Origin of the sequence: Enterococcus sp. DIV1420a, from assembly GCF_051712165.1 — a bacterium.
GTDB lineage: Bacteria > Bacillota > Bacilli > Lactobacillales > Enterococcaceae > Enterococcus > Enterococcus faecalis.
Genome location: NZ_JBIOOI010000001.1, coordinates 1632058 through 1862743, shown reverse-complemented (window position 1 = coordinate 1862743; position 230686 = coordinate 1632058). Strand labels below are relative to the sequence as shown.

Annotated in this window: 221 protein-coding genes, 2 tRNA genes, 3 pseudogenes, 1 riboswitch and 2 other annotated features (1 of these 229 cut by a window edge); of the genes and pseudogenes, 50 read left to right on the top strand and 176 right to left on the bottom strand. The window is 37.4% G+C overall.

What is annotated here, in order from left to right:
• On the bottom strand, nucleotides 1-1134 hold the 5' portion of the coding sequence (locus IGI80_RS09330) for an amidase family protein (protein WP_438723272.1). It extends 1221 nt beyond the left edge of the window; only the first 1134 of its 2355 coding nucleotides appear in the window; its start codon is at nucleotides 1132-1134; its stop codon lies off the left edge, out of view.
• 161 nt (nucleotides 1135-1295) lie between these two features.
• Here IGI80_RS09330 and IGI80_RS09325 point away from each other — a divergent pair, with 161 nt between their 5' ends.
• Nucleotides 1296-3533, top strand: coding sequence for an ATP-binding cassette domain-containing protein (locus tag IGI80_RS09325; RefSeq protein ID WP_438723270.1), 2238 nt, complete (start codon nucleotides 1296-1298; stop codon nucleotides 3531-3533).
• A 48-nt stretch (nucleotides 3534-3581) separates the two neighbouring features.
• Here the strand turns inward: IGI80_RS09325 and IGI80_RS09320 are convergent, their stop codons facing one another.
• Both IGI80_RS09320 and IGI80_RS09315 read right to left on the bottom strand, forming a co-directional pair.
• Complete coding sequence (locus IGI80_RS09320; protein WP_438723268.1) at nucleotides 3582-4637, bottom strand: endonuclease; 1056 nt, start codon at nucleotides 4635-4637, stop codon at nucleotides 3582-3584.
• 22 nt (nucleotides 4638-4659) lie between these two features.
• Entirely contained in the window at nucleotides 4660-5244 is a 585-nt protein-coding gene (locus IGI80_RS09315) for a hypothetical protein (protein ID WP_010823532.1), read from the bottom strand.
• A 176-nt stretch (nucleotides 5245-5420) separates the two neighbouring features.
• On the opposite strand from IGI80_RS09315, the gene IGI80_RS09310 reads away from it, so the two are divergent.
• Both IGI80_RS09310 and mprF read left to right on the top strand, forming a co-directional pair.
• Nucleotides 5421-6155, top strand: a complete 735-nt coding sequence (locus IGI80_RS09310; RefSeq protein WP_002361424.1) for an alpha/beta fold hydrolase — start codon at nucleotides 5421-5423, stop codon at nucleotides 6153-6155.
• A complete protein-coding gene (gene mprF, locus IGI80_RS09305) occupies nucleotides 6152-8683 on the top strand; it encodes a bifunctional lysylphosphatidylglycerol flippase/synthetase MprF (protein ID WP_002358907.1) in 2532 nt (843 codons plus the stop codon). The genes IGI80_RS09310 and mprF overlap by 4 nt, the downstream gene beginning before the upstream one ends.
• Before the next feature lie 70 nt (nucleotides 8684-8753).
• Here mprF and IGI80_RS09300 read toward each other — a convergent pair whose 3' ends face one another.
• Both IGI80_RS09300 and IGI80_RS09295 read right to left on the bottom strand, forming a co-directional pair.
• A complete protein-coding gene (locus tag IGI80_RS09300; RefSeq protein ID WP_002355927.1) occupies nucleotides 8754-9566 on the bottom strand; it encodes a pyruvate, water dikinase regulatory protein in 813 nt (270 codons plus the stop codon).
• Nucleotides 9567-9578: 12 nt separating this feature from the next.
• Nucleotides 9579-10208 carry a helix-turn-helix transcriptional regulator gene (locus IGI80_RS09295; protein WP_002355926.1) on the bottom strand — a complete coding sequence of 210 codons (630 nt, stop codon included), beginning with the start codon at nucleotides 10206-10208 and terminating at the stop codon, nucleotides 9579-9581.
• Between the two features lie 169 nt (nucleotides 10209-10377).
• On the opposite strand from IGI80_RS09295, the gene ppdK reads away from it, so the two are divergent.
• Entirely contained in the window at nucleotides 10378-13023 is a 2646-nt protein-coding gene (ppdK, locus tag IGI80_RS09290; protein WP_438723266.1) for a pyruvate, phosphate dikinase, read from the top strand.
• A gap of 113 nt (nucleotides 13024-13136) precedes the next feature.
• Here ppdK and IGI80_RS09285 read toward each other — a convergent pair whose 3' ends face one another.
• The 16 genes from IGI80_RS09285 to sfsA form a co-directional block, all read right to left on the bottom strand.
• Complete coding sequence (locus tag IGI80_RS09285; RefSeq protein ID WP_002355924.1) at nucleotides 13137-13469, bottom strand: putative quinol monooxygenase; 333 nt, start codon at nucleotides 13467-13469, stop codon at nucleotides 13137-13139.
• Between the two features lie 193 nt (nucleotides 13470-13662).
• A tRNA-Arg gene (locus tag IGI80_RS09280) sits at nucleotides 13663-13736 on the bottom strand.
• Between the two features lie 320 nt (nucleotides 13737-14056).
• Nucleotides 14057-15250, bottom strand: coding sequence for a GNAT family N-acetyltransferase (locus IGI80_RS09275; RefSeq protein ID WP_033599029.1), 1194 nt, complete (start codon nucleotides 15248-15250; stop codon nucleotides 14057-14059).
• Between the two features lie 57 nt (nucleotides 15251-15307).
• Complete coding sequence (locus tag IGI80_RS09270; RefSeq protein WP_002355921.1) at nucleotides 15308-16702, bottom strand: glycoside hydrolase family 1 protein; 1395 nt, start codon at nucleotides 16700-16702, stop codon at nucleotides 15308-15310.
• Between the two features lie 83 nt (nucleotides 16703-16785).
• A complete protein-coding gene (locus tag IGI80_RS09265) occupies nucleotides 16786-18063 on the bottom strand; it encodes a PTS sugar transporter subunit IIC (protein ID WP_002355920.1) in 1278 nt (425 codons plus the stop codon).
• Between the two features lie 65 nt (nucleotides 18064-18128).
• Nucleotides 18129-18449, bottom strand: a complete 321-nt coding sequence (locus IGI80_RS09260) for a PTS lactose/cellobiose transporter subunit IIA (protein WP_002355919.1) — start codon at nucleotides 18447-18449, stop codon at nucleotides 18129-18131.
• Between the two features lie 22 nt (nucleotides 18450-18471).
• Nucleotides 18472-18798, bottom strand: coding sequence for a PTS sugar transporter subunit IIB (locus IGI80_RS09255; RefSeq protein ID WP_002355918.1), 327 nt, complete (start codon nucleotides 18796-18798; stop codon nucleotides 18472-18474).
• A 275-nt stretch (nucleotides 18799-19073) separates the two neighbouring features.
• Nucleotides 19074-19484: a DUF3284 domain-containing protein gene (locus tag IGI80_RS09250; protein WP_002355917.1), complete on the bottom strand. Its 411-nt coding sequence runs from the start codon at nucleotides 19482-19484 to the stop codon at nucleotides 19074-19076.
• Complete coding sequence (locus IGI80_RS09245) at nucleotides 19484-19684, bottom strand: DUF3188 domain-containing protein (RefSeq protein WP_002355916.1); 201 nt, start codon at nucleotides 19682-19684, stop codon at nucleotides 19484-19486. Before IGI80_RS09245 ends, IGI80_RS09250 begins: the two co-directional genes overlap by 1 nt.
• Nucleotides 19685-19697: 13 nt before the next feature.
• The gene (locus tag IGI80_RS09240; RefSeq protein WP_002355915.1) at nucleotides 19698-19916 is read right to left on the bottom strand and encodes a hypothetical protein; all 219 of its coding nucleotides are present in this window, start codon (nucleotides 19914-19916) and stop codon (nucleotides 19698-19700) included.
• 43 nt (nucleotides 19917-19959) lie between these two features.
• Nucleotides 19960-21423 (bottom strand): PTS sugar transporter subunit IIC, encoded by a 1464-nt coding sequence (locus tag IGI80_RS09235; protein ID WP_002364646.1) that lies wholly within the window; start codon nucleotides 21421-21423, stop codon nucleotides 19960-19962.
• 141 nt (nucleotides 21424-21564) lie between these two features.
• A complete protein-coding gene (locus tag IGI80_RS09230) occupies nucleotides 21565-21882 on the bottom strand; it encodes a PTS sugar transporter subunit IIB (RefSeq protein WP_002355913.1) in 318 nt (105 codons plus the stop codon).
• 228 nt (nucleotides 21883-22110) lie between these two features.
• On the bottom strand, nucleotides 22111-24816 hold the full coding sequence (locus tag IGI80_RS09225) for a sigma 54-interacting transcriptional regulator (protein WP_438723264.1): 2706 nt from the start codon (nucleotides 24814-24816) through the stop codon (nucleotides 22111-22113).
• A gap of 44 nt (nucleotides 24817-24860) precedes the next feature.
• On the bottom strand, nucleotides 24861-26162 hold the full coding sequence (locus IGI80_RS09220) for a DEAD/DEAH box helicase (protein WP_002409084.1): 1302 nt from the start codon (nucleotides 26160-26162) through the stop codon (nucleotides 24861-24863).
• A gap of 26 nt (nucleotides 26163-26188) precedes the next feature.
• On the bottom strand, nucleotides 26189-27187 hold the full coding sequence (locus tag IGI80_RS09215) for a Gfo/Idh/MocA family protein (RefSeq protein WP_002385098.1): 999 nt from the start codon (nucleotides 27185-27187) through the stop codon (nucleotides 26189-26191).
• A 105-nt stretch (nucleotides 27188-27292) separates the two neighbouring features.
• Nucleotides 27293-28024 carry a DNA/RNA nuclease SfsA gene (sfsA, locus tag IGI80_RS09210; RefSeq protein ID WP_010823484.1) on the bottom strand — a complete coding sequence of 244 codons (732 nt, stop codon included), beginning with the start codon at nucleotides 28022-28024 and terminating at the stop codon, nucleotides 27293-27295.
• A gap of 198 nt (nucleotides 28025-28222) precedes the next feature.
• Here sfsA and IGI80_RS09205 point away from each other — a divergent pair, with 198 nt between their 5' ends.
• The 3 genes from IGI80_RS09205 (at nucleotide 28223) to zwf (ending at nucleotide 30954) form a co-directional block, all read left to right on the top strand.
• Nucleotides 28223-28591, top strand: coding sequence for a DUF4828 domain-containing protein (locus tag IGI80_RS09205; protein ID WP_002355908.1), 369 nt, complete (start codon nucleotides 28223-28225; stop codon nucleotides 28589-28591).
• 171 nt (nucleotides 28592-28762) lie between these two features.
• Nucleotides 28763-29431, top strand: a complete 669-nt coding sequence (locus IGI80_RS09200; protein WP_002358896.1) for a metal-dependent transcriptional regulator — start codon at nucleotides 28763-28765, stop codon at nucleotides 29429-29431.
• Nucleotides 29431-30954 (top strand): glucose-6-phosphate dehydrogenase, encoded by a 1524-nt coding sequence (gene zwf / locus IGI80_RS09195; protein WP_002355906.1) that lies wholly within the window; start codon nucleotides 29431-29433, stop codon nucleotides 30952-30954. Before IGI80_RS09200 ends, zwf begins: the two co-directional genes overlap by 1 nt.
• A gap of 51 nt (nucleotides 30955-31005) precedes the next feature.
• Here the strand turns inward: zwf and ileS are convergent, their stop codons facing one another.
• The 17 genes from ileS to IGI80_RS09110 all read right to left on the bottom strand — a co-directional run bounded on the left by ileS (nucleotide 31006) and on the right by IGI80_RS09110 (nucleotide 49501).
• Nucleotides 31006-33786, bottom strand: coding sequence for an isoleucine--tRNA ligase (ileS, locus tag IGI80_RS09190; RefSeq protein WP_002387984.1), 2781 nt, complete (start codon nucleotides 33784-33786; stop codon nucleotides 31006-31008).
• A 325-nt stretch (nucleotides 33787-34111) separates the two neighbouring features.
• On the bottom strand, nucleotides 34112-34798 hold the full coding sequence (divIVA, locus tag IGI80_RS09185; RefSeq protein WP_438723263.1) for a cell division protein DivIVA: 687 nt from the start codon (nucleotides 34796-34798) through the stop codon (nucleotides 34112-34114).
• A 151-nt stretch (nucleotides 34799-34949) separates the two neighbouring features.
• Nucleotides 34950-35732: an RNA-binding protein gene (locus IGI80_RS09180; protein ID WP_002355903.1), complete on the bottom strand. Its 783-nt coding sequence runs from the start codon at nucleotides 35730-35732 to the stop codon at nucleotides 34950-34952.
• Nucleotides 35733-35758: 26 nt separating this feature from the next.
• The gene (locus tag IGI80_RS09175) at nucleotides 35759-36016 is read right to left on the bottom strand and encodes a YggT family protein (RefSeq protein WP_002355902.1); all 258 of its coding nucleotides are present in this window, start codon (nucleotides 36014-36016) and stop codon (nucleotides 35759-35761) included.
• Between the two features lie 28 nt (nucleotides 36017-36044).
• Nucleotides 36045-36689: a cell division protein SepF gene (locus tag IGI80_RS09170; protein ID WP_002358891.1), complete on the bottom strand. Its 645-nt coding sequence runs from the start codon at nucleotides 36687-36689 to the stop codon at nucleotides 36045-36047.
• Nucleotides 36690-36702: 13 nt separating this feature from the next.
• Nucleotides 36703-37380, bottom strand: a complete 678-nt coding sequence (locus IGI80_RS09165; protein ID WP_002358890.1) for a YggS family pyridoxal phosphate-dependent enzyme — start codon at nucleotides 37378-37380, stop codon at nucleotides 36703-36705.
• A gap of 16 nt (nucleotides 37381-37396) precedes the next feature.
• A complete protein-coding gene (ftsZ, locus tag IGI80_RS09160) occupies nucleotides 37397-38629 on the bottom strand; it encodes a cell division protein FtsZ (RefSeq protein WP_002355899.1) in 1233 nt (410 codons plus the stop codon).
• Nucleotides 38630-38655: 26 nt separating this feature from the next.
• On the bottom strand, nucleotides 38656-39978 hold the full coding sequence (gene ftsA, locus IGI80_RS09155; RefSeq protein WP_002355898.1) for a cell division protein FtsA: 1323 nt from the start codon (nucleotides 39976-39978) through the stop codon (nucleotides 38656-38658).
• Nucleotides 39979-40151: 173 nt separating this feature from the next.
• Nucleotides 40152-41276 (bottom strand): cell division protein FtsQ/DivIB, encoded by a 1125-nt coding sequence (locus tag IGI80_RS09150; RefSeq protein WP_438723261.1) that lies wholly within the window; start codon nucleotides 41274-41276, stop codon nucleotides 40152-40154.
• An 8-nt stretch (nucleotides 41277-41284) separates the two neighbouring features.
• Nucleotides 41285-42376: an undecaprenyldiphospho-muramoylpentapeptide beta-N-acetylglucosaminyltransferase gene (murG, locus tag IGI80_RS09145; RefSeq protein ID WP_002355896.1), complete on the bottom strand. Its 1092-nt coding sequence runs from the start codon at nucleotides 42374-42376 to the stop codon at nucleotides 41285-41287.
• Between the two features lie 4 nt (nucleotides 42377-42380).
• On the bottom strand, nucleotides 42381-43751 hold the full coding sequence (gene murD, locus IGI80_RS09140; protein ID WP_002396481.1) for a UDP-N-acetylmuramoyl-L-alanine--D-glutamate ligase: 1371 nt from the start codon (nucleotides 43749-43751) through the stop codon (nucleotides 42381-42383).
• 22 nt (nucleotides 43752-43773) lie between these two features.
• Complete coding sequence (gene mraY / locus IGI80_RS09135; RefSeq protein WP_002366386.1) at nucleotides 43774-44739, bottom strand: phospho-N-acetylmuramoyl-pentapeptide-transferase; 966 nt, start codon at nucleotides 44737-44739, stop codon at nucleotides 43774-43776.
• A gap of 27 nt (nucleotides 44740-44766) precedes the next feature.
• Entirely contained in the window at nucleotides 44767-46995 is a 2229-nt protein-coding gene (locus tag IGI80_RS09130) for a penicillin-binding protein (protein ID WP_002381310.1), read from the bottom strand.
• Nucleotides 46995-47402 (bottom strand): cell division protein FtsL, encoded by a 408-nt coding sequence (ftsL, locus tag IGI80_RS09125; protein WP_002358883.1) that lies wholly within the window; start codon nucleotides 47400-47402, stop codon nucleotides 46995-46997. Before ftsL ends, IGI80_RS09130 begins: the two co-directional genes overlap by 1 nt.
• Nucleotides 47403-47418: 16 nt before the next feature.
• Nucleotides 47419-48375, bottom strand: a complete 957-nt coding sequence (gene rsmH, locus IGI80_RS09120; protein WP_002355891.1) for a 16S rRNA (cytosine(1402)-N(4))-methyltransferase RsmH — start codon at nucleotides 48373-48375, stop codon at nucleotides 47419-47421.
• Between the two features lie 14 nt (nucleotides 48376-48389).
• Nucleotides 48390-48875 (bottom strand): division/cell wall cluster transcriptional repressor MraZ, encoded by a 486-nt coding sequence (mraZ, locus tag IGI80_RS09115; protein ID WP_002383402.1) that lies wholly within the window; start codon nucleotides 48873-48875, stop codon nucleotides 48390-48392.
• 233 nt (nucleotides 48876-49108) lie between these two features.
• Nucleotides 49109-49501, bottom strand: a complete 393-nt coding sequence (locus tag IGI80_RS09110) for a DUF3397 domain-containing protein (protein ID WP_002383401.1) — start codon at nucleotides 49499-49501, stop codon at nucleotides 49109-49111.
• A gap of 244 nt (nucleotides 49502-49745) precedes the next feature.
• Between IGI80_RS09110 and IGI80_RS09105 the strand changes: the two genes are divergently transcribed.
• Together IGI80_RS09105 and IGI80_RS09100 are read left to right on the top strand one after the other, a co-directional pair.
• A complete protein-coding gene (locus IGI80_RS09105) occupies nucleotides 49746-50711 on the top strand; it encodes a magnesium transporter CorA family protein (protein ID WP_002390178.1) in 966 nt (321 codons plus the stop codon).
• 67 nt (nucleotides 50712-50778) lie between these two features.
• On the top strand, nucleotides 50779-50889 hold the full coding sequence (locus IGI80_RS09100) for a DUF4044 domain-containing protein (RefSeq protein WP_002383399.1): 111 nt from the start codon (nucleotides 50779-50781) through the stop codon (nucleotides 50887-50889).
• A 91-nt stretch (nucleotides 50890-50980) separates the two neighbouring features.
• On the opposite strand, the gene recN is transcribed toward IGI80_RS09100, so the two are convergent.
• The 14 genes from recN to IGI80_RS09030 form a co-directional block, all read right to left on the bottom strand.
• Nucleotides 50981-52654, bottom strand: a complete 1674-nt coding sequence (gene recN, locus IGI80_RS09095; protein WP_141426386.1) for a DNA repair protein RecN — start codon at nucleotides 52652-52654, stop codon at nucleotides 50981-50983.
• Nucleotides 52655-52671: 17 nt separating this feature from the next.
• On the bottom strand, nucleotides 52672-53121 hold the full coding sequence (locus IGI80_RS09090; RefSeq protein ID WP_002358881.1) for an arginine repressor: 450 nt from the start codon (nucleotides 53119-53121) through the stop codon (nucleotides 52672-52674).
• A gap of 131 nt (nucleotides 53122-53252) precedes the next feature.
• On the bottom strand, nucleotides 53253-54113 hold the full coding sequence (locus tag IGI80_RS09085; RefSeq protein ID WP_438723259.1) for a hypothetical protein: 861 nt from the start codon (nucleotides 54111-54113) through the stop codon (nucleotides 53253-53255).
• A 4-nt stretch (nucleotides 54114-54117) separates the two neighbouring features.
• Entirely contained in the window at nucleotides 54118-54270 is a 153-nt protein-coding gene (locus IGI80_RS09080; protein WP_429975921.1) for a matrixin family metalloprotease, read from the bottom strand.
• Between the two features lie 209 nt (nucleotides 54271-54479).
• Nucleotides 54480-54674 (bottom strand): hypothetical protein, encoded by a 195-nt coding sequence (locus IGI80_RS09075; RefSeq protein WP_236691857.1) that lies wholly within the window; start codon nucleotides 54672-54674, stop codon nucleotides 54480-54482.
• A 364-nt stretch (nucleotides 54675-55038) separates the two neighbouring features.
• Nucleotides 55039-55854 carry a TlyA family RNA methyltransferase gene (locus tag IGI80_RS09070; protein WP_002355880.1) on the bottom strand — a complete coding sequence of 272 codons (816 nt, stop codon included), beginning with the start codon at nucleotides 55852-55854 and terminating at the stop codon, nucleotides 55039-55041.
• Between the two features lie 13 nt (nucleotides 55855-55867).
• On the bottom strand, nucleotides 55868-56749 hold the full coding sequence (locus tag IGI80_RS09065) for a polyprenyl synthetase family protein (protein WP_438723258.1): 882 nt from the start codon (nucleotides 56747-56749) through the stop codon (nucleotides 55868-55870).
• Entirely contained in the window at nucleotides 56749-56979 is a 231-nt protein-coding gene (locus IGI80_RS09060; RefSeq protein WP_002355878.1) for an exodeoxyribonuclease VII small subunit, read from the bottom strand. Before IGI80_RS09060 ends, IGI80_RS09065 begins: the two co-directional genes overlap by 1 nt.
• 1 nt (nucleotide 56980) lies before the next feature.
• Nucleotides 56981-58327 (bottom strand): exodeoxyribonuclease VII large subunit, encoded by a 1347-nt coding sequence (gene xseA / locus IGI80_RS09055; RefSeq protein ID WP_002355877.1) that lies wholly within the window; start codon nucleotides 58325-58327, stop codon nucleotides 56981-56983.
• Nucleotides 58328-58336: 9 nt separating this feature from the next.
• Complete coding sequence (locus IGI80_RS09050; RefSeq protein WP_002403785.1) at nucleotides 58337-59182, bottom strand: bifunctional methylenetetrahydrofolate dehydrogenase/methenyltetrahydrofolate cyclohydrolase; 846 nt, start codon at nucleotides 59180-59182, stop codon at nucleotides 58337-58339.
• Nucleotides 59183-59285: 103 nt separating this feature from the next.
• Entirely contained in the window at nucleotides 59286-59738 is a 453-nt protein-coding gene (gene nusB / locus IGI80_RS09045) for a transcription antitermination factor NusB (RefSeq protein ID WP_002355875.1), read from the bottom strand.
• Nucleotides 59731-60162: an Asp23/Gls24 family envelope stress response protein gene (locus IGI80_RS09040; RefSeq protein ID WP_002355874.1), complete on the bottom strand. Its 432-nt coding sequence runs from the start codon at nucleotides 60160-60162 to the stop codon at nucleotides 59731-59733. The genes nusB and IGI80_RS09040 overlap by 8 nt, the downstream gene beginning before the upstream one ends.
• 332 nt (nucleotides 60163-60494) lie before the next feature.
• Nucleotides 60495-60815, bottom strand: a complete 321-nt coding sequence (locus tag IGI80_RS09035; RefSeq protein WP_002355872.1) for a MazG nucleotide pyrophosphohydrolase domain-containing protein — start codon at nucleotides 60813-60815, stop codon at nucleotides 60495-60497.
• 13 nt (nucleotides 60816-60828) lie between these two features.
• Nucleotides 60829-61893 (bottom strand): M24 family metallopeptidase, encoded by a 1065-nt coding sequence (locus IGI80_RS09030; RefSeq protein WP_002391500.1) that lies wholly within the window; start codon nucleotides 61891-61893, stop codon nucleotides 60829-60831.
• Between the two features lie 171 nt (nucleotides 61894-62064).
• On the opposite strand from IGI80_RS09030, the gene IGI80_RS09025 reads away from it, so the two are divergent.
• A complete protein-coding gene (locus tag IGI80_RS09025; RefSeq protein ID WP_002363393.1) occupies nucleotides 62065-62880 on the top strand; it encodes a metallophosphoesterase in 816 nt (271 codons plus the stop codon).
• Nucleotides 62881-62950: 70 nt separating this feature from the next.
• Here IGI80_RS09025 and psiE read toward each other — a convergent pair whose 3' ends face one another.
• From psiE to rplU, 4 genes are all read right to left on the bottom strand, one after another.
• Nucleotides 62951-63403 carry a phosphate-starvation-inducible protein PsiE gene (gene psiE, locus IGI80_RS09020; protein ID WP_002355869.1) on the bottom strand — a complete coding sequence of 151 codons (453 nt, stop codon included), beginning with the start codon at nucleotides 63401-63403 and terminating at the stop codon, nucleotides 62951-62953.
• Between the two features lie 199 nt (nucleotides 63404-63602).
• Nucleotides 63603-63890 (bottom strand): 50S ribosomal protein L27, encoded by a 288-nt coding sequence (gene rpmA, locus IGI80_RS09015; RefSeq protein WP_002355868.1) that lies wholly within the window; start codon nucleotides 63888-63890, stop codon nucleotides 63603-63605.
• A 12-nt stretch (nucleotides 63891-63902) separates the two neighbouring features.
• Complete coding sequence (locus tag IGI80_RS09010) at nucleotides 63903-64247, bottom strand: ribosomal-processing cysteine protease Prp (protein ID WP_002355867.1); 345 nt, start codon at nucleotides 64245-64247, stop codon at nucleotides 63903-63905.
• 32 nt (nucleotides 64248-64279) lie between these two features.
• Nucleotides 64280-64588, bottom strand: a complete 309-nt coding sequence (gene rplU, locus IGI80_RS09005; RefSeq protein ID WP_002355866.1) for a 50S ribosomal protein L21 — start codon at nucleotides 64586-64588, stop codon at nucleotides 64280-64282.
• A gap of 19 nt (nucleotides 64589-64607) precedes the next feature.
• Nucleotides 64608-64683: a sequence feature (ribosomal protein L21 leader region), on the bottom strand.
• Nucleotides 64684-64855: 172 nt separating this feature from the next.
• Between rplU and IGI80_RS09000 the strand changes: the two genes are divergently transcribed.
• Nucleotides 64856-64929 (top strand) — tRNA-Arg (locus tag IGI80_RS09000).
• A gap of 48 nt (nucleotides 64930-64977) precedes the next feature.
• On the opposite strand, the gene IGI80_RS08995 is transcribed toward IGI80_RS09000, so the two are convergent.
• The 14 genes and pseudogenes from IGI80_RS08995 to IGI80_RS08930 all read right to left on the bottom strand — a co-directional run bounded on the left by IGI80_RS08995 (nucleotide 64978) and on the right by IGI80_RS08930 (nucleotide 72196).
• Nucleotides 64978-65283 carry a hypothetical protein gene (locus IGI80_RS08995; RefSeq protein WP_002409071.1) on the bottom strand — a complete coding sequence of 102 codons (306 nt, stop codon included), beginning with the start codon at nucleotides 65281-65283 and terminating at the stop codon, nucleotides 64978-64980.
• 7 nt (nucleotides 65284-65290) lie between these two features.
• Nucleotides 65291-65575 carry a hypothetical protein gene (locus IGI80_RS08990; protein ID WP_010824481.1) on the bottom strand — a complete coding sequence of 95 codons (285 nt, stop codon included), beginning with the start codon at nucleotides 65573-65575 and terminating at the stop codon, nucleotides 65291-65293.
• A 19-nt stretch (nucleotides 65576-65594) separates the two neighbouring features.
• A pseudogene (locus IGI80_RS08985) lies at nucleotides 65595-67150 on the bottom strand (cutinase family protein).
• Nucleotides 67143-67544: a hypothetical protein gene (locus IGI80_RS08980; protein ID WP_104845354.1), complete on the bottom strand. Its 402-nt coding sequence runs from the start codon at nucleotides 67542-67544 to the stop codon at nucleotides 67143-67145. The pseudogene IGI80_RS08985 and the gene IGI80_RS08980 overlap by 8 nt, the downstream one beginning before the upstream one ends.
• An 81-nt stretch (nucleotides 67545-67625) precedes the next feature.
• Nucleotides 67626-67907, bottom strand: a pseudogene (locus tag IGI80_RS08975) (hypothetical protein); the annotation flags it as partial.
• Between the two features lies 1 nt (nucleotide 67908).
• Entirely contained in the window at nucleotides 67909-68322 is a 414-nt protein-coding gene (locus IGI80_RS08970) for a hypothetical protein (RefSeq protein ID WP_438723256.1), read from the bottom strand.
• A gap of 116 nt (nucleotides 68323-68438) precedes the next feature.
• Nucleotides 68439-68678, bottom strand: a complete 240-nt coding sequence (locus IGI80_RS08965; RefSeq protein ID WP_438723454.1) for a hypothetical protein — start codon at nucleotides 68676-68678, stop codon at nucleotides 68439-68441.
• A complete protein-coding gene (locus tag IGI80_RS08960) occupies nucleotides 68671-69084 on the bottom strand; it encodes a hypothetical protein (RefSeq protein WP_438723254.1) in 414 nt (137 codons plus the stop codon). Before IGI80_RS08960 ends, IGI80_RS08965 begins: the two co-directional genes overlap by 8 nt.
• Nucleotides 69085-69151: 67 nt before the next feature.
• Nucleotides 69152-69364, bottom strand: a complete 213-nt coding sequence (locus tag IGI80_RS08955; RefSeq protein WP_002355859.1) for a hypothetical protein — start codon at nucleotides 69362-69364, stop codon at nucleotides 69152-69154.
• Nucleotides 69357-69761 (bottom strand): hypothetical protein, encoded by a 405-nt coding sequence (locus IGI80_RS08950; protein WP_438723252.1) that lies wholly within the window; start codon nucleotides 69759-69761, stop codon nucleotides 69357-69359. The genes IGI80_RS08955 and IGI80_RS08950 overlap by 8 nt, the downstream gene beginning before the upstream one ends.
• A gap of 306 nt (nucleotides 69762-70067) precedes the next feature.
• Nucleotides 70068-70499, bottom strand: coding sequence for a VOC family protein (locus tag IGI80_RS08945; protein WP_002355856.1), 432 nt, complete (start codon nucleotides 70497-70499; stop codon nucleotides 70068-70070).
• Between the two features lie 144 nt (nucleotides 70500-70643).
• Nucleotides 70644-70961 carry a nucleotide pyrophosphohydrolase gene (locus tag IGI80_RS08940; protein WP_002403727.1) on the bottom strand — a complete coding sequence of 106 codons (318 nt, stop codon included), beginning with the start codon at nucleotides 70959-70961 and terminating at the stop codon, nucleotides 70644-70646.
• Nucleotides 70954-71253 carry a hypothetical protein gene (locus IGI80_RS08935; protein ID WP_002358867.1) on the bottom strand — a complete coding sequence of 100 codons (300 nt, stop codon included), beginning with the start codon at nucleotides 71251-71253 and terminating at the stop codon, nucleotides 70954-70956. The genes IGI80_RS08940 and IGI80_RS08935 overlap by 8 nt, the downstream gene beginning before the upstream one ends.
• Complete coding sequence (locus tag IGI80_RS08930; RefSeq protein WP_425136331.1) at nucleotides 71234-72196, bottom strand: helix-turn-helix domain-containing protein; 963 nt, start codon at nucleotides 72194-72196, stop codon at nucleotides 71234-71236. Before IGI80_RS08930 ends, IGI80_RS08935 begins: the two co-directional genes overlap by 20 nt.
• 126 nt (nucleotides 72197-72322) lie before the next feature.
• On the opposite strand from IGI80_RS08930, the gene proC reads away from it, so the two are divergent.
• Nucleotides 72323-73138: a pyrroline-5-carboxylate reductase gene (gene proC / locus IGI80_RS08925; protein ID WP_002388904.1), complete on the top strand. Its 816-nt coding sequence runs from the start codon at nucleotides 72323-72325 to the stop codon at nucleotides 73136-73138.
• 59 nt (nucleotides 73139-73197) lie between these two features.
• Here proC and mapP read toward each other — a convergent pair whose 3' ends face one another.
• Together mapP and IGI80_RS08915 are read right to left on the bottom strand one after the other, a co-directional pair.
• Nucleotides 73198-74022, bottom strand: coding sequence for a maltose 6'-phosphate phosphatase (mapP, locus tag IGI80_RS08920; RefSeq protein ID WP_438723250.1), 825 nt, complete (start codon nucleotides 74020-74022; stop codon nucleotides 73198-73200).
• Between the two features lie 65 nt (nucleotides 74023-74087).
• Complete coding sequence (locus IGI80_RS08915; RefSeq protein ID WP_002361387.1) at nucleotides 74088-76256, bottom strand: PTS transporter subunit IIBC; 2169 nt, start codon at nucleotides 76254-76256, stop codon at nucleotides 74088-74090.
• 280 nt (nucleotides 76257-76536) lie between these two features.
• Between IGI80_RS08915 and IGI80_RS08910 the strand changes: the two genes are divergently transcribed.
• From IGI80_RS08910 to bopD, 4 genes are read left to right on the top strand one after another with little or no spacing between them, the layout of a single operon-like run.
• The gene (locus IGI80_RS08910) at nucleotides 76537-78831 is read left to right on the top strand and encodes a glycoside hydrolase family 65 protein (protein ID WP_002355845.1); all 2295 of its coding nucleotides are present in this window, start codon (nucleotides 76537-76539) and stop codon (nucleotides 78829-78831) included.
• On the top strand, nucleotides 78824-79492 hold the full coding sequence (gene pgmB / locus IGI80_RS08905) for a beta-phosphoglucomutase (RefSeq protein ID WP_342815873.1): 669 nt from the start codon (nucleotides 78824-78826) through the stop codon (nucleotides 79490-79492). Before IGI80_RS08910 ends, pgmB begins: the two co-directional genes overlap by 8 nt.
• The gene (locus IGI80_RS08900) at nucleotides 79482-80489 is read left to right on the top strand and encodes an aldose epimerase family protein (RefSeq protein WP_002378115.1); all 1008 of its coding nucleotides are present in this window, start codon (nucleotides 79482-79484) and stop codon (nucleotides 80487-80489) included. Before pgmB ends, IGI80_RS08900 begins: the two co-directional genes overlap by 11 nt.
• Before the next feature lie 23 nt (nucleotides 80490-80512).
• The gene (gene bopD, locus IGI80_RS08895) at nucleotides 80513-81523 is read left to right on the top strand and encodes a LacI family transcriptional regulator BopD (protein ID WP_002358859.1); all 1011 of its coding nucleotides are present in this window, start codon (nucleotides 80513-80515) and stop codon (nucleotides 81521-81523) included.
• Between the two features lie 73 nt (nucleotides 81524-81596).
• Here the strand turns inward: bopD and IGI80_RS08890 are convergent, their stop codons facing one another.
• The 5 genes from IGI80_RS08890 to IGI80_RS08870 form a co-directional block, all read right to left on the bottom strand.
• Nucleotides 81597-81806, bottom strand: coding sequence for a hypothetical protein (locus IGI80_RS08890; RefSeq protein WP_438723248.1), 210 nt, complete (start codon nucleotides 81804-81806; stop codon nucleotides 81597-81599).
• Between the two features lie 169 nt (nucleotides 81807-81975).
• Nucleotides 81976-82497 (bottom strand): GNAT family N-acetyltransferase, encoded by a 522-nt coding sequence (locus IGI80_RS08885; RefSeq protein ID WP_002388894.1) that lies wholly within the window; start codon nucleotides 82495-82497, stop codon nucleotides 81976-81978.
• The gene (gene tsaE / locus IGI80_RS08880; protein WP_002409305.1) at nucleotides 82490-82984 is read right to left on the bottom strand and encodes a tRNA (adenosine(37)-N6)-threonylcarbamoyltransferase complex ATPase subunit type 1 TsaE; all 495 of its coding nucleotides are present in this window, start codon (nucleotides 82982-82984) and stop codon (nucleotides 82490-82492) included. The genes IGI80_RS08885 and tsaE overlap by 8 nt, the downstream gene beginning before the upstream one ends.
• Before the next feature lie 141 nt (nucleotides 82985-83125).
• Nucleotides 83126-84109, bottom strand: a complete 984-nt coding sequence (gene pta / locus IGI80_RS08875) for a phosphate acetyltransferase (RefSeq protein WP_325815042.1) — start codon at nucleotides 84107-84109, stop codon at nucleotides 83126-83128.
• Nucleotides 84110-84264: 155 nt separating this feature from the next.
• On the bottom strand, nucleotides 84265-84945 hold the full coding sequence (locus tag IGI80_RS08870) for a uracil-DNA glycosylase (protein WP_002378112.1): 681 nt from the start codon (nucleotides 84943-84945) through the stop codon (nucleotides 84265-84267).
• A 133-nt stretch (nucleotides 84946-85078) separates the two neighbouring features.
• Here IGI80_RS08870 and IGI80_RS08865 point away from each other — a divergent pair, with 133 nt between their 5' ends.
• Both IGI80_RS08865 and IGI80_RS08860 read left to right on the top strand, forming a co-directional pair.
• Nucleotides 85079-85948, top strand: a complete 870-nt coding sequence (locus IGI80_RS08865) for a Cof-type HAD-IIB family hydrolase (protein ID WP_002383369.1) — start codon at nucleotides 85079-85081, stop codon at nucleotides 85946-85948.
• 51 nt (nucleotides 85949-85999) lie between these two features.
• The gene (locus tag IGI80_RS08860; protein ID WP_002355833.1) at nucleotides 86000-86524 is read left to right on the top strand and encodes an LURP-one-related/scramblase family protein; all 525 of its coding nucleotides are present in this window, start codon (nucleotides 86000-86002) and stop codon (nucleotides 86522-86524) included.
• Between the two features lie 45 nt (nucleotides 86525-86569).
• Here the strand turns inward: IGI80_RS08860 and IGI80_RS08855 are convergent, their stop codons facing one another.
• The 3 genes from IGI80_RS08855 to IGI80_RS08845 form a co-directional block, all read right to left on the bottom strand.
• Nucleotides 86570-87133, bottom strand: coding sequence for a GNAT family N-acetyltransferase (locus IGI80_RS08855; protein WP_002355832.1), 564 nt, complete (start codon nucleotides 87131-87133; stop codon nucleotides 86570-86572).
• A 96-nt stretch (nucleotides 87134-87229) separates the two neighbouring features.
• Nucleotides 87230-88450: a 3D domain-containing protein gene (locus IGI80_RS08850; protein WP_002385067.1), complete on the bottom strand. Its 1221-nt coding sequence runs from the start codon at nucleotides 88448-88450 to the stop codon at nucleotides 87230-87232.
• Nucleotides 88451-88698: 248 nt separating this feature from the next.
• On the bottom strand, nucleotides 88699-89466 hold the full coding sequence (locus IGI80_RS08845; RefSeq protein ID WP_438723245.1) for a putative ABC transporter permease: 768 nt from the start codon (nucleotides 89464-89466) through the stop codon (nucleotides 88699-88701).
• Between the two features lie 125 nt (nucleotides 89467-89591).
• On the opposite strand from IGI80_RS08845, the gene IGI80_RS08840 reads away from it, so the two are divergent.
• Both IGI80_RS08840 and IGI80_RS08835 read left to right on the top strand, forming a co-directional pair.
• The gene (locus tag IGI80_RS08840) at nucleotides 89592-91319 is read left to right on the top strand and encodes an ABC transporter ATP-binding protein (protein ID WP_002364705.1); all 1728 of its coding nucleotides are present in this window, start codon (nucleotides 89592-89594) and stop codon (nucleotides 91317-91319) included.
• Entirely contained in the window at nucleotides 91309-93075 is a 1767-nt protein-coding gene (locus IGI80_RS08835) for an ABC transporter ATP-binding protein (protein WP_002361379.1), read from the top strand. Before IGI80_RS08840 ends, IGI80_RS08835 begins: the two co-directional genes overlap by 11 nt.
• Nucleotides 93076-93126: 51 nt before the next feature.
• On the opposite strand, the gene IGI80_RS08830 is transcribed toward IGI80_RS08835, so the two are convergent.
• A complete protein-coding gene (locus IGI80_RS08830) occupies nucleotides 93127-93675 on the bottom strand; it encodes a folate family ECF transporter S component (protein ID WP_002385065.1) in 549 nt (182 codons plus the stop codon).
• 30 nt (nucleotides 93676-93705) lie between these two features.
• A riboswitch (THF riboswitch) is annotated at nucleotides 93706-93873 on the bottom strand.
• A gap of 66 nt (nucleotides 93874-93939) precedes the next feature.
• Complete coding sequence (gene mgsA / locus IGI80_RS08825) at nucleotides 93940-94362, bottom strand: methylglyoxal synthase (protein ID WP_002355823.1); 423 nt, start codon at nucleotides 94360-94362, stop codon at nucleotides 93940-93942.
• 185 nt (nucleotides 94363-94547) lie between these two features.
• On the opposite strand from mgsA, the gene IGI80_RS08820 reads away from it, so the two are divergent.
• Nucleotides 94548-95651 carry an ABC transporter ATP-binding protein gene (locus tag IGI80_RS08820; RefSeq protein WP_033626375.1) on the top strand — a complete coding sequence of 368 codons (1104 nt, stop codon included), beginning with the start codon at nucleotides 94548-94550 and terminating at the stop codon, nucleotides 95649-95651.
• 50 nt (nucleotides 95652-95701) lie between these two features.
• Here the strand turns inward: IGI80_RS08820 and IGI80_RS08815 are convergent, their stop codons facing one another.
• The 4 genes from IGI80_RS08815 to IGI80_RS08800 form a co-directional block, all read right to left on the bottom strand.
• Entirely contained in the window at nucleotides 95702-96319 is a 618-nt protein-coding gene (locus IGI80_RS08815) for a hypothetical protein (RefSeq protein WP_002355821.1), read from the bottom strand.
• A 127-nt stretch (nucleotides 96320-96446) separates the two neighbouring features.
• On the bottom strand, nucleotides 96447-97334 hold the full coding sequence (gene rsmA / locus IGI80_RS08810; protein WP_002358849.1) for a 16S rRNA (adenine(1518)-N(6)/adenine(1519)-N(6))-dimethyltransferase RsmA: 888 nt from the start codon (nucleotides 97332-97334) through the stop codon (nucleotides 96447-96449).
• Nucleotides 97335-97352: 18 nt separating this feature from the next.
• Nucleotides 97353-97937: a ribonuclease M5 gene (rnmV, locus tag IGI80_RS08805; RefSeq protein WP_438723243.1), complete on the bottom strand. Its 585-nt coding sequence runs from the start codon at nucleotides 97935-97937 to the stop codon at nucleotides 97353-97355.
• Nucleotides 97934-98704 carry a TatD family hydrolase gene (locus IGI80_RS08800; RefSeq protein WP_002358846.1) on the bottom strand — a complete coding sequence of 257 codons (771 nt, stop codon included), beginning with the start codon at nucleotides 98702-98704 and terminating at the stop codon, nucleotides 97934-97936. The genes rnmV and IGI80_RS08800 overlap by 4 nt, the downstream gene beginning before the upstream one ends.
• A gap of 134 nt (nucleotides 98705-98838) precedes the next feature.
• Between IGI80_RS08800 and IGI80_RS08795 the strand changes: the two genes are divergently transcribed.
• Nucleotides 98839-101061, top strand: a complete 2223-nt coding sequence (locus tag IGI80_RS08795) for a HelD family protein (RefSeq protein WP_016626196.1) — start codon at nucleotides 98839-98841, stop codon at nucleotides 101059-101061.
• 120 nt (nucleotides 101062-101181) lie between these two features.
• Nucleotides 101182-101787, top strand: a complete 606-nt coding sequence (locus IGI80_RS08790; protein ID WP_002391492.1) for a hypothetical protein — start codon at nucleotides 101182-101184, stop codon at nucleotides 101785-101787.
• Nucleotides 101788-101845: 58 nt separating this feature from the next.
• Here IGI80_RS08790 and IGI80_RS08785 read toward each other — a convergent pair whose 3' ends face one another.
• The 9 genes from IGI80_RS08785 to IGI80_RS08745 all read right to left on the bottom strand — a co-directional run bounded on the left by IGI80_RS08785 (nucleotide 101846) and on the right by IGI80_RS08745 (nucleotide 110928).
• Nucleotides 101846-102121 (bottom strand): hypothetical protein, encoded by a 276-nt coding sequence (locus IGI80_RS08785; RefSeq protein ID WP_002361374.1) that lies wholly within the window; start codon nucleotides 102119-102121, stop codon nucleotides 101846-101848.
• Nucleotides 102122-102220: 99 nt separating this feature from the next.
• Nucleotides 102221-104230 (bottom strand): methionine--tRNA ligase, encoded by a 2010-nt coding sequence (metG, locus tag IGI80_RS08780; RefSeq protein ID WP_438723241.1) that lies wholly within the window; start codon nucleotides 104228-104230, stop codon nucleotides 102221-102223.
• A 187-nt stretch (nucleotides 104231-104417) separates the two neighbouring features.
• Entirely contained in the window at nucleotides 104418-105809 is a 1392-nt protein-coding gene (locus IGI80_RS08775) for an amino acid permease (protein ID WP_438723240.1), read from the bottom strand.
• A 40-nt stretch (nucleotides 105810-105849) separates the two neighbouring features.
• Nucleotides 105850-106713 (bottom strand): GRP family sugar transporter, encoded by an 864-nt coding sequence (locus tag IGI80_RS08770; RefSeq protein WP_002355811.1) that lies wholly within the window; start codon nucleotides 106711-106713, stop codon nucleotides 105850-105852.
• A gap of 147 nt (nucleotides 106714-106860) precedes the next feature.
• A complete protein-coding gene (sapS, locus tag IGI80_RS08765; RefSeq protein WP_002361370.1) occupies nucleotides 106861-107886 on the bottom strand; it encodes a two-component system sensor histidine kinase SapS in 1026 nt (341 codons plus the stop codon).
• A gap of 13 nt (nucleotides 107887-107899) precedes the next feature.
• Entirely contained in the window at nucleotides 107900-108574 is a 675-nt protein-coding gene (sapR, locus tag IGI80_RS08760) for a two-component system response regulator SapR (RefSeq protein WP_002358841.1), read from the bottom strand.
• Nucleotides 108575-108662: 88 nt separating this feature from the next.
• Nucleotides 108663-108887, bottom strand: a complete 225-nt coding sequence (locus IGI80_RS08755) for a hypothetical protein (protein WP_002355808.1) — start codon at nucleotides 108885-108887, stop codon at nucleotides 108663-108665.
• Between the two features lie 273 nt (nucleotides 108888-109160).
• Nucleotides 109161-110033, bottom strand: a complete 873-nt coding sequence (locus IGI80_RS08750) for a VOC family protein (RefSeq protein ID WP_104845345.1) — start codon at nucleotides 110031-110033, stop codon at nucleotides 109161-109163.
• 64 nt (nucleotides 110034-110097) lie between these two features.
• A complete protein-coding gene (locus tag IGI80_RS08745; RefSeq protein WP_002358839.1) occupies nucleotides 110098-110928 on the bottom strand; it encodes a LysR family transcriptional regulator in 831 nt (276 codons plus the stop codon).
• Nucleotides 110929-111040: 112 nt separating this feature from the next.
• Here IGI80_RS08745 and IGI80_RS08740 point away from each other — a divergent pair, with 112 nt between their 5' ends.
• Complete coding sequence (locus tag IGI80_RS08740) at nucleotides 111041-112069, top strand: YeiH family protein (protein WP_142961155.1); 1029 nt, start codon at nucleotides 111041-111043, stop codon at nucleotides 112067-112069.
• A 229-nt stretch (nucleotides 112070-112298) separates the two neighbouring features.
• Complete coding sequence (locus IGI80_RS08735; protein WP_002378096.1) at nucleotides 112299-113474, top strand: SulP family inorganic anion transporter; 1176 nt, start codon at nucleotides 112299-112301, stop codon at nucleotides 113472-113474.
• A gap of 15 nt (nucleotides 113475-113489) precedes the next feature.
• Here IGI80_RS08735 and IGI80_RS08730 read toward each other — a convergent pair whose 3' ends face one another.
• The 3 genes and pseudogenes from IGI80_RS08730 to IGI80_RS08720 all read right to left on the bottom strand — a co-directional run bounded on the left by IGI80_RS08730 (nucleotide 113490) and on the right by IGI80_RS08720 (nucleotide 114943).
• A complete protein-coding gene (locus IGI80_RS08730) occupies nucleotides 113490-114005 on the bottom strand; it encodes a GrpB family protein (protein WP_002379186.1) in 516 nt (171 codons plus the stop codon).
• A 17-nt stretch (nucleotides 114006-114022) separates the two neighbouring features.
• Nucleotides 114023-114516, bottom strand: a pseudogene (locus IGI80_RS08725) (GNAT family N-acetyltransferase).
• Nucleotides 114517-114583: 67 nt separating this feature from the next.
• Nucleotides 114584-114943 carry a DUF1304 domain-containing protein gene (locus tag IGI80_RS08720; protein WP_142958546.1) on the bottom strand — a complete coding sequence of 120 codons (360 nt, stop codon included), beginning with the start codon at nucleotides 114941-114943 and terminating at the stop codon, nucleotides 114584-114586.
• Between the two features lie 67 nt (nucleotides 114944-115010).
• Here IGI80_RS08720 and IGI80_RS08715 point away from each other — a divergent pair, with 67 nt between their 5' ends.
• Nucleotides 115011-115391 carry an MmcQ/YjbR family DNA-binding protein gene (locus tag IGI80_RS08715; protein WP_438723237.1) on the top strand — a complete coding sequence of 127 codons (381 nt, stop codon included), beginning with the start codon at nucleotides 115011-115013 and terminating at the stop codon, nucleotides 115389-115391.
• Between the two features lie 45 nt (nucleotides 115392-115436).
• Here the strand turns inward: IGI80_RS08715 and rplT are convergent, their stop codons facing one another.
• The 8 genes from rplT to opp1B all read right to left on the bottom strand — a co-directional run bounded on the left by rplT (nucleotide 115437) and on the right by opp1B (nucleotide 122219).
• Complete coding sequence (gene rplT / locus IGI80_RS08710; RefSeq protein WP_002355799.1) at nucleotides 115437-115796, bottom strand: 50S ribosomal protein L20; 360 nt, start codon at nucleotides 115794-115796, stop codon at nucleotides 115437-115439.
• 60 nt (nucleotides 115797-115856) lie between these two features.
• Entirely contained in the window at nucleotides 115857-116057 is a 201-nt protein-coding gene (rpmI, locus tag IGI80_RS08705; protein WP_002355798.1) for a 50S ribosomal protein L35, read from the bottom strand.
• Nucleotides 116058-116170: 113 nt separating this feature from the next.
• Nucleotides 116171-116692: a translation initiation factor IF-3 gene (infC, locus tag IGI80_RS08700; protein ID WP_002355797.1), complete on the bottom strand. Its 522-nt coding sequence runs from the start codon at nucleotides 116690-116692 to the stop codon at nucleotides 116171-116173.
• Between the two features lie 54 nt (nucleotides 116693-116746).
• Nucleotides 116747-116878: a sequence feature (ribosomal protein L20 leader region), on the bottom strand.
• A gap of 212 nt (nucleotides 116879-117090) precedes the next feature.
• The gene (locus tag IGI80_RS08695; protein WP_002355796.1) at nucleotides 117091-118161 is read right to left on the bottom strand and encodes an RNA-guided endonuclease TnpB family protein; all 1071 of its coding nucleotides are present in this window, start codon (nucleotides 118159-118161) and stop codon (nucleotides 117091-117093) included.
• Nucleotides 118162-118201: 40 nt separating this feature from the next.
• Nucleotides 118202-119158: an oligopeptide ABC transporter ATP-binding protein Opp1F gene (gene opp1F / locus IGI80_RS08690; RefSeq protein WP_002361357.1), complete on the bottom strand. Its 957-nt coding sequence runs from the start codon at nucleotides 119156-119158 to the stop codon at nucleotides 118202-118204.
• Nucleotides 119158-120216: an oligopeptide ABC transporter ATP-binding protein Opp1D gene (opp1D, locus tag IGI80_RS08685; RefSeq protein WP_002355794.1), complete on the bottom strand. Its 1059-nt coding sequence runs from the start codon at nucleotides 120214-120216 to the stop codon at nucleotides 119158-119160. The genes opp1F and opp1D overlap by 1 nt, the downstream gene beginning before the upstream one ends.
• A gap of 9 nt (nucleotides 120217-120225) precedes the next feature.
• Nucleotides 120226-121278 (bottom strand): oligopeptide ABC transporter permease Opp1C, encoded by a 1053-nt coding sequence (gene opp1C / locus IGI80_RS08680; protein ID WP_002355787.1) that lies wholly within the window; start codon nucleotides 121276-121278, stop codon nucleotides 120226-120228.
• A complete protein-coding gene (opp1B, locus tag IGI80_RS08675; protein ID WP_002381304.1) occupies nucleotides 121278-122219 on the bottom strand; it encodes an oligopeptide ABC transporter permease Opp1B in 942 nt (313 codons plus the stop codon). Before opp1B ends, opp1C begins: the two co-directional genes overlap by 1 nt.
• A 90-nt stretch (nucleotides 122220-122309) precedes the next feature.
• Here opp1B and IGI80_RS08670 point away from each other — a divergent pair, with 90 nt between their 5' ends.
• The gene (locus IGI80_RS08670; protein WP_438723235.1) at nucleotides 122310-122660 is read left to right on the top strand and encodes a DUF3899 domain-containing protein; all 351 of its coding nucleotides are present in this window, start codon (nucleotides 122310-122312) and stop codon (nucleotides 122658-122660) included.
• Nucleotides 122661-122738: 78 nt separating this feature from the next.
• On the opposite strand, the gene opp1A is transcribed toward IGI80_RS08670, so the two are convergent.
• The gene (gene opp1A / locus IGI80_RS08665; RefSeq protein ID WP_002381303.1) at nucleotides 122739-124409 is read right to left on the bottom strand and encodes an oligopeptide ABC transporter substrate-binding protein Opp1A; all 1671 of its coding nucleotides are present in this window, start codon (nucleotides 124407-124409) and stop codon (nucleotides 122739-122741) included.
• Nucleotides 124410-124652: 243 nt separating this feature from the next.
• Between opp1A and IGI80_RS08660 the strand changes: the two genes are divergently transcribed.
• The 6 genes from IGI80_RS08660 (at nucleotide 124653) to fni (ending at nucleotide 130703) form a co-directional block, all read left to right on the top strand.
• Nucleotides 124653-125726, top strand: coding sequence for an FUSC family protein (locus IGI80_RS08660; protein WP_002355782.1), 1074 nt, complete (start codon nucleotides 124653-124655; stop codon nucleotides 125724-125726).
• On the top strand, nucleotides 125723-126358 hold the full coding sequence (locus tag IGI80_RS08655) for a pentapeptide repeat-containing protein (protein WP_002385045.1): 636 nt from the start codon (nucleotides 125723-125725) through the stop codon (nucleotides 126356-126358). The genes IGI80_RS08660 and IGI80_RS08655 overlap by 4 nt, the downstream gene beginning before the upstream one ends.
• A gap of 269 nt (nucleotides 126359-126627) precedes the next feature.
• On the top strand, nucleotides 126628-127572 hold the full coding sequence (gene mvk / locus IGI80_RS08650) for a mevalonate kinase (protein ID WP_002370727.1): 945 nt from the start codon (nucleotides 126628-126630) through the stop codon (nucleotides 127570-127572).
• Complete coding sequence (mvaD, locus tag IGI80_RS08645) at nucleotides 127572-128567, top strand: diphosphomevalonate decarboxylase (RefSeq protein ID WP_438723445.1); 996 nt, start codon at nucleotides 127572-127574, stop codon at nucleotides 128565-128567. Before mvk ends, mvaD begins: the two co-directional genes overlap by 1 nt.
• A 2-nt stretch (nucleotides 128568-128569) precedes the next feature.
• Nucleotides 128570-129676, top strand: coding sequence for a phosphomevalonate kinase (locus tag IGI80_RS08640; RefSeq protein WP_002355777.1), 1107 nt, complete (start codon nucleotides 128570-128572; stop codon nucleotides 129674-129676).
• Nucleotides 129660-130703, top strand: a complete 1044-nt coding sequence (gene fni / locus IGI80_RS08635; RefSeq protein ID WP_002403711.1) for a type 2 isopentenyl-diphosphate Delta-isomerase — start codon at nucleotides 129660-129662, stop codon at nucleotides 130701-130703. The genes IGI80_RS08640 and fni overlap by 17 nt, the downstream gene beginning before the upstream one ends.
• A gap of 44 nt (nucleotides 130704-130747) precedes the next feature.
• Here fni and adhE read toward each other — a convergent pair whose 3' ends face one another.
• The 5 genes from adhE to IGI80_RS08610 all read right to left on the bottom strand — a co-directional run bounded on the left by adhE (nucleotide 130748) and on the right by IGI80_RS08610 (nucleotide 136939).
• Nucleotides 130748-133345: a bifunctional acetaldehyde-CoA/alcohol dehydrogenase gene (gene adhE / locus IGI80_RS08630; protein ID WP_002388933.1), complete on the bottom strand. Its 2598-nt coding sequence runs from the start codon at nucleotides 133343-133345 to the stop codon at nucleotides 130748-130750.
• 157 nt (nucleotides 133346-133502) lie between these two features.
• A complete protein-coding gene (locus tag IGI80_RS08625) occupies nucleotides 133503-133808 on the bottom strand; it encodes a post-transcriptional regulator (RefSeq protein ID WP_002355774.1) in 306 nt (101 codons plus the stop codon).
• A gap of 261 nt (nucleotides 133809-134069) precedes the next feature.
• Nucleotides 134070-134468, bottom strand: a complete 399-nt coding sequence (yajC, locus tag IGI80_RS08620; protein WP_002383336.1) for a preprotein translocase subunit YajC — start codon at nucleotides 134466-134468, stop codon at nucleotides 134070-134072.
• 60 nt (nucleotides 134469-134528) lie between these two features.
• Complete coding sequence (gene tgt, locus IGI80_RS08615) at nucleotides 134529-135674, bottom strand: tRNA guanosine(34) transglycosylase Tgt (protein WP_002355772.1); 1146 nt, start codon at nucleotides 135672-135674, stop codon at nucleotides 134529-134531.
• Nucleotides 135675-135832: 158 nt separating this feature from the next.
• Nucleotides 135833-136939, bottom strand: a complete 1107-nt coding sequence (locus IGI80_RS08610; RefSeq protein WP_002358821.1) for an iron-containing alcohol dehydrogenase family protein — start codon at nucleotides 136937-136939, stop codon at nucleotides 135833-135835.
• Nucleotides 136940-137109: 170 nt separating this feature from the next.
• Here IGI80_RS08610 and IGI80_RS08605 point away from each other — a divergent pair, with 170 nt between their 5' ends.
• The 3 genes from IGI80_RS08605 to IGI80_RS08595 are packed head-to-tail and all read left to right on the top strand — an operon-like array spanning nucleotide 137110 to nucleotide 140458.
• Nucleotides 137110-138573, top strand: coding sequence for an ABC transporter substrate-binding protein/permease (locus tag IGI80_RS08605; RefSeq protein WP_002355770.1), 1464 nt, complete (start codon nucleotides 137110-137112; stop codon nucleotides 138571-138573).
• Nucleotides 138566-139288, top strand: a complete 723-nt coding sequence (locus IGI80_RS08600; RefSeq protein WP_002355769.1) for an amino acid ABC transporter ATP-binding protein — start codon at nucleotides 138566-138568, stop codon at nucleotides 139286-139288. Before IGI80_RS08605 ends, IGI80_RS08600 begins: the two co-directional genes overlap by 8 nt.
• 15 nt (nucleotides 139289-139303) lie before the next feature.
• Nucleotides 139304-140458: a pyridoxal phosphate-dependent aminotransferase gene (locus IGI80_RS08595; RefSeq protein ID WP_010828609.1), complete on the top strand. Its 1155-nt coding sequence runs from the start codon at nucleotides 139304-139306 to the stop codon at nucleotides 140456-140458.
• A gap of 47 nt (nucleotides 140459-140505) precedes the next feature.
• Here IGI80_RS08595 and IGI80_RS08590 read toward each other — a convergent pair whose 3' ends face one another.
• From IGI80_RS08590 to IGI80_RS08515, 16 genes are all read right to left on the bottom strand, one after another.
• Nucleotides 140506-140817 (bottom strand): hypothetical protein, encoded by a 312-nt coding sequence (locus tag IGI80_RS08590; RefSeq protein WP_002378091.1) that lies wholly within the window; start codon nucleotides 140815-140817, stop codon nucleotides 140506-140508.
• A 15-nt stretch (nucleotides 140818-140832) separates the two neighbouring features.
• Complete coding sequence (locus IGI80_RS08585) at nucleotides 140833-141693, bottom strand: hypothetical protein (protein ID WP_002385041.1); 861 nt, start codon at nucleotides 141691-141693, stop codon at nucleotides 140833-140835.
• Nucleotides 141683-143749: a cellulose biosynthesis cyclic di-GMP-binding regulatory protein BcsB gene (locus tag IGI80_RS08580; protein WP_438723233.1), complete on the bottom strand. Its 2067-nt coding sequence runs from the start codon at nucleotides 143747-143749 to the stop codon at nucleotides 141683-141685. Before IGI80_RS08580 ends, IGI80_RS08585 begins: the two co-directional genes overlap by 11 nt.
• Before the next feature lie 14 nt (nucleotides 143750-143763).
• Nucleotides 143764-145026 carry a glycosyltransferase gene (locus tag IGI80_RS08575; RefSeq protein WP_002355764.1) on the bottom strand — a complete coding sequence of 421 codons (1263 nt, stop codon included), beginning with the start codon at nucleotides 145024-145026 and terminating at the stop codon, nucleotides 143764-143766.
• Nucleotides 145023-146606: a hypothetical protein gene (locus IGI80_RS08570; RefSeq protein WP_002355763.1), complete on the bottom strand. Its 1584-nt coding sequence runs from the start codon at nucleotides 146604-146606 to the stop codon at nucleotides 145023-145025. The genes IGI80_RS08575 and IGI80_RS08570 overlap by 4 nt, the downstream gene beginning before the upstream one ends.
• Nucleotides 146596-148116, bottom strand: a complete 1521-nt coding sequence (wsfD, locus tag IGI80_RS08565) for a glycan biosynthesis hexose transferase WsfD (protein WP_002385037.1) — start codon at nucleotides 148114-148116, stop codon at nucleotides 146596-146598. The genes IGI80_RS08570 and wsfD overlap by 11 nt, the downstream gene beginning before the upstream one ends.
• A 13-nt stretch (nucleotides 148117-148129) precedes the next feature.
• Nucleotides 148130-149338, bottom strand: coding sequence for a hypothetical protein (locus tag IGI80_RS08560; RefSeq protein WP_438723232.1), 1209 nt, complete (start codon nucleotides 149336-149338; stop codon nucleotides 148130-148132).
• Nucleotides 149339-149419: 81 nt separating this feature from the next.
• A complete protein-coding gene (dnaI, locus tag IGI80_RS08555; protein ID WP_438723444.1) occupies nucleotides 149420-150349 on the bottom strand; it encodes a primosomal protein DnaI in 930 nt (309 codons plus the stop codon).
• On the bottom strand, nucleotides 150349-151758 hold the full coding sequence (locus IGI80_RS08550; RefSeq protein WP_002385033.1) for a replication initiation and membrane attachment family protein: 1410 nt from the start codon (nucleotides 151756-151758) through the stop codon (nucleotides 150349-150351). The genes dnaI and IGI80_RS08550 overlap by 1 nt, the downstream gene beginning before the upstream one ends.
• Before the next feature lie 15 nt (nucleotides 151759-151773).
• Nucleotides 151774-152256 carry a transcriptional regulator NrdR gene (gene nrdR / locus IGI80_RS08545; protein WP_002381296.1) on the bottom strand — a complete coding sequence of 161 codons (483 nt, stop codon included), beginning with the start codon at nucleotides 152254-152256 and terminating at the stop codon, nucleotides 151774-151776.
• A gap of 178 nt (nucleotides 152257-152434) precedes the next feature.
• Nucleotides 152435-153034, bottom strand: coding sequence for a dephospho-CoA kinase (gene coaE / locus IGI80_RS08540; protein ID WP_002364728.1), 600 nt, complete (start codon nucleotides 153032-153034; stop codon nucleotides 152435-152437).
• Nucleotides 153031-153873 carry a DNA-formamidopyrimidine glycosylase gene (gene mutM, locus IGI80_RS08535; RefSeq protein ID WP_002355756.1) on the bottom strand — a complete coding sequence of 281 codons (843 nt, stop codon included), beginning with the start codon at nucleotides 153871-153873 and terminating at the stop codon, nucleotides 153031-153033. Before mutM ends, coaE begins: the two co-directional genes overlap by 4 nt.
• Nucleotides 153874-153972: 99 nt before the next feature.
• Nucleotides 153973-156621: a DNA polymerase I gene (polA, locus tag IGI80_RS08530; protein WP_002355755.1), complete on the bottom strand. Its 2649-nt coding sequence runs from the start codon at nucleotides 156619-156621 to the stop codon at nucleotides 153973-153975.
• 187 nt (nucleotides 156622-156808) lie between these two features.
• Nucleotides 156809-157720 carry an aldo/keto reductase gene (locus tag IGI80_RS08525; protein ID WP_438723230.1) on the bottom strand — a complete coding sequence of 304 codons (912 nt, stop codon included), beginning with the start codon at nucleotides 157718-157720 and terminating at the stop codon, nucleotides 156809-156811.
• A 68-nt stretch (nucleotides 157721-157788) separates the two neighbouring features.
• Nucleotides 157789-159213: a helix-turn-helix domain-containing protein gene (locus IGI80_RS08520; protein WP_438723229.1), complete on the bottom strand. Its 1425-nt coding sequence runs from the start codon at nucleotides 159211-159213 to the stop codon at nucleotides 157789-157791.
• Nucleotides 159214-159336: 123 nt separating this feature from the next.
• Nucleotides 159337-161481, bottom strand: a complete 2145-nt coding sequence (locus IGI80_RS08515) for a heavy metal translocating P-type ATPase (protein ID WP_002355752.1) — start codon at nucleotides 161479-161481, stop codon at nucleotides 159337-159339.
• Between the two features lie 125 nt (nucleotides 161482-161606).
• Between IGI80_RS08515 and IGI80_RS08510 the strand changes: the two genes are divergently transcribed.
• On the top strand, nucleotides 161607-162305 hold the full coding sequence (locus IGI80_RS08510) for a helix-turn-helix domain-containing protein (RefSeq protein ID WP_002381295.1): 699 nt from the start codon (nucleotides 161607-161609) through the stop codon (nucleotides 162303-162305).
• A 69-nt stretch (nucleotides 162306-162374) separates the two neighbouring features.
• On the opposite strand, the gene IGI80_RS08505 is transcribed toward IGI80_RS08510, so the two are convergent.
• On the bottom strand, nucleotides 162375-164381 hold the full coding sequence (locus tag IGI80_RS08505) for a KUP/HAK/KT family potassium transporter (RefSeq protein ID WP_002381294.1): 2007 nt from the start codon (nucleotides 164379-164381) through the stop codon (nucleotides 162375-162377).
• A gap of 333 nt (nucleotides 164382-164714) precedes the next feature.
• Nucleotides 164715-167360 (bottom strand): calcium-translocating P-type ATPase, PMCA-type, encoded by a 2646-nt coding sequence (locus tag IGI80_RS08500; protein WP_002355749.1) that lies wholly within the window; start codon nucleotides 167358-167360, stop codon nucleotides 164715-164717.
• Nucleotides 167361-168182: 822 nt separating this feature from the next.
• Here IGI80_RS08500 and IGI80_RS08495 point away from each other — a divergent pair.
• The gene (locus IGI80_RS08495; protein ID WP_002355748.1) at nucleotides 168183-168488 is read left to right on the top strand and encodes a helix-turn-helix transcriptional regulator; all 306 of its coding nucleotides are present in this window, start codon (nucleotides 168183-168185) and stop codon (nucleotides 168486-168488) included.
• A 344-nt stretch (nucleotides 168489-168832) separates the two neighbouring features.
• Here the strand turns inward: IGI80_RS08495 and queA are convergent, their stop codons facing one another.
• Nucleotides 168833-169864 (bottom strand): tRNA preQ1(34) S-adenosylmethionine ribosyltransferase-isomerase QueA, encoded by a 1032-nt coding sequence (queA, locus tag IGI80_RS08490; protein ID WP_002355747.1) that lies wholly within the window; start codon nucleotides 169862-169864, stop codon nucleotides 168833-168835.
• 165 nt (nucleotides 169865-170029) lie between these two features.
• On the opposite strand from queA, the gene IGI80_RS08485 reads away from it, so the two are divergent.
• The 6 genes from IGI80_RS08485 (at nucleotide 170030) to IGI80_RS08460 (ending at nucleotide 175504) form a co-directional block, all read left to right on the top strand.
• The gene (locus IGI80_RS08485) at nucleotides 170030-170920 is read left to right on the top strand and encodes a ring-cleaving dioxygenase (protein ID WP_002355746.1); all 891 of its coding nucleotides are present in this window, start codon (nucleotides 170030-170032) and stop codon (nucleotides 170918-170920) included.
• A gap of 626 nt (nucleotides 170921-171546) precedes the next feature.
• The gene (locus IGI80_RS08480) at nucleotides 171547-172740 is read left to right on the top strand and encodes a betaine/proline/choline family ABC transporter ATP-binding protein (protein ID WP_002355745.1); all 1194 of its coding nucleotides are present in this window, start codon (nucleotides 171547-171549) and stop codon (nucleotides 172738-172740) included.
• A 3-nt stretch (nucleotides 172741-172743) separates the two neighbouring features.
• Nucleotides 172744-173379: an ABC transporter permease gene (locus IGI80_RS08475; RefSeq protein ID WP_002355744.1), complete on the top strand. Its 636-nt coding sequence runs from the start codon at nucleotides 172744-172746 to the stop codon at nucleotides 173377-173379.
• A 2-nt stretch (nucleotides 173380-173381) separates the two neighbouring features.
• On the top strand, nucleotides 173382-174302 hold the full coding sequence (locus IGI80_RS08470; protein WP_002355743.1) for an osmoprotectant ABC transporter substrate-binding protein: 921 nt from the start codon (nucleotides 173382-173384) through the stop codon (nucleotides 174300-174302).
• A gap of 3 nt (nucleotides 174303-174305) precedes the next feature.
• The gene (locus IGI80_RS08465) at nucleotides 174306-174968 is read left to right on the top strand and encodes an ABC transporter permease (protein WP_002363261.1); all 663 of its coding nucleotides are present in this window, start codon (nucleotides 174306-174308) and stop codon (nucleotides 174966-174968) included.
• Nucleotides 174969-175039: 71 nt separating this feature from the next.
• Complete coding sequence (locus tag IGI80_RS08460; protein ID WP_002355741.1) at nucleotides 175040-175504, top strand: GNAT family N-acetyltransferase; 465 nt, start codon at nucleotides 175040-175042, stop codon at nucleotides 175502-175504.
• 34 nt (nucleotides 175505-175538) lie between these two features.
• Here IGI80_RS08460 and IGI80_RS08455 read toward each other — a convergent pair whose 3' ends face one another.
• The 5 genes from IGI80_RS08455 to IGI80_RS08435 form a co-directional block, all read right to left on the bottom strand.
• Nucleotides 175539-177362: an APC family permease gene (locus IGI80_RS08455; protein WP_002379167.1), complete on the bottom strand. Its 1824-nt coding sequence runs from the start codon at nucleotides 177360-177362 to the stop codon at nucleotides 175539-175541.
• Between the two features lie 297 nt (nucleotides 177363-177659).
• Nucleotides 177660-178829 carry a cation diffusion facilitator family transporter gene (locus tag IGI80_RS08450; RefSeq protein WP_002386999.1) on the bottom strand — a complete coding sequence of 390 codons (1170 nt, stop codon included), beginning with the start codon at nucleotides 178827-178829 and terminating at the stop codon, nucleotides 177660-177662.
• A 220-nt stretch (nucleotides 178830-179049) separates the two neighbouring features.
• Complete coding sequence (locus IGI80_RS08445; protein WP_438723227.1) at nucleotides 179050-181716, bottom strand: YhgE/Pip family protein; 2667 nt, start codon at nucleotides 181714-181716, stop codon at nucleotides 179050-179052.
• A gap of 120 nt (nucleotides 181717-181836) precedes the next feature.
• A complete protein-coding gene (locus tag IGI80_RS08440; RefSeq protein ID WP_002355737.1) occupies nucleotides 181837-182067 on the bottom strand; it encodes a hypothetical protein in 231 nt (76 codons plus the stop codon).
• Nucleotides 182068-182145: 78 nt separating this feature from the next.
• Nucleotides 182146-182898, bottom strand: a complete 753-nt coding sequence (locus IGI80_RS08435) for a tyrosine-protein phosphatase (protein WP_438723225.1) — start codon at nucleotides 182896-182898, stop codon at nucleotides 182146-182148.
• 173 nt (nucleotides 182899-183071) lie between these two features.
• Between IGI80_RS08435 and IGI80_RS08430 the strand changes: the two genes are divergently transcribed.
• Nucleotides 183072-184550, top strand: coding sequence for a helix-turn-helix domain-containing protein (locus IGI80_RS08430; protein ID WP_002364739.1), 1479 nt, complete (start codon nucleotides 183072-183074; stop codon nucleotides 184548-184550).
• A gap of 91 nt (nucleotides 184551-184641) precedes the next feature.
• A protein-coding gene (locus IGI80_RS08425; protein ID WP_251846742.1) for an IS3 family transposase occupies nucleotides 184642-186035 on the top strand; the annotation gives its coding sequence in 2 pieces (ribosomal slippage) (nucleotides 184642-185182 and nucleotides 185182-186035; 1395 coding nt in all).
• Nucleotides 186036-186112: 77 nt separating this feature from the next.
• On the opposite strand, the gene lepB is transcribed toward IGI80_RS08425, so the two are convergent.
• The 28 genes from lepB to udk form a co-directional block, all read right to left on the bottom strand.
• A complete protein-coding gene (lepB, locus tag IGI80_RS08420; protein WP_002397969.1) occupies nucleotides 186113-186862 on the bottom strand; it encodes a signal peptidase I in 750 nt (249 codons plus the stop codon).
• A gap of 57 nt (nucleotides 186863-186919) precedes the next feature.
• Nucleotides 186920-187246 carry a hypothetical protein gene (locus tag IGI80_RS08415; RefSeq protein WP_016618064.1) on the bottom strand — a complete coding sequence of 109 codons (327 nt, stop codon included), beginning with the start codon at nucleotides 187244-187246 and terminating at the stop codon, nucleotides 186920-186922.
• Nucleotides 187227-188522 (bottom strand): hypothetical protein, encoded by a 1296-nt coding sequence (locus IGI80_RS08410; protein WP_438723224.1) that lies wholly within the window; start codon nucleotides 188520-188522, stop codon nucleotides 187227-187229. The genes IGI80_RS08415 and IGI80_RS08410 overlap by 20 nt, the downstream gene beginning before the upstream one ends.
• 24 nt (nucleotides 188523-188546) lie before the next feature.
• Nucleotides 188547-189242, bottom strand: a complete 696-nt coding sequence (locus tag IGI80_RS08405) for a hypothetical protein (RefSeq protein ID WP_438723223.1) — start codon at nucleotides 189240-189242, stop codon at nucleotides 188547-188549.
• A 319-nt stretch (nucleotides 189243-189561) separates the two neighbouring features.
• A complete protein-coding gene (locus IGI80_RS08400; RefSeq protein ID WP_002355729.1) occupies nucleotides 189562-189939 on the bottom strand; it encodes a type II toxin-antitoxin system PemK/MazF family toxin in 378 nt (125 codons plus the stop codon).
• 15 nt (nucleotides 189940-189954) lie between these two features.
• Nucleotides 189955-191070, bottom strand: coding sequence for an alanine racemase (gene alr / locus IGI80_RS08395; protein ID WP_010822593.1), 1116 nt, complete (start codon nucleotides 191068-191070; stop codon nucleotides 189955-189957).
• A gap of 29 nt (nucleotides 191071-191099) precedes the next feature.
• The gene (gene acpS / locus IGI80_RS08390; protein WP_002355727.1) at nucleotides 191100-191453 is read right to left on the bottom strand and encodes a holo-ACP synthase; all 354 of its coding nucleotides are present in this window, start codon (nucleotides 191451-191453) and stop codon (nucleotides 191100-191102) included.
• 631 nt (nucleotides 191454-192084) lie between these two features.
• Nucleotides 192085-193632, bottom strand: a complete 1548-nt coding sequence (gene cshA, locus IGI80_RS08385; RefSeq protein WP_438723222.1) for a degradosome RNA helicase CshA — start codon at nucleotides 193630-193632, stop codon at nucleotides 192085-192087.
• 302 nt (nucleotides 193633-193934) lie between these two features.
• Nucleotides 193935-195308: a UDP-N-acetylmuramoyl-tripeptide--D-alanyl-D-alanine ligase gene (locus tag IGI80_RS08380; protein ID WP_438723221.1), complete on the bottom strand. Its 1374-nt coding sequence runs from the start codon at nucleotides 195306-195308 to the stop codon at nucleotides 193935-193937.
• Between the two features lie 78 nt (nucleotides 195309-195386).
• A complete protein-coding gene (locus IGI80_RS08375; protein WP_002355721.1) occupies nucleotides 195387-196457 on the bottom strand; it encodes a D-alanine--D-alanine ligase in 1071 nt (356 codons plus the stop codon).
• Nucleotides 196458-196597: 140 nt separating this feature from the next.
• Entirely contained in the window at nucleotides 196598-197044 is a 447-nt protein-coding gene (locus IGI80_RS08370; RefSeq protein WP_002355720.1) for a YaiI/YqxD family protein, read from the bottom strand.
• The gene (locus tag IGI80_RS08365) at nucleotides 197041-198069 is read right to left on the bottom strand and encodes a hypothetical protein (RefSeq protein WP_002355719.1); all 1029 of its coding nucleotides are present in this window, start codon (nucleotides 198067-198069) and stop codon (nucleotides 197041-197043) included. Before IGI80_RS08365 ends, IGI80_RS08370 begins: the two co-directional genes overlap by 4 nt.
• 93 nt (nucleotides 198070-198162) lie before the next feature.
• Nucleotides 198163-199173, bottom strand: a complete 1011-nt coding sequence (locus IGI80_RS08360; protein WP_438723443.1) for a sugar kinase — start codon at nucleotides 199171-199173, stop codon at nucleotides 198163-198165.
• Between the two features lie 9 nt (nucleotides 199174-199182).
• Nucleotides 199183-199926, bottom strand: a complete 744-nt coding sequence (dagF, locus tag IGI80_RS08355) for a 2-dehydro-3-deoxy-phosphogluconate aldolase (RefSeq protein WP_002361094.1) — start codon at nucleotides 199924-199926, stop codon at nucleotides 199183-199185.
• Between the two features lie 3 nt (nucleotides 199927-199929).
• On the bottom strand, nucleotides 199930-201036 hold the full coding sequence (locus tag IGI80_RS08350) for a DgaE family pyridoxal phosphate-dependent ammonia lyase (protein WP_438723219.1): 1107 nt from the start codon (nucleotides 201034-201036) through the stop codon (nucleotides 199930-199932).
• A complete protein-coding gene (locus IGI80_RS08345; protein WP_438723218.1) occupies nucleotides 201026-202135 on the bottom strand; it encodes an amidohydrolase/deacetylase family metallohydrolase in 1110 nt (369 codons plus the stop codon). The genes IGI80_RS08350 and IGI80_RS08345 overlap by 11 nt, the downstream gene beginning before the upstream one ends.
• Nucleotides 202136-202143: 8 nt before the next feature.
• Nucleotides 202144-203232 (bottom strand): DUF871 domain-containing protein, encoded by a 1089-nt coding sequence (locus IGI80_RS08340; protein WP_002355714.1) that lies wholly within the window; start codon nucleotides 203230-203232, stop codon nucleotides 202144-202146.
• Nucleotides 203233-203240: 8 nt separating this feature from the next.
• Nucleotides 203241-203540, bottom strand: a complete 300-nt coding sequence (locus tag IGI80_RS08335) for a hypothetical protein (protein ID WP_438723217.1) — start codon at nucleotides 203538-203540, stop codon at nucleotides 203241-203243.
• Nucleotides 203541-203565: 25 nt separating this feature from the next.
• Nucleotides 203566-204879, bottom strand: coding sequence for a PTS sugar transporter subunit IIC (locus tag IGI80_RS08330; protein WP_002358780.1), 1314 nt, complete (start codon nucleotides 204877-204879; stop codon nucleotides 203566-203568).
• A gap of 130 nt (nucleotides 204880-205009) precedes the next feature.
• Complete coding sequence (locus IGI80_RS08325; RefSeq protein ID WP_002361314.1) at nucleotides 205010-205705, bottom strand: DUF4310 family protein; 696 nt, start codon at nucleotides 205703-205705, stop codon at nucleotides 205010-205012.
• A 19-nt stretch (nucleotides 205706-205724) separates the two neighbouring features.
• Nucleotides 205725-206504: a DUF4311 domain-containing protein gene (locus IGI80_RS08320; protein WP_002355709.1), complete on the bottom strand. Its 780-nt coding sequence runs from the start codon at nucleotides 206502-206504 to the stop codon at nucleotides 205725-205727.
• A gap of 15 nt (nucleotides 206505-206519) precedes the next feature.
• On the bottom strand, nucleotides 206520-206876 hold the full coding sequence (locus IGI80_RS08315) for a DUF4312 family protein (RefSeq protein WP_002355708.1): 357 nt from the start codon (nucleotides 206874-206876) through the stop codon (nucleotides 206520-206522).
• Nucleotides 206877-206906: 30 nt separating this feature from the next.
• Complete coding sequence (locus IGI80_RS08310) at nucleotides 206907-207263, bottom strand: glycine-rich SFCGS family protein (RefSeq protein WP_438723216.1); 357 nt, start codon at nucleotides 207261-207263, stop codon at nucleotides 206907-206909.
• Nucleotides 207264-207277: 14 nt separating this feature from the next.
• Nucleotides 207278-207601, bottom strand: a complete 324-nt coding sequence (locus IGI80_RS08305; RefSeq protein ID WP_002386165.1) for a PRD domain-containing protein — start codon at nucleotides 207599-207601, stop codon at nucleotides 207278-207280.
• On the bottom strand, nucleotides 207567-209486 hold the full coding sequence (locus IGI80_RS08300; RefSeq protein WP_002388793.1) for a BglG family transcription antiterminator: 1920 nt from the start codon (nucleotides 209484-209486) through the stop codon (nucleotides 207567-207569). Before IGI80_RS08300 ends, IGI80_RS08305 begins: the two co-directional genes overlap by 35 nt.
• A 369-nt stretch (nucleotides 209487-209855) precedes the next feature.
• Entirely contained in the window at nucleotides 209856-210821 is a 966-nt protein-coding gene (locus tag IGI80_RS08295) for a Gfo/Idh/MocA family protein (protein WP_438723214.1), read from the bottom strand.
• Between the two features lie 102 nt (nucleotides 210822-210923).
• Nucleotides 210924-211265, bottom strand: a complete 342-nt coding sequence (locus IGI80_RS08290) for a type II toxin-antitoxin system PemK/MazF family toxin (RefSeq protein WP_002355703.1) — start codon at nucleotides 211263-211265, stop codon at nucleotides 210924-210926.
• Nucleotides 211266-211433: 168 nt separating this feature from the next.
• Nucleotides 211434-212063 carry a uridine kinase gene (gene udk / locus IGI80_RS08285; RefSeq protein WP_002355702.1) on the bottom strand — a complete coding sequence of 210 codons (630 nt, stop codon included), beginning with the start codon at nucleotides 212061-212063 and terminating at the stop codon, nucleotides 211434-211436.
• Nucleotides 212064-212237: 174 nt separating this feature from the next.
• Between udk and IGI80_RS08280 the strand changes: the two genes are divergently transcribed.
• The gene (locus IGI80_RS08280; RefSeq protein WP_002366240.1) at nucleotides 212238-212693 is read left to right on the top strand and encodes a GNAT family N-acetyltransferase; all 456 of its coding nucleotides are present in this window, start codon (nucleotides 212238-212240) and stop codon (nucleotides 212691-212693) included.
• Between the two features lie 36 nt (nucleotides 212694-212729).
• On the opposite strand, the gene IGI80_RS08275 is transcribed toward IGI80_RS08280, so the two are convergent.
• Both IGI80_RS08275 and IGI80_RS08270 read right to left on the bottom strand, forming a co-directional pair.
• Entirely contained in the window at nucleotides 212730-213410 is a 681-nt protein-coding gene (locus IGI80_RS08275; RefSeq protein ID WP_002366238.1) for a YjjG family noncanonical pyrimidine nucleotidase, read from the bottom strand.
• Complete coding sequence (locus IGI80_RS08270) at nucleotides 213407-214189, bottom strand: 16S rRNA pseudouridine(516) synthase (protein ID WP_002358774.1); 783 nt, start codon at nucleotides 214187-214189, stop codon at nucleotides 213407-213409. Before IGI80_RS08270 ends, IGI80_RS08275 begins: the two co-directional genes overlap by 4 nt.
• Before the next feature lie 330 nt (nucleotides 214190-214519).
• Between IGI80_RS08270 and IGI80_RS08265 the strand changes: the two genes are divergently transcribed.
• Both IGI80_RS08265 and IGI80_RS08260 read left to right on the top strand, forming a co-directional pair.
• Complete coding sequence (locus tag IGI80_RS08265; protein WP_002358773.1) at nucleotides 214520-215128, top strand: 50S ribosomal protein L25/general stress protein Ctc; 609 nt, start codon at nucleotides 214520-214522, stop codon at nucleotides 215126-215128.
• 251 nt (nucleotides 215129-215379) lie between these two features.
• Entirely contained in the window at nucleotides 215380-215703 is a 324-nt protein-coding gene (locus IGI80_RS08260) for a DUF960 domain-containing protein (RefSeq protein WP_002355697.1), read from the top strand.
• Between the two features lie 68 nt (nucleotides 215704-215771).
• On the opposite strand, the gene IGI80_RS08255 is transcribed toward IGI80_RS08260, so the two are convergent.
• The 4 genes from IGI80_RS08255 to IGI80_RS08240 all read right to left on the bottom strand — a co-directional run bounded on the left by IGI80_RS08255 (nucleotide 215772) and on the right by IGI80_RS08240 (nucleotide 221427).
• Nucleotides 215772-218786, bottom strand: coding sequence for a polysaccharide lyase 8 family protein (locus IGI80_RS08255; RefSeq protein WP_289853721.1), 3015 nt, complete (start codon nucleotides 218784-218786; stop codon nucleotides 215772-215774).
• 114 nt (nucleotides 218787-218900) lie between these two features.
• On the bottom strand, nucleotides 218901-219701 hold the full coding sequence (locus IGI80_RS08250) for a PTS system mannose/fructose/sorbose family transporter subunit IID (RefSeq protein ID WP_002383066.1): 801 nt from the start codon (nucleotides 219699-219701) through the stop codon (nucleotides 218901-218903).
• On the bottom strand, nucleotides 219694-220485 hold the full coding sequence (locus tag IGI80_RS08245) for a PTS mannose/fructose/sorbose/N-acetylgalactosamine transporter subunit IIC (protein ID WP_002355692.1): 792 nt from the start codon (nucleotides 220483-220485) through the stop codon (nucleotides 219694-219696). The genes IGI80_RS08250 and IGI80_RS08245 overlap by 8 nt, the downstream gene beginning before the upstream one ends.
• Nucleotides 220486-220533: 48 nt before the next feature.
• The gene (locus tag IGI80_RS08240) at nucleotides 220534-221427 is read right to left on the bottom strand and encodes a PTS mannose/fructose/sorbose transporter subunit IIAB (protein WP_002383065.1); all 894 of its coding nucleotides are present in this window, start codon (nucleotides 221425-221427) and stop codon (nucleotides 220534-220536) included.
• A 260-nt stretch (nucleotides 221428-221687) separates the two neighbouring features.
• Here IGI80_RS08240 and IGI80_RS08235 point away from each other — a divergent pair, with 260 nt between their 5' ends.
• Nucleotides 221688-222395 (top strand): GntR family transcriptional regulator, encoded by a 708-nt coding sequence (locus IGI80_RS08235; protein ID WP_002366233.1) that lies wholly within the window; start codon nucleotides 221688-221690, stop codon nucleotides 222393-222395.
• A gap of 24 nt (nucleotides 222396-222419) precedes the next feature.
• Here the strand turns inward: IGI80_RS08235 and IGI80_RS08230 are convergent, their stop codons facing one another.
• The 6 genes from IGI80_RS08230 to IGI80_RS08205 form a co-directional block, all read right to left on the bottom strand.
• Nucleotides 222420-224198, bottom strand: a complete 1779-nt coding sequence (locus IGI80_RS08230; RefSeq protein WP_174120903.1) for a glycoside hydrolase family 35 protein — start codon at nucleotides 224196-224198, stop codon at nucleotides 222420-222422.
• Between the two features lie 12 nt (nucleotides 224199-224210).
• Entirely contained in the window at nucleotides 224211-225374 is a 1164-nt protein-coding gene (locus IGI80_RS08225; RefSeq protein ID WP_002390979.1) for a glycoside hydrolase family 88 protein, read from the bottom strand.
• A 271-nt stretch (nucleotides 225375-225645) separates the two neighbouring features.
• A complete protein-coding gene (locus IGI80_RS08220; protein WP_438723211.1) occupies nucleotides 225646-226473 on the bottom strand; it encodes a hypothetical protein in 828 nt (275 codons plus the stop codon).
• A gap of 3 nt (nucleotides 226474-226476) precedes the next feature.
• A complete protein-coding gene (locus IGI80_RS08215; protein ID WP_438723209.1) occupies nucleotides 226477-228216 on the bottom strand; it encodes a DUF2264 domain-containing protein in 1740 nt (579 codons plus the stop codon).
• A gap of 378 nt (nucleotides 228217-228594) precedes the next feature.
• Nucleotides 228595-228843, bottom strand: a complete 249-nt coding sequence (locus tag IGI80_RS08210) for a GlsB/YeaQ/YmgE family stress response membrane protein (protein ID WP_002355684.1) — start codon at nucleotides 228841-228843, stop codon at nucleotides 228595-228597.
• A gap of 106 nt (nucleotides 228844-228949) precedes the next feature.
• Nucleotides 228950-230581, bottom strand: coding sequence for a peptide ABC transporter substrate-binding protein (locus IGI80_RS08205; protein ID WP_002383058.1), 1632 nt, complete (start codon nucleotides 230579-230581; stop codon nucleotides 228950-228952).
• Between the last annotated feature and the right edge of the window lie 105 nt (nucleotides 230582-230686).

Sequence of the window (230686 nt, the reverse complement as noted above, 5' to 3'; positions counted from 1 at the left end):
TTTTAAAAAAGCAACAGCTTCAGCGACCGCCTCTTTTGCTTCGGCACTTACAGGCGTTCCGGCAGGAGATTCTGTTGTATAAGCAATGGGTTGCGCTTGACTTAAATGTCCCGCAGGAAGATCTTTTTTGGTTAATAAGGTTTCAAATAATGCATTTGTATCCGCCATGGTTCGACTTAAACCAAAGTGAACAGTTTGACCTTTTGCACTATTAGAATTGCCAATGATTACTCCTCTAGAAGGTTTCAAACCTACGGTGCCTGTCCAAGAAGCAGGGATGCGGATAGAGCCACCAGCATCACTTCCAGAAGCAATGGGAACAAATGCCGCGGCGACACTAGCACCCGCTCCGCCTGAAGAACCACCTGAATAATGGTTAGGATTCCATGGATTGACGGAAACGCCATATAACTTTGAATCTGAAATATTCTTCCAACCTAATTCTGGATAATTCGTTTGACCAATGATTATGAATCCGGCATTTTGTAGTGCTTTGACAAAGGTCGATGTCCCACCAGCTACTTGATCTCGGAGAAAACCAAAACCGTTCGTGTTGCTTTCACCTTTCAAGGATTGTCCTAACCCTTTTAGTAAGAGCGGCACACCTAGAAATGGTTGACCTGTATCTTGTAAAGCTTTTGCTTCTGTCAAAGCCGCTTCTTCTCGTAAAGTAATGACCGCATTTAATGTAGGATTTTCACGTTTAGTGATGGCCAACGCAATTTTTACTAATTCTTCGCTCGTCACCTTTTTTTCTCTTACTAAAGTTGCTAACTCCAGTGCAGTTGCTTGTTTATAATCTGCTTCTGAAAAAACATTCTCTTCAGAAACAGCTTTTCTATCTGTATCACTATTTTGTATCTCATTTGTGGTTTCAGTAGTTACTGCAACCACATTTCCGCTACTGCTTTCGGCGATTGCCGAAGAGGATTCTTTTTCCTGCATCACCGTTTGGCTAGTAGTTTCAGATTCCAAGTTAGCTACAGTCTGACTGGTTTCTGTTGTTACTGATTCCGTCTCTGTTTGAACGGTTGTTTCTAGTATACTTTCTTGTGCCAACATTGGTACCCCTACCAGTGTTTGGCTAATTAATAAAATAATCCCTAACTTTTTGAACAAAATCGACTTCTTCATAAGTCACATCCTTTATCTATTAATACAGATAAAAAATCTGTATTACTTATAGCATAAATGAAAGCGATTAAAAAGTAAAGTTCTCTTGAAAATTCCAATGTTCAACTTTTAGGCTAGGTTCTTTTTATATGCTAAAATAGAATAGAAACGGAGGTTTTTTAATGGAATGGATTGAAATTAAGCACGCAACACAAAATAATTTGAAGAATGTCTCTGTCAATATCCCTAAAAAGCAACTAACTGTTGTTACTGGACTTTCGGGTTCAGGAAAGTCCTCCTTAGTATTTGACACATTAGCCGCTGAATCACGTCGTGAACTAAATGATACATTTAGTTCGTTTGTTCAAAATTACTTACCCAAATATGGTCGTCCAGAAGTTGAAAAAATCGAGAATCTTCCTGTTGCAATTGTCATTGACCAGAAAAAAGTAGCAGGTAATTCTCGTTCGACAGTGGGAACGTACACAGATATTTATACGTTTTTACGTTTGCTGTTTTCACGAGCAGGTTCTCCATTTGTTGGTTATTCAGATACTTTTTCGTTTAATCATCCGGATGGAAAATGTCCAACATGCGATGGCTTAGGAAAGATTACCGAAATCAATCTTCATCAGCTAGTTGATTATGACAAATCATTAAACGAAGGGCCTATCGATTTCCCCACATTTACAGTTGGCAACTGGCGGTGGAAGCGTTATGCCCATAGTGGTCTATTTGATTTGGATAAAAAAATCAAGGACTATTCCCCTGAAGAGTTAGCATTATTTTTATATGCTCCACAACAAAAACTAGCTAATCCACCCAAAGAGTGGCCTCATACAGCTTTGTATGAAGGAATCGTCCCGCGCATGCAACGTAGCATATTGCATACAGACGAAGGCAAACGTCATCAAAAATACCTTAATCACTTTGTTACCGTAAAAAGATGTCCTGATTGTTTAGGAAGTAGAGTCAATGAACGTGTTCGTAGCTGCAAAATTAATCAGAAAAGTATTGCTGATGCTGTTGACATGCCACTCACTGAATTACATTCTTTTATTCGTTCAATGGACCTATCCTTAATAAAAACTATTCAAGAAGAGCTACTTGTACGTCTAGAAGCATTAATTAATATCGGTCTCTCCTACCTCACATTAGGACGAGCAACTGAAACACTTTCTGGTGGTGAAGCACAGCGGATTAAAATTGCTAAGTATGTAAACAGCGCCTTAAACGATATTATGTATATTTTAGATGAACCAAGTGCTGGCTTACATCCAAAGGACATCGAACGGATCAGTCGTGCATTGCTCAATTTAAAAAATAAAGGAAACACCGTGGTTCTGGTGGAACACAATCCACAATTAATTAGAGAAGCTGATTTTATCATCGATATCGGACCTTTCGCAGGCGAAAATGGTGGCCATGTCCAGTTTTCAGGAACGTATGACGCATTTTTAGTCTCCAAAACCTTGACTAGTCAAGCGCTTCAAGAGCCGCTCCCTTTAAACGACCAACCAAGAAAAGCAAGGAAGTCTTTATCAATCGAACATGCGACACTGCATAATTTAAACAATCTATCTGTCGAAGTTCCGTTAGGAGTTTTGACTGTTATTTGTGGGGTCGCTGGTTCAGGTAAATCATCATTAGCGGAAGAAATTTATCAAAAAGCCCAGGCTGATAACCAAGAAATTATTCATCTTTCACAAAAAAGCATTACCGCAAATTTACGATCCACACCTATGACCTATCTTAATATTTTTGATAAGGTCCGCAAACTGTTTGCGGAAGAAAATCATGTTAGTCCAGCTTTATTTAGCTATAATTCCAAAGGCGCCTGTCCTACTTGCAAGGGGAAAGGCATAATTGTCTCCGATATGTCTTTTATGGAGGATGTTACTAGTATTTGCGAAACCTGTCACGGAACGCGTTACAAAGAAGAGGTGCTTCATTATCTGTATAACGGAAAAAATATCGTTGAAGTACTAGCTTTAAGCGTTAAAGATGGCTATGATTTTTTCAAAGACCAGCCTTTTGCTCTTTCATTAAAAAATTTACTGGAAGTTGGCTTAGGCTACCTTAAACTCAATCAATCGCTCTCAACATTATCTGGTGGCGAATTGCAAAGGGTAAAATTAGCAGACACACTTCACCAAAAAAAAGCTATCTATTTAATGGATGAACCTACAGATGGTTTACACTTAATTGATATCCAACAAAGTCTTCAACTTTTCAATCGAATGGTAGAAGAAGGAAACAGCTTGATTTTATTAGAACATCACATTGATGTGATTAAAAGTGCCGACTGGTTGATTGAACTAGGTCCCGAAGGTGGAGAAAATGGCGGACAGCTTCTTTTTACAGGAACCCCAGCAAATATGCTAAATTCCACTCATTCTATTACTAAAGGCTATCTGTAAAATAAAAAGTACAAACGGTGCAAGCAACAAGCACCGTTTGTACTTTTTTTATTTCAACCCAACTTCCATCTTCACAGGTTGGTGATCTGTATATTTAAATTGTTCGTCCTTTGTTTTCACGCTATAAACAGCCACATTATCAGAAACAATAAAACCATCAATTACATACACTTGGGATGTTTCATAAGAGCCAGTGTAAGGCTTATTAAGCACCCGCACGGTCGGTTGTTGATCATCATAAGCAAGTGAAAAATGTTTAGGTAAGTCTGCAGGATCAATTTCTCCTGGTACCCAACCAGCTTCCCCTAAGTCAGGATATCGATGACTGCCTTTGAAAACTTGATTAAAGTCACCTCCAGCAATTACATAGTTTCCTTTAGCGTATTCTTGGGATAATACGTCAGCTAACTTTTTGCTTTGAGCAATCTTCCCTTCCCCATTGTCATAGGCTTCCAAATGTAAGTTAAAAACCACTAATTCTTTGTCTGTGCCTTTAATTGGAAAGCGCGTTTCTAGAAGCGCTCGTTTTAAGTTACTAATGCTAACGGGCCAACGAAAGGGATTGGGTAAAGCAATGCGTTTAGCCTCTGTTATTTTTTCATTTGATAATGTTAATAAACCACTTTCTACTCGTCCAATCGGCGGCCAAGGAATGGGCACATAATCTACCTTAAAATTATAAGCAAATGCGCTGTTCAGCTGTAGCTGTTTTTGTAATTCTTCCTCTTGATTGACTTCATAAGAACGTTGCGAGCGACGATCGACTTCTTGGAATAAGTAAATCATCGCTGGTAATTCTTTTAAAGTTCCTTCAATGCCTGTTAAATTCTGTTGGACCATTGCCTTATTAACTGGTTGGACAGTTTTGCCACCGTCCATAAAAAAATCTTCTGTTTGTCCTAGGCCAGCATAGCCTATGTTATACGTGACTAAAGAAATGGATTGCTGTTTTTCGATGGTTTGCTCTGAAAATTGTTTATTTATAGCAACTGGTTCAACCGCTCGTGGTCGAAACTCTCGGAAGGTTAAATATCCTATCAAAATTAAAGCTATGCTTAGAAGAAGGACCATCAAGCTACCGAGATATTTAAAAAACTTTTTCATTGATTCCGATGTTCCTTTCACATTATGTCAAACCAAAAGTAGCAATTATCTTCGTTGCTACTTCTTCTGGTGTCATGTTTGAATTATTTATTTTCGTTATTTTTACATTTGGAAATGTACTTTCTAGTTCACCTTCGTGGCTTACTAATCGATGTTCTTTAAAGGTATTGAGTAATTCTTTTCGAGAAAAATCAACATCGCGTTTTGAAGGTTTTGCCTCTAGCCGCTCTGGATGAACATTTCGTTCTAGGCGGATTGATGTTGAAGAGACGAGTTCGACGAAATAAACGGCCTCATGTTTATTAAGAAAAATTTCTGATATTTCTTCTAAAAATTGAAAATCCTGTTCTTGATCAAAAGCAATCACCACTGTAAAAATAATGTTTTTTGTTGTATTTGTGGCTGGATTTTCTACAAAGGCATGAAAAAGTTCCTTTCTAACGGAATCAGACAATTGAAATGCACGTTCCGTATACCCAAGATAGTTTGCAAATAAGTCAATGGTTTGATGATTAAATAGTAATTTAGCATCTAACTGCTTTTCTAAAGCCTTGCCAACGGTCATTTTCCCGACAGCTTGGGCACCAATTAAAACGATTAAAGACATCAACTTCCCCTCCTCTAGCCTAATTTTTAGGTGGCTATCTTCTACTATATCACACTATATTACAACACCTTACAAAACTGTTCGGAAAATTTTCTGTTTTTTATTACAAAAAAAAGACAAAAGACTCTATAATGAGAGAGGACTCGATTGATTATAGATGAGATAGGTGACGGAGAATGGCAATAGAAAAATATTTTCAAACAATAGATGGCAGTCAAATTTTTTATCAAATTTTTGGCAAAGAAACAAATTACCCCCTTGTGTTACTTCATGGTAATGGCAATGATCATACTTTTTTTAATTATCAAATTTCTTATTTCTCCAAGGAGTATCAAGTTATTGCGGTGGATACCCGCGGACATGGACGTTCCACCAATACACAAAGTCAATTAACTTTTCCGCTTTTGGCAGAAGATTTAGCTGGTATTATTCAACAAGAACACTTAACAAAAATTAATTTATTGGGCTTTAGTGACGGAGCAAATATTGCCATGGTTTTTACCCATTTATATCCTGATTTCGTCAACAAACTCGTCTTAAATTCTGGAAATGTCACCATGTCTGGTCTGAAAAAATATGTAACGATTGCCACTTATTTTCAATATTGGTTTTGTCGTATTGGCGCCTTTTTTTCAAAAAAATTGCGCGCACGGCTCCCTATCGTGGCTCTGTTATTTGAAGATACTGGACTGACAAAACAAGATTTAGAACACATCCCCTGTCCTACTCTTGTTATTACTGGCAGTCGAGATTTAATTGCGCTTTCCCATTCACGGGCGATTGCTGATGCCATTCCTGATGGTAAATTGGTCTTGGTAAATAAACAGGGTCATTTATTTGCCAAAAACTCACCAGATATTTTTAATAAAACAATCGAAAAATTCTTAAAGGAAATGAAGGTGTCTAAATGAAACAAATTATTCATTGGATCAAAACGCATACAGGATTACTAAAAACACTGTTTGTTATTGCGGTCTCAATTATTGTTGTTGCCCAACTTTTATCAATTGGTAAAACGATCTCATTTGAACAGTTAAAACAGATTTTTGATGAGATTCCGCTATGGAAATTGTTATTGATGATGGTTATCGGTTTAGTTTCCGTTACTCCGATGCTAAATTATGACTTAACATTAAATCGCATTTTAAACTTGAAAGTCTCAAAACGGGAACTCCTTGAATCTAGCTGGATTGTCAATACCATCAATAATATTGGTGGATTCGGTGGTTTGGTCAGCATGGGACTTCGTTCTGAATTTTATGGAAATAAAACAGAGGAAAAGAAAATTTTACCTGCGTTAACCCATATTTTACTTTTTGTGTTATCCGGTCTATCTATTTATAGTATTCTTTGCTTTTTCCTTGTTCAGTTTGATCCAAAGATGGCTTATTTACAGCAATATTGGATTTGGTTATTAGGTGGTGGTCTTTATTTCCCATTACTTTATCTTATTTTACATTTCCAAAAAAATAGTTCCTTTGGTAACCTCGATGCAAAAAATCGCTTATCTTTAGTTGTTTCTTCGTTTTTAGAATGGACAGGTGTTTTAATTACCTTTATTAGTATTGGTTACTTATTGGACGTGCCGATTCCTTTAATTGATATTGTTCCTTTATATGTAGCAGCTTCGATTATTGGGATTGCTTCGATGATTCCAGGGGCTTTAGGTAGTTTTGATGTCATGATGATTTTAGGACTAAGCAACTTAGGTGTCGATCGTGAAATTATTGTTTTGTGGTTATTGCTCTATCGTTTATTCTATTATATTATCCCTTTCTTAATTGGCTGTTTGTTCTTTACAAAACACTTAAGCCAAAAGTTGGATACTCACTATCGTCAATTGCTGAAACAAATTACTTTGGAAATTGCCCACAAGCTGGAAGTGGTTTTACTTTATTTTTCAGGAATCATGATGGTGCTCCTAGCCACTATTCCAGAAGCCTTCACTCAAGTGCATTGGTTAAGAGATATTAACCCCTTCCGTTCACATATTATTATTCAAATTCCGAGTATTGTTTTAGGCTTTGCATTATTAATTATGGGACGTGGGATTGCTGATCGTGTTAAAAGAGCCTATTATCCAACGATTATTTTATTAATTGGTGCTATCTTGTATTCATTTGTTGTTGACTTTAGTATGTTTTCCATTTTCTATTTAGCTATTTTATTATTTATCGTTATTTTTTCAAAATCAGAATTGTACCGTGAACAACTGGTTTACTCTTGGGAGTGGATGACGATTGATGGGTTTATCTTTGGCTTGTTGACTTTGTTATACCTGGTAATTGGTGTTTATAATTTACCGAACTTCCCACACCATCGTCATCATTTTGTGGAATTTTTCTTGTTCCCTTCCGAACGGATCTGGTTGTCAGGATTTATCGCTATCCTCTTAGTTATGAGTTTTAACTTTCTATTTGTTCGCTACCTTCAAGGGAAAAAACACCAAGTTGGTGAGTTTCCAGAAGATAGTATCTTGCATAATATCTTAACAACTTATGGCGGGAATATTGACAGTGAACTTGTCTTTCTTCATGATAAACAGGTTTTCTTATATCCCAAAGAAGAACCGACTGTCTTTTTACAATTCAACACCATTAATAATAAATGCGTTGTGATGGGCAACCCTTCTGGGAATAAAGAAGATTTTCCTGCGGCGATTGATGCATTTCTTAAAGAAACAGATCGTTTCGGCTATGTACCCGTCTTTTACGAAACCAATGAGGACAGCGTGATGTTACTACACGAATACGGCTACGAATTTATCAAAATGGGCGAAGAAGCCTTAGTTAATCTAGAAACATTTACGATGTCTGGGAAAAAATTCAAAGGTACCCGCGCAGTGTTTAATAAAATTACCAAAGCCGGCTATTCATTTGACGTACTCCAACCTCCTTTTAGTGCCGAACAAATGCACGAATTAAAAGCTATTTCGGATAGTTGGTTAGACAATCGAAAAGAAAAAGGCTTTTCACTAGGATTTTTCGATGAAGCGTATCTTCAAAGAAACCCAATTGCTGTTGTCCGAAATGCTGAAGGAGAAATGGTCTCTTTCGCTAATATCATTCCTAGTTACACAAATGAAGTTGGTACCATCGACTTGATGCGTCACCATAAAGAAAAAGCCCCTTCTGGAAGTATGGATTTCCTATTTATTCATTTATTTGAATATATGAAAACAGAAAATATTCATTATTTCAATTTAGGGATGGCTCCGTTAGCCAACGTTGGTCAATCAAGAAAAAGTTTTATTCAAGAACGGATTGCTGCGTTAATTTATGAATTTGGTTCAGAAATCTACTCCTTCCAAGGATTACGCGAATACAAGGAAAAATTTGCTAGCAAATGGCAACCACGCTATACACTTTATTCTAAAAGTAGCTGGATTGTCTACGTGATGATTGCTTTACTCATTGTCGATCAAAAAAATATTGACTAACAAAAAGAATCCCAATTAAGTATAAAAAGCTTGGCAACTTCACTGAAATTTAGTGAGGTTGCCAAGCTTTTTAATTTCTTTCATCTAGTTTTTCTTTAATTAAAAAGGCTGTTTCTTCGACAGATTTTGCGGTTACATCAATCACTGGGATGCCATACTTCGCAAAAATTTCTTCAGCATAAGCTAATTCTTGTTCAATCCGTTCAACATTGGTATAACTGGTCTCATTACCTAAACCTAAGGAAGCCAACCGACTACTACGAATCTGACCTAATGTTTCTGGCGAACAAACTAAACCAATCATTTTTTGTGGATCCATTTCTTCCAAAATTGGCGGCAATGGAACTTCTGGAATTAATGGTAAGTTAGAAACGCGGTAGCCTTGATTCGCTAAATACATACTGACTGGCGTTTTTGAGGTCCGCGAAACGCCTAACAACAATATATCAGAATCAAGAAACCCTTGAGGATTTTTGCCATCATCATATTTTACAGCAAATTCAATCGCTGAGATTTTATCAAAATAGGCACGATCTAGTTGGTGGCGTCGTCCAGGCTCTTCAATAGGATCTACTCCAGCTTTCGCTTGAATTAATTCAAAAAATGGCGCCATTAAATCTAAATATAACAACCCTGTTCGTTCACTAAATTCTTTCGCCGCTGTGATTAGTTGTTTACTGACTAATGTACTGACAACTAAGGCTTTATCTTTTAAGGCATCTTTTAAAATCTCCAATAATTCTTCTTCTGTTGTGACAAAAGAAAAATTGTATCGATTAAGAAAAGAAATATCTGGATATTGTGCGCTTGCTGCAGCTAACAATTTTTGTGATGTTTCTCCAAGTGAATCGGAAATAGTATAAACAATGATCTCTTTTTTCATAATTAAGCTCCCTTATCTATTTTGTGCGGCTTCTTTCGCTTGTTGCGTAATATAGGTTAAAATTTTCGTTTTCGTAATTTTTCCAATAACTTTTTTAGGATTTTCTTTTTCAACGACTGGCAAAGAATCCACTTCGTATTTTTGCAAAGTGTCAGCAGCTTCAAGAATAGTAAATTCTGGTGTGCAGGTTTTCACATGTGGCACTCTTGTCATACAAACAGCAACAGGTGTGCCATCAATATTTGTATTTAAAGAGGCCCGTAATAAATCTTTTCGTGACAAAACCCCTAATAATTCTTTTGCTTCATCCATGACATAAAGAGAACCGACATCATACATAAATAAGTTGGTAATCGCATCTCGAATTGAGGTGTCTTGGGCAACCATCAATGGTGGACTCATGATCTCCTGAACTTTTGTTTGAAAAACATCAAAAAAGAAAAAAGCCTCCATATTATCACTTTCGTAAGTATACCCAACTTTCGGACTTGCTTTTAAAATTCCTGAAAGTGTTAAAAAAGACAAATCAGAACGCAATGTCGCACGTGAAACGGCTAGTATGTCCGAAATGCGTTCACCACTAACTGGCTGATGCTCTTTTACAACAGCGATAATTTGCTCTTGTCGTTTACTTAATTTCATCATTTCCTCCTCAATTCCTCTTAAACAAATTGTGCATTCGCTTACAATTATACACATATTTATTGTTTTTTCAACATATTAACAAGAAACTTTTTCTATTGACAAACTTATTTCCGTCTATTATGATGTTTATTGAACATATAAGACACATATTAAACGGAGGTCACGCATGAAAAAGTTTATTTATTCTTTTAACGAAACACACAATGAAGGTAAAGAGACTCTTGGTGGTAAAGGGGCAAACTTGGCAGAAATGACACGCTTAGGTTTGCCGATTCCACAAGGATTCACGATTACAACCCGTTGCTGTATGGACTATTTGGCAGATGCTACTTTCTTTGAAGAACACTTACAATCAGAAATTTTGAAAGCGGTTAAAAATCTAGAAACTGAAACAGGCAAATCTTTTACCGCGGATAATGAGATTCTCTTAGTTTCTGTTCGCAGTGGTGCTGCCTTCTCGATGCCTGGTATGATGGATACTATTTTAAATTTGGGTTTAAATGATCAACGTGTGAAAAAATTTGCGACCTTAACCTCTCCTGGTTTTGCTTTTGACTGTTATCGCCGACTTATTCAAATGTTTGGAGACGTCGTCTATCACATTCCCAAAGAATTATTTGACCAACAAAAAGAGCGCTTGGAACAAGAGCTAAACAAAAAAATTACCGCTTTTCAAGAAGCAGATCATTTCGCCTTGATTGTCCGCTACCAAGAAGTTTTTGAACAACATCAGGTGGTCTTCCCGCAAGACCCTGTCGCACAACTTTTTGAAGCAATCAAAGCTGTTTTTGATTCATGGAATAATCAACGTGCGGTGGTTTATCGGAACTTACATCATATTGCACATGATTTAGGTACAGCTGTCAACATTCAAGAAATGGTTTTCGGCAATCGTGGACTAGACAGTGGCACTGGCGTTGTTTTCACTAGAAATCCGGTCACAGGGGAAAATCAACTGTTTGGAGAGTTTCTTTTGAACGCGCAAGGAGAAGATGTAGTGGCTGGTATTCGGACGCCAGAACCCATTCGTCGTTTACTTTTGACTATGCCAAAAGTTTATCAAGATTTTCGCCATTACGCAGAACTTTTAGAATATCATTATCGTGACATGCAAGATATTGAATTTACCATTGAAAATGAAAAATTATATATTTTACAAACAAGAAACGGGAAACGAACCGCCGCAGCTACGGTTAAAATTGCTTTAGACTTAGCCAAAGAAAATCGCATTACTAAACAAGAAGCACTGTTGCGTGTGACACCTGATACGATTGATCAATTAATTCATCCCGTGTTTGATCAAGAGAAACGACAACACATGGAACGTTTAGCTATGGGACTTCCTGCTAGTCCTGGTGCAGCAAGTGGCCAAATTGTTTTTACAGCAGAAAAAGCCAAAGAACTGACCAATCTAGGAAAGAAAGTCATTCTTGTTCGTCAAGAAACTTCACCAGAAGATATTGAAGGCATGGTTGTAAGCGAAGCAATTGTGACCAGTCGTGGCGGAATGACTTCTCATGCCGCTGTGGTCGCACGAGGAATGGGAACTTGCTGTGTGACTGGTTGTGAAAGTTTAACCGTCAATGAAGAAGCCAAACAACTACACTGCGGGCCACAGGTCATCTTAGAAGGAACAATCATTTCCGTCGATGGCTCAACGGGGGAAATTTATCTTGGCGAAATTCCTACAATTTCTGCTGATAATAACGATGACCTTCAAGAGCTCTTGTCTTGGGCAGATGCATATGCTGATTTAACTGTTCGTGCCAATGCAGAAACTACACAAGATTTAGAGACTGCTATCCGTTTTGGCGCAGCGGGGATTGGTTTAGCGCGAACAGAGCATATGTTTTTCGGTGAAGAGCGTGTCTTGGAAATGCGTCGCCTGATTTTAGCAGAGTCTGAAAAGGAAGCAACCTATGCGTTGGAGCAACTTCTTCATTTTCAACAGGAAGACTTTTATCAAATGCTGAAAGTAGTTCAAGACAAGCCCATGGTGGTCCGCTTGTTAGATCCGCCGATGCATGAGTTTTTGCCTCATGAAAAGAATGATATTCAATTATTGGCGAAGCAACTACAACGGTTCCCAGTGACCATCGCCAAACAAATTGAACGGTTACAAGAAACCAATCCAATGTTGGGCCATCGTGGTTGTCGCTTAGGTGTGACCCAACCACAAATATACAAAATGCAAGTTACAGCCTTATTTACTAGTGCCATTCGATTAGTCAAAGAAGGAATTACTGTTTATCCAGAAGTGATGATTCCTCTAATCGCCGAAAAAGAAGAACTTCTCTATCTCAAACGCATTTTAAAAGAAACGATTGACGGTCTCTTTGAAGAACATAAAATGACTCCTTTCCCTTACGAAATCGGGACAATGATTGAACTACCTAGAGCTTGTCTGATTGCGGATCAGTTAGCAGAAGAAGCAGACTTTTTCAGCTTTGGAACAAATGATTTAACACAAATGACCTATGGTTTTTCTCGTGATGATATCGGTAAATTCATTAATACGTATCGGGAAAAGAAAATCATTACCCAAGATCCGTTTCAATCACTAGATCAAACAGGTGTTGGTCAACTGATTCAATTAGCTGTAGAGAAAGCGCGTCGTACTAAACCAAACATGAGTATTGGCGTATGTGGAGAAGTCGGTGGTGATCCGCAATCCATCACGTTTTTCCAAACACTTGGCCTAAACTACATCTCTTGCTCACCTTATCGGGTACCTATTGCGAAACTCGCAGCTGCCCAAGCCAAAATTTTAACCGAACCGGCTGTGACTGAAGAACAAATGGTCCTTCTTTAATTTAACGTGTGTAACAAATGATTCATCCTTACAAGATAAAAAGTGCTAGGAACATCAGTCGAAACGGCTGATGTTCCTAGCACTAAATTTTAAGATCAATGATTGCACTCTGGTTATTTTCTTATAAACGCGGCATCTTTTGTCAAGGGGTCTGTTACATCTGATACATATCTTTCTACTTTCATATGCAAATCATATTTTTCTCTAAGTTCCGTAATACGGGTCATCATTGGAGAAGCGTGGTGTTTGTCTAATGCTTCCTGATCTGTCCAACTATCAATCAGCAGAACTGTTTCTTCATCGTCCATTGGAAAAAAGTATTCATAGCGACTATTCCCTTTTTCTGCACGAATCGCCTCTACAATTCCGCTGGCAATCATTTCTTTGGCAAATTCTCTTGCACCTCCATTTGTCCCACTATAATAAATATTTATAGTAATCGCCATCTGTCTTCCCCCTTAAATTTACTTGCCTTTTTACGTTCCCAACTAAGGTTATTCAGCATTTTACTGTGTTTTTCTGTGTTCGAAATCACTATAATATAGCAATTCTGTTTTGTAAAGAAAAATAGAATTCTAAAATTTTTGGCACAAATAAAACAAAACACCTATCAAATCAACATTTGAAAGGTGTTTTTTACGTTCCCGACTGGAATTGAACCAGCGACCTACCGCTTAGGAGGCGGTTGCTCTATCCTACTGAGCTACGAGAACAATCTGTTTTAATTTTAGAAGTCTTCACTACATCTGTCAATAGACAAAAAGAAAGTATCCCGCATAAACAATTATGCGAGATACTTTCTTTCAGTGAAACACGTCGTTCGTTTATCTATTATTTTTTTTGCCGCCGATCAAGAATCATTTTTCCTAAATAATAAAGTCCTGTCGCAATAGCTATATATTGCCCAATTTTATTATTGCGTGCAACTTTTTCTTGTTTCGTTTTCGCCATTGTCCCCATCACCTTTCTAAAATAATTCTTTTTACATTTTTATTATAGTAGGTTCTGTCATTTTTTGCGAATAAACACACTTTTAAAAATAATCTTCTAAAATTGGCATGCCTTTGACTAAACGTTGGCCTAAACGTTGAACTGTCGTTGCGTCTCCTTGCAAGCGTTCATAAAAAGATAACGTCTCTGCTGAACGATAGCCCAAGAATAGTTGCGTCCACGTTTGGATATCTGCTTTCAAAGCAGCAGTCCCTTCTTTTTCCGCAGCACCTTTAGTCACTGTTGCTTTTCCTTGTTCGTCAATTGTGATTGTCCAAATGCCTTCATTCCATGGCCCATAGGAATCTTCAATCTCTAAAGAATACGTTTCTTTTTCTCCTGATTGAAATGGATACTTTTCCAGAAATGTTTGTAACTCAACGATTCGTGCCATCATGTAAGGTAAAATTTTTACAGAAGCTGCTGGCGTTGGCATTAAATCATTTAAATCTTTTCCAGCAAAACCATTAATCCAATGGAACGATTGAACGGAACCACTATGTGAGCCAATAAACCCAGCTAAAGCTTTAAAAGCTGTATTAGTTAAATAGTTCCATTCTACGATTTCAAAGGTGCCAGCAGCTATCCGATAAATCACATAGCCTTCTGCTTTCCCTTCTGACGAATAATAAATCGCTTGATTATTTGGTTTACTTGCACGATTCAGCGTATAATCCAGCCACCAAGTTTCACGGATCACACCACCAGAGTGCGCTCTTTGATTTTCAAGGTATACGTCTTTAATGACTTCTTTACCGTCAGCCCAAGAAACTCGTTTAATGGTACCTGGAACTCGTTTAACACGTGGCCAATCTTCCGTTTTAATTGTATACTCTGCTTGTTCAAATGTTTGTTCATAGCCATATTGACGATAAAATGGATATGAAAACGGTGCTAAGTAAGAAAGGGCAACCTTTTGTTTCGCTAAATCAGCCAACATTTCTTTCATAATAGCAGAGATGCCGCCTTCACCACGATATTCTGGATAAGAAGCCACATAGCCAATTCCAGCCATGGGATAGCGGACACCATGGAAATTCACTTGAAAAGGTGTCGCCATCACTTGACTTGTTAATTGCTCATCAATTAGGAAGCCATAGCTTTGCGTATGTGACAACAATTTTTCAAAACGTTCTTGGCGTTCCACCGTGGGTTCCTGATTAAAAGCATAGATGACAAGATCAAACATCTCTTTCATTTCTTCTTTGCCCATTTTTTTGACTCTTTTAGTTGTCATTTTCTTTCCTCCTCGCACATTGTATCAATTCATTTTATCACAGAAACGGTTCTCTTTCTAAAAGCCGTTATTTGCTGTCATTTCTTTGAACCAACGACCGCTTTTCTTAATGGTCCGTTTCGCATCATCATCTAAATCCACAGCAATGAAGCCGTAACGATTTTTATAGGCATTAAGCCAAGACCAGTTATCCATACACGTCCACATATGATATCCTTGAACATTACTACCTTCTTGAATCGCTTGATGCACCCATTTCAAGTGATCCTGCACGAATTCAATCCGATAATCATCTTCAATGACTCCTTGTTCATTGACAAAGCGTTCTTCTCCTTCTACGCCCATGCCATTTTCTGAAATGTAGCAGCGAATGTTGCCATAATTTTCTTTTAAATTCATTAATGTATCATAAATACCTTTTTCGTAGATTTCCCAGCCACGGTAAGGATTCATTTTTTTGCCAGGCATATCGTAGACATCATAAAAATCTTCTGGAAGTAAGCCTTCTGGTCGTGTTTCAACAGGTGTTTCTTTTGCTTTGGCACGACGTGGTTGATAGTAGTTTACTCCTAATAAGTCCACAGTATTTTCAGCAATTATTGCTAAATCTTCTGGCGTTGTTTCTGGCAATAAGTCATTTGCTTTCGCCCAAGCAACCATATCTTCTGGAAAATGACCTTTAACAGCCGGGTCTAAAAACGAACGGTTAAAGAAACCATCGACAAATTTAGCCGCATTTACATCGGCTTCGTTGTGCTCATCACGAGGATAAGTCGGCGTTAAGTTTAAAATAATGCCAATTTCACCTGATAAGTTCATAGAGTGATAGACGGCAATCGCTTTGGCACTAGCTAAAGCTTCATGATAGAGTACTTGAATCCCTTCTTTTAGATTCACTTTATCAGGATAATGCCAGCCATAGAGATAACCACCTTCAACTGGTACAATTGGTTCATTGTGCGTAAACCATTTTTTCACGCGATCGCCAAACAATTCAAAACAGGTTTTGGCAAAGTCAACATACAAATCAACCACTTCACGGCTTTCCCAACCGCCTTTTTCTTGAAGTACCATCGGCATATCAAAATGATACAAGTTCATAAAGGGCTCAATCCCGTGTTCTAATAAATCATCAATGACTTGATTATAAAAATCAACTGCTGTTTGATTGACTTTTCCTGTTGTAGGATCTGGAATTAAACGGCTCCATTGAATGGATGTTCGAAAAGAGTTATGTCCCGTTTCTTTCATTAACTGAATATCTTCTTGGTATTTTTTATAAAATTGTGAGGTCTTATCTGGACCGACTTGTTGAAAAAATTTTTCTGGCGCTTCTTGATACCAAAAATCCCAAATATTTTGACCTTTACCATCACCTTCAAAAACGCCTTCTGTTTGAGGACCGCTGGCTGCAGAACCCCACCAAAAATTTTCTGGAAATTGATATTTCATGTTATTTGCTCCTTTACGATTTAATCATTAAAAAAAGGATTGAACCCTCCGTAAGAGTCCGGACGATTCAATCCTTCGATTTTTTACTCGGCTGCTTCTGCGGCTGCTTCTTGTTTCAAGTATTGATCTGTTGCTACTTTTACGAAAGGCATGTAGATCAAAATAGAAATCAATAAGTTAACAGCTGCTAAAACTCCGCCGGCGATACTCTTCGTTGCTAAAAATCCGCCAATAATTGGTGGTGTTACCCAAGGTGGCATAAAGGTTGCAGCTGGTACTAAACCAGTTGCTGTCGCCACATACGCAACAGTTACAAGAACCATTGGGACTAAAATGAATGGGATAAACATGATTGGGTTTAAAACAATTGGTAAACCGAACATGACTGGTTCATTAATATTAAATAGTCCTGGTGCTAAACTTAAGTTTGTAATGACTTTGTATGGTTTGTTACGACGACCTACGATAAAGATAGCAATTAACAGACCTAATGTTGCCCCTGTTCCACCTAAGTTTACAAATGAATCAAAGAAAGGTTTGTTTACAATATAAGGAATTGCTTTACCTGCTTCTAAAGCTTTAATGTTCGCATCAATCGCTGGTACGTTGATTGTTTGCATTAATGGGTCAACCATGTTGGCACCATGTAAACCAAAGAACCATAAGAATGGTGTAATGAAAGCTAACAATAATGCTGATGGGTAGCTGTTTGCAAGTCCCATAAATGGTTGTTGAACTGCTTCATAGAATGAAATAACGATATTGTCAATTCCTAAAGCAAATAGAATTGATGTAATTAAACTAAATAAACTGATTGTAATCATTGCTGGTAATAATGCCGCAAATGATTTTGCTACTGCTGGTGGTACACCATCAGGCATTTTGATAACTAATTTAGGATTGCCAGATAAACGTTGGAATAGTTCTCCTGAAATAAGTGCAATAATCAAAGCAATAAATAATCCAGTTGCGCCCATGCCTTCTAAGCCGCCAACTGCGAAGAATGAAGCTACAGAAACTGTACCGGCTGCAATGCCGTCTTTTCCATAAGATTTAACTAAATTGTGTGCTACTAAAAAGGCTACTAAAACGGCAAAGATTGCGAATGTACCGTTCCAAATGTTACCACCAAAGCTTTTCCAAATTGGTGCATCGTTATACATCATTGGGAAAATTTTGTTTAAAAAGTCCTCATATCCTGGAATTGGAATATTATTAATTAATACCGCCAAAGCCCCTAAAATCATTAATGGCATCGTTACGACAAACGCGTCACGAATTGCTACCAAGTGCCGTTGCGCTGCGATTACTGACGCTTTCGGCATAAAGTGTTTCTCCATCCATTGAACAAATCCGTCCATTGTTATTCCTCCTAATTAACGCTTTCTCAAGCGCTTTTTTCTTATAAGACGCATTGACAACGAGATTACTCGTTATCAATACGGCGATAAAGATCGATAATTTCTTTTGCTAAATCTGTAAATGCAATCGCAGTCATTAAATGATCTTGACTGTGCACTGTTAACAATGTTACTTGCATGTTATTGCCTTTTGCTTCTTCTGTTAACATTCCTGTTTGCGAATGATGTGCATGTACAAGTGATTCTTCTGCATCTGCAATTTTTTTGTCTGCTAATTCAAAATCCCCCGATTTTGCTGCGGCAATCGCTTCCATTGCATCGCTTTTAGCATTTCCGCCATACATGATTAAACCCATGATTGCTTCTAAGTTCTGTTGTCCGTCCATTACCTCTACCCCATTTTCTGCTCTAGTTTGATGATCCCATTAATGAAATTGCTTGATCTAAAACTTTTTCGCCATTCATCATGCCATAGTCCGCCATGTTAATGACATCTAAAGGAATCCCTTTTGGTTGTAATTTTTGTTCAAATTGCCCTTTCATGAAACGAACTTGTGGACCTAAAAGTAAAACATTCACCTCTTTATTTTCCAAGTTTGTATCTGCTTCAGAAGCCGATACTGCAAAGATGTCTGCTTCCATGCCACGATCTTCTGCTGCTTTTTGCATTTTTGTTACTAATAAACTTGTGCTCATTCCTGCGGAACAAACTAACATAATTGTTTTTTTTGCCATTTTCCTTCATCTCCTAAATTCTCTTTGTTTTGCTTTACACCTTTATATAAGCAAGAAGCGTGCCAAGTTTTAACACATTGAAAACCTTGATATGACAACGTTTTTCAACATGGAAAGCGTGTACACACTAAAAATAAAACGATTACACACAGCTTTTTTGTGTGCGTTTCCAAAATAATAGGGCAACAAAAAAAAGTGAGCGATAAGTCGAAACGACTCATCGCTCACTTTCTAAAGCTGAAGAGAATCAACTGGACAAAAGCCGCTTTTTCCCTTTAAGCAGTTTCCATCATTTTAAGCATTTTATAAAACTGTTTCTTTTTAAAATAACTTAAAAAGATACCTAATACTGCATCATTCAGTTTTTGTAACGCCCCATAAGAAACCATTGTTTCTGTATAACGCAGTTCACAGCTTTTTTCATCAATTGGCTGTAGCTCATACCGCACCGAGAAATCATTTTTAGTTGTGGATGTTCGAAATTGATAGGTCTTATTTTCTACAGCTTCTTCAATAACTATTTTCGCGCGACTATTTTTACTATATTCTTTGATATATTCAAACTTACGTAACTGCTTTCTTGTAAGAGTTTTGCCTGTTTGCTTACGGATATCAAAAATAACAGAATTCATTAATTGCGTGTAAAATTCATCTGCTGAAATAGTTAATGTTTTCGTAATTTCCATTACCGTTTCACCTCATCCTTTGTCGCCTCTTCTTCAGCAACTTTTTTTCCTTTAAAAAACAGGTAACCACCAAGTCCAATGAAAAAAATCCCCGTTGTCAGACTTAATAAATCATAGTTTAAGGAGCTGGGATTCAACGAATACAAAACAATCAAGAAGCCAATACTACATAAAAATAATCCATTTCTAATCATTTTCATCCATCCTATCTTTTTAGACTACCGTTGCTTGGAAATATAAAACGCCACCCCAAGGTTGTTCCTTAATCAGCTGTTTTGCAACTTGTGCAGCAGTTTCAGGGTCTCCTTCAACTTCAAAAAATAACTTAATACCATTCTTTTCTTTAAAAGTAAATGTTTCATTTTCCCCTTGATATGCCTCTAGTAAAGTAATAATTTCCTCTTGCTTCATTGCACTTGCAATCGAAATCATGCCGCTCGCTCCTTTCTATACAAGTAATTGCTGTTTTTATTGCCTATTGCTCACTTTCGCCTAATGCAGGATCCATTTTGTTAGCAGCGATAACAAACGGTGTCCAAATCAAGAAAGTGACTACCATACATACCAACGCTACGATTGGTGCGCGCCAGTCAGCACCTGTCGCTAAGAAAGATAATAGCAACGGCGGTGTCACCCATGCGACTTGTTGAGAAACTGGGGCGACTAGCCCAAGATACGTTGCAACCCAGCCAATTGTAGTAGCAACTAATGGCGCAATTACAAATGGAATAAACATAATTGGATTCAGAACAACTGGTAAACCAAACATAATCGGTTCATTGATATTAAAGATCCCAGGTCCTAATGATAATTTACCGACTGTTAAATAATCTGCTCGTTTGGAGAATAACAAGATTGCAATAATTAGGACAATTGTACCGCCTGAACCACCAAACCAAGCAAAAGCATCAAACGAACCACGGACCCACATGTAGGCTTTACCGTCGTCAATAGCGGCTAAAACCGCAGCTGTTCCTGTTTTTCCTTCATAACCTTTTTGGAAAATATCAATATTGATTAATTGTGCTTGTCCCCAAATTCCTTCAAGAACTGGTGCCAAAACGTTTGGCCCATGAATACCAAAGAACCAGAAAATTTGAACAAAAACTGTTACGATTAACACAGCGCCTAGTCCTTGTGATAACCCAAGGAACGGTTCCGCGATATATTTTTGAATTAAGTCAATTAATAATTGACCGCCTGAAAGTTTTGACACCGTAAAGTTAATAATTGCTACGACATACAATGCGATTGTTGCTGGTAAAATTGCCGCAAACGCTTTTGAAACTGCTGGTGGTACAGAATCAGGCATTTTTATTGTTAAATCCGCTTGCATTAATTTACAAAAAATAATGGTTGATAAAGCGCCCATAATCATCACCGTAAAGAAAGCGTTACCATTTAAATGGTTGAGATTTAACCAACCCCATGGATTGACAGTCAATTGATTATTAGCAATTGACGCACCAATTTCTGCCCCATTAATTGCGTTGGCAATCTTTTCTGGCACTTTCACAGCTAATTCAGCTGTGTTATTTGGTGCAAAAGCAACACCTGAAATTAAGGTAGCTAAACTGACAATCCCACCAGCTAGCTCATTCACATTGTATGCTTTCGCTAAGTTATAGCCCCAAGAAAAAGCGAAAATCAAACCAGCGATAGCCAATGTACCATTCCAAACAAAACCATTAATCCCAATGATGACATTCAATACTGCAAAAATACCTTTGTCTGCTTCCAAACTTGCCGCATAAGTTGAGACAAACTCTTGGGGAAGATCTCGAATAATTGCGTTAATCATTACGGCGACTGATCCAGCCATTGTCGCAGGTAATGTACCAATAAAAGCATCCCTTAGTGCCACCAGATGTTTCTGTGCACCAATTTTTGCGGCAGTTGGTAAGATATATTTTTCCATCCATGCCATTAATCCGTTCATTTTTATTCCTCCTGTATCCATTTATATTTATTAAAAAGGCAGTAGCCTCATTAAACGAATGAATCGAGCGTACAAAATAAAACCTTTGGTAACATGCACTATCCTTGTTTGCTATTCACTTTTCTTAAACGTTTTAATTCCTTATCCCATTAATGAGATTGCTTGATCTAAAACTTTTTCGCCATTCATCATGCCATAATCTGCCATGTTAATTACATCTAAAGGAATCCCTTTTGGTTGTAATTTTTGTTCAAATTGCCCTTTCATGAAACGAACTTGTGGACCTAAAAGTAAAACATTCACCTCTTTATTTTCCAAGTTTGTATCTGCTTCTGAAGCCGATACTGCAAAGATGTCTGCTTCCATGCCACGATCTTCTGCTGCTTTTTGCATTTTTGTTACTAATAAACTTGTGCTCATTCCCGCGGAACAAACTAACATAATTGTTTTTTTTGCCATTTTTTCTTCATCTCCTTAAAAGTTATGACGTTATACACTTTATTTATAGCAATAATTGTGCCAAGTTTTTTCCTCATTAAAATACTGATATAACAGCTTTTGTCATCGAAAAAAGCGTGCACACACTAAAAGAAAACGCTTACACACATGAAATTGTGTGTAACTTACAAAAAGAAAACATCAAGAAAAAAGAGAGCGTTTTCTCATTTCTTGATGTTTTTTTATTTATTATTGTTTACTTTTAATTTCATTTTCTAAAAACATTTGGGTAACATGCGCAACTTCTGCTTCCGGGATCGTCACACGATACGCCCGTTCAATTAACATAAAATTCGTGCGTACGACATCGATTTCTAAACGATGTGTTTTAACATATTCCGCTAAGTTTGGAAAAGTTCTTGCTTCTTCTCCTTTAATTAAAGCATCTACCAGAAAAGCCAAATGAATCATGATTCCGGCATCCACCCCTGGTTCAACAATAATATGCATGTCTGTTTGTATTTGATGAACTGTTTTTTGTAACATGAGAATTAATTTTTGTAAGGAGTCCACAGAAGTAATGACGCCACTTAGTGAATGAACAATTGTATCAATTGCCACTTCATCACTAGCAATCCGTTTCAATACATTTAATTTTTCATCATCAAAAATATCATAGACGGAAAAGAAGGGAATATTTTGATATTCAACATCCACAGTTCCCGCAATGGCCTTAATTTCATATTCTTCCATCAAGTTGTCGATATGCTTTTTAAACGTTTCTCGTTCAATAAATTGCATTTGAATCAGTTCCACTTTTGTTTCATCAATAACTGGTAAGATTCGTTGGTATAGTTTTGCGGCGACCCCTTCTCCTGTAAAGCACGTCACGATTACTGCTTTTTTTACGTTTTGACGTTTTTGCAGACTAGAGCGAAATTGTTCTCTCACAACGCTTTCAAAAGAAAGTTGAATATTTTGGTAAATGTCCTCTAAACTTCGTCCCACGCTTGCCATTCGAATAGCTTCTAAGACAATCATTGTGCTCGTCATTGTAATCGCCTTTGTTCGGATACCTGTTTCTTCAAACAACATATTTCCAAACGAATTTAATGAACCCATATCCGTCAGTAATAAAATCCCATTATTTAACGATTCTTTTTGCGTAATTACTTGGTTTCGTAATTGTTCATACATTGTTTGAACTTCCATCGTTAACGGCATATTCATCGCTGTTCCGATTGACGTTCCTAAAAGTTCTTGGGCGGTTTTCAACATACTTGAGGCAGTAGAATCCCCATGCATTAAGACGAACACACCAACATTATTTTCTGGAGTTCTTTCTTCTTTACCGACATTAATAGATAAAAACATACTAATAAAGCCAATTTCATCGAAAGGAATCTCTATGTTGTTCTCTTCTTCAATAATAGAAGATAAATCTAAGGCTACTTGAAATTCTTTTTTCATATTTTTACGGACATTATTTAAATCAGGATGGACAATCACATGACCTTCTTTGACACGTTCAATCGTACTTTGTAAATGAAGCGCAAAGGCAAAGCGCGCAGTTTCGTTGTACGTGTGTTCCAAACGCTCTTCTGCGATATCATAAAGACGATTCGTTAAGTCCCAAATAGCTTCTGGTAATAACTCCTTATGTAAAGAATGTTGGGTTAATTCTTCGACATAATTTTTAAAATACGCATTCATATCTTTAGAAATCAATTCTTCTAAATCAACATTTTCTAAGTCAGCTTCAGACAAGTCAGCGACTTTTTCTTCGATTTCATTGTAAACTTGCATGTCTCTAGCTGGATCTTGCGACCAAACAATTTTGTTGGTACCTGGCTGGAAAGATAAATAATTACTTTTACTATCGACAAATTGATCCAAGCGCTCAGGTACTTCTTTAATTTTTAATAATCCTTTTTGGACAGGTAACGACAAATCCCGTTTACGGATAACCAAATGTTCTAAATTGTGCGTCCGATAATAAAGAAATGACTTAGCACAAACTAATTTTAAGTCCCGCTTCACCTGACCAATATTTCCTTCTGCATCGTATAACATGAACGCCAAAACTGCTTCGCGTTCGATATCAATTTGTTGGCCCAAACGTGTTGCCTCTTGCTGAATAAATAACGAAATGATGGCATAACGCTCATCTAGCGTCCGTGCATCTAAAGATGGTAATGTAATCGACATCGGAATCCGCCGATTAAAAGTGGTTAAAAAGTTTTCTGAGGATTCCGTTGTCGCACCAATAATTTGAACAGAGGCTTCATAGGTTTGGCCACTTTCTCCTAATGGACGGTACACGCCTTTATCAATAAACGTAAAGAGCATTTCTTGACCTTCTGTCGGTAAACGATGAATTTCATCTAAAAAGAGAATCCCGCCATCTGCTTTTGCCATTAAGCCTGGACTATCTTCATTCGCACCAGTATAGGCGCCTTTTTTTACGCCAAAGATATGACCAAATAATAATTGTGGGTTTTGTGCATAATCAGCACAATTAAAAGAGACAAAAGGGGCATCTTCATCTAAGGTTTTTGAATCAATGGCAAAACGGTACATACATTCAGCAAAAAGAGATTTCCCTGTTCCTGTTTTCCCAAAAATAATCGTATGCAAACCTCTTGGTGGATATAAAATAGCCGCCTTGGCCTGCTGAATACTCACTTTTAAAGAATCATTGGCACCTACTAATGTGTCAAAACTAACAGAGGTAGACTCATCTACATGGACTTGTTCTCCTTCATTGATTGTTGGCACTGAATAGATAACAGGACGTCCAGTACTTCTAGTAATTTTCTTTTCTTTGAATAATTCATTTAAATAACGGCTGGCATTACTGCGATCAATCATTAACTGTTCTGCTACCGCTCCTGCCGTTAAGCCAGTTTCATTTTTTTGAAGTAACGCTAAGATTTCTTCCTTCCGAGATTTCATGGAATCCTCCTCGATACAACGTTCTGCTTGAAGCTCGTAAAGCGTTATTTCTTCGCTTTACGAGCTCCTTTGTTTTTCGTGTTTTTCTTTTTGTTTTTCTTCTTTTTGCGTGTTTCTTGTGGTTCTTTGACAACAGAATTTACTGTTTCTGGTTTTCTTTCTTTCGTACTCTTTTTTTCTGAATACGTATCTTTGGCTACGTTCTTTTTTTCTAGTTCATCTTTGGCTTTTGGCTGTTCATGAAGTGCACCATCATATAAAAAGATTTCCTGATAGGGAATGGCCAATTGTTTCATCAAACGTTGATAATCTCTTTTGGTTCCGTCGTTGATAAACGTAATCACTGCCCCTTGTGCACCCATCCGGCCAACGCGACCAGAACGATGAATATAGCTCTCTTCGGTTAAAGGAACATCTACGTTTACGACGTAAGGGACCCCTGTGAAATCTAAGCCCCGTGCCGCAATATCCGTGGTTAGTAACAACTTCACTCGTTCTGCTTTAAATTGATCGATCGCCAATTTACGCAACTGTTTACTTTGATCTGAAGCCAGACCAATAGCTGGCACATTCTCATAAACTAATTTTTCTTCTGCTGCACCTAAATCAGCAACTTGATTGAAAAAGACCATGCTTCTGAATGCTTCTGTATGGGCCAAACGACGTAAGTAATCAGCTTTTTTTCTTGGTGCTAATCGAATAAAGTAGTGGGCGACTTGACCTGCTGAAGTATCTTCTTCCGTCACATCAATCACCTGTAATTTTCGGCTTAAAGATTGCGCTTGATTCACGACACGATCAGCAGTCGCTGAATAAAAAACAAGTTGGTATTCGGTTGGTGTGTGTGTCAAAATTTGCTTGGTTAAACTTAGCTCTTCCTCTTGGAAAAGTTGATCAACTTCATCCATTACAATTGTTTTTAACAACTGAGCTTTGACTTTTTTATTCTTCATTAACTCTAAAATCCGACCTGGTGTTCCGATTAACACTTCAGGACGTTTTTTTAACTTGTCAATCTGGCGTGAAACATTTGCCCCGCCGATTAACGTTTGAACCGTTAATTGAAGTGGCTTAGCCCAAGTCCGAGCAACTTCAGCAATTTGCATAGCTAATTCTTGAGACGGAGCAATAATCAACAATTGATTTCCCTGTCCTTTTTCAACAGTTAAGAGTAAAGGCAGCATATAAGCAAGTGTTTTTCCAGTTCCTGTCGGCGAAATTCCTAAAACATTTTCTCCTTCGCGAAGGGGCGTAAAACTTTTTTCTTGAATTGTTGATGGTTCGTTAAAGCCAGAAGCTTGCCACTGTTCTTGCCAAGCCTCTGGAAGTTGTTCTAAAAATCTCATATTGTTCCTTTCCTATCGCTTAATTCTTATTTATCAGCATCAAAAATAATGCCGGCACTATGACGTAAATCAGTGACTACTTTATTGACATTTCGAGCAAGCTCAACCCATTCTTCATACTTGGTGCCCCAATACTTATCTGTTGGGTTATTTAAAACTGCTGCAAAATCACGGGCTTCTTCAATCATTGGATTATCAGCTACTTGAATATCTAAGACATCACGTTCTTCATGTGCGCGATCATGGTACTCAGCCGAAGAAATAGCATTGACACTATCTAAAATCAAGGTCCCGTTTTCAAAGTAAATTTCGGATGGCGCAAAAGAATCACTAATTTTCCCAGTGTTTAACGTCACGTCAAACTGATCATATCGTAAAATAATTGTTCCTAAGCCATCGACACCTGTCGCAATTTTACTAGCAAAATAATGGCTTTCGTTTGGTACGCCAAACCAGCCCAAGGCTGCATAAACTAAATAAACGCCTAAATCTGCTAAGGCTCCCCCAGAAAAATGAGGAGAAAAAATATTTGGCTCTTTGCCTTCTAATACTTGATCATAGCGAGAAGAATATTTCATATACGTAAAATTCGCACCTAAAATTTGGTTTTTTAATGGCAATAATTCAGCAATTTTTTGGAAACTTTGCTCATGAATATTACGGGCCGCTTCAAAGAAATACACACGATTTTTATTCGCTAATTCAATAATTTCTGCCATCTCATCAGGTGTTGAAAAAGCTGGTTTTTCAACAATTACATTTTTTTTCGCTAAAATTGCTTGTTTCGCTTGTTCAAAATGTAATGAATTTGGTGAGGCAATATAAACCGTATCCATATGTGCAATACCAAAAAACGTCTCTAAATCAATTGCATATTCCACATCCCCATAGCGAGAACCAAATTCTTGTGCCGTTGCTAGTTTCCGAGAATAAACAGCCGTTAAATCGTACGCACCCGTTTCTAAAGCTGCTGAAACAAATTGATGACTAATCCAATTGGTACCAATTACGCCTAAATGTATCATAATCAAAAACCTCCATTTTTTGTTTATTTACTCTCTTTATAATAGTAATCTCTCGTACAAAAGTCACGTAATTACCCTGCCTTAAAACGCTAGGAGTTCTTCAAGTTATTTATTAGGATCATCAAATGCCTGTAATAAATCAAAGGTTACCTGTGACTTAAGTTCAATCGTTGCTGGTGTTACGTGGCAATTGTAAGCAAGGACTTGCACACCTTGATCAATTGCAGCACCCACATTTTCAGCAAAGGCGGGTTGCATCTCTTGGTGAATCGTTGCTTGCTTAATTTCTTCAAATTGGACCACAAACAAAACGTAACAGCGGTAACCCGCTTTAGTTGCAGCCATTAGTTCAGTGACATGCTTCAAGCCACGAAGTGTTGGCGCGTCAGGAAAAGCACCGATGCCTTTATTTTCTAAAGTCATGCCTTTCACTTCGACAAAAGCTTGTTCGTCCGCATCCGTTTCCACTAGAAAATCAAATTTTGAATGTGCAAATCGTTGCTCACGTTTAACAGTTTGGATCGTACCAACTAAACCAGGAAGCACAATTTGACCATTTTTTAACGCTTCATTGACTAATGTATTCGGTACTTGGCTATCAATATTAATCCAAAAAGAACCTTTTTTTACTGCAATCAAATCGTAATCTGTTTTTCTTTTAGGCGATGGTTGATAACTAAGCGCCACAACAGCACCTGGTAAAAAAACTTCTTTCCCTCTGCCAGTATTTTTGACATGTGTGATTACTTCTTCATTCGTTTCCATTAAACGACAGTGTGCAATAAACCGATTGGGTCGTTCGATAAAATAAGCAAGTTGGACATTCGGGTACTTCATACACAGACTTCCTTTCTTACACACTATACCATAAAAAAACAAGGAAAAGTATAGACCAAAACCAACAATTTTACTATCTTGTGTCAATCATTAAATATTTGTCAATTCTCAGCGATTTAGTCGAATATTTTAGACAAGTTCTATATAATAAAGGTGACGAAGACGAATAAATGAAAATGAAGGTTAGGAGGAATTTCTTTGAAAAAACATTGGACTTTCTTGGTTGGTGCATCTTTACTTACTGGATTAGCAGGCTCTATCCTCTGGAAAAAAAATAAACAGCTCCCTTCCCCACAGGAGCTTCAACACAACTATACTGGACATTGGTGGTTTGTAGACGTGAAGAAAGCCACGCAACACACCTTGGAAATCACCTCATCTTTCAATGTTTTCATTGATGGCAAACAAACGCATGCCTTGCTTGTTGAATTAACCCCTAAACGCTTAGTTATCTTAGACAAGTTAGGTTACCATTTAATCATTCAATGTGAAAATGGTGTCCCTGCGACGCTTTACGATGAAGCCGACGACGAAACCTACACACTAGAACGGGCTATTTACAATTAATAAATCACCCACGACACATAAAATGAAGTATGTGCGGTGGGTGATTTATTTTTTTACATCCCTTGCAAAAGCATTCAGAAAGTTTTCTTACAACTTGAATATTATTAAATAGTCAAATGCGCCTTTTTCTGATAAACTTAGGATGATGTTTTTTTGAAAGGATGAGCCCCTATGACACCAAATCGCGAAGACTATTTAAAATTAATTTTTGAATTAGGTGGCGACGAAGTTAAAGTGAATAATAAACAAATTGTTTCTGGACTCGATGTTTCGGCAGCTTCGGTTAGTGAGATGATTTCAAAGTTAGTAAAAGAAGATTTGGTTGAGCATTCTCCTTATCAAGGGGTACAATTAACTGAAAAAGGCTTAAAAAAAGCGAGTACGTTAATTCGCAAACACCGAATCTGGGAAGTCTTTTTAGTAGAGCACTTAAATTACACTTGGAATGATGTGCACGAAGAGGCAGAAGTTTTAGAACATGTTACTTCACAGACGCTTGTGAACCGTTTAGCGGATTATTTAAATCATCCAGAATTTTGTCCACACGGTGGTGTTATTCCCGAAGATAATCAACCCATTCATGAGGAGAAACGCCAAACGTTAACAGACTACCCTGTTGGCACAAAAATTCGGATTGCACGTGTCTTAGACGAAAAAGAATTACTGGATTATTTAGTTTCCATTGATTTAAATATTCAAGAAGAATATACGATTAAAGAAATTGCTGCATATGAAGGACCGATCACCATTTATAATGAAAACAAAGAATTATCCGTCAGCTTTAAAGCAGCAAACACAATTTTTGTTGAGCCGTTGATTAGAGAAAGTGAGGAAAACTAATGAATGAAAAAGTAGCATTATTTACTATTTTCGGGGGGACAGGTGATCTTGCCAAACGCAAATTGTATCCTTCCCTGTTCCGCTTATATAAAAAAGGATTATTAGCTGAGCGTTTTGCGGTGATTGGTACCGCACGTCGGGAATGGACAGACGAATACTATCGGGAAATCGTTCGTGAAACCATTCAAGACTTAAATCCCACGGCCGAAGAGGCGACTGAATTTTCTAGTCATTTCTATTACCAATCACATAATGTGAATGATACGGAACATTATAATACCTTAAAAGAATTATCTGATCGCCTAAATGAACAATACCACTTAGAAGGCAATCATGTTTACTATTTAGCTATGGCCCCTCAATTCTTTGGAACCATTGTTAATCACTTGAAATCACAACATATTATTTCGGAAGAAGGCTTTGATCGTCTAATTATCGAAAAGCCATTTGGTTCTGATTATGAATCTGCCTACGAATTAAATGAAGAAATTCGTGCTGCATTTCCTGAACAAGATATTTTCCGAATTGACCATTACTTAGGCAAAGAAATGATCCAAAATATTTCAGCCATTCGTTTTGCCAATAATATTTTTGAATCACAATGGAACAATCGTTACATTGATAATGTCCAAATCACCTTCGCTGAAAGCTTAGGTGTCGAGGATCGTGGCGGCTATTATGACCACAGTGGCGCACTAAAAGATATGGTTCAAAATCATATTTTACAAGTCGTTGCATTGCTTTCTATGGAGCCTCCTGTTGCCTTTTCTGAAAAAGAAATTCGGACTGAAAAAGTAAAAGCTTTACGTGCCATCCGCCTTTATTCTGAAGAAGAAGCCCTTCAAAATTTCGTGCGTGGACAATACGGCGAAGGTCAGCTAGCTGATCAAACATTCGCAGCCTATCGTGATGAACCAAATGTGGCAGAAACTTCATCCACTGAAACTTTTGTTGCTGGTAAATTTTTAATTGATAATTTCCGTTGGTCTGGCGTCCCTTTCTATGTTCGCACAGGTAAACGATTAACTGAAAAAGGCACACGTATTAACATCGTCTTTAAACAAGTACCTATTAATGTCTTCAAAGATGATACGTGTGAAGAATGCGATAAAACCGATTTACCACCGAATGTTTTAACTATCTATATCCAACCAACTGAAGGATTTTCATTAACCTTAAATGGAAAAGAAATCGGTCAAGGGTTCAATACAACTCCAGTGAAACTTGATTTCCGTCAAAGTGCTGAAATGACTGAAAATAGTCCAGAAGCATATGAAAAACTTCTATTAGACTGCCTAAATGGCGATAGTACAAACTTCTCTCATTGGGACGAAGTTGCCCAATCTTGGCGCATTGTTGACATTATTCGACATGCTTGGGATAAAACAGACGTTTCTTTCCCTAATTATGCCGCTGGCACAATGGGCCCGCAAGCTGCCTTCGACTTATTAGAAAAAGATGGCTTTACTTGGGAATGGCAACCAGATAACTGGTACCGTGACCGCGGTCAACTTGATCAATAAATAAGCCAAAAAAGATCCGCTAGTTAACAACTAGCGGATCTTTTTCCTTGTTTATTCGAATCCTTCAGCAACCGCTTCTGGATAATTTTCTTCAACAATGTGTGCACAACGGCCACAAAGTGTTGGTAATTTTTCATCTGAGCCGACATCTTGACGAACGGAACGACAACGGTCGCACGTTTCGCCTTCTGCTTTTTCAACTAAAATAGCCATGTCTTCAAATTGAACAGCTTCACTAGGTGCTACTTCTTTTGATACTTCAAAGTCGGAAACAATTAGTAATTGAGCAATATCTGCATCAACAGCTGTCATTAATTGACGAATTTGTTCATTTGGATAAACAGTTACTTTGGCTTCTAACGATTTACCGATTAATTTAGAATGACGAGCTTCTTCCAACGCTTTTAAGACATTGTCACGGAAATCCATAAAGGCTGCCCATGTATCCATCAATTCTTCTTCATTAGTAAACGTTTCGTAACCTGGGAATTCAGCTAATTGCACATACTCTTCTTCTTCTTGTAAGAAACTCCAAATTTCTTCCGCTGTATGTGGAATAATTGGTGTCAATAATTTTGTTAATGAAACCAATGTTTGATAGAAAACAGTCTGCATACAACGACGTTGATAATCATTTTCTGCTTCAATATAAACGACATCTTTCGCAAAGTCTAAATAGAAAGAAGATAGATCCACAGTTAAGAAGTTCATAACTGTCCGATAAATATGCATGAAATTATATTTTTCATAACCATTTTCACGGATTTCTTGAATGACTTGATTTAAACGAACCGTCATGTATTTATCTACAGAACGTAAATCAGCATAAGCTACAGTATGCTCAGCTGGATTAAAATCACTCGTATTCGCTAACAAGAAACGCATAGTATTACGGATTTTCCGGTACACTTCAGATACTTGGTTTAAGATATCCATTGAGACACGCACATCGGCTTCCGCGTCAACACTACTTACCCACAAGCGTAAGATATCTGCACCCATTTGATTGATAACTTTTTCAGGTAAGATAGTATTGCCTAACGATTTACTCATCTTACGGCCTTCGCCATCGAGAACCATCCCTTGAGAAATAATTGATTTATAAGGCGCTACTCCATTGATAGCGACACTTGTTGTAATACTTGAGTTAAACCAACCACGATATTGGTCAGAACCTTCTAAATACATATCTGCTGGGAAAGTTAACTCTTCTCTTTCTCGTAAAACTCCTTCATGTGAAGAACCTGAGTCAAACCAAACGTCCATGATATCTGTTTCTTTGGTAAACTCGCCATTTGGTGAACCTGGATGTGTAAAGCCTGCTGGTAGTAACTCTTTTGCTTCACGCATAAACCAGATATTTGATCCATGTTCTGCAAATAAATTCGCTACATGTTCAATTGTTTCTGGCGTAATGATGGCTTCCCCGTTTTCAGCATAGAAGATCGGTAATGGTACACCCCACGCTCTTTGGCGAGAGATTACCCAATCACCACGGTCACGAATCATATTATATAAACGTGTTTTTCCCCAAGGAATTAGCCAGTCAACTTTCTCAACTTCATCTAAAATATCTTGACGGAATTTAGAGATTGAAGCAAACCATTGTGGCGTTGCACGGTAGATAACTGGTTTTTTGGTACGCCAATCATGTGGATAACTATGCGTAAAGAAATCTAATTTTAATAACGCGCCTTTTTCTTCTAATAACTCAGTAATCATTGGATTCGCTTTGTCATAGAAAATTCCTTCAAAACCAGGTGCTTCATCTGTAAAGACCCCACGGCTGTCAACAGGAGAAATAACAGGTAAATCATATTTACGGCTAACGATATAGTCATCTTCACCATGCCCTGGTGCGGTATGAACTAAGCCAGTCCCGGCATCTAGCGTCACGTGGTCGCCTAGCATAACAAGTGATGTTCGATCATAGAATGGATGTTGAGCTGTCATACGATCTAATTTTTCACCAGAAAATTCTCGCAAGACTTCTACTTCTTCCCAACCAACCGCTTCTTTAACTGTTGCTAATAAATCTTTAGCAATTACAAATTTACGACCGTCTGCCTTCACTTCAACATACGTAAAATCAGGATTAACTGAAATACCTAAGTTGGCTGGTAATGTCCAAGGGGTTGTCGTCCAGATGACGAAGGCTGTCTCGTTATCTAAAAGACCTTTACCATCGGCCACATTAAAAGCTACGTAAATAGAAGGTGATTTTACATCTTTGTATTCAATTTCTGCTTCTGCTAAAGAAGATTCACTTGAAGGAGACCAATAAATTGGTTTTAAGCCTTTATAAATATAGCCTTTTTCTGCCATCTTACCAAAAACACGAATTTCTGCTGCTTCATACTCTGGATCTAACGTAATGTATGGATGTTCCCAATCGCCTGACACACCTAAACGTTTAAAATCGTTACGTTGTTTATCGACTTGTGATAAGGCATACTCTTTACATTTTTCGCGATACTCAGCGACAGTCATTTCTTTACGTTTAACCCCTTTATTGGTTAACACTTGCTCAATTGGTAAACCATGGGTATCCCAACCAGGCACATAAGGAGAACGGAAACCAGACATTGATTTTGAACGAATAATAATATCTTTACTGATTTTATTCAAAGAATGTCCTAAATGAATATTTCCGTTTGCATACGGAGGGCCATCATGTAAAACAAAGGTTGGTTTTCCTTCGTTTAATTTTTGACGTTGTTCATATAAGCCTTTTTCTTCCCAGTCTTTTTGCCATTCTGCTTCACGGTTTGGCAAGTTCCCACGCATTGGAAAAGCTGTTTTTCCTAATTGCAATGTTTCTTTCATTTTCATATGCATTTGCCTCGCTTTCATTTTATCGATTTAATTGTGTTAGTTCATACTAAAGATGAACGATAGCTGATAAAAGTAGATAAAAAAAGAGTACTCCATCCCAAGGGACGAAGTACTCGTGTTACCACCCAAATTCAAAGTAGAGTTGCCCCTACTTTCTCTGAAATTGATAACGGTAATTATCCGGCAATTCCTACTCAAGTGTTCAGAACTGCATCTAGGATAGAGGATCTGTTTAATGCCAGTGTCTGTCAAACTTTCACTATCATTGACTCGCTGCTAAGAATAAACATTAAACGTTCTGTTCTATCTATTTTGATTCTTCTTAAATTGTTTCTTCAGTGACTTCAATTACAGGCTTTTTTTCTACTACAGCATCTGTGTTCTCTTCAGAGTTTACAACAGTTTCATTTTCGTTGTCAAGGTCTTGTTCATCAAGAATTTCCTTAACTGCTGTATGTTTGTCTCCGACATAACTAGAAAAAGGCTTTAAAATCTCTTCCCACTCTTCACTCTTCACTTGCTCTAATTGAGTTTCAAGCATTAAGCTTAAGCGTTGATGGAAGACACGTGTTTTCTTCTTCAAGTCTTCTGTTTCCCCAGCTAATTGGCGAGCACGTTCAATTGCTTCTGCTAAGATTTGTGTTGATTTCGCTTCAGCATCTGCAATCATTGCATTTGATTTACGTTCAGCTTCTACCAAGGTTTCTTTGGCTTGGTTATCTGCCGAAGTGATAATCATTTCTGATTCTTTGTTGGCACTTGATTTCACTTTATCAGCGGTATCTTGTGCAACAATAATTGATTGGTTCAATGCATCTTTCAATTCATTGAAGTATTGTAATTTTTCTTCTGCGTGTTTTAATGATTTCTCAAGTTCACGATTTTTTTGTAATGCATCTTCATAATCACGTGTGACTTGATCTAAAAAGTCATCTACATCGTCTTGGTTATAGCCTCTCATTTTTGTTGAGAAGTCTTTGTTTTGAATATCTAATGGAGTTAATGCCATATTCCTTCACCTCTTTGGATTATTTTTGTAAAACCCCTTATGAACACATTCTCATACTAATCCTGAAATAGCAAATATCTTACTTTTTTTATTATACACAACTTCGTCTGAATGAACAGCCAAAATGGTTTTCTTAAACAAAAGTTCGAGATTATTTTCTCAATACCCCTAAGAGGACACGAAATTTTTCTTTCTTTGTTTTTCCTTCTAATTCTTGAATCTGAAGGCGCCCAAATCCTCGTATCGAAACAATATCTAATAAGTCTAAAGCAAAATCTGGTCGTGTCGTTTCTGTCCAATTGACTTTTACTTTACCAGATTCGATCAATTGTTTTGATCGCTGCCTTGAAATATTAAATACGGCGGAAATCACACTATCCAGCCGCAAAGAGCTCATAGTCGTTCGCTCTTCTTGCCAACCATCCTTCGGTATCAAAATTTGTGTATAATCCCGCTCTTCTAAACGAACAGTAATTTTACCAATTTTGTCGACTTGGTTAACAACGAAGCCAGCTACTTCTTGTGCTATAAAAACCTGCCACTTATCACCATCGGAAATAATATCTCCAAAGGCTTCCCTACGAACCCCAACATTCATCAAGGTGCCTAAAATTTTCCCATGAGATAATGTCGCAAATTTAGATGGATAAATAATTTCAAATAATACAACACCAAAATCTGTCTCTTCTGGTATGTAATACGCTGGATAAATCAAGCAGCGTTTTCGTTCTGCTTGCTCATAACCACCATAAAAAGTAAACGATAAATCACTGTTTTGTCGAATCAACGTTTCCAAAATATACGCCTGTCTAGGATCAAGAAAGTCTGTCAAATAAGGCGCGTATTGCATCTCCACTTGCTCTAGCCAATCCCCGACAGTGTCAATAAAAGGATGTTCATCTTTGCGGAAATGTTGATACACATTTGCGTTCATAGATAAATCATCCTTTCTAAAAGTTATTAATAAACAATAGCTCGTAAAATGACTGCTAAGCCACCCGCTGCTAGGTTAAGGACAATAATCCCTACCATTACGTTAAATCCAACCATTCCAATCCTTAAATTCAAACGGTCAAACAAACTTAAGTATGGTTCACAAATTCTAGAGAGCAAACGCCCGAAAGCAGAATCATATGCTCCTGGAAACCATGAAAGTAGCGCGTAAATCACTAGTAATCCTGAATAGATTTGAACGCCTTTGTATAATAGAGTAATCAGTGTTGCGATAATAACACCTCCCTAAGGCTTAGAAATCAAAGAATTGTTTGTTGGCTAAAGATTGTGCTGTCGCACTATCAATTTCCATATTCGCTGGTGTGCATAAGAAGATTTCATTGCCAACGCGCTGAATATCTCCGTCTAAAGCATACACAGTACCAGTTAAGAAATCAACGATGCGTCGTGCTTGGTCTTCTTCTACTAATGTAAAATTAACTAGCACAGCTTCTTCAGCAAATAAATGTTTCGCAATGCTCATTGCTTCTGAATACACACGTGGTTCAATAATAGTAATTTTATGTGTTTTTGCATTGGCGGTGCTTTCTTGTGCTCGTCTTGTATTCGTAGTCGCTGATTGATTAGAACTACGCATAGAAACCACTTTTTTCTCTGTGTAAGCAGCTTGTTGTGTGTCTCTTTCTTGATGCGCTTCAGCAGAACGATAGCGTGCAGAAGGTTTTTCAACTACAGGCTCACTTTGTTGTGTATAAGCTGGCTGATTGTAACTTTCCTGTTGTTGAACAGGGCGTTGTGGTTTAGGCCGAGCTGCACGACGCGGTGGTTCATTAACTGCTTTGCGCTCTTCATATTCTTCGTAGTTATCATAATAATCATCTTCTTCGCCAGATAAGCCAAAAAAGCTCGATAACGCATCCTTGTTAAAAATTGACATAAATTCCTCTCCTTTACGCATCTCTGAATAACGCTGTTCCGATTCGTATAAAAGTTGCACCTTCTTCAACTGCGATTGGGAAATCGTTACTCATTCCCATGCTAAGTTCTGTACAAGGAGCAAAAGATAAATGTTTCTCATTTACGGTCATTTGCAGCTCTTTTAATTCTCTAAATGTTGCATGTAATACTTCTTCACTTGCCCCAAAAGGTGCCATAGTCATTAGACCGACGATTTGAATTTTGTCCAAATCAGCAAGTTCTTGAATGAAAGGTAAGACGTCTTCTTTACGAAAGCCGTGCTTGCTTTCTTCCCCAGTTATATTCACTTCAACAAAACAACGAATAACTTTCGTTGCTCTTTTTTGAATTTCTTTGGCTAGACTCAGACTATCTAATGCATGAAAATAATCTATCTCATTAATAATTAATTTTACCTTCCTACGTTGTAAATTACCAATTAAATGCCACTGAATATCATTAAATTTTTCCAATCCAGCTTTCTTTTCTAGTAACTTATCTACTCGGTTTTCAGCTAAATTCTGGACACCAAGCTGAACAAGCTCTGCTGCTTCCTCAATTCCTACTGATTTAGTGACGCCAATCATTGTCACATCAGCAACAGAGCGCTGTGAGCTTTTGCATGCTAGCTGAAGTTGATTATTAATATTTGTTAAGTTTTCAGCTATCATTTCTAATCGATGCTCCTTATCGTTTTCTGCGGAAAAATGGTGGCGTACTTAATTCGTCATCATTGTGATTTGGTTCTTCACGGTGGAATGTGTCAAATTCTTTTTTGTCTACTTGTTCTAATGAAGATTCATCAACTTTTGGACGTGTATTTTGTTCTCTGCGAATATCCCAATCGCCAAAAGCACTTGCTTCTTCTTGTGATTTTGGTTGATCCATTTCCACAGATTGAGTTGTTTGTTGCATTGGTTGAACCGCTTGTCTTGTTTGACGGTGCGGTTTTCTATCCTTTTTTGATTCATCAATACCTGTAGCGATTACTGTTACACGAATTTCGTCGCCTAAATCTTCATTGATTGATGTACCTAGGATGATGTTCACATCACCTGAAGCAGCATTTGTAACGATATCTGAAGCATCTTGCGCTTCAAACAAGGTCATATCTAAGCCACCAGTAATGTTTAATAAGACTTGTTCCGCACCATCGATTGATGTTTCTAACAATGGTGAAGAAATAGCTTTTTTCGTTGCTTCAATTACGCGTTCTTCGCCGCTCGCTACACCAATTCCCATTAAAGCTGTTCCTTGGTTTTCCATCACTGTTTTCACGTCAGCAAAGTCCAAGTTTACGTAACCTGGCGCAGTGATTAAATCTGAAATTCCTTGAACACCTTGACGTAATACATTATCAGCTTCTCTAAATGCTTCAAGCATTGGCGTTTTCTTGTCAACGACTTCTAATAAGCGGTTGTTTGAGATAATTAATAGTGTATCAACGTTTTCTTTTAATAAGGCAATTCCTTCAGCAGCAAAACGACCACGTTTTGGACCTTCAAAACTAAATGGACGAGTTACTACACCAACTGTTAAAGCGCCTAATTCTTTAGCGATTTTTGCAACTACTGGCGCAGCACCTGTACCAGTTCCGCCACCCATACCAGCAGTAATGAAAATCATATCCGCGCCTTGTAATGATTCTGAAATCACTTGTTCACTTTCTTCTGCAGCTTTTTGGCCAACTTCAGGTTGTGAACCGGCACCTAAACCACGAGTGTATTTAGGGCCTAATTGAATCACTGTTTCTGCTTTTGAATGTTTTAATGCTTGAACGTCTGTATTGGCTGTGATAAATTCCACGCCTTTAACGTTTTCTTCGATCATACGGTTTACAGCGTTTCCGCCGCCGCCACCTACACCGATAACTTTAATGACTGCACCGTTGTTAATGTTATTGTCTAATGAAAATTCCATGATATCGTATCCTCCTGTTTGTGTGATTAGTCGAAAATGTTCGAGAAGAAGTCTTTGATTTTGCCTGTCACTTTTTCACCAGACTCACGTTCGTTGAATTCTTCGTATTCTTCTTGAGGCTGTTCAGCATATGTGTCATAGCGAACTTCTTGTTGGACAGCGACTGATTGTGCTGGTTTCGATTTTTCACCAGGGATTGCATATTTGGCAATGTGATAAATATCGTTTAGTTGCGCTGAATATTCCACAATGCTAATGACATTAGCAAAGACTGGGTTACGTAAGCCCATGTGATTTGGTACGTATAGTTTTACGTTGGCTTCAAAAATCTCTTGCGCCAAATCGACAATACCTGGCATACTAGCGGCGCCACCAGTTAATACAACGCCTCCAGGTAATTCAAACGCATCAATTTCATCCAGAACTTCTTTTGATTTTCTCAAAATTTGTTCCACACGCGCTTCAATAATTTCTGAAAGGTAACGTTCGTCCACTCTTACAGGCTCTGACTTACCGATAACATCAACAGGAAACTCTTCGTTTGCTGAAGTTCTTTCTGGATAAGCATCCCCATAATTAATTTTTAAGGCTTCGGCGTTGTTAAAAGAAGTATTCAATACGATTGAGATATCTTTCGTGATGAACTCACCGCCTTCTTGGTTAACATGAGTAAATTTCAATTGTTTGTCGTGGATAACAGATGTCGTTGTTTGACCGCCACCCATATCAATGACAATTGTTCCAAAGTCTTTTTCGCCATCTGTTAAAATTGTTTCCGTTAAAGCAAGCGGTGTAATCACTAATTCGTTAATTCCTAAGCCAGCTTTTTCAACACATTTACGGATGTTATGGATGATTGTTTTTGGTCCAGTATAGACAACGCCAAACATCTCCATGCGAACGCCAAGCATTCCACGTGGGTCTTTGATGCCTTCAAAGCCGTCGACGGTAAAGTCTTGCGGTAAGATTGCAACAATTTGACGTTCAGGAGGAGTTGAACGAACCAAAGCTGCAGATGCGACGTTGCGCACATCCTCATCTGTAATTTCTTTTGATTCACTGCTAACAGCTATCATTCCTTGACAGCTTTCTACTTCTAATAAATTCGCTGGTAATCCAACATTTACGCTTTTAATTTGAATGCCGGCTTTTTCTTCGGCTTGTCGAACGGCCCGTTGGATTGCTTGAACTGTTTGATCAATATCGACGACAATCCCTCGATTCAAACCGTCTGATTTTGCATTTCCAACGCCGATGATGTTCATTTGACCTTCAATATATTCAGCGACAACTACTTTGACAGAAGTTGTACCAATATCGAGGCCTACATACATTCCTGTTTTTGCCATGAACGGAATTCCTCCTCCTATTAATTCCAATATCTAAGCGGACAAAGGCGTCCGTTTAACTATCTCTTTTTTAGTATTATTCACTTCTTCCAATTTTACCATAAAAATGGGGGTTTTAGAAAGCAGATTATACGAATTTGTTCGTTAATTTTTGAAACATTTTTGTAAAAAACTTATTCTGCTTGTTGCACTTCTTGATTTTCTCCATTTGTCGGCGTACCGTTATTCGCTTCATCCGTTGCTGCGCCTGCATTTGGGTCCACAACTTCTTGATTTTCAACCGCTGAATCTTCGGAAACTTCACTGCCCGTTTCTTCACTTTCTTTTTCATACGGATAAGAAAAAATGCCGACTTCCATATTAACGATTCCAGGTTTGTCCATTTGCTCGGCTACTTGTGAATAATAAGCCATTTTTTCACTTAAATCAGAAATATTAACAATCACTCGATTTCCATCATTCATATAGACATTAATCAAGTCTTTATTGGTTTTTGATGGTGCATATTTAATTTCTGAAATTCCTTGTTTAATTTCTTGAGGTAATTTGTTGTAAGAGGCCATTAATTCAGGGATTAATTTATCCTCTTTGAAATTCTCAAAAATTGGTTTGCCACTTTCAGCAGCCTTGGTGGTTTCCGCCAAAGTTTTACCATTCTCTAAAATCGGATGATAGCCGCCTTTAGTCGCAGCAAGAGCGACAATTTGATACTCTTGAATATCAATTTTAAATGAATTAATACCATTTAACTTAATGTTCGCCTTTTTTATAATTGGAAACTTTTTCTGAATATTTGCAGAAAAATAATTTCTATTTGAATACTGCTCCCATAAGCCACTACCCGTTTCAAGTTTTGACTGCTGAATAATCGCTTGGCTCTCCACACTTTTGTTACCTGAAACTGTTACTTCACTCAATCGACTAAGAGGCGAAACAAAATACAATGCCACTAAAATGGCTGTCCCTAAACAAGTTAAAATAAAGGCTAAACGCCTGTATAAGCGCTTGTTCCGTGTTTTCTTAACGTTCGGTAAACGATCTGCAAAATGCTCCTCTTCTTCCACTGTTTCTTGTGGAAGATGTTGTTGAGGCTCTTCTTGACTTTGTTCTTGTAAAGTGATGGTGACTTCTGCTTGTTCGTTTTCACCTTTTGAAGCAGCTTCTTCCGCTTGCTTCTTCAAATATTCTTGGTTTTGTTTTTGCCAAGGTGTCAGTTCAGGTTGAGACTCTTCCGATTTTTTTGGAGGTAATGGTTTTCTTTTTTTGAATATATCGTTCTCGTTACTAATCTTCCACACCTCCTATCTCAGACTAACGTTTTCACAACTTGATACAAACGATCACTTGCATCTGGGATGCCTTCCCCTTTGGACGCCGTTGCCATCTGTTGTCTTTTTTCATTGTTTAATAAAATATCATCAATTGCCGCAACTAAACGAGCGCCGGTCAATTCTGCATCTGGAATCATTTCAACAGCACCAACTTTTACTAAGCTTTGCGCGTTTTTCGTTTGATGATCATTCGTGACGTAAGGACTCGGAATTAAAATTGCTGGTAATCCTAATGCGGTGAACTCCGCAATTGAGGTTGCTCCTGCACGTCCCACCATTAAATCGGTATTAGCCATCACTTCAACCATTTTATCAATATACGGTTGCACACTTATGTTTGTCAATTTCTTTTCAGAAAGCTTTAGACTTTCTTGAAGTTCCTGATAATATCTTTCTCCTGAAGCGTATAAAACTTGATACTCTCTCTCTTCAAACAAAGGAAAGGCCTGTTCAAACGCTTGATTGATTTTCAAGGCGCCACGACTTCCGCCAAATAAAACCACCGTTTTCTTTGCTGGATCCAAGCCAAACTCTGATAAAATAGCTGACTTTTCCACCGTTACGACTTCTTGTCCCCGCGGGTTCCCTGTTAAAATTGTTTTTTCTTTCGGGAAAAAACTAGCGACATCTGGAAAACAAATCGCAATTTTATCCACATAACGACTTAAAAATTTATTTGTCATTCCGGGGATACTATTTTGTTCATGAATAATTGTCGGTATTTTCAATTGGTGGGCCGCATAAACTACTGCACCAGAAACATAACCGCCTGTACCAATGACCACATCTGGTTGAAATTCACGAATAATTTTTTTTGCTTTATTAATGCTTGTTAAAAATAAATAAATTGTTTTAAAATTTTGAGGACTTAGCGAACGCTTGAATCCTTGAATTTTAATCGTTTTAAATGGAATTTTCGCCTTTGGCACAATTTGACTTTCTAGACCATTTTCTGTTCCCACATACAAGAATTCTGTTGCAGGTGCTTCTTTTTTGACGTGTTCGACGAAGGATAACGCAGGATAGATATGCCCACCTGTGCCACCACCAGTTACTAGTATCTTCATTTTCTCACATTTCACTTTCTTTTAATTGTTGAACAGCTTGCATAAAGGCTTCCCCGCGTACTTCAAAATTCGGGTATTGATCCCAACTTGCGCAAGCAGGTGATAGTAAAATAGTATCATCTTTTTCCGAATAATCAAAGGCAATGGTAACCGCCGTTTGAACATTTTCAGCAAATAAAATTGTTTCAATGTTCGCTTTTTTAGCAGCTTCCGCCAATTTTTCTTTAGTTTCTCCAAATAAAACAATTGCTTTGAGTCCCAGCAGAGCAGGAACCAATTCATCAAATGAGTTACCGCGATCCAAGCCACCCGCAAGTAAAAGTAGCTTTTGGTTGTCAAACCCACTTAACGCCATCTCTGTAGCTAAAATATTGGTTGCTTTTGAATCGTTATAAAAACGTCTTTGCTGAACTTCGCCAACAAATTGCGTTCGATGGGGAACGCCCGAAAAGTTTTTCAAAGTTTGTCTAATCTGAACATTCGATACATTTTTTAATTTAGCTACACAAATCGCTGCGAGTGCATTTTCAATATTGTGACTGCCAGGAATACCTAACTCGTCGGCGGGCATAATATATTCTTCATTAAAATATAATTTCCCATCTAAAAGATAAGCCCCTTCTACTGCTTCTTTCGTTGAAAAAGGCAATACGTTGGCAGCTGTGGTTTTGGCTAACGTTTGAAGCTCTACTTGATTCCAATTTAAAATCAAGGTGTCCTCTACGGTCATGTTTTTTTGAATGGCCCATTTTGCAGCAACATATTCTTTCCGCGAACCATGATAATCCAAGTGTGCTTCAAAAATATTTGTAATTACTGCAATTTGTGGGTGAAACGTCTCAATTCCCATTAACTGAAAACTAGAAAGTTCCATCACAAGATCATCCTTGGCCGTTGCTTCTTGAGCCACCGTACTCGCTGGAAAACCAATATTTCCCGCCAAACGTGCCTCACCAGCCGTTCTGTCAGCGTTTAGCAGTAAACCAATCATCGTGGTCGTGGTTGTTTTACCATTGGTGCCCGTAATGCCGACAATTGGACATTCGGCAATTTGACCTGCTAATTCCACCTCAGTTATGATAGGAATTTTCCGAGTTAGTGCTTCTGCCACAAGTGGATTTGTATAAGGAATACCAGGATTTTTAACGATTAGTTCAAATTCTTCATCCAACAATTCAATTGGATGCCCCCCTGTAACAACACGAATACCCAAGGTTAATAAATCTTGGGCGTCAGGGTTTTGATCAAATTGTTTTGCGTCATTAACGGTAACGAGCGCACCTAACTCATGTAAGAGTTTCGCTGCGCTGACACCACTTTTAGCTAGTCCTAAAACCAACACTTTTTTGTTTTGATAGGTTGTTATTTTTTTCATTGTCAATTTCCCCTTTGATAGATTAGAAAAGAATCCATAATGTGATTCCTGAACAGATTAAACCGACAGACCAAAAGACAAAATCAATTTTCCATTCAGACCAACCACACATTTCAAAATGGTGATGAATTGGTGACATTTTAAAAATCCGTCGACCAAATAATTTAAATGAAGCAACTTGTAAAATAACACTTGCTGTTTCACAAACGTAGACAAGTCCAATTAAAAGTAGCGTCCATTCTTGATGCAAAATAATTGAAATTGCTGCTAACAATCCACCTAATGCTAATGAACCAACATCACCCATGAAGATTTTTGCTGGTTTTCTATTATAAGGGAAAAAGCCAATCAGCCCACCAATCACACTTAGGCAGATAATCACAACATCAAATTGTTGTTGTTTCCAGGCAATAATTGCATAAGTACCAAATGAAATTGTTCCTAAACCAGCAACCAAACCATCAATTCCATCTGTCAAGTTCACGGCATTAGAAAAACCGACTAACCAAAAAATAATAAACACGCCATAAAAAATACCTAACGGAACTTCTGCTACTCCAAACAAATCTAAGGTTTCTGAAAAGCCTTCACTTCGATAAACAAAGTAGAAAACCAACCCACCAAAAATTTGACCAATTAATTTTTGACGAGAATTCAAGCCCATGTTCCGTTTTTTAAAGACTTTAATGAAATCATCTAAATAACCTAGCAAACCGTATAATACTAAAATAAATAGAATAATTAGTAGAGACGGCGTAAATTGGTGGAAAAACAACCCCATTGCTAATGAAGTAATCAAGCTGGCTACAAGGAAAACGACTCCCCCCATTGTAGGGGTACCTGTTTTCACGCTATGCCAAGTTGGGCCATCTTCACGAGTAACCTGCCCTTGTTTTTTCATTTGAAAATAGCCAATGAATAGTGGCATTACGCTCACTGTAATGGCAAAACTCACCACTATGGGAATAAAAATCTGTGTCCACTCCATGTTATCTCTCCTAATTATTCTACGTTATTATTCTGTGCCTTCTAAAGTCACGGTTAATTTTTTCTCCGTAATTTCAGTTTCAGCAGCGATACTTTGTTTCGTCACATAGCCTTCACCTTTAAACTCGACAGTCAAACCTAATAAATCACCAAACTTGGTAACATCGCTCTTCGACCAGCCGGTTAAATCAGGCATATAGTTCGTTCCATTTGTGATCAAAATCAATTTCTGATTAGGCATTAATGTTTGACCAGACGGCGTTGATTGTTTCTTGATTTTTTCACCATCACCGATAATCACAGGATCCACCCCGTTCACTTTGGCATTGGCCAACGCTTCCGCTGGTGTCATATTTTTATAATCAGCAACTGTGACTTTATCAGAAGCTACTTTCGTTGTTTCCGGATCTGTCTCTTTAATGTCTAACGCTAATTTCATTAATGGGTTTGCAATTGCCGCCATTGCTTCTGAAGGCGAACCTGATTTTGCTTGTCTAAGCGTAATATACAAAACATATTCAGGATTATCTGCTGGGACCATTTCCACTACAGAAGACAAGACTTGACTTGCTCCATCAACGTACCCTTTACCATCTGAAATCTGGGCAGTTCCTGTTTTGGCAGCAACATGATAGCCTGGTACTTTATAAATATCATACGCAATCCCATAAGTTGGGTCTTCAACGGTATCAATCATGTACGTACGAATCTGTTGAGCTGTTTGCGCTTTGATTGGGGTTCCTACGATTTGTGGTTCCGTAATCGTTTCTTTTCCTGTATTTTTGTCAACAATTTTGCTGATGTAATGAGGTTGCAACATTGAACCGTCATTTGCAATAGCTGAGAAACCTTTCATCATTTGGAAATTAGTAACCGTAATTGCTTGACCAAATGCCGACATTGCTCTATCTACAAAGTTTGTTCCTGGCAATTTACCAGCAGATTCACCACTTAAACCTGAATGCGTGCTCGTACCAAAACCAAATTTTTTCAAATATTCCATCCATTTTTCATCACCCATTTTTTGTTCTAGTTTTACCATACCAATATTACTAGACCAAGAAATGGCTTGACGATAATTCAAATATTCTTTGCCGTTCAACCGAGTGTAGTCATGGTCATTCACAGTTACATCCCCAACCTGAATTCCACCAACACGATTGAATAATTCATTAGGATTAAACTGTCCTTGTTCCATAGAAGCAGCTGTTGTAAATAATTTGATTGTTGAGCCTGGTTCATAAGGACTTTCAACTAATAGGTTCTGCCACGTGCCATTATCGTCTAACCCTTGTTTCGTTTCAGGATTAAATGTTGGCCGTTGAGACATGGCAACAATTTCGCCTGTTTTTGCTTCCATTAACATGGCAGTCATAGAAACTGGTTCATATTTTTCATTAACTTGCGTCATTAAATCTTCTAAGGTATTTTGCAAGCGACTATCTAGCGTCGTGTAAATATCTTGACCATCCACTGCTTTTTTCTCTTCCGCCACAGTTCCTGGTAAGGCATTGCCATAAATATCTTTTTCAAAATACACACGGCCATCGGTTCCACTTAAAATATCATTATAGGTCTGTTCTAGTCCCATTGCTCCTACTAAGCCTTCTTTATCATCATCTGGATTGGCTGCTTTTGTATAGCCAATAAAGTGAGAAGCAAACTGACCATTGGGATATAATCTGGCTGGATGTTCATTGAAATAAACACCTGAAATTTTTTTCTTTTTCAAATCTGCTTCAATTTTTTGGCGTGTTTCCAAGGTGATGTTTTGACCACCCGTACCAAATTCCACTTGATATTGTGTTGACCCATCTTCATGGATCCCATTATTCAAGTATTTCAATGCTGTTTTTTTGTCTAGTTTGGTATATTTCGCTAAAATTTCAGCAATATCATCGAAGTCTTTTTTCTCCGCGTATAGCTTTTCATTATTTTGTCCCGTATATTTTTTTGATAATACGACATATAACGAATAGGAAGTAGCATCTTCTGCAATTGGATTACCATATCGATCTAAAATTGATCCTCGCTTAGCTTTTACCACTTGGCTTCCTTCATATAGAGAAGCTGTTTTTTCCTTTAGTGATACACCGGCTACTTTGCCTGTTGCCACAATGTATGTCGTTCTAAAGGCAAATAAAAAGAACAATCCAATACTCGTAGCGAATAAAATGATGCCTACTTTTTTACGATTGTTCATCGGATTTAAGTTTTTCTTTTTCATGAATTGTTTAAATTTATGTCTTTTACTCATTATTTAACAGTCCTAACATTGTCGCCGTTATTTTCTAGTCCTTGTTTTTTAGCGACATCTTTGATTCGATCTGATTTAGAAAGTTCGCTTCTTTCTTGTTCCAATTTCAAAGCGTTATCTTCCTTTTCTTTAATGACTGCTTGTGTTTCTGTAATATCGTTCATGGTTTGGACAATTGTCGTTCTTACTTGAATTGTCGCAATTGCAATACCAATCGTTGCACAAACTAATACAACACCGATTAATTTTTCTAGTAAAGAGACATTTTTTAGTTTCTTTTTGGGTAATAGAGTGGGGACAGGTAGTGTTTCCTCTTGCATTTTTCTGTCTTGCTCTGTTGCCACAGTTGGCTGATCCATTTCTGGTGCTTCATAATGGAAATCATTTACTTTCTTCAATTCAGCCATGTGTCTACCCCTCTCTCTATCTAGATTTTATTTTTTCGGCAATGCGTAACTTCGCACTTCGTGAACGATTATTCTCAGATAACTCACTGTCACTTGGTAAAATTGGTTTTCTGGTAATTACTTTTAATTCTGGTTGAAATTCTTCTGGTACCACTGGAATGCCTGGTGGCAAATCTTGTACCGTACTGTATTCTTTAAACATTGTTTTAACGATACGATCTTCTAACGAATGGAACGTAATCACACTGATTCTGCCATTTTTCGCTAGCAAATCAATTGCTTGTTCTAGCGACTCTTCAACTGCCCCTAATTCATCATTAACGGCAATGCGAATTGCCTGGAAAATTCGTTTTGCAGGATGTCCACCTTTGCGTCTTGCTGGAGCTGGAATCGCCGTCTTAATAATCTCAACGAGTTCACCTGTTGTTTCAATTGGTTGCTTTTCGCGAACACGTTCAATTTCTCGAGCAATCTGTTTCGAAAATTTCTCTTCCCCATAACGAAAGAAAATTTTTACTAACTCACTATAGCTATACGTATTCACCACTTCGCGAGCCGTCAAGGGTGCGTCTTGATCCATGCGCATATCTAAGGGTGCGTCTTGATGATAGCTAAAACCACGTTCTGCTTCATCTAATTGTGGTGAAGAAACACCTAGATCGTATAGAATCCCATCAACATGGAACACCCCGTGTTCTGCCAATTCTTCTTTAATATTTCTAAAATTTGATTTGATGAAGGTCACTTGACCTTTGTCTACATATTTCTGCAAACGAGTCTTAGCATGTGCCAACGCTTTTTGGTCTTGATCAAAGGCATATAAATGACCGTGCTCATTCAATTGTGTCAGTAAGTATTCACTATGTCCGGCACCACCGAGTGTGCAATCTACGTATACGCCATCCGGCTTCACTTGTAATCCATCCACTGTTTCTTTTAAAAGAACGGTGTAATGGCGAAATTCTTCAGTCATCATTTGCCTCATTCCTAAAATCCAAAATCAATCATTGTTTCTGCTAATTCATCAAAGTTTTCTTCAGCTTCATCAGAGAATGCATGCCAACGTTCGTCACTCCAAATTTCAATTCGGTTAGAGACGCCGATAACAACACAGCCTTTTTCTAAACTGGCATGTGTTCGTAAATTCGCCGGAATATTGATACGACCTTGCTTATCAATCTCACATTCTGTTGCAGCGGAATAAAAGAATCGTACAAAGGTACGTGCATCTTTCTTAGCTAAGGGCATTTCTTGAAGTTTTGCTTCAAGTTGTGACCATTCATTTAAAGGATAACCAAATAAACAGCCATCCATCCCTCTCGTTACCACAAATTTTTCACCAAGTTCCTCACGAAACTTTGATGGAACGATTAGGCGGCCTTTGGCATCGATATTATGTTGGTATTCACCCATAAGCATAGCCAATACACCCGCTTTTCCACTTGATAGAACAAGTCTACCACATCCCACCACTTTCTACCACTATAAATCTAAAAACTTCTATTTTTTAACTGTTATTTAAAATTTCTGTAATATTTACAGGGTTTTATGTAACAAGCATCACCCAACAAAAAATGTTATTATAACAAGGTTTTTACTATGTTTTTTATCAAATAACCCCCAAAATAACAAAAAAACCCCACGGAGTGGGGAGTTGTGGGGGACATTTTCCCACAGCGTATTTCCCCTATTGTCTCCACGCTTTATTACAGTAGATAATGACTGATATTTAGCAAGATAAGCAACACATACAACACAAACGTTAGTAAAAACGTCAACCGCCAAAACATCTTGAAATATCGTCTATATAAAATCTCTCCATAATAATAAGCTTGAAACAGGGCAACAGCGACTCCTAATAACAAAATAGAAATCACAAAATACGGCATAATCGATTCATCATAACTATCTTTGGATAACTCATGGATCCCTATGAATAAAAACGGAATGGCCAAATCCGGTGCTTTTATTTTCCAACGTTCCGTTAGGGAAAAAGTGGACACGAGAAAATTGCACGCAAAGAGCACAATTACCGGAAAAATATACCAAAATAACATTATTGCCGAAAACGACACCATTCTCTCAACAAATCCTTTCATTCCACCTGCTATAACTATACTTCATCAACGTTACACAGATGTTTCATTTCGTTTAAATATATGTGCTAAAAGCCCTTTTTGCTTGCTTTTTCATATAAAAAACGGATTACTTATCAAACCATTTTCAAAACGAGGCCTCACCTATCGCGGCCACTTATTTTTGAATGTTTTTTATAAGCTTTTCTTCTCGTATTGTGTCATACTTCTATTATAATGGATTTAGAACAAAAAATGTTGATTCGGGGTGAATCTTTTGATTAATTATTTATTATTGAAAAATGACTATTTTGAACCTTGTTCACCAGACGATGAATCCCTAAGTTGGATTTCGGTAGAATCTCCTACAGAAGAAGAAATCGAGCGTCTCGTCAATCAATACCACTTACCAACAGATTATCTTACCGGCGTTTTAGATGATGAAGAAAATGCTCGAGTGGAAGGTTTCCGCCACGAAAAATTACAAACGCCTACGTTACTTTTATTTCGTTATCCCAAAGCTAGTATCAGTCCTAGTGGCTATCTGCAAGTAGAAACGGTGCCGATTGCTTTAATCGCAACCGTCGATAACAAACTAATTACTGTTAGCAATGGGCCTAACGACATCGTTCATGGGATTCAAAAAGAGGCGTTCACGCATCAAGATCTTTCTATTGAGAAGGCCTTAATTTTAGCCCTTTCATGGAAGATGGCCCTTTCCTTCAATAAAAACTTACAAGCACTTATCCAACAAACCAACAAACTTGAAGGAGAGCTCCAAGTAGCCACAGAAAATAGTCAATTGTATCAGATTATGGACATTCAAAAAAGTCTAGTTTATTTCGAAGCAGCTTTAACGGATAATTTAAAAGTATTAAAACGTTTATATAGCGCTGAAATTTTTAATCATCCAGAAAAACATTTGCCATTTTTAAGGGATATTTTGATTGAACTAGAACAAGGACTGAATACGACTAAAATACAACTAAAATTAGTTGATAACATTAGTAATACTTTTTCAGCAATCGTCTCAAATAACTTAAATAATGTCATGAAAATTTTAACATCCTTAACAATTGTCCTGACCATTCCGACCATCATCGGAGGAATTTACGGCATGAATGTGAAACTCCCTTTTGCAGAGCATGAATATTCCTTTTGGATTATTTTTGCCATCACTACCTTAATCTGCGTAATTAGTATTCGAATTTTAAAGAAAAAGAATCTCTTATAACTTTAGGTTGCTGTTTTCAGGAAAAGGTTGTACACTATTAGCAGAAATTAAAAAGGACGTGTCATTTATGAACGACAAAGAACAAAGTCGCTTTTCAAAAATCACGAAAGTCGTGGTTTGGCTAATGCTGATCGCAATTGTAGGTTCAACTGTTTTAACAGCGATTCTTAGTCTTTAAACTGGAGAACTTTTTCACACATTAAAAGTAAAAAAACAGCCCCTTCTATCAATTGAAGGGGCTGTTTTTTTTACTTGCTCAAATAGAGCGGCTATTTTTTCGCCATCGCCAACAGCTCTTGTGCATGTTCAATGGTTAATTTCGTAATTTCACTTCCTGCGAGCATACGCGCAATTTCGTTTACTCGCTCTTTTTCAGATAAAATTCGGACGCTTGTTTCTGTCCGACCCGCCACGATTTCTTTTTCAATAAAATAATGTTCATCGGCAACGGCCGCCACTTGGGGCAAGTGCGTGATACACAACACCTGCGAATTTTCTGAAATTTGATAAATTTTATCGGCAATCGCCTGTGCTACTCGGCCACTAACTCCTGTATCCACTTCATCAAAAACAATACTAGTGATCCCTTGCGTTTGAGAAAAGATTGTTTTCATAGCCAACATCACTCGCGAAAGTTCTCCGCCAGAAGCCACCCGAACTAACGGTTTTAATGGTTCCCCTGGGTTAGTAGTAATATAAAATTCTACTCCGTCTAAGCCATTTTCTTGTAAATGCTCAAGTTCTGTAAAGCGGACTTCAAATTCCGTTCGCTCCAAATATAGTTCTTTTAATTCGGTTAAAATTTGTTGTTCGAGCTCTTTGGCTAGGCGCTTTCGTTCTTTTCGTAAAGCTAACGCTTGTTGATGAGCCGCTTGTTGTTTCTCTGCAAGCAACGCTTCTAAGTCACCTGTACCGCCTTCCAAAAAATCAGCCTCTGCTAACTCTTTGGTGATTTCTTCATAGTAAGATAAAATCGTTTCGATTGAATCGCCATATTTACGTTTCATTTGACGGATTAATTCCAAACGATTTTCTACTTCATTCAAGCGGCCTTCGTCTAGTTCTAAGCCATCAATCAACCTAGAAAGATCTCCACTGGCTTCTTGTAGTAAGTAGTAAGCATTTTGAACAGCATCTGACAATGTTTTATATTCTGAATCAAGGGATTCAATCGAAGCGAGTTCATTCATACTTGTTCCGATTTTATCCAAACTACTATCGTCTTCACCATTTAGCGCGGCATAACTAATCGTCAGTGCATCAGCAATCTTTTGAAAATTGTTCAGTTTATTGCGTTCTTCTAACAATTGTTCTTCTTCGCCAGCGACTAACTGTGCACTAGCAATTTCATCACTTTGAAAATGAAGCATGTCCATTCTTTGGGCAAATTCTTTTTCATTTTTTTGTCGCTTTCTGACTTTGGCTTCGAGTGCGCGATACTCTTGATACGCCTGTGTATATTTTTCTTTGACTGCTAAAAGTTTTTTCCCACCAAATTCATCTAACATATCAATATGGCGTTCACTTTGCATCAATTCTTGATGTTCGTTTTGGCCATGAATATCTACTAAATATTCCCCAATTCTTTTTAAATTAGTAATGTTGACAATCCGTCCGTTGACACGGCAAACATTTTTACCAGAAGCGGAAATATCTCGTTGAATCACTAAAGAATCTTCTTCTGTTTCAATACCTAATTCTTCTAATAATTTCTTTAATTCTTGACTTTTCGGCATTGAAAAAAGTCCTTCTAAGGTGCATTTATTTGCTCCTTGACGAATATAGTCACTGGAGCCGCGTCCGCCTGTGAGTAATCCCATTGCATCAATAATGATGGATTTCCCCGCACCCGTTTCTCCCGTTAAAACGGTCATACCCATTTGAAACTCTAATTGTAACGAAGAGATAATCGCAAAATTTTTCACGGAAAGTTCTTGTAACATCTTGTTCACCTCATTCTTTATAGATAGCTTAACAGCTCTTTATGAAGTTTTTCTGCTGCTTCCTCAGTTCGTGCAATCATGAGGACACTATCATCATCGTTGATGACGGCAAAAAGTTTCTCTTGGTAATTCTTTTCGATTAAACTACCACACGCCGCCGCATTGCCAGGAATGGTTCGTAATACGACATATTTTTCCATTTGTTCTGCAGCTACAAAGGCATCTTTTAAAAGCTTTGCAAGTTTAGCACTCGTATTAGCTTGTGTTTCTAATGGAAGGCTATATCGATAACCCCCTTCTGCAGAAGGAACTTTGATCAGTTTCATATCTTTAATGTCGCGAGAAATTGTTGCTTGAGTTACAGCTACGCCCTTTTCTTGTAAGTAGTTGACAAAATCTTCTTGCTTTTGAATATTTTTTTCAGTCAATAAACGTGTAATTAAACGGTGTCTATCTTGCTTTCTCATGGCGCCGCTCTCCTTTTCAGTTTACTCTTGCCCTCATCATAGCTTATTTTTATGCATTTTAAAAGACTAAACAAAGAAAAGAATAACAAAAAGCAAGGGAAGCTCCGCTGACTTTTTGTTATTCTCTACTTCTATTCTGCTGGAAGTTCAATTCCTAATTCATCTTTTAAATAGGTAGTTAAATTAGTCGTTTCTTTGGTTGATTCATTGACAACATTCCACGTTTTGCCAATCGCTCGGCGATTCCTTTGGGTTAATTCTTCAGCAGGTTGCTGCTCGTCTTCTAAACGTAAAGAACCGTATTGATAGCCCATTATTAACCCCTTATTCCATTCCTTATCCCAATAAACATAAAACAAATAGGTCTCACCAGCTTCTAAATAAAAATCTCCTTCATACTGTAGTATTTCAACAAGCTGACGACTTTGCTGAATTGGCGCCATTCGTCTTGTTGCACGCCCACGATTCAATTTATCAACATTTTCTTTCGCATCATTTAAAAACATTCGCCCTTCTTCCATAATGCCACCTGGTCGCACAAATTCAATCGTAGATGCTAATTCGCCTTGAATATTTTTTAGTACTTGGATTTTCCCAAATGTCCATGGATAGATTTCTCCATTATAGGGACTACTAGGATCATTAGCAGGCGCGTCTGCTTTATCTAAAGAAAGAACTTTGCCAATAACAATATTTGTTGACAAAGATTGGATATCTTTTGGGATTTCAGGATTATACATTAACAGTCGTTGCGATCCACCGGATTGATTAATAACCTTACTTTGGTCAATTTCATCAAGATATGAATAATATTTTCTTTCTGAAGAATCAATACTATTTTTCAAGGCTTTTTTCTTTAATGAATTGGAAGTTGTTGTTATTTTTTCAGCAGCAACTTGTTTCTTCTCGTTCTCTTTAACGAAATTAATCATTAAGAAAGCGCACGCCAACAAAGAAAGCGCTACCAAAAATACTATGGGATTTTTTTTCATTTTTTCACCACCCATATATTCTTGCTAAGATATCATTATTCGGTTTATCAACAGCAAGATTTGTATTAGTACTTACAGAACGTGTCATAATGCCATTTGAATGTGCAATTCCGAGCGCATGCCCAATTTCATGTCTAGCAATAGTCCCATTTTTCATCGATGAAGCTCGTGAATACATAGTATTATAATTAATTTTAGCATAGTAATAGTTTATTCGCGGAGCTTCTCGCATCCCAGTTACAATCATCCTGTCTCTGCCATCAAAAAAATCTGTAACCCCACCTATTCCCGGATTTAACTTTTCGAATAAAAATCAATTGATGTCCCATAGTTATTTCCTTGTTTATAAATATACAAAGGATTCCCCTACGGAGTATACATCCAATTTCTAATCGCTGTATCGGTATTACCAAATGTTGCGGTTGGTCCTAACCAATAACTAATTCCATTAATTCCTCTCGATAATACGCCAGAAAACCTAGAGGCTGCAAATGCATCAACACCAGTACCCAAAACGATTGCTACAAAAAAACCAGAAATTAATAACTTCATTTTTTTCATTTTTTTACCTCTCTATTCAATTACTTGGTCTTACTAAAATAGTTTGTCTGATCAGAACTATCCTTAGTTTAACATTAAAAAATACACCAGTAAATTAAAATAAGATTAAATAATATTTTCAATGTTTTTTTAATTATTATTTAAAGGATACATATCTTAAAAATGTTATTTCATCACGATAAAAAAGGACTAATAAAGTTCAATTCAACGACTATTTTTATTCAAATCCCTTTCTATCATTATTAAATGTCTCACTAATTCATTTATAAAATAAAAAAAGACCTGAGACAGTTATACTTCTAATGGCTGTCTCAGATCCCTTTTTGTTTAATTGCTTAGTCTACAAACTTTGCTGCCTTTCTCATCATTCCGCTAATTTTTGATGCGCATGCGCGACAACTTCTTCAATGGATTCTGTCGCTTGATAGGATCCTTCTCCCTCAACAGAAACTAAATGTGCCAAAAATTCAATGTTTCCTTCGCCACCAGTGATTGGTGAAAAATCCAAGTTTTTCACATCATAACCGTTATTCATGGCAAAGCGTGTAATTTCCTCCACAACCATTTGATGGGTTTCTGGATCACGCACGATTCCTTTTTTCCCAACAAACTCTTTGCCAGCTTCGAATTGTGGCTTAATTAACGCCACCACACTACCACCTTTTTTCAAAATATCATGAAGAGGTGGCAAAATTAAGCGTAATGAAATAAAGGAAACATCAATCGTTGCAATATCCGGCACCCCTTCGGTGAAATCTTCAGGTTTACTATAGCGAAAATTGGTACGTTCCATTACCACCACGCGTTCATCTTGCCGAATTTTCCATGCTAGTTGGTTATAGCCAACATCTAAAGCGTAACTCAAACGAGCCCCATTTTGTAAAGCAACATCGGTAAAACCACCTGTGGAGGAACCAATATCTAGCATTGTTTTGCCTTGAACGTTGATTGCAAAAACATTTAGTGCCTTCTCTAGTTTTAAGCCCCCACGAGAAACATAAGGCATTACTTGGCCCTTAGTATGTAAGGGTGTCTCCACAGAAATTTTTTCCCCTGGTTTATCTAAACGTTCATTTTTATCATTGTAAACCAAACCAGCCATCACGCTGCGTTTGGCTTTTTCTCGTGTTTCAAATAGTCCTTGATTAAACGCCAAGACATCGACGCGTTCTTTTTTCATAAGTGCCTTCTTTCTATCTCAATTGTAACTGAGTTAACAAGTTTGCTAAATGTTCTTCTGAAAAGTTGGGAACATTTGCTTTGATTTTTTCTAAAACAGCGCTGCCCTCTGCTAATTGATGTGTTAGCGCATCTTTCGCACCGGTAATCCCTAAAAGAGCTGGATACGTACTTTTATTCAACGCTTCATCTCGGCCTACTTTTTTACCTAAATCTGCTTCTGTACTTGTGGCATCTAATAAGTCATCACGAATTTGAAAAGCCAAGCCATAGTGATGCGCAAACTGTGTCAGTAAACCAATGACTTCTTCTGTTTGATTGGCTAATACGCCCCCAGCAATTAAGGCGAATTCAATTAGCGCTCCAGTTTTCTTTTCATGAACAGCCGCTAACTCTTCTAAAGTCAAGCTGACTTTTTCTCCTTCAATATCACCCATTTGGCCGGCAACCATGCCTTGATTCCCCGCTGCCTTTGCCAGTTGTTGCATCAGTAAAACTTTTTCACTTAAGCCTAATTGGCTCAAAGAAAGTAACTGAAATGCGCCTGTTAATAAGCCGTCCCCTGCTAAAATGGCAGTCGCTTCACCAAACACTTTATGATTGGTTGGTTTGCCACGACGTAAATCATCATCATCCATTGCTGGTAAATCATCATGAATTAATGAATACGTATGAATCATCTCTAAAGAGGCAGCCACTTGATAGCCTTGCGTTTCCATCTCTTTTTGAAAAGCGGCCACTGTTGTTAACACTAATAGCGGGCGTAATCGTTTGCCACCTGCGTGTATTGAGTAGAGCATTGCTTCTTTCAAACGCTCATTTTCAGTATATTCTGCGATAAAATCGACCATGACTTTTTCAACCAACGGTAAATGCTGTTGACTAAAATTCGTCATTACGCTTCCTCGCTCTCTTCAAAAACAATTTCTTCATTGTTTTCTGTCATCATTTTCGTTAAAGTTTTTTCCGCTTTTTCCAATGTATCTTGACATTGTTTACTTAATGCCATGCCCTCTTGAAAGGCAGCTAAGGCTTCTTCCAAAGGAACATCTCCTCGTTCTAAGCGCTGAACGATTTCTTCTAAGGCATTTAATGATTCTTCAAACGTTTTTTCTTTTGCTGGCATGTTAAAACTCCTCTTTTTTCGCTGTTATTGTTTCGACGTTTGCTTGAACTGTACCGTCAGCATAATGAATCGTTAATTGATCTGCTGGCTGTAACTCGGTAACAGTTTTAACGACACGGTCCTCTTTTGTAGTATAACTATATCCTCGACCCATAATTTTGAGTGGGCTGAGTAAGTCTAATTGTTGAACAGCAGACGTGAATTGCTTTTGTTTGTTTAGGAACAATTGTGTCATTTGTGTTTGCAAGTTTCGTTGTAAAAATGCCAATTGTTGCTGACTTTCTCTTAATTGTCCCTTTGGTGTCTGTTGTTGCAATTGGGCGATAATCCCTTGGGCTTGACGTTGTTTTTGGTGATGAATCGTTGTCATTGCTTGGAAAAGACGTTGCGTCATTCGATCTAATTTAATCGTTTGACCTTCATAAAGCCGCTCAGGTTGCTTAAACACATAAGAGTTTTGTAGTCGTTGGAAACGTTCTGTTCGTTGTTGCAAGAGATATAAAAAGCTTTGTTCTAAACGACTACGCCGTTCACTAATTCTTAATAGTTCTTCATTTAAAACTGGTACCGCTAGTTCCGCTGCTGCCGTTGGCGTTGCTGCACGAACATCTGCTACCATATCGGCAATTGTCACATCTGTTTCGTGACCAACCGATGAAATAATCGGTGTGGTGGCAGCATGAATGGCCCGAGCCACTTTTTCTTCATTAAATGGCCATAAATCCTCGATTGAACCACCGCCACGGCCGATGATCATCGTATCAAAATCGCCTTGCGCATCGGCTCGCTGAATGTTCCGCACAATGTCATCCGCCGCCTGCTCGCCTTGGACCAAGGTTGGAAAAAGGACCAGTTGTGCAATCGGATACCGTCTTTTGACTGTCGTAATGATATCCCGAATAACAGCACCACTAGGACTTGTAACCACAGCGATTCGTTTGGGATAACGAGGCAACTGTTGTTTAGGCCCTTCAAAAAGTCCTTCTTTTCCTAGTTTTTCTCTTAATTCTGCCAATGCTTGATAAAGTGCACCTACACCATCTGGTTCCATATGTTCAATATAAATTTGATAGGAGCCGCTGTTTTCATAAAGCGAAATCCGCCCCACCACCATGACTTTCATGCCTTCTTTTGGTTGAAACTTCAATTTTTGAAAGGCTGATTTAAACATAATTGCAGAAATCTTCGCATGGTCATCTTTTAAACTGAAGTACTGATGCGCGTTCGCTCGGAAGCGAAAGTTCGAAATTTCACCTGTTAAATAGACACGTCCTAAGTAAGGGTCTGCATCAAATTTACGTTTTAAATACTTCGTTAAGGCTGTTACTGTTAAATACTGTTGCGTCATTTTTTCACCTTACTTTTGTTTTTTTGCTGCCTCGACTGTTTGATACATTAACATGGTAATCGTCATTGGGCCAACACCTTTGGGAACCGGCGTGATATAGCTTGCAATTTCAGAAACTTCATCGAATGCTACATCACCAATCAGTTTTCCTTCTTGATTGCGATTCATACCCACATCAATCACTACCGCACCTGGTTTCACGAACTCTTTGGTGACAAAATGCCCGCGTCCAATTGCTACAACTAAGATATCCGCTTCTTTTGCAACTTCTGCTAAATGTTCAGTTTTAGAATGGGCAATCGTCACGGTCGCATTTTTCATTAACAATAATTGTGCCATTGGCTTGCCAACAATATTGCTTCGACCAATAATCACCGCACGTTTACCTGTTAAATCAATATCATAAGCTTCAAACATCTTCATAATTCCATACGGCGTGCAAGGAATCATTTCCGGTTTACCTACAAACAAACGGCCTAAATTCATTGGATGGAACCCATCTACATCTTTTTTGGGATCAATCGCTAATAAAATCTTTTCTTCATCAATATGTTTTGGCAAAGGTAGTTGTACAAGAATGCCATGAAAGCGTGAATCTTGATTATATTTGTCAATCTCAGCCAATAATTCTTCTTCTGAAATAGTTTCTGGCAGTTTTTCGACCTTTGACAGAATGCCAATTTTGGCTGCTGCACGTTCTTTATTTCTCACATACGTTTGGCTGGCAGGATTTTCCCCAACTAATAAAACAACTAATCCTGGTTGGATGCCTTGTTGTGTCATCTTTTCTACATCTTTTTGAATCTCTGCTTGCATTTGATCTGCTAATTCACGACCGTTAATTACTGTACTCATTCCTTCGCTCCCTCTATTGTTTCTTTACTTCTTTAATAGTATTTATTTTAGCATATAACCCAGTATCTTAACACCAGTTAGATAGTAAAAAAAGATTCAGAGCTTACGCCTCTGAATCAATTTCTTTCATTACATTTGATAACACACCATTAACAAATTTACGTGAACGGTCGTCGCTGTATTTTTTACTTAACTCAACGGCTTCATTTAATGCCACAATGTTTGGCACATCTGAAACGTATAGCATTTCAAAAATAGCTAAACGTAAAATAACAATATCTATTTTTGCTAAGCGTTGCATAGACCAGTTATTACCTAAATGGTTCGTAATCACTTCGTCTAGTTCTGCTTTGCGGCTACACACACCGCCGACAAGTAAATCTAAATACGTAGGGACTAGGTCTTCGCCATCTTCACTGACGATTTCCCGATTATCATAAGCCAATGCATAATCAATGGCATCTTGTTTGGTTAAATCAGCATTAAAATCTAAAGGAAAAAGGGCTTGGAGCGCTTTTTCACGAATCTCGTGACGGGTTAATTCTGTTTTACTCATTCTCTTCTCCATCTTCATCTTCTGGGAATAATTCATTTAAGTCTGGTTGAGGGATTTTTTCAGGTACTACCGCTACAACATGAATATTCACTTCAACTAAATCAATATCTGTCATAAATAAGACTTGTTGTTTCACACGGTCTTGCATTTCTAATGCAACTTTTGGCACAGAAACACCGTAGTTCAAGTAACAATAGATATCGACTTTTAAGCCTTCTTCTTCTGTTCGTAAATATACACCTTTGCCGTGTGCTGCACGGCCTAATAATTCATTCACATTATTGGCAAACGTGCCGCGCATCCCATAAACGCCCTCTACTTTTGAAGCAGCGATTCCGATAATTACTTCAATGACTTCAGGAGCGATCACGATTTCTCCTAAAGAATCGTTTGCATTGATTACAAGATTTTTTTCTTCTGACATTTGGTTGTCCTCCTTATCTATTACGCACAAAATCGTTAAATAAACGATTTATTTGATGAATCACTAAGTCTCTTAAGGATTCTCTTTTAAGCAACGGATGATTCTTAAAAATTAAAACAACACTGGTTTCTTCAGTTAGTTGTGAAAGAACGTCCAAATTTTGCTTATCAATACTCGTTCTTAGTTTATCATTAATTAGCCTATTTCGCTACCAGAAAAGCTAAGTTCTGACTAAAAGAACAGATAATTTCTTGTCATAAATTTCTAATTCAAGGCTTTAGACGTAAAAATAAGAAAGACCAAGTAATTTTGGCTTTCTTATTTTTACGTCTTTATTCTTCAGGATAACGTTCCATTAGTTTCGTCCGATGCTTTTGCATAATCATTTCTAAAGAGATGTCATATTTATCCGCTAAAATAAATAAATTATCCAACACATCGCCTAACTCTTCCGTTAAATTTTCCAGATTCTCTTCATCTGCCAAAACTGTTTCATCCGGTCGATCACGGCCAATTTCAATTGTCCGAATGGCTCGACAAACTTCGCCGACTTCTTCTGTTAAAAAGTTGGAACGAATAAACGGATCATATTGATACCAGTTACGTTTTTTATAAAACGCGCTAATAAACCGCTGATACTCTTGGATATCCATGTTCTCCCAACCTTTATAAAATGATTAATTCTTTTGGCGCGTGTGTCAATACACGATTACCTTCAGCAGTAATCAATAAATCGTCCTCAATACGCACGCCACCAATTCCTGGCAAATAAATTCCAGGTTCGTCCGTAATCACATTCCCTGGTACAAACTGTTTATCTGCTCGGAATGAAACATTTGGTCCTTCATGAATTTCTAATCCAATGCCATGACCAGTACTGTGGCCAAACGCATCGCCATAGCCATAGGAAGCAATATGATCCCGTGCAATCGCATCTAATTGAATGCCCGTCAACCCAGGTTTAGCTTCTGCTAACACTTTTAATTGCGCTTCTAAAACAATGTCATAAATTTCTTTTAGTTTTGGCTGAATACTACCAATGGCAAATGTCCGTGTCATATCAGAAACATAGCCTTCATAATAACAACCGAAATCCAAAGTGATTAACTCACCTTTTTCGATGACTTTATGGCTAGCAACGCCATGTGGCATCGCTGAACGTAGACCGCTGGCCACAATTGTCTCAAAAGAAACACCACTGGCTCCTTTTGAACGCATGAAGAAATCTAATTGATTAGCCACTTCAATCTCTGTCATTCCAGGTTTAATCATCTCTAAGACAAAGGCAAATCCTTGATCCGCGATGGCACACGCTTTTTCAATAATCGCTACTTCTTCTTCATCTTTCACTTCTCTTAATTCTTCAATCAAACCCATTACAGGAACTAATTCACATGGTAAAATTTCTTCCAATAAGCTATAATCAGCGAAACTAACTTGCGTTTCTTCAAAAGCTAAATTATCTAATTGCAAACGTTCAGCTAAATCTGCTACTTCGTCAAAAATATGTCCTGTGTTTTTAACGATAGTAAAACCAGTTGCTTGTTCCGCAGCTTGTTCCGTATAACGAAAATCCGTTACAAAAAAAGCTTTATCTAATGTAATCATTGCCAAGCCTGTTGTCCCAGTAAAATTGGTTAAATAACGTAAATTATACGGACTTGTCACTAAAAATCCTTGTAAATTATTTTCTTTCATTAACTCCCGTAGCTTTTCGACTCTTGCCATCATTGGTTCGACCTTCTTTCTTTTTTCTCATTTTTCATTATAGCAAATTTACTTCAGAAAAGCATGAATCACCAAAAAACTTCATCGAGAAAGTTTACTGAAAATTTTACCTTTCCTTATTTTTTGCTTAACACTTTTGTAGTAAACTACTTTAGCGACTTCAAGGAGGAAATTATGAACGTTTATTTATTTCTGGCACTATTTTTCATTATTATCGGCATTTTAAGCTATAGTTTTTTTATTGAACCTAAATGCTTAGTCATACACAAAAATCAAATTAAAGTAACAGAATCAGGGAAAACCTTACGGATTGTTCAACTCTCTGATATTCATTTAAAAAAGAATTATTCTGTGAAGGCCTTAAAACAGATTGTTGAAAAAACAAATACATTACAACCAGACATAGTCGTTTTTACAGGAGACTTATTTGATGATTATGCCCGTTTCGGTATCGAAATTCAGGATGAAGTGAGTCAACTTTTCCGTAAAATTAACGCCCCTTATGGCAAATTCGCTATTTATGGCAACCACGAGTATAGCGGGTTAGATACCAATTTTTACGAAACAATCTTAGAAGCTGCCGACTTTACCGTACTAAAAAACACGGGCAAATTACTGCCTGTCTCACACCGTATCTCCTTGTACGTCGCTGGTTTAGAAGATTCGTTATATGGACAAACCGACTTAGCTGCAGCTTTAGTCAACCGCCCTACTGGAACGCCCACTCTGCTACTAACCCATGAGCCAGATGTCGCAGACTCAGCAGTCAACAAAAACATTGACCTCATTTTAGCAGGACATAGTCACGGCGGACAGATTCGCTTGCCTTTTTTCACTTACAAAAATCAGCTTGCTAAAAAATATACACATGGGCTTTATCATTTAGAAGATGAAACGCCGCTAATTGTTCACCCAGGAATCGGAACCACTAAAATCAGCGCACGCTTTGGTGTCTTACCAACAATTGAACTGATTGAGTTAACTATTTAACTATGCATTAAAAAGACCGCCCCACGTTAGAGAAAAATTCTCACGTTGGACGGTCTTTGATTATGTTCGATTAATGATGAAAATCTTGCTCGTGATCTTCTTCTACTTTCGCTTTTCCTAGCGTATAAAATTTGCTGCCATTTAACCCGAGAATAAATAGCACAACCACTAGTAAAAGAATTGATAAAGATAACAATAAAGTCTGCAAGCCATCGCCATGTGCAACCATTAATTGACGTAAAATTGCGGTTAAACAAATTAAAATCAAATAACGAATCGGAATATGGTGTCCTTCTTGAATATAGCGAAGAATCATCATAATAAACTCAAATAACATAAAGAATGAAATAATTTCTTGCATGATAACTGAAAAATTATCCGGCGTCATTGGCTTCATGAGATATGTAGCGAGGTCAACTAAATAACTAGCCATAAATACTAATAAGAAAACTCCTAAAATCCCTAATACAATATCCAAAATCAAATTCACGTACTTCTTTACTACACTAAAATTCTTCTGCATAATACCCTTCTTTCTTTTGACTCAATTATTTTATAACATGCTTGTTATTACATTAAATATATCATCAATTAACCTTGTCAGACAAGCAGTTAAACCCAATGTGAGATTTTTTTTATTTTGAGATCTTCCTTTATTTTCCGGCTAACCCTTTATGCAAGACAAAAAAAGCTGAATCCGGAGATTCAGCTTTTTAATCGTATTAGTTAGCTACTGGATAAACTGATACTTGTTTTTTGTCGCGGCCTTTACGTTCGAAACGTACCACACCGTCAACTTTTGCAAATAACGTATCGTCGCCACCGATTCCAACGTTCACACCTGGATAAATTTTAGTTCCGCGTTGACGGTATAAAATTGAACCACCTGTAACTGTTTGGCCATCAGCACTTTTAGCGCCTAATCGTTTAGATTCAGAGTCACGGCCGTTTGATGTAGAACCGCCACCTTTTTTATGGGCAAATAATTGTAAATTCATAGTCAATAACATAGTCTGCACCTCCTATTTCTCAGTGATTGTTTTTATTTGAATAAATTCAGTATTTTCGTTCTCTATTGATTGTAAACCTAATAAAAGATTTTCTAATAGAATTTGGGCAATATTTTTTTGTTCCTGATTGACAGTTGTTAACATCTCGACATAAAGGTAGCCACCTTCTACATCATCAACTTCCACAATCGGTTCAAAACCTGCTAAGGCATCAATCCCATTGACTGTGCTAATTGCTAAGGCAGAAACTGCCGCGCAAACCACATCGCTGCCATAAGGACCTGCTTCAGCATGCCCGGTTAATTCGAATGAAACGATTCGGCCGGAGCCTGTTCGTTTAAAAGAACCTTTAATCATTGATAGGCCTTCTTTCCTGTCAACAAGAGAGATTAAGCGTTGATTGCTTCGATCATAACTTTTGTATACGGTTGACGGTGACCTTGTTTACGGTGAGAGTGTTTTTTAGGTTTGTATTGGAAAGTCACGACTTTCTTTTGTTTGCCGTGTTTTTCAACAGTTCCTTCAACAGTTGCGCCTGCAACAGTTGGCGCACCAACTTTTGTAGATTCGCCACCTACTAAGATAACTTCGTCAAAAACAACTTTCTCGCCAGCCTCAACGTTTAATTTTTCAACGTAGATTGCTTGACCTACTTCAACTTTCACTTGTTTACCACCAGTTTTGATAATTGCGTACATGCTATACAGCACCTCCTTCTTCTAGACTTAGACTCGCCATCCCAAGTGATGATTGCTCATGCTTAAAAACTTGTTCTGTGCGGTTGTAGCTGTGGAGACCACAATTACAACACTAACTATAATAACAGAACCAGAAAACCTCGTCAATATAAACTCTCTATTTTCTTCACTTTCTCTCTCCAAAAAAACTTCTTCTGTTATTTAAATTTCCGATTGACTTTCTAACACTACTTCCATTATAATTAGCTTTGTTGTGTTACAACTATTGTCATAGTAGCTCAGCAGGATAGAGCATCCGCCTTCTAAGCGGACGGTCGGGGGTTCGAATCCCTCCTGTGACGTAACAGACTGACAAAGACAGCGTTACCTTTAGAGGTGACGCTGTTTTTTTAGAGTTTATCCAATTCTTTTCGATATGTCCTCGTCCATTCACGTTCTTTTTCCTCTAATTGTTGTCTATAACGATTTCCTTCTTGACGTATCAAGTGATCACTTTGTTCCATTGCATGGTAAAATTGCTGTTTGTGCCATTGATCATTTTTCGTTAAATAATTGACTTTATCTACCAATTGTCCAGTTTCTCTTCTAAAGTTTACTAATTGATTACTCAGCACTTCTTGTTGGCGGTGAATTTTATTTTTTTCTTCATAATATTGTTCTTCTAAATATTGCCGTTTTCTTCGCTGTTCCTCCATTTGTCGGTCACTCTCCCTTGACAGGTGTTTTTAAATTTGGTCTCTGGCTTCCTTTTAAAAATTTTTCTGCTGATTCTGCACTTTTCCCCTGCAAAGCTCCGTTCAAGGCATTAGGTAGGGCACTATTTGTTTGTTGAAACATGGCTTCTGAAAGTTCTTTCAAACTTGCGGTTGTGTTTTGTTTGGTTGTAGCAATTCGTGTTTTTTTAGCAGTAATTACTGTCTGGATTGCTACTCGTTCACGAGCTTTTTGTTCTACTTCTAATTTTTCTTGAAATTCTCTTTCATCCATAGGAAAACCCTTTCATTTATTATTTTTGAAATAAACTACTTCTTGCTTGTTGATCGTATGCTTGAATATTTTTAGCAACAGTTGTTAATTTTCCGCTAAAATCAGTTAATTTTTGCTTGTATTGCTTGGCTTGGTTGCTAGTATTTGTTGCTTCAGCGCTATCCCAAAGACGACTTTTTTCGTAAGGAGCAATCATTGCTTGAACTTCTGCATAGGATAGATACTGTCGGATACTCATTGCACTTTCACGAATTTCCTTTGAGACTGTCTGGACTTCATCTTCTGCTTCTTGGAGGATATTTTTCACAAGTAGTTCGTATTCTTTTCCAGCTTGCTGAGCTTGTTTTGCAACTAGTTCTGCTAATTCACTACGTAATTCAATCTTTTCACTACCTGAAGCACTGGCTAAACTTTTCTGAATACGACTCACTTTCCCTTGCCATTGGCTGGCAATTTTTGCTTCGTGAATGATTTTTTCATATTCTTTGATGATTTTCTGGCGATTTTCTTCAGATAGCAGACTTAACAAAAATTGGAGACTGTTTTTAGCTAAGGATTCACCTGAAGCATCCATGATTTTCCCTAAATATTTATCAATAAGTTTGGAAACTTTTACTCCTGCCGCAAAAATATAGCCATGTTCCTTTAGATTGGCTTCTTTGGGCGTACCATCAGGATTTAATTGATACTGACCAAAATCATGACTAGAACCGTATTTGTCCGTCAGATCAAAAGTAGTGGTGAACGTTTTCGGTAATAGATAATGCACCCGACCAATTTCATCTACCCCTTTTTTATTTCGATTCAACATGGAGACAATATCAAACGCATTCACATAATAATCGATTTTCCCTTGTTCTTCTAATTGTTGAAGATTTTCCTGAGCTTGTTGAGACATTTTATTAATGCTTTCTCGCGCATCAGGGCCTTGAAACAATACTACTTTATCAATTTTAGCAAGATCGGCTTGGGGGAGATTGGCCACCGCTTGAATAGAAATCATGGTTCCTAAAGAATGACCTGTAATCGACATAGTCGCATTAGGGGCTTTAGCACTCATCTCCATTATCTTTTGATGCATGGCTTCATTGGCTAATTTTGCTTGAGGCAAATGGCATTGAATAATGTAAAGGATCCATTATTATTGACCCAGTCATTCAAATTATTCCCTGACCAACCTTTTTTCACGTCCATTGAAACGCCGTCACTACCGCGAGTGGCAAAATATGTATGTTGCGTTTTTGGACTCAAGGTCGGCGTATCTGTTACATAATAAGAATTATAGCCAGCTTTCTCATCTGTTAATAACCCTTTTTTATAAACCTTTTCCCTACCTACCCAGTTTTTTTCTTTGATTGTTTTTACAGTGTTGTCGGGTTGGAGATAGACAATTCCATTATTGGGGAGATTTTGACCTCCTTTAGTTAATTTCCCACTAATCTTCTTATCTTTTGAAAAGTCAAATTCCCTTTCTGTTTTCATCTTTTGATAATTAGGGAACGGATTAGGTCGGTTATTATAAGAACTTTCTGCCAAGTTAGCATAGATATTATTGAAATTCTCTAAATTACTCAAAAATCTCACCCCCAATATACAAAGAACTTAGCAAGCCTACCGTATCTAGCTTAGGCATTTTTTTAGTATCAAGAGCAAAGCTTACTATAAAATTAGATTCTTTTATATTATTAAATCCTCCTTTAATAGTCAGTAAATTCCCAGCTCCTATAGGTGTCCCGTTACCAATAGTTCCAACCTCTACACTTTCCCAATCATATTGAACACTGTAAATCTTTGAATTTTGAGATTTTACATACTCCGTCATTTCTTCTTCATGCTCTTTCAAAAAAGCAATTTGTCTTTCTTTTTCTGTTGGTTCGTTCATTTTTTTCACTCCAATCGTGCCGATTATGGCTATTGCTATTATTGTTGCGATTAATATACCAAATTTTATTCGCTTTTTATTTTTCACCTGTTCACCTCCTTAATATGTATGGGGAAGAGTTACTATGTGATTTTTTCGATTTTGATTATTTTTGATTGACTTTTCCTATGTTAATAACCCTTTTTTATAAACCGTTTCCCTACGTACCCAGTTTTTTTCTTTGATTGTTTTTACAGTGTTGTCAGGTTGGAGATAGACAATACTGGCGTCATTTCCGTGGGCGTCTTTGGCGTTGGGGAAGGTGAATGGAACAGCCTCTTTATTTCGGTACTTATCTAATTGTTTATCATTCCATTTCTTTGCACTATACGGAAATTGTATGGATCTGCCATTATAAGTTGCCTGCGCTAAATCCGCGTATAAATTACTATATTTTTCTAAGTCTGCCATATTATCCTCCTTCTGTATAGTAATCGTAGTCAGCATTAATCGTATACAGTTCTTTTATTTTAGTAGGCTCATTCCAATTATTTGGTTTTATTGCAAGTCCAAATGAATTTATTTTATTGTTATTATTATCAATAATTTGTATTCGGATAGATAGAATATCTCCTGCTCCTTGCGGAAGACCATTTCCCACTGACTCTTGTTCTAACGATTCCCAACAAAACGCAACTTTAGCAATCTTTTTATTTTGCTGTTTTATATACTCCGTCATTTCTTCTTCATGCTCTTTTAAAAAAGCAATTTGTCTTTCTTTTTCTGTTGGTTCAGTCATCTTCTTCACTCCAATCGTTCCAATTATGGCTAATGCTATTATTGTTGCGATTAATATACCAAATTTTATTCGCTTTTTATTTTTCACTTTTTCACCTCCTTATTATGTATGGGGAATAGTTGCTATGTGATTTTTTCTATTTTGATTGTTTTTGATTGACTTTTCCTATGTTAATAACCCTTTTTTATAAACCGTTTCCCTACCTACCCAGTTTTTTTTTTGATTGTTTTTACAGTGTTGTCGGGTTGGAGATAGACAATACTGACGTCATTTCCGTGGGCGTCTTTGGCGTTTGGGAAGGTGAATAGAACCGATTGATTTTTATCTAATTTTTTACGCTCTTTTTGCAAAAGTGATTTGTAAGGAAGTGGTCTCGGTCGACCTGTATAAGTACTTTGAGATAAATTTGCATATATATTAAAAGTATTTTTTAAATCAATCATTTATATCCTCCTGAATCGAAGAATAGATTGGGTCATTTAAAACTGTTAACCCGTCTATTTTTTCTAGTTTTTTCACATCAGTTTTAATTCTTAAAACATATCCTTGATTGTTATAAACTGACTCAGAACTATCACTAATATCAAATTTAATAGTCAAGACTGGTTTAGAAAAGGCACTACTAGTATCTACTGTCACTGTATCCCAATCAAATACTATTTGTTCATCTTGAACACTGTATTCCTTAATATACTCCGTCATTTCTTCTTCATGCTCCTTCAAAAAAGCAATTTGTCTTTCTTTTTCTGTTGGTTCGTTCATCTTCTTCACTCCAATCATTCCGATTATAGCTATTGCTATTATTGTTGCGATTAATATACCAAATTTTATCCGCTTTTTATTTTTCAATTTTTCACCTCCTTAATATGTATGGGGAAGAGTTACTATGTGATTTTTCTATTTTGATTGACTTTTCCTAGTTGTCGGGTTGGAGGTAGACAATTCCACTATTTGGGAGATTTTGACCTCCTTTAGTTCTATCTCCTTTTTCATCAATTACATCTAAAGAGTAATTAAATTCTTCTTTTTCCTTGCTATTTTGATATTTTGGAAAAGCGTTAGGTCTACCATTATAAGAACTCTCAGATAAACTTGCATAGATACAATTAAAGTTTTCTAAATTATTCATACAACATTCCTCCTATCCTAAAAGAATTATAACTTGTCATACTTTTAATACTTGGTAATTTAGTAGATTTATCAAATTTAAATTGTAAATAAAAGCTAGAATCATAAATACTATTGAATTTTCCAACAATCGTGAGTATTTTTCCAGCTCCTATAGGTGTTCCGTTACCAATTGTTCCAACCTCTACACTTTCCCAATCATATTGAACACTGTAAATCTTTGAATTTTGAGATTTTACATACTCCGTCATTTCCTCCTCGTGCTCCTTCAAAAAAGCAATTTGTTTTTCTTTTTCTGTTGGTTCGTTCATTTTTTTCACTCCAATCGTGCCGATTATGGCTACTACTAGTATTGTTGCGATTAAAACACCGAAGTTTATTCGCTTTTTATTTTTCATTCATTTAGTCTCCCTTTGTATCTACATACAAGAATTAATCTTTCGCTTTCTCCTTTTATTCCATTGTTTTATCAAGATTTTTACAGCCAGTTTTTCTTTGTTTACAGTTTATCAAAAATCAATCTGGCATTTTCTCAATTTTTTTAACGTTAGAGTAATTATTAGAGAATAATGCTGTATTTCTATGACACACTGACTTTCTATCTCCAATTTTTTACTGTCTTGTTGATCACTACAGGATCATTAGTATTTTACTTCTATTGTAAAATAAAAAAAGTGGTACTCATCTCTGAGCACCACTCCTTACTACATTTCTTTTTCTAAAATTTCTGTTCGCTCTTCAAAATTTAGTTCTTGGTTAATTTGATGTACCATCCACATGTAACCAAATGGATCAACAAATAACGAATTTTGAATAGCTCCTTCCATCATTTCTGTAACTGGTTGCATCTCAATGCACTTATTTGCTAAGGCTTTTTTATGAGTTTGCACAATATCTGCTACCGTGATATTGAACCAAATTGTATTGGGATGTTCTGAATCTGGTGCTTTTAAACCAAATTCTTCATTAGCATCTAACATATGGAAACGAGTATCATATAAGTTAAACACTACTTCATTCCTTCCAACAGGATACTTTGTCGCTTCAACTACATGAACCTCAAAGATTTCTTTATATAAAGCTAATGCCTTTAAACTATCACTAACAATAAAATCAATTTCTGTGCCTGTAATCATTGATTGTTCCTCCTTAAAATTTTTTGCAGCAGAAAACTACTTTTTATTTCTGTTTTCCGCAAACCCTTCAGAATTTCTTAATACTGGCTATTTTCCACTTCGTTATTCTTTTTTATAAGTTCTTCGATTCATTTGTTTCAACACTTATTTTTCTGGCACTGGATATTTCACCGCATTTTTCTTCAACTTTTCTTCGATAATTTCGTCCAAATCAAACCCTAAATTATCAGCCATCATGTAGGAGTAAATGAGAACATCAGCCAATTCTTCTTTGATTCGTTCTTCTTGTTTGATGCCTTCTTCTGCTGTTTTCCATTGAAAAAGTTCTAACAATTCTGCCGCTTCTAAACAAATTGAGAGCGCCAAATCTTTTTCATTATGGTGGGGGCGCCAATTTCTTTCATCTCGAAATTGATTAATTTTTGCCATTGTATCCATCTGTTCCCCTGCTTTCTTATTCATTTGATGGCAACTGAAACCCATCGAACGTTTCACCATCATAGTATTTTAATAACTGTTCTGTAGACAATAATGAGGAGGTTATTTCTTCCTCTTCAACAACTGCTTGATTCTCTTCTCTATACAACAAATAAGCCTGTAAAAGCTGTTGGTAGAGTTTTTTTCGTGAAGAGGCTTCCGCTGAAAGAAACGTTAATTCTTTTAAGTGTCCGCGATAGACAGGCAAATCATCAACGAATTCGATTGGTAATTCTACTACAGTTAACTGAAATTCTTCAAAGACTTCTTCGTACATCTGCCATTCCCTCTTTCTGTCGATATTGTTTTGGGGTCATGCCCATTTCTTCTTTAAAACGTTTATAAAAAAAGGCTTTGTCTTGATAGCCGATTCGTTCAACAATCGTTTGAATCGATAAATCTGTTTGCTTCAAGTAGTTTTTCGCCAATTGGATTCGGTAGGCTAAGACAATTTCCGTAAACGTTTTGTTTGTTTTTTCTTTTAAAAAATTCGATAAGTAATTCGGATGAAAATGAAATTTAGCGGCGACTTCTGCTAAAGTGACATGCGCAATCTGTTGCTCAATATACGCTAAAATCACCTCAACACGTTGATGATTCGACAAATAATTATCTTGCATCTTTAAAGCTTCTCTAGGCAGTTGACCTAGTTCCACCACTAGCAAAACAAAGGCCGCTTTGGTCACTTTATTATTAAAATAGGCCATTTTCACAATTTGTTTCAGTAATAATAGCGAATAGACGTGGACATCCGAATTTGGCTGGCTGGCAAAAACGAAATATCGAGGAATGTTTTCAAATTCACTGCTAGCAATTTCTGTAAAAAAACGATACATGACTGGTTCTTCCGCCAGCTGATTTAAGAGCGTATCAAGAAAATAGTGCTTTTTAAAATAAAATATAATCATAGACATTCCTTGCCCCTGATAGCTAACCGAGGTGGCCTCATTGACAATCATGACTTGGCCAGCCGAAAACGAACACCTTTGTTGATCCAAATAAGCATTGCCATCTTGCTCTAAACAATAGAGCATCCGAATAAATCCTTTCGGAACGTCAATTGTTTCCGAAGATGCCAACATAAAGCCCGCAATTTCTCGATGCGGATTTTCCTTAAATTGCGCTACTTCATTCTCAAGAGCATTGGTAGTGGTTAAATAACAATCTAAGGTCTCTAAAAACTGATAAAATGCTACATATTGCTCTTCTTTGCTTGCCAATTAATCACCTCATAATCCAACACTTTTTACTTTACTCCCTCTATTTTTTTCTTTGGCGTTTCCTTCTATACTAGATACATGGTAACACGAAAAAAGAGATTCAACAGTTTTTAGGAGGAATTTTTTATGAAAATTAGTTTTATCGGTGCTGGAAATATGGCATCCGCTATTGCCAAAGGTGCGCTAAAAAAGCAATTTATTGCCGCAGAAAACCTTTATTTTTATGATATTCAAGTCGAAAAAACCGCCGCTTTTGCACAAGAAATTGGTGCACACGCGGTTGCTTCGCCTCAAGAAGCTATTACAGTAGCTGACTTAGTTATTTTAGCGGTGAAACCGCAATTCGTTCAAGCGGCTTTACTTGAAGCAAAAGAAGCAATTTTAGACAAGCAACCGTTAATTGTTTCCATTGCAGCAGGTACGACTATTGCAGAATTGTATCAACTGTTTGAGACTACCCAACCGCTTCGTCTTGTTCGTGTGATGCCCAATATGAATGCGTTGATTGGCGCGGGTGCAGCAGCTGTCTGTGGTAACGCTTTTGCATCCCCTGAAGACATCCAGACTGTTTTATCGTTGTTTCGAGCAGTTGGCCAAGCCTGGGAATTAGAGGAACAGTATTTTTCGATTTTTACTGCTATTGCAGGTAGCACTCCTGCGTATGCTTTCTTATTTATTGATTCGATTGCCCGAGCAGCCGTTAAAAATGGTATGAACAAAGAGTTAGCCTTAGAAATTGCCACACAAGCTGTACTAGGCAGCGCTCAAACTTTGGCAAATAGTACAGAGAATCCTTGGACTTTAATCGACCAGGTCAGTTCTCCTGGTGGAACCACGGTTGCTGGGATTGTCGAATTAGAAAACAATGCGTTTATTTCAACAGTCATCAAAGGGATTGAGGCCACCATCCTTCGGGATCAAGAATTAGCCAAACAAAACTAAGAGGAATAGTTACATGAGCGAGTAAATAAGAAAAAGCGCTGAAAATTCAGCGCTTTTTCTTATTTTAGTTGAATGAGTAAGCCAAAATGATCACTGACTATAGGTGTTTTCCTACCATCAAAAATTACTTCATATTTTCGTACGTGCCACTGTTTTGGAACAAATGCGTAGTCAATCCGCAAGGCTGCTTCATTTTCTTCCCAGCCATCTATTTTTTTCTCTACTGTCGCTTCACCGCTTGTCTCTTCCGCTACAACAAATGCATCTTGAATCGGCAAGTAACTATTTTCCACTAATTGATAGCCAGTTGTACCAGCTGGGTTGTTTAAATCGCCTAAAATGACTAACGGTTGTTGCCCCATCGCTAAGTATTTCTCTAGTTGTAGCCATTCATAGGCAAAACCTGTACAGGGTGTTTCCCACCAAGAAAAGTGACCAGAGACAACAGTAAGCGTACCTTTTGAACTCTCTGTCTCCGCTACTAAGATTTTTCTTGTTCGATAATTCGTTGGTTCTTGGCTTTCTGAAATAAGGAGAGCTTCACTAGTCAACGGACATTTCGAAAGTAGTGCGTTCCCTTCTTCATAAATAGCATAACCAATGTGGCTCATTTCCCAACTCCAATAATAGTGTTGGCCTTTTTCAGCTAGATATTGAACGATTAGATATGCAAAATTATCTTCATGGATTGGCGTTTGGGTCGCTATGGGATAAAAAGTAGTTAACTGTTCTAACGGCACTTTCTTGGAAGCGACTTTCTGATTCACTTCTTGTAAGGCAATTATTTCACTTTCAGAAGATAAAATCACCTTGGCAATCTCCTCTAATTTTTTTAATGGTTCTTCTTCTAACCAGCTATGAGTATTGATTGTTAAAAGATTCATCTTTTCCCCTTCTCTTACATGTTATTAGGTCGGGCACAATTATTGATTGTGCCCGACCTAATCATTTAAATTTCAATCTGTCCGATCACAGTTCCCGCAGTGGTGGTTCCTAGTTGATTAATAACTACTTGTTCCACTTTGTCGCTGTTTGTAAAGGCGACAATAATCGTTGTTTCTTTGCCAGCTTGTTCAATCACATCCAAGTTCATTTTAGCTAGTTTCGTCCCAGCTTTCAATGATTGTCCTTCTTTAACAAAAGATTCAAAAGCAGGTGTTGCCATTTCAACTGTATCAATCCCCATATGGACAAGTACTTCGATGCCTTCTTCTGTTTGTAGCCCAATCGCATGTTTGCTTGGGAAAACACTTAGGACTTTCCCCGAAATTGGTGCCACCACCTCTCCTTCTAGAGGCTTAACTGCAAATCCATCCCCCATCATTTTTTGTGAAAAGACAGGATCATTGACTTGCGCCATTGGAATAACTTCCCCTGTCGCCACAGCCACGAAATCTTTTTTCTTGCCTAAGAAATTCGTTGTTGGCACTCCTGTTGTACTTTCTGCTATAACTGGTTCTGGAATGTCAACGCCGGAAGCTAGTAAATCTTCAATATCGGATTTTAAAACATCGGCTTTTGGTCCATAAACGGCTTGAACACCATTATCTTTCACAATCAAGCCCATTGCGCCTGCCCGTTTCCACGCCTCTTCCGAACCGACTTTTTCTCGATCCTTTACACTGACACGTAAGCGTGTCATACACGCATCAACTTCTTTGATATTTTGTTTACCACCAAGTAAGTAGACAATTTGCGCGATTTGCTGATCGACGACACCTGAACCAGCCGCGCCAGATGCGATTTCTTCGCCGTTATCATTGTCGTAGTTTCCATTTCTTCCAGGTGTTGCGTAATTAAATTTTTTAATTAAGAAATTCGCTAAGAAATAAGTGACAACACCAAAAATGATGACCATTAAAACAAAATTGATTAAATCGCCACCTAAACCAGCTTTTATTGCTAGCGGTGTTCTTGTTAACAATTCAATATTTCCAAACGAATGCACACGCAATGGTAAAATATCAGCCATTGCAAAAGCAGCACCTTGGATTACGGCATAAATCACATAAAGCGGCACTGCAGCAAACATAAACATGAATTCTAACGGCTCTGTCACACCAGTTAAGAAAACAGCTAAAGCAGCAGAAAAATACATTGATTTATATTTAGCTTTTTTATCTGCATCGACATTACGATACATCGCCAAAGCCATCCCCATTAAAATCCCTGAAGAACCAATCATTTGGCCTACTTTGAATCGAGCTGGTGTCCAATTTTCTAAGACAAACTGATACTTGCTCATATCACCAGCGCCTTTAAGATTCACTAAGTCTGTTGCCCAAGCCAACCATAAAGGATCTTGACCAAAGACTTGGGTTCCAGCTTGTGCGCCAGATAAAATTTCATACGTTCCACCTAATTGTGTATAGTTGATTGGAATCGTCAACATATGATGTAACCCAAAAGGTAATAACAAACGTTCCAACGTTCCATATAAGAATGGCGCTAAAATAGGTGCACTATCTTGAGATTGCGCAATCCATAACCCAAAATTATTAATTCCCGCTTGAATATTTGGCCAAATAAGTGCTAATGCAATTGAGACAATTGTTGACCACAAAATAACGACAAATGGGACAAACCGTTTACCATTAAAAAATGATAGCGCATCTGGTAATTTCCGATAATTGTAATACTTGTTGTAAGCCATCGCACCGACAAAACCAGCAATAATCCCTACAAAGACACCCATATTTAATGCCGGGGCTTCTAAGACACTTGTAAAGAATCCCTTCACCATAATCTTGGTCCCAAACAAGGTATGCGTGAAAGCTTGTTCATCAGCCAACATTTCATTTGTTACACCAAAAATGGCTCCAGTAATACGGTTGATTAAAACAAAAGAAATCCCCGCTGCAAATGCTCCACCTGCACGATCTTTGGCCCAACTGCCACCTATTGCTAACGCAAATAGTAAATGTAAGTTGCCAATAATTGCCCAACCGATACTCTCTAGAACTCCGCCTGTTGTTACTAACAAGCCTAAATTAGGATCGATTAAAGGAAGCGATTTCCCAATACTAATCATTAAACCCGCTGCGGGCATTACTGCCACAACGACCATTAAAGCTTTCCCGAATTTTTGCCAAAACTCAAAACTAAACATTTTTTTCATTCCTGCCACTCCTTACGCAATCGGTTTCGTTATGTTGCCATTATATACTCCTGTTTCCTTTTTGTAAATGCTTTAATTTCAAAAATATTGTGGAAAACAACTCCCTACTACTTAATCCTTTTTTATTTTGTCTTTTAATAAAGCAAATAAAGCTCCTTCTAACCTACCTTTGTTTCAGCTTTTATTCATAAGATTACACTTTTTAAGCATTGACTATTGACTAATGCAATCGGTTGCGTTTATGATAGACCTATCAATAAAATCACTGAGGGGGATTCTCATGAAACAAATCAAACGTTTATTCCAAATTGATCCTTGGAAAATCCGTACTACACACTTAGATAAAGAAAATTTACGTTTACAAGAATCATTAACGAGCATTGGCAATGGCTATATGGGGATGCGGGGAAATTTTGAAGAACACTATTCTGGCGACCACCATCAAGGAACCTATTTAGCCGGTGTTTGGTATCCAGACAAAACACGTGTTGGTTGGTGGAAAAATGGTTATCCTGAATATTTTGGTAAAGTGATTAACGCAATTAATTTCATCGCAATGGACTTACAAATTGATGGACAAACAATTGATTTAGCCACTACACCTTACGAAGATTTTTCTTTAGAATTAGACATGCAAAATGGGGTCCTTTCTCGGCAATTCACCATCCAAACACCGAAGAACAAAGTGCGCTTCTCTTTTGAACGTTTTTTAAGCTTAGAAAAAAAAGAAGCGGCTTACATCCACTTAACAATTGAAATGCTGGAAGGTACAGGCACAATCACTCTTCACTCAAAATTGGATGGCGATGTTCAAAATGAAGACAGCAATTATGAAGAACATTTTTGGGAAGAAAGAGCTATTGAAACACAAGAAACACTTGGCTTTGTTACAACTAAGACCATTCCTAACAACTTTGAAATAGAGCGTTTTACAGTGACTGCAGGCATGCGCCATTTCATCGATGGAGCCTCTGTTGTGCCTACATATACACAACAGCCCTTGGCTTTAACCGCAGAATTGACGGTGTCTTTAAACGAAGGCGAAACGACCGCTATCACAAAAGAAGTGCTTGTCGTTACCAGTCGTGATGTGCCAGAAACGCAACAAATCACACGAGTAAACGAATTATTTTCAGAAATGACCACCTTGTACCCTGAAGCAAAAGCTGGGCAAGCTGCCGCTTGGGCAAAACGTTGGCAATTAGCTGATGTTGTTATTGAAGGAGATGATGAAGCCCAACAAGGCATTCGTTTTAATCTTTTCCAACTTTTCTCAACCTACTATGGCGAAGACGATCGTTTAAATATCGGACCAAAAGGCTTTACTGGCGAAAAATATGGTGGTGCCACATATTGGGATACTGAAGCATATGCTGTCCCACTTTACTTGGCGTTGGCTAAGCCCGAAGTTACTAAAAATCTACTGAAATATCGCCACAATCAATTGCCTCAAGCCATTCATAATGCCCAACAACAAGGGTTAAAGGGTGCCCTTTACCCAATGGTTACTTTTACTGGTGTCGAATGTCATAATGAGTGGGAAATCACTTTTGAAGAGATTCACAGAAATGGTGCGATTGCTTATGCGATTTATAATTATGTCAACTATACAGGAGATGAAGATTATCTAAAAGATGCTGGTCTAGAAGTACTTGTAGCAATCGCTCGTTTTTGGGCAGATCGGGTCCACTTCTCCCAACGTCATAAACAATATATGATTCATGGCGTAACGGGGCCAAATGAATATGAAAATAATATCAATAATAACTGGTATACCAATACCATCGCTGCGTGGGTTCTACGTTACACCCGTGAGTCTTATTTAAAATTCCAAGAAGAAACAACGCTCAAAATTGCAGACGACGAATTAGCTAAATGGGCAGACATTGTAGAAAATATGTACTTCCCAGTGGATAATGAATTAGGCATTTTTGTACAACATGACACTTTCTTAGATAAAGATTTAATGCCTGTTTCTGATTTACCACTTAGTGAGCTGCCTTTAAATCAACATTGGTCATGGGATAAAATTTTACGGTCTTGTTTCATTAAACAAGCCGATGTTCTTCAAGGAATTTATTTCTTCAATGATGCCTTTTCTTTAGAAGAAAAACGCCGGAACTTTAACTTTTACGAACCAATGACTGTCCATGAATCTTCTCTTTCACCAAGCATTCATGCTGTGTTAGCTGCTGAATTAGGCATGGAAGAAAAAGCAGTGGAAATGTATCAACGAACAGCGCGCCTTGACTTAGATAATTACAATAATGATACAGAAGATGGCTTACACATTACCTCAATGACTGGTAGTTGGCTAGCGATTGTGCAAGGTTTTGCCCAAATGAAAACGGACCATCAACAACTAAAATTTGCACCCTTTTTACCAGCGACATGGACAGCCTACTCGTTCCACATTAATTATCGGAATCGTTTACTATTTGTTGAAGTTGCAGCAGACCAAGTGGCCTTCACTTTACTCGACGGCCCTGCAATTCCATTAACTGTTTACGATCAAAAATACACATTAAAAGATCGATTAGTTTTACCGATCAGAAAGGAAGAAGTTCATGTTTAAAGGCGTTTTGTTTGATTTAGATGGCGTTATTACTGATACAGCAGAATTTCATTACCACGCTTGGAAAAAATTAGGGAACGAAATTGGAATTTCCATTGACCGTGTTTTCAACGAACAATTGAAAGGTGTAAGCCGTGAAGATTCTCTGCAGTTACTGTTAAAATACGGAAAAAAAGAAGGCACGTTTTCTTCTGAAGAATTTGCCCAGTTAGCGCAACGGAAAAACGATTATTACTTGGAAATGATCCAAGCAATTACGCCTGAAGATGTCTATCCAGGAATTCTTTCTTTATTAACGGAATTACGTGAAGCCAATATTAAAATCGCCTTGGCTTCTGCAAGTAAAAATGGGCCTTTCCTTTTAGAAAAAATGCAATTGACGCCCCTTTTTGATGCCATTGCTAATCCAGCAGACGTTCAGGCAGGCAAACCCGCTCCAGATATTTTCATTTTAGCTGCGAAAGAAATTGATTTGACACCAGCAGAATGTCTTGGCATTGAAGATGCCAAAGCTGGGATTCAAGCGATTCTTGCTAGTGGAGCGCAGCCTGTTGGCGTTGGCCGCAAAGAAGAGTTAGGCGAAGGGTTGACCATCGTGCCAGAGACGAGCGCTTTAACGTTTGATTACTTAAAAAAAGTGTGGCTTGATCATGAAGGATAATCGTATCACCGTAACCGATATTCCAAACACAAACTTAAAGAAAATTACTTTGAAGAACGACTTTTTAGAAGTCGTTCTTCTCAATTATGGCGCGCGCCTCCATCAACTTTTGATGCCAAACAAAAATAATCATTGGGAAAATATCCTTTTATCGTATGATTCGTATCAAGATGTATTAAAGGATCAAAGCTTTTTTGGCGCCACTGTTGGACCAGTTGCTGGACGTATTCGTAATGGCCATTGGCAAAATGGAATATTAGAACAAAATAGCGACGGTCATCATATCCATGGTGGCTCAAAGGGGTGGTCTTTTCAATATTGGACAGTCGAGCCCTTTGAAAAAAAGGATATCATTGGCGTTGCTTTTCATTTAACCGACACCATTTCTGGCTATCCTGGACCAATTGAGGCCACCATCACTTATCAGCTAGAGGATAATCATTTACGAATGATCAGTACTGGACGGAGTAAACAGGAAACACTTTTTAATCCTACAAACCACGCCTACTTTAATTTATCTGGCGATGGAAAGTTAGACATTCTGTCACATTTGCTATCTTTGAACTGTCAAGGTATGTTAGAATTAGACGATAATAAGCTGCCTACTGGACGGATTTTACCAGCTTCTGAACTATCCATACGTTTTAATGAACTGACACCTATCGAAACAATCCTCCAACGCTATCCAACCGGGTTAGATGATGTTTTCCCCTTAGTTGGCTCTGACTTAAGACAGCCACAATTATGCTTACAAGAACCTACTTCTGGAAGAAAAATGACGATAGCAACAACGAACCAAAGTATGGTATTATTTTCTACGACTGGTTTTGAGGCTCCATTTTCTATTAATGGACAAGCGATGCATTCAAACTATGGCTTAGCAATTGAACCACAAGAGTATCCAGACATTGTTCATCATCCTCAGTGGGGCTCTATTTTATTACCAGCTAATAAAAAGCAAACCTACCAAACGGTTTATCAATTTAACCTTCTATAATCACTAAGAAAGGCGTGGCAAAAATGGCAATTACAGTAAAAGATGTCGCTAAGAAAGCGGGGGTTGCAACCTCAACCGTTTCGCGTGTCATTAACGATCATCCAAGTATTTCTGAATCGACAAAAAAGAAAGTGCGAAAAGTCATGGATGACTTAGGCTATGTGCCAAATATGACGGCACGGAATTTGGGTAAACGAATTTCAAGTGCCATTGGCGTAATTTTACCTCCTTTAGATTCGAAAGAACGGTTAGGGAATCCATTTTATTTAGAAATTATGGAAGCCATCAATGAGGAAGCCCGTCTTTATGATATGACTACTGCTATTGCAACTGCCAAAAGTTTTGATGTACTATTGGAAAACGTTAAAAGAATGCATCTTCAAAAACAAGTGGACGGTTTTATTCTTGTGTATTCAGATAGTAAGGACCCCGTCATTGATTACTTATACGAAAACAACATTCCCTTTACTTTAATTGGTCAACCTTACCAACATGAAACGGAAATAGTTTACGTGGATAATGATAATCAATTATTAGGGAAACAAGCGACGGAATTTTTAATTGAAAACGGCCATAAAAATATTTTATTTGTGACCAATACAACGCATGAAAGTTTGTACTTTGAACGTTACTTTGGTTATCAAAAAGCAATGATGATGCAAGGATTAACTGTTTTACCAAGCGTTGCGTTAGAAAAACCTGAAGATTACATGGCTTTCGATGATATTCTTCATCAAAATAATGCCACGGCGTTGGTGGTGATTGATGATATCTTTGCTTTGCGGACGATGCAACTTGCGCAAATCTATGGTTATCAAGTTCCTGAAACGTTATCCATTATTAGTTTTAACAACTCAATCTTTTCAACATTGACACATCCTTATCTAACAAGCATTGACATCGACACGTCAGAATTAGGTCGAATGGCGATGAAAAAATTATATGAATTAATCCATGAAGAATTGACGAATGGTGTCCGTCTCGTTATTCCTCACAAATTAATTAAGCGTGAAACAGTTATTCCTATTCATTAAAAAAGAAGCGTAAGCAGTTTAACACTGCTTACGCTTCTTTCTATGTGTACGCTCTTATTCGTATGTATTACTTTTATAAAATAACTTTTTGCGAAATTTTTTTCCAAAACGTTTCTTCTTTTGCATCAAATTGAGCTGGTTCCCCGTCAGACAATTTTTCATTTAATAATGATAATTTTTCTTGATGTTTTGCATACTCATCTTTTTTTATTAGCTCTAAACGATACGCACGATACAAGATCGACTCTCGATAGTTAACATTCATTTTCGTTGCCTTCGCCATTTCTTACATTCCTTCCCAAAATAAATTTTCATTTTTTCGTTAAATTCTTCTATAATTATAACAAAAATATCAGAAAAATAAATATGAAACAAACGATAATTGCGAAAATTTTGTTTTTTCATGCAATTATCGTTCGATTATTTAAGAAATTAAAATTATTAACCAATAATTAATCAATCAGCAAACGCATTAAATGAACATCTAAAAATTCACCTTGGTCTGTTTTGGCGCCCCGAGGCATAATTGCCTCTGTTTCAAACCCTAATTTTTTATAGACATGAATCGCTCGTTGATTACGATCCTGTACCGTTAATTCCAAGCGACGAATAACATGACTTTCATGCGCCCAGCGAATAAGTTCTTCCATCAGGATACTGCCCAGTCCATAGCCCCAGTACTGTTTTAAAATACTAATGCCGATTTCACCAATATGCTCCATCCGCTTTTTAGAAGAAGCAGACACAGATGCGGTCCCAATGATCGCTTCTCCCGCTAATGCCACCAATAAAACATTATTTGGCGATTCATAGAGTGTTGCTAGATTTTCAGCCAATTCTGTTGTCGACATGGCCATTCCTCGCTCATCCATTACCAAATAGGGCGTTTCACTCCCAATTTTTGACATCACAGATAGTAATTGATCCGCATCAGTAGGCACTGCTTCTCGAATAGAAAATGTTTGTTCAGACATATTCGCGAGCCTCCCACGTTTTCAGAATCTCTGCTATTCTTTCTTCTGCCAATGGACCAGTTCCGCGGAATTCAAGAACTCTCTTGTCAGCTTCTTGAGAATCTTTATTTAAAATAATTTCTAAATAATCTTCTGGCAATTCTTCTTCAATCAAGCTGCCCCATTCTACAACGGATAGCCCATCTCCTTCAAAATACTCATCTAACCCTAATTCATCCGCACCCTCTTCAACACGGTAAACATCCATATGGTATAACGGAAGTCGTCCTTGTGGATATTCGCGGATAATCGTATAGGTGGGACTTTTAATCATTTGGGAAATGCCTAATCCTAAAGCAATCCCTTTCGTCATTGTCGTCTTACCGGCCCCTAAATCACCAGTCAGGACAATTACATCACCAGCTTGTGCCTTTTGTCCAATGATTTTAGCAATTGCTTCTGTTTCCAATGGATTGTTCAGGACAATATTCATTTTTTTGCCTCCCATCTGCAAGAATCTATGTATGAAAGTATACCGAAAATTCAATAAGTTGACTAGTGGCAGCTTCAAAAAAATAAAGTTGAGGCCCAAGTGTCCTGGGAACCTCAACTTCTACTTTGCTTATTTATCATGCTTCGACATAGTTAATTAGTCGTTCATTAATGTTTGAGCAGCTGTAATGATTGATAATTTATAAACATCTTCTTCGTTTGCACCACGTGATAAATCAGAAACTGGTTTGTTCAATCCTTGTAAGATTGGGCCAATTGCTTCAAAGTTACCTAAACGTTGAGCAATTTTGTAGCCAATATTTCCTGATTGTAAATCTGGGAATACAAAGACTGTTGCTTCTCCAGCAACTTTTGAGTTAGGCGCTTTTAATTGTGCGACAGAAGATACATAAGAAGCATCAAATTGTAATTCACCATCAATCGCATATTCAGGTGCTAATTCTTGCGCAATTTTTGTAGCTTCAGCAACTTTTGTTACTTCTGGTGCTTTTGCAGAACCTTTTGTTGAAAAACTTAACAATGAAACTTTTGGTTCAATGTCAAATAATTCAGCTGTTTTGGCACTATCAACAGCAATTTCAGCTAATTCTTGTGCAGTTGGGTTCACGTTAATCGCGCAGTCTGAGAATAAATATCTTTCTTGGTCACGACCACGAATCATTAAGAAAGCACCACTTGTACGGCTCACGCCTGGTTTTGTTTTAATGATTTGTAACGCAGGGCGAACTGTATCACCTGTTGAGTGGATAGCACCACTAACCATACCATCAGCAATACCCATGTAAGTTAACATAGTACCGAAATAGTTGACATCTTTTAAGATTTTTTCAGCATCTTCTTTAGTAGCTTTTCCATTACGGCGTTCAACAAATGCTTCGACCATTTCATCCCATTTTTCATAATCATTTGGATTGATAATAATAAAGTTTGATGTGTTGATTCCACGAGCCATAGCAGCATTTGAGATATCTGTTGGATCACCAATTAAGATTGGTTCTACTAATTCATCAGATTTTAAGCGGGCAGCAGCACCTAAGATTCTAGGATCTGTTGCTTCAGGGAAAACAATTTTGATATTACGGCGTACGACTTTAAATTTTAAGCTATCGAATAATTCCACGATAAACCCTCCAGTTTTATATTTACAAAATCCATCATACACTATTCTCAAAGAAAATAACAGTTTTTTCTAGCTGTATTAGTCAAAAAAACCAATAATCCGATAAACTTTTCACAAACTAACTCTTCTACACTATAACAGCTTGCGCTGTTACATTACACTGTTTCAGGAAGTTGCCAATCAATCGGCGTTTCCCCTAAACGTTCTAGAGCGGCATTCGCTTGAGAAAACGGACGTGAGCCAAAAAAACCACGATGCGCTGACAATGGACTTGGATGTGGCGATTTGATAATCACATGCCGAGTCGTATCAATCATTTTAATTTTTTCTTGAGCTGGACGTCCCCATAAAATGAAAACAACGGGTTTTTCACGCTCATTCAACTTTTCGATAATGACATCTGTCAGTTGCTCCCACCCTTTACCTCGATGGGAATAGGCTTGACCTGCCCGAACGGTCAACACAGTATTTAATAACAACACGCCTTGTTTGGCCCAGCTTTCTAAAAAGCCATGGTTGACGGGTTGGTACCCTAAATCAGCTTGTAATTCTTTGTAAATATTCACAAGAGATGGCGGCACTTTCACACCTGGCTGGACAGAGAAACTTAATCCGTGTGCTTGATTGGGTCCATGATATGGGTCTTGTCCCAAAATTACTACTTTTACTTCTTCAAAAGGGGTTAGTTCTAACGCTGAAAATAAATGATACATATCTGGATAAATCGTTTGTGTCTGATATTCTTTTTTCAAAAATTCCCGCAATTCTTGATAATATGGTTTTTCAAATTCAGCAGATAAAACGGTTTGCCAACTATTGTGAATAATTTCTTTCATAATGCTCACTCCTTCGCTCTCTAAGCATAACGAATTTCTCCAAACCTGACAAGAAATTTCTGGGTACTTTCTCTTGGAAAAACGTGGTAAACTATAGGTAAGCTTTAAATAGATAATGAGGTGTAGAGAATCGATGATTAAATTAATTGCTTCAGATATGGATGGAACACTTTTAGATGCAAAAATGAGCATCACAAATGATAACGCTTCAGCAATTCGCGAAGCGGAACGTTTAGGAATCGAATTTATGGTTGCTACTGGCCGCGCATATACCGAAGCGAAACCCGCGTTAGAAGAAGCTGGAATTGACTGTGCCATGATTACTTTAAACGGCGCCCAAGTGTTCGACAAAGATGGACACTCACTTTTCACGGCTGGGATCGAAAAAGAAACAGTAACAGAAGTACTAACTATTTTGAGTCAACACAATGTTTACTATGAAATCTCTACAAATAAAGGTATTTTTTCTGAACATCAAGAAAAAAGAATTGAAAACTTTGCCGCTCATATTGCAGAATCCATGCCCCATTTAACTTATAAAGTGGCGATCGCCATGGCTTCAGCACACCTATCTTTATTGCATATTACCTATGTTGATCGTTTAGACGACATTTTAAAAGATGATTCGATTGAAGTCCTTAAAATTATTGGCTTCAGTATGGATGGGCCGAAAGTATTAGGTCCTGCTGGGATGGAAGTAGAAGAACTAGATGATTTGGTTGTTACCTCTTCTGCGCTTAATAATATTGAAATTAACCACCGCCTAGCACAAAAAGGGATTGCGGTTGCGCGCGTCGCTAAAGAACGTGGGATTCCCGCTGAACAAGTCATGACTATTGGTGATAATTTAAATGACGTCAGCATGATTCAATGGGCTGGGGTAAGTTTTGCAATGGGCAATGCCGAACTGGAATTAAAAGAATACGCTAAATATGAAACAGCCACTAATTTAGAAAATGGTGTTGGCGAAGCCATCCTGCGTGCAATAAGAGAAGATTTGTAATAAGCACTACCAGTTACAGCACTCATTTATATATAGAAAGGAGATCGTGTCGTGTCTGAATTTTTTATTCAAGAACAACAGTTAGGAAAAGTTACGCGAACCATCGTGAAAGACCAAGCAGGCCGTTCACTTTTTCTATTGGTGGGGCGCTGGGGCACACGAGGAGATGCGCTTTCTTTATATGCAATGAACGGAGAAATTTTAGCCAGTATTAAACAAGTTTCTTGGACTTTTGGTACACGATTTGAGTTATATCAGCGTTTTGAAAAAGTGGGTACTCTACGAAAACTGTTCAATTTGAATGCTGATTTCTATTATGTTCAAGGCCTTCACTGGGCAGTTGTTGGGGATATCAAAGCGCACCAATATTCAATTTATCAAGTCCATAAAAAAATCATGTCAATGGATAAAACCATGCTTTGTACAGGCGACTATTTTGTTTTAACTGTTGCCAATGATGAGGACGCACCGTTGTGCATCTGTATAGCAGCTGTCCTTGACTACTGGTTATATAATAAGAAAAAACAAAAAACTTCCGATGATTTTGGATTAGATTTTGATCCTTTAACGGATTAATGAAAAATAACGAAGCTAAAGTGATTGACTTTAGCTTCGTTATTTTTACACTTCTTTTTGCATATGATTGTATAAGTGACCACTAATAGTCATTGTTGTGACATCTTTAAAGCCTTTGCTTGCGTATAACTTTCTCGCCCCTGGATTGTCAAAATCAACATTTAGACCCAAGGCTTGCTTCCCGCTAGCTTTGGCTACTTCAGGTAAAGCATCTAATAACTTAGAACCAATTCCCATTCCACGGAAACGTTCATCCACAGAGATCGTGTCTAAATACCATTCATTAGGCAAAGTTTCTTCTTCAATAAATAGCCGAACATCTTCTGCTAAGCCATGTTTTTTAAAGACTTCTCTTAAAGGTTCATCAATAATCTTTTCATCTTCCGCAGGATAGCCGACAGCAATCCCTGCAACTTCACCTGCATGTTCATAAACTAAAATTCGTTGATAGCCATAGCGATAGGTTGGATACGCCGTTGCCTCTGCTAACAGGTCAATCATTTGTTCTTCTGAGACTTCTTCTAAAATTGGTAACTCCATATCTTTTAAAATAACTAAGACCAGCCGAGCAATCGCTTGACCGTCTTCTTTTGTTGCCGAGCGAATCATTGTAATTCTCCTTTACATTTAACTAAAAAAGAACTGGCTACTATCATTACTGACTTAGCCAATTCCTTTTATCTTGTCTTTAGTATAACAAATTTATTATTGAATTTCTACTGTAACCTGACGTCGTCCCCAAAGACGGCATTGGTCTACTGAATCAAAATGAACATCAATAATATTTCCTTGAATAGCGCCACCTGTATCTCCAGCAATAGCAAAGCCATAACCAGAGACTTTCACTAATGAACCTAGAGGAATTACACTTGGATCGACTGCAACTACATTGCTTTCTTTACTTAAGTCAATACCAGTAGCACTTAGATTACTTGCACCAGCTTCGCGCCAAGAATAAGCAGTTGATTCCATCTGAAGCACACGACCAGAGCCAGTTCCTGGTGTTGATGATTCGCCTGTCGATGATTCTGGCGTTGATGACGATTCGGATGAACTAGCTGAACTTGAAGATTCAGTGCTACTGCTTTCCGTACTTGTAGAAGAGCTTGATGCTTGACTGCTTGACTCTTCAGCAGCTTCGGCTTCTAGTTTAGCCGCCGCATCTGCTTGCGCTTGTTTGTCGGCAGCTGCTTGTTTCTTCGCTGCTTCTGCTTTGGCAGTTTCTGCCGCACGTTTTTTCTGTGCCTCAGCTGCTGCTTTTTCGCTGACTAAGCGTTGTTGCTCTTTCTGTTTGTCTGTCGAAATTTGAGCCAATAATTCTTCATTATTCGCCATTTTTTCTTTTAACTCAGAGACTTTATTATTCATTGAAGAAGCTTCAACTTGTAATTTCTCTTCATTTTGTTTTAAAGTTGTTTGCGTATTTTCAACTTTTTCTTGTAATGCAGCTAACTTTTCTTTTTCGCTAGTTAAGCTTTCAATCTTTTCCCGTTCAAAGTTTTGTAAAACGGTCATGGCGTAGGCCCGATTAAAGAAATCTGATAAATTTTCTGCATCTAATAAGGCTTGCCAAGTACGTTGGTCGCCATTTAATTGAATATCCTTCATACGATCGCCAACAGCTTCTTTACGACGAGAAATATTTTTTTCTGTTTTTTCTATTTCCTCTTTCGAAGTTTTCAACGTATCTTCCGCTTTTGAAATTTGCGTTTTTAAACGTTCGATTTCCGCATATTTAGCATTTACATCGTCTAAGGCTGAATTGATTTCTTTACTAATTAACTCCCCAGATTGTTTCGCTTGCGCTTCTTTTTCTTGCAACGAATCAAGTGATTCTGCTGCCGCAGCGACTGGAAGTCCAAAATTGATAAGCATCATTGTTGTTAAAAATGGTATCAACTTTTTAACCTTCACTAAATCCAACACCTTTCCTAACTTATCTAAAACACCTACTCATTATACTAGTCAGGAGGGCTTGTTTTATTTCAATCATGTTACAATTTATTACAATTTAAATGCAACTCTTTTTTTATCCTGCGTTTATTCATTAGTCCATTTCTATCTCAATTCTTTAAGAATTTCTTAAGACGGCTTAAAAACTAGCTTTTGACGATTTTTCTTTTTTTCATCCCATTAGACCATTGATTGAAATATTTTGTAATATTTTTTGTTAATTATTGGCCCTTTTTCTTCAAATCTTCTAAGAGATGCCGAACTTCTTTGGAATTTTTAATGTTTTTTAAAGTTAGTTTTGGGTAATTGTTAATAAAACGACGTTGTTGGAAATTTAACCGATTTTGGAAATGCTCTTTTTTGGTTCGTTCTTTTAACTTCTGCCAATCAGCTGTAGCGATTTCCATTTTTGTGTTCAACCGTTGCTTAAATTCTTGTTGGTTCGTTTCCAACGTTTGGCCCATCTCGGTAATAAGTTTTTTGAAACCTTGCATGTTCAGCAACGTATAAATTAAGTCAAGCCCCATTACAATCACTATGCAAAGTGCTAAGTAGTTGCCAAAGGTTGCTTGTAAAAAGCTGACAACTTTGGCGATTTCTGGTTGAATAACTTTGACAATCAAGACACACCCCAATCCCCAAAAAAGAGAAACCGGTAAAGCCACGCGACCGTTTAAATTAAAAGGTACATCATGATAATCCCACCAAGAGGCATGGAACAGTTTTTCCAAGCCATAACTAGTGACATATCCTAAAATCGTCACTAAAACAGCCGATCCGACATACAATACCAAGAGATTGTTTTCAAAGGGTTCCACAAAATAGAGAACGCTTAAGACCCCAAATCCATAAATAGGACAATAAGGCCCTACCAAAAATCCTCGATAAACAAATTTTTTAGCTTTTAATGAACAATACACCGTTTCCCATAACCAGCCGATAAAGGAATAAATAAAAAATAACAAAATAACCTGACTCATTTTTTCCACGTTTCTGTCACACTCCACTTCTTTGCGCTTTTCTTCTATTTTAACAGAAGTTGAGAAAATGTAGCGAACAACTTTCTTTCATTGAAAGATTAGGCTACAATGAGAGCAGCAAAGGGAGGAATCTTATGTTTGGTTTATTGAAATACGCAAAAAATTATCGAAAACAAATTATCCTCGGTCCAGTCTTCAAATTTTTAGAAGCTTGTTTCGAGTTAGTCTTGCCCTTATTCATGGCTCACTTAGTCGATGTCGGTATTCGTCAAAACGACCGACAGACTGTCATAGAAATGGCCCTCTGGATGCTTGTTATGTCGTTAGTTGGTTTATTTTTTGTCATGATTTGTCAATACTATGCTTCAGTCGCTTCGCAAGGTTTTGGGACGGAGCTAAGAAATCAATTAATGAAGAAAATTAATCAGCTTTCACACAAAGAATTGAATAGTTTTGGTACAGATACCCTCATCACCCGGATCACAAACGATATCAACCAGCTTCAATTGGCTTTAGCGATGTTTATTCGGTTGGTCATTCGGACACCTTTTTTAAGTATCGGTTCTGTGGTGATGGCTTTTTACATTGACGTGCAGATGGGCTTTCTTTTCCTATTACTTTTACCAATTTTTAGCCTTATTCTCTTTATTATCATTAAAGTGACTGTACCTTTATATCAAAAAGTCCAAGAATATTTGGATCGGTTAAACCGTCAAATTAGTCAAAATTTAAGCGGTGTCCGTGTAATCCGTGCGTTTGCTAGAAAGGAAACAGAGCAACGACATGTTGATAAAGCTTCAGATGATTTAGGCGATATTTACATTCGTGTATCGAATGTCTCTGCTTTATTAACGCCTTTAACCACTTTGATTATGAATGTTGGAATTTTATTTTTACTTTATTTTAGTGGCTTAAAAGTTTCTTTTGGTTCCTTACAACAAGGGGAAGTTTTAGCATTGATCAATTATATGAATCAAATGATGCTCGCTTTAATTGTTGCTTCTAATCTCGTGGTAATTTTTACGCGAGCTGCCGCTTCCGCAAACCGTGTCAATGAGGTTTTAACTGTAGAAAGCCAGTTAACAGATACACCAGAATCAGCAAAAACATCTCCACAATTTGGTGATATTACCTTTGACCATGTAGATTTTCGCTATGAACCAGAGGCCGGTTTGGCTTTGGAAAATATCAATTTTACGATTCCTAAAGGCTCAATTCTCGGCATCACAGGACCTACCGGCAGCGGGAAAAGTACCTTAACCCAACTCATTCCCAGATTTTATGATGTGAGTGCAGGAAACCTTTTTATTAATGGTGTAAATGTGCGCGATTGGCCGCTCTTTACTTTACGCCAACAAGTTGCAAGTGTTCCACAAACTGCCGTCTTATTTACAGGGACTATTCGAGAAAACTTACAATGGGGCAAACCAAATGCAACTGATGAAGACTGTTGGGAAGCATTAGCTATCGCCCAATGTAAAGAATTTGTTGAACAATTAGACCAAGGGTTAGACACGCCTGTTAACGAAGGCGGAAAAAACTTTTCTGGTGGACAAAGACAACGGTTGACCATTGCCCGTGCCTTGATTAGGAAACCGCATTTACTTATTTTAGATGATTCCTTGAGTGCCCTCGACTATCAAACAGATTTGAATCTGCGCCGTGCTTTACAAAAAGAACGAGCAGAGACAACCGTTATTTTAATTTCACAACGCGTGAGTTCGATTGCTACGGCGAATCAAATTTTAGTCCTAGATAGTGGAAAAGTCGCTGGCCTTGGCACCCACGAAGAATTACTTACTTCTTCTAAAGAGTATCAAGAAATCGTTGCGTCACAGGAGGAGGATACCCATGCAAACTAAAAAAATTCATTTTGGTGCCTTCTCACGTTTTAAGCCGTATTTACTACGCTATCCAAAAGAAATTATTGGCGCCTTAATCCTAGGAATTCTCAGTGGTTTTTCGACTGTCCTCATGACTTATTATATAGGTAAATCCGTTGATACAATGGTTGGTAAAGGACAAGTCAATGCTGCGCAACTCATCAAAATTTTAGGTTTATTAGCAGGGATTTTACTCGTAACCGTTCTAAGTCAATGGCTGATTCAACGTCTCGGTAATCGCGTGTCTTATTTATCGACCACACAGCTGAGAAAAGACGCCTTTGCCCATTTAAATCAATTACCGTTAAGTTATTATGACCAAACATCACACGGAAATATCGTCAGTCGCTTTACCAACGATATTGACAATATTTCAATGGCTTGCTCGGCTGTCTTCAACCAATTATTTTCTGGCATGGCCACCGTCGTTGTTGCTTTGCTCTTTATGATTCGGCTAAGTCCCCTGCTCACATTAGTGGTTCTTATCAGTACGCCGATTATTTTTATTGTAAACTGGCTTGTTGCAAAAGCTTCACAAAAAAACTTTGCTGCACAACAAACGATTGTTGGTGAAATTTCCGGCTTCGTTTCAGAAATGGTTGGCAACCAAAAAATTGTTAAAGCCTTTCAACAAGAACAAGCTACACAAGAAACATTTGAAGCATTGAATCAAACGTTGTATGAAAAAGGACAGAAGGCTCAGTTTTCTTCCTCCTTAACCAACCCACTTTCTCGATTTATCGACCATTTATCTTACTTATCGATTGGATTAGTCGGTGGCTTGTTAGTTTTAAGTGGCAATCCTTTAGTCACAGTTGGTGTTATTTCCAGTTTCACCATTTACTCTAGTCAGTTTTCTAAACCTTTTATTGAACTCTCAGGAATCACCAACCAAATCCAAGCAGCCTTAGCTGGATTGGAACGTACTTTTGATATGATGGATCAACCAGTTGAACGTCCTGATGCCCCGAACGCAATTGTTTTGAAAGAAGCGCGAGGCCGTGTTGAATTTAAAGACGTTGATTTTTCTTACACGCCGACGCGACCTTTAATCGAAAACTTTAATTTAATTGCTGAACCAGGAGAAACAATTGCCATTGTTGGGCGAACCGGTGCGGGTAAATCAACATTAGTGAATTTGTTAATGCGCTTTTACGAGGTCGACCATGGTCAAATTACGGTTGATACTCACGACATTACTCAAATTACTCGGGACAGCTTACGAAAAAGTTTTGGTATGGTTCTCCAAGATACTTGGCTATTCGATAGCTCCATTCGGGAAAATTTAACGTACGGAAATCCTGAAGCCTCTGACGAAGAAATTATAGAAGCCATGAAAAAAGCCCATATTTTTGATTTCGTCATGCGTTTACCTCAAGGACTAGATACCGAGATTGGTTCCCAAGGCGTTAAAATTTCTGAAGGACAACGACAATTAATGACCATTGCACGCACGATGATTAGTAATCCGCCGATGCTTATTTTAGATGAAGCGACCAGTTCAGTTGATACATTGACCGAGCAAAAAATTCAGGATGCTTTTTTACAAATGATGACTGGCCGGACCAGTTTTGTTATTGCCCATCGCTTAGCAACAATCAAAAGTGCTGAAAAAATTCTAGTTATGGACAATGGTCAAGTAGTTGAAATTGGCACCCATGACGAATTATTGCAAAAAGAACAGGGTTATTATCGTGACCTTTACGAAGCACAGTTTAATCAAAAAGCACAATAAAAAAGAGTCACTTTTCTGGGATGATGAAAAGTGACTCTTTTAATTTTAAATTTATTGATCTAATTCAGATAATGGCTTTCCAAATAAACGTTTAAAGGGAATTTTATTGCCTAAATAATAAGTGGCAATTACTTGAATAGGAAAGAAAATAACTGTTTTAATTAAGCGTGGCACCCACCAAGCAAAATTTGCTAGATTGACGCCATACATTAAACTTAACCACAAAGGAGTTAAAATGATATTAATTAAAACGGTGACCAACAATGTCGCCAAAATCACTCGTTGCCATGTCATTTCTTTCTTATAATAGAAATAACCATAAATAGCACCAGCCAAAAAGGCATTTAAAGTAAACCCAGGAAAATAGCCTGCCTTTGGAAAAAGCAACATTCCTACCACATCAGCCACCGCCGTGCCGATTCCAGCCCAAAAAGGTCCGAAAATCATCCCAATCAATGATTCTGGAATAAACGTGAAACTGATTTTTAAAAACGTTGTTTCATACGCAAAAAAGCGTGAAAAGACAACGACCACCGCAATGAGTACGCCCATTAACGCAATGGATTTTGTGCCAAATTTTTTCTTTGTCATTTTTAGCATCTCCTCTAAGAGCTGCTACATGACGAACCATGCAGCGAATGCGAAAACAAAACCGCGAACATTAAAAAGCTGAACGTGTTGTTCTGATGATAAGCAAAGTAAGAACCTTTGCTTTCTAGCAACACACTGTTTATGTTCTTCGTCCAAAAGGCAACATCCCATCCTTTTAGCACTTAACGCTTTGTCTCCTACTCTGTTATTTTATTTGGACAAAAGTCCTCATAAAATATACCACAAAATAGTCAAAATAACCATTAAGGTTCTCTAAAAAGCTAACGGTCGACGATCCCCTTCATGGATAACCTCACGGAAGTCCGCAAACCCCGCCTCGACACCTCTCAAAAGAATTTCAGCACTGCCGATATTGGTCGCTAAAGGAATTTCATAGACATCACTTAGACGAATCAAAGCCGTCACGTCTGGTTCATGCGGTTGCGCGGAAAGAGGATCTCTTAAAAAAATAACTAAATCAATGTTGTCTTCTGATATCATTGCGCCAATCTGTTGATCCCCACCTAATGGCCCCGATTTAAAGCAATGCACGGGTAAGCCAGTTGCTTCCATCACTTTCATGCCTGTCGTTCCCGTTGCATACAATTCATGTTTTTCTAAAATATGTTTATAAGCGGTTGCTAGTTTGATCATTAATGTTTTTTTACGATCATGAGCGATTAAAGCGATTTTCATGTTATCCAACTCCTGTCTTTGTTATATTATAACAAAAGTTTAGCGATAAATCCGCTGAGAGTGTTTGTCCTTTGTCACCTTGACGAAAAAGTCTTCTTTTTCTTGTGCAACTCTCCCTTGCCGAAAGATAGCGTTTTCATTTAAACTATGAGTAACAAATCAAAAAGAAAAGAGTGACGTATCAAATGGTGGAAATGGCGCTTAGAAATGTGTATAAAAAATATGACAATGCAGAACATTATTCTGTTACAGATTTTAACTTAGAAATTACAGACCGTGAATTTATCGTCTTTGTCGGACCTTCTGGTTGCGGTAAATCAACAACATTGCGCATGATTGCTGGCTTAGAAGATATTACTGAAGGTGAATTATCAATTGGGGACAAAGTCATGAATGACGTTGCACCGAAAGATCGTGATATTGCCATGGTTTTCCAAAACTATGCGCTTTACCCGCATATGACTGTTTTTGATAACATGGCCTTTGGTTTAAAACTAAGAAAATATGATAAAGCTGAAATTAAAAAACGGGTGGAAAATGCTGCGGATATTCTGGGCTTAACAGAGTACTTACAGCGTAAACCTGCGGCGCTTTCTGGTGGACAACGCCAACGTGTTGCACTTGGCCGGGCAATTGTCCGTGATGCCAAAGTCTTTTTAATGGATGAACCTTTATCAAACTTGGATGCAAAATTACGTGTAGCCATGCGTGCTGAAATCGCTAAACTACACCAACGTTTAGAAACTACGACAATTTATGTGACACATGACCAAACCGAAGCGATGACCATGGCTGATCGAATCGTAATTATGAAAGATGGCTTTATTCAACAAATTGGTTCACCAAAAGAAGTTTACAATACACCAAAAAATATGTTCGTAGCTGGGTTCATCGGCTCACCTGCCATGAATTTCTTCAAAGTTACCTTAAACAATGGGGTTATTTCTAACCAACATGGCTTAAATCTAGCAATTCCTGAAGGAAGAAACAAAGAGCTTGTTGAACATGGTTATGAAGGCAAAGAATTAATTTTCGGTATTCGTCCAGAAGATATTCATAGCGAACAAGTGGCTTTAACGGCAATGAAAGATGCAGTGATTAAATCTGAAGTTGTTGTTTCTGAATTATTAGGGGCTGAATCCATGCTTTATACAAAAATTGGTGATACAGAGTTTATCTCAAAAGTAGATGCACGTGACTTCCACCATCCTGGTGAAATGATTGACTTAGCTTTTGATATTAACAAAGGACATTTCTTCGACCCTCAAACAGAAGAAGTCATTAAATAAAAAAATCTCGAGGCATCCGTCGCAATGACGGATGCCTCGATTGTTTCTCTTTATGCTAATTTAACCTTCTTCTTTATCACTTTGGGTTGTTTCGCTTCTGTAAAAGTTGGAATATCTACATGTTTACTTAAGGTACTTGCTAAAAAGTAGGCAATACTGAAATCCACCAAACTATGAATTAATCCACCAACGCCCATCAAAAGAAAAATAGAATACATGAAGCCGGCTGTATAATAGGTTCCTGGCAAGTTGCCCATTGTGTAAAATACAGAAACAACCACTAGCTCGGCAGCGGAATGAATCACTCCAATTCCCACGTTAAACAACTGTAATTTCCCATTTAATAAAGTGAATTTCCCCTCTTTATTAATTAAAATTTCTGGATGCTTTTGTAAAATCACTGCGCCAATGACTGCAAAAATCAAATGAGATAAGGCCCGCAAAGCAATAATCGGTGTTGCGGATAAGAAAAAACCAAAACCTGTTCCTAGACTAACCGCAATTGCCACCACTGGAGAAATAAACATGGCAATAAAAACTGGGACGTGACTTGCTAACGTAAAACTGGCTGGACCAATGGTAATTCTTGGCATAACCATTGGAATGATAATCCCCATTGCAATTAAAAGTGCTGAAATTGTTAAACGTTTTACTGAGTTTGTTTTCATTAAAACTGCCTCCCAAAGGTGTCATGACACCTTTTTGTTTTTCTCAAGTGTAGCTGAACATCCGCAATGTGTCAAGACACATAAAAGAACTTTCTGTTATTTCTCATAAATAACAGAAAGTTCTTTTTTATACTGGTTTATTTTTTTCTAAAGCATTACTTAAACGAGCGAATTCTTCTAAAGACAATGTTTCACCACGTCTAGAAGGATCAATTTCTGCTTCAGCTAGGCTCTCTTTTAGCCAAGCCACTGTTTGTTCATCTTTCCCATAAAAATGCGTTAAGTTATTCCACAATGTTTTACGTCTTAATTGGAAACTGGCTTTGGTTAATTTGAAAAATTCTTTTTCATTGGTCACTGTCACTGCTGGTGTAGCACGGCGCGTCAATTTAATAATCGCCGAGTCAACATTTGGCTGCGGCACAAAAACCGTTTTTGGCACAATAAAGGCGACACTTGCTTCCATAAAATATTGGACAGCAATTGATAATGAGCCATAAGCTTTCGTTCCTGGTTTAGCAGCAATTCGATCAGCGACCTCTTTTTGCATCATCACAACCATTTCAGCTACATCTAAAGAAGATTCTAAAAAATGCATCATAATTGGCGTAGTAATATAGTAAGGTAGGTTAGCCACCACTTTAATCGGATACTTCTCTTGAAAAACTTGGTTGGTTGTCTCGACCAAATCAGCTTTTAAAACATCCTGATGCACCACTGTTACATTATCATAGCGACTTAAGGTATCTGCTAAGACAGGAATCAAGCGATCATCAATCTCAAAAGCCACAACTTGTGCCGCGTTCATCGCTAATTGCTCTGTTAATGCACCAATTCCAGGCCCGACTTCGACAACATTTGTCTGCTGATTGATTCCCGCTGTTTCTACAATTTTTCTTAAAATATTAGGCTCTGTCAAAAAATTTTGACCTAAACTCTTTTTAAATGAAAATCCATGTTTTTTTAGTATTTCTTTGGTTCTGGATGGTGTGGCAATTTCTTTATAGTCCGTCACGCTTGTTCCTCCATGTAGTTATTCTTCGTTTGCAAGTTCTTTTAAAATACGTGTCATGCTTTCTTTCAATTCTGCTTCTGTAATCCGAAACATGCTTAACCGTTTGACTAACTGTTTGCTATTTGTATAGCCAATTCTTAGGTCATCTCCTAATAATTCACGGTATTTTTTTGCATTTGCTCCCGCTATTAAACCATATTCAACTAGTGTTTGTCTAGGAATTTCTTGATAGTCCTCACCAGCTTGAACAGGTGTTACGACTTTTTTTAAGGCTTCAATAATTGCTTCATCATTAGCATGTTCAACCCCTAGGCTACCGCCATTTTTTTTAGGCACTGCAACTTTTCTTGATAGAAAAGCATGCTTTGCATCAGGAACGACTTCCATTATTGTTTTACGAATTTTTTCGCCCGAATAATCTGGATCTGTAAAAATAATCACGCCTCTCGTTTCTTGTGCGTGTTCAATTTGTGTCAAAATTTCATCATTGATAGCAGAACCAATCGTTTCAATCGTATCCGCTGCAACTACCTCTTGAATGCGGCGTGTGTCGTCTTTTCCTTCAACGACAATGATTTCTGCAACTTTCATTTTTTCTTTCATTTATCTATCCGAAACAAGCGATGAGCGTTGACTCTCGTTTGTTCTGCCACTTCTTCAAAGGTTAGTTGTCGTAATTCAGCAATTTTTTCCACTACGTATCGTGTATAGCCTGGTTCATTCCGTTTACCACGATAAGGAACCGGGGCTAAATAGGGTGCATCTGTTTCCACCAACATTCGTTCAAGTGGTACCGCCATCGCCGCTTCTTGAACATCCAACGCCTTTTTAAACGTTACGACTCCACTAAAAGAAATATGCAGACCTAAATCTAAAAATTTCTTCATCCACTCGGCATCACCACTGAAACTATGCATGATTCCACCAATATCTGAAATTTTTTCATCTTTTAAAATTCGATAGGTATCTTCTAATGCCTCTCTCGTATGCACACTAAACGGTAAATTCATTTCCCGAGCAATCGCAATTTGACGGCGAAAGACTTTTTCTTGCACCTCTTTAGGATCCTCCATCCAGTAATAATCAAGACCGATTTCACCTAATGCTACAATTTTTGGCAACGTTAATTGTTCTTGTAATCGTCGTTCAACCTCTGGCGTATAGCTACCCGCTTCTGTTGGATGCCAACCAATGATACTATAAATATTGGCATATTCCTGACTAAGTAAAAGAGATTTTTCAATCGTTGGTTCATCAAAACCGACCACGGCCATCTCTGTAACACCCAATTCTTGGGCATGTGCAATCGTTTCTGGAATATCATCATTAAATTGTTCTGCATTCAAATGTGTATGTGTATCAAAAATCATTATGATTGCCTCCTTTATCTCCTCTCTACTTTATCATATTTCTTGAAAAATCTGAATGACTAGGCGACAAGATTCGCCATTTCCTCATAAACAGCGCTTGCATTTATGCTAAAAGTAACGTATACTATTCAGTCATGTTATTAAAAGGAGGAATCTCCATGACCGATGAAAAAATTTATGAACAACAGCATTTAACAACGGTTTATCATGAGCTGCAAGCGGCTAAAAAAGTTTACGAAGAGCAATTGGCGAACACAATGAAAGATGGCAAACATATGCTAGAGGAATTTGGTCGCGATTCTAAGCTGAATTTTGATAGTTATGCCGATAATCTAGAAACGTTTGCCATGTTGGAAATGAAGAACCGTGAAATTGATCAGTGGAACTTAAAAAATGAAGCAACGGCTAAAAATTTAGACAAAGTGAAACGCCTATTACAAGTTCCTTATTTTGGCAAAATTGGCGTGACTTTTGAAGACAGCCCTGAAGAGCCAGAAAACTTTTATATTGGCGTAAACGATTTTACTTCTTTAGAAGAAGAAACGCGCATTCACGATTGGCGCTCACCGATTGCTTCGTTATTTTATGACAATGTTTTAGGGAAAACAGCCTACACGGCACATCAACAAACCATTCCTGTACAACTTGATTTGAAAAGACAGTTAATTATTGAAAAAGATCAATTAATCAACTATTTTGACACAACCATTGCGATTCAAGATGATGTGTTATTGCATTCTTTAGAAGAAGATGCTTCTCCTTATATGAAGGACATTACGACAACCATTCAACAAGAACAAAATCAAATAATTCGTGACGAAACGCAGCCACTCCTACTAGTCAACGGGATTGCTGGTAGTGGGAAAACGTCTGCGATTATGCAACGGATTGCTTATTTACTTTATCAACATCGAGCAGAAATTACAGCGGATAATATTTTATTACTTTCACCAAATTCAACATTTATTGATTATATTTCTCAAGTTTTACCGAATTTAGGCGAACGAAATCCCTTGAATTTGACTCTTTTACAATTTTTACGCTTCACTACCAAAGAAGCATGGCCAATGGAAGAAGAAACGGACTATTTCGAACGCATTACTCGCTCTGAGGCAACGGAGCAAGAGCACGTTATTCGTTCAAAAGAATTTGCAACGTTTCTTTTAAGCAATCCTGAAAAAGCGGTTGTGCAGCCACATTTTTTCCGTCCTTTAACTTTTAAAAAGCAGACCTTATTTACTTCAGAAACAATTTTTAAACTTTATCAAGAAACACCAGCTGACTTGAGTATTCGCCAACGAATTTCAGCCACAAAAGAAAAATTAACCAGTCTTTGGACACGGTACTTATTAAAACAAGCCCATTCTAAAAAAATGTTGGATCAATTCCAAGATTTAACAGAAGCTGAACAAGTTCGTTATTTTGGCACAGTGATTACCGAAGATAATGAAAAACATCTGGCTGATTTTGCTTTAAAACGTTTGAAGAAAAAATATCGCTCTATCACTGCCGCTATTAAAAATGATGCTTGGCTAGATCAATGGGCCTTTTTTGAAACGTTTTATTCTTTATTCACTGAAAAATCGTATCAAAAAGAGACAGCTGTTTTCACAGCCGATGAAATTGTGGCCCTTATTTTGGTGAAACATGCATTTATTGAAAACCTCGCCAACCAGCAAATGGCTTTTATCCTAGTCGATGAAGTCCAAGATTATACAGAAGCCCAATTATTATTACTGCTGACACTTTTCCCTAAAGCTAGTTTTACTTTAGCTGGTGATGAAAATCAAGCCATTTTTAATACAGCCATTGAATTTTCTGAAGCCCATGATTTATTGGTTAACGAAACCAGCCGTTCTGTTGGAACCTATCAATTATTAAACAGCTATCGTTCAAGTAAAGAAATTACACGACTCTTCCAAACATTAGGCACTCAACCAGAGCAATTAACCATTGTGCCCATCCGGCATGATGGAGAAAAGCCGACATTTATTCCTTGTGACTCTGCGTCTGACTATCTTAAAGCAATCGTCACTTCCATTACAACCTTTGATTCGAAAGAAAGCACCGCCATTATTACTAAAACTTTTGCAGAAAAAGAACAATTAACAAAAGAACTCTGTGCTTCTCTTTCATTGGAAGAGCATCCGTCACTGCAAGTTTTATCAATTGATATGGCAAAAGGTCTAGAATTTGATAATGTAATTCTTCATAACCCAAATGTTAATCGTTATTCCGACAATAAACGAGATAAAAAAATCCTGTATACTGCTATTTCTCGTGGAATGAAACGGGTCGTTTTACCTTATACTGGCACACTTTCTGAATGGTTTACACCTTACTTGGCAGCCCAGTAACTGAGACTTAAGGCGGATTTTATTTTTAGAAAAACCACTTATAATAGACGAGTAGGCACTGCTTTTTAATTAGCAGACCTACTCGTTTGTTGTCTCTTAAGTTGAGAGGAGCGTGAGAAGGTGAAACAATCACCTGATTTAGAAAATTTTTTAAAAACCTCTATCCAAAAAAATGTAACTATTGAGCGAAAACAACAAAACCAAACCATTTGGCACTGGCTACTGCTTATTTTATTTGGCTTGCTAACCTTTGGCTCACTGACACAGCAGTTACTCCTAATTGGCTTGTTTACACTTATTGCCGCTATTGTTAAAGGTCCCTTAATGCTCGTCTGGGGAACCATCTATTCGGCGTTAGTGGCTTTGTTTCCACCTTTCGCTTTAGTCCTATCTTTACTTTTTTTTATAATTAATTTAGGCACCGTTATGAAAAGTTGGCGTATTACTTTAACAAGTGCTTACTTTTATCTAGTTCCTTTAGGTTTTAGTCTCTTGAAAACGACCAACTGGGTATCAACGCCTTATTTCCTGACAGGCTTGGCTTTGTTAAGTATTTTAGGGCTGCATTTTATATTAGAGTGGCTCTATAAAAATAATAGCTTAGGCCGTTTACTCACGTGGCAAATTATCAGTGTCCCTTTTTCACTCTTACTGATCATTTTACCAAGTCGCCTAACGAAAGGCCGTTTTGGTAAAAAACGAATACCTAAAAAAGTGAAACTCTAAAATAGAAAAGCCTAGGAAAAATCGCAAATGATTTTTTCTAGGCTTTTCTTCGATTCTTTTAATTTAAAAATTCGTTGATTTTCGATTTTAGGACGTCGATAAAACTGGAGAAAGAGAGTTCATTTGTTTGTGAATATGTCCAATGAGCCAATAACAGAAAAACTAAAATAACCAGTATCGCAACCACTAAAAAGGTTCTAATTCTTGCCCTTCTTTTTCTACGTTGAACTGTTAGCCGTGCTTGTTCCCTTACTCTCATAGCTTCTAAATAATACGGACGCCATTTAGGATCATTTTTTCGTTGCTCATAAAATTTAAATTTATGATAAGCCATCAAACTTCCCCCACATCAAATCACTTTTCTTCTAGTATACAAAAAAAGTAGTAAAGATAAAAGGTTACAATTCACCTTTTATCTTTACTACTTATGCTTTTATGCAATTCCTGCACCATTTGGCATTTCTTTTGGTGCTTCAACAATTTGAAGTTTCCCTTCTGGTGATTCAGCTGAAAGAATCATTCCTTGGCTAATTTGACCACGCATTTTTCTTGGTTTTAAGTTAGCCACAATGACTACTTTTTTGCCAATTAGCGCAGCTGGATCTGGATAAAATTCAGCAATACCTGAAAGAATTTGACGATGGTTTTCATCTCCAGCATCTAAACGAAATTGCAATAATTTATCTGCTCCTTTGACTTTTTTACAGTCAATAACTTCGGCAACTTTTAATTCCACTTTATCGAAATCATCGTACTTAATTTGTTTTTCTTTCGTTGAAACCAACGTTGTTTCTTCTGGATTCCATTTAATATCCTCTTCTGTAGCACTTTCGCTTTGGGACATTTTCTTTTGAATATACGTTACTTCTGTTTCAATTTCTAAACGTGGGAAAATAGGTGTTCCTTTACTTGTTACTGTTACATCTGTTGGAAACTCACCAAAATGAATATTTTCCATGTTCATTGTTTCTGGATCTAAGCCTAATTGTTCGAAAATTTTCCCTGGTGTTTCTGTCATGACTGGTTGCAATAAGATTGCCACAATTCGTAAGCTTTCCGCTAAATGGATCATGACACTTTCTAATTCGTTGCGTTTCTCTTCTTCTTTAGCCAATACCCAAGGCGCTGTTTCATCAATATATTTATTTGCACGAGAAACTAGCGTCCAGATTTCTGCAATGGCCGTATTAAATTCCATTTTTTCCATTGCTTCATGATATTTTCCAATAACATTCGCCGCAGTTGTCGATAGTTCACTATCAAATGGGGTAACTTTTGAAGCATAGGCTGGTACTTTGCCATCACAATATTTATTAATCATCGCAATTGTTCGATTCAACAAGTTTCCTAAGTCATTAGCTAAATCATAATTTAAGCGAGAAACGAAATCTTCTGGTGTAAAGACGCCATCACTACCAAATGGAATTGCTCGTAATAAATAATAACGTAACGCATCTAGACCGTAGCGTTCTACTAACATTTCAGGGTAAACAACATTTCCTTTAGATTTAGACATTTTTCCGTCTTTCATCAATAACCAACCATGTCCAAAGACTTTTTTCGGTAATGGTAAATCCAAGGCCATTAACATAATTGGCCAATAAATCGTATGGAAACGCACGATTTCTTTCCCAACCATTTGCACGTTCGCAGGCCAATATTTTTGGAATAATGAATCATCTTCTGAACCATAACCTAGTGCTGTAATATAGTTTGATAACGCATCAATCCATACGTAAACCACATGTTTTGGATCATTTTTTAATGGAATTCCCCAAGAGAAAGTCGTTCTTGAAACGGCTAAATCTTCTAATCCTGGTTTGATAAAGTTATTTAGCATCTCATTTTTACGAGATTCTGGTTGAATAAATTCTGGATGTTCTTCGTAATATTGTACCAAGCGATCCGCATATTTACTCATGCGGAAGAAATAGGATTCTTCTTTAACTAATTCGACTTCGTGACCACTTGGTGCTTTCCCACCAATGACATTGCCTTCATCGTCATGATATACTTCAGCTAATTGTGTTTCAGTGAAAAATTCTTCATCAGAAACTGAATACCAACCTTCATATTCTCCAAGGTAGATATCTCCTTGTTCTACTAAACGGTCAAAAATTTGTCGCACGGCTGCCATGTGATAATCATCCGTTGTCCGAATAAATTTATCATAGCTGATATCTAATGTTTTCCATAATTTTTGAACATCTGCTGCCATTTTATCAACGTACTCTTTTGGTGTCACATTCAACTCAGCAGCTTTTTTTTCAATTTTTTGGCCATGTTCATCCACACCTGTTAAATAAAATACATCAAAACCCATTAAACGCTTGTAACGGGCCATTGCATCGCAGGCGATTGTTGTATATGAATTCCCAATATGTAACTTCCCACTTGGGTAATAAATTGGGGTGGTAATATAAAATGTTTCTTTCTGTGACATACAGAAAAAACCTCCTTTAGTCATTTTCCTAAACCCTCAGGATTTACTCCTAAACAGTATACCATAATTAGACATTATTAAACTATATTTCTTGTCGGTTTTCTCTTGAAAATGAAGAAAATGCCAGAAAGAAAAGAGAGAAACACCTGTCTATTTGACAAGTATTCCTCTCTTTTTTCGTTCATTTTTATTCTTTTGTCTCGAAACGAACGATACTATGGTGTCGTCCATAAAAGAAATAAATAGCCAAACCAATCACTACGGCTATGCCAAATACTTGCCAAGTAGCTAAAGACAATTGGAACATCAAAGCCGCGCAAACCACGATTGAAATTAATGGTAGAACCGGCACAAGTGGTACTTTAAATTCACCTGCTTGCGGTTCTCCTTTCATTGTCCGTAATTTGATAATTCCTAAAGCGAGAAACATCAGATAAAAGAGTGTCACGATATTTGTAAGTTCAGCCAACATCTCCATTGGAACAATCCCAGCAAAAACCATTGCTAAAAATCCAGCTACATAGGTTGCATTCTTAGGTGTGTGCCGCTTCTCATCGATTTTGCTCATAAACTGCGGCAATAATCCATCTTTACTAATCGCATAAATCACACGGGCTAAACTGTACATCATCGCAATCGTCACTGTTAATAAGGTTAAAATAGAACCAACTGAAATGATTGTCGCGATTGCGCCATGATTAATGAAGCGCATCGCAAAAGCCACCGGATCCTTGACCCCTAAATCCGTAAATGGAACAATCCCAGTTAAAACTAACGTAACAACAATATATAACAATGTTGAAATAATAATGGAACCAATAATCCCTTTTGGAATATCTTTTTTCGGATTCTTCACTTCCTCCGCGGCCATGCTGACCGCATCAAACCCTAGAAAGGCAAAGAAAACTAAAGCAGCACCACTGAAAACGCCTGAAAAACCATAAGGAATAAATGGTTGCCAGTTCGTTGGTTTCACATAAAAGATTCCCACGAGAACAAATAATAAAATAATCCCAAACTTCACGAAAACCATTAAGTTATTTAAACGTAACGCTGTTTTCGCTTCTAAAGATACCCAAAAAGTTACGGCTACAACGACCAACATGGCAATCAAATCAATATATGTACCATTTGTTGGATTATAAGCGCCACTTAACGCTTGCGGCAAAGAAAAACCTAAGCTATCCAAAAAGCCATGGACATAGCCTGACCAACCTGAAGCAACGGATGAAACCGCCAAGAAAAACTCACAAATAATCATCCAACCAGTCATCCAAGCCACAATTTCTCCAAAGACCACATACATGTAGGCATACGGCCCACCAATGACCGGAATACGTGATGCAAATTCTGCATAGCATAAACCAGATAAAATAATCGCGGCTGCTGCTACCAGAAATGATAAGACGAGCCCTGGACCTGCATAGCGTTCCGCTGCGACACCTGTCACAACAAAAATCCCTGTTCCTACTACAGCCCCAATTCCTAGAAAAATTAAGTCCATCGTCTTAAGATTTTTTTTCATCCCACCACTGTCATTGACAGGCACAGTGATTTCTTTTTTTCTGAAAATAGACATGTGTTTACCCCCGTAAAAAAAATAAGCGTAAATAAACTATTTACGCTTTCATATACCCTAAAAGAATACCACCTAGAATAACAAAAATGCAACCAAAAATAACATAAAACATTTCTTTTTTTGATTTTCTTTCGCCTAAAAGGAAGATGCCCCCAAGAGTCGAAATAATAATCCCCATTTGTGATAAAGAGAAGCTAATAGCTAAGCCAATTTCACGCATTGTTAATAACATACAAATATTTCCTAAGCCCCAAAGCAGACCCGTCGTCATATTCATCCAAACAAAACGATCAACTTTGACTTTTTTGAAGGCAAAGAAACTAGCCCCCACTAACATACCAATACTTTGTGGCAAAATAATTCCCCACGGATCTAAACCAGTGGCATTAATAATGATGGTATAGACGCCATACCCAACTGTTGAGAAAATCAAGGCCCGAATCCCTTTATTAAAATCTAACATACTGTTTGAGGTTTTCGGTTGACTGTCATCATCTTGTCGAGCTGTTAAATACACCCCAAAAACTAAAAAGGCCAAAGCGATAAAGCCCACAACAAAGTCTTTTGTTTTTGTCCATTCATGGAAAAAAACAGCCCCTGCAACGGTATTAACAACTAACTGCATCCCAGTTGAAATTGGTAAGCCAACTGAAACGCCCATATATTTCATGCTATGAAATTGTTGATTCTGTCCCAAACTCCAGAATAAACCAGATATAAATCCAACAATTAATGTGGCTGTCGTCAACGTAGGCTGGATGACAAAAAAGACAACAATTGAAAATAGTAATGCGCCGATTGTCATACCTAACGTTTGTTGATTGGCGCTTCCACCAATTTTACCGCTGACTAAACCAATACTGCCCCACGCAATCATGGGCACTAAAGCGATAAGTAAACTCATAATATTCTCCTAACAAATTTATTTCATTTCATTCTAACAATAAAAACGTTTTCTAAACAACTAAGAAGAGTAAGAGAAGTTAGCAAGAAAGTTTTAATAAATAAAAAAAGGCCTATCACCTCTTTAATTTGCTGATAGACCTACTTTTTATTTCACTTCATTATAATAACTGAGGGAAGGGAAAAACAATGTCATCGTCGTACCTTGCCCTTCTGTCGATTCGACTGTTAAATCATGACCTAACTTTTTCGCTAAGCTATGGGCCAAATACAGGCCAAGACCAGTCGAATGCTGTTCGCTTTTTCGCCCGTTTTCACCAGTAAATCCTTTATCGAAAATGCGTCGTTGATCTTGTGTCGGAATGCCAATCCCAGAATCTTTTAAAGATAAATAAATACCTTGTTTATTTTTGGAAATTAGGACCGTAATCGTGCCGCCTTCTGGCGTATACTTGACTGCATTACTTAATAATTGGCGGAAAATAAAAATGACCCATTTTCGGTCGGTTAAAACCGCTTCATCTTCCCCTTCAATTGAGAATTGCAATCTTTTTTGGATAAAATAATTTGCTTGCGTACGAACAACAGATTGCACAATTTCTTTTAAAGAATATTCTTGGAGTAAATAATCTCGAGAAAAGCTGTCCAGTCTAGCATAATATAGGACTTGCTCGACATATTCATCAATTTTACCTAACTCATTTTCCAATAGATAATATTTTTTCTCTGGAATATCATCTTCGACAGATTGTACCAGTAACGTGATAGCCGCTAGGGGGACTTTGATTTCATGAACCCAAGAGTCAATGTAATCTTTTTGGTCCTGTTGGTTGTTAATTGCTTGCTGCATGGTTTGTTGGTGCTCTTGCAATAAACCGTTAATATACGTTTGGACAAGTAGTTCTTCTTCTTTTTCTGCTGTATTCAAATATTCTTGTAAAGAAGGCGGCTCTTTTTCCGTTGCCAACGAAAGCCACCACTTACGTTTTAAATAATAATCAATTGTTAAAAATAGCGATAAAAAAACACTTTGCAGTAAAAAGATATAGCCAACCACTGTCCAATCTAAGCGGACATTAGGAGCCAACCATAAAATAAAACAAGTTAAGAACAGAAAAAATAACCAACCAATTAGTAATAACCAGCGATCTTTTAAATACTTTAGAATGGTCATTGTCTACTCCTATCTAGGGCACCATATAACCGACGCCCACTTTGGTTTCAATATAGCCAGCAATCCCTGCTTGCTCAATTTTTTTTCTTAAACGATTGATATTTACCGTCAGCGTATTGTCATCCACAAAACGTTCATCGTCCCATAAAGCGCGCAATAGTTTTTCACGTGTTAAAATTTTTCCGTGCTTTTTCATTAAAAGATACAGTAATCGGTATTCATTTTTACTTAAATCGATCATTTCACCTCTGATTTCCATTCGTCCATTGTCCACATTTAAAGTAATGCCATTATGTGAAAGCACTTCACTATCCGTATCGGAATAGTTATAAGAGCGGCGCAACAAAGCATTGATTTTAGCAATTAAAACATCTATCTGGAACGGTTTTGTGACAAAATCATCCGCGCCCATGTTCATCGCCATAATCATATCCATATTGGTACTACGACTCGAAATAAAAATAATTGGTACTTTAGAAACTTCACGAATTTTTTGACACCAATAGTACCCATCGTAAACAGGTAAATTAATATCCATCAAGACTAATTGAGGATTCTCCTCTTGAAAATCATCCAATACATCATTAAAATCGGTTGTTCCAATCGTTTCAAATTGCCATTTTTGTAATTCCTCGCTAATTAATTCTCGAATGGTTGTTTCATCTTCGACAATCATGATTTTAGCCATGCAATCCCACCTCTTTTATTTCTAAATTTTCATCTTTCTTATCCTAACAAACTTCATTCTTTTTGGATATAGGACTTTATGATGATTTTTACACTATTTCAAAAATAGGCGCTAATAATTCCCATTCTGATAACATGATGAATTTACCAACGAAAGCAAAAATACCATCTAATAATAACACAGACATATTAATTCCTAATACAATAGAAGCTTTTTCGACAATTGGCATGGACTTTTTATTTTTCAAAATAAGATATAAAACAAAGTTTGTTCCATAAGTAAAAACTGTTAACAACACAATTAACTCAATCATTTTACCACTTCCTATTTTGGACTTTTCATTTTTCCTTCAATAATTGCTACTCTTAATTATAGCATAATCTTATAAAAAAATCGGCAGAGTCCTAACCCTTAAGATAAACAACAGAATAGAAGTGGCTTCTTTGAAACTCGCAAGAATCGAGCCTTTTTTAAGAGTTGAAGGTCTTGATCCTTAAAAGACAAGTCCTTCAACTCTAGTATGTTCCATGTATTGGAATTGATACCAACGTAACGAAGTGTAGTGGATCAGACAACCTCAGTTTTTCTAATGATTATATTTGTCATACACTTCTTTTAACTGGTTTAAATCTATTTTTTTCATTTGGTACAATTTTTTGGTCACTTCATTTGCTCTAGCTGGATTTGAGTCAGATAAATAACGTTTCAGTTCAGGATTGCCTGTTTGCCAACTGACTCCAAATTGATCTTCCATCCAGCCACACGGCCATTCTTTCCCTTTAGCAGTCACTTGTTGCCATAGCCGATCTATTTCCTCCTGATTTTCACAATCAATATAAATGGAGAAGGCCATGGTAAAATCAAAATCATGTTTATCTCGTGCATCCATTACTCGAAACGGTTGCTCCTGTAATGTGAAAAGTGCTTGCGCAATGTTCCCATCTTCATATTCAACTTTTTCAATTATTTCGCCTGGACCGAAAATCGCCAACCATTCTGATAGAGCTTTGGCTGCTTCGCCATATTTTTCATTAGCAAACATAAAGGTTGGTACAATTGTTTGTTCTTTTCCTGAAAAAGACACTTGCCAAGAGACACCAAATTTGTCCACTACCCAACCATATAAAGGACTAAAAGGATATTCCCCAAAAGGCATCAATATCTGTCCATCTGCTGTTAAATTTTTCCACAACGTTTCTGTTTGTGGTAATGTTGTACATTCAACAAAAAATGAACTAGCTGGCGTAAAGGAAAATTCTGGTCCGCCATTTAAACCAATGATTGTTTGGTTCGCCAAGGTAAATTCAATGGTCATTAATGATGTTCCTTGAGGTTGATGCTCCTCATTAACGTAGTTCGTTTTACTTAGAATCGCACCTTTTTCAAAGATTGTTGTATAGAAGTTAGCAGCTTCTTCCGCTTGTGTGTCAAACCATAAACATGGTGAAAATTTAGGCATTGTGGTTCCCTCCTTCGTTTTCTTTAGTGTAGTCAAAGATTGATAAATAAACAAAGAGAACGTTTTAGTATTTATTCATTTCCGTCTGATAGAATCGATAAATTGCTTGTTTTACTTCTTGAAGCAAGGAAGATTTTAAATGTCCCCGTGTCAAAAAATAAAAGGAACGCCAATACTTTTCACCTAACGTTTGGAAAGGAATTTTTTCAGTAATCGCCTTTCTTGAAAGCAACGATTGCCCCATGCCCAATTCCAACATTTTAACAATCATTTCATTATTTTTAACCGTCATGAGTGTTGGGCTTTGATTACTTTCTTCTAAATACTGTTGGGTATAATGAAAGACCCCAGAATCCTTTTCACGTACCAACCAATTCTGATTGGCAGGGTCTCCAGCTAAAACCAATTGATCCTGAATAATTTCTTCACGAGAGGCGCCTTTCGTAATTAATGGTTTTTCGATAAAGCCAAAATCAACTTGATGTTTTTCAACTTTTTCCACTACTTCTTCTGAATTGTTCATTTCTAAAACAAAATTGATCGTTGCATACTGTGTCTGTAAATGCTGCATCAGTTGCGGCAAATAATAAACTGCAAAAGTATTAGACGCAGCAATTCGGCAAGTTTCTTTAGGTAATCTCGCCTGATGAAGAGCTGTTAATGTTTCTTGCCAATCATCAGCTAAATTTAGCAAACGATTATACAAGACTTCTGCTTGCCTAGTAGGGACTACATCTTGTCGACCATTTCTTAAAAACAATGAACAGCCTAATTCTTCTTCTAATTGTTTGATTTGATTAGAAACGGCTGGTTGTGATATATATAGGCAGGTAGCTGCTTTGGAAAAGTTCATTTGCTCATACACAATTTGAAAAGTCTTTAATAATTTAAACATAGGTATCCTTTCGATAACTTTCTGTTATAAATATTATTTTAACTATTTATTTCTCAAATGTAAAAAATTTCGTTATACTGGAAGTAATGAACAAGAAAGAGAGATTTTTTCAATGAAAAATTCAGAAAATGATTATATCCAATCTTTATTACAAATTCTTCCTGGCTTGCTAACAGCTTTCCTTGTCGCCTGCCTTAGCAAGTTTCTTGCCATCTGGTTACCTAGCTTAGGCGCCGCAACGATAGCTATTTTACTAGGAATCTTTTTGGGAAATACCTTTGTTCGCGGTGCCAATTTAAATCGCGGAACCAAAGTAGCCGAAAGTAAATTACTAGAATTTTCTGTTGTTTTATTGGGAACCACCGTGACCTTTCAAACGATTGCCCAAATTGGCTTACAAGGTGTCGCATTTATTCTCATTCAAATGTCGCTGACCATTATTTTTGCCTATTTGATCGGTAAAAAACTGGCTTTTTCTGATAATATGTCTTTATTGATGGCTGGTGGTAATGCCGTTTGTGGGTCTTCTGCTATTGCTTCGATTGCTCCAGCAATTCAAGCAGATGAGGAAGAAAAAGGCCAAATCATTACTTTAGTAAACTTATTAGGAACCGTTTTAATGTTGACCTTACCCATTTTAAGTGGGATTCTCTATGGTACCAATTTGTTAGCTCGTAGCGCACTAATCGGAGGGACTTTACAATCAGTTGGTCAGGTTGTCGCCAGTGCCAATATGGTCAATGAGAACGCAGTTCAACTTGCGATGCTCTTTAAAATTATGCGAATTGTCCTACTCGTAGCAGTTGTCTATTTATTTGGACGTTTCAAGCAAAGTAAGACGGCAGAATCAGAAGCTGAGTTGGTAAAAGTCACCAAAAAAAGCAGCGCCCTACCTTGGTATGTAGTTGGCTTTTTCATTGCCTGTGTCTTTAATAGTTTGATTCATTTCCCCGTCGTGATCAGTGAGACTGCTCATTTCTTTAGTTCTTGGTTTGAAATTACTGCCTTGGCAGCAATCGGGTTACGACTCGATTTTAAAAAGTTTTTCCAAGAAGGCAAACGTTTCTTAATCTATGGTTTATCAGTAGGAACTGTTCAAGTCGTCCTAGCCATTTTGTTGTTGGCACTGTTACAGTTCTAATGAGGTCGGGACAGAAGCGTTTAACTCCGAGAAATAAGAAGGAATTTCCGAAAATTGTTCTGTAATTTTTGGAGAATTCCGGCTTATTTCCGAAGGAGTTGCTTTTGTTCCCGCCGTTTATCAGTTTTTGAGCGTGGAGCAAAAATCCAAAGTGATTTTTGTCCCACGCTCATTTCAGCTTATTCATGCTATTATGAATAAGGTTTTATTAACTTAAAGGAGTTTTTCGATGTTATTTAGTATTAAAAAAAGCGAATGGTTAGGCAATGAACGAAATGATCTCTTTGCCGGTCTCGTTTCTTCTGTCGCCATTTTACCAGAAGTAATCGGGTTTGCGATTATTGCTGGTGTTCACCCGCTTTCTGCAGTGTTTGCTTCAGCTGTTACTTTACTTGTGATTACTTTTACGGGCGGCCGTCCGGCAATGGTTTCGGCGTCTGCTGGCTCAATGGCCTTAGTCCTTGCAGGCTTAATTCAAGCACATGGTTTGTCATACATGCTTGCTGCGACTATTTTAACAGGCTTTCTACAATTTATTTTAGGTTATTTAGGTATCCATAAATTAATGCGCTTTATTCCCAAGACAGTGATGTACGGATTCGTCAATGCGTTAGCCATTTTAATTTTCATGGCGCAAGTACAACAATTGCCCCATCAAACACTGTGGTCCTACGGTATGATTATCTGTAGTATCTTACTTATTTATCTATTACCTAAGTTTATTACAATTGTGCCTCCTGCTTTAATTGTTATTTTATTCATGACTATCCTGTCCTATTTTTTAAAAGGTCATTTGCAAACGGTAGGTGATCTTGGTGAAATGAGCCAGTTTCATCCAGCGATCCGTTGGCCTAATGTACCCGTCAACTTAGAAACGTTGCGGATTATTTTACCTAGCTCTGTTGCCTTAGCAATGGTCGGGTTAATTGAATCTTTATTGACGATCCCCATTGTGGACAAAATGACAGCGAGCCAAAGTGATAGCCAACGAGAAGTTAAGGCGCAAGGATTCGCTAATATAATTACCGGCTTTTTTGGTGGCCAAGCTGGCTGTGCGATGATCGGGCAAGCGGTCATTAATGTTAAATCTGGAGGACGAAAACGGCTTTCTACTTTGATTTCAGGTATTACCCTCCTTCTATTCATTTTTGTTTTTAAATCCGTGATGGTAGCCATTCCTACAGCTGCATTGATTGGGATCATGATGACAGTGGCAGTCGACACCTTTGATTGGGAAAGTTTGCAGCTTTTCCGAACTTTTGAAATTACTGAAATTGTTATTTTACTCGTGACAGTGGGTGTGATCGTCTATACGCATAATTTAGCGATTGGAATTATTCTAGGTGTTCTTTTAAGTGGTCTTCTTTATCATTTTTTCAAAAAAGAACCAAAAAAAAGTTGCTAGCTTTAGCAACTTTTTTTATTTTTCCCAATATTTCTTCAACGCTTCTTTTTCTATTTTCTTAATGAACGCATCTTTGCCATCCATATATTTATCAATGCTATCGGGGTGTGCTTGGGCCAATTGCTTTTTTAATGTACCATAGGTTGTAGCAATTGCCGGATTTTCTCGTAAATAATTTCGAAAAGCAAGATGGCGCAAAATTTCTTGCGTATTGTCAAACTGATAAATATGCACATGATGTGTTCTTTTTATCGGGCCTTTTCGTAAATAACGACGTCCTGATAGCCCAAATTCCCCCATATATTCATAACCGATTCTTTCAAATTCCCATTGTAACAGGTCTACTTTTTCAATTTCTTCAACAATGACCAAAAAATCAATAATTGGTTTGGCTGCTAAATTAGGCACAGATGTGCTACCGATATGTTCAACTTTAAGACAATTTTCCTTTAGAATCTGTTTCAACGCTTGGGCTTCTTCTTCAAACTGTTCCACCCAGGCTGGTTGGTATTCTGTAACGATTACTCGCATGGCTTCTCCCTTCTTTTCTATATCCGTTTCATATGTAAAATAGGAAACGGATTTCCTTGAGGATCTTCCTTTGATTCACCAATTACTTGAAACCCTTGAGATTGATAGAACTTCACTGCCCCTTCATTTTGTTTATTAGCATCAACAAAGATAATTGATTCTTGCTCTATTAACTTTTTGATAATTTCTCCACCATAGCCTTTACGAAAATAGACTGGGTCAATAAATAACATTTCCAACGTTTGTTGATTTGTTCCACTAAAGCCCACACATTTCTGTTCTTCATTTAACCACATACTTAATTGAACTTGTTGAAAATAATCAGGTAAAACCACTTCGATTTTATCAATATCTGCCTGACTCAAAAACAAATGGGTAGCTTCTACTGAAGAACGCCATAGAGAAATTAATTGAGGATAATCGTTTTTTTTACTTCTTTTTGGTTCAGCATTTTTAATTCCTCCCTATCTAATAAACAAAGTATACCACATTTTGTCTCTCTCAATTCCATAAAAAATAGGCAAATCAACCGTGTTTTTTCTGTCGATTTGACTGTCTCTCTCTATTAACTCTGATGGCTAAACGAGTAAACTAATCAAAGCCACGATAGCTAAACCGCCTTGTGTTAAAATGATTTTTTTATCACTAGTTAAGCTACCGTACGCCGCCACTAAAATAATATAAATCAATAAAAATTTTGTCATCTCCATCGTTGCTTGCGCAAAATAGGCACTATAAATAAGTCCTGCACCGATTAGTCCATTATAGATTCCTTGATTTTTAAACAATGTAGTGACTGATTTTCTTTGTAACTCTTGCTTATCCATTTTAAAAACACGGCTTGTTGTCTCAGATGTTGGTACAATCGTTTCTAAATACATAATGTAGAAAAATTCTACAGCCACCAAGGTTACTAAAATTGTTGAAATTAATGTCATCTGCTCCCTCCTCCCATTCCTTTGAACGAAGTAATTTTATGTAATTTTTGCTATGATGTAAATAGATATGCCTAGCCTTAACGAAAGGAAGAAACCTATGACTTTTCAAGAAACTATTAGCGCCTATATCCAAGAACGTTATCAGATAACGCCCGATTTTCCTTTTAAAAAACACCCAGACTATCTCGTCTTTCGTCATCCTAGAAATGCAAAATGGTTTGCTTTAATTATGCCACTGGATGCACAACTGATCGGCGCTACCGAGAATAAGCAGCTCACTATTTTAACCGTTAAACTTGCGCCTGAATTGATTGCCTTATTAAAGAACCAACCTGGCTATTTTCCTGCCTATCATATGAATAAAGAGCATTGGTTAAGTCTTTCTGAAGAAATTCCGCTCTCACAAGTTTTTTCATTTATAGATGAAAGTTACCAACGGAGTTATTAAAAAAACACCCTACTCCTTGAGTAGGGTGTGAAAGATTGTTTAAGCTTATTTGCTTAAAGCGTCTTTTGCTTGTTCAGCTAACGCTGTAAATGCTGCTGCATCGTTAACGGCTAAGTCAGCTAACATTTTGCGGTTGATATCAATCTCTGCCAATTTCAAACCGTGCATTAATTTAGAATAGCTTAAGCCATTCATGCGAGCTGCCGCGTTGATACGTGCAATCCATAATTTACGGAAGTCACGTTTCTTTTGACGACGGTCTCTGAATGCATAGTAATAAGAGTTCATTACTTGTTCTTTTGCTGATTTAAATAAAGTATGTTTTGATCCGTAGTAGCCTTTCGCTAACTTAAGGACTTTTTTACGACGTTTACGGGTTACTGTTCCACCTTTAACACGTGCCATGTTGAATTCCTCCTAATATCTTGTTTCTCTTGACGGTAATCTAAAAGTCACCGAGTTGTTTTATTTCATTCTTGCTAATTGTTGGCGGATACGTTTGTAATCGCCTTTTGCAACCATGCTTGCTTTACGCAATTGACGGCGTTGTTTTTTAGTTTTACCGTGGAAACGGTGAGATGTAAAGGCACGGCCACGTTTTAAGCCGCCTCCACCAGTACGTTTTACACGTTTTGCTAATCCGCGGTGTGTTTTTTGTTTTGGCATGACTAATTTTCCTCCTCAAAATCTTTGCTTCAAGTGAAAGACTCTAACAGTCACAACTGTCGAATATCCTTCTTGTAGAAATTACCAAAAGTCCGAATGCTCGGTCTCTTCGTTTACTTGTCGTTTTTCGGTGCCAGCGTTAGAAACATGCTGCGTCCGTCCATTTTCGCTTTTTGTTCCACTGTGGCGATGTCCGCAGTTTCTTCAGCTAAGCGATCAAGAACTTTCTGACCAATCTCTTTATGGGTAATGGCACGGCCTTTGAAACGGATAGAAGCTTTCACTTTGTCTCCTTTTTCTAAGAACTTACGCGCATTACGAAGTTTTGTATTGAAGTCATTTACGTCAATTGTTGGACTTAAACGAACTTCTTTGACGTTGATCACTTTTTGTTTCTTGCGAGCTTCACGCTCTTTCTTTTGTTGTTCGAAACGGAATTTTCCATAATCCATAATTCGCGCAACTGGTGGTTTCGCTCCTGGCGCTACAAGTACTAAATCCAAGTTTGCAGATTCAGCGATTTGTAATGCTTCTGCTTTGGTTTTTACACCTAATTGTTCACCATCTTGTCCGATCAAACGTAACTCGCGTGCACGAATGCCGTCGTTAACCATCATATCCTTTGCTATGGTCATTCACCTCCAAAATTTTTAAGAGAAAATCCTAACGGAAGTCTGCTTTGTTTGCTAAATGCAATAAAAAAACAGGTTCCTATCCAGAACCCGCCAACAGTCTGCCTTACTTAAAAAAATAAGGAATACTTTATCTAGCCCAGCGATATACTCAACTAAGGCGAGAAGCGGGTGCTTCTGCTTTCATTTCTCAACTTCACTAGTTTACCTTAGTTTATCCTAGTTGTCAATATATTTCCTCAAAAAAAACGAATCTAGCACTAGATTCGTTTGAACTCGTATTTTGATCATTAATAATTAGTGGACTGTCCCAATGTGACTTCCTAGAAACAAATGGTTCAACACATGGTGTACATTTTCTATCCCCTAGGCGATCCCTGTAGTCCCTACAGTTCTTCTATTTATAAGGTTTCTCGTTTAGACAAGCCACGTTCTAAGATTTTTTGGCTTCTAAGATACTCTGAATTTTCTGTACTTTCAGAAAAAGACAACTCTGTTTCTATCTCCTCTGACTCAATACAAATGAGTTCTTTGCCATACCATTGTGCTTTATACAACAGTTTAGCTAAAAATAAAGACCAAGCCAGTTCAGAACGATCATGTTTTGGCGGCCGCTCATTACTGTGATGGGCTTTTTCAATACAAATAACATCGTAACTTGAAACCAATTCCGTTGTAATTTTGTTTAAAATATCCGTTCGTTGGTTGGCTATTTTTTCGCGAATTTTTGCGACTTTTATTTTTTGTTTTTGATAATTTTTTGCTTGTGAAAGATCGACGCCTTTTTCCAAAGCAATCATTTTACGCTTGTTTAATTTTCGTTCTTCTTGACGTAGTTTTTGCTTTAAATGCTTTGAACAATAGCTTTTTTCGAAGCTTTCACCATTCGAAAGCAGCGCAAATTTTTCCCTACTGCTACAAATTCCCACCATTTTTTGTTGCTTTGTTTTCGTTTCAATCGGCGCTTCACACAAAATGGAAACATAATAATTGTGACTCGCACTCATAGAAATAGTTACAGATTTTATCTCCCCCAGCGGTTGGCGGTGTACCTTCATTTTAATTAAAGATTTCAATTTAGGTACTTTCAAATAACGATTATCCAAAATTTTGACCGTGCCATGTTGATTGTTCGTAGTGTAGGAATGCACCGTTTCTTTCTTTTTCTTTTTTGGAAAGCCCATCCCTTTTTCCCGATAAAAATTTTTAAAGGCTCGATCCAAATAAACTTGTGCATTTGCCAAAGCTAAACTATCAACTTCTCTGAGGACAGGGTATTGTTTCTTATATTTAGCTGGCGTTGGCATTTTAAACGTTTGTTGAGGATTTTTTCGCATCTCTTTGTAGATATCAATCCGGTCTTGTAACATTAAATTATACACCAAGCGAACACAAGAAAATGTTTTTTGAATAAACTCTTCTTGTTTTGAGGTTGGATAAAGTCTGTATTTATAAGCTTTCAGAGCCTTCATCTCATAACCACCCTACCAAGATAGTTAGAAAAGAAGCTGGTTATAAACCAGCTTTTCTTTTCTTCTCTTCAATTTTTTCACGGTACATTGCAACTTCGTCTTCAGCACAATAAACATAGTGTCCATTGAGAATTTCACGGAGCTCACGATCTTTCCCATCTGCCGCTGCAGGCTGGTAAACGATCCGTTTACGTGTGCGTTCATAGTCTGGATCTGGTAATGGAATCGCAGAAAGTAAACTTTCTGTATAAGGATGAACGCCGAAATTATAGACATCATCACTTGTGCCCATTTCCAATAATTTCCCACTGTGCATTACGCCAATTCGGTCACTGATATGTTTTACCATCGATAAGTCATGTGCAATAAACAAGTAAGTTAAGCCTTGTTCTTTTTGTAAATCTTGTAATAAGTTTACTACTTGAGCTTGAATCGACACATCCAAAGCCGAAATTGGCTCATCACAGATAATGAAACGTGGATTAACCGCTAAAGCACGAGCAATCCCGATCCGTTGACGTTGCCCACCAGAAAACTCATGAGGATAACGCGTACTGTGACTTGGATTTAATCCCACCGTTTTTAAAAGTTCATTGACTTTTTCTTCCCGCTCTTTTGGTGTTTTAGCTAATCCATTGACATCGATTCCTTCAGCAATAATATCATTGACTTTCATTCTTGGATTCAATGAAGCATATGGATCTTGGAAGATCATTTGAACATCGCGACGGAATGCTTGCATGTCCGCTTTTGATTTAATTTTGCTAATGTCTTTTCCATCGAAAAGAATTTCACCAGCAGTTGGATCATATAAACGAATGACACTGCGACCAGTTGTTGATTTTCCACTTCCTGATTCGCCAACTAATCCAAAGGTTTCGCCTTCAAAAATATGAAAACTAATGTCATCAATGGCTTTTACTTCGTCTTTACGACCAACATTGAAATACTGTTTCAAACCAGTGACTTCTAATAGGACTTTTTTCTCTTCTGCCATTAATTACTACCTCCTGGATTTTTTTGACGCTCTGCATAAATTGCCCAACGACGAACAATCTCTGCTGGAGGCGTAACTTTTGGTGCTTGTGGTGCTAATAACCACGTTGCTGCTTTGTGTGTCGGTGATACTTCAAAATAAGGTGGTTCTTTTTCTGTATCAATTTTTAAAGCAAACTCATTCCGTGGATAGAAGGCATCTCCAGTTGGTGGATCTAATAAATCTGGAGGTGAACCTGGAATCGCATAAAGTTTGTCTTCTGTTCCTTCCATCGTTGGCATTGACCCTAAAAGTCCCCAAGTATATGGATGTTGTGGATTATAGAAAATTTCTTCTGCTGTTCCCACTTCAACCAGACGTCCACCGTACATGACAGCGACACGGTCAGCCACGTTCGCTACTACCCCTAAATCATGGGTAATGAAAATAATCGAAGTGCTAATTTTTTCTTGTAAATCTTTTAATAACTCTAAAATTTGTGCTTGGATGGTTACATCCAACGCTGTAGTTGGTTCATCTGCAATTAGAACTTCTGGATAACAAATTAAAGCAATTGCAATGACAATCCGTTGACGTTGTCCACCAGAAAATTGGTGCGGATAGTTTTTCAAACGTTTTTCAGCATTAGGAATGCCGACTAATTTTAGTAATTCTAATGCTTGCGCTAAGCCTTCTTTTTTTGAGACTTTATTATGTTTGATTAATGATTCCGCCACTTGTTTGCCAATTGGCATCGTTGGGTCTAATGAAGTCATCGGATCTTGGAAAATCATTGCGATTTCTTTACCACGAATGGCTTGCATTTGTTTTTCTGTTTTATGAACAATATCTTGCCCTTTAAACAAAATTTCCCCGTTATCAATATTGGCATTACTGCTCAACAAACGCATAATACTGCGGGTTGTAACAGATTTACCACTCCCTGATTCACCTACGATGGCTAACGTTTCACCTTTATAAAGATCAAAACTCACACCACGAATGGCGTTGACTTTACCTGCAAATGTATCAAAGGAGATTCTTAAGTCTTTAACTTCTAATACTTTTTCCATAGTCATTCACCACTCTTACTCTTTCATCTTAGGATCAAATGCGTCACGTAAACCATCAGCTAACAAGTTGAAACAAATCATGATAACTGAAAGTGTTGCCGCTGGAATCCACATTAAATATGGAAGGAAACGGAAAGTTTTGTATCCTTCGTTTAACAAGGTTCCTAAAGATGCGGTTGGTGGACGTAATCCTAACCCAATAAAACTTAGGAACGCTTCAAAGAAAATTGCCGATGGGATACTGAACATCATTTGGACAATAATGACACTTGAGATATTCGGTAAAATATGTTTAATAGCAATTTTCCAACGAGATTCGCCCAATGTTTCTGCTGCCATGACAAACTCTTGGTCTTTTAGTTTCATGGTCTGGGCTCGCACAATCCTGGCCATTGATATCCAGTTTGTAATAACCATGGCCAAAACAATCGAAACAATCCCTGGATCAAAGACTGTTAGCATCAAGATCATAACAACTAAGTTAGGAATACCAGAAAGAACTTCTAAAATACGTTGCATTACTGTATCGACACGACCGCCGACTAACCCGGAAATCAGTCCATACGTTACCCCAATCGTAATATCTAGAATTGCCGCAATAAACGCAATTAATAAGGAAATACGTGTTCCCATAAATAAACGACTTAGGACATCACGACCTAAACCATCTGTTCCTAGATAAAAGTTTACGTTATCTGGAACGTTTGCTTGTGCATATTTATCAACTAATTGACCAGCAACTGTTGTTTTACCATTTAAACCATTCACGCTTTCCAAGCCAGGAATTCGTGGTGGTAAGTTAATGTAAGAAACATTTTGTTTCGTTGGGTTATGTGGTGAAACCCAAATGGTAATAATAGAGATAAAGATAATAACTGCTAAGAAACTCATTGAGATAACTGCAGCTTTATTCTTTTTCAAACGACGCCATGAGTCTTGTAAGAAACTTAAAGACGGTGTGGCAATACGCTCTCTTTCTTTTAGAGTTGAAGTGTTTAGAGGCTGAAACTCATCTGCCGGAATATCTTTAATCGCTTGTGGTAGATTATTTTTATTGACTGTTTCCATTAGCCTTTTGCACCTCCTGATACGCGAATTCTTGGATCAATTAAACCATAAAGTAAGTCAACAATCAGAATTACAACAACTAACATTGTTGAATACAAAATAGTTACTGCCATAATTGTTGGATAGTCGTTTGTCATAATTGATTTTACAAACTGTTCCCCAATTCCAGGGATGGCAAAAATATTTTCTACTACTAAAGAACCTGTCATTAAACCAACGGCTAAAGGTCCTAATAAGGTAATCAATGGAATTAAACTGTTTCTTAACCCGTGGCGGAATGCAACTTGCCAGCGACTCAAGCCTTTTGCTTTGGCTAATTCGACATAATCACTATGCAAGACCTCTACCATCTCGGTTCGAATAAACCTAGCCGAATCGGCCATTGGACTCATTGCCAAGGCAATAGTTGGCAAGATTGTGTAGGCAAAACCATTCCACATAGCAATTGGTAAGATTCTTAATTTCATTGCAAAAATGTATTGTAATAATACCGCGAAAACAAAGTTTGGAATAGAACGACCTAAAATGGCTAACAATGTTGCCAACGTATCTACCCAAGTATTTTGACGCATCGCTGCGATAATCCCCAATAAAATACCGACTAACGTACCAAAGATAATCGCTTGTCCTCCCAGTTGAAGGGATGGTCCAATTCGACCAGCTAATAACTTAGCAACAGGTTGGTTTTTAAATTGGAATGAAATACCAAAGTCTCCCGTTACCAGGTTCTTTAAGTAAATTCCGTATTGAACAATCACTGGTTTATCTAAGCCAGATTGTTTATTCAACATAGCGATTGTTTCTGGACTAAGTTTTTCTTGGTTGGTATAAGGCGTACCTGGTAATAATTGCATTAAGAAAAACGTAATCGTTGCGATTAACCACAAAGTGATAATCATGAAAAAGATCCGTTTAAGAAAATATTTTCCAAAACTATTCAATAATGACACCTCCGAGATTTTTTTGACTTCCTCAGTTATTTTCGTTAAAGTAATGACTAGATAGACCACAATAATAGATAGGGTGAACACATGAAAATTTTTAAATGGCCAATTATTACAGCCGTTATTTCCAGTATCGGCATTTTTCTTTACTTATTAATAAGTAAAGAACCTATCACTACCTCCTCATTATCAGATACCTTCTTTATCGTTTCGCTTTTCTTTTTAATTATCGGCATTGCTTTATGGATTATGTCCTCTGGCTTTTTCGATAACTTTCAGCGCTCAATGAAAAACGCGTTTCGTTTTAAAAAGAAAAATGAACCGAAAGAGTTTATCCCGCTTTCAGTCATTGGCGATGCACATCGCTCTTTCTGGCTAAAAACTGGGGGCATCTTACTGATTCTGTCTTTAGGCTTTCTACTATTTTACTTGGTCTAAGACAAGATAGCAAGAGGACCGTTGCCTTTTATTCCATGGCAAAGGTCCTTTTTTGTTTGCTATCGATCTTTTGTCAGGTTATTCTGAAATGTATGCCCATTTGTAGTCATACGTTGCGCCAGCAGGATGAACTGCGACATCTTTGACTTTTTCAGCACGTAAATGCGCTTCTGATTTTTGGAATAATGGTACCACACCCATGTCTCCCATAATCGTTTTCTCTGCATTTAACATATCATCCCAACGTTTTTCAGGATCTGTCGCATCTGCACTACTTGCAGCTTTCACGAACTTGTCAAACTCTGGATTGTTATAACGTCCACGGTTATATGAGTTATCTGAAGCAAATAAGTCTAAGAAACTACTTGGATCAGCATAGTCAGCACTCCAACCACCGATTACTGCATCAAAGTCGCCTTTGTTTGAACGATCTAAACGAACAGAGAATGGAACCGGACTAACCGTTACCTTCACACCATCTAAAGCATCTTGAATTGACCCTTGAACAAATTCAACTGTTTTCTTAGAAGAATCTGCATCTGAAGAAAGAATATCCATTGTTAAGGTTGAAATCCCCAATTCTTTTTTCGCTTTTTCCCAGTATTCTTTAGCTTTTTTCGTATCATATTCAATTTGACTACCTGCTTCTTTAGCGAAGTCTTTGCCGCCACTTGGGTCTTTTGCCATATCTGCTGGTACTAAACCGTTCGGCTCGATAGAACCATCCCCTAAGATTGATTCAACTAACGCTTTACGGTCGATTGAGTAAGAAATTGCTTTACGTAAGTTTGCATTTCTAAATGGTGATTTTTCATCACGTTGATTTAGTTCCATATATTGTGTTGATGCTTCTTTTTGACTAACAAAAGCTGGGTCATTGGCCATTTGTTGGGCTAATTCACCAGAAAGAACGACATCGTCTGTTTGTCCATCTTGGAACAAGTTCAACGCGGTTGGTGATTCTTTCACGACATTCACATCTACTGAGTCCAGTTTCACTGTGTCTTTATCCCAATATTGATCGTTTTTCTTGAATGACCATTTTGTATCTGTACCAGGACCATCAAAGCCGTCTAAGACGAATGGACCATTGTAGACAGCACTTTCGCTGTTTGATGCATAATTTTTACCATATTTTTCCACAATATCTTGACGTTGTGGGAAGAACGATGGGAAAGCTAATAAGTAATCAAAGTATGGTGTTGCTTTTTCTAAAGTGATTTCTAATTCTGTATCACTGACTGCTTTAATTCCTAATTCTGATTTATCTTTTTCCCCTTTAGCAATGGCATCACCATTTTTTACAGAGGCATACAGATAAGCATATTCAGAAGCTGTCGCTGGATCAACTGTTCGTTGCCATCCGTAAACATAGTCATTAGCAGTCACTGGTTTACCGTCTGACCATTTTGCATCTTTATTTAATTTAATTTTGTATGTTAGTCCATCTTCAGAAACTTCTGCTTTTTCCGCTGCACCTGCAGGTTGGACTTTGTTATCTTTGTCTAAACGATAAATTCCTTCATATACATTATTTAATGCAATAAAACTAATTCTGTCTGTTGCTAGTGATAAATCAGCTGTTGGCATTTCTTGTTGTTCTGTGACACGTAAAACTTGTTCGCCACTTGCCTTACCGCCACCAGACGCGCTTGAGCTATCTGACGTTCCGCCGCCTCCACAAGCCGCTAAAGTTGTTACGCTAAATAATGTAATCACACCGAATGTTAATGACTTTTTCAATTTCATAGTGTTGCCTCCTAAAATAATACAATCTGTATTTTCTGAAAAATCAGAATTTAATAATTATTTATTGCTATGGAATATATCTTACATTTTTCATATTAAAATTGCAAGTCAAAATGTTAACTTTTTTTAATTTTTCTTCTCTTCCTATCAGAAACCACTCTTTTTCTTCCTGTCTTTTATTGCAATTCTTTTGTCAGTTTTCTAAACATTATGGTAAATTAGGAAGTAAAGGAGTGACAAAATATGAAAAATTCTACGTTTTTAAAGGATTTGTTTGCTATTGATAAAGCAAATGACGAATTATTTCGGTTAGTTGGTGTCGCAATTTGTATGGCAATTCCATTATTAATTGGTTATTTTTCCAATAATTTACTCATTGGGACCTTTGGCTCGATGGGCATTTATACGTTTATTTATTATCAGCCGCTTCCTTTGCCCCAATTATTGCGCAGACTGAATATTGTTGGCTTTTTTATTGTTCTGGGCAACAGCTTAGGAATGCTAAGTCACCATGTACCTTGGTTGATTCCCATTACAATTGCCATCGTCGCTTTTCTTGCACGCTTACTTTTTAGATTGTATGGCATTGAGAAGCCTGGTGCTTTGTTAGTTATCATGTCAACGGCAATGGGAACAAGCAACAATTTTCCTTTACATAAGATTCCCATCATGGCCAGTTTTGTTCTTTTAGGAGTAGTGACCGGCATTATCATGGGCATTGTGCTTCATTTCATCGACAAGCGCCCCTACGTTTTTCAAAAACGGATGTCTCTTCAAGAACGACTTTATATTGATCCCGCTTCTTTATTAGATGCTTTGCATTATGCGGCCATTTTATTTTTAGCGGCTTATTTAAGTCAATCGCTTCATTTAGTCAACGCTTATTGGATGACGTTTACTTGCGCAGCCATTTTACAAGGGGAAAATTTACATTCTGTGATGCAGCGAAATGTGCAACGGATTCTAGGTACGAGTCTTGGGTTGTTGCTTTCTGCAATTTTATTAATGATTCCCTTTACACCTTTACAAACAATCGGTATCATTAGTATTCTATATGCAGCTTTTGAAGGATTCATTAACAGAAACTATGCGATTGCCAGCTTTTTTATTACCCCGATGTCCTTATTATTATCAAATCTTGCACGACAGCAAGTCATTAGTAATCTTTTAAACTATCGATTAGTCGGGATTGTGTTAGGTAGTTTACTTGGTTTTGCCGGCGCTTATGTTTTCACAACTGCGCTACGTTTCTATAATCGGGCCTACTCAATTGATGAAACCTTTGAAAATCAACAAGAAGAAAGAGGCGTTTTATGAAAATAACTTATCCCTTGCCACCAAATCTACCAGAACAACTTCCTCTATTAACGAACTGTCAATTAGAAGATGAGGCAATCTTAGAAAATCATTTGTATCAGCAGATTGATTTATCGAATCAAGAAATTCGTAACTTAGTCTTTCGGGATGCTGTTTTCGATCATCTTTCATTAGCAAATGGCCAGTTTGCTTCTTTTGATTGTAGTAATGTGCGTTTTGAAGCTTGCGATTTTTCTAACGTCGAATGGCTGTCTGGCAGTTTTCATCGAGTGACTTTCCTTCGTTGCAATTTGACAGGAACGAATTTTGCAGATAGCTATTTAAAAGATTGTCTATTTGAAGATTGCAAAGCCGATTATGCTTCTTTTCGTTTTGCAAATTTTAATCTTGTTCACTTTAATCAGACACGTTTAGTCGAAAGTGAATTTTTCGAGGTCACCTGGAAGAAACTCCTGCTAGAAGCTTGCGATTTAACCGAAAGTAATTGGCTAAATACTTCTTTAAAAGGATTGGATTTTTCCCAAAACACCTTTGAACGCTTGACTTTCTCACCAAACTATTTATCAGGTCTTAAAGTCACCCCTGAACAAGCCATTTATTTGGCAAGTGCCCTTGGTTTGGTGATTACCTAAGAAAATTTTAAAAAAATAGCCGAATAACTGGTTCTGTCGGTTCTTTCTTATTAAATTGTTATTAATTTTTTGGAAAAACCAACGGAACCATTTTACTTGTGCCTTATTTTTAGGTAAACTATCTTAGGTTAAGCAATCTCTTTTTTTGGAACAAGAGAAACTTTTGGAATCATTTCCTATAAATCATGAAGAGATTATGACAAACGTTCTTCTAATCCAAGAACGTCTTTTGTCCTATACTCGATTCTACTCAAAAGGAATGTCAGTGAATGAATATAAAAAAACAAGGCCTCGGTCAAGCGACGGGAAAAATTATTTTAATGGGGGAACACGCCGTTGTTTACGGCGAACCAGCAATCGCCTTTCCTTTTCAAGCGACAGAAATCACAGCCGTCTATACCCCAGCAAAAACTATGCAGATTGATTGTGCATATTTTACAGGATTGCTTGAAGACGTGCCCCAAGAGCTAGCAAATATCAAGGAAGTTGTTCAGCAAACCTTACATTTTTTAAAGGAAGATACGTTTAAAGGCACTTTGACCTTAACAAGTACGATTCCCGCTGAACGAGGAATGGGCTCAAGCGCAGCAACCGCTGTGGCCATCGTTCGAAGCCTTTTTGATTATTTTGATTACGCTTATACATATCAAGAATTGTTTGAGCTTGTTTCCTTAAGTGAGAAAATTGCTCATGGCAATCCTAGTGGTATCGATGCCGCAGCAACAAGCGGCGCTGATCCCTTATTTTTTACTAGAGGATTTCCGCCCACACATTTCTCGATGAATTTATCTAATGCCTACTTAGTAGTAGCTGATACGGGAATTAAAGGTCAAACACGTGAAGCAGTGAAAGACATTGCGCAGCTAGCTCAAAATAATCCCACAGCAATCGCTGAAACAATGAAACAATTAGGTTCTTTTACTAAAGAAGCGAAGCAGGCAATTTTACAAGATGATAAACAAAAATTAGGTCAGCTAATGACGTTAGCGCAAGAGCAACTCCAGCAATTAACCGTCAGCAACGATATGCTGGATCGACTAGTGGCTCTCTCTCTAGAACATGGCGCTCTAGGAGCAAAATTAACCGGCGGCGGTCGCGGTGGCTGTATGATTGCCTTAACAGATAATAAAAAGACCGCACAAACCATTGCACAGACTTTAGAAGAAAATGGAGCTGTTGCTACATGGATTCAATCATTAGAGGTGAAAAAGTAATGCTTTCAGGAAAAGCACGAGCGCATACAAATATTGCTCTGATTAAATATTGGGGAAAAGCCAATGAAGAATACATTTTACCAATGAATAGTAGTTTATCATTAACATTAGATGCCTTTTACACAGAAACAACTGTGACATTTGATGCCCATTATTCAGAAGATGTATTTATTTTAGATGGTATCTTGCAAAACGAAAAACAAACAAAAAAAGTCAAAGAATTTTTGAACCTTGTTCGTCAACAAGCCGATTGTACTTGGTTTGCAAAAGTAGAAAGTCAAAATTTTGTGCCTACTGCAGCTGGTTTGGCTTCTTCAGCGAGTGGTCTAGCTGCTTTAGCAGGGGCCTGTAACGTAGCCTTAGGATTAAATCTTTCAGCAAAAGACTTATCACGTTTAGCGCGACGTGGTTCAGGTTCTGCTTGTCGCAGCATTTTTGGTGGTTTTGCTCAATGGAACAAAGGCCACTCTGATGAAACTTCGTTTGCTGAAAATATTCCAGCCAATAATTGGGAAAACGAATTGGCCATGCTCTTTATCTTAATTAACGATGGCGAAAAAGATGTTTCCAGCCGTGATGGAATGAAACGAACATTAGAAACTTCTAGCTTTTATCAAGGTTGGTTGGACAATGTGGAAAAAGATTTATCCCAAGTTCATGAAGCAATTAAAACAAAAGACTTCCCTCGTTTAGGAGAAATCATTGAAGCCAATGGGTTAAGGATGCATGGAACAACCTTAGGTGCTGTCCCTCCATTTACTTACTGGTCCCCAGGCAGTTTACAAGCGATGGCTTTAGTTCGCCAAGCACGGGCCAAAGGAATTCCTTGTTACTTTACAATGGATGCAGGTCCGAATGTCAAGGTCTTAGTCGAAAAGAAAAACTTAGAAGCATTAAAAACATTTTTAAGTGAACATTTTTCAAAAGAGCAGTTAGTCCCAGCTTTTGCTGGTCCCGGAATTGAATTGTTTGAAACGAAAGGAATGGATAAATAAGCATGATTGAAGTTACTACGCCAGGAAAGTTATTTATTGCAGGAGAATATGCCGTTGTTGAACCTGGCCACCCTGCCATTATCGTTGCTGTGGATCAATTCGTAACTGTAACTGTCGAAGAAACAACAGATGAAGGCAGTATTCAATCTGCACAATACAGCTCGTTACCTATTCGCTGGACACGCCGAAATGGTGAGCTTGTATTAGATATTCGCGAAAATCCCTTTCATTATGTTCTAGCGGCGATTCATCTAACTGAAAAATATGCGCAAGAGCAAAACAAAGAATTGTCATTTTATCATTTAAAAGTGACGAGTGAATTAGATAGTTCAAATGGACGAAAATATGGTCTTGGTTCAAGCGGTGCAGTAACCGTTGGAACTGTCAAAGCCTTGAATATTTTTTATGACTTAGGTTTGGAAAATGAGGAAATTTTCAAATTATCAGCATTAGCTCACTTAGCCGTTCAAGGAAATGGTTCTTGCGGAGATATCGCCGCCAGCTGTTACGGGGGCTGGATTGCCTTTTCAACCTTCGATCATGATTGGGTCAATCAAAAAGTAGCCACTGAAACATTAACTGATTTGTTAGCAATGGACTGGCCTGAATTAATGATTTTTCCGTTAAAAGTACCGAAACAACTACGTTTACTAATTGGTTGGACAGGTAGTCCTGCGTCCACTTCAGACTTAGTTGATCGAGTCCATCAATCAAAAGAAGAAAAACAAGCGGCTTATGAGCAGTTCTTAATGAAAAGTCGGCTTTGTGTCGAAACAATGATTAATGGCTTTAACACAGGAAAAATTTCTGTTATTCAAAAACAAATTACTAAAAATCGCCAATTGCTCGCCGAATTATCTTCACTGACTGGTGTGGTAATCGAAACAGAAGCCTTGAAAAATCTTTGTGATTTGGCTGAATCTTATACAGGAGCTGCGAAATCTTCTGGCGCTGGCGGGGGCGATTGTGGGATTGTAATTTTCCGCCAAAAATCCGGGATTTTACCATTAATGACTGCTTGGGAAAAAGACGGAATTACCCCACTGCCACTTCACGTCTATACCTATGGTCAAAAGGAGTGTAAGGAGAAGCATGAATCGAAAAGATGAACATCTATCATTAGCTAAAGCGTTCCACAAAGAAAAAAGTAATGACTTTGATCGTGTGCGTTTTGTTCACCAATCGTTTGCTGAATCCGCTGTTAACGAAGTGGATATTTCCACTTCGTTTCTTTCTTTTCAGCTTCCCCAACCTTTTTATGTCAATGCAATGACAGGTGGTAGTCAGCGTGCAAAAGAAATTAATCAGCAATTAGGCATTATTGCCAAAGAAACTGGCCTTTTAGTTGCGACAGGATCTGTCTCGGCAGCGTTAAAAGATGCTAGTTTAGCGGATACGTATCAAATTATGCGAAAAGAAAACCCAGATGGACTCATTTTTGCCAATATTGGTGCAGGTTTGGGTGTGGAAGAAGCAAAGCGAGCGCTTGATTTATTTCAAGCGAATGCCTTACAAATCCATGTAAATGTGCCCCAAGAATTGGTCATGCCTGAAGGAGATCGTGATTTCACTAATTGGCTAACCAAGATTGAAGCTATCGTACAGGCCGTAGAAGTGCCTGTCATTGTCAAAGAGGTTGGCTTTGGCATGAGCCAAGAAACCTTAGAAAAACTCACCTCTATCGGCGTTCAAGCAGTGGATGTGAGCGGCCAAGGCGGAACGAGTTTTACACAAATTGAAAATGCCCGGCGGAAGAAACGCGAACTTTCTTTCTTAGATGATTGGGGGCAATCAACGGTCATCTCTCTTCTGGAATCACAAAATTGGCAAAAGAAGCTAACTATTCTTGGCTCTGGCGGTGTGCGTAACTCTCTTGATATTGTCAAAGGACTCGCTTTAGGTGCCAAAAGCATGGGAGTTGCTGGGACTATCTTAGCTTCCCTTATGAGTAAAAATGGTTTAGAAAATACCTTAGCCCTTGTACAGCAATGGCAAGAAGAAGTGAAAATGCTTTATACTCTTTTAGGAAAAAAGACGACAGAAGAATTGACGAGTACCGCACTTATCCTCGATCCAGTTTTAGTTAATTGGTGTCATAACCGTGGTATCGACAGCACTGTTTTCGCAAAACGTTAAAGAGACCAGAACATTAATGTTCTGGTCTCTTTATTTGAGTTCTTTTATCCTACATAAGCATCTAAGATAATTTGTTTTAGTTCACTAATTAATGGTTCTTTCGGATTTGCAGTTGTACATTGGTCTTCATATGCAAGTTCTGCCATACGATCAACCGTTGTGTCTAATGTTTCTTGTGAGACACCTTGGGCTTTCAAGTTCATGTCAATTCCGACTGATTTACCTAAGTCTGCTACTGCTGTTGCTAAAGCTTCTACTAATTCTGCGGTAGTATTTCCTTTTAAGCCTAAGAATTTTGCAATGTCTGCATAATCAGTATCGGCGCGGAAGTAATCATATTTAGGGAACATTGCGTGTTTTGATGGATCTTTCGCATTGTAACGAATAATATGTGGTAATAAAATCGCATTTGTACGACCATGTGGAATGCCATATTCCCCACCAATTTTATGAGCAATAGAGTGACAAATACCTAAGAATGCATTGGCAAATGCCATCCCTGCCATGGTTGATGCATTATGCATTTTTTCGCGAGATTCCATATCTGGACGTTTCACTGAATTTTCTAAATGATCGAAAACTAACTTGATTGCTTGTAAACTTAAACCACGTGTGTAATCTGAAGCCATCACGGAAACATAAGATTCAATAGCATGTGTTAAAACATCCATACCTGTATCTGCAGTGACTGAAGCTGGCACAGACATTACGAACTGTGGATCAACAATCGCTACATCTGGTGTTAACGCATAGTCTGCTAACGGATATTTCACGTGTGTTTCACTATCAGTAATAACGGCAAATGGTGTAACTTCTGAACCAGTTCCTGAAGTAGTTGGGATACAAACAAATTGTGTTTTTTCTGGTTTGGCAATTTTATATGTCCGTTTGCGGATATCTAAGAATTTTTGTTTTGCACCAAAGAACTCTGTATCTGGGTGTTCATAGAACATCCACATGCCTTTCGCCGCGTCCATTGCAGAACCGCCACCCAAGGCAATCACTGTATCTGGTTGGAAATCAACCATCATTTTGGTACCTGCATAAACAGTATTTGTTGATGGGTTTGGTTCAACATCAGAAAATACTTCGATTTTCACATCATTTTTACGTTTTTGTAGCTCTTTACGTACGATATCTGCATAGCCAAATTGAACCATACCTGGGTCACAAACTAACATGACACGTTCAACATTTTCCATTTTTTGTAGATATTGTAAAGAATTTTTTTCAAAGAAAATTTTTGGAGGTAATTTAAACCATTGCATATTATTTCTCCGTTTCGCTACCGTTTTAATATTAATTAAGTTAATGGCTGATACGTTTTTAGAAACAGAGTTTTTCCCGTATGAACCACAACCAAGTGTTAAAGATGGAATCATTTCGTTATAAATGTTACCGATACCGCCTTCTGCTGATGGAGTATTCACTAAAATACGACAAGCTTTCATACGTAAACCAAAAGCAACTTGTAACTCTTCATCTTCTGTATGAATTACTGCTGTATGTCCTAAACCACCTAAGTTTAACATCGCTTCACATAGTTCAAAAGCATGCTCTGCATTGTTTGATTTCATCATTGCTAAAACTGGCGATAATTTTTCTCTTGATAATGGATATTCTGGACCTGCACCTTCTAATTCAGCGACTAAAATTTTTGTGCCTTTTGGTACGCTAATTCCTGCTAATTCAGCAATTTTTTCTGCAGAGTTACCGACAATCGCTGGATTTACTGCGTATTTGCCTTCATTCATCACTGCATCTTCTAGTTTTTGTAATTCATTCGGTTTCACGAAGTAAACATTGTGTGCTTCAAACTCAGCTTTGACAGAAGCATAAATTTCTTTATCCACAATGACCGCTTGCTCAGAAGCACAAATCATTCCATTATCAAATGATTTTGAAACAATTAAATCATTAACCGCACGTTTTACTTTAGCCGTTTTTTCAATATAAGCTGGTACGTTCCCAGGACCAACGCCTAGTGCTGGTTTACCTGTTGAGTACGCAGATTTTACCATGCCTGCGCCACCAGTTGCTAAAACAATGGCAATCCCTGGATGATTCATCAAAGCAGATGTTGCATCAATCGATGGTTGTTCAATCCATTGAATACAATTTTCTGGTGCACCTGCTGCAATCGCCGCATCCCGTACAATACGTGCCGCTTCTGCCGAACATTTTTGTGCGCTAGGATGGAAAGCAAAAACAATTGGATTTCTTGTTTTTAAGGCAATTAGTGATTTAAAAATAGTTGTTGACGTTGGGTTTGTTGTTGGTGTGACCCCACATACCACGCCAACTGGCTCAGCAATTTCCATTAAACCGGTTTGTTCGTCTTTGTTAATTACACCCACTGTTTTATCATGTTTAATATTATTCCAAATGTATTCAGATGCATACATATTTTTGATTGCTTTATCTTCATAGATTCCACGGCCAGTTTCTTCGACAGCCATTTTTGCTAAAGGCATATGTTGGTCTAACGCCGCCATCGCCATTTGATGGACAATGTGATCTACTTGTTCTTGTGTAAAATCTTCCATTGCTTTTAAAGCGACATTCGCTTTTGTTGCTAATTCATCAATCATTGATGAAACATCAACTGTTTCTGTCTTTTCTTTTTTTACTGTTTTAACCATGTTCATCCTCCTAAGAGTTTCATTTTAAAAAAACTTTGTTAACTATTTCACATTCACATCATACAACATAAAACGAATCTTGTAAATAGTTTTTGTGATTTTTTTCACAACTATTTATAATTTTTTTTTATCTCAAAAAAAAGACCTATTCTTTTTTCTAGAATAAGTCTTCAATATCATGCCAGTCCCTTAAAGGATTTTTTGATGTCTGTGCCAATAATTGTTGATAGTCAAAAAATTCATTCGGCTTAACCTTCTGAATGTCTTTGCGACAGTCTTTGACAGATAAATGGGTTTGTTTTTTCCAACGATAGGTGAGTAAATAAGTCAATAAATCTTCTTCGTTGATGGAAGAATAACCTAGTTCACGAAAATTTTGGCACTTCTTTTTAATACTTTTATTGAGCATTTTTTGTTGTAACCAACTTAATTTTTCCTTTGTCATGGGCTCTTCTCCTTCCAACCAAGCGAAAGATTGCTCACTTTTTAACTATCTTCCAACACTATAAAAAGGAACCTTTTTTGTAAACTTAATAGTTAAAAAGGACTTAGGACGTAAGTCCAAATGACCTACCTTCCTAGTCCTACATTTTAAGATAAACGACACGAGCGGAATAGGAATTATCTCTTCTTATTGGCTTTCTCGTGTGACTACTGGTCACAGTTTCGCCTTTGAAAAGCCTGTTCCGCTCTCTCTAACCATTAAATGAATTAGTTGATTCGTTTAGTCTTTCTTTTCTTTTGAAGGATCTGATGTTTCAGGAACTTCAGTTACTTCTTCTGTGACTGTCTCTTCAACTTCTGTGACTGGTACACTAGTTACTGCTGAATCATTTGTAACGGCAGTTCCAGGTGTTACAGTTCGAATTGCTGCACGGTCAAATTCTAAGACAATACCTTCGCAATCGATTAAAACTGTTTTTTCGTTGATTTCACTTAAAACACCATGTAAACCACCAATTGTGACAACACTATCGCCAGTTTTCATTGCGTTTAGTTGTTTTTGACGTTCTTGCTGTTGTTTCTTTTGAGAACGTGTCATGAAAAACATCATTCCTCCTAAAAGGACTAATGTAAAAATCATTGTAAATCCGCCACCCATTTGTTTCACCTCACTCTGCATTATTCACACTACTAACTGTATCAAAAAAATGCTTGAAGAACTAGTTTTTTCCTCTAATTTTTAGAAACTTTTTGCATTCGCTTTATTAAAGCCATATTCTTCAAAAAACGCTTGTCGGAATTCTAATAAATTGTCGTCCATAATTGCTTGACGGACATTTTTCATTAAGTCTAACAAGAAGTATAAATTATGATACGATGTTAAACGGATTCCAAATGTTTCATCACATTTAATCAAATGACGAATATAGGCCCGCGTATAATTACGACAAACATAACAATCACATTTTTCATCAAGCGGACGAAAATCTCTTGCATATTGGGCATTTTTAACAACCAAGCGACCTTGTGAAGTCATACAAGTACCATTGCGCGCAATACGTGTTGGTAGCACACAATCAAACATGTCAATCCCACGAATCACTCCATCAATTAATGAATCAGGGGCACCCACACCCATTAAGTAACGTGGTTTATTTTCAGGAATTAACGGTGTCGTAAAGTCTAAGACTCGGTTCATTTCTTCCTTAGACTCACCAACAGATAAGCCACCAATCGAATAGCCAGGAAAATCCATACTCACTAAATCTTTAGCACTTTGACGACGTAAATCTTCAAATCCCGCACCTTGAACAATACCGAATAATCCCTGTCTATCAGGATTCGCATGGGCTTTTAAGCCACGCTCAGCCCAACGAGAAGTCCGTTCAATCGAGCGTTTGACATACTCATAGCTTTCATCAAATGGTGGACATTCATCAAAGCTCATCATAATATCTGATCCTAATTTATTTTGAATATTGATCGCTTTTTCTGGAGAAAGGAACATTTTTGAACCATTTAAATGATTTCTAAAATGCACACCTTCTTCTTCGATTTTCCGCATATCACTTAATGAGAAGACTTGGAAGCCACCTGAATCAGTTAAAATAGGTTGATCCCAGTTCATAAATTTGTGTAAACCGCCTGCTTCTTCGACTAAATCTTCACCTGGGCGTAACCATAAATGGTAAGTATTACTTAAAATAACACCGGCACCCATTTCTTTTAATTCTTCTGGTGACATTGTTTTAACTGTCGCAAGTGTACCTACCGGCATAAACATTGGTGTTGGAAATGTGCCGTGAGGAGTAATTAATTCACCTAAACGCGCACCTGTGTGTTTATCTTTTTTGATTAAACGATAACGAATGGCTGGTTCCGTCATTCATTTCCCTACTTTCTACTATAATTTGTCCTCCCATCATCATACTTTTTTTTTATTGAATTTGCAAGGATTTCTCAAGGTTTCTTTTTTCAAAAAAGGATCCTTAAAAAACAGCAACTAGTTCAAATAATTCAAATGAGCTAGTTGCTGTTTGGCACTTATTTTGTCGCTGTATATTTTTCTAAATCTTGCATCGCTGTTTTCACAATTTCAGGGGTAATTTTTTGTTTCATATAATGAATCGTTTCGCCTTCTATACAAGCACGTTCTGCTACTTCTTGATACTCGGCTTCAGTTAAGTCCATCTCCATTTCTTTTAAAGAAATAGGCAAACCTAGTTGGTGATAGAAAGGAATCAATTCAGCGATTTCTTGCCATTTCTCTTCAATGGCTAATTGAACAAACACACCATACGCCACTTTGTTTCCATGCAATTGTCTATGGCTAGCTGGCAGCAAAGTTAGTGCATCATGAATGGAATGGGCACCCGCTGTCCGACCATAATCATCGCCAAAGCCACCCACCATTCCACCAATAATTAAATTCGTTTCGATGACATCAATAAACGATTGATTTAATTGCTGCTCTTCCATCGCTTTTAAAGCATTGATACTTTCATTTAACAAAATATCGCGGCATTTTTCCGCGGCAAAATGAGAAACTTGAATAGGTAACACTTGGACGTCTAACTGCGAAATAATCGCATCTGCTTCGTACCATTTAGCTAATGTATCCCCAATACCTGCCACCATTAAGGACCGAGGCGAATGCAATAACACTCTTGGTTCTACCAACACCAAAGCGTTTGCTTGCGGAAAAACGTCATATCGTTCCATTGCTCCATCTTCTCGATACATTACACTCAATGGCGTGCACGGTGCACAAGTAGCTGCTAAAGTGGGTAAAATAATTACCGGTAACGCCATTTTGTGTGCTAAGGCTTTGCCCAAGTCGGCCACTTTTCCTCCACCAACAGCGACGATGGCCTCTAAATGATTGTCCAGCACTTGCGCTTCTAACTCTTGCACACGTTGATCTGTACAAACACCTCCATAGTTTTCAAAAACAGCTGTTACTTTTTGAAACGTCGGAAAATACGGTTTTGCCGCTTGCCATGACTCAGTCCCGTGTAAAATGAATACACGATGAATATTTCTGCATAATAGTTGTCCTTCTAATAATTCCCACGAACCAATTTCGCAAAGATACTCTTGTGGTGTCCCTCTCACAATTAATGATTGTTCCATCTTGAAAATCCCCTTCATTTTTGACTTTTGAAAATTTTTTTGAAAAAGTTGTATTTTTTCAACTCTACTACTTTTCCTTTTACATATTCTATGATATGATAAACCACATCATAACACAATAAATTTTTATACATTTATTCGCTTTTTTTGAATATTTATAAAAATAATACAAAAAGGAGTTTACGCAAATGACCAAATGTAAAAAATGGCTACAGACGATTTTACCAATTTTATTCTTGTTGCTCTCATTATTACCTATTAAAGAAACTTTTGCAGCCGAAAACGATCCAGTCTATGACAAAATCATCCAAAAGGGAGAACTAGTTGTCGGCTTATCCGCAGACTATGCCCCTTATGAATTTCATGCAAAAGTAGATGGTGAAGATAAAATTGTCGGTTTTGATATTTCTATTGCTCAAAAAATTGCCGACGATTTAGGCGTTAAATTAAAAATCGAAGAACTAGGCTTCGATGCTCTGTTAGGGGCCTTAAAAACTGGCAAGATTGACATGGTCATCTCTGGCATGTCGCCAACGCCTGAACGATTAAAAGAAGTAGCTTTTTCTCAACCATATATGAACGTTCAACAAAGAGTCATTGTTCGGAAAGAAGACAAAGATAAATTTCATTCCACTAAAGATTTCGAAGGCGTTCGTGCAGGTGCCCAAAAGCAAACGACACAAGAAGAATTAATTAAAACCGAATTAACCGGTGCTGTCCCTACTTCTCTTCAAAAAATTCCAGATTTAATTATGAATCTAAAAAATAATAAATTAGATGCAGTCGTTATGGAAGAACCGGTTGGCGAAGCCTATGTTTCTCAAAATGAGGATTTAGCTTTTGCTGATGTTACCTTTGAAAAAGGCTCAAAAGATACTGCCGTTGCTTTTCCTAAAGATGCGCCTGTTTTGACGGAGAAAGTAAATGCCTCTATTAAACAAATTAATGATCAAAAATTAATGGACGGTTATAAAAAAGAAGCCAATCAATTAATGTTCCAAAAAGATCAAAGCTTTTTACAAAAGTATGGAAAGTTCTACCTTAACGGTGCGGGCTATACCATTTTCCTAGCTTTCATTGGTGTTTTGTTTGGTGCCATTTTAGGGGCATTACTTGCCTTAATGAAGTTAGCCAATTCCAAAATTTTACGTGGCATTGCCATTGCTTATATTGAATATGTTCGTGGCACTCCTTTGCTTGTTCAAATTTTTATTGTCTATTTCGGGACAGGCGTTCTTGGTTTAGACTTATCAAAAGTAGCAGCTGGTTGTATTGCCCTTTCTTTAAACAGTGGTGCATATGTAGCAGAAATTATTCGTGCTGGTATTCAGGCAGTTAATAAAGGACAATTGGAAGCTGCTCGTTCTTTGGGAATGAATCAAAACCAAGCAATGCGATACATCATTTTCCCACAAGCTATTAAAAATATTTTACCAGCGTTAGGCAATGAATTTGTTACAGTAATTAAAGAATCTTCCGTTGTTTCAGTCATTGGTGTTTCAGAACTAATTTTCCAAGCTGGCAACGTTCAAGGAGCAAGTTTTAAACCCTTCTTACCTTACTTAATTGTATCGTTAATTTATTTCGTCCTAACCTTTACTATCTCGCGTCTATTAGGTGTTGCTGAAAGGAGAATGAGTACTAGTGATTAACATTAAAAACTTACAGAAAACATTCGGAAAAAATGAAGTACTTAAAGGAATTGACTTAGAAATTGAAGCTGGTGAAGTTGTCGTAATTATTGGCCCTTCTGGTAGTGGTAAAAGTACTTTTTTACGTTGCCTGAACTTATTAGAAACACCAACTGGTGGCAGCGTTGAATTTGAAGGAAAAAATTTATTAGATAAAAATACCAACATTGATCAACTTCGTCAAAAAATGGGAATGGTATTCCAAAATTTCAATCTTTTCCCGCATAAAAATGTCTTGGAAAACTTAACGATTAGTCCTGTTAAAGTAAAAAAAGAAGCCGCTGCTGAAGCCACAGAACATGCTCTTTCTTTACTGGAACAAGTTGGTTTATCAGATAAAAAAGAAAATTATCCCGCTCAACTTTCTGGTGGGCAACAACAACGGGTAGCGATTGCTCGTGCTTTAGCCATGCGCCCTGACGTGATGCTGTTCGATGAACCAACTTCTGCCTTAGACCCTGAAATGGTGGGCGAAGTGCTATCCGTTATGAAAAATTTAGCTATTGAAGGGATGACAATGGTGGTGGTTACCCACGAAATGGGCTTCGCAAAAGAAGTTGCGGACCGTGTCATTTTTATGGATGCAGGAATCATTCAAGAAGAAGGCACACCTGAAGAAATTTTTGATGCGCCACAAAACCCAAGAACACAAGATTTTCTAAGAAAAGTTTTATAAAAAGGAGCACCTGGTATGGATCGCAAGAATATCGCAACACGTTACCAACAACCTACTGAAAATTTACTCATGGATATTGCAACATTGGCGAAAAAGACCCCAAATTTAATCGATTTATCGATTGGTGACCCTGACTTAATTACCGATGAGCGGATTATCGAACAAGCAGCTAACGATGCCAAAAATGGGCATACAAAATATACCGCTTCTGATGGTAGCGAGGCATTCATTGAGGCGGTCATTCAGTTTTATCAGTCACATTATCAATTATCTTTTCAACCGAATCAAGTCCGGGCCACAGTTGGCGCTCTGCACGGAATGTACCTTGCCTTACAAGTGATTCTAAATCCTGGAGATGAAGTGATTATTCATGAACCTTATTTCTCTCCTTATAAAGACCAAGTCCTTTTAGCAGATGGCGTTCCGGTCTTTTTACCAACCTATGAAAAAGATGGTTTCCAAATTGATGTAGCTCTTTTGAAAGAAAAAATCACGCCTAAAACCAAAGCGATTATTCTTAATTCACCGAATAACCCGACAGGCGCTGTTTTCTCTGAAGAAACTTTCAGAGAAATTGCACAGGTAGCGATTGAACACAACTTATACATTCTTTCAGATGAAGTTTATGAAGCCTTTTGTTTCCAAGAAACGTTTACTCCCATGGCTACGTTTGCTCCAGAAAATACTATCACTTTTGGTAGCTTTTCAAAAGCCTTTGCAATGACTGGTTGGCGTATTGGTTATATGATTGCCCCAGACTATATTAACGAAGTAGCCAAATTAATTAATGAAGGCGTTACGTATTCTGCGCCTACGTTGTCACAGCAAGCAGGAATCTATGCGTTACAACATTTTGACGAATTTGTAGACCCAATCGTTGAAGTGTTCCAAACACGTTTAGAGTATGTGGCCCAACGAGTAGCAAAGATCCCTTTCCTTTCGCTTCATCCAGTCAAAGGAAGTATTTACGCCTTCATTAATATTCAAAAAACTGGACTAACTTCCGTCCCTTTTGTGGAAAAGCTTTTAAAAGAGACACAGGTATTAGTGATTCCTGGAAAAGCATTTGGTGAAACAACGGGCGATGAGTACATTCGTTTAGCCGCAACACAAAATTTAGATTTATTAAAGGAAGCGTTCGATCGAATTGAAAGAATGACCTTTGAATAAAAAAAGCTTCTGCATTAGCTAATAATCATAGCTAATGCAGAAGCTTTTTAGATTTCTTCTATCAATTCAATCGCTTGCCCACCAACATGCGGTGGAATTGACATAGTCATCGGCGGCAAGCCCACGACTGTGAAACGGACTTTGGTCCCTTTTTTCAAGTGAGACAGTGGGATACTTTCCTCTAACTGTTCAACAAGTATGTTTAAAATTACCCCATGAGAAAATAAGGGCACAATGGATTCTGGATCACTTTCTGCTTGGATATTTTCTAAATGTAATCGCATTGACAATGGCTGCGTCTCATTTAACACACCAGCATCTGCTAATTTCCCTGTAAAAACAGCAAGTTTTTCAGTCATTTGTTTGCCTCCTTTTTAAACATCATATTGAAGAGAATTAATTCCATCCCCTAAAAATTCTGAAGCGTTGTTAAATTCGGCAGGATCATATTTGGTATAGGAAACTTGTAATGTCAAAGTAATATTCCTTAAGGTTTCAGAATGGGCAAATTTCTCTTGAGCTTGTTGTTTGAATTCTTTTCTAGTAGTGTATCCGTCATCCCCATCGCGGAAAATTAATAACGCCCAAGTCGGCGGTGTGCCGTCGATAAAGTATGGTAAGAAGCGATCATCCGTTGTCTCTTTAATCGCCGCTGTCACGATTTGTAGCAATTCATTTTTTTGTTCAGGACTTAATAAGTTACGAATACTTTCCCAATAGGCCACTCGGATCACGACCAAATATAACGGCGCTTCATAACGTGTAGAAATGTCAGAAAATAAATCGAATCCTTCCTCGTACATTTTTGCTGTTCTTAAATTAGTTACTGCATCTAACGCATTTAACCGTGAAGTTTCTTTACGTAAGCGAATATTTTCTTCTTCAATCGTACGAATTTGATAAGTCACTGCATAGATTGTTAAACAGTAGAGCGGCGGCATGATTAGCCAAAATAATGAGCCATAGCTAAACAAATCATGATAGACATACTGATATACAACATAAGTCAATTGTAGAAAAATAAATATAAGCGAAAATGTTAACCCCGCTGTAATTCCTACAAAATAGGTAACGATAATTAAGATAACTGAAATTAATAGACAACTTAAGTCCACAAAGAAATCATTCGTTCCTAAGGCCATAAAGATGGTTGTGCCGACAACCAAAACAATTCCTACCAACAAAGTTAAATCCAAAAGTAAGGTCACTCGTTTTTGATTCACTCTATTCCCCACCTTTCAAATTCTTCTTCACGATGAAGAACGCACTTAATCCAATAATAGTCATACCAATTAAGAAGACAAATAGATAAATCATTAATTTATGATTATTGACAATTCGTTTACCTAATGATTCGTTGCTGACGTTGCTTACACGTTTTTTGAAACGATAATCATAGCGACGATAGTTCGGATCGACCACAATGGCATCTCCTTTGTACATAGAAGTATTCTTCTCTGTATTCACTTGTGTAGAGGCTAAAAAGACACCTTGTGATTTAGCTCCTGTTAAGATTAACGCCGCGGCTTTCGCATTATATGGAGAAAACATTAACTGCGCCGTACCGATTTGTTTACCATAATCTTTTTCAATGCTCAGTTTCTCGTTTGAAACAAAACGTGTGAAGTCCTTATCATAATGGAAATATAACTGATCGTTTAACTTACGAATCATCGGATTGTCCTTAGGCGTACCAAAAATAATCAAGTTATGATTTTCTAATGCCGCATTTTTAGGCGCTTTTTTATAATACGTAATCTCACCGACATTACTTTCGGCATAATTACCAATTAAGTTAAATAGATTGGTCAACACTTTAAAATAGTTATCGTCCATTTTTTCTGGTAATAAAATCGCTAAATCAGCAAAAGAACGGCTTCTGATAAAAATGTTCGGATAGTTATTAAATAATATGTCATTAAGTTCTTCTGTTTGAATAAACGCATTCGAATTATTTTCAATAAAGGCCCATGGAGTCTGACCATTTCGTAAAACTTCTGGTGATTTAACATTCAAATCAAAAGCAACTTTTAAAACAAAACTATCAGCAATTTCTAAGTTCTTTGGAAATTCGAGATTTAATTCATCACCGTTCGCACCAGCAGCGGTTAATTTCTTGCTGCCAATTGGTTTGTCATTGGCATAGACCGTCACTAAAGAAGAATCAAAATCTAAGTTTTCAGCGTATTTAAAATGTAAATGCACGCGACTTCCATTGGCATTGTTTCGATCCACTGGTAAATTGACAAAGTACGTTTGTTCTTGGTGATAGGCCCCTTCTAGTTTGTCCCCCGTTGATGTTAATGGATAATTTCCATCAAATTCTAAAGTTGAACTAAACGTATCGGTATTCTCATCAACTGTTGTCTCTTCTTTATCTGTTTGGGTCATTAATTCATAGTTTGCTAAATAACGTCCCGCACGAACAAGTAAGTCCTCATCTTTAGAAGTAGCTACTAAAACATGCTTATCTGGTTGATTGAAAAATTTTAAGACAGCCTGGTCCTCCACGCGTTTGCTATCAATTTGACTTTTATACTGATCTGGTAATTTATCATAGCTGGCAATAATCAACTGATAGGGTGCAGACTGTTCTTTGTTCAAAGAAGCCATTGGCAACAATTCTTCTGAGGTAGTAATCAAACGAGCAGCACCAGCTAACGCATGGGTCGCTGCAGCTAATTCTTTTTCCGATGCATTTTCTGGTGTCAAAATAACACTGTGTTTATTCGCAATCGTGTCTGCTCCCACAAAATGATTATAAAAAGAATGAATCGTATTCTCTGGTAATTGTAAATCGTATTGGAAGTTTACGTTAGATCCTTCATACATCGTTAACCAATTTGCTGGAGTTTCAATTAAATTATACATGTCGTTTCCTGCCTGATTAATAATTTGGCCTTCAACAGTCAATGTATTTGTCTCTTTAATCAGTTCCAAAGGGATTTCAATCGTCTTTTGTTGAATACCAGTCGTATTTTCAGGACGCCAAGAATAAAACTTCACACCATTAACCGCCACAGTTAAATCTGAGGTCTGATTATTTTTTAATTGTGTGATTTGGTAGGTCATATTGAATGATGCTTTTTTAACGTTCCAATAATCAATTTTTGTAAAATACATGGTGCTACGGACAGAAGTACCTGTTAAAGAGATTGTTTTATTTTGAAAAGGTTGTGTAAAGGTATGGTTGTCTTGTTCTTTGTTTTCGCCGTATACGGTCGGACTTGCGACACCAATCAGAATTGCCAGAAAGAACAACCCTATTAAAGTGACTGTTTTTTGTTTCATTGCACGTTTCCTCCTTATTTAAATCGTTCAGTTTTGTACCATTTTGTTTGTGTTTGTTTATGAAAAACATTTTCTTTAATATACATCACCATGCCATAAGCGGCGACTACTAGCCACATCTGACTGTATGTAATATACATCAAGGCAATAATTAAGATATTCTCTAAAGTCATTTCGCCTTTTTCGGTTGTAATACTGACAAAAGTACTGAAAATAAATAACAAAATCGCTAACAACCATAAGGAATTGCTAAATCCTTGCAGGGTCGTTGTTAAGTAACCAGACATTGATAAAACTAACATGATGTCTGACAAAACGAGCGATGTCATTAAGAGAAAATAAATGGACAAGAAATATAAAATATCAAAACGGATCCGACTCGCTTTAGGATTAAACAATAATTTAGCATTTTTAACAATGACATAAATATTGCCTTTGACCCATCGCGTCCGTTGTCGGAACCAAACTGACAAAGTTTGTGGCTCTTGCTCCCACGTCACTGCTTTTGGTTGAAACTTAATTTTATAGCCCATCATATAGATGCGGAAACTGATTTCTGTATCTTCGGCTAACGCTTTGTCATCCCAGCCGCCAATGGCTTCAATAATACTACGACGAACAATGAAATTTGTGCCAGGAATCGTGCATAACTTAAATAATTGAAAACGACCGGCTTGTGCCATCCATTGAAAGGCCAGTGTCTCGATATTAATAAAGCGTGTCAACAAGCTTGCATTGCGATTTCTCGTTCTAAATTTACCAATAACCGCGCCGTATTCTTCACTAGCGATTAACTCTCCAACTAAATAACGGAGTGCATTCGGTTCAGGTGTATTGTCCGCATCATAAATGGCAATCACGTCCCCCTTGGCTTGCTTGAAACCAATGTTTAAGGCATTAGACTTACCTTTACCACCTGTTATATTGTCTGTATTAATAATCTGCAAATTTCGATTAACCGCCTTTTTTTGGACGTTCGCTAAAAGCTCAGCACTATTATCACTTGAGTTGTCATTAATCACAATAATTTCATAGCGATCTTGCGGATAATTAAAATTCAATAACGCTTCAACTGTCCGCACAATGACAATTCCTTCATTATGGGCCGGCACCATAATTGAAACAAACGGCGCGTCTTCGTCCTCTACAGGTGGTGGTGCGACAGGATCTGTTTTTAAATAATAAACATAGCCAAAAATAACTAAGAGAATATTTACAATTAGTAGACTCCAAATAATGATAGTTGCTGTTAACATTACAATGTCAGCAATGGTCATTTGTCTTCCTCCTTATTAATATATTTCGACCGATAATTCTTTCGTCCAATCATAAACAAAATAATCAGGATGATTAAAGTCAGTGTCACAACGCCAATCAAAATATTGTTTGTGATACTGAAAAAGAATGAAAATAACCCTGTAAATCGTTGTTTTTCAACTGTTGAAGCCCCTGTATCAGCCAAACCATTGACAATTTGATTGTTTAAGAAGAACCGATTATTCCGAAATTCGATTTTCTGCGTTTGTGTTTGAACAGTGAAATGTTGATCCGCTTCTGAAACACTAAACACTATTGGTGCTTCCTTGACTTCTTGAATTAGATGATCCACTTCTTTTTTAGAATTTGGAAATGAAAAACTAATGGTGGTCGGCATTGGAAATCGATAGTCATTCGGATTATCTTTATCCGTCCATTCAATCCCCGATAAATAATCATACGGTAAATCAAACAAAGCATTCTTATAAGTGATTGATTCTCCCGTTTGGTTCCGATAAAAAACGCGTTCAATCGGCGGATTTTCTCTTAGAATCACTGTATCACTAATTGCTAGACCATCCTCTTGGTATTGAAGGTCTTGATTCCAGTATCCTGGAGCAGAAATGCCTACTGGATAGACATGTCTGTCGACCAATAAACTAATCTGCTGCTCCATCAATTGTTTCAAGGCACGTTGGTCATTTAAATCAACATTGTTAACGACCGGTGTTTCTAAGAAAATAACCCCCGTCGAAGCAAACGCACGTAACGCATTCGTAAATAGTTTATAAGGTAAAATCGTATTGTTTTGTGAAACGCTCGTACTGGATAAAATATAAGGATACGTGGTTTTAACTAATTCTTCTTGCAAATAGGTTGCCACAGACATATCTCTTAACGGGTTAAAATCAGAAATCGTCAAAAACGGCCGTGACATTTTTTCACTTTCCAGCCATTGACTAATCACGTCCAAGCTTTCTAAAAAAACAGCGCCTTTGCGTTCAAACATTGGTAGAAAAGCATGCCCATTCTCAATTACACCAAATGGATATTCTTCTGGTGCTAATTCTTGTGTTTTTAATCGGCCAACTGTCTGACCTTGCGTATTTTCCAGCACAACTGATTGATCTTGAAAAGGCAATACTTGAGAAAAGCGGTTTTTTTCATCTTCTAACCGATATTGACGATGACTTAATTCTTTCCATGTACCGCTAAAATATTGTTTTTCATCGTCACGCATGTTTCGACCAATGTGTAATTGTTTGCCTTTAAAATGAACTCGATCTGCTAGAAAATCAGAGGCAATAACGCCGGCTTGTTCAGGCCAATTCACCATAGAAATCAAACTGTCATAGCCATCATTTAGCAATTCTCCAGGCACATAGTCTGACACCGCCACGCTCTGAACTTCTACTCCAAAACTCGTCAACACTCGTTGTAAAGCATCCACATCATTTTCTTTTTTCCCAGCAATATTCAAGCTGTCATAGACAAGTAAGACATGTTTACTTGGTGCAGCCAGCGCCGGTTTGGCAAAGCCACAAAAAACGAAAAAGAGTAAGAAACACACCCAGCCAATAAGATATTGTTTATTTTTCAATTCCCTCTACCTCCCCAATGACTTGTGGTGTTGTATCTTGCCACATTCGTTTACCAATAACATCAGAAACAATTTGTAACAAGAGAAAATCTAAAAATACTGAGACTAAAAACAAATGACGTACTAAGTCACTATCCCCATCAATAATAATTGTTGAAATGAAAACAACTAATAAATTAAGATAGATCCCTGTCATTAAAAAGAAGCGAAAAACTAATCTGGGTTCGTTTCTCTTGAGTCCTCTGTATAAACCAACGCCATATAAACCAAACAGAATCACGCCTAATAATAGATAGAAAGCAAAGTTTTTAGGGAAAAAACTGGCTTTAATACGGTTATACACCATAAAAAATTTAGATTGTTCCAGCGGTGCACGCCCCGTCGTTTTCTCAAAATTCCCCACATTATTAGGCTTTACTAAGTAAACATTTGGGACCGCTGAATTCAGTCCTTGCCATAATTCAGATGGATAATTTAAATAATTCAATAACACCCATCCAAAACTCGTTTTATCAAAAAAATCTTTTTTCATTTGTTCAGAAGTTGGTGATACAGGACTGTATTCTTCAAAGTAGGAACGTCCCTTTTGCAACCCATATTGCGGGTTGATTCCGCCCTCTGACATCCGTTTATCCGGAACCTTACTATCCTTCATTACACCGCGCGTCATGCTGTGGTAGACATCACGTTCATAGATATCGTTAGGAACGATAAAAGCTGCTAACGTTGTAAAACCAATCAACGCAATTAAAAAGGCCGTCATTGACAATCGTTGGTAACGTTGTGACAAGTAGACAAAAAATCCTAATCCAGCAATAATTACGCCAATAATCAGCAAATATTCTTGGCGTGTTGTCCCTATTAAAAGTACTACTGCTTGTGCCAAGATAACTAAAACTATTCTTCTGAGCCAAGTTCGTGGTTTCGTCACCCGATAAAAATAGACTGAAAATGCTAAGACACTCACAGAAAGTAAAAAACTCGTCGCTTCTGTATAAAAGGAATTAAAATAAATCGTATAGGAGGTATCTCCTAAGATGAAAATAACCAACAAAGAGATAAGATAACTTTTTTTCAAAGACACGCCTTCGGTTAAGCCTCGTACCAGAATATAAATTGACACTAAAAAACAACTAAGATAAACGAAACCTAAGAAACGAATATCGAAAAGTGTTTGACTATAAAAAAGTTTATTAAGCCAAATGGCAATGGTGATGAAAAATTGTTGAGTGGAAACAAAGTGCGTCGTTGTTTCATTAAAATAACGCATAATTGAAAAGTCCTTAACAAAATAGGCCACATTGTCGTAGCTATCACCATTGACACGATAAAGACTATTTGAATTTAACACACGAAAATACTCGCCATTATCACCCAAGCCATTAATCGGATAAACGAATAACAAAATGCTTGTCACTAACCCAATCCCTAAAACGGCCAAAAGACTTGGAGAAATATAACGACTCAACCATTCAAAAGCCGAGTTCATGTATTTTTTGATCTTTTCCATGCTTTCACCTCATCTAGAAATCATAGGCCAAAAGAGCCATTAAGTTATTATAGGAATAGCCTTGTTTCGTAACTTTATCACCAAATCCTCCATAAATCGGACTGCTTGAATCCATAATTTGAAAATTATTAAGTACTGTAATTGCCGCACGATACAACTCTTTGTCATTTTCGGCAACACCAATTAAAGCCGCTATCGCATAACTAGCTGCAGATTGATTTTTATCCACGGGCGATCCATTTAAATCATACGAGTTAAAAAGCGTTCCTTGCTGAACTTGTTTTCGCACAAAATCAATACTAGTCTGCTTCGCCATACCCACTTCACTTAAATGGACAATCGTTAATAAAGATTCAATAATATTAAGTGTTCCGTTGTTTTCGTATTTATTTGTTTGATGATTAAACTTCGTTTGATAAAGAGGTAAATCATCAGAAATATAGCCATCATCTATTAATTGGTAATGATACTGCAAGTAGTCTGCTGAAATCCCAAATTCTTTGTATAGATAACCCAGCGTAATTAAGTCAATATAAAACAAAGAAGTTTCTGAAGACTGTTGTTTTGATTTACTATCGTAAAAATCAATTAGAATATTATCTTTCATAGAGGTTTTCATAAAACTCTTGCCTAATTTTTTAATTTCTTGATCGTACTGATCTGTTTTAAAATGCCCCCCTGCTTCAATTAATGAACGAATGATCCGTAAATCATCAATCGAGGCATTGACATTGTATTTATTGCCTTGTTCGTCAATTCGGTAACTAAATTGGACACCGTCGTAAAAGGTGTCTTTCGTCTGCTTGTAAAAATTATCAAAACGTCCCTGCGTATCAAAAGCTAAATTACGCAAATATAGACCCGAAGACTCACTTAACAGCTCATGTCCTGTGGCGACATCTTTGCGTTCAGCATCTGGTAAATAATTGGTTAAAAAGCCGCCGTCTGTTTTGAGCCGGGTTTCAATAAAAAACTTCAACAAATCTTTGCGTTCAGCGGTTTCTTTTGTGTGAAATTCATGTTTTGTTAAAAAATGTTGTTTGTCTGTCGACATTAAGCGTTGAATTTTTGGATTCACTTTTTCCACCTCTACTTTATAGGATTTTTCTCTAAACAAAAGAAAATATCCTCCCAGAAGCACCACGAATACCCCAATAAAAATCCAAAGTTTTCTCTTCATTGTTACGCCTCTTTTCCTCACTTCTTTATTGTCAGTGTACACAAAAGTACTTGTTTTTGCGAAACTTACGCTACCTCTTCAAACGCAAGAAAAAAAGCAATCCATAAAAATAAAAGGATTGCTTTAACCGTTTCGTCGATCATTTCCTGTCATCGTAATCTCTTTTGACAGATAACGCACACGTTCCATAATTCGTCTGGCTTTTAGCGGCTCTTGTTCTCCTCGTTGCGTCACGGTTAAATGCTCTTCTAAAGCTTTTAAATCTAGATTGGAAGAGAAAAAAGTAACTAATTGTTCTTGCATTCGGTATTGCAAGATTACGCTTAAAACGTCGTCACGAATCCAACTAGTCATGGATTCCGCACCAATGTCATCAATCATTAATATAGGGGATTTTTTTACTGCATCGAGCTTTTCACCAACTTGATCGCGACCAATGGCTTGCTTCATTTCTACTGTAAATGTTGGAAAATGAACAATTGTCGTAGTAAATCCACGTTCTGCTAAAGCATTAGCCATCGCACCTAATAAGAAAGATTTTCCTACACCGAAGGGACCTTGTAAATAGATCCCTTTATGAAATTCTTTTGGTGTCGCAGGATATTCTCTTAAAAATTGCATTGCTTCTGCTAACGCTTTGGCTCGACCTTGAGAAGATGGATCGAAATCTCGTAAATTTGCTTCTCGGACATCTTTTGGCATGTCCATTGCCCTTACTCGATTACGAATTTCTTCTTCCTTCTGACGGGCGATTAAATCAGCCGTTGGGACATACGTTACATCAATGTAATGAAAATTCAACATTAATCTTGGCTCATAGCCTGGAGCAATCATTGCTGGATCGTTTAATTGAAATTTCTTTTTTTCTTGAACAAATTCATACAGCTTAGCATAACTTTTACGAATATCTTCATCGGTTAAACGCTCTCGGTTTGCTTGTATAAAGGCTTGAACATCTTGATCTTTCAATACTTCGTTAACCAGCTCTTCATATCGTTCATTGATGTCACGCTTCTGGATAATTTTTGACATTTCTTTTCCTACGTCTTCCATCATTGGTCACCTCCTTGGTTTAAAAATTCTTGAATTTGTCGATCTAACTCGGCTTGTTCTTCTGGGGAAAGTTTTGTTTCATCGTTTGGCTGATCTGCCCATTCTGGCAATCGCTCTTGTCGAACAGTTTGGCGTTTCCCTGAATAATTTTGTTGTCGCTGTTTTTGTTTGGTTTGGCTTTGTTTTGCCAATTCTCTGACATGTTCAATTGCTTTTTCTGGTGAATGAATGCCACTTTGTCCCCATTCATTCGCAATTCGATTCACATACTCCGCTTTTAAAGTCGGTTGTTGTTGAATATTGTAAACATAGTTAATCAAAATATTAATCACACTAGTCGGTAAGCCTGATTTGGCAACCAAATATTTCACTAATGAACGTTCTTGTGGTGTCGTATAGCCGCCTCGACTATTTTTTAAAGCTTCTAAATATTGAATAGGCGGATTCTTTTCACTATCCATAATCATTTGAATATCCAGTTCAGAAAAACCATTCATTTTTAATGCGTTATATCGATACGTTTGTTGCTCTTCCACCGTCAATTGTGCTTGCTTGTTTGTCACTACGTTTGTTGGTTGTGGTTTTTTATCAGGATCAAACGCTTGATGAATCGTTCGCACTAATTCCTTAGGCAAAATTCGACTTGTATAATAGTCAAATGATTTCGAAGCAAAGTCTACCATATCTAACTCATTGATGCCATATAATTGATGAAAAACATAGACTTCTTCTTGAAAACTAGCCTCATCTTCAGGCAGTTGTAAACCTAAACGGTGCAAACCTTCCACAAAATAGTGCCAATCAAAAGAATCCGTTGATACAGAAATTTTCTTCGATTTTTCTTGTTGAGAAAAAGTTTCTTGAATCGTTGTCAATCGGTTCGCTTCGGAAACAATTTGTTCTTCTTTAAAGGCATAAACCTCTTGAAAGCTAGCGGAAACATTTTGATAGCCCTCTGTTTTGGTAGGATGCGGTTGGAACTTTTGCACTAATTGATCAAATTTCCGTTGTCCAACCCGATTAAATAACACTAAAGCTAACACTTCATCTTTAAAAAAACGAGCGGCTGTTTCAGGTGCTTTTAAATAATATAAATAACAATCTCCTAATTCCCGATCTGTTTTTTTATACGTTTCTAGCAACCCAATGCCTTCTAATTTGTAGCAAGCTTCTTCTAATTGTTGACAACTCAAGTCCAGCAAACTAATTAAATCTGCATGAAACAGCGAGCCATTCTCCTCTGAGTCTGTTGTTTCAGATAACAAAAGCCAATATAAACTAAACGCATTGGCGCCGACAATTGGTTGATATAAAAAGGTTAAAACCTCTTTCTCTTGATCAGAAAGCGGTGAATCAATAACCGCTTGAAAAATATTTTTTGGTTGGATTCTTTGCCGATTTCCTTTCAAAGAAAGACCTCCTTTTTAATTTTCTGAGTCAGGAGAAGAAGATTTTGCTTTGTCGACAATGTCCTGTAACTCTTTCAAAAACACGCTCATATCTTTGAATTGTCGATAAACACTCGCAAAGCGGATGTAGGCAATTTCATCTAGATTGACTAAATCTTCCATCACATATTCACCGATAAGCGTTGTAGAGACTTCATTTTCCCCTAAACTACGCACTCGATTTTCAACATTATCGACAATTTGAACCATTTGTTCCATAGCAACGGGTCTTTTTTCCGCAGAGCGAATGAGCCCACGCAAAATTTTATCACGATTAAATTCTTCACGATCCCCATTTTTCTTGATTACAAGTAATGGCGCCGCTTCAATTCTTTCAAATGTAGTGAACCGATAACTGCAATTTTCACATTCACGACGACGGCGAATTGCACGTCCATCATCTGCTTGACGGCTATCAATAACACGGGAATTATTATGATGACATCTTGGACAACGCATAACGTTCACCTCTTCTATTCTGTATAATTTTTGTTGCCTATATTATAACATGAAATTGCGCTATTACTAGGTCTTTAGAACTGGTTCTTAGTTGAATCTTTGCCATTCTTTAATAAAAACAAAGACTTTCACTGTTTTTCTGAAATTTTCAAAACATTTTACGCCATTTAAAAAATATTCACTTCTTTCCAGTTTGTTTCTCTAGCCACTTCTTCACTTGCTGTTCCGTTTCTTCTCTAGTTCCTTGGTTATCAAACACGATATCTGCTCGTTCTTTTTTCATTTCAATCGGCCATTGGCTAGCAATTCGTTGTTGCGCTTCTTCTTCTGTTAATTGGTTTCGGGCCATCAGACGCTCTTTTTGAATCTTTTCTGGTACATATACCACAGCAACTTGATCCATAATCGCCTCATAATGAGCTTCATAAAGCAGAGGAATATCAACAATAACCAGGGAGGCTTTCTTTTTAGCTTCTTCAATTTGACGTAAAATTTCTTTTCTTAAAAAAGGTTTCAGCGTTTCATTTAACAACTCTCTTTTTTGAGGACTAGCGAAAATTAATTGTCCTAATTTTTTCCGATCCAATTCACCAGTTGTTAATACTATTTCTGGTCCGAAAGTTTCAACGATTGCGGCTAAGGCTGGTTGCCCTTTTGCAACAATTTCGCGGGCGATAATGTCGCCGTCAACAATTGGATAACCCGCTTTTTTAAAAAGAGCAACAACCGTACTTTTACCTGTCGCAATCCCTCCTGTAATGCCTAAAACTTTTGTCATTTCAATCGACGACCTTTCAATTGTTGGCATTGTGGACAATAATGCGTACCACGTTGCGCCACTTTTGTTTTAACAATTGGCGTACCACAACGATTGCAAGGTAAGCCTGTTTGCCCGTAGACATTCAACGCTACTTGAAAAGTCCCTGCTTCTCCTAACGCGTTTAGATAGGTGCGGATGGTGGTTCCACCTGCTTCAACAGCGCGTGCCAAGACGTCAATGATTGCTTGATACAACGTAGCAACTTCCGCAGGTTTTAAGGAATCTGCTGGTTGTTCTGGATGGATTTGCGCTTGCCAAAGTGCTTCATCTACATAAATATTCCCCAAACCCGTCACTAGCTTTTGATCTAACAGCAATGGCTTAATTGCTTTATGATGCTTTTTCAAGCCTTGTTGAAAAGTAGCTAATTGGAAAACGTCTGGTGTTGGCTCTGGCCCCAAAGCTAAAATCCCTTTATATTGATGACCTTGATTCTTAGGAACCAATGTCATACGCCCAAATTTCCGTACATCTAAATAACGTAATTGCGTGCCATCTGTAAAAGTAAACATTACATGGGTATGTTTGGCAATTTCATCATCAGCCTGATGAAACTCATATTTTCCTTCCATCCGTAAGTGAGAAATCATATCATTATCAGACAATTTAAAAATCAGAAATTTTCCTCTTCGCTCAATCCCTTCAATCGTTTGACCAGCTAATTGACCTTGAAATACATCAACTTCTGGTGATTCAATAATTCTTGGCCAAAAAACAATGACTTCTTGAATGGTTTTTCCTACAACAAGTTTTTCAAGTCCTTTTCGCACTGTTTCTACTTCTGGTAATTCTGGCATTATTTTTGCTCCTTTATATAAAGAGGTCTGAACGCTTAGATATCAACGTCCAGATCCTACTTATCCTTATTTTATTCATCGTTCTTAATGGGTAAGCTATTATTTTGCTTCATACCATGTTTTTCCCCAACTGCTATCGGTGATAAGTGGCACATGTAAGGAAACTGCGTGCTCCATCACTTCTTTGACGAGTTGATTTAATTGTTCTAATTCTGATTCTGGTACTTCAAAAACTAATTCATCGTGCACTTGTAATAACATTGTCGCTTGTAATTTTTCTTCTTTTAAACGACGCGCCATTTCAATCATCGCAATTTTTAAAATATCTGCGGCACTTCCCTGAATCGGTGTATTAATCGCTGTACGTTCAGCGAACGAACGTAGATTAAAGTTTCTTGAATTAATATCACTTAAATAACGACGGCGATGATACAATGTTTCCACATAGCCTTTGTCTTTGGCATCGCGGACAATCTCTTCCATGTACTGTTTCACGCCTGGATATTTTTCAAAATAGGTGTCAATATATTGTTGCGCTTGCTTTCTAGTAATGCCTAAGTTTTGGGACAAGCCATAATCACTGATACCATAGACAATTCCAAAATTCACCGCTTTAGCTTGACGACGCATGTTAGGTGTGACATCTTCTGCTTTTTCAACACCGAAAACTCGCATTGCAGTGCTGGCATGGATATCTTGCCCTTCCACAAACGCTTCTTTTAAATGCTCATCATTAGAAATATGCGCGAGCACACGTAACTCAATTTGAGAGTAATCAGAAGAGAAAATCAACCAATTATCCTCTCTTGGTACGAAGGCTTCTCTAATTTTTCGGCCTTCTTCTAAACGGATAGGAATGTTTTGTAAATTAGGATCTACTGAGCTTAATCGTCCTGTTTGTGTCAGTGTTTGTACATACCGAGTATGAATTTTATTATCTGGCTGAATTACTTTTAAGAGTCCTTCAACATAGGTCGATTGAATTTTGGCAATTTGACGATAGGTTAAAATATCGGCCACAATTGGTGCTTGTTCTTTTAGTTGTTCTAAAACATCTACCGCTGTTGAATAGCCAGTTTTCGTCTTTTTGATCACAGGTAAGCCCATTTTTTCAAATAAAATAACGCCTAATTGTTTAGGTGAATTCAAATTAAATTCTTCGCCAGCTTCTGCATAGATTTTTTCTTCGATTTCTTTCAAGCGTTCTGAAAATTCTACTTGCATTTCTTTTAAGCGTGTGGCATCAACACGGATACCAGTTATTTCCATATCGCCTAAAATACGAGAAAGTGGTAATTCCATTTTATAGAATAAATCAGCTTGATTTTTTTCTGTTAATTCGCTATCTAATTTGCTTGTTAAAAATTGAATTGCTTTAATCTTACGTGCTAAATGACCAAAGAAAACTTCTTCGTCCTCTGGCAAGCCTTTTTTGGCCCCTTTTCCATAAATGGCTTCATCAGATTGAATCGCATCATATCCGTAATGTTGTGCTACACCTTCAATATCAGCGTTATTGTCATTGGTATCAAGTAAATAAGCAGCCAATAAAACATCAAAGGCAATCCCTGTCATTTTTCCTACATAGCGATTTAGTGCAACGTACGTCCGTTTTGCATCGTAGACATTTTTTTTACGTGTCTCATCCATCAACCAGTCAATAAATGGCTGACTTTCAAAAACAGCTAAATTATTCGTGGTATAAATCTTCTTGTTGTTGCCCCAAGCAAGGCCGACAATCGGTGACGTATGATAGTTATCTTCCATCATCTCAACATAAAGAGCCATATCGTCTGTAAACATTTCATTGGTTAACTGATCTTCGACTACTTCAAATAAAATATCTTCCATTTCAACAGGTTCTTCTGTAATGTCCAACTTAGCTAAAAATTGTTTAAAGTCCATTTCTTTATAAAAAGGAACCAATTTTTCTAAGTTTTTCCCTTCATATGCCAAGTCTTCCACATTGACTTCGACTGGTGCATTGACTTCAATTGTCGCTAAACGTTTAGAAAGAAAGGCTTGCTCTTTATCATTAATCAAGTTTTCTTTCATTTTGCTTTTTTTCATTTCATCGATATTCTCATAAACCCCTTCAACTGAGCCATATTGTTTTAACAGCTTAATCGCGGTTTTCTCACCGATTTTCGTTACACCTGGAATGTTATCCGACGTGTCGCCAGCCAACCCTTTCATATCAATAATTTGCTTAGGCGTTAACCCATCATATTTTTCAGCAATATGCTCAGGCGTATATGATTCAATATCGCTAACTCCTTTAACAGTGATATCTACTTTGACAGTGTCCGTCGCTAATTGTGTCAAATCTCGGTCCCCTGATAACACGACAACATCAAATTCATCTTTATCAACTTTGTTGGCTAATGTACCAATAATATCATCTGCTTCATAGTTAGGTAGTTCATAATATTTTACGCCTAAACCTTCTAAAAGTTCACGAATATACGGCATTTGTTCTTTAAATTCCCCCGGTGTTTTTGAACGTCCGGCTTTATATTCTGAATAAAATTCTGTTCTGAATGTGGTTTTCCCTGCATCAAAAGCGACTAAAACATGAGTAGGCATTTCTTTTTGCATTACATTTTCAAACATATTGTTAAACGCATAAATAGCATTTGTATGCAAGCCGTTCTTATTTTTGAATCGTTCTAATGAGTTATGTAGCGCAAAAAATGCACGAAAGGCTACACTGTTTCCATCAACGAGTAATAATTTTTTTTTGGTCATTTTTTTCCCCTCATCTTTAGCAAACTAGTTTCCTTTCTATTTTAACAAAAAACTACAGAATTTGCAGTAGACGGCGATTGCAGAATGAAAGAAAAAGGTATTTGACATAGTTCCTTAGTGACAACTATATCAAATACCAAAATCAATCAGCAATACACGCTGAATCTTCACAAGTATGAGAATCTTTTTACGGCAAAACATTTCCCGCTGCACGATAAATATCGTACCAATCTTCGCGACTAATCACAATGTCTGCTGCTTTAGCAATTTCTTCAATTCTACCAAGATTCATACTTCCTGCGATGACTTGCATATTAGCAGGGTGGCGCAGAATCCAGCTGCTGGCTAAGCCAGTTGGCGTTGTTTGATATTTTTCAGCCAATTCGCTTAATTTTTGATTTAACTCAGGGAATTTTTCATTTCCAATAAAGACACCTTCAAAATAACCATATTGGTACGGTGACCATGCTTGAATAGTCATTTGTTTCAACCGTGAATAATCTAAAATACCATGATCATAATCAATGCTTCCTGATATTTCCATATTTGTTTGTAAGCCTTGATCCACCATGCCAGTATGCTTGATGCCAAATTGTAATTGATTGGCTAATAACGGTTGTTTAACAGCTGTTTTTAAAAGTTCAATTTGTCCTGGCGTTTGGTTACTTACACCAAAATAGCGAACTTTCCCTTGTTTTTCTAATAAATGAAAAGCTTCAGCTACTTCTTCTGGTTCCACTAAAGTATCTGGACGATGCAACAATAATGCATCGACTGAATCTACACCTAAACGCTGTAAACTCCCTTCGACCGCTTCTAAAATATGTGCTTTTGAAAAGTCAAAAAAGCCTTGACGAATCCCACATTTCGTTTGTATAAAAATATCTTCACGACGAATGGTATTTTCTTTTAAGGCCTTACCAAAAATGGTTTCGCAGTCGCCGCCACCATAAATGTCGGCGTGATCAAAAAATGTAATGCCATGATCATAAGCAGTTTCAATTACCTGTTGAGGATTTTCAGCACCATTTAAGCGCATACATCCTAAGATAACCGAAGAAACTGTTTCGTCACTTGTACCAAATTGTAGTTGTTTCATTTTAATATCCTCCTCATCCATTCCTCTTACTTCTTCATTTTAACACTATTTAGACAAAATTGGACTTCTTACGATAGATTCGCTTCGACTTTTTCAAAAAAAGCAGGAGATAATTCCTCTGGCAAATAAACAACTGTCTCAGAAGAAAGCGCTACGTTCATCTGAAACAAATGATTGACAATTAAGAGGTGTGCTTGGTGAAGTTGATACGTTGGTTTTCCATGAATAATTGTAATATTCTTTTTTTCACTGAAATAGCTTTTTATAGATTGCCCCAGCGCTTGTTCCTTTTCTGGAGGAAAGTCCGTCAATAGGCAAATAATATATTTTTTTTCATATAAAATCGGGTCAAATAAATCTAGGATGTGATAAAAATAGCAACTCGTCAATTCCCTTTCTTTTACTGAAGTAAAGACTGGATACAGGCGTTTTAAAAGCCTAATTAGTTTCTGTAATCTGTGCCAGGTTTGTTGATAACGAACAGCGAGTGTTTGTTCCTGTTTATGAGCTGGCAACCATGCTTGTCCGTCTAATAAACTATTCATATGCGTACTTAAAAATCGACATAAATGAATTTCTTGATAATTAAAATGATGTTGTGTAAAATTTCTCCTAATTTCTTTCATAATAAAAATAGCTGTTTTTAAGCATAAACTTTCTATTTTCATTTGCTCATGAATAAAATACTTTCGCGCTCTCTTGCCAAAACAACCACCAAAATGTGCTTCAAGAATCACAAATAACGCTTTTTGTTCTTTAAGAGACATAAAAGAAGTGCTCAACACTTCCACACGAAATAAATAAAAAAAAGCACTTGTTTGTTGAAATAAATTAGCATTTGGCACTGAAATTTCATGCCCGCCTCTATATCGTTTCTCCCAAATATAAATTAGCCAACTAAGATGATTCTGTTGTGCTACATTTAAATCCAACTCAAAAAAGGTAATGATTTTCCGAGTCATTTCTCTGTTTTCTTCCAGACAGCTTTCTTGGAAAAACAAATAAAAACAAAGGATTAACTGTCGAATTTGCCATTCATTACCAGTTAAATCGTAATGTTTTTGACGTACAATAATATCAAAATTAACTAGCCAACGTCGAATATTAGAAAGTTTCTTCCGAAGAGTTGATTCCTGTAATTCCAATACCTGGGTCAATTGTGCATAATTGATTCGCTCTTCAATTAGACAACGTAAAATATAAAATTCGGGAATAAAATAACAAAATTTTTGTCTAAATCGAGCCAAGCCACAAACGCATAATTCACGATATTTTACAATTCCTTTGGTCGTTGTATAAATCTTACAAAGCCCTTCTATCTTAAACGTTTCCTGCTTTTTTTCAAAACGTTGAATGTAACAATGGATGGTTTTGTCGCTCACCTTTAGTTTTTCTGCAGCCATCAAAACAGAAAATGTCTGCTCTTGTTGCAGTAAATCCAACAATTCCAACATATTTTTATGTTCAAAAGACAATAATTCCTTGAAATCCATATATCGTCCCCTTTCACTCCCTTGTTATAAGAATACGTCAAATAAGGCAAAAATTTTTTTAAGAAGAAAAAAATAGAGAACAAAAAGTATTGATTACTTTCCGCTCTCTACAATTATATCGAATTATTTTTTTGAAATATGCAGTGTCATAGCATTTGCTGCTACAATAATTGTACTTAATGACATCAAGACAGCACCTACAGCTGGATTTAAAACAATCCCAATTGGTGCAAGAACCCCAGCCGCTAAAGGAATAGCGACAATATTGTACCCAGCTCCCCACCAAAGATTTTGGATCATTTTACGTCGTGTTTGTTTGGCTAAATCTAAGAACCTTAAAATATCTTTAGGATCACTATCCGTCAGTACAACATCTGCCGAATCAATTGCTACATCTGTACCAGCGCCTATCGCAATGCCGATTGAAGCACGGGCTAAACTTGGTGCATCGTTAATACCGTCTCCTACCATCATGACCTGATGTCCCTCAGTAAGATATTGTTGCACAATTTTTTCTTTATCTTCTGGTAAGAGCTCTGCGTAGTATTCCTTCATTCCTAAATAATTAGCAACTGCACTGGCGGCTGTTTGATTATCCCCTGTTAACATGACTGGCGTAATTCCTTGCGCTTGTAACTCTGCAATAAATGTTTTAGCTTCTGGTTTGACTTTATCTCCTAAAGCAAGCAGTGCGACTAATTGACCAGCGATGATTAAATAGCTCAAGGTATTTCCTTGCTCTTGATAGTTTGTTTTAATTGTTTCATCGAAGGTTAACTGTAACCGTGCAACTTCTTTTTCATTGACTATTTTGACTTCTTGGTTTTGAACAGTAGCAACCAGTCCTACGCCTGATAAAGCTTGCAGATTATGGGCTTCATAAGGTTGAACGGCTTGTTTATTTAAATAGTTCATGATCCCAATTGCCAACGGATGATTTGCATTTTTTTCCAATGCCCCAATATATTTAAGTGCTTCTTCTCTAGTAAACTGCTTACTCATTAATTCTAAGCCAGTAACTGTAAATTGTCCTTCTGTTAAAGTTCCAGTTTTATCCAGCAACACATATTCAACCTTATTGGCTTGTTCTAATGCATTCCGATTTTTTAAAAGTAAGCCATTTTTAGCAGCAATGGAGGTACTTCTAGCAATCACTAAAGGAATTGCTAAGCCTAACGCATGGGGACAGGCAATAATAAAAACTGTAACCATTCGTTCAAATGCTAGAGACAAATCTTTCGTTACGAGTAACCAACCGATAAATGCTAACACACCTACGAATAAGGCAATATAGAATAACCACTTGGCTACACGGTCTGAAATGGATTCTAGTTTTGATTTTTCCGATTGCGCTTGTTTAACCATCTCCATAACTTTTGACAGGTAACTATTTTCACCCGTGCCAGTTACCGAAATTTCAATCATTCCGTTGCCATTGACAGCTCCACCAATCACGGAGTCACCAATGTTTTTTTCTACTGTTTTTGATTCCCCTGTAACCATCGATTCGTCGACTGTTGTGCTTCCTTTCAAAATTTTACCATCTGTCGGAATTTTATCTCCCGAACGGACAATCAAGCGATCGCCTTCTTGGACATCTTGCAAAGGAATTTCTTCTTCCCCATGTTCAGTCATTCGCTTGACTGTGTCAGGCAACAGTTCAGCCATTTTTTTCAAGGCATCACCAGCATTAGAAATAGCATTCATTTCAATCCAATGGCCTAAAAGCATAATAACAATCAGAGTGGCTAATTCCCAGAAAAAGTCCATCACGTGGGCCTGATTCGTAAAATGATTCATGTAAAACGCATATAAGCTGTAAAAATATGATACCGAAATCCCCATCGCAATTAACGTCATCATTGCTGGACTCTTTTGCTGTAATTCCATTCTAGCGCCACTTAAAAATGGTTGTCCACCATAAAAAAATAGCACAGTTGCTAAAATTAAGACCAACCAATCAGAACCTGGAAAAGTAAATTGAAAAGGTAATTGAAAACCCATCATTGGTGAAAGAACAATAATCGGAATAGCTAAAATCAATGACAGCCAGAATTTTTGTTTAAAATTCCCCATATGCATTGAATGATCCATTCCCTTCATTCCTTCATGTTGGTGTGACATAGCCATTTGTTCATGCGCCATGTCATGATTCATGTGATTCATTTTATCGTGGGACATTGTTGGCTGTTTTTCCTGGTGTTGTTCATGATTATGTTTTGCTGACATATGATCCCTTCTCTTCTTAAGTATTTTCATCTTAAGCATAGCACAAGATGAAAATTGTTAGAAATAATTACTTTTTTTAGTTTAGAAAAAAAAAGAGCCGAATTTTGCGTATGTATATTTTAAGAACACCTTATCCTCATATTTATTACAAAAGGAGTGTTTCAATGAAAATTACTACAAAGCAAGTCGGGGCGCGCATGCGTGAAGCTCGAAAAAAGAAGAAGTACACTTTACGTTATTTAGCCAATAAAATTGGTTTATCTAGTGGAAGTACAATTAGTAACTGGGAATTAGGTTTGAATTTACCCAATAAACGATACTTAAAAAAAATCGCTAAAGCCTGCGATACAACAGTAGATTGGCTACTTTATGGTGATTTTGATCGATTTGTGCGCCAGCTATTAAAAGAAAATTTTCAAAATAAACAACTGCTAAAACCACCTTTTTTTACTCAGTTGATGGGACGTTTATCTGAAGAACAGCTATCCTATCACGATTCCTTAAAAATTATGATTCAAGCGCAAAAGTTACAGCAGTCCTTTTATGCTTTTCCTTTAACAGTAGAAGCCCCCTCTCATTCCCAAGAGAGTATTTCTATTTATGAACCAACAACTGCAGAAGAACAGTCTGACCAATCTTATTATCATCCGTTTATTTTGTCAGAACTCCATGAATTATTTACACATTCTCAAAATCCAGAATTGGATTATTCTCTGATTATCGCTTTTCTTCCTTTGTTAAAAGTAGATCAATTAACTGAGCCACAAAAAGAAGTCTTACTGGCCATCTTTAAGCGGATGAATTCCTTTAAAGACCAAACGCTTTTAAATGAATTCTTTGTGGAATTACAGTATTTACTCTGATTCTACAAAAAAGATTGAGCCATGTATCTCAAGGACTTAGGCTCAATCTTTTAGTTAAATTTCTTCTATTTATGAACGATTCTTTCGTTCGACTAAGTGCGTTTTCCGTTGTGGACCAATGATTAAAGGAACGGATTCATATTTGACTTCACTGTATTCCAAGCCAAACCAACTTTCAGGAGAGGTAGTTAAGTTTTTGATAGCTAATTTTGCCTGCATAATTTGTCGATCCCATTTTTTCAGTTCAGAAACGTTAGATAATTCTTCTTGAATTAATACAAATTGGAAATCGCCAACTTCTCTCCCTGGCGTTAATGAATAACGTTGCGGCTGTTTTGGCAAGCGGCCTGTTTTCATCAAGTCATGAACAATTTGTCTTAAATATACATTCACTTCTTGAGAAATATGGAAGCCTAAATATAGCTGAACTTGCACAATAAAATCAGTCCCTAACATATCAACAGAATACTCTTGAGTAAAGGGTTCATCTGTTACCTGAACATTAACAAACCAATAAACATTCGCTCGTTTTGGCTGTTTGTCCAAAATCGAATAAATAATATTACGATTAATTTCGCCGTCCACTCGATCGGAGGTTAAAAAGACCACGTTGGTTTGATACATTGGTACAGATGTATCTTCTTTCAAAGCTTTAAGTTGTGGTACATATTTTTCCAACGACACTTGTTCCGCCGTAGCTTCCTTAATCTCGTTACCGCGTTCCCAAATAATCATGATGCATAACAAGAAGACTGCCATTCCCACAGCAACATATCCACCATGGAAAAACTTCGCAGCACTTGAAAAGAAAAAGACAACTTCAATGGCAGCAAAGAACAAGGAAATTAGATACGCAGACCAAGCTGGAATTTTATCCAAAAGATAAAACAACAATAAAATGGTTGTCATCAACATCGTAATCGTAATCGATAGACCATACGCAGCTTCCATGTGTGTCGATGTTCTAAAAGCCAGCACGATTGCTGAACAAGCTAACCACAAAATTAAATTTACCGCTGGAATATACATTTGACCGATATTGCTCCCAGGATAAATAATTTTAAGTCTTGGTAATAACTTCAATTTAATCGCTTCAGAAACTAAAGTATACGAACCTGATATTAACGCTTGCGAAGCAATCACTGCGGCGATTGTTGCAAAAACAACGCCAAATACGAGAATACCTCGTGGAATCATTTGGAAAAATGGGTTAATTTCAGCTAATGCCTGCATTTCAGGGTTTTCTTTGACCGTTAACAACCACGCAGCTTGCCCTAAATAATTAAGAATCAAACAAATCTTAATATACGGCCAGCTAATGCGGATATTCATTTTTCCTACATGCCCTAAATCAGAATATAAAGCTTCAGCACCAGTTGTAGCCAAGAAAATATTCCCTAAAATAAATAGACCTAATTTATTTTCTGGACTGACTAGTAATTGCAAAGCATAATATGGATTTAATGCACGAATAACCGTCCAATCTTGGCTAAAATTCATTAAACCAATGATGCCTAAAAAAGTAAACCACAAGAACATAATCGGCCCAAAAGCTTTCCCGACCAATTCTGTTCCAAATCGTTGAACAGAAAAAAGAATTAAAATAATCGTCAACGTAATAACCACTATAATCGTTTGGTCATTGCCAAAACGTTCAAAAAATGCCGGAATCCCCCGTAAGCCTTCAATCGCTGTCGTCACTGTCACAGCTGGGGTCAAAACGCCATCAGCCAGTAAAGCGGCGCCGCCAATCATTGCGGGAATAATCAAATACTTACTTTTTTTACGAACCAATGTATAAAGAGAGAAAATCCCACCTTCTCCATGGTTATCAGCATTTAAAGCAATAACAACATATTTAATCGTGGTTAAGATAGTCAATGTCCAAAAAATTAATGAGACCGAACCTAAAATAAACGATTCAGAGACCCGTGCCAAGCCACCATTATCTCCTACAATGGCTTTCATTACATATAAAGGGCTCGTTCCAATATCTCCATAGACAACGCCCATGGCAACTAAGATCCCTGCCATCGTAAATTTCCGACGATCAAACCCCTCTGCTTTGTGTAACACAATACTTTCCTCCTACAAAAGAAATGACTTCGTTTAGTTTAACCAACAGCTCCATAAAAACTTTTAAAACTCTTTATTATATAACGTTTTATATATCTTTTTCATTAGTCAAAAAGCGCTTTTTGACTAACGATGCTACTCACTATAATACGTTTTAAATCGTTTAGCAAGTCTTTTTATTAGAGAATGTTCATCTTAGATAAGAAACCCACCTATTTTGAAAAAAGGAAAATCAAAAATAAGTGGGGCAGCAGTCGAAACGACTGCTGCCCCACTTGCTAACTATTAAGATAATTCCCTGAACAAAAGTAGCTCCTTTTATTCCTGTTAAATTTAAATCACTTCTTCTTCCTCTTCAACTTCAGAGAAATGGAACTTAATCATTTCATTGACGAAAATTGGCACAAAGGATAGGAAAATTGCTAACATCCAATGATTTAAACTAATATGCACTAATCCAAATAGTTCTTGTGTGAATGGTAATAAAGCAATGGTTGTGGTAATTAGTAATGCTAAAACGACCATTTCAAAGAGCGACTTGTTGCTTGATAATTTTACACGGAAAACAGAGTTCGCACTACGAACATTAAAGACATGTAAGATAGAGGAATAAGCTAAGATTAAAAATGCCACTGTTTGTCCAACTTCATAGCTGTTTGAAACATAGGCTGAAACACCTGGTACAAAGGCACCTAGGTAAAAACCAAACAAAGTAATGACTGTGAACACTGCTGCATTAATCCCAATCTTTTGCCATAAGCCTCGTGCAAAAATCCCTTCGTTTTTAGGGATTGGTGCCTCATCCATAATTCCTTTTTCCGCTGGTTCTTTTCCTAATGCAAAACCAGGTAACCCATCTGCGACCACGTTAACAAACAACAGTTGAACTGCAGTAAATGGCGCACCCCAACCAAGTAACATGGCAATTAAAACAATAAAAATCTCAGAAATATTACAGCTTAATAAGAAGTTAATGGCTTTACGAATATTTCGGTACACGGCACGTCCTTGCGCAACCGCATCAACAATAGTTGCAAAGTTATCGTCCGTCAAAATCATATCTGAAGCGCCTTGGGCCACATCTGTTCCAGTAATCCCCATTGCGCAACCGACATCACTAGCTTTCAAAGCTGGCGCATCATTCACGCCATCTCCGGTCATTGCTACAACAGCGCCAGAACGTTGCCATGATTGAACAATTCGAATTTTATCTTCAGGGGTTACACGTGCATAAACGGATAAATCTTTAACCCGTTTATCTAATTCTTCATCACTCATTTTTTTCAGTTCTGAACCAGATAAGGCTTCACTTTTATCTTTTAAAATTCCTAATTCTTTAGCAATTGCACTGGCTGTTACCACGTGATCACCAGTAATCATGACTGTTTTAATTCCAGCTTTTTTCGCACGAGCAATGGCGCCCTTACTTTCTGGACGTGGTGGATCAATCATGCCAATTAAGCCTAACAAGCGAAGATTTTTTTCTAAAGCCTCTGATGTAATTTCCTTGGGTGGTTCATCATATACGGCATAACCGACAGCAATAACTCGTAACGCTCGTTTTCCGAAACGATCATTAACAATAGCCGCTTGATCGACATCTCCGAAACCAAAACGAGGTAGTAACACATCAAAGGCTCCTTTAGTAATTGAGATGTACTTTTTCCCCCATTGATGGACCGTAGTCATCATTTTTCGTTCTGAATCAAAGGGAATTTCACCAATACGAGGATATTTTTCTTCAAGTTCTTCTTTAGTATGATAATTTTCTTCGACAGCACGAACAATTGCCGCTTCTGTCGGATTCCCTGTAACAGTTAGTTCATCGCCTTCTTTTTCCACAATGACATCTGTACATAAAGCAGCCATTTTCAATACTTCCATGGCTTCATCGGTCATGGCATCTTCCGTATCCGTTACTTCATCACCACGATGCCATACTCGGCGGACGCGCATTTTATTTTGTGTCAGTGTTCCTGTCTTATCAGAACAGATAACATTCGCAGTTCCTAGCGTTTCTACTGCTGGCAATCGACGAATAATCGCATGTTTCTTAGCCATTTTTTGAACACCATATGCTAAGGTTAACGTTACAATCACGGTTAGTGTTTCTGGTACAGCTGCCACCGCTAAGGAAACGGCTGTCATAAACATTTCAAGAAGCGGTTCTCCTTGCAGTTCACCAATAATGAAAACAATTGCTGCAGCCCCTAAGGCTAACAAACTAATACGTTTGCCTAATTGATTCAAGCGTTTTTGTAATGGTGTTTTTTGTTGATCGCTGTTATTCAGTAACCCAGCAATTTTACCCATTTCTGTATTCATTCCTGTTGCAGTTACTACTGCTCGTCCGCGGCCATTCACAACGGTACAGCCTTTGAAAATCATATTTATTTGATCTCCTAAGCCATCATCGTCATGCCCCACGTATGTAGGATCTTTTTCAACAGGTTCACTTTCACCTGTTAGTGCTGACTCTTCTACGCGCATTTGAGAAGCTTGAATAAGTCGTGCATCGGCTGTAATCATTGAACCAGCTTCAAGAACTAGAACATCTCCTACTACTAGTTCTTCAGCATCGACTTCGATTACCTTGCCATCTCGTAAGACTGCACTACTTTGCTTGTTCATGTCTTGTAAAGCCGCCAGAGATTTTTCAGCATTTCCTTCTTGAACAATGGCCAAAACAGCATTGATAATCACAATTGCAATAATTAAGATTCCTTCAAAATATTCGCCATGTTCTGTTACGATTGCTGTATAAAACGAAATTGCCGCAGCAACTAATAAAATAATCGTTGTAAAATCAGATAAACTGTGAATAAATTTCTTTAACACAGAATCCTTCTTAGCCTCTTCAAATTGATTGCGGCCATTTTCTTTCAGCCGTTGTTGGGCCTCTTGTTGTGTTAAACCAGTTTCAGTATTGACTGAAACTTCTTTTGTGACAGTATCGACAGATTGCTTGTAAGCTTCCATCCTATTCCCCCTCTAATTTTTTCTTCCTATATAATAGTGTCTCTATTAAATATAACATGATTTTTTTTGAACACGCAACTTTTTTCATCTTTGGCTTAGCGTTCTCTCATATGTCCAGAAAAAACTGGTATTTTCGTTGTTGCTACAGCAATGTTTCTATTTGATTATGGGAATTTTATGAAAAAAGAAACGAATTCAGCCAAAAAGCAATGGACATTTTTTTCATTTTGTCTGATAAAAAAATAGTTTATTTCTATATATTCAACACAAAAACAACAAAAAATACAATGTTATTTGGTTCGCATGATTATTTATTTTACATGTTATAAAATAACCAGAAAAATATTATATTTAATCTTATTAATAAGTGTTACAACTTGCAAACGCTTCCAAAAAGTGCTATTCTTTAAGTGTAAGGAGGACATGCAAATCAATTGGTTGAAGATTTTCTCAGTAGATAAAAATCGGTAAACTCAAAGTTGTTAGAATTGCAAGATTCACCTGTAAACAATACGTGTAGAGTAATTGTTAGTGATAACTCGTATCGGAAAATAGGGAAAGGTTATAGAAGGATGGAGTTTCTATAAAGCATTTACCCTATCTGTTATCACCTAACGCAAGTTATCCACCATCCAAGCGTCGAAACTGTATGAAAACAAGGTTTTAGTTTCACCACATCACGTTCACCTTTTGCTTTACATGTATCGCGAAATGTAAACACTTATTCAACCAATTGATGTCTTCCCGTTAACAAGGCCGAGCTTAAATTTAAGCTCGGTTTTTTCTTTTAGGCAATAAAATATATTTGTATCAAATAATCATATGTGTTATATTCAAGGTGCACATTCTATTTTATCTTCTTTTAAAGGAGGGAATGCTATGCGAAAAAAGAAAAAATCTTCGTTTGAAAGTTCAATTCATGTTTATCGTGCTATGGCTCGTATGACCCAGCAAGATTTGGCCAATCGAGTCGGTGTCTCTCGACAAACAATTATTCAACTGGAACGAAACAAGTACAATCCTTCATTACTTCTTGCGCATGACATCGCGAACGTCTTTGGCGTAACCATTGATGATGTGTTCACCTTCAAAGAAACACTGAATGACGATGTAGAACAAGAAGCCTAAACAGTATAAGCTGTACTTAACAAGACAATTTTTCTGATTGTACTTGGAGTTGCCGAGGTACAACTTAGTACCGGCAATACGAAGAAAGTACTTCTTCGTATTGTTGTTTCAATAATTAATCTTTTCTTACATAAAAAAAGAACGGCGCAACCGTGGTTGCGTCGTTCTTTTTATTCTAAGATTGTCTACTAAGCATTTTTGCTCTAGTAGCGTTTTGGTTTCTAACTTTATTATTTACAGGGGAAGAAAAAATAAAGCACACCTTTACTGTGATTCCAAAAATCACGTGTTTATCATAATATATTTTTGTTTCAATCCCAAGTATTCTGCTCACAAAGTGTCGCTTATTTAATAAACATTGCATCGCCAAAACTAAAGAAACGATATTTTTCCTCAATTGCATGTTGATAAGCAGCCAATGTTAAGTCTTTCCCCGCAAAGGCACTCACAAGCATCACCAACGTAGACTTTGGTAAATGGAAGTTCGTTGAAAAAGCCTCTACGACTTTAAATTGATACCCTGGTGTGATAAAAATATCGGTCCAGCCACTGTCAGCTTGGATTTCACCATTAAATTTTGTGCCAATTGTTTCCAACGTACGAATAGAAGTTGTTCCAACCGCAACAATCCGACCGCCTGCTTGGCGCACTTCATTTAATTGCTTAGCCGCTTCTTCAGTTAAACGATAGAATTCGCTATGCATATGATGTTCTTCTATATTATCAACGCTCACGGGACGGAATGTTCCTAAACCGACATGTAAAGTTAAATAAACGAGATGAACACCTTTTGCTTTGATCTCTTCTAATAGTTCTTTTGTAAAATGCAAACCCGCTGTTGGTGCTGCAGCTGAACCATTTTCTTCAGCATAAACCGTTTGATAACGATCTGGGTCATCTAGACGTTCTTTGATATATGGCGGCAATGGCATTTCTCCTAACGATTCTAAAATTTCTAAGAAAATACCATCATATTTAAATTCAATGATTCGACCACCATGTTCCAACTCTTCTTTAACCACCGCTTTTAGGCGACCATCGCCAAATTGAATTTCCGTGCCGACTTTTGCACGTTTCGCGGGCTTAATCAAGGTTTCCCATGTATCGCCTTCTGTATTTGTTAAAAGTAAAACTTCCAAATGACCGCCTGTTTCAGGTTTTTCTCCATATAAACGGGCCGGCAGTACCCGTGTGTTATTCATGACTAATGCATCCCCAGGCTGTAATTCATCAAGAATATCATGGAAATGTTTATCCTCCATGTCCCCTGTTTCTTTATTTACAACTAATAATCGTGAACTAGCGCGATCTTTTAGTGGGGTTTGAGCAATTAATTCTTCTGGTAAATCAAAATCAAAATCTTCTGTACTTAGCATTTCCGTCACTCTTTCTACTAGTTTTTATCTTGGTTATTCTAACACTTTTTCTTGTTTCTGGCTATGTCAGCCTTCTGAATCAAACTAAATAGTTGTCAAAAAATGTCAGAAGCATTATACTTACTTTAAGTAAGTATACATAGTTATTTAGAGGAGGAACTCAAAATGCATGCTCAATTTCATCATGTTTCACTATTAGCGCGTCATGGTCAAGAAAACCAATCATTCTATACAAAATTGTTAGGCTTACGCTTTGTCAAAAATACCGTAAATCAAGACAACAATCGCATGCCTCATTATTTTTATGGCGATTATCAAGGCACACCGGGAAGCTTAGTAACTTTTTTTATCGTGCCCTTATTAGGCAACCGCTATGAAGAAAAAAATTATTTAGCCACGATTGGCTTAAAAATCCCCCAAAATAGCCTTTCCTTTTGGGAACAACGTTTAACAGAAAACAAAATTCCATTTAACAAAAAAGAAAAGAGCCTACATTTCAGTGATCCAGATGATACGCATATTATCCTGACAGAAGTTCCTGAAAATCCATTAAAAGAAACACTCGTTGTTTCTAACGACATTCCAGCAGCGGTTCAAATTATCGGTTTGGCCTCTACTGAATTTCATGTGCCAGATTCTGAAAAAACCTTGGCTTTTTTTGAAACATTTCTTGGTTGGCAAGCAGTTGGCAATACGATTATTTTAAGTGAGACGGAAAGCTTTTCTGTTCATCAAACAACGTCGGATAAAACAAGCCGAATGGGGCGTGGCAGTATGGATCATATTGCTTTTTCTGTGGCTGATGATGAAGCATTACAAGAACTACACACGCGCGCTTTAGCACAAGGCTGGGAAATTGAAATGTATGTAAGTCGTGGATATTTTAAAAGTTTATACATTCGTGAACCAGGCGGGAATCGGGTTGAATTTGCTACTTTGACTCCTGGTTTTACATTGGATGAGCCTCTGGAACATTTAGGGGAAACGTTGGCTTTACCGCCTTTTTTAGAACCAAAACGGACTGCAATCGAAGCCAACCTCTACAAAGACATGTAACCAACGCTTTAGAAAACAACGGAAGACGGACGTAATAATCGGTGACAAAATTACGTCCGTCTCTCTTCCCCTATGTTTGAATGTTTGAACAAGAGAATAAAAAATGACCTTCAGATTTTTCTGAACGTCATTGCACATTCCATAAAAAGCATCCTTCGTTCTTCCACTTCTTACTTCTTAAAAAAACTGGTAATTTTTTCAAAAATTCAGTAAAATAAAAGTGATCAATGGTTTCCATTGATTGAACGGGCAACTTGATGGTCCACTTGCACAGGTGACTATTCAAGGCTTCGTGATTTAGTTGCCGCTAAATCATGAAGCGCCTTTTTTTATTTTATTCCCTTGTTCTCTTTCCATTCTAATGAAAAACTCAGCTCCCGTCAACTTGCTACAAAGGACACTTTTCTTTGTTATAGCGGCTTTTCTTCCTTCTCAGAATACTCTTTTTAACATCTTGTTTCGTTCAGATAACTTTTACTAAACAATAGTTATCTTTTCTTTTTTTTAGAACGAATTAAAAAAATTTTACCGCCTTCTTTTTCCCATTAAAAATAGATTACATTTGTCGAAATCGCATTTTTATAGCATACTAGTAATAAGATACATTTTCAAAATATTTAGTTGAGGTGAGTAAGTTGATAGAATTTCAGCATGTATCAAAATTTTATAAAGGCGGAAAAGTCGCCGTTGATGACATTAATTTGTCTTTCGATAAAGGTGAATTTATCTGCTTCATCGGAACAAGTGGTAGTGGAAAAACAACATCAATGCGGATGCTTAACCGCATGACCGACCCTTCAAAAGGAAAAATTTTAATTGATGGCCAAGATATTCAAAAAATCAATCCTGTAGAGCTACGTCGCCAAATTGGCTATGTCATTCAAAATATCGGCTTGATGCCTCACATGACCATTCGTGAAAATATCGTTTTAGTGCCTAAATTATTAAAAGTACCTGTGGAAGAACGCAATAAGATAGCTGAAAAAATGATTGATTTGGTTGAGTTACCACGAGAAATGTTGGACCGCTATCCCAATGAACTTTCTGGCGGACAACAACAAAGAATCGGCGTTGTGCGGGCTTTAGCTGCCAATCAAGATATTATTCTAATGGATGAACCTTTTGGTGCTTTAGATCCTATCACCCGTGATTCATTACAAGATTTAGTGAAAGATTTGCAAGAACGTTTAGGAAAAACTATTGTCTTTGTTACCCATGATATGGATGAAGCGTTGAAATTAGCAAATAAAATTGCCATTATGAGCGAAGGCAAAGTAATTCAATTTGACACACCAGATAATATCTTACGTCATCCAGCCAATGAATTTGTAGAAGAACTCATCGGAGAAGATCGCTTATTACAAGCTAAACCTGATTTCACCACTGTTGATGAAGTCATGTTAAATTCAGCAATTACTATCACGCCGGAAAAATCTTTACAAGAAGCGATTAAATTGATGCGTGAAAAACGGGTTGATACCTTATTAGTTGTTGATAATTCCCATGTGCTTAAAGGCTTTATCGATGTTGAAACATTAGATCAGCAACGTGGCAAAGCTTCTAGTGTCGGTGATATCTTGAATAAAGATGTCTTCTTTGTTCAAAAAACCGCTCTTTTACGTGATGCTTTACAAAGAATCTTAAAACGTGGCTTAAAATATGTGCCAGTCGTTGATGAACAAAAACGAGTGGTGGGCATCTTAACACGTGCTTCCCTTGTTGACATTGTTTATGATGTTATCTGGGGCGATGAAACAACGATTAGTGAAGCTGTAGAAGCAAAACAAAGCGAGTCCGAAACTGATAAAGAGGAGGCGTAAGCAATGAGTAGCTTCTTTCAAGAATATGGATCAGAAATGATTTCAAAAAGTATTGAACATATTTATATTTCATTCTTTGCACTTTTATTAGGGGTCGCTATCGCTGTGCCCGTTGGCGTTTGGTTAACACGTTTGCCCAAAGTAGCCAATATTGTCATTGGTTTAACAAGTGCCTTACAAACGGTTCCTTCGTTGGCTTTATTAGCTTTGATGATTCCAATTTTTGGTGTCGGCAAAACACCCGCTATTATCGCGCTATTCATCTATTCCCTTCTACCTATTTTAAGAAACACGTATATCGGAATGAAAAATGTCGATGAAAATTACCGAGATGTTGCTAAAGGCATGGGCATGACCAATTTACAGTCTATTTTTAGTGTTGAATTACCCATTGCCATGCCAACAATTATGGCCGGCATTCGTTTAGCTGCTGTCTATGTCATTGCTTGGGCTACACTGGCTTCTTATATTGGTGCAGGTGGTCTTGGTGATATGATTTTCAGTGGATTAAATAACTATCAGCCAGAATTAATCTTTGGCGGGACTATTCCGGTAACTATTTTAGCGCTTTTAGCAGATGTTCTTCTTGGATTATTAGAAAATCGTTTAACGCCAAAAGCTTTAAGGGAGGGCGAATAATGATGAAAAAGAAACTCAAGTTAAGCTTACTCTTCTTAAGCAGTTTACTTTTATTGGCAGGTTGTTCTTTACCTGGTCTCGCTTCAACTTCTGATGATAACACTGTCGCCATTACAGGTGGGATTACTTCAGAAGCGCAGATTTTAGGGAGCATTGTAGCGGATATGGTGGAGCATTACACAGATAAAAAAACAAATGTGATTAACAACTTAGCCACTACTACCATCAATCACCAAGCAATGTTAAACGGAGATGCCTCAATTTCTGCAGCTCGTTATACTGGTACTGACGTGACTACTACGCTGGGCTTACCAGCGGAAAAAGATCCTAAAAAAGCGTTCAATCTAGTTCAATCAGAATTTGAAAAACGTTATCAACAAACTTGGTTCCCTTCATATGGATTTGAAAATACTTATGTATTCTTAGTTACAAAAGAAACGGCTGAGAAATACAATTTAAAAACAGTCAGTGATTTAGGGAAAGTCGCAGACAAATTAGTTGCTGGTGTCGATACTGCGTGGATCACACGTGAAGGCGACGGTTATGAAGGCTTTAAAAAGGAATACAACTTCCAATTTAAATCTATTTTACCAATGCAAATTGGCTTGGTGTACGATGCAGTCAACGCTGGAAAAATGGACGTTATCTTAGGTTACTCAACAGATGGCCGGATTGGTAGTTACGATTTAGTCATGTTAAAAGATGACAAGCGTTTCTTCCCGCCTTATGATGCCGCTCCTGTGGTTAGTGACAAATTATTAAAAGAAACGCCGGAAATTAAAGATGTCTTAAATCGCTTAGATGGTAAAATTTCTACCAAAAAAATGCAAGAATTGAACTATCAAGCAGATAATGATTTAATTGAACCTGCTGTCGTAGCCGAACGTTTCTTAAAAGAAAATAACTATTTTGAGGGGGAGTAACAGATGAATAATATGAATTTATTCCAACAATTTATCTACTATTTCCAACAAAATGGCGGCTACGTCTTTCAACAATTTTTACGTCACTTTTTAATTTCGATTTATGGCGTAATCTTTGCTGCAATTGTCGGGATTCCTATTGGGATTATGATTTCACGTAAACGTAGCTTAGCCAACTGGATTATCCGTTTAGCGAACATTATCCAAACAGTACCAGCTTTGGCAATGCTTTCGATTTTAATGTTGGGAATGGGCTTAGGCGTCAACACGGTGGTTGTAACGGTCTTCCTTTATTCTCTCCTACCAATCATCAAGAATACGTACACTGGCATGATTCAAGTGGATCGCAATATTTTAGATGTTGGTAAAGGAATGGGTATGACAAAAGTACAACTTCTTTATATGGTCGAGTTACCTTTATCTGTTTCAGTAATCATGGCAGGTATTCGAAATGCGTTAGTCGTCGCAATCGGGATTACTGCGATTGGTGCTTTCGTTGGAGCTGGTGGTTTAGGGGATATTATTATTCGTGGAACCAATGCCACAGATGGTGCTTCTATCATTTTAGTCGGTGCCTTACCAACGGCCTTTATGGCGATTATCACAGATTGGGTTCTAGGGATTATTGAACGGCGTTTAGACCCAGCTAGCAAACATTCCAATTAATAAAAAATACAGAGCAGATCCAACATTGTTTCTTTTCAATGGGATCTGTTCTTTTATCTAGGAGATCAATAATGTCTAACTATACTATTATCGATTTAAACCAACAACCACACTTAATTCCGTCAGCTGCTCAATGGTTTAGCCAAAAGTGGCAAATCCCCGCTGAAGCGTATCAAGGAAGTATGCAGGAAATGCTAACTAGCGAAAACCACGTACCACATTGGTGGGTCTGCTTGAATAAACAGCAGGACATCGTTGCAGGCGTGGGCGTAATTGATAATGACTTCCACAATCGTGCAGACCTTACGCCAAACCTTTGTGCATTGTATGTCGAACCAACATTTCGTCACCAAGGCTTAGCAGGAATTCTTTTAACAACAGTTGGTGATTTTCTTGCTAATTCTGGATTTAAAAAGCTTTATCTGCTTACAGACCATACTACTTTTTATGAAAGATATGACTGGGAATTTTTGACAATGGTAACCACCGAAGAGCAGTCTTGCGCTAGAATTTATCAAAAACAATTACGTCAATAAAAAAATCTGCCATCAAAAGATGGCAGACTTTTTTTTATTTTTTCAAGTGATAACTATAGGTAGCCACAATAATATTTTCCCGCCACGCTAAACGAATCCGCAAGCGTAAACTTGTTTGGTTATGCAAAATATTTTGCCAACGTTTATTTGGTACAAATTGTGGTACTAAAACTGTTGTACTGTAGTTATGCTTCGTGGCATTTTTACTAACCAAATCAACATAACGTAAGATAGGGTTTTGCAGTGAACGATACGAAGAATGGACAATTGATAGACGAACGTCCGGGAAGTGTTTTTTAAACTCTTCCTGAATTTCTTTTTCCTTCTCAACGTTTTCATCCATTGAGACATGCATGGCAACAACATAATCACCAATGGAACGCGCATAGTTCAAGGCGCCGACATTTGCCTTGGTTACGTTCCCTACTAAAACAATAACTGTATTCCCGTCAAACTCATGCAACTGTGCCCCATCTTCTAAACGTAGCTGTTCCGCCACATTTTTATAGTGAGTATTGACCCGATAAAATGCATAAATCAACACCGGCATAATAATAAAGAACGGCCAGATATCCCCTAATCGATAAATAAACAAAATGGCGATAATCGCGAAAGAGATAAAGGCGCCGACAATATTAGCAATTGATTTTGGCAACCAATTTTTAGTTTCTTTTCGCCATTTTACAACCATCCCCGATTGAGACAAAGCAAACGGAATAAACACACCAATTGAATACAATGGGATTAAACGTTCTGTGGAACCTTGGAAAATCAATAATAAAACAATGGAACCAGCAGCTAAAGTTAAAATACCATTTGAATAGCCCAAACGGTCGCCACGATCCATATACATATGCGGCATAAACTTATCTTTGGCTAAGTTATAAGCCAAAACTGGAAAGGCTGAGAAGCCTGTGTTAGCAGCAACCGCTAAAATTAAGGCTGTAGCAAACTGTAATAAATAATATAAAATATTTTGACCAAAGACCGCTTTCCCAATTTGTGAAAGAACTGTCACTTCTTCTTTGGGCACAATCCCATACCAATAGTTAATAAATGTAATCCCCACGAAGAAGAACCCTAAAATCGTTGCCATTAACGCTAACGTCCCAGCAGCATTTTTTGCTCGTGGTTTCTTAAAGAATGGCACTGCATTACTGATTGCTTCAACCCCTGTTAAGGAAGAAGAACCAGATGAAAACGCCCGTAAAACTAAGGCAATAGAAATTCCTGGAACCACGGCTCCTGGTAAAGCTGTCGCATTCAATGGCTGTGCGCCAGTCACAATTTTAAATAGCCCAACAACAATCAGTAATGTAATAATTGCGATAAAACTATACACTGGCAACATTAAGAACGAAGCAGATTCTCGCAGGCCTCTCAAGTTCATTAAGGTAATCAATATCACAATCCCAATAGAAATTGCTACTTGATGACCATATAACGCCGGAATCGCCGATATAATCGCCTCTGCGCCCGCTGAAACTGAAACGGCTACTGTTAGCATATAATCGACTAACAACGAACCACCAGCCAATAAACCGGCATTTCTGCCGAGGTTTTCACTACTAACAACGTATGCGCCGCCGCCATGCGGATACGCATGAATAATTTGTCGGTACGACAATGTTAAAGAAATAAGTAAAATAATAACAAATGCAGCAATTGGTAATGAATACCAAATCGCAGCCGCCGACAAAGTAACCAGAACCACCACTATTTGTTCTGTACCATACGCAATGGATGAAAGTGCATCAGAAGATAACAACGCAAGCGCTGCAAATCTGCTTAATTTATGTTCATCATTTTCGGCTGATTTCAATGGTTTCCCAATGAACAGTCGTTTTAAATCCGCCATTTTTTTCTACTCCTTTTCTCTAGAGTGACCCGCTCACTTTTTTCATTATTTTTTATCAAACAAATCCATATGCTACGCTTCTCACAATGAAAAGTCAATTGATTTTTGTTACTGAAAAAGATAAAAAAATCACCATCTTTTTTTAATCAGACACTCATTTAAAGTCCCCCGCTTCCTTTATCTTATCAAGAGAATCCAGATAACAAAAGGATTTGCATTCTCTAAACAAAAAAGCGAGAGCTAAAAGTCTATTTGACCTTTTGGCTCTCGCTTAAAAACTTAGTTAATTATTCCCTTTTATTGTAACAAGTACGTATGATCGAAGGTAATTTCCACTTTATAACGACCAATTTTTTCATAAACTTGCCGTTGAATTTCCACACCCAGTTCAAATTCAGATAATTTTGATTCTGTAGGTAAAACCAAGTCGAACAAAATCTTCGGTTCTTCGCCATGGGTAACTAAGCGGATATCATGGACTTTTAAAGACGCATCAAAAGAACGAATAATCTTTTTGATTGTTTGATGAACAAATTGTTGTGTTGGGTCATACAAATTCACTGGATCAATATGACAAACAAGATTAACATCCAACTCTTCTTTAAACTTCGCTTCAATCGCATCGATTGTCTGATGGGCTTTATTTAAATCCCAGCGATCATCAATTTCAATGTGAACAGACGCAAACGTTTGGCTGGGACCATAATTATGAATCAGTAAATCGTGATACCCTACAATTGTTTCCATTTTTGATAAGACATTCTTCATTTCATCAATTTCTGTTTGGCTCGGACGCATGCCCATCAACTCATTAATAAATTCGCGAATTAACTGCAGCCCACTATAAATAATATATGCAGCAATTAAAAAACCAATATATCCATCAATTCGCAAACCAGTGACGCCTTCAATAAATGCAGAAATCAAAACAGCTAATGTAGTATAAACATCATTAAAGCTATCCTTAGCAGAAGCAACTAATGCTTGAGAATCAATTTTTGCTGATACTTTTTTGTAAAACAGCCCTTGCCAAATTTTAATCCCAATTGATAAAGCTAAAACAGCAAATAAAATGGGTGTCACCTTGATTGATTCTGGATGCAGGATGCGATCCACGGAGGTCGTTAGAAACTCAAACCCAATAAACGTAATCACTAATGATACAAGCATTCCACTAATATATTCAAAACGTTCATGGCCATAGGGATGTTCTTTATCCGCTGGCTTACCAGCAATATAAAAACCGACTAATGTTAAAACTGAAGAAATAGTATCGGACAAGCTATTAATGGCATCTGCCATGATTGAAACACTACCTGAAAGCAAGCCAATCATAAATTTACTAACGAATAAAAATAAATTAGAAACAAGCCCAATCCGCCCGGCAAAAGCACCGAATGCTGTTCGTTTTTCCAATTTACGACGTTCAATTTTTTTCTCATATCGTTGAAGCAATGCTTGAATCATTTTACAACCCCTACCCACTTTTTATTTCTTAAAAAAATACTATAAAACCTTTTTATACATTTGTACACAAAAAACCTCACTTTCTGAGGGAGATTTTATTATTTAGCATTGCCAAAAAGTCAAAAGCAAGAGCCCCCAAAACTTCTTTGTTAGGGTTGCCTTGAAAATAAAGAAAAACAAAAAGCCGAAAACGCTAGAGACGTTTTCAGCTTTTTGTTTTTTAATGGAATAAATGGCTCTTTTGTGCTAAAGCCGCAAATTTTTTCGATCTGTGTTCCAGATGTGGATAAAGAATTGCACCGCCAATACTAAATACGACTGAAATCCCCACCATAATCCAAATTGCAAACCAAGCATTTGGCCAGTAAATGCCTCCTGCTGATTCCCTTAGCAAGTTTACGGCATGCGTAAACGGCAAGAACGGATTAATCATTTGGAAGAATTTACCTGAGACTTGAATTGGGTAGTTCCCACCCCCACCAGAGATGGATAGTACCAAGATTATTATCGCAATTCCTTTCCCTACATTGCCAAAGAGAGCAACGAGCACATAAACCATTATCATAAACGTAATGGCAATCAATACCGCAAACCAGACGCTATACGCTGGATTACGAACATCTACGCCTAACGCAAAGTAATTACCTAAGGTTACAATCAGTGCTTGACCAATCCCCATGACAATGAAGGTAAACATCCGTGCTGAAAATTGTTCCCGTTTAGAAAAGCGTTTTTTATCTTTTCCTTCAAGATAAACATCCGTTGTCGCAACACTTGAGAATAATACAGCACCAACCCATAAACACAAAGCTGTATAGAATGGCGTACTTGCCGAACCATTATTAGCAATCGGATAAACAGCATGTTCTTTGACTTCAACTGGTTGTGTAAAGAAGTCACTTTCTTTATTGGCATCTAATTTTAGTAATTTAAGAATTTCGCCTAAGTCAACTTCTTTTTCACCTTTACGGATTGCATTCGCTGCTTTGTGTAATCCTGTTTTGATATTTGGCCAATCATTAATAATCAGCTCGTTGGCTTTGTCTAAGGCCGCTTCAACATCTGGCATTTTCTCATTGACTGTTTTCAAGGTATTCGTTAAATCTTTTCGGATACCTGGATAGTCATTTTGCATAAAGGCTGCCGCTTTGCTGACTTTGTCTTGAATGACTGGTAAATCGTTTTTATACAAATCAGCACCACGATTAATGCCATTGACAATGGTTTCCATATTGCCATTCAACATCGTATTCGCATCATGAATTTCTTGTTTAATTGCCGGCATTTCGGCTTGATATTTTTCTAATAAAGAAATCGCATTAGTGACCGTTTGACTTGTTGAGCTCAATAATCCTTCAAAGTCAATTTGTTGCGCTTTGTTTAGTTGGCCTTGAGCATTTTGGATGGTACTAGTTAGTTTGTTTAAGATGGTTGAAACGGTATTACTAATTTCATCTGGATAAATCTTTGCTGCAGTATCCTGTACTTGTTTCGCTTGATCTTGAATTATTGTTAAGTCATCATTTGTTACTGAGTTGACGTCAATACCATCAACTACCGTTTTCAAGTCTGAAATAAATTGATTTACCTCATTCAATTTATCAATTGAATCTTGCAATGCAGTACTTCCAGTTGCTTCTTGTAGTTGCGTAAACAATTGAATTAATTGCAGAATATTCTCATGCTGTCTCGCTAAATTTTCAGATATTTGTTGTTTAATTTGCTCTCTTTCTTCCACTGGCAAACGTTTATCCTTCAGTTGCTCTAATCCGATATTTATACCAGAACTAATTGTTTCAATTGCCTTGACAATCGTCCCTACACTCCGCGTAATGTCAGGTAAAGCCTCTTGCAATTTATTGGCGCCATCTAATGTGACATTCCCTAAATCATTGGCTTGATCACCTAGTTTACGAATATCTGGTAACGCCGTTTGGACTTGTTGAATGATTTCTAATCCTTGTTTTGCTTCTTGGATTCCTTCGCTCATTGTTTGTTCCACAGAAGCAAAGTCTTCATCAATCATAGCAATTTGTCGGCCAGCGTTTTGAATTTCTGGAATTTTTTCTTGTAACGTCAAAATAACACTAGCTTGTTCTTTGATGCTTGGCATTTTGCCATTTAGCTCAACAATCTTCTCTCCTAAAGCATCAACTTCAGGTAAATATTTCATCGCATCGTTGGCTTTCGCTAATTTTTCTTTTAGCTCTGGCATCTTACCATGTAAGTCTGTGACTTGTTTTGCATACGTATCAATGGTTCCAATGTTGGCATCTGTATCTAAAATCATGCTCTTAACTTTTTGAATGCTGACCATGTTTTTATCAATATCATAGCCAATATCATTGAATGTTTTGATTAACGTACTACTTGCCGTTTTGATGAATTCTTCCGAAATTTGTGACTGAATGGAAGAAGCGCCTTTTGACGTAATTTTCGGCGCAATTGCATTAATTTTTTCGTTAATTGAGTATTCAATTTTAGGTTTATTGATATCACCAGAAGTAAAACTTAGCAAATCTTTGGAAAAATCTTTAGGTAAATAAATCCCGGCAAAATATTTTCCTGATTGGACCCCTTTGTCTAATTCCTTTTTCGAATCAACAAAACGCCAACCTAATTGCTTGTTTTTCTTCAAGTTTTTCAAGACTTCATCACCAATATTGACCGATTTATCTTGAAAAGTTGCTGTTTGGTCATCACTATAGACCGCTATTGGTAACTCTCCTGTATTTGAATACGGATCCCATAGTGCTTTAATGTTAAACCATGCATATAATGATGGAATAATCATTAAGGCAACAATCAAAAATGTTGCTACTGGGTTTTTAAAAATTCTTTTCCAATCTAAAATAAATAGTTCCCATGTATTTTTTATATGTTTCATAAAATCACCTGCTTTTTTTTGTGCCTGAATAACTTTAGCATAAAATACAAGAGAATAACAAACAAAAGCTTGAATGTTACGACACATTTTTAAAATGTCGTAAGTTCAAGCTAAGATTGTTTATTTCATATTTTTAGAAAATTCCGAAACGACTTGTTTAACTTCATCAATGGCTTCTGGTTTTAAATAAGCCAAAAGTTTTGGTGCTTTTGTCATCAAGTACATTTTATCTAATTTGCCTGTTTGTTGGCGTTCAAACATTTCTGCAAGTAGCGCTTGCATTTTTTCTTTTTTATCTTCTTTTGTTCGATCTAGTATGAACGTTAAGAATTGTTCTTGTCCTTCTTTCATTCCCTATCCCTCCTTACAAACAGATTCTTTTCTATTATAAAACTTCTTTTTTAGAAAGGATAGTCCTTTTTTTAGGATCTATGATTTTGTGTAGAGCTTTAGCATGTCTTTTTTGGCGGATAAAGGTAAGCCGAGTCCCTCTTTTAAATAGCCCTCTACCGAACCAAATTCTTTTTCAATCGCCTGTAAAGCGGTCGCTAAGTACTCTTTTTTCACATAAAGCAGCGTTTCTAATTGTTGAATTTCTGCTGGAGGCGTTCCATTTGCTTGATATTGCGCAATAATTTGCTCGTTAGCGGTTTTTCTTTGCTCGTTCGTCTTTAAATAATCTTCTAAAATATAAGAATGTTCCACACCTAAAGAACTTAATATCAAGGCTGCGCCGATTCCTGTTCGATCTTTTCCTGCGAAACAATGAAATAAAATAGCTTCCTGTGGATAACTTAAAAAGTTTTCAAAAAATGTTTGGTAACCTTTGCGCCCCGAATTGGAAAGAACCATTTCTTTATAAGCCATGTCCATTGCTTCATCGGGTGAACCAACCGTTTTAAGCATTCCTTCTAATGAAGCAGTCTGCGCCTGAATATCGGCCAAAATATCTATATGTAGATAGTTGGTTCCTTGAATTGAATCATCTGGTCGTTCTTGCGTTTCCGCTGCACTTCTAAAATCATAGATTCGTTTAATTTGATAGTCCTCTACCAGTTTCTGTTGATCCGCTTGTGCAACATTGACGAGTTCACCACTCCGAAAAAAATGCCCTGTCTTGACAACTGTGCCTTGTTGCGTTGGAAATCCTCCAATATCTCTAAAGTTCACCACGCTGTTCATGTTCTATCGCTCCTTCATTTTAATTATTTTGTTATCATTTAAATACTTTGTTTTTTCTTTTTATTTCTTTTTCTCAACGATAATAAAAAACACCTCAAAAAACAATCTTTTTATCAGTTGTTTATTGCCATTTTATCATAGATACAGTATTCTTAAAAGAGAGGTGAGTAACGATGCTAAAACGAGATTTTTTAGAAAAGCCTTATGATTATATGAATGATATTTTATTGTTCCTATATAATAATAAAGGTCAAGCGACACGAAATGAATTAGTAGATTTTTTCAATATTAGTTTACCAACATTGAATGAGTATCTTTCTTTTTTAGAGCAATTTTTGAAAGAAGAGCAACTTCAAGAAAACCTCACCTTAACAGTATTAGGTGACACTCTATATCTAAATAAAGCGCCTACCTTTTCCATGAAAGCAATGATCATGTTGTTCTTAGATAAATCTATTAAGTTTCACATGGTCCAGCAACTCTTCCATAAAAATGAAATAAATGGCGGGTATTTCCAACAGAATTATGCCATTAGCTCTGCTACCTATTATCGAAAAATTGTTGAATTAAATGACTTACTCAATGAGTTTAATTTACGTATCAAACGAGGAAAACTTGTCGGCGAAGAAAAACAAATTCGCTTTTTCTTTTTTAATTTTTTCTGGTTTATCTTTGAAGAAAAAACAGATTTAGAAAAAGAACTGGCCAATCAATACCTAGGATTAATCGAGATACTACAAGAAATCCCCAGAATTACCTTTGACCATACAGAAATTCTCCAAATTAAACTTTGGATGAAAATTTCTTTTCGTCGCATGGTTTTAGAACCCCTGCCAACGATTAGTCCACATGATGTCCAACTCGATCGACCTTTATTTGAAGAAATTAATTTATCTATACATACATATATGAAAAGAATCGACCGTCCATATACAATCAACGAAGCCTATATGTTTTATGACTTTTTTTGTTCCATGCATAATTATTCTGCGAATGCTGCTTTCGCCTTTCGTTTAGCAAAACAACAACGAATTGAAAAAACGTATCTTAACGAAATGAACCGGGTCATTTTAACGTACCTTAAAGCACGTGGTTATTTATCCCATTACGTGCTGCCTATTCGGCTACTTTATATTGAAAATTTACTTTTCCAATTACATGCGCAACTCTATTATTTTTCAGGATTTATTTTACCCTTTGATTATTGGACAATTCAGTCACTTTTGAAAGTCGTACGTCATCCTTTTAGCGAAAGTGAAGTTTACGAATTAGTGGAGATCGCTACAACGAACTTTGCCACAAAAGCCACTGCTTCTAAGTACCAAAATCAATTTACTGAAATTAATTATACACTTATTTTGAATCACATTGCTGAATTAAATGAAAAAAAAATAACGATTGGTGTTTATCACTCACTGAGCAGTGCTTATAGCGAGTTGGTAGCACAAAAAATACAACAGAGTATCGCTGGAAAATATCCGCTGAAAATTGAGCCTTACAACGCAGAAAACCATTATGATTTGCTTTTAATGAATACCAATAATGAACAGCTCGTTGCCCAGTATGACCATTACTATATTTTTTCGGATATTAGTAATCGTTACGACCTACAATCAATTGAAAAAATCATTCAATTGTTATTGGGCAAATAATCTCTAATAAAAAAGCTTAAGTGCCCTACTCTCAGATGTAGTGCGCCCCCAAAGTTAGACCAAAAAATCTAACTTTGGAGGCGTATTTAAATTGGCAAAATACGATTATGCATTCAAGAAAAAAGTAGTAGAAGCTTACCAAAATGGCGCAGGAGGTTATCGAATACTAGCGAATCAATTTGATATTGCTTCACTTTCGACTGTTCGTAAATGGGTTAAAACAGTCGAGAAATTTGGATTTAACGCACTTCATCGAAGAGTAAATTACCAACATTACTCTTCCAAATTCAAGCGGGATGTCATACACTATTATTTAACGAGTGGTGACTCTTATCTGACTGTCGCATTGAAATATGGTCTGCCAAACGATACCTTAGTCTTGGCTTGGCACCAGAAATTTCTAGAAACAGGCATAGAAGGGCTTTCACCAAAACAGAAAGGAAGACCTTCTATGTCAAAGAAAAAGAAACCCGTTCAGGTGAAAAAAACACGAACACGTGAACAAGAATTAGAACATGAAAATGAACTATTGCGAGCGGAACTAGCCTTCATAAAAAAGCTCCGCGCTTTAGGAATGAATATCCCGGAACGACTCAAGAACGAGATGCCCGAATCATCCACGAACTCCGAAAAAAATTCCGATTAACAATCTTACTGGAAGCAACCAAATTTCCTAAAGCGACGTATATGTATTGGCAAAAGCGATTTGAGCGAAAAAATCCCAATCAAAAATTAGAAGCCCTGATTAAGAAAATTTTTGACGAAAACAAAGGAAACTATGGCTATCGCCGTATTCAATTAGCTTTAAAAGAACAAGGATTGAACGTAAACCAGAAAAAAATTCGTCGTCTTATGCGTAAACTTGGCCTAAAAGGGACAAAATTTATTCGTAAATCAAGAAAATATAATTCCTACAAAGGAACCGTTGGCTATGGCGAAAAAAACCGTCTACATCGTCGTTTCTACACTTCAGTACCCCATCAAAAGCTAACAACAGATACCTCTGAATTTAAGTATTATGAACGTGATCAAAGTGGAAAGATTCAAATAAAAAAACTCTATTTAGATCCTTTTCTTGATTTATTTAATGGTGAAATCTTGTCTTACCGTATTTCTAAACAGCCGAATGCCAAAGCAATTCTTGAGGCACAAAAAGAAGCCATTGATAAAACGCAAGATTGTCCATATCGGCGCACTTTTCATTCTGACCAAGGTTGGGGGTACCAAATGAAGCAGTACAAAAAGCAATTAACCAGTCACCAGATCTTTCAAAGTATGTCTCGAAAAGGCAATTGTTTTGATAATTCTCCTATGGAGAATTTCTTTGGTTTACTAAAACAAGAAACCTACCATGGCATTATTTATTCTAGTTTCGAAGAACTAGAACAAGCAATTGAGGAATGGATTGATTATTATAATCATCAACGAATAAAGACAAAACTAGGGTGCAGTCCCGTTCAATTCCGTAAACGGTTCGTCGCATAAAAATACCGACCAGATTTCTCCAGTCGGTATTCGGTCTAACTTTCGGGTCTCACTACAAGATGACTGACTTAAGCTTTTTATTTTACTTTCCCTATTTCCTTAAACGGCGCCATTTTAAACACCACGATTCCTTCAATCGCTTGTATCTCGACAAAGCCGAACGTACGACTATCACTTGAATGCGTACGATTGTCCCCTAAGACAAAGTAATGACCAGCTGGAATCTTCTGAAACAGGCGAAGTTGGGCTGCCGCTTTTTCTGATAAGTCAAAACGACTGGCATTCTCAGGCAGTGCCTCATTATCGCTTGCTATAGGTTCTTCTGAAAGATAAAGTTTTCCCTCGTTTACCCAAATTCGATCACCAGGAACCCCGATGATTCGCTTGACGTACGTACCTTTGCTAGCTAGCGGTGCTTTAAATGCAATCACATCGTACCTTGCTACTTGCTTCGTCCGTTGTACTAAGACTCGTTCCCCTGCGTTAAGTGTCGGCTTCATGGATTGCCCAGCAATTGGGTAGCTAGATGTCTTTAACACAAAAAAGAACACAAAAATGGCGAAAAGAATAGCTGGCATAAAAAATTTAACGACTTGGACGCGTTGTTTCTTTTGGTAGGCTTGCCGCTTTTTTTTAATCTCTTCAGCGGTCATTTTTCTTTTCGGTCCTCTTATTGATTGATGGTTATCTGTTTGCTCAAGCAAATATTCCATTGCTGTGTTAGCCTTTTGCTTTTTTAGCTGATATGTCGCAGGCAACTTTTGCTTCAAGAAGGCGCGCTTAATGTGGCGAATTGTTCGCATAACGGGCTTTATCCATTCTTCCATCGTTTTCTTAAAAGGAAAAGCTTCTTAAATAAACTTTTCCTTTCTTGCTCCTTTTTTCTATTTAACTAATTGCGTTCCTTTTTTTATATAACTACTACGTAACTGGTTTTCCTTCATAAACTGATTCAATGGTTTCTGCGCATCTTGTGCCAGCTCCCAAATACTTTGATTTGCTTCTACAAGATATTCGCTCTTCTCTGTTACGATGTTTTTCCTGATAAGCGGTTGCCTTAGCGACTGCTCTTCCTTTGAGACAGCAGCAGCCTGTAATCGTTCTGCAGAGCCACTTAGTGTAACAGCTAAAAAAAGGACCCCAAGACAATGTAGTTTCCTTGCTCCCGTTAACTTTTTACTGACCATTTTATTAATAGTTATCTTGTTCAAGACGTGTCAGTTTAGTTAAGCGTTCCTCTAATTCGCGATAAATCTCAAGTACTTCTACTTTTGATGCTTCGACTTCATTCGAAATACTTTTCGCTCGGTTACCAATATTTAACATTTCTAATTCTGCGGAATTGATTAGGTGTTTTGCTTCTACTTTCGCTTCATTAACAATCCGATTGGCTTCTTTTTTGGCAGAAACCATCACTTCGCCAATTTCTTGTTGCGATTTTAAAGCCTCTTCTTGTAATTGCTGATTTTTCATTAATAAATCGTTAATTTGCTGTTTTGCGCGTAGCAGTTCTGTTAACTGCTCACTACTCGGTTCAATATTTTTTGAAACGGCTTGTAGTGTCTTCAATTCTTTTTGAACTTGTTCTAAATTGTCTTCTTTGGCCTCTACTTCTTTTCTTAGAGCAGCTAATTCTCCTTCGTAAACTTGCTTTTCAGCAAGATGTTTGTCATTGACACCTTGTAGTCGACCTAGTTTTACTTCTGCTTCATTTTTTTGCTGTAAACTATTTTGAAGCTCATTCTTTAACTCCTCCATGCGCTGTTTCACAATCACTTCTTGTTGGACAGCCTCTAGTAAGGCTTGTTTTTCGGCTTCTACTTTTTGTAATTGTACAGTTAGTTTTTCAATTTGTTCCTGCAATGCTTGTTGAGTCGTTGTGCTTTCTTCTAATTCTGTCGTTAACGTTTCTACTTGCTTTTCCATTCCTGTAATATCTCCTTTTTTCTCCAACTTTCCTTTTTCTTCTGCTAACTGGTTGTGTAATGTCTGGATATGTTGTTGCTGTTCAGCCGATTCTTTTTCTAATTCTGCCACTTGCTGCGTTAATTCACTTTCTAAACGTTCCATTTGATTATGTACAGTGGTTAATTGTTTTTCTGCATTTTGCAGATTTGTTTGAAGAGTAGTAGCCTCTGTCGTGGTTTCACTGTTTGTTTCCAGTTGCTCTTCCAATTCAAAAATTTCATGTTCTTTTTGATTTAGTGTTTCAAGTAATGCCTGATTTTTTTCTTCTAACGCTTGTTTTTCCGTTTCTTGTTGGTTCTTTAATTGCTCATTTTCTTCTTGAAGTTTTTTAAAGGCTGTTTCTTTTTTCTGATAGTAGGCGAGCCTTTCTCTTAACGTCGCCATTTCTTTTTCCTGTTGTTCTGGTTTGATTCCGCTAATTGTTTTTTCTGGTTCGAATCCTGGCTGAAAAAAGACTTCTTTTTCAAGCGTATCATCCGAAATATCTTTAATTTTTTTGATTAAACGTCTTTTTGTCATATATATGTCCTTTCTCTCATCCTTTTAACTAATCACGACAGGCTCCAAATTTGTTTCAAGCGTCTCACGAGCATACGTATCAATGGATTTGACAAGGGTTTGCTCTTGATCTCGATAAGTAAAATTAAAATCAATCATGGTAATTTCTTTAACTGAATTCAACGCTGCAATAAGTGCTACAATATTGTCTTGGCCTGTTTGAAATTCATGGTAACTTAAGCCAACTGAAAAAACAGACAGTGTCAAGGTTTGTGTTTTTTCACTTCTAATCATTGTGATACTCGTCTCTCCGAGGTAAGGACGCCATTCACGCGCTAATTGTAATTCATAATTAGTCAAGACAGCGGCCGATTCTGCCGAAACAGCTTGCTTCCAGGGAAACTGATTTAAGGCTGTTTTTTTAATCGCTTGTTTTTTTATTTTGTCACCTTGAGTAGCTTGGCCTTGTGCCAAACGCTCGATCCGTTGTTCAATGCGGATATTTCGTTGATTTAATTGATAATATGTATAAACAATTCCTAACAATAATACGCTAAGTAGACAAATACTAAACAATAAATAAATCATTAAACGACTATTTTTCTGATACTTATAGAAATTTATTTTCCTCTTTAATGTCCGGTCCTCTGAATCCAGTTTTTCGACAAGTAATCGCAAATACAATTGATAGCTTACAAATAAAAATAAGCAACTATTCATTAAAAGTACAACAATCATCATACAAATATAATCTCCTTTATGTCATCGCTCGACAATCAAAACTTGTAAAATCACCTGTTACGCTCTTTAAAAACTCTATATAGTATTGATTGTAACATTCCGTTTGAGCCTTGCCAACAACTTTATTTAAAATAAGATGATAAAATTTTATATTTTATATTTATATTTTAATTTTTAAAATATAAAACAAAAAAAAGAGAGATGCCACTTGGCCATCTCTCTCGCTTTTACTCAAACTATGTTTAGCGAACCGAACTAGATCAGTCGCTTTTTAAAAAATCCAATTAGTCTTTGTTGATTTCATAGTAGCTATCGTTCTTTATGTAGCTGAATTTGCTTTTGCTGGGGCTGAATCGCTACTAAGTCCAACACTGATGCCTAAGGCACGATCAACTTCTTCCATAATATCAAGTCTCAAATGACAAACTTTTTCTTTCAAGCGGCCCTTATCGATTGTTCGAATCTGCTCTAAAAGAATCACTGAATCTTTTTCAATGCCTGTTTCATCAGAATTAATCCCGATATGTGTTGGCAATTTTGGCTTTGCCATTTTGGCTGTGATCGCCGCAACGATAATCGTTGGGCTAAAATGATTACCTAAGTTATTTTGGACAACAAGGACAGGTCTGACGCCACCTTGTTCCGAGCCCACTACTGGGGAAAGGTCTGCAAAATAAATATCTCCGCGTTTGACCATAGTGGAACCTCCTATCTAGTTATATTCTCTGGGGATTCTTTGTGAGAAAGTACATGCAACTTCATAATGAATGGTTTCTAATTTTTCGGCTACCATTTGTAACGTATTTTCTTCATTGCCATCTTTTCCAACTAATGTAACGACTGAGCCGACAGGAACTTCTTCTGCTAAACGAATCATACATTGATCCATACACACTCGTCCGACGATTTCGCAACGCTTACCATTCACGAGCACTGTAAATCCTTGGAGATGACGCAACCAGCCATCTGCATAGCCGATTGGCACTGTCCCAATCCATTCTTCAGATTCAGTTACGTAGGTTTCGCCATAGCCAATCCCTTCACCAGCCGCTAAGCGTTTTACATGGATAAGTTCACTGGTCAACCGTAAGGCCGGCTTTAACGCATAGCTTGGGGCCAGCTTATTACCTGAAGGGTTCAATCCATACATGGCTACTCCATAGCGAATCATGTTTCCTGGCACATCAGGATGCCATAACGCTGTCGCACTATTGCTAACATGGACATACCGTGGTAACTCTTCTAAAACTGCTAGAACAGCCTTAAAACGCCCTGCTTGTTTTTCAAAATAGCTTGTATCGATTTCATCAGCTGTTGAAAAATGAGTAAAAATCCCTTCCCATAAAAATTCTTTGTGGGATTGAACAAACCGCACTGCTTGCTTAGTCTCTTCCGGGGTTAAAAAGCCAATCCGTCCCATGCCAGTATCGACTTTTAAGTGAACACGTAATGGCGTGTTACTCTCAGGCGTTAGTTGTTGAAGAGCAGCTTCTAACCATTCTTGTGTAGCTACCGTTACAGACAAATCATATTGAATCAACAAAGGCACATAAGCTAAGTCTACCACACTCAAAATTAAAATGGGGTCCTGAACACCTGCTTCTCTCAATTCAATTGCTTCATCCAATAAGGCGACACAAAAACCTGTCGCGCCACCTTTTTTCGCCGCTTTAGCGGATTCTACGGCGCCATGCCCATAGCCGTTCGCTTTTACAACCGCAAATAAAGCGGTTCCTTCTGGCAAACGTTGACATTCCTTTTGGACATTTTCAGTAATTGCTTGCGTATCGATATGTAACCGTGTAGGACGATGCCATCCAACGACCATTGTACATCCTTCTTTCTTCGTTGCTTCTATTATTCGCTTTCTAAAACAATTTGTGCAATCGCCATAGTATCTGTGTGCGTAATCGAGACAAACACTTTACCATTATGGGGCGAGTTTGCTACGTATGGTGCACCTGTTTTTTCAGTCAGCACCTCAATATCTTGTAAACCAACTTTACCAATCCCTGTGCCCCATGCTTTAGAGAACGCTTCTTTACAAGCAAAACGACCAGCTAAAAATTCTATTTGACGTTTTGTAGATAACTTTTCAAAAAGGGTCAATTCGTTAGGTGTTAAAACCCGTTGAATAAACGATCCTTGTTTTTCAACAATCGGTTTTATCCGACTTAATTCTACTGCGTCAATACCAATTCCCTTTATCATTTTCCGCCTTACTTCCTATTTAATATAGTTACTCCGAATTACCTTTCATTTTAACAAAATTTCAAAATTTTTCCACTGATTCGCTAAAAAAATAAAGAATGTTTTACAAGATCCTCACACAAATTGAAGTACCATACGTTTTCTTCCTATTTACATTTTTATAAAATTTTTCTGAATTTTTATAAAAGTAAGAAAACAACTAAGAAGTATCGGAAAAAAAGCAGGAAACTAAGTGGATGTTCTGATATTTTATAGAAAATTTTGGCTACTTATGGGAGAATAAAAAGAAAAAGGAGAAAAACGTATGACTTTAACTTCTCGGCAAAAAAAGTTACTTCGTTGCGCCCTGTTTATTTTTGCTTTGTTGCTCTACATATTTCCAATCTTCTTTAAAAATCCCAACCTATTTTTTCTCTTGCAACTGGTTTGGATTATAACCATTCATTTGCTACAACAAAAAATGAAACTCTTCAATGTAACTTCCCCGTTGAAAACTTGGATAATTTTGGCGTTTTTCTTTTTCTATATCATTTTGATGCCTTTTTTACTTTTTTTGAGTTTTTCTATTTAACGATTATCTACCAAAAAAGAGCGAGTGTTCCGTTCATAGACGGAACACTCGCTCTTTTGATTATTTGGCGTTTTCGCGAATGACGAAACCACGTTTTTTATCGTTATGACGTTTGCCGCCACGTTGATCTTTATTTTTGCGGTCGCTATTTTTGTAATTACGGTCGCCATCTTTATGGTTTTTGTTGCCACGATAGCTGCCACCTTTACCATTGCCACCACGGTTGCGATTACGGTTGTTCCCACCGCCACCACCACGGCCATTTTTGTTAAAGCCTTTTTTATTTGAAGGCAATGGTCGTTCTGGGGTAATTTTTACAGGAACCGCATCTGCTGGATCTTTCGCTACTGTTTTTAATAATAACGCAGCTAAGTCTGTCGCTGAATATTTTTCTAATAACGCTTCAGCAGATTCTAGATATTTGTCTAAACCATTTTCTTCTAGATCACTTTCGATGGTTTCAACAGCTGCACTTAATTGTCCTTTAAATGCTTCCTTTTCGGTTGGTGGACGTAATGGTGTCATCCGTTTTTTCGTTAGGTTTTCGATGACATGTAAGTAACCCATTTCGTTTGGTGTTACAAACGTCACAGACATACCGCCTTTACCAGCACGACCTGTCCGACCAATACGGTGAACATAACTTTCTGGATCTTGTGGAATATCGTAGTTATAGACATGGGTGACACCTGAAATATCTAACCCACGTGCTGCTACATCTGTTGCCACTAAGATATCTAAGTTACCATTTTTGAATGAACGTAAAACGCTCATCCGTTTTTGTTGTGATAGGTCGCCATGGATGCCTTCTGCTTTGTAACCACGCGCTTCTAACCCGCGGGCAAGTTCATCAACACGGCGTTTTGTCCGACCAAAGACAATGGTCAATTCTGGGGTTTGCACGTCTAGTAAACGTGTCATAATGTCAAATTTTTCAAAGTCTTTTGAACGTACATAATATTGATCAATTAAATCAGCCGTCATTTCTTTGGCTTTAATCTTCACATGTTCTGGTTGTTTCATGAATTTCACGCCAATATTCTTGATTGCTGGCGGCATAGTTGCTGAAAATAGAAGTGTTTGACGTTGTTCTGGCACTTGTGAGATGATTTTTTCAATGTCTTCCAAGAAGCCCATGTTTAACATTTCATCTGCTTCGTCTAAAACTAATGTTTCAACAGTTTCTAATTTCAAGGTACGACGGTTAATATGGTCTAGTAAACGTCCTGGTGTACCTACAACGATATGTGGACGATCTTTTAGTCCACGGATTTGGCGACCGATATCAGCCCCACCGTAAACGGCTTGGACGCGAATCTTTTTATCGCGGCCTAAATGGAATAACTCTTCTTGTGTTTGGATAGCCAACTCACGGGTTGGTGCAATGACTAATCCTTGAATAACGCGGTTGTCTGCGTCAATTTTGTTAAGCATTGGTAAGCCAAAAGCAGCGGTTTTCCCTGTTCCTGTTTGTGCTTGTCCGATTACGTCTTTTCCTGCTAACGCTAACGGAATTGTTTCTGATTGAATAGGGGTTGCTTCCTCGAAGCCTGCGCGTTCTACCGCTGATAATAATTCTGGCGCTAAACCAAGTTCTTTAAATTTCAAATGATATCCTCCTAGATTTTGTTTCGGAAAGAACGATTTCTTCCTAGTTTCAGGTGTCTTCACTTTCAGTTGTTAAAAAGAAATCCATTATAGTGTGCCAACTATTTCTTCTTTCCTGATTTCACCGAAAAATTCACCTTATGGCATTAGAAAAGCCAAACGTGGTCGTTCAGCTTCACATTTATTATTAAACATAGAAATAGATCTATTTTATTTACTACGATTCAATTTTTCTCGTCATCTTCCGGCAATAGGTCATTCTATCATAGAATCCTATTTTCAGCAAGTTTTATGAAACTTATTTACTTTTCCAAAAGTGCATCGATGACTTCACGAAGTCCCATCCCGTTACTTCCCTTTAAAACCACCATATCTTCTGGCTGTAAAACTTTTTTGACAGCTTCAATCAACTCATTTTTTTCTTCTTTTTTAAAAGAATGAATGTTAGCTGGTGCATAGGTTTCTTGCAATTTATCAGCTAAATAAGCCATTTCAGAACCATATAAAAAGACTTCTTCAATCGCATCTGGGGCTAAATGCTGCGCCATTGCTTGATGCATGCTAGCAGAATCAGGACCTAATTCTAGCATGTCTCCTAAAACAGCAATTCGTTTTCCTACTTTGGACATTTTGCTAAAACTGTCCAGAACAAGACCCATAGCTGTCGGATTGGCATTGTACACATCACTTAAAATTTCGGCACCATTCGCTGCTTTCAGCCATTCTGTCCGATTCTTTGTTAGTTCCGCTGTAGCCAATCCTTTTTGAATCTCACTATCCGTTAATTGGAAATACCGACCAATACCAATTGCGATTAATGCATTGGTGACATTATAGGTTCCTGGCACTGGAATCGTAAACGTCATTTGTGTATCACTGATTTTGAATGAGGTTTGCTCTTTGGCTTCATTTGTGACGATTCCTTGAAGTTGACTTTCCTGGCTAAAACCAAAAGTAATCACTTGTTGCGTGACTTTTTCCACCAATGGTTCTAGCAAAGGTTCATCGCTTGGCACAAATAAACTACCGTCTTTGGCTAAACCATCTACGATTTCCATTTTTGCTTGTGCAATGCCTGCTCGTGAGCCTAAATTTTCCACATGAGCTTCGCCAATCATTGTGATGGCGGCAACTTCTGGCTGAGCCAGATTGGAAAGGAAAGAAATTTCCTGAGCGTGATCCATGCCCATTTCTAAAATCAGTTTTTCTGTTTCATCAGGCATGTGTAAAATAGTATAGGGTAAGCCAATTTGATTATTGTAATTGCCTTGCGTTTTGTAAGTCACAAACTTTTCAGATAACACAGCAGCAATCAAATCTTTAGTGGTGGTTTTTCCATTACTACCAGTCACAGCGATGACATTCGGTTGCATTTTATTTAAATAATAGGTAGCTAATTTTTGCATAGCAACCAGTGGATCAGTAACATGCAAAACAGGCAATTGTTGCGGTGCATCGACTAAATCCTGTCCCCAAAAAGCGGCCTGACAGCCATTAGCCATGGCACTCTCAATAAAATGATGACCATCATTTTCACCTTGTAAAGGAACAAAGAAGTTTCCTTTCACAATTTTACGACTATCAAATTCAATGCCTGTTAAAGGAAAATCAGGCCATTGTTGCCAATCATTACTGGCTTCAACCGCTTGCGCTACTTCCCAGAAGGTTAATTTCATTATGTTTTGCTCCTCTGACACAGGGACTGGGACATGCCAAAGTCTTGTCATGTCCCAGTCTTGTGTGATTTTTTCTTCTTAGTTATTATAAAATTCTTGGCGTTGTTTAAAACGATTCAAAGCTAACTGAATCAGTTCCTCAATTAAATCACTGTATTTCAAGCCCATATTTTCCCACAGTAAAGGATACATACTAAAGTCAGTAAAACCAGGCATGGTGTTCAATTCATTCAGGAATAATTCGTTTTTGCTTGTTAAGAAGAAATCACAGCGACTTAAGCCACTTCCATCTAACATAATATACGCTTTTTTAGCGTATTCTTGCGCTTGATGAGCTACTTCTTCTGGAACATGCGCTGGAATTTGCATTTCAATCGTGTTATTGATGTATTTTGCATCATAATCATAGAAAGCGACATCTTTCACCACTTCACCAGGTAAAGTCGTACGGACATCTTCATTTCCTAAAATGGCTACTTCAATTTCACGTGCTTCAATCCCTTGTTCAACAATTGCTCGGGCATCATAACGGAAAGCTTCTTCCAATGCTTCTTGCAATTCTTCACGATTTTCCGCTTTGCTAATTCCGACACTAGAACCCATATTGGCAGGTTTAACAAAGACCGGATAAATTAAAGAACCTTCACATTTCTCAAAGACTTCTTTTGGATTTCCTTTCCAATCACTTCTTAAAACTGGCACGAATGGTACTTGTGGAATGCCAACAGTTTGTAAAAGATATTTCGTCATGATTTTGTCCATTGCGTTAGCACTAGCTAAGACACCTGCGCCCACATAAGGCATATTAATGGTTTCCATGAATCCTTGAATTGTTCCATCTTCACCATTTGGCCCATGTAAAACAGGGAAAACAATCGCTTCTTCTTCATAAATTTCCGAAGGACTGATTCGTTTTCCTGAAAATTCGCCTGTTTCTTCAGGTGTTTGTGCCCAAGTTAAATGTAAAACTTCTTTATTTTGTGGTCGTTCAGATAAAAGAGGGCCTTTTACCCATTGACCGTCTTTACTAATAAAGACTAACTGTACTTGATAATATTTATAATAGATTGCATTTAAAACGGAATATGCAGACAAAACAGACACATCGTGCTCTTCACTTCTGCCGCCATACAACAAAATAATCTTCAAATGCTTGTCCTCCTAGTTTCTTTCCTGTCTTTTAGAAAAAATTATTTTTCAAATTATCCTTACTTATTTTAGCATAAAACCCAGTTTCATAATAGAAGCAAATTTAGTGAAGGAAAAATTCTTTGCTTGCCTTTTCCTTGCTAAAGACTCCGTTTCACCAGCTCAATAAGGGCTTGTTTAAACGTTGTTCTATCTTGGTCTGTAAAAGGTTTAGGTCCTTTCGTTCGGCCACCTTTTCGCCGAATTTGGCCACTAAAATAGCGTTGTTCTAACAAGCCATCAATATTTTCTTTCGTATATTGATAACCCAGTTGATGTAAAACCGACACTCCTTTTGGCAAAACCAAGGAAGCTAAGCCATAATCTTGTGTAATTAAAAGATCCCCTTTTTTTATTAACTGCACAATTTTAAAATCAGCAGCATCCGCTCCTTTATCAACATACACAAAAGAGACATTTTCTGGATAATCTTTTAAGGAATAATGATCTACACTAGTAACAATCACCACATCCAAAGCTTTCTCTACAGCGACTTCAATAACCGTCTCTTTCACAGGTGAACCATCGCCATCGACAAAAATTTTCATTCATTTCCCTCGCTTCTTCCTTGCTCTAACCATTTGGGATGACGTTGAAAGTAGTGTTGTAATTCGTCAAAAACGACTTCTTTAACCACTTCATATAACTCTGTATTTCTTAAAATGGTTTTCGTTGCATCAGTGTAGCGGGGCTTTGGTATCGTAATGGCTAAAACAAAATCAAATTCTGCTAAAAAACTATCTGCTGTCACAGATAATGAGTAATGTTGCTCCTCTAAAAATTGATTAAAGGCGGCCACTACGCCATCAAGAAAGCCCTCATAGTGGGTTCCACCAAGACTGGGATAATGCCCATTAACAAATGTTTTTTGCACTTGCGGCGCATGATTTTTACTCAAAATAAATTGAACAAGGGCCAATTCTGTTTGCTTGGCTTGAATAATCGGTGCAGCTTTTCTAGTTAATGGGTTATCTTTTTCAAATAAATAATTACTTAAACCTTTAGGGTAATAACAAAGATTTTTTTGTTCCTCTTCTTGTGTTAAGAGAATCTTTAAGCCTGGATTCAACATGGCAATCTGTTGACATTGCTGTAAAACACGCATATAAGAAAGTGATTCTGTACCAAAAATTTGCGTATCTGGCCAAAATAAGACTTCAATTCGTTCCTGGGTTTCTTCAATAGGTAACAATAATCGTTTTTTCAATTGCCCTTGATGGTAAATAAAAATAGTTCGCTGTTTTTCTTGATCGATACTGATCCCTACTTGTTTTGAGAAGGCTTGTAAAACAGATAAATACAGAAAAGGTGGTTCTAAATCGACTTGCTTTTGTTCAAAAACAAGCGGTCGTGTGGAAGATACCTGAAAAGAGATTTGTTGACGCGATAACTGTATAGCAATTTTCCCTTGATTCTTTTCAATGAAAAACTCTAATAAACCGTTAATTGTCTGAACAAGTAAATTCTCTAAGCCGACTAAGCCAGTCGTTCCAATGAACGCTTCTGGTCGTTTTTGAATCCGTTCAATAAATTCATCGTTTTCTAAAACTGTTAAAAGATGTGCAACACTCATCCTGCTGCCTCCTTTGCAATCTGTTTCTTTTAATTATAATGAAAAAAAGACCAGAAGAAAAGCCACACACGACTTTTCTTCTGGTTTTCTTCTTTAACGAATTAAATCAATATTCGGATGCTCGAGAACATGATTCACTTGTTTGACCGTTGTCAAAGGAATATCTCCTTGAATCGTATGTGCAAGGACCCCATTGACTGTGGCAAAGTTAACTGCCTTTTCTAACGACCAATTTTGGCTATAGCCATATAAAATCCCCGCCGCATAAGCATCGCCAGCGCCAATTCGATCAAGATTAAGAAGCGGTCTTTTTTCACTCTGTTGGTACTCATTTTGGGTATATAAATACCCACTTAAGTAGTTTTGATTTTTGGAATGACTTCTCGTTGTCCCAGCAAACCATTCCAAATTGTATTGAGACATGAAACGCTGAATCAGTTCAGTTTCTTGTGCCTCACCTTCTAAATCTTCTCGCGGAATGAAACCTAATAGCTCGACCAAATCACGTCGACTGCCAAAAACAATATCACAATAAGGTAAAATGCGTTCGTACTGTTGACGCATAAAGAGTGCGCTATTTGCTGTATTCAAACTAGGTCGATAATTAAAGTCAAAACAAACTTTCTTTTGACAGGCATGCGCCTTTTGAGCAAGTATCAAAGCAGCATCACGAGTTTTTTCAGTTAAACTTAACGAAATACCACAAATATGCACCATATCTACTTCCGCTAAAAAGGCCTCAAAATCGTAGTCCTTCGCCTCGCTGATGCCAAAAGCACTCTGATGGCGATTTTGATAAGTTACTTGTGTGGGTCGGATTCCATAACCCATTTCTGCAAAAAAACTACCAATATGATCGCCCTTTTCTCCTACCCATTGATCTGAAATTCCTAACTTCCTTAGCGCTGCTTTGCCAGCTTCACCAAGACGATTGGCAGGTAATTTTGTAATCAATGCTGTTTCTAGTTGAAAATGAGCCAAATTTGCTAAGAGATTTACGCCAGTCCCTACAAAGTTCATTCTTAACCGCTCTGTTTGTTCTAACATTAGATACTCTGGCGGAGTGAAACGAAGCATGACTTCACCAAACGCAGCAATTTTCATCTTTGCCACCTACTTATTCAATGTGTTTTTCATCATGGTTAGTAACGTTTTCACGTCTTCTGTTCTAGTGTCCCCTGTTTCTTGATCAATAATTGAGCTGTAGACATGAGGAATGATTTTTTTAACGCCGGCATCCACCGCAATTTGAACAATTTCTTCAAAGTTTTCTAAATCAATGCCCCCTGTTGGCTCTAAATAAAAGTCATACTTGGCACAAGCTGCTGCTACTGCTTGGTATTCTTCTTTGTGAGCCAAGCCTTTCATCGGGAAATATTTAATGGAACTGCCCCCCATGTCTTTCAACAATTTGATGGCGGTTTCGATAGGCACTTCCGCCGCTGGCGCACCAGAGCTTAACGGACCTGTCGCAATGTTGACATAGCCAACTTTGCCTGTGGGTGAAACCAAGCCATTAATCACTGTTTCGTCTTGACGAAGTAAGGCCCGCGAAGCGCCGACACCTGTGAAGACTTGGTTCACGTGTTGCGGTTGTAAAACTTCTGATAAGCGAGCCACCATTTGACTTTGATTTGGATCACCAGCTCCTAAACCGACAGATAAAGCGTTGTTGGTTGCTGCTTGGTATTTTTTCATATCGTCAATGGCTGCTTCATCGGTTTCATAGTTTTTTGAAAGGACGCCTAACACAACATGCCCTTCTGCTGCTTCATAACAGGCTTGGGCATTTTCTACTGAATTGGCTAAAACGTTTAAACAAATGCGTTCTTCTAAATAATTAGGTTTTAATGACATGGCTTATTTCTCCTTTGTGTCCATAATTTCTTGTAATCGTTGCACGATTTTGTTCATTTCTTCTTGATTGACAGAACGAATGTCAAACTCAATGATGCCATTGTTTGCTTGATATTCTCGCGTATAAATGGCTGGACTTTCTGCTTTTAACGCTTGGATGACTTCCTTGGCGGTTTTTCTGCCGTCCACTTTGACACTGGCGCGATAAATGTCTCGTCCGGCGCCATCTTGGACGATTTTAGCGGTTAAATCTGACAGGTTGTTGATGGCTTCAACAAACGGTTTTAAGCGTTCTTGCATCAAAGCCCCTGATTCACTGCCATGCGCCAAGTATTCTTCCACTGCTTGCGTAAAGCCTAGGATATTGTCTTTGCCAATTTTCATTGCTCGACCAATGCCTTTGCCTTGTAGGCGCACCCAGTCAATGTATTCTTTTTTCCCGACCACTAAACCGGCACTTGGCCCTTCGATGGCTTTGGCGCCGCTGTAAATCACCAAATCAGCGCCTGCTTCAGTGTATTTGAAAAGATCTTCTTCTGCTGCCGCGTCAACAATTAGCGGCACCTTGTGGCGTTGCGCCACTTTGGCCGCTTCGGCCACCGTCAGCATACTTTTTTGCACGGTATGATGGCTTTTGATGTATAGAATGGCCGCTGTTTTTTCGGAAATCATCATTTCCACGTGTTCTGGACTGCACATGTTGGCGTAGCCAGCTTCCACCACTTGGCCGCCGCCTTGCGCTACCATGACTTCTACAGGCGTACCGTAGTCCACGTTGTGCCCTTTAGGTAAAATAATCTCTCGCTGTTCGATTTTTTCTGTATAGGGATGATACGCGTGGTACAAGCTGCCTTTTCCAATCAAGGCAGCCACCGATTGGGCAATCCCCGCCGAAGCCGAGGAAACGATTTGGGCATCTTCTGCCTTCAACAAGTTGGCTAAAAAGGCCCCTGTTTGCACACTAAGTTCACTCATTTCAAAGAAATGTTCGCCGCCGAATCGTTGAGCCGCTAGGACTGCCTCCGAAACTTTGGAGACACCTAGAATGGTCATTTTGCCAGAAGCATTAATGACTTCTTTTAAGTGGAATTTTTCGTAACTAATTGTCATAGATTTGTCCTCCAATAATTGTTTTGATTGGGCGAATTTGCTCTTTGGCTACTCGTGTCAATCCATTAGAATCAGTCAATGTTTTTTCTTCTGCTTGAATCGTGAAAATCGTTAAATCAGCATCTTTACCTATTTCCAACGTGCCTTTTTGCGTTAAATGGAAATTCTCAGCAGGAGCCTTGGTTACCTTTTCAATAATTTCTGGCCAATCATAGCCGACCACACGGAGTTTTTCCATCGTTGTGGCTAAATCATAAACAGGACCATTTTCTCGGTTACGGATGTAGATATCTGTGCTAATTGATGCAGCTTTCATTCCCTCGCGCAACGCTGTTTCAGCTACGTGAAAATTGAAACTATCCGTACCATGCCCGATATCAAATACGACTCCTTTGTTGTACGCTTGCCAAGCGAAATCTTTTATTTTATCCGTTGCTTGGTCTAAGATGCCATTTTCTTTCCCATTAAAACAATGGGTTAGGACATCCCCTTTTTCCATCAAGGCTAAAATTTCATCTAAATGAGGCGGTGCTGATCCAATGTGAACCATTAAGGGAATTTCTTGGTTCTCTTGCTGAATCTGTTTGGCCAATTCTAAAGGCGTAATGCCGTTATCGCCAATAACGGTCCTACTCATACGGGCTTTAATCCCTACAACAAAATCTGGTAATTCTTGAATCGCTTTTTTGACTAAACTCGCTTGTACTTTACTTAAATCTGCGAGTTCGTCCTGAGCAACGATGCCCCATTTAGAAATATTGACTAATCCAAAAACATTTGTTTTTGCTTGTTGCGCTAAGTCATAAAATTCATGAATGTTTTCAGCACCTGTTGTCCCAGCATCAATCACTGTCGTAACACCCTTTTTGACCCCAATTTCATCTGGATAATCATAATAAAGAGCCATTTTTTCAAAACAATGAACGTGATCATCTATCCAGCCTGCGGATACATAAGTACTTGGTTCTAAGTGGATAGTTTCTTTTGCAGAACCTGAAATAGTTGCTGCAACAGCAGCTATTTTTTCCTCTTTAATTGCAATTTCAACAGGCATACCATCTACTGTCTGTCCATTTTTTATAAGTAAATCGTAGTCCATATTCTTCCCTACTTTTCTATAAATCTAAATTTTGTCCAAGGCTTAATGAATTCTAATAATACAAGTTCTTCTTCTATAATACGCCCTACTCGATTTTTGCGTGAGTCTTGATGTGGTTCTAAAACGACTTGTAATTCATTTTTGTATTTTCCAAATGCATCATTTCCCACAACAACATCTCCAGGTTGTAGCATTGCTTGATTATCATGTGGGGGATTAGCTTCATTTTTATATTTTTTACGCACTTCTGTGGAACGAATCATCTGCTGAGTGATATCTCCACGGCGAAAATGTTGATTTTTTGTTACGATTTCTTTTTCAATTTCAGAAGTCGCTTCTTCAAAAACAATGGTCAATTCTGTTTGATAACGATTCAACTGACCCAATGCTTCTAATTCTTCGTTGGAAGCATAAGCATTTCCAATAACAACATCATCAATTAAATTTGTTGCAAATAAATGTTTAGCTTGAACAGTGACTGGCAACTGTCTATGCATTTCTAAAGTAGGTAGCCCATCATTCACATCCCAAGGACCAATTTCACCTACCTGTGATGAAATAAAAGCAGCTGTCCGAATACCTTCCTTTTTAAAGCGGATGCTACATTTTTCAAAGAAATCATACGGCAATGCAGTTCCCGCTTGTGGATAAAAGTTATGACAACCATATAAGAAAGGTCGATTTGCTTCATACGTCAAAATGTTATCAAGATAAGCGACATCATTACTCATATTCAACTCAATAGCCACGCCGAATGGATTAAACGTCAACATGGCTTCTTTATTTCCATCAAAACCTGTATCCAACCGAATCCCATCAGCTCCTAATTCGCTGAAAAAAGTCAAATCATCATATGAAATTTCCAATTCATCAAAGATACTTGGAACGACATCTAAAATTGTTTCAAATCCTAAATTTTTCGCATAACTAATTAATTCTTTAAATTTTTTCTGAACTGCTTCTTTGCCATCGGTCACTTCTAACATACTCATAAAAATTCGAGTAAACCCACATTCGCTGGCTTTTTTTAAATACGCTTTATCTTGATTGATATCACTATGATCTGGATAAACTGATACACCTAATGCTCTTTTCATCTTCGTTCTCACACTCCGCTATTTTCAAATTTATTTCGAAATTTCCAAGCAATCACCGAGCTACACAGGATTGTTGTAGAGCCAACGAGCAATACTGGTTGATTTAGAAATCCGCCAATTATCATGGAAAGAGTAATACAAACTGCCGTAAAAACCAACGTCTTTACCAAACCAAATTGATAAACAACAGTAGGCAACTGCCCTTTTTCTATAATAATTTGACTAACGATAAAAAAGAAAATGAACCAAATAATCATCTTATACGCTCCTGACTTTCTTATCTGACTTAGAAGGGGCAGGATATTCATATCAGAACACCCGCCCTAACATTTTTTAATTTTTCGCTGCTTGTTCAGCTGCTAATTCTTCTGCTTCTTTATCCAATTGTTGTTTTTCATAAACTTTGAAAAATGGATAGTAGATAGCCATTGTAATTAAGAAGTTAACAATCACTAATACTGCGGCCGAAAAACTCCAATTGGTACTCATCCAAGCAGCAATTGGTGCTGGAATTGCAAACGCTAAACGTGCAGCCATCATCGGAATTATATTAGCGACTGTTAAGAAATAAGATAACGTTGTGGTAATTAACGGTGCCACGATAAACGGAATACCTAAAATAGGATTCATTACGATAGGCGTTCCGAAAATAACTGGTTCATTAATATTAAACAAGCCTGGTAAGAACGATAAACGGCCAAGACTTTTCAGATACGTTGATTTAGAAAACATCATTAAAACAACTAAAGAAAGCGTAGTTCCAGCGCCACCAATCCAGATAAACCATTGTAAAAACTGTTCTGTAAAAATATTAGGTAACTGATGAACGTTTGCGCCATTGGTAAAAGCTTCAAGGTTTTCTGCAATCGACATATCCCAGAAAGGACGAATAACTGGGCCCATAATCGCTGGACCATGAATCCCTAAAACCCAGAAGAAACAGATTAAGAAGACTGTTAGTAAGCCGCCAAATAAACTGTTACCAGCAAGGATACCTTTAAGTGGCATTAATAACGTACTCAAGAAACCATTCAAATCAAAACCAATTACGTGGCGAATAACCCAGAATAATAAAAGAATAACTGCTCCTGGAATTAACGCAATAAATGAATTTGACACTTCAGGCGGTACGCCATCTGGCATCTTAATCATAATATCTTTTTCAATAAAGAAGCGATAAATTTCAACAGATAACAGCGCTGTTACAATCGCACCAAATAAAGAAGCTGAACCTAAATTTGCTAAATTAATATAGCGCCCTGCTGTAATGACGTTGTCAACATCTTCAAAGACACGTGTTGGTGGTGCCGCTGTTACTAAAAAGGCCATTAATGCTAAAATTCCGCACGTCAAAGAGTCAAGCTTATAACTTTTGGCCAATGATGAAGCAATCCCAAATGTTGCATAAAGTGCAAGTAACCCCATCGTATAGCGGGAAGGAATATCTAAAATTGCTTGATAAGGTTCAATCAATTTTGTGTATGCCTCAATTGGAATATTTTGAAAAATTGTAAAGAATGAGCCCACAATTGTTAAAGGCATCGTTGCAATTAATCCTTTTCTAATCGCTGTCATATGGCGTTGCGAACCAAATTTATTCGCAATCGGCATTAACTTAACTTCCATCCACTGTACAAAACCATTCATTTGTTAATTCCTCCGTTCAACTAATAAAAATAATAATTATTTCGCATTTATAATAACATAGTAACATTATAATGTAAACGCTTATTCTTATTTGTGACAGAGAAAGTGCAAAACAAAAGGCTTTTTCTTATTATAAAGAAACTGGGAATATTGCACCAAAAATCATTGCGCCTAAAATTGCGCCCCCAGCGATTGGTTTTTTCCAAATGTAAAAACCTAAAGCTCCTAATGTAGCACCAATCCCAATAGGAATCGAAGCACCCGCCGCACTCAAAATAATTAACGGGCCTAAGAAACGTCCTGAGGCATTACCAGCCCCCATCATCACATCCGCACCAAAAGTGGAATTTCCTTGATTGATAGTAAATTTCCGAATCAACACAATTACGCCACCAACTGCTAACCCTAGTAGCGCACCTGTTAAAAGTGCTAAGCCAAAGTTTTCTACAGGTGCTTTAATACCCATGCTGAGGAAAATTGCAGGTACGCCAATCCCGATCCCCGTTAAAATTGAGCCACCTAAATCTAAAATCCCGACTAAAGAACCTTCTAAAATTCGTGCAAACAGGAAACTTGCACCAAATGCTGCGGCAGCGCCATAAGAACCACCATCTAAACCAGCTTTTAGCATCGCAACAATTGAAACTTCATTAAAGGCGCCCACACCATAAACTACATACATATGTGTTCCTGCAAAAATTGCCGCTGACATAATCCCGACTAAAATGGGAAAGCCCCAATCAGCATACCAAAAACTTTTGCCTTTTAAACCTTCTTGAATTTCTTGTTCTTGTTGTGCCCATTCATTTTTTTCTTGCTGTTCCATCTATGAGACCTCCTTTTTTCTATTTAACGGTGAAGACATTGTGTAAATTATTTAACCATTGAGGAATAGACAAGCGGAAACTTTCGATCATTTCTAAGTCGAACCCTCGGAAGAAGCCACTTAAAATAAATAATAAGATAATGGCACCAAGCATGCCGCGTGTCATTCGGGTCCACCCTAAATCATCGACACCTTTACCGATTAAGATCCCTAATACAACTCCTGGGACAGCATTGCCCATGACTAATTGAGATAATCCGCCAAATAATGTTCCCCAGAAACCCGTCCGTTTTCCTGCATCTAAAGCCGCTAGCCAGAATAAAACAGGCATCACAGTATTGATTAAAATCGTTGCTGCAGGTACCAACACCGCAACTGCTGTTACTTGTAGCGATTCTGGAATTGCTGCAGCTGTACTATTTAAGAAAGCCACAGTCGCCATTCCTACAAAGGCCCCGACAATCCCCATTTTTTTGGGATTATGCATCGTTTTAGTGACATCTTTATCCTTTACCAATAAAATTGCTGCAGCCCAGTTAGGCACAATCCGGTGGGTCACATCTTGTGTAAAGGCCCCTGCTCCGACGGCCGAAGCCCAAGCATTAAAGAAAAAACCTAAACCAAAAGAAAAGTGTGATGCTGGATCTCCTTGTGCCGCGTTCATTTCTCCTAATGTTCTAAATGCCCCTAACCCTTGCGTTTGTGGTGCATGAAACATCCGAGCAGCGCCTGCGCCAGCTGCAAAACCTAGTAAACCACCAATAAGCAATGACTTCAGCAAAATGATTACAAATTCCATTCCTTCTTCCTCCCTTTATACGCCTCTTTTTGAAAGAAACGGAACTACTACTGCGTTCGGTTCTTTAATTGTTTCCGTTAAAAAATCAACTTCTTCGACTGCAATGGCTTGGATTTCCACTTCTACAGCTAGTTCGACATGATAAATCACTCTCTTTCTAGGAAAGAAGAAGAACAGAAATTTTTCTGTATAAACTTGTTCTTTTGCCTGACGAATAGTTACTTCTTTCGGTTCAATCCGGATGAGGACCTCTGTTGTTTCTTTTAATACTTTTTTTGAAACATCATTCAATGCACTTGCAAAAGCTTCATTCTTCTTATTACCTTTTCCAGAAACAATCACGGTTTGTGTTGACCGTTTTGTGGCATCCATAATTACCGCTCCTTTCTAAGTTACTACTTTCTATGCTCCGTGTTTCTTAATAAATGCTTCAGTTACTCGTTTACCAAGTTCTTCCTGATCCATAAAACCAAATCCAAGAACAGTTTTCCCATCGTTAATTGCTGTTACCCCTTCTTCGATTGATCGCATGCCATGTCTTTCGGTATACCCGTATTTAGTAGCAGCCGTTAACGCCCCTGCACCACCACTGCCACAGAAAGAAATGCCTAAATCAGCCTTTTCTTGTTGCATCACATCTCCTAAACGCATATCAGCGCCCATTCCTGGAACAACAACCGCGCGACCACCGGCTTGCTCCACTCCTTTTGCAACATTTTGTCCTTTTCCTAAACGATCTGCGATAACTACTGTAATCATAACTTTTCCTCCTATTAATTGTTTTGTTTAGCAACTTCAAAATGAACAGCTAAAACATACCATTCATCTTCTGATAACTGACCAATTGCTTCTGTTGTTTCTTGTGCAATTTTCAACGTTTCTGGTGTTAGTTCCGTAAATAACGTCCGATCAACACCAGCTAATGTCGTTCCTTCTCTTGAACGATTCAGCATCTCATTGAGATGGTTAATCAAAATCGTCCACTGTAATTCCGTTGGTTCAATTTGTGCTTCTGCTAATCGCGCACTGGTTTGTTTGATAATCGATTGTAGCTTTTCTGGTTCAGCACTTTGTCGAATGATCTCCTGTGCTTCCATTGCTAGTTCCATCCTCTTCCTCCTTTGGTTGTTCTAAATAATTAAGTAATGCTGAAATTTCAGCATGATTGACAGGTAACTCATTTTTAGCAAATAAACATTCAATTTGCCGAATTTCTTCTTGCCGTTCATGAGATACTTCTCTATTACAAGGAATCTCTTCGTATTGTTTATTAAACGTAATCCGATGTGTCATTAATAAAACGTGAAGTAAAAAGGCTTCTTGATATTCGCTCAGTAACTTTGTTTGAAACATTCGTTTTAACTCTTCATAAATAATATACGCTTTTACTAATAAATCTTGGCTTTGTATCCGTTCATTTTTTTCAATTACATCAGATTTCGTGGAGCGAGCGGTACCTTTTCCTTGACGTTTCCCTAATAAAATTTTATCGACCTCTTCCCGAATCAAACTTAAGTCTGTGTCCGTCAACAATGGACTAACTTTAATAAATGGGTATGTCATTTCTTCAATTGGGAAAATACTCAATACCAAATCGGGCTTTTCTGCTTGAATCACTTCAGTTGCATTTAAAACAGAAGCAAATCCTGCGAGTTCAACGTTTGGTACTTCCTCTAAAATTTTTTGTTCAATTAAACTGGTCACACCTAAGCCCGTCGAGCAAACATACACAATCCTAACAACTTTAGCTTCCTGCTGTTGTCGTTCCTGAGCTGCCAAAAAATGCAACGCAATATATGCGCAGAAAGAATCGTTGACTAACAAAACAGAACGTTGAATTAATTGTTTACAGGCACTTTGAATAGCTAAAAACAACGCTGGGTGTTTTCCTTTGATTTCTTCAGAAAACGGATTGTATTCATTAATAAATAAATGTTTCTTTGTAAAACGTAAGGACAGGTGTGCAAACAAGTTCGTAAATAATTGGCGATCATTTACAAAAGGATAATTCAGCTCTTTTGAAACGCTTTCAATCACTTGCTTTGTTAATTGAACCATATCTTGCCGTTGATGGGTTCCGAATAAATCACTATAAATATAAAAATATTCATCCGCTAATAAAGGCAAGTCATACCGTTCAAACACCTCTTGTAAAAGTAAAAGTGGTACTTCGTTCCGTTGTTCAAAGCGTGTTTTTTGCGATAATACTCGGTAAGTCCCAATTGTATGTGCCATCTGCATACGTGCTGCGGCAATTGCCACTCTCAACGTAATAGATAATATTTCGGCATAATCAAATTGATTTTGATCGAGTGGATTAATTAAATTTCGCATTTTTTTCAATGCACTACGATAACAACCTTGAAACAATGTCCCTGACCCAAATTTAATTTTAGGGATTTTTTCAGCCCCTTTTGTCTTTGTCACATAGTTCATAATTTGGTAAATATCGTATTCTGTAAGTTCTTTTTGAGTGATAAATTCCATCAGTAAGCGTACATTGCTTTCTTCACCACTGATTGTAAACCCTTGCCGTGCTTGGCGAATTAAGGTTAAATCATATGCTTGCAGCAACCGTTCGACCTGTTCCAAATCACTGACAATTGTGTTTCGACTCACTAATAATTCATCTGCTAGCTGCTGTGCCGTTAAGTACCCTTTGACTGACAATAACTGAAAAATCAATACATTGACTCGTCTTTTTTGATCAGGATAGGTTTCAAATCGATCGACATCAATAATTTCATTTTTTAACAGTAAGCGTTTAGAGTCAGGTAAATCTAGCCAGATTCCCTTATTTCGTTTTGAATAAAGTGTCTCATCGTGCTGTTCAAACCAAGCACGAATATCTTCTAAATCATACTTAATTGTTCGAACGCTGACAGTAAAGTTCTCAGCTAATTCTTGCGTGGTAATACTCCCTTCCAAATCCAAAAGCATCAATAAAATATTTATCGCTCTTTTGGACAACAACACGGTCATGCCTTGTCACCTCTTTTCTTTTCCCTTTATACTTAAAACTATAGCGTTATTTTATCTGTTCCACAACACAAAAAAGTTGCACTTATAAAAGTGCAACACTTCTCTTTTCATACAAAAAAATCCCTTAACAGTTACTACTGTTAAGGGATACCACACTATTTATTTGCATAAATAGACAGAAACCTTCTCCACAAAAGTATTCTGTCCGACACGTTACAAATCCGGTAACTGATAGCCGTACTATCTGGTGTCGTTGTGTTTGACAATCACTAGCCGTCAAAACGGAATAGCCGAAGCTATCTGATTGAGTCAACTCGTCGCATAAAACACACTTTAACACAGAATAGTTTGGATAGCAAGTGATGATAATTATTCGTTATCGAACCATTCTTGATAAAAACTTTCAACAATTTTAACGGTTGCTATCGTTAATTCTTTCGTCATTACGGGGCTAGTTAACTTTTTGTCTTGTAAACATTGATTCACATGATTGATTTCATACGTAAATTCACTAGTGAATTGTTCAGACCATTTGACAGTGTTGCCTTGAGCATCTGTATAATAAGCACAATCTGTTTTCCAGAAATTAGGAATAACGATTTGCCCTTTTGTACCACAAATGGTCATTTCACTAGGTATCTTTAAACCAACATTAATAAAAATATTGCCCAGCGTCCCTTCAGCAAATTTCAAAGCTAAATTACATTGACTATCCGTCGCCCCTTGCTGATATGTTGCGGTTCCCGTAACCGCTTGAATCTCTTTCCCTAATACGTATTGTAAGTATTGTAATGGATAACTTCCTGAGCCATGAAGCGCTCCACCACCCGCTTCTCTCGAGTAAAACCAGGGAATATGATCCACATTGGGATAGACAGTAACTGACTGAACCCATAAAATCTCTCCCAATCTCCCTTCTTGAATTGTCGCCTTTACTTTTTGGGTAATTGGTAAAAAGACAGACTTCTGAGCTTCCATTAGAAAAACCCCTTGCTCCTGTGCGATTGCGAAGAGTTCTTCTGCTTCAGCAGCATTTAATGTAAATGGTTTTTCCAGTAGGACGGGTTTTCCTTGTGATAACGCAAGCTTAGCTGCTGAGTAATGTCCTTGATTGTAGGTGGGAATATAAATAATATCAATTGTTTCATCCTTACATAACTCTTCATAACTGCCATAAGCCACCGGAATCGCTAATTCTTTAGCCATTTTTTGAGCATTCTCTAAACGCCTTGATGCAATCCCGCGCACTTCAGCTTGCGCGCTTTCTCGAAGCCCTGCTACAAATCTTGGGACAATTTGGGCAGTACTCATAATTCCATAACGAATTTTATCCATGTGATCACCTCCTCTTTCACTATACGAGAAAAACTAATATTTGGAAACCATTTCAACAAAAAAAAGAAACCGTTTCCCCAAAACGATTTCTTTATATGTAAATTAACGGATACCAACGCTAACTTTTAAAGCTTGATTGACCTGTTCCATCTCTTCACGAGAAAGTTGACAAACCTTGTGTAGCATTCGTTCTTTATCCAATGTTCGAATTTGTTCTAACAAAATAAGTGATGGCGTCCTGCACTCGTTATGGGGAATTTCGATGAGGACTTGCGTTGGTTGCAGCCGCTTGCTTACGTTACGGGTAATCGGTGCAACAATCAACGTTGGACTAAATAAGTTACCTTTGTTATTTTGAATAATCAGGACAGGTCGAATCCCACCTTGTTCAGAACCAACAACTGGTGAGAGATTCGCATAAAAAACCTCACCTCTTTTTATCATTCAGATTCCCTTCCCTCCTTTTCCTTTAAAAAATTATAGCATATTGTTTCTTGCAATATTTTCAACTTTTTAGCTATCCCTTAAAATATTTGATAAAACCACCCTTTAAAAGTCAAAAAAAGCTTAAACAGTCGACTCTGATATTGAGACGGCTATTTAAGCTAACTATTACATTTTTGTTAAAATACTATCCACTTTTGTATTAATTAAATCAATAGCGACGTGGTTTTCGCCACCTTCTGGCACAATGATATCTGCATAACGTTTCGTAGGTTCAATAAATTGGTGATACATGGGCTTGACGACTGTCAAATATTGTTCAATCACAGAATCCAACGTACGGCCACGTTCTTCCATATCACGCTTGATTCGACGAATAATACGGATGTCATCATCTGTATCCACATACACTTTAATATCCATTAAATCCCTTAAGCGGCGATCTTCTAAAATTAAAATCCCTTCAAGAATAATTACTTCTTTCGGTTCTTGGATCACCGTTTCTGTACTTCTTGTATGCGCAACGTAGTCATAAACTGGCTTTTCAATGGCTTGATAGTTTAACAGTTGTTCAACATGTTGAATCAATAAATCTGTATCAAACGCAAAAGGATGATCATAATTGGTATTTAAACGTTCTTCAAAACTCAAATGGCTCTGATCTTTATAATAAGAATCCTGTTCTAACATCATAATTGAATGATCGGGAAAATTATTAAAAATCGCACGGCTAACACTGGTTTTTCCGCTTCCTGATCCGCCAGTAACACCAATGATAATTGGCTGACTATCTTTCATGTATAAACCTCTTTCTTTTCAAAAACTTCATTGTCTTTTACTATTATAATGAAAACTCTGAAGAATGCCAGACCTTTTCCAAGACTTTTCATGTGATTTTTATCTTCTTATGAAAAATCTGCCCACACTTCTTTCAATTACAGTATACTTATCAATAAAAGGAGAATCCTACCTATGATTAAAAAAGTCAAAAAAGAAGCACTTACAACTGCGCATTACGCTCTTCTTTATGAGGCAGATCCCTCAAAAAAAATGGTGGCAGATTACATTACCCGCGGTATTTGCTTTGACTATCAGACTGAAGAACTTCAAGGAATTTTAGTCCTGTTGCCGACTCACCCACGGACATTGGAAATCGTAAACATCGCTGTCTCAGAAGAAAGCCGAGGGCGGGGCATCGGGCAAGAATTATTACATTTTGCCATTGATTTTGCCAAAAAAGAAAAGTATGATTACTTGGAGATTGGGACTGGGAGCACAGGCTTTCAACAGCTATATCTCTACCAAAAAGTCGGTTTTCGAATGACACATATTGAACCAGATTTTTTTATCCATCATTATGATGAGCCCATTATAGAAAACGGCTTGCCTTTAAAGGATATGGTTCGCTTACGGTTACATTTAAGTTAAAAAAACAACATTTCCTGTACAGGAAATGTTGTTTTTTTAATGCCCAAGAATTGGTAACAACTCATCTAGCTGTTGAATCGTATAATTGGGTTGAATTGTTGGTGTTGCTGGAGCGGAGGTCGGATTGAGCCAAACAGTTTGAATTTTCGCTTGTTGGCCTCCTTGAATATCTGAATGCAAAGAATCACCAATAATCATTGTTTTTTCTCGACTAAAATTAGGAATCCGTTCAAAAACAAAATCAAAATACTCTTTCATCGGTTTTTGATAACCCACTTCTTCTGAAACAAAAATATCTTTAAAATAAGGCATTAATTTCGACTCTTCCAACCGACGATACTGTGTTTTTGCCACTCCGTTTGTCACAATATATAAATCATAATGGGGTGCTAATTTTTCCAAGATACGTTGACTATTGCCAAGCAAGTCATGTCCTTGACTTAAATATTCTCGGTAGTTTTCTCCCATTTTAACGCTATCAACTTCTCGATTAAACGCGTCAAACAATAAACCAAACCGTGTATCAAGGAGAACATCTTTTGTTATTTTTCCTTCTTCAAATGAACGCCATAATCCTTGATTAATTCGGTGGTATGTTGACTCGACTTCAGATGTAAATGGTACATTTTCTTCTTCAAATAAGGCATGGAGCGCCTTCTTTTCAGCCAATTTAAAATCTAACAATGTATCATCAACATCAAAAAGCAATGTTTTCATTTCCGTTCCTCTTCTCTTTTCAAATTACTCGGTAATGCTTTGCTTGTTTGTTGTTTTTCAATAAAAAAATAAGGCAATAGCAATTGTAACTCTTCTCTTGTTAATGAACGATAAGCACCTAAAGGTAATTGCGGATCTAGCCGCAACGGCCCCATAGTTTGGCGTTTTAAAGCAGTCACTTTTTTCCCCACAGATAAAAACATTTTTTTCACTTGGTGAAATTTTCCTTCTTGAATAGTCAGGAAAACATGACTCTCCGTTTCAGTTGCTGCAAGAACAGTTATTTTTGCTGGCTTACATTGAATGCCTCCTTGCAAAACAATCCCATCTTTAAATTTAGCACAATCTTCTGCAGAGACCAAACCATTGACTTTCACTTCATAACATTTCGCTACTTCTTTATTTGGCCGAATTAATTGATACCCTAATTGTCCATTATCTGTTAATAGAAGTAACCCTTCCGTATCGCCATCGAGTCTTCCCACTGGATAAAGACCAGGGCGTCTGTCTTGCGGCGCAATCAAATCAATGACTGTTTTTTTAGATGCATCTGAGACAGCGCTAACCACACCTTTTGGCTTATTCAACATGTAGTACACATGTGTCTTATGCGAAATTAATTGTCCTTTTACTTTAATCATTTGTAATTGCGCATCGACGTTTTGGCTTTCATTTAATGTCACGATGCCATCCACAGTGACCTGCTTGCCTCTGATTATTCGTTTCACCGTTTTGCGTGATCCAAACTGAAGTTCTTCTAGTAATTTATCTAATCGCATTGTTCCGCTCCATTCTGGTATTAGTATAGTGGAATCCGTTAAAGATGAAAAGTAGAAAAAGGTAATTCCTTGACGTATAAAAATATAAGTGTTACGGTTAATAAGTAAAGTAAATAAAGGTTTCTCAAAAACAGCGTAATGACCTGGGAGAGAACAACGATAACAATGAACCATTCCCATGAGTGTTGCCTGGCAATATTTGTGGGGATTTTTTGATTATTGTTAGCATTTTTCTAGACAAGAACAACTGAAAAAAGAGTTTCTTTTTTCCATTATGTTTTGTTTCTGAGTTTAACCAAATCACTCATTATTTCAAGGAGGAATTAGGTTATGTCAGTACAATTAGAAGTTAAAGAAAGAGCTATCCGTCCACGTTCACTAAGAAATCAGCTACGTCACGAAGGGAAAGTACCTGCCATTGTTTACGGTTACCAAATTGAAAGTACACCAATCTATTTTGAAGAAAAAGACTTATCAAAAATTTTACGCGAACATGGTGCTAACACCGTTATTAAAATGACAGTTGATGGCAAAAACATCAACACATTAATGTCGAAAGCACAATTAGATACCTTTACTGGTCAAATGCTTCATGTTGAATTCTTATCTGTAAATATGAAAGAAACAACAGAAGTCGAAGCAGAAGTTCAATTAATTGGTGAATCTGCAGGTGTGAAAGCTGGGGGTACCTTAGCTCAAAACTTGTACACTGTTTTAGTGGCAGCCACACCAGATAAATTGCCAGAATCAATTGAAGTAGATATTACAAACTTAGAAATTGGTGATGCTCTTACAATCGCTGATTTACCTGAACACAAAGACTATGAAATTTTAACTGATCCAGAAGAACAACTAGTTGCTATTGTTGAAGCACAAACTGCTCCTGAAGAAGAAGAAGGAACAGCTGCTGAAACGACTGAACCAGAATTAGCCGAATAAAGAGTACACTTTTGTTCAGCTGATTCTCTTAAGTTTTAGAAATGGGATGTACGTTGAAACAACGTACGTCCCATTTTCTTTTTACTGCATGTCTTGATTTCTTCACATAAATGATGACACCTGCAAAGCTAGGAAGCTACAGAGGAATATTAAATTTTTGCTAATCTACGCAATATTTTCAAACGAAACAATTTCTTTTTTTTAAATTTGCAGTATACTAAAAGTAAGTAAACAAAAAGGAGGTCATCCATATGTTTGAACGTTTTGATAGTGACCGTAGCCGCTATGCTTCATTAGGTGTTGTTTCTAGCTTACCTAGTGGCTTAATTGATAGTATTTGGTTGATTATTGACTTAAATCTAAAAGGGGTTATCCCTTTAAACGACTTACTTCACTTTGATTTGTTGAACAATAATGGCAAGGTGACTGTCCATTTTTCTCAAGAAAATAGTTCAGTAGAAATGGCCATCGACTTACCATTTAGTTATTCTACGGCATATCCGTCGCGAATTTTTGCTTTTGATGATGGCCATCGTGAAACGATTTTATTACCTGCAGAAATGTTAGAATCTTAAATAATTTCAACAAAGTAGCCTCAAATTCCGATTAAACTGGAATTTGAGGCTACTTTAATTTCTTTTAGTTATTCTACAATAATTTGTTTACTACTTCCTGCAGCATTTTCAAAATTAATAGTAAAGGTTTCTGTTGCATCATCATAAGTGATTCCGTCACTTTGACTAATTACTGTGCTGTAATCTTTTGGTATTTTTAAAGTCAGTGTCTTAGTTGTTTGTGTGGGATCAGAGAAAGTATACGTTTTTTGGTGTTGTTGTGTCTTTCTCATTAAAGAAATAGCTTTATTTGAGGTAATCCCTGCTATTGTACCGCCAGTTTCTGACCAAATGTTAACCCCAAGATAGCCTTCTTCTTCTTGCTTAACTGCTTGAATTTCTTCTGTATTTGAGAGAACTTCTACTGTTTTTTTGGCAGCATATGTTTTTAAATCAGTTTCATCGATTCCTGGTAAAACTACATAAGCATAATGCTCGTTCGTTGGGTGTTGACCATGTTGAATCGTAAATGTTCGATAATCACCTACATATTCTTTATCACTTGGAAATGCTTCATTAATTGCTTTATAGGTTCCTTTTCTAGTTTCACTTTTAACATTTACCGTTGTTTCTTCTGGAAAATAATAACCCATATTAGCATTGGAATGATCCGACTTTAGTAATAACCATTGTTTTTTACTCGTTTCATTTTTCTCATGAATCTCCCCAATATTTGATAGCACTTGATACTGATACGCATCATTTAACAAACGATTATCAACAACTGTCTCAATCGAAGCTTCTGTATCCCCTTTAATTCCTGCGCCTAATGCGATAATTTGCCCATTTAATACAAACCAAGATTTTTTAGCTTGTAGGTTCATAGGTAAAAGTTTCCCATTATTTTTGGTCCCGTCTTTATTAAGAGCCATCCCTACTACTGCCTGATTGTCTGACGTTACTCCACCAACCCATTGCTCTTTCGATGTGATTGTTGTAAATGCTGAAACTTCATCTGCCAAAGAAATGGTATCTACCGTTGTTCCTGGTAGTCGATAGGGATCTACAGTTGGCCAATAGCTGGAATTAAATTGAACCTCGTCATCATTATATACGTACATCATTCCGTCACCAGTGTGCCAGCCACGTTTATTTTCTTTATTCCCTGCTTCAAAAGATGCAGTGCGCTTTGAATACAAGCCTAGCCCAAACATATAACTAGGTGTGCGTTGGACAAATCGATCCATCGAAGCATAAAGTTTCGTGCCTGTAAAAGGAAGTTGCCCTCCCGTAATTTCTGGATTAGTTAAAAGTTGCATAGTCATCTGTAAATCATTAAAATCACGAGCATTTGTCAAATAATAATCTGGGTTCTCCTTCATCCAATATTTAACGGCTTCTTGAAATTTCTTTTGATAATTATTAGGGGCAAATTTAGCCACAATTAATAAATTATACATGGTAGTTGAGCCGTAGCCTGTTTTTCCAACTGCTGGGGCTCTTGAGATGGAACGGCCATTCACGGTTGGTAGCATTTCACCTTTATAAATCAAAGGAAGAAAGGCACGATCAACATTTTCAACAAATTCTGTCACAAGAGTTGCATCCATTTGAAAAGATGAATCTGCTGTAATGGCCAAAATTTGTCCAACCCCTTTCACCAAAACATTGCCATACGAACCTGTATAAGGAATGTTATTGTGCTGGATAAAAGAACCATCTTGGTAAAAACCATCACCTTTTGTGACTAATTTAAATACATCGACGATACTACTGGATGCTTGGTTAATTTTCCCGCTATCCTTTTGTAAAATTCCTAACCCCAAAACAGTTAAAGCTAAGTCCGTTCGGTTCGCTCCTGATGTCACAAAATTTGGGATAAAAGCTAAATCCACAAACGTTCCTTGTGGTTTTGTATACAACTGTTTAAACGGATCTGGGACATAACTGCTCAGCGCATTTGTATAGATTTGTTGCTTTTCTGGAGAAACTTTATCCTCTAAAATCATTAGAATATTAAGAAACTTCTGTGGCACACCAATTTGCCAGTCCCACCAATTTCCATGGTACTTTTTCCCATCATATCCTTTTTGCGTTACCATAAAATCTAAGCCATCAATAATGGTTGCTGCCAATTTGTCATCTTGGTAAAGCGTACTCCCCTTCGTTCCATAGGCTAACGCTAATTTTTGCAATTTGGTAAATTGAGTCGTTAAATCAGCCGATGGCGTATTGCCAGGCTCTAGTGGCCATAAATAGCTGCGGTTCGGCTCTTTATTCATCGTTTGATCGAGTTCTGTTGCTTCATTGGAGATTTTTTGGACGTAGTCTACAAGCGCTTGGTTAGTTGAATCATATTCTTTTGAAACAAGCTGATTTCGCCATTTTTCTTTTAATTCTCGGTATTCTGCAGATGAATCGATAACAGGAATGCTACCAACGGGGCCACTTTTCATAGAAATGATATTCAGCTTTGATAGATTACCAAATAGTCTAATTCCTACAGCACCCATCCAGTCATCATTAATGGACGTACCATCAGGATAATGAACCTCTTCATTTTCATAAAATAATTGATCATTCAGGAATGTTTGAATTTTTTTCCCATCATAGCGAACTAGCAGTTTATATTGTTGGCCACTTAGTAATGTTGGTCCCGGAATATTAGTTAGCCATTTACCGCCTGGTTGTCCTAACTGCCAGCGACCGTCACGATTATAAGCAAAAGATTGCCATTGACTCGTCTTTTGTTTATCTCCGCGAAAAACCAATCCGAAGTTACTTTGCCCTTCATATAAAAAGGTTAGTTCAAGATCTCCTGAAGATTGTTCGCGTGCATCAAGATTGATAGAGACAGATTCGAGGTTTGTCCCTTGCTTCGTGTTTGCTATCCATAAACCAGCAGAATCATTCTTTTTTTCTGCTGTTCCCACCAAATCTTGCCAATGCCCAACTTGATTGGGGAAATCTGAAATGTAAGAGGGTTGCTCAATCGTTTGGCTCGCTTCGTTTTCTTCTGCCAAAGTAAGAGTGGTTCCCATAAATCCACTCATCAAAGCAGTAAACAGTCCGACCAGCATTACCCATATTTTCCTGTTTTTCATTCTTTCTCCTCCTAAAAAATTATCGTAAAACGCTTACATCCAAATTAGAGAAAAAGAGTGAAGAAAAATACTTTCTACACTCTCCGACTCTCTGAAAATCACTTAATATACTTTTTACGCCAAAATACCAAAGGCACTCAAAACAATCGATAAAATTAAAATAATCCAAATCACTCGTGTGGAATTTAATTTCTTTTGACCTAACATCCAATAAGTTAAAAGAACAAGTAAGATTGGAACTAAGGAAGGCAAAATCGCATCTAACGTATCTTGAATAACTAATTCGACCCCGTTCTTTTTATAAACAAAAGGAACTGTCGCCTTGATAACTGAAGGAATTAAGGCACCAATCACAGTCACACCAAGAACAGTTGCTGCATTCGTAAAGGCAGATAACTTGTCTTTTAAGGTCGTCACTAGTTTGACCCCTTGCTTATAACCAAGTGGTAAGAGCGCGGCCCGACCAAACAATAGTGCAATATTTGCAATAATCCAAATAACACAGCCCACCACCGAACCATTTTGAGCCAGTGTCCCTGCAACAGAGCCGAAAATCGTCCCCCAAATAACGTGGAATAAAGAGTCCCCAACACCTGCCAAAGAACCCATCAGAGCTGTTTTTAGCGCAATAATTGTTTCTTTCGCTTTATAGCCATCTTGCTCTTCAATCGCAACATCAATCCCCATAATTAAATTCCCAAAAATAGCATTGGTGTTAAAAAATTGATTGTGTGTGCGCATCATATCTTGAAATTGTGCTTCATCATGACCATAGAATTTTTTTAAAACAGGTAAGATGCCGTATAAATATCCTGAACTCATCATACGTTCATAGTTCCAGTTTAATTGGCTTCCTAAAATATAACGCCAGCTAATTGCATTTAATTCTTTTTTTGTCAGTTTATGCTTACTCATCGCCGTCATATCCTCCTTCAAAATCACCATTTCCTGTTGTTGCTTGTGTCGTGCTTTTTGCCCCATCACGTTTAAATACAAGCATCGCTGCTACCATCCCAACTATCGAAACACCTAACATTGGAACTTTTAAATAAGCCGCTAAGAAAAAGCCTAATAGTAAATAGGGGATATATTGCTTCGTTGGCAAGTAACGTAATAAAATCCCTACACCGACAACAGGTAATACTCCTCCAGCTGTTTTTAAGCCCGTCATTAGCCATTCTGGCATGTTATCGGTAATCGTTGTTACTACAACATCCCCCGCTAATAACATTAATAAAATCGGAATGGCACGAGACAGTCCCCACAGAACAGAACCAGATAAAACTAAGCGTGGAATCCGTTTTACTTGCATCTTATCAATCGCTTTATCGACACTATGAAGTAAAAAGACATTACAAAAACGGGCGACTACATCTAGTTGCAACATCAACAGAGAAACAGGAACAGCTAAACCAATGCCATACTCCGCTCCTTTTCCAGAGATTACAGCGAAAGCGGTTCCTAAAACAGCCCCTGTGAAATAATCAGGTACCGATGCTCCACCAAAAGCAGCAATTCCTAAACGCATTAATTGAAGAGTGCCGCCAACCATTAAACCAGTTTTTAAATCTCCCATAATCATTCCAGAAATCATTCCAGCAATAGCTGGTTGCGTCAACGTATTTGAAATAAGTGAGTCATTAATAGCAATAAACGCATAAATAGTAATTAAAATAATTTGATACGCTGCTAAATGCATTGAAATTTCCTCCTAAATTTAAAAATATTCTTTCTTAGTCTGACAGTTTTAGCCGCGTAATTTTTTCATAAAATCAACGACTGGATCGTTTGGAACTAATTGGGCTGTCACAGTGACGCCTTTTGAAGCGATTGTTTCAAAAATTTGTTCTTCTTCTGGTAAAACTTGAATACTTTTTGTTACTTCGCGTGCTCCTTCTTTGTAACTCATATTCCCAACATTTACAGTTTTGATAGGTCCTTGCGCTTCGATAAAGCGGAGCACATCTTTCGGATTTTTAAATAATAAAAATAAACGCTGTTTACCATATTTTCCTGATTGAATATTTTTAGCGGCAGCCTCTACTCCAAGAACAGATAAACGCATCGAAGAAGGCGCTGCCATTCTCAAAGATGATTTTTGTAAAGGATCTGTAGCCGCCTCATCATTGGCTACAATTATTCGCTGTGTACTAAGACTTGTCGACCAAATTCCCGCTACTTGTCCATGAATTAACCGTTCATCAATCCGTGTGTTTACAATATTTTCTTTTCCAGCATATTGACTATAGTTACTTAATTCTTTTTCTTTGCTGGCTTCTGAAATCTCTTGTTCTGCTTGATTCATCCCAGCTTTTACATCAACAATATTTTCTTGTGCTAAACAAACTAATTCTTTAATCGAAGCCTGTTGATTAACCACTGCTTCAATCACAACAGAGAGCGTCATCCCTGCAATAATTTCCACTCCGTCAACATTCAAATAATTCTTAGTTGCCACGTTACATGGCGTTCCTCCTAGTAAATCAGCAATAATCAGTGTCGTACCGTTAAGGGCTTTCATTTTTTCATTTAGCTCTTTCTCAAATTGAAGATTGTCGCTATCTGGTCGTAATGAGACTGTATGCACGTGTTCTTGCCGACCAACGATCATTTCTAAGCTAACTTTGACGCCTTCAGCCATGCTACCATGACTAATTAGTACAATGTTTTCCACGAATTTCCCTCCCTAGATGTAGGTGACCCTACTTAACATGTTATGTTCTCTACGAACTTACTATAACACATACTAAGTTATCCGTAAACCTAATATCTTAATATATTGAATTTATTTTTTTGAATTCTTTAAATAAAAATTGTCTTTCCTCTTTTTCAAAGTGTTTGCTAAAGGCTAGTTAACATGTTATGCTTAATTCATTCGATTACTAGAATGGAGGCAATCGCATGTTACCTAAATATGAACAAATTAAACAAGACCTTTTACGTGAAATAAAAAATCATACCTTTATTCCTGGTGATAAATTTTATTCTGAAGCCGATATTAAACGAAAATATGCTGTTAGTTCTATCACAGCTGTCAAAGCACTGAATGAGCTGACCAGTGCAGGTTACTTGTATCGTATCCAAGGAAAAGGGACCTTTGTTTCGAAATCAAAAGTTTCTCAAAATGTAAAATTTTCTGATATCGAGTTGCATTCTTTAGACTCTGAAAAAGTTAAAGTCCTTTCAATTGAAGAAGAAAATCAAGCCGAAATTTTAAAGGAATTAGGCTTACCAGCTAACGCTTCTTATTATAGAATCAAGCGTGTACGCTATTCTGAAGATACACCCTTTCTCGTACATATCACACATCTTCCCAAAAAGCTTGTTAAAGAGCCGCTCTCAAAGGACCTCACAGCTTATGCAAGTGTGTATGAACGAGTCCGTAAAGATTTTTCAGTAGACCTCTTCTCGTTAGCTTCTGTAGAAACAAATGAAATTGTCTTTCCCGAAGATGCTGAGTTATTGAACTTACTTCAATTAAGTTTTCGTGAACCCGCTGTTAAACAAGTTAAACATTCCTATCTCGCAGATGGTAGTGTTGCTGAATATATTATTAGTTATAAACATTGGAAATATTTCAAAACCAAAATAGAAGTAGAAGCCGAATAAATTTCAGCTTCTACTTCTATTTTTTTAATCTATGATTACTTGATTCGTAAATTTCAAGTACTCAATTTCAATTCCCTCTGTTTCAAAAATTACTACTTCATTTTGTCCTTGCTGTAAAAATTCTTTGGGACAATACAGCGAATGAATGGGTCCTATTTCCCAATAACGACCTAGATGATGACCATTGACCACAACGAATCCTTTGCCGTAGCCTCGACAGTCAATATACGTGTCTGCTAGCTGTTCTAATTCAAATGTTACTTGATAAAATGAAGGCTGCAATGGATTTTTTCCAGCTGTGTAATCAATCTTGGCTAATTGCTCTTGTGAAAAAGTTAAGGGATAGTGTTGATAGCCTTGGTGAAAATGAATGTCTTGCATCACTCCACCTCGAATTCCTTTACTTTGTGTCGGATTATTTAATTTAAAGCCATAATTAACGCGACCTAAGTTTTCCACTAAGATATCTAACGCAAGTGTGTCTTTTTCAGTTTGTCCTGAAATCAGTAGCTCTTCTCCCACTGTCTCTTGATATTGGGTAGCAGCTAAATCTCCATCTACATAAATGTGTAAACGATCACTGGCCTCGACGACTTTTAGTTTATTTTCATGATGATAATTTTTTAAATCAAACGAATAAAGCAAGTAGCCATAGCCTGAGCCAGCTTCTTCCATACTTAATGGATACGCGGTGGTCTTCGGTGTCATCATTTGATCTTTTACTGCGAATAAGGATACGCTAGCAGTTACTGGAAAGCTTCCTAAATTCCCCAGTTTTTTCGTGCGTGGTTGTGCTTGCCAAACTTCTGGACATACTTCTTTAATTGCTTTTTGAACGGCATAATATTTTTCTGTTGGTTCTCCTGCTTCTGTTAATAAAGCATCATAATCATAGCTAGTGACTTGAGGTAAATCTTTTGCACCTCGCGCCGAACACCCGTTATAAAAGCCGAAATTTGTTCCTCCATGAAACATATAGAGATTTAAAGAACCCACTGCCAGCATATCTTTTACTTCTTTCGCCAAGTCGGTACCTTCCCGCTGAATCACTGGTTCGCCCCAACGATTGAACCACCCATCCCAGTATTCCATGCACATCAACGGCCATTTTTTACCATGACGAGTCATAAATTTTTTCAAAACGGCAGCATTTTCTTTCGAATGACTACCAAAATTTCCTGTCACAAAAACATCCTCTTCAATTAACGTCCCCGCATCCAAAACCTCTTCCCAAGCGCCATCAGATGTAAAAAGAGGAACCTCAATCCCCAGTTCTTCCATTATCTGCTTGGTTTGTTGTAAGTACGCTTTCTCCATGCCATAGGACCCATATTCATTTTCAACCTGCATCATGATCACTGGTCCACCTTGTGTTATCTGCATCGGTGCTAGTTTAGGCAATAATACTTGAAAATAGTTACGAACTTTAGTCATAAAAATAGGATCTGTCGAACGTAATCGCACACCTTTTTCTTTCAAAAGCCATGCTGGTAAGCCACCAAACTCCCATTCTGCACAAATATAAGCCGAAGGACGCAGAATAACTAGTAAATTCAGTTTTTCTGCCAAGCGGACAAATGCTTCAATGTTTTTCATTCCTTCAAAATCGTATACGCCTTCTTCTGGTTCATGAATATTCCAAGGAATGTAGGTTTCTACTGTATTAGCTCCTAAAGCTTTCAGATTATAGAGGCTATCTTCCCATTGGCTAGGTGTCATTCGAAAGTAATGAATCGCCCCGCTAATAATTTTTATTGGTTGTCCATTTAATAAAAAGTCTTCTTTAATCTCAAACGTTTGCATCTTTTTTCCCCTTTACCAGTATCTTTGCCATGATGGTTTTGCTAAACGCATTAAGGCTTCCATGTAAAAATAATCGCCCCATAAATTGGGTTCATCAATCCCTTTTCCTTCTGCATGTGCGTAAACACCATGGAGTAGCAGTCCTTCATTTTCGGAATCATTTTGCGTACGATAATATTCTCCTAATTGATAAATCATTCCTTTGGCAAGCTCTTTCGCTTGAGGAAAAGCCTGTAGTTTGTCTGCTTCCAATAAACCACATGCCGCAATTGCCAGCGCCGAGCTATCTTTGTCAGATGGCATTTGGTCATTAAAATCAAAATCCCAATAGGGAATTAAATCTGCTGGCAAATGAGCTAGAAAAACCTCCACTATTTGTGGATAAATTTCTGGAAATGGTTGGGAATGGAGAAATGTTTCGTTTAGGGGAATCCCTAAAATTGCCCAACTTTGGCCTCGTGCCCAAATGGAAGTATCACTATGTCCTTGATGCGTAGCTCCATGTTTTGGTTTGCCTGTTTCTGGATCAAAATAATAGGTATGATAAGTTGTCGCATCGGATTTAATCACCGTTTTCATTAACGTATGATAGTGACGTGAGGCAATTTCCTCATAAACCCTATTTCCAGATAATTTAGTTGCTTCAAATAAAAGCGGTAAATTCATTAATGAGTCGATAATTAATCGATATTCTTTGGGATCACCATAATGGCCCCACGCTTGAATGAAGGAGCCATTTTCTTGGAATCGTGCTGACAATACTTCAGCGGCAGCTAGCACTTCTTGTTTACAGCGCTCATCACCGGTAATTTTATACCCAGCACCCGCCGATAGACTATATAAAAAACCAATGTCATGGTGGTCCAAAACAAAATGCTCCTCTAATCGTTGTTGAAAGCTGTCAATATTTTCCATTGCCAGTAAACGAAATTTTTCTTGGTGAGACCACTCATATGCCAGCCAAAGCATGCCTGTCCAAAAGCCATTGGTCCAATCATCGTTAGCTTTGAGACGATATCGACCATTCGTAGCACAAGCTGAAGGAAACTGTGTTCCGAAACGCTGCATATTTTTAGCAATTTTTGAAACGCATTCATTTAATTGCGTTTGAATCCATTCATCTGTGACATTTTCTCCTAGAGAGATCAGTCTTTGTTTATTTTCTTGACTACACATCTCCATCACTCCTTAACTTGTTAACATATTAACTTATTGTATTATAACGTAAAAGAAAATAAAAAGCGACCTTTCTTGATTATTTCTCTTAAAAACAAGAGCGGGGGACAAAAATCACTTTGGATTTTTGCTCCACGCTCAAAAACTGATAAACGGCGGGAACAGAACCAACTCCTTCGGAAATAAGCCGAAATTCTCCAAAAATCAAAGATCAATTTTCGGAAATTTCTTCTTATTTCTCGGAGCTAAACGGTTCTGTCCCGACCTCTTGTTATTTATTCCGACCGAATACTTCAATTTGGGTCAACGCTGGAAATGGAGAAGAGTCCAGCGCTTTTCGTAAGCATTTTAATGTCAAAGTTTGTGTTGTTTTCATTGGGAACTTTATTTCTTGAAAACAGGCGGTATTCGTTGTGGCAACTACTCGTTCCTCTCCATCTGAAAAGGCTAAAGTGACTTCCTCCCAATAGCTATCATGTGGGTAATCCGCCCGAAATAGCAAGCGGATCCAGTCCGTTTCTACAGGTCTGCCAAAGTCAATCGTTAACTGTGCCTCCTTTTGTTGGTTAATTCCCCAAGAAGCAAATGGATACGAGCCATGAGAAAGGTTACCAAACTTAGAATCAATAGCATTTTTCGCAAAGAAAACAGCATCGTCTCTCGTTTCAACGTTTGCATACGCATGAGGATAGGCTCCTGAATATTCTTTTTGGTCATGTGTATTCATAGAAAGATTTTGATAATTGTCTTTTTCAAACGTGTGCGCTTGTCGAACCATTATTTGGTGCCTTGCTGAATGAAAGGCCGTATCAACAAAAGCTTTTCGAGCAGATTCTTCTAATGAAATTTGATATTCCCAAACTTTTTCTTTTAGATAAATCAATGAAGGAGCCAAAGTTTCATCTAATTGAACCATCAAATAAGGGGTAGCCCCTGTATAAGTCACTACAATTTTATCGCCAACTTGATAAAGGTACTGTTTAATTGCTAATACCGCTAACGTGTCTCCCTCCGCCACGAATGGCGCTTCTGGCTTCTCGTGATCGATTCGGCCAGTAATAATCTGATTGTCTTTATTTTTCAATTCGATTTTTATCATTTTTTATTCCTCCCTTGTCACACCACCTACCAAACAAATCAGGCGATGCGTTCCTATTGGTAGCTCTTTTTGCAAATAAGGTAAACTTGTTCTTGGGAAAAACAACGATGTATTGGGTTCAGGTTGAAGAATACCTGCGTGGTCATACCCTTCAATTGCAACTATTTGCGAACACAATTCTCCTGAATCGACTCTAGCCCACTCTTTACCAAGTTCTTTTTCTGAAAATTTTCCAAGTAACGGTAGACTGAATCCTCCTTCGCGCACTTTTAATGGAACCGATGTCACTATTTCATGTACTCTAACATGCCATTCTCCAAAAGGATAAATGGTTGTTTCAATTTCTACTTCTTGAAAAGGTAGCCATTTATAATAAACTTGCTCCTCTGTTAAATAAAAATCATGAATTTTCCCTTTAACACGAAAATATTCACCATCACGAGAAACAGCCAATACGTTATCAAAAGCTCCCTCCTCATAACACGCGCCAGCTTTGGGAACGCTAAAACCAAAGCGGCTAGAATAGACAAATTTACTATATTTAGCCGCAGCATGTGCTTGATTTTCAAGCCATAGTCCTGCAGGATAGCCGAGGACATGCGTTTTCATTTTAGGATGGATTAATAACATGTTTCCCTTTTCTATCAAACGCTTTTCTTCTCGTTTTATCGCCAGCGGTTCAGCACGCCAAAACGGATGGTCTTGATCCACAGCGAGCAACAAAAATGTTTTAAAGGCCCAATACGGAGAGCCTGGTGCGTTATAACCTTCTGCCATTACTAAATTTTCGTAATGATAGCCAATGGACAACCGACCATCATAAGTGAAAATAGCCTGTTGCATCCAACAGTGTAAATGTTTTGCTAACAGCGTTTTTATTTGTCCCCAAGGTAACGCCTCTACTTCTGCAAATATCAAAGCTGCGAAAAACGCTCCTTGAGCAAACCGATACGTTTGACTGCGTCCGTAAGGTAACGCTTCGCCCTCCTCATCAAAATAGTACAGATAGTCCTGCGCAAACATAACGGCTCGTTCTGTAAAACGTTTCGCACGAATAGGATCTCTTTCTCGCATAAATTTGACATAAATCAAACTATAATAATGAAAAGCAAACGAAATATAATAATCTCTTTGCGTAGTTTTACCATCCATATACCAACCATCACCTAAATACATGCGTTCAATCAACGCCAATTCTTCCTCTAGTTCCGTTTGGTTAATCACTTGTCCACATCCCTCGAGTGCTAAACGAATGAGCACTTTGAAAAACGTCCAATTATTTTTAGGAATTTTACAACCAAGTGCCTTATTTAACCAAACCATGATATTTTCTTGCTGTTTCTCAGAAAAACAGGACCAAAAATATGTCTTATGAAGCAATAAAGTTAAAGATAATGCTGCTGCTTCCACAATATATTGATCATAATCAACAATATCGCCCCAATAGTCTGGGGATGACGGATCAGTTCCTGCGATTAATTTTTCCACATAAGCATCTCTTAAAACATCATCTTTACAAGTAACCCAATACGGTCCAATTCCCCATAATGGTCGAATGAGCGCTTCCATTTCAGCATGTTGCTGATCATAGACAGCACCACTGGACCCAAAATTTACGCCAGGTTTTTCTGATGTTAAAATAGCCGTTTTTAAAGGTGTCATGATTGTTTCAAAAGCTTCCAAATATGCTTCTCTGGTCAAAAAAAGATTACTTTTTAACGATTCCATGCTTTTCGCCCCCATTAGTTTAATTCAAAGAATAACAAGGGCACTTATTTTTTTCAACTATCGTTTAATGAATAAAACGGCGTATTATGAGAGCAGAATTTCACCTTCCCCAAACTTAACATATTAATTTTTTCTTTATTTTTGTTGAACCTTGAGCTATTCACTTTATCCAACAAAACTTCCTTTATCAAAAATGAATAATAAATGAAAAATATGCAGTCTAACGCAGGAAATTCTCATAATAAATATTTTTAAAAAAAAGAGTCTATGACAAAAATCCAAAGAGATTTTTGTCATAGACTTAAAATATGAGAGAAAAGACATCAAAAGTAATGGTCTGATTAACCTTCACAAGTTTTATGATGCTTTTCAAGATATCATTTTGATACAATTTTACGCCTTGCGGTTTACAATAAAAGAGTAAATAGCGATACAGATAATCGCTCCTAGCAACGCTGAGATAATTGGAAACCCGCCGATGACTGGTCCTAAAGAAGGCAACAAGAGTGATGCTACCCAACTTCCTAAAAAGCCCACGATAATATTTCCAATAATGCCACCTGGCACGTCTTTTCCTAAAATTGCGCCAGCAATTGCGCCAATAATTCCTCCGACAATTAATGCCCATAGAAAGCTAAACATTTGAAAAACCTACCTTTCATAGTTGATTTTTTTAGTTAATTTTCCTACTTTAAGGATAAAACAGAAAGCAGACTTTTTCAAAAGATAGGACTTTTCAGAAGTCAATTTATTCTTCTACATAAGCTAAACGATAGGATACTGTGCGACCAAAAGAAAATACTTGCAAGCCTTGTAAGCGATCTGATTTCAAGTAACCAATGGCTCCTTGGAATAAGGGTAAAACACCGGCATCTTTTTCAATTAATGTTTTTTCTAAACTTAGTAATTCATTCCAGCGTTTTTCAGGTTCATTAGCGTAATCTTTTCTAACTTTTTGGAGACCCGCATCATACGCTGAATCGTTATAACCAGAAGTATTTAAGCCACTTTTTGAGTCATAAAATTCTAAAAAATTAATGGGATCAGCATAGTCAGGTGTCCATGTTCCAAAGGCTAAATCGTAATTACCTGCTGTTTGTAAATCCAAACGATTTTGCAAAGGCAATGATTTTAATTTGATTGTTAAACCTGGTAAATTTTGTTGCAATTGCCCTTGAACAAATTCAATGGTTTTCTTGGCAATCGCTGAGTCCGCTGAGATTAGTTCCAATTCAATTTTATCTTTGCCCAACTCTTCTTTCGCTTTGGTCCAGTTAGCTTGGGCTTCTTTAATATTATATGGCAATAAATCACCATTTTCTTTACGGAAATCTTCACCTGTATCTGGATTTTTTGCAAAATTAGCTGGTACAAAACCATTTAAAGCTGTCGAGCCATCTCCTAAAATTTCTTTTGCAAAAGTTTCTTTATCAATCGCTTGTAAAAAAGCTTTTCGAACATGTTCGTTGCCGGTGATTTCACGGCGATGATTAGGGCTTAAATAACCTACCATAGCTTTAGGTACAAAATGCGCTTGTTTTGACTCTTTATACTGAAGTGCATAAGTATCTGCTAAAACAGTGTAATCTAAGTCGCCATTATCAAAAAGATTGGCTCCTGTGCCAATTTCTTTCACTACTTGAACATCAATTTCATTCAATTTTACGTGTTCTTTATCCCAATAATGATCATTCTTCTTCAATTTCCAAGTTTCGGAATTGCCATCCCAACCTGAAATTACAAATGGTCCATTGCCAACAAAATTATCTGCAGAAGTCCCATAGGCAGTACCTTTTTCTTTGGCAAAGGCTTCATTTTTAGGCATAAAAGGTGTTCCAACTAAGACTTGGGCTAAATAAGGAATTGGATTTTCCAATGTTAGTTCTAGTGTCTGGTCATCGATTGCTTTGACACCAAATTCTTCCATCGTAGCTTGTCCTTCCCGCACCGCACGCCCATTTTTAAAAATATCCATTTGATTACTGCTACTTGAACCATACGCTGGATCGACCACGTTTCTAAACGCAACTACAAAATCCCCTGCTTTAACTGGATCCCCGTTTGTCCATTTTGCTTCTCGTAACTTGAATGTATAGACTAACCCGTCTTCACTAACTTGTGGCTCTGCTTTCGCCATAGCTAGCTCAGGATCTCCGTTTTTATCTTGTCGATACAAGCCTTCAACTACTTGACCAATCATATCGGAACTATAGACATCTGTATAATGAGCGCTGTCTAATGTCGAGAGTTCACCACCAGATGCGACGTTAATTTTCTGTGTAGCTGGTTCGTTTGAGGTCGTTTTCGAACCGCCACTTCCACATGCTGCTAAAACCAAGCCCAGTGCAACAAGTCCGATTAACCACTTTTTCTGTTTCATACCAAAACTCCTCCTTCTGTTCAAACAACTTACCTACATTTTACATGATTTTCCATACATTTGTCCTTTTTCAGCACTTACTTTTTGAAAGAAAAATATTTTTTT

Bases quoted from the DNA above. Each gene is read 5' to 3' on its own strand.
- IGI80_RS08300 (WP_002388793.1), bottom strand. From the start codon at position 209,486: ATGACCGTGTTGTTGTCCAAAAGAGCGATAAATATTTTATTGATGCTT.
- IGI80_RS08340 (WP_002355714.1), bottom strand. From the start codon at position 203,232: ATGAAAAGAGCATTAGGTGTATCAGTTTATCCAGATCATAGTGATATC.
- mvk (WP_002370727.1), top strand. From the start codon at position 126,628: ATGAATATAAAAAAACAAGGCCTCGGTCAAGCGACGGGAAAAATTATT.
- IGI80_RS08310 (WP_438723216.1), bottom strand. From the start codon at position 207,263: ATGATTACAGTAGTTATCGCAGATCGTTTAGGAAAAGGACAAAATGTT.
- IGI80_RS09260 (WP_002355919.1), bottom strand. From the start codon at position 18,449: ATGGACGGACAACAGAACTTAGAAGCAATCATGGGTTTAATCATGTAT.
- ftsL (WP_002358883.1), bottom strand. From the start codon at position 47,402: ATGGCTGAATTGAAGAAAGTAAATGATTTCCATTATGAAGCACCAGAA.
- IGI80_RS08510 (WP_002381295.1), top strand. From the start codon at position 161,607: ATGAAAATTACTACAAAGCAAGTCGGGGCGCGCATGCGTGAAGCTCGA.
- IGI80_RS09085 (WP_438723259.1), bottom strand. From the start codon at position 54,113: ATGAAAAAAAATCCCATAGTATTTTTGGTAGCGCTTTCTTTGTTGGCG.
- IGI80_RS08205 (WP_002383058.1), bottom strand. From the start codon at position 230,581: ATGAAACAGAAAAAGTGGTTAATCGGACTTGTTGCACTGGGCTTGGTT.
- IGI80_RS08260 (WP_002355697.1), top strand. From the start codon at position 215,380: ATGTTTGAACGTTTTGATAGTGACCGTAGCCGCTATGCTTCATTAGGT.
- IGI80_RS08745 (WP_002358839.1), bottom strand. From the start codon at position 110,928: ATGTTTAAATTATTAAAGACTTTTCAAATTGTGTATGAGCAAATGAAC.
- IGI80_RS09035 (WP_002355872.1), bottom strand. From the start codon at position 60,815: ATGGATATCCAAGAGTATCAGCGGTTTATTAGCGCGTTTTATAAAAAA.
- IGI80_RS09270 (WP_002355921.1), bottom strand. From the start codon at position 16,702: ATGAAATATCAATTTCCAGAAAATTTTTGGTGGGGTTCTGCAGCCAGC.
- opp1D (WP_002355794.1), bottom strand. From the start codon at position 120,216: ATGACTATGGAAAAAGTATTAGAAGTTAAAGACTTAAGAATCTCCTTT.
- IGI80_RS09295 (WP_002355926.1), bottom strand. From the start codon at position 10,208: ATGAAATTAAGTAAACGACAAGAGCAAATTATCGCTGTTGTAAAAGAG.
- IGI80_RS08785 (WP_002361374.1), bottom strand. From the start codon at position 102,121: ATGGCTTATCATAAATTTAAATTTTATGAGCAACGAAAAAATGATCCT.
- opp1A (WP_002381303.1), bottom strand. From the start codon at position 124,409: ATGAAATTGAAAAAGTCATTAACATTCGGTGTGATTACATTATTTAGC.
- IGI80_RS08315 (WP_002355708.1), bottom strand. From the start codon at position 206,876: ATGGATGCCACAAAACGGTCAACACAAACCGTGATTGTTTCTGGAAAA.
- IGI80_RS08940 (WP_002403727.1), bottom strand. From the start codon at position 70,961: ATGAATAAGAAAGCAGGGGAACAGATGGATACAATGGCAAAAATTAAT.
- IGI80_RS08795 (WP_016626196.1), top strand. From the start codon at position 98,839: ATGTTATTAAAAGGAGGAATCTCCATGACCGATGAAAAAATTTATGAA.
- IGI80_RS08890 (WP_438723248.1), bottom strand. From the start codon at position 81,806: ATGGCGAAGGCAACGAAAATGAATGTTAACTATCGAGAGTCGATCTTG.
- xseA (WP_002355877.1), bottom strand. From the start codon at position 58,327: ATGACGCAACAGTATTTAACAGTAACAGCCTTAACGAAGTATTTAAAA.
- mgsA (WP_002355823.1), bottom strand. From the start codon at position 94,362: ATGAAAATCGCTTTAATCGCTCATGATCGTAAAAAAACATTAATGATC.
- rnmV (WP_438723243.1), bottom strand. From the start codon at position 97,937: ATGAAAGAAAAAATGAAAGTTGCAGAAATCATTGTCGTTGAAGGAAAA.
- IGI80_RS08900 (WP_002378115.1), top strand. From the start codon at position 79,482: ATGAAGGATAATCGTATCACCGTAACCGATATTCCAAACACAAACTTA.
- nusB (WP_002355875.1), bottom strand. From the start codon at position 59,738: ATGAGTAAAACAGAATTAACCCGTCACGAGATTCGTGAAAAAGCGCTC.
- IGI80_RS08610 (WP_002358821.1), bottom strand. From the start codon at position 136,939: ATGAAGGGGATTTTCAAGATGGAACAATCATTAATTGTGAGAGGGACA.
- IGI80_RS08520 (WP_438723229.1), bottom strand. From the start codon at position 159,213: ATGGATTTCAAGGAATTATTGTCTTTTGAACATAAAAATATGTTGGAA.
- IGI80_RS08210 (WP_002355684.1), bottom strand. From the start codon at position 228,843: ATGTTTAGCTTTCTATGGGCATTAATTGTCGGAGGAATTATTGGCGCA.
- IGI80_RS08775 (WP_438723240.1), bottom strand. From the start codon at position 105,809: ATGTCTATTTTCAGAAAAAAAGAAATCACTGTGCCTGTCAATGACAGT.
- IGI80_RS09310 (WP_002361424.1), top strand. From the start codon at position 5,421: ATGGCAATAGAAAAATATTTTCAAACAATAGATGGCAGTCAAATTTTT.
- IGI80_RS08965 (WP_438723454.1), bottom strand. From the start codon at position 68,678: ATGATTGATTTAAAAAATACTTTTAATATATATGCAAATTTATCTCAA.
- yajC (WP_002383336.1), bottom strand. From the start codon at position 134,468: ATGCAGAGTGAGGTGAAACAAATGGGTGGCGGATTTACAATGATTTTT.
- dagF (WP_002361094.1), bottom strand. From the start codon at position 199,926: ATGTCATTAAAACCTAATTATTTAGAAGAACGCATTTGTTTAAACGTT.
- IGI80_RS08865 (WP_002383369.1), top strand. From the start codon at position 85,079: ATGATTAAATTAATTGCTTCAGATATGGATGGAACACTTTTAGATGCA.
- IGI80_RS08270 (WP_002358774.1), bottom strand. From the start codon at position 214,189: ATGCGATTAGATAAATTACTAGAAGAACTTCAGTTTGGATCACGCAAA.
- IGI80_RS08915 (WP_002361387.1), bottom strand. From the start codon at position 76,256: ATGAAAAAAATGTTTAGTTTTGAGTTTTGGCAAAAATTCGGGAAAGCT.
- IGI80_RS08445 (WP_438723227.1), bottom strand. From the start codon at position 181,716: ATGAAACATATAAAAAATACATGGGAACTATTTATTTTAGATTGGAAA.
- IGI80_RS08370 (WP_002355720.1), bottom strand. From the start codon at position 197,044: ATGAAAATTTTTGTCGATGGCGATGGTTCACCTGTGAAAGAGACGGTT.
- IGI80_RS08605 (WP_002355770.1), top strand. From the start codon at position 137,110: ATGACCAAATGTAAAAAATGGCTACAGACGATTTTACCAATTTTATTC.
- IGI80_RS08495 (WP_002355748.1), top strand. From the start codon at position 168,183: ATGTGTTATATTCAAGGTGCACATTCTATTTTATCTTCTTTTAAAGGA.
- opp1F (WP_002361357.1), bottom strand. From the start codon at position 119,158: ATGGCAGAAGAGAAAAAAGTCCTATTAGAAGTCACTGGTTTGAAACAG.
- IGI80_RS08220 (WP_438723211.1), bottom strand. From the start codon at position 226,473: ATGATAAAAATCGAATTGAAAAATAAAGACAATCAGATTATTACTGGC.
- IGI80_RS08320 (WP_002355709.1), bottom strand. From the start codon at position 206,504: ATGGAATTTGTAATCATTTTGCTGAAGTCATTGCTTATTGGTGGTTTA.
- wsfD (WP_002385037.1), bottom strand. From the start codon at position 148,116: ATGGAAAAGATCAAAAAATACATGAACTCGGCTTTTGAATGGTTGAGT.
- infC (WP_002355797.1), bottom strand. From the start codon at position 116,692: ATGACCATAGCAAAGGATATGATGGTTAACGACGGCATTCGTGCACGC.
- IGI80_RS08870 (WP_002378112.1), bottom strand. From the start codon at position 84,945: ATGAAAGAAATTATTCACAATAGTTGGCAAACCGTTTTATCTGCTGAA.
- IGI80_RS09090 (WP_002358881.1), bottom strand. From the start codon at position 53,121: ATGAGAAAGCAAGATAGACACCGTTTAATTACACGTTTATTGACTGAA.
- IGI80_RS08305 (WP_002386165.1), bottom strand. From the start codon at position 207,601: ATGGAAGCACAGGAGATCATTCGACAAAGTGCTGAACCAGAAAAGCTA.
- rplU (WP_002355866.1), bottom strand. From the start codon at position 64,588: ATGTACGCAATTATCAAAACTGGTGGTAAACAAGTGAAAGTTGAAGTA.
- mapP (WP_438723250.1), bottom strand. From the start codon at position 74,022: ATGAATCTTTTAACAATCAATACTCATAGCTGGTTAGAAGAAGAACCA.
- IGI80_RS08460 (WP_002355741.1), top strand. From the start codon at position 175,040: ATGTCTAACTATACTATTATCGATTTAAACCAACAACCACACTTAATT.
- IGI80_RS08365 (WP_002355719.1), bottom strand. From the start codon at position 198,069: ATGAGTGTTGCACATCTTTTAACAGTTTTAGAAAACGATGAATTTATT.
- IGI80_RS09200 (WP_002358896.1), top strand. From the start codon at position 28,763: ATGACACCAAATCGCGAAGACTATTTAAAATTAATTTTTGAATTAGGT.
- sapS (WP_002361370.1), bottom strand. From the start codon at position 107,886: ATGACCATTCTAAAGTATTTAAAAGATCGCTGGTTATTACTAATTGGT.
- IGI80_RS08360 (WP_438723443.1), bottom strand. From the start codon at position 199,173: ATGAAAATTGCTGCGTTTGGTGAAGTCATGCTTCGTTTCACTCCGCCA.
- opp1C (WP_002355787.1), bottom strand. From the start codon at position 121,278: ATGGAAACAGTCAATAAAAATAATCTACCACAAGCGATTAAAGATATT.
- IGI80_RS08835 (WP_002361379.1), top strand. From the start codon at position 91,309: ATGCAAACTAAAAAAATTCATTTTGGTGCCTTCTCACGTTTTAAGCCG.
- tsaE (WP_002409305.1), bottom strand. From the start codon at position 82,984: ATGGGAGGCAAAAAAATGAATATTGTCCTGAACAATCCATTGGAAACA.
- tgt (WP_002355772.1), bottom strand. From the start codon at position 135,674: ATGACGGAACCAGCCATTCGTTATCGTTTAATCAAAAAAGATAAACAC.
- IGI80_RS09255 (WP_002355918.1), bottom strand. From the start codon at position 18,798: ATGGCAAAAAAAACAATTATGTTAGTTTGTTCCGCAGGAATGAGCACA.
- murG (WP_002355896.1), bottom strand. From the start codon at position 42,376: ATGAAGATACTAGTAACTGGTGGTGGCACAGGTGGGCATATCTATCCT.
- IGI80_RS08950 (WP_438723252.1), bottom strand. From the start codon at position 69,761: ATGAAAAATAAAAAGCGAATAAACTTCGGTGTTTTAATCGCAACAATA.
- IGI80_RS08640 (WP_002355777.1), top strand. From the start codon at position 128,570: ATGATTGAAGTTACTACGCCAGGAAAGTTATTTATTGCAGGAGAATAT.
- IGI80_RS08670 (WP_438723235.1), top strand. From the start codon at position 122,310: ATGAAAATTTTTAAATGGCCAATTATTACAGCCGTTATTTCCAGTATC.
- IGI80_RS09315 (WP_010823532.1), bottom strand. From the start codon at position 5,244: ATGTCTTTAATCGTTTTAATTGGTGCCCAAGCTGTCGGGAAAATGACC.
- pgmB (WP_342815873.1), top strand. From the start codon at position 78,824: ATGTTTAAAGGCGTTTTGTTTGATTTAGATGGCGTTATTACTGATACA.
- IGI80_RS09320 (WP_438723268.1), bottom strand. From the start codon at position 4,637: ATGAAAAAGTTTTTTAAATATCTCGGTAGCTTGATGGTCCTTCTTCTA.
- ileS (WP_002387984.1), bottom strand. From the start codon at position 33,786: ATGAAAATGAAAGAAACATTGCAATTAGGAAAAACAGCTTTTCCAATG.
- IGI80_RS09230 (WP_002355913.1), bottom strand. From the start codon at position 21,882: ATGGCAAAAAAAACAATTATGTTAGTTTGTTCCGCGGGAATGAGCACA.
- queA (WP_002355747.1), bottom strand. From the start codon at position 169,864: ATGCTAAGTACAGAAGATTTTGATTTTGATTTACCAGAAGAATTAATT.
- mutM (WP_002355756.1), bottom strand. From the start codon at position 153,873: ATGCCAGAATTACCAGAAGTAGAAACAGTGCGAAAAGGACTTGAAAAA.
- IGI80_RS08990 (WP_010824481.1), bottom strand. From the start codon at position 65,575: ATGGATGAAAGAGAATTTCAAGAAAAATTAGAAGTAGAACAAAAAGCT.
- polA (WP_002355755.1), bottom strand. From the start codon at position 156,621: ATGACCAAAAAAAAATTATTACTCGTTGATGGAAACAGTGTAGCCTTT.
- mraY (WP_002366386.1), bottom strand. From the start codon at position 44,739: ATGGAGTGGACACAGATTTTTATTCCCATAGTGGTGAGTTTTGCCATT.
- bopD (WP_002358859.1), top strand. From the start codon at position 80,513: ATGGCAATTACAGTAAAAGATGTCGCTAAGAAAGCGGGGGTTGCAACC.
- IGI80_RS08430 (WP_002364739.1), top strand. From the start codon at position 183,072: ATGCTAAAACGAGATTTTTTAGAAAAGCCTTATGATTATATGAATGAT.
- IGI80_RS09050 (WP_002403785.1), bottom strand. From the start codon at position 59,182: ATGAGTACAGTAATTAACGGTCGTGAATTAGCAGATCAAATGCAAGCA.
- IGI80_RS09170 (WP_002358891.1), bottom strand. From the start codon at position 36,689: ATGTCAATTTTTAACAAGGATGCGTTATCGAGCTTTTTTGGCTTATCT.
- rpmA (WP_002355868.1), bottom strand. From the start codon at position 63,890: ATGTTATTGACTATGAATTTACAATTATTTGCCCATAAAAAAGGTGGC.
- divIVA (WP_438723263.1), bottom strand. From the start codon at position 34,798: ATGGCATTAACTCCATTAGATATTCAAAACAAAGACTTCTCAACAAAA.
- IGI80_RS08575 (WP_002355764.1), bottom strand. From the start codon at position 145,026: ATGACCATTGCTGACATTGTAATGTTAACAGCAACTATCATTATTTGG.
- IGI80_RS09215 (WP_002385098.1), bottom strand. From the start codon at position 27,187: ATGATACATTTAGGCGTAATTGGTACCAATTGGATTAGTCATCAATTT.
- IGI80_RS08215 (WP_438723209.1), bottom strand. From the start codon at position 228,216: ATGGGGGCGAAAAGCATGGAATCGTTAAAAAGTAATCTTTTTTTGACC.
- IGI80_RS08290 (WP_002355703.1), bottom strand. From the start codon at position 211,265: ATGATAAAAAGAGGTGAGGTTTTTTATGCGAATCTCTCACCAGTTGTT.
- IGI80_RS08380 (WP_438723221.1), bottom strand. From the start codon at position 195,308: ATGAAATTAACCTTCTGGGAAGTAGCGCAAGCGGTTGAAGCCAGTAAT.
- IGI80_RS08715 (WP_438723237.1), top strand. From the start codon at position 115,011: ATGCCTAGCCTTAACGAAAGGAAGAAACCTATGACTTTTCAAGAAACT.
- IGI80_RS09300 (WP_002355927.1), bottom strand. From the start codon at position 9,566: ATGAAAAAAGAGATCATTGTTTATACTATTTCCGATTCACTTGGAGAA.
- IGI80_RS09010 (WP_002355867.1), bottom strand. From the start codon at position 64,247: ATGATTAAAGGTTCTTTTAAACGAACAGGCTCCGGCCGAATCGTTTCA.
- IGI80_RS08660 (WP_002355782.1), top strand. From the start codon at position 124,653: ATGAAAAATTCTACGTTTTTAAAGGATTTGTTTGCTATTGATAAAGCA.
- IGI80_RS08500 (WP_002355749.1), bottom strand. From the start codon at position 167,360: ATGGAAGCTTACAAGCAATCTGTCGATACTGTCACAAAAGAAGTTTCA.
- fni (WP_002403711.1), top strand. From the start codon at position 129,660: ATGAATCGAAAAGATGAACATCTATCATTAGCTAAAGCGTTCCACAAA.
- IGI80_RS08435 (WP_438723225.1), bottom strand. From the start codon at position 182,898: ATGAACAGCGTGGTGAACTTTAGAGATATTGGAGGATTTCCAACGCAA.
- IGI80_RS09225 (WP_438723264.1), bottom strand. From the start codon at position 24,816: ATGAAATCTCGGAAGGAAGAAATCTTAGCGTTACTTCAAAAAAATGAA.
- zwf (WP_002355906.1), top strand. From the start codon at position 29,431: ATGAATGAAAAAGTAGCATTATTTACTATTTTCGGGGGGACAGGTGAT.
- IGI80_RS08935 (WP_002358867.1), bottom strand. From the start codon at position 71,253: ATGTACGAAGAAGTCTTTGAAGAATTTCAGTTAACTGTAGTAGAATTA.
- IGI80_RS08910 (WP_002355845.1), top strand. From the start codon at position 76,537: ATGAAACAAATCAAACGTTTATTCCAAATTGATCCTTGGAAAATCCGT.
- IGI80_RS08280 (WP_002366240.1), top strand. From the start codon at position 212,238: ATGATTAAAAAAGTCAAAAAAGAAGCACTTACAACTGCGCATTACGCT.
- IGI80_RS09040 (WP_002355874.1), bottom strand. From the start codon at position 60,162: ATGTCAGAAGAAAAAAATCTTGTAATCAATGCAAACGATTCTTTAGGA.
- IGI80_RS08655 (WP_002385045.1), top strand. From the start codon at position 125,723: ATGAAAATAACTTATCCCTTGCCACCAAATCTACCAGAACAACTTCCT.
- IGI80_RS09110 (WP_002383401.1), bottom strand. From the start codon at position 49,501: ATGAAAGGATTTGTTGAGAGAATGGTGTCGTTTTCGGCAATAATGTTA.
- IGI80_RS08815 (WP_002355821.1), bottom strand. From the start codon at position 96,319: ATGAAAACAAACTCAGTAAAACGTTTAACAATTTCAGCACTTTTAATT.
- IGI80_RS08250 (WP_002383066.1), bottom strand. From the start codon at position 219,701: ATGAGTAAGCATAAACTGACAAAAAAAGAATTAAATGCAATTAGCTGG.
- IGI80_RS08465 (WP_002363261.1), top strand. From the start codon at position 174,306: ATGAATAATATGAATTTATTCCAACAATTTATCTACTATTTCCAACAA.
- IGI80_RS09220 (WP_002409084.1), bottom strand. From the start codon at position 26,162: ATGAGATTTTTAGAACAACTTCCAGAGGCTTGGCAAGAACAGTGGCAA.
- IGI80_RS09180 (WP_002355903.1), bottom strand. From the start codon at position 35,732: ATGAACGCAAATGTGTATCAACATTTCCGCAAAGATGAACATCCTTTT.
- IGI80_RS08800 (WP_002358846.1), bottom strand. From the start codon at position 98,704: ATGATTTTTGATACACATACACATTTGAATGCAGAACAATTTAATGAT.
- IGI80_RS08595 (WP_010828609.1), top strand. From the start codon at position 139,304: ATGGATCGCAAGAATATCGCAACACGTTACCAACAACCTACTGAAAAT.
- IGI80_RS09030 (WP_002391500.1), bottom strand. From the start codon at position 61,893: ATGATGGCAAGAGTCGAAAAGCTACGGGAGTTAATGAAAGAAAATAAT.
- IGI80_RS08350 (WP_438723219.1), bottom strand. From the start codon at position 201,036: ATGACAATTAGTTACGAAAAATTCCACTTAAAAGAAGTCATTAATGCT.
- IGI80_RS08325 (WP_002361314.1), bottom strand. From the start codon at position 205,705: ATGGAACAGCAAGAAAAAAATGAATGGGCACAACAAGAACAAGAAATT.
- mvaD (WP_438723445.1), top strand. From the start codon at position 127,572: ATGCTTTCAGGAAAAGCACGAGCGCATACAAATATTGCTCTGATTAAA.
- IGI80_RS08995 (WP_002409071.1), bottom strand. From the start codon at position 65,283: ATGGAGGAACAGCGAAGAAAACGGCAATATTTAGAAGAACAATATTAT.
- IGI80_RS08945 (WP_002355856.1), bottom strand. From the start codon at position 70,499: ATGATTACAGGCACAGAAATTGATTTTATTGTTAGTGATAGTTTAAAG.
- IGI80_RS08335 (WP_438723217.1), bottom strand. From the start codon at position 203,540: ATGAATATCCTGCCCCTTCTAAGTCAGATAAGAAAGTCAGGAGCGTAT.
- psiE (WP_002355869.1), bottom strand. From the start codon at position 63,403: ATGCAGAAGAATTTTAGTGTAGTAAAGAAGTACGTGAATTTGATTTTG.
- IGI80_RS09100 (WP_002383399.1), top strand. From the start codon at position 50,779: ATGAACGACAAAGAACAAAGTCGCTTTTCAAAAATCACGAAAGTCGTG.
- alr (WP_010822593.1), bottom strand. From the start codon at position 191,070: ATGGTCGTTGGATGGCATCGTCCTACACGGTTACATATCGATACGCAA.
- IGI80_RS08230 (WP_174120903.1), bottom strand. From the start codon at position 224,198: ATGCAAACGTTTGAGATTAAAGAAGACTTTTTATTAAATGGACAACCA.
- murD (WP_002396481.1), bottom strand. From the start codon at position 43,751: ATGAAAAAAATAACAACCTATCAAAACAAAAAAGTGTTGGTTTTAGGA.
- IGI80_RS08755 (WP_002355808.1), bottom strand. From the start codon at position 108,887: ATGATTGAGTTAATTGTGTTGTTAACAGTTTTTACTTATGGAACAAAC.
- IGI80_RS08240 (WP_002383065.1), bottom strand. From the start codon at position 221,427: ATGGCTGAAGGCGTCAAAGTTAGCTTAGAAATGATCGTTGGTCGGCAA.
- nrdR (WP_002381296.1), bottom strand. From the start codon at position 152,256: ATGCGTTGTCCAAGATGTCATCATAATAATTCCCGTGTTATTGATAGC.
- IGI80_RS08330 (WP_002358780.1), bottom strand. From the start codon at position 204,879: ATGAATGGTTTTGTACAGTGGATGGAAGTTAAGTTAATGCCGATTGCG.
- IGI80_RS08400 (WP_002355729.1), bottom strand. From the start codon at position 189,939: ATGGTCAAACGCGGAGATATTTATTTTGCAGACCTTTCCCCAGTAGTG.
- IGI80_RS08840 (WP_002364705.1), top strand. From the start codon at position 89,592: ATGTTTGGTTTATTGAAATACGCAAAAAATTATCGAAAACAAATTATC.
- IGI80_RS08525 (WP_438723230.1), bottom strand. From the start codon at position 157,720: ATGAAACAACTACAATTTGGTACAAGTGACGAAACAGTTTCTTCGGTT.
- IGI80_RS08295 (WP_438723214.1), bottom strand. From the start codon at position 210,821: ATGGATAAAATTCGTTATGGAATTATGAGTACTGCCCAAATTGTCCCA.
- IGI80_RS09235 (WP_002364646.1), bottom strand. From the start codon at position 21,423: ATGAACGGATTAATGGCATGGATGGAAAAATATATCTTACCAACTGCC.
- IGI80_RS08770 (WP_002355811.1), bottom strand. From the start codon at position 106,713: ATGAGTTTACTTATCGCTTTAGTGCCCATGATTGCGTGGGGCAGTATT.
- rplT (WP_002355799.1), bottom strand. From the start codon at position 115,796: ATGGCACGTGTTAAAGGTGGAACAGTAACCCGTAAACGTCGTAAAAAA.
- rsmH (WP_002355891.1), bottom strand. From the start codon at position 48,375: ATGACTGAAGAATTTCGCCATTACACCGTTCTTTTAAAAGAAACAGTG.
- IGI80_RS08855 (WP_002355832.1), bottom strand. From the start codon at position 87,133: ATGATTCGCTCGGCAACAAAAGAAGACGGTCAAGCGATTGCTCGGCTG.
- IGI80_RS08450 (WP_002386999.1), bottom strand. From the start codon at position 178,829: ATGATTCAAGCATTGCTTCAACGATATGAGAAAAAAATTGAACGTCGT.
- IGI80_RS08410 (WP_438723224.1), bottom strand. From the start codon at position 188,522: ATGACAAAAAGACGTTTAATCAAAAAAATTAAAGATATTTCGGATGAT.
- IGI80_RS08580 (WP_438723233.1), bottom strand. From the start codon at position 143,749: ATGAAACAAAAAACAGTCACTTTAATAGGGTTGTTCTTTCTGGCAATT.
- IGI80_RS08955 (WP_002355859.1), bottom strand. From the start codon at position 69,364: ATGAATAATTTAGAAAACTTTAATTGTATCTATGCAAGTTTATCTGAG.
- IGI80_RS09165 (WP_002358890.1), bottom strand. From the start codon at position 37,380: ATGATAGCTGAAAACTTAACAAATATTAATAATCAACTTCAGCTAGCA.
- IGI80_RS08345 (WP_438723218.1), bottom strand. From the start codon at position 202,135: ATGGACTACGATTTACTTATAAAAAATGGACAGACAGTAGATGGTATG.
- adhE (WP_002388933.1), bottom strand. From the start codon at position 133,345: ATGGTTAAAACAGTAAAAAAAGAAAAGACAGAAACAGTTGATGTTTCA.
- udk (WP_002355702.1), bottom strand. From the start codon at position 212,063: ATGAAAGATAGTCAGCCAATTATCATTGGTGTTACTGGCGGATCAGGA.
- IGI80_RS09070 (WP_002355880.1), bottom strand. From the start codon at position 55,854: ATGAAAAAAGAACGCGTCGATGTCTTGGCGTTTAATCAAGGACTATTT.
- ftsZ (WP_002355899.1), bottom strand. From the start codon at position 38,629: ATGGAATTTTCATTAGACAATAACATTAACAACGGTGCAGTCATTAAA.
- IGI80_RS08440 (WP_002355737.1), bottom strand. From the start codon at position 182,067: ATGAAAGAAGGACAAGAACAATTCTTAACGTTCATACTAGATCGAACA.
- IGI80_RS08740 (WP_142961155.1), top strand. From the start codon at position 111,041: ATGAAAAATTCAGAAAATGATTATATCCAATCTTTATTACAAATTCTT.
- IGI80_RS09250 (WP_002355917.1), bottom strand. From the start codon at position 19,484: ATGGAAATTACGAAAACATTAACTATTTCAGCAGATGAATTTTACACG.
- IGI80_RS08245 (WP_002355692.1), bottom strand. From the start codon at position 220,485: ATGCATTTAGCAGCGTATCAAATTATTTTAATTACTATTTATGCGTTT.
- IGI80_RS08235 (WP_002366233.1), top strand. From the start codon at position 221,688: ATGTTACCTAAATATGAACAAATTAAACAAGACCTTTTACGTGAAATA.
- IGI80_RS09080 (WP_429975921.1), bottom strand. From the start codon at position 54,270: ATGAAAAATGGGACTATTGCTAGACATGAAATTGGGCATGCGCTCGGA.
- proC (WP_002388904.1), top strand. From the start codon at position 72,323: ATGAAAATTAGTTTTATCGGTGCTGGAAATATGGCATCCGCTATTGCC.
- IGI80_RS08470 (WP_002355743.1), top strand. From the start codon at position 173,382: ATGAAAAAGAAACTCAAGTTAAGCTTACTCTTCTTAAGCAGTTTACTT.
- IGI80_RS08515 (WP_002355752.1), bottom strand. From the start codon at position 161,481: ATGCTTAAGATGAAAATACTTAAGAAGAGAAGGGATCATATGTCAGCA.
- dnaI (WP_438723444.1), bottom strand. From the start codon at position 150,349: ATGGAAGACGTAGGAAAAGAAATGTCAAAAATTATCCAGAAGCGTGAC.
- mprF (WP_002358907.1), top strand. From the start codon at position 6,152: ATGAAACAAATTATTCATTGGATCAAAACGCATACAGGATTACTAAAA.
- IGI80_RS09240 (WP_002355915.1), bottom strand. From the start codon at position 19,916: ATGATTTCGATTGCAAGTGCAATGAAGCAAGAGGAAATTATTACTTTA.
- IGI80_RS09075 (WP_236691857.1), bottom strand. From the start codon at position 54,674: ATGAAAAAAATGAAGTTATTAATTTCTGGTTTTTTTGTAGCAATCGTT.
- IGI80_RS08485 (WP_002355746.1), top strand. From the start codon at position 170,030: ATGCATGCTCAATTTCATCATGTTTCACTATTAGCGCGTCATGGTCAA.
- IGI80_RS08405 (WP_438723223.1), bottom strand. From the start codon at position 189,242: ATGATGATTGTTGTACTTTTAATGAATAGTTGCTTATTTTTATTTGTA.
- IGI80_RS08720 (WP_142958546.1), bottom strand. From the start codon at position 114,943: ATGACATTAATTTCAACAATTTTAGTAACCTTGGTGGCTGTAGAATTT.
- IGI80_RS09060 (WP_002355878.1), bottom strand. From the start codon at position 56,979: ATGCCAGCAAAAGAAAAAACGTTTGAAGAATCATTAAATGCCTTAGAA.
- IGI80_RS08265 (WP_002358773.1), top strand. From the start codon at position 214,520: ATGTCAGTACAATTAGAAGTTAAAGAAAGAGCTATCCGTCCACGTTCA.
- IGI80_RS09265 (WP_002355920.1), bottom strand. From the start codon at position 18,063: ATGGACGGATTTGTTCAATGGATGGAGAAACACTTTATGCCGAAAGCG.
- IGI80_RS08475 (WP_002355744.1), top strand. From the start codon at position 172,744: ATGAGTAGCTTCTTTCAAGAATATGGATCAGAAATGATTTCAAAAAGT.
- recN (WP_141426386.1), bottom strand. From the start codon at position 52,654: ATGTTACAAGAACTTTCCGTGAAAAATTTTGCGATTATCTCTTCGTTA.
- IGI80_RS09065 (WP_438723258.1), bottom strand. From the start codon at position 56,749: ATGACGAATTTTAGTCAACAGCATTTACCGTTGGTTGAAAAAGTCATG.
- rpmI (WP_002355798.1), bottom strand. From the start codon at position 116,057: ATGCCAAAACAAAAAACACACCGCGGATTAGCAAAACGTGTAAAACGT.
- IGI80_RS08885 (WP_002388894.1), bottom strand. From the start codon at position 82,497: ATGTCTGAACAAACATTTTCTATTCGAGAAGCAGTGCCTACTGATGCG.
- ppdK (WP_438723266.1), top strand. From the start codon at position 10,378: ATGAAAAAGTTTATTTATTCTTTTAACGAAACACACAATGAAGGTAAA.
- IGI80_RS09285 (WP_002355924.1), bottom strand. From the start codon at position 13,469: ATGGCGATTACTATAAATATTTATTATAGTGGGACAAATGGAGGTGCA.
- IGI80_RS08275 (WP_002366238.1), bottom strand. From the start codon at position 213,410: ATGAAAACATTGCTTTTTGATGTTGATGATACATTGTTAGATTTTAAA.
- sapR (WP_002358841.1), bottom strand. From the start codon at position 108,574: ATGGCTAAAATCATGATTGTCGAAGATGAAACAACCATTCGAGAATTA.
- IGI80_RS09130 (WP_002381310.1), bottom strand. From the start codon at position 46,995: ATGAGTAAAAGACATAAATTTAAACAATTCATGAAAAAGAAAAACTTA.
- IGI80_RS08590 (WP_002378091.1), bottom strand. From the start codon at position 140,817: ATGACTGAAAAACTTGCTGTTTTTACAGGGAAATTAGCAGATGCTGGT.
- lepB (WP_002397969.1), bottom strand. From the start codon at position 186,862: ATGGAAGAATGGATAAAGCCCGTTATGCGAACAATTCGCCACATTAAG.
- IGI80_RS08695 (WP_002355796.1), bottom strand. From the start codon at position 118,161: ATGAAGGCTCTGAAAGCTTATAAATACAGACTTTATCCAACCTCAAAA.
- acpS (WP_002355727.1), bottom strand. From the start codon at position 191,453: ATGATAAAGGGAATTGGTATTGACGCAGTAGAATTAAGTCGGATAAAA.
- IGI80_RS08830 (WP_002385065.1), bottom strand. From the start codon at position 93,675: ATGCTAAAAATGACAAAGAAAAAATTTGGCACAAAATCCATTGCGTTA.
- IGI80_RS09025 (WP_002363393.1), top strand. From the start codon at position 62,065: ATGAACGTTTATTTATTTCTGGCACTATTTTTCATTATTATCGGCATT.
- ftsA (WP_002355898.1), bottom strand. From the start codon at position 39,978: ATGGCAAAAACAGGAATGTATGTAGGCCTCGATATTGGTACAACTTCT.
- IGI80_RS09325 (WP_438723270.1), top strand. From the start codon at position 1,296: ATGGAATGGATTGAAATTAAGCACGCAACACAAAATAATTTGAAGAAT.
- IGI80_RS08735 (WP_002378096.1), top strand. From the start codon at position 112,299: ATGTTATTTAGTATTAAAAAAAGCGAATGGTTAGGCAATGAACGAAAT.
- metG (WP_438723241.1), bottom strand. From the start codon at position 104,230: ATGTCACAGAAAGAAACATTTTATATTACCACCCCAATTTATTACCCA.
- sfsA (WP_010823484.1), bottom strand. From the start codon at position 28,024: ATGAAGTACCCGAATGTCCAACTTGCTTATTTTATCGAACGACCCAAT.
- coaE (WP_002364728.1), bottom strand. From the start codon at position 153,034: ATGACAAAAGTTTTAGGCATTACAGGAGGGATTGCGACAGGTAAAAGT.
- IGI80_RS08455 (WP_002379167.1), bottom strand. From the start codon at position 177,362: ATGGCGGATTTAAAACGACTGTTCATTGGGAAACCATTGAAATCAGCC.
- IGI80_RS08255 (WP_289853721.1), bottom strand. From the start codon at position 218,786: ATGAAAAACAGGAAAATATGGGTAATGCTGGTCGGACTGTTTACTGCT.
- IGI80_RS08820 (WP_033626375.1), top strand. From the start codon at position 94,548: ATGGTGGAAATGGCGCTTAGAAATGTGTATAAAAAATATGACAATGCA.
- IGI80_RS08225 (WP_002390979.1), bottom strand. From the start codon at position 225,374: ATGTGTAGTCAAGAAAATAAACAAAGACTGATCTCTCTAGGAGAAAAT.
- IGI80_RS08750 (WP_104845345.1), bottom strand. From the start codon at position 110,033: ATGCCTAAATTTTCACCATGTTTATGGTTTGACACACAAGCGGAAGAA.
- IGI80_RS08730 (WP_002379186.1), bottom strand. From the start codon at position 114,005: ATGCGAGTAATCGTTACAGAATACCAACCAGCCTGGGTGGAACAGTTT.
- IGI80_RS09245 (WP_002355916.1), bottom strand. From the start codon at position 19,684: ATGAAAATGATTAGAAATGGATTATTTTTATGTAGTATTGGCTTCTTG.
- IGI80_RS09275 (WP_033599029.1), bottom strand. From the start codon at position 15,250: ATGACAACTAAAAGAGTCAAAAAAATGGGCAAAGAAGAAATGAAAGAG.